138 protein-coding genes, 3 tRNA genes and 1 pseudogene are annotated in these 175325 nt (G+C 48.8%); 65 read left to right on the top strand and 77 right to left on the bottom strand.

Annotated elements, in window-relative coordinates; all coding sequences use genetic code 11:
* From PN498_RS03190 to PN498_RS03160, 7 genes are all read right to left on the bottom strand, one after another.
* Positions 1 to 140 (bottom strand): DUF2887 domain-containing protein (locus PN498_RS03190; RefSeq protein ID WP_272061233.1); only part of this gene is annotated, 140 nt, incomplete at its 3' end.
* An 80-nt stretch (positions 141 to 220) separates the two neighbouring features.
* Positions 221 to 766, bottom strand: a complete 546-nt coding sequence (locus tag PN498_RS03185; RefSeq protein ID WP_272061231.1) for a DUF456 domain-containing protein — start codon at positions 764 to 766, stop codon at positions 221 to 223.
* A 36-nt stretch (positions 767 to 802) separates the two neighbouring features.
* Positions 803 to 1651, bottom strand: coding sequence for a M48 family metallopeptidase (locus PN498_RS03180; protein ID WP_272061230.1), 849 nt, complete (start codon positions 1649 to 1651; stop codon positions 803 to 805).
* Between the two features lie 219 nt (positions 1652 to 1870).
* On the bottom strand, positions 1871 to 3130 hold the full coding sequence (locus tag PN498_RS03175) for a metallophosphoesterase family protein (RefSeq protein ID WP_272061229.1): 1260 nt from the start codon (positions 3128 to 3130) through the stop codon (positions 1871 to 1873).
* 357 nt (positions 3131 to 3487) lie between these two features.
* Positions 3488 to 4231, bottom strand: a complete 744-nt coding sequence (locus tag PN498_RS03170; protein WP_272061228.1) for an SDR family oxidoreductase — start codon at positions 4229 to 4231, stop codon at positions 3488 to 3490.
* 66 nt (positions 4232 to 4297) lie between these two features.
* On the bottom strand, positions 4298 to 4888 hold the full coding sequence (locus PN498_RS03165; RefSeq protein WP_272061227.1) for a TetR/AcrR family transcriptional regulator: 591 nt from the start codon (positions 4886 to 4888) through the stop codon (positions 4298 to 4300).
* Between the two features lie 344 nt (positions 4889 to 5232).
* On the bottom strand, positions 5233 to 5946 hold the full coding sequence (locus tag PN498_RS03160) for a sulfite exporter TauE/SafE family protein (RefSeq protein ID WP_272061226.1): 714 nt from the start codon (positions 5944 to 5946) through the stop codon (positions 5233 to 5235).
* Positions 5947 to 6016: 70 nt separating this feature from the next.
* On the opposite strand from PN498_RS03160, the gene PN498_RS03155 reads away from it, so the two are divergent.
* From PN498_RS03155 to PN498_RS03145, 3 genes are all read left to right on the top strand, one after another.
* The gene (locus PN498_RS03155) at positions 6017 to 6940 is read left to right on the top strand and encodes a LysR family transcriptional regulator (RefSeq protein WP_272061225.1); all 924 of its coding nucleotides are present in this window, start codon (positions 6017 to 6019) and stop codon (positions 6938 to 6940) included.
* A 317-nt stretch (positions 6941 to 7257) separates the two neighbouring features.
* Positions 7258 to 8565 (top strand): TldD/PmbA family protein, encoded by a 1308-nt coding sequence (locus PN498_RS03150; protein ID WP_272061224.1) that lies wholly within the window; start codon positions 7258 to 7260, stop codon positions 8563 to 8565.
* A gap of 178 nt (positions 8566 to 8743) precedes the next feature.
* Entirely contained in the window at positions 8744 to 11431 is a 2688-nt protein-coding gene (locus PN498_RS03145) for a chloride channel protein (RefSeq protein ID WP_272061223.1), read from the top strand.
* On the opposite strand, the gene PN498_RS03140 is transcribed toward PN498_RS03145, so the two are convergent.
* The 4 genes from PN498_RS03140 to psb30 all read right to left on the bottom strand — a co-directional run bounded on the left by PN498_RS03140 (position 11428) and on the right by psb30 (position 15547).
* Complete coding sequence (locus tag PN498_RS03140; protein WP_272061222.1) at positions 11428 to 11952, bottom strand: hypothetical protein; 525 nt, start codon at positions 11950 to 11952, stop codon at positions 11428 to 11430. The two genes, PN498_RS03145 and PN498_RS03140, sit on opposite strands and share 4 nt — an antisense overlap.
* Positions 11953 to 12044: 92 nt before the next feature.
* Positions 12045 to 14684 carry a DUF4912 domain-containing protein gene (locus PN498_RS03135; protein WP_272061221.1) on the bottom strand — a complete coding sequence of 880 codons (2640 nt, stop codon included), beginning with the start codon at positions 14682 to 14684 and terminating at the stop codon, positions 12045 to 12047.
* A gap of 95 nt (positions 14685 to 14779) precedes the next feature.
* Positions 14780 to 15166, bottom strand: a complete 387-nt coding sequence (locus PN498_RS03130; protein WP_272061220.1) for a hypothetical protein — start codon at positions 15164 to 15166, stop codon at positions 14780 to 14782.
* Between the two features lie 249 nt (positions 15167 to 15415).
* Positions 15416 to 15547 carry a photosystem II reaction center protein Ycf12/Psb30 gene (gene psb30, locus PN498_RS03125; RefSeq protein ID WP_204138032.1) on the bottom strand — a complete coding sequence of 44 codons (132 nt, stop codon included), beginning with the start codon at positions 15545 to 15547 and terminating at the stop codon, positions 15416 to 15418.
* A 122-nt stretch (positions 15548 to 15669) separates the two neighbouring features.
* On the opposite strand from psb30, the gene PN498_RS03120 reads away from it, so the two are divergent.
* The 7 genes from PN498_RS03120 (at position 15670) to PN498_RS03090 (ending at position 22931) form a co-directional block, all read left to right on the top strand.
* Positions 15670 to 16020: a YkgJ family cysteine cluster protein gene (locus PN498_RS03120; RefSeq protein ID WP_272061219.1), complete on the top strand. Its 351-nt coding sequence runs from the start codon at positions 15670 to 15672 to the stop codon at positions 16018 to 16020.
* A gap of 180 nt (positions 16021 to 16200) precedes the next feature.
* Positions 16201 to 16587 carry a TMEM165/GDT1 family protein gene (locus PN498_RS03115; RefSeq protein WP_272061218.1) on the top strand — a complete coding sequence of 129 codons (387 nt, stop codon included), beginning with the start codon at positions 16201 to 16203 and terminating at the stop codon, positions 16585 to 16587.
* Positions 16588 to 16597: 10 nt separating this feature from the next.
* On the top strand, positions 16598 to 16906 hold the full coding sequence (locus PN498_RS03110; RefSeq protein WP_272061217.1) for a TMEM165/GDT1 family protein: 309 nt from the start codon (positions 16598 to 16600) through the stop codon (positions 16904 to 16906).
* A gap of 96 nt (positions 16907 to 17002) precedes the next feature.
* Positions 17003 to 18385 carry a diguanylate cyclase domain-containing protein gene (locus PN498_RS03105; protein WP_272061216.1) on the top strand — a complete coding sequence of 461 codons (1383 nt, stop codon included), beginning with the start codon at positions 17003 to 17005 and terminating at the stop codon, positions 18383 to 18385.
* A gap of 43 nt (positions 18386 to 18428) precedes the next feature.
* Positions 18429 to 22046: a PAS domain-containing hybrid sensor histidine kinase/response regulator gene (locus PN498_RS03100; protein ID WP_272061215.1), complete on the top strand. Its 3618-nt coding sequence runs from the start codon at positions 18429 to 18431 to the stop codon at positions 22044 to 22046.
* Between the two features lie 66 nt (positions 22047 to 22112).
* Positions 22113 to 22196 (top strand) — tRNA-Ser (locus tag PN498_RS03095).
* 324 nt (positions 22197 to 22520) lie between these two features.
* Complete coding sequence (locus PN498_RS03090; protein WP_272061214.1) at positions 22521 to 22931, top strand: hypothetical protein; 411 nt, start codon at positions 22521 to 22523, stop codon at positions 22929 to 22931.
* A gap of 83 nt (positions 22932 to 23014) precedes the next feature.
* Here PN498_RS03090 and PN498_RS03085 read toward each other — a convergent pair whose 3' ends face one another.
* The 4 genes from PN498_RS03085 to PN498_RS03070 form a co-directional block, all read right to left on the bottom strand.
* Positions 23015 to 23686, bottom strand: coding sequence for a sugar transferase (locus PN498_RS03085; RefSeq protein WP_272061213.1), 672 nt, complete (start codon positions 23684 to 23686; stop codon positions 23015 to 23017).
* A gap of 196 nt (positions 23687 to 23882) precedes the next feature.
* Positions 23883 to 25868 carry a two-component system sensor histidine kinase NblS gene (gene nblS, locus PN498_RS03080; protein WP_442951395.1) on the bottom strand — a complete coding sequence of 662 codons (1986 nt, stop codon included), beginning with the start codon at positions 25866 to 25868 and terminating at the stop codon, positions 23883 to 23885.
* Positions 25869 to 26131: 263 nt separating this feature from the next.
* Positions 26132 to 27403: a phosphoribosylamine--glycine ligase gene (purD, locus tag PN498_RS03075; protein WP_272061211.1), complete on the bottom strand. Its 1272-nt coding sequence runs from the start codon at positions 27401 to 27403 to the stop codon at positions 26132 to 26134.
* 108 nt (positions 27404 to 27511) lie between these two features.
* Positions 27512 to 27637 (bottom strand): hypothetical protein, encoded by a 126-nt coding sequence (locus PN498_RS03070; RefSeq protein WP_272061210.1) that lies wholly within the window; start codon positions 27635 to 27637, stop codon positions 27512 to 27514.
* Positions 27638 to 27755: 118 nt separating this feature from the next.
* Between PN498_RS03070 and PN498_RS03065 the strand changes: the two genes are divergently transcribed.
* The 4 genes from PN498_RS03065 to PN498_RS03050 all read left to right on the top strand — a co-directional run bounded on the left by PN498_RS03065 (position 27756) and on the right by PN498_RS03050 (position 33908).
* Complete coding sequence (locus PN498_RS03065) at positions 27756 to 30731, top strand: PAS domain S-box protein (protein ID WP_272061209.1); 2976 nt, start codon at positions 27756 to 27758, stop codon at positions 30729 to 30731.
* 95 nt (positions 30732 to 30826) lie between these two features.
* A complete protein-coding gene (locus PN498_RS03060) occupies positions 30827 to 31216 on the top strand; it encodes a resolvase (RefSeq protein ID WP_272061208.1) in 390 nt (129 codons plus the stop codon).
* 809 nt (positions 31217 to 32025) lie between these two features.
* Complete coding sequence (locus tag PN498_RS03055; RefSeq protein ID WP_272061207.1) at positions 32026 to 32535, top strand: inorganic diphosphatase; 510 nt, start codon at positions 32026 to 32028, stop codon at positions 32533 to 32535.
* 506 nt (positions 32536 to 33041) lie between these two features.
* Positions 33042 to 33908: an MBL fold metallo-hydrolase gene (locus PN498_RS03050; RefSeq protein ID WP_272061206.1), complete on the top strand. Its 867-nt coding sequence runs from the start codon at positions 33042 to 33044 to the stop codon at positions 33906 to 33908.
* Positions 33909 to 33912: 4 nt separating this feature from the next.
* Here the strand turns inward: PN498_RS03050 and PN498_RS03045 are convergent, their stop codons facing one another.
* From PN498_RS03045 to PN498_RS03035, 3 genes are all read right to left on the bottom strand, one after another.
* Positions 33913 to 36240: a response regulator gene (locus PN498_RS03045; protein WP_272061205.1), complete on the bottom strand. Its 2328-nt coding sequence runs from the start codon at positions 36238 to 36240 to the stop codon at positions 33913 to 33915.
* 27 nt (positions 36241 to 36267) lie between these two features.
* Positions 36268 to 36888, bottom strand: coding sequence for a GNAT family N-acetyltransferase (locus tag PN498_RS03040; protein WP_272061204.1), 621 nt, complete (start codon positions 36886 to 36888; stop codon positions 36268 to 36270).
* Positions 36889 to 38048: 1160 nt separating this feature from the next.
* Complete coding sequence (locus PN498_RS03035) at positions 38049 to 39023, bottom strand: sucrase ferredoxin (protein ID WP_272061203.1); 975 nt, start codon at positions 39021 to 39023, stop codon at positions 38049 to 38051.
* Between the two features lie 443 nt (positions 39024 to 39466).
* On the opposite strand from PN498_RS03035, the gene PN498_RS03030 reads away from it, so the two are divergent.
* Complete coding sequence (locus tag PN498_RS03030; RefSeq protein ID WP_272061202.1) at positions 39467 to 40645, top strand: hypothetical protein; 1179 nt, start codon at positions 39467 to 39469, stop codon at positions 40643 to 40645.
* Positions 40646 to 40872: 227 nt separating this feature from the next.
* On the opposite strand, the gene fusA is transcribed toward PN498_RS03030, so the two are convergent.
* From fusA to PN498_RS03010, 4 genes are all read right to left on the bottom strand, one after another.
* Positions 40873 to 42960: an elongation factor G gene (gene fusA, locus PN498_RS03025; protein ID WP_272061201.1), complete on the bottom strand. Its 2088-nt coding sequence runs from the start codon at positions 42958 to 42960 to the stop codon at positions 40873 to 40875.
* Between the two features lie 308 nt (positions 42961 to 43268).
* Positions 43269 to 44165 (bottom strand): AEC family transporter, encoded by an 897-nt coding sequence (locus tag PN498_RS03020; protein ID WP_272061200.1) that lies wholly within the window; start codon positions 44163 to 44165, stop codon positions 43269 to 43271.
* Positions 44166 to 44258: 93 nt separating this feature from the next.
* A complete protein-coding gene (locus tag PN498_RS03015; protein WP_272061199.1) occupies positions 44259 to 45176 on the bottom strand; it encodes an FTR1 family iron permease in 918 nt (305 codons plus the stop codon).
* 253 nt (positions 45177 to 45429) lie between these two features.
* Entirely contained in the window at positions 45430 to 47475 is a 2046-nt protein-coding gene (locus tag PN498_RS03010) for a serine/threonine-protein kinase (protein WP_272061198.1), read from the bottom strand.
* A gap of 620 nt (positions 47476 to 48095) precedes the next feature.
* Between PN498_RS03010 and PN498_RS03005 the strand changes: the two genes are divergently transcribed.
* Complete coding sequence (locus PN498_RS03005) at positions 48096 to 49292, top strand: Coenzyme F420 hydrogenase/dehydrogenase, beta subunit C-terminal domain (RefSeq protein ID WP_272061197.1); 1197 nt, start codon at positions 48096 to 48098, stop codon at positions 49290 to 49292.
* 213 nt (positions 49293 to 49505) lie between these two features.
* Here the strand turns inward: PN498_RS03005 and PN498_RS03000 are convergent, their stop codons facing one another.
* Positions 49506 to 50756 carry an FAD-dependent hydroxylase gene (locus tag PN498_RS03000; RefSeq protein ID WP_272061196.1) on the bottom strand — a complete coding sequence of 417 codons (1251 nt, stop codon included), beginning with the start codon at positions 50754 to 50756 and terminating at the stop codon, positions 49506 to 49508.
* Between the two features lie 183 nt (positions 50757 to 50939).
* Positions 50940 to 51926, bottom strand: a complete 987-nt coding sequence (locus PN498_RS02995) for a methyltransferase domain-containing protein (RefSeq protein WP_272061195.1) — start codon at positions 51924 to 51926, stop codon at positions 50940 to 50942.
* A 139-nt stretch (positions 51927 to 52065) separates the two neighbouring features.
* On the opposite strand from PN498_RS02995, the gene PN498_RS02990 reads away from it, so the two are divergent.
* Positions 52066 to 52779: a Uma2 family endonuclease gene (locus PN498_RS02990; protein WP_272061194.1), complete on the top strand. Its 714-nt coding sequence runs from the start codon at positions 52066 to 52068 to the stop codon at positions 52777 to 52779.
* A 121-nt stretch (positions 52780 to 52900) separates the two neighbouring features.
* Here the strand turns inward: PN498_RS02990 and PN498_RS02985 are convergent, their stop codons facing one another.
* Complete coding sequence (locus PN498_RS02985; RefSeq protein WP_272061193.1) at positions 52901 to 53995, bottom strand: glycosyltransferase; 1095 nt, start codon at positions 53993 to 53995, stop codon at positions 52901 to 52903.
* Between the two features lie 326 nt (positions 53996 to 54321).
* Here PN498_RS02985 and PN498_RS02980 point away from each other — a divergent pair, with 326 nt between their 5' ends.
* The 4 genes from PN498_RS02980 to PN498_RS02965 all read left to right on the top strand — a co-directional run bounded on the left by PN498_RS02980 (position 54322) and on the right by PN498_RS02965 (position 57295).
* A complete protein-coding gene (locus tag PN498_RS02980; protein WP_272061192.1) occupies positions 54322 to 54861 on the top strand; it encodes a DoxX family protein in 540 nt (179 codons plus the stop codon).
* Between the two features lie 474 nt (positions 54862 to 55335).
* Positions 55336 to 55701: a LapA family protein gene (locus tag PN498_RS02975; RefSeq protein ID WP_272061191.1), complete on the top strand. Its 366-nt coding sequence runs from the start codon at positions 55336 to 55338 to the stop codon at positions 55699 to 55701.
* A gap of 8 nt (positions 55702 to 55709) precedes the next feature.
* On the top strand, positions 55710 to 56570 hold the full coding sequence (locus PN498_RS02970; RefSeq protein ID WP_272061190.1) for a segregation/condensation protein A: 861 nt from the start codon (positions 55710 to 55712) through the stop codon (positions 56568 to 56570).
* A gap of 533 nt (positions 56571 to 57103) precedes the next feature.
* On the top strand, positions 57104 to 57295 hold the full coding sequence (locus tag PN498_RS02965) for a DUF2949 domain-containing protein (RefSeq protein WP_272061189.1): 192 nt from the start codon (positions 57104 to 57106) through the stop codon (positions 57293 to 57295).
* Between the two features lie 218 nt (positions 57296 to 57513).
* Here the strand turns inward: PN498_RS02965 and PN498_RS02960 are convergent, their stop codons facing one another.
* From PN498_RS02960 to PN498_RS02920, 9 genes are all read right to left on the bottom strand, one after another.
* The gene (locus PN498_RS02960; protein WP_272061188.1) at positions 57514 to 60534 is read right to left on the bottom strand and encodes an nSTAND1 domain-containing NTPase; all 3021 of its coding nucleotides are present in this window, start codon (positions 60532 to 60534) and stop codon (positions 57514 to 57516) included.
* Positions 60507 to 61820 (bottom strand): P-loop NTPase fold protein, encoded by a 1314-nt coding sequence (locus PN498_RS02955; protein ID WP_272061187.1) that lies wholly within the window; start codon positions 61818 to 61820, stop codon positions 60507 to 60509. The genes PN498_RS02960 and PN498_RS02955 overlap by 28 nt, the downstream gene beginning before the upstream one ends.
* Positions 61821 to 61915: 95 nt before the next feature.
* Entirely contained in the window at positions 61916 to 63115 is a 1200-nt protein-coding gene (locus PN498_RS02950) for a hypothetical protein (RefSeq protein WP_272061186.1), read from the bottom strand.
* Positions 63116 to 63283: 168 nt separating this feature from the next.
* A complete protein-coding gene (locus PN498_RS02945) occupies positions 63284 to 63520 on the bottom strand; it encodes a hypothetical protein (protein ID WP_272061185.1) in 237 nt (78 codons plus the stop codon).
* Between the two features lie 1035 nt (positions 63521 to 64555).
* Entirely contained in the window at positions 64556 to 66187 is a 1632-nt protein-coding gene (locus PN498_RS02940; protein ID WP_272061184.1) for a 2-isopropylmalate synthase, read from the bottom strand.
* A gap of 394 nt (positions 66188 to 66581) precedes the next feature.
* Positions 66582 to 68234 carry an alpha-amylase family glycosyl hydrolase gene (locus tag PN498_RS02935; RefSeq protein WP_272061183.1) on the bottom strand — a complete coding sequence of 551 codons (1653 nt, stop codon included), beginning with the start codon at positions 68232 to 68234 and terminating at the stop codon, positions 66582 to 66584.
* A gap of 330 nt (positions 68235 to 68564) precedes the next feature.
* Complete coding sequence (gene crtO / locus PN498_RS02930) at positions 68565 to 70232, bottom strand: beta-carotene ketolase CrtO (RefSeq protein ID WP_272061182.1); 1668 nt, start codon at positions 70230 to 70232, stop codon at positions 68565 to 68567.
* Positions 70233 to 70855: 623 nt separating this feature from the next.
* Positions 70856 to 72382, bottom strand: coding sequence for a hypothetical protein (locus PN498_RS02925; protein ID WP_272061181.1), 1527 nt, complete (start codon positions 72380 to 72382; stop codon positions 70856 to 70858).
* A 154-nt stretch (positions 72383 to 72536) separates the two neighbouring features.
* Positions 72537 to 72875 carry a hypothetical protein gene (locus PN498_RS02920; RefSeq protein ID WP_272061180.1) on the bottom strand — a complete coding sequence of 113 codons (339 nt, stop codon included), beginning with the start codon at positions 72873 to 72875 and terminating at the stop codon, positions 72537 to 72539.
* A 381-nt stretch (positions 72876 to 73256) separates the two neighbouring features.
* Here PN498_RS02920 and PN498_RS02915 point away from each other — a divergent pair, with 381 nt between their 5' ends.
* Entirely contained in the window at positions 73257 to 74096 is an 840-nt protein-coding gene (locus PN498_RS02915; protein ID WP_272061179.1) for a photosystem II manganese-stabilizing polypeptide, read from the top strand.
* Positions 74097 to 74347: 251 nt separating this feature from the next.
* The gene (crcB, locus tag PN498_RS02910) at positions 74348 to 74749 is read left to right on the top strand and encodes a fluoride efflux transporter CrcB (protein ID WP_272061178.1); all 402 of its coding nucleotides are present in this window, start codon (positions 74348 to 74350) and stop codon (positions 74747 to 74749) included.
* Here crcB (PN498_RS02910) and crcB (PN498_RS02905) read toward each other — a convergent pair.
* Positions 74729 to 75142 carry a fluoride efflux transporter CrcB gene (gene crcB, locus PN498_RS02905; protein ID WP_272061177.1) on the bottom strand — a complete coding sequence of 138 codons (414 nt, stop codon included), beginning with the start codon at positions 75140 to 75142 and terminating at the stop codon, positions 74729 to 74731. The genes crcB (PN498_RS02910) and crcB (PN498_RS02905) overlap by 21 nt on opposite strands.
* Before the next feature lie 201 nt (positions 75143 to 75343).
* Here crcB (PN498_RS02905) and PN498_RS02900 point away from each other — a divergent pair, with 201 nt between their 5' ends.
* The 7 genes from PN498_RS02900 (at position 75344) to PN498_RS02870 (ending at position 85244) form a co-directional block, all read left to right on the top strand.
* A complete protein-coding gene (locus PN498_RS02900) occupies positions 75344 to 76765 on the top strand; it encodes a sensor histidine kinase (RefSeq protein WP_272061176.1) in 1422 nt (473 codons plus the stop codon).
* Between the two features lie 204 nt (positions 76766 to 76969).
* A complete protein-coding gene (locus PN498_RS02895) occupies positions 76970 to 81493 on the top strand; it encodes a chemotaxis protein CheB (RefSeq protein ID WP_272061175.1) in 4524 nt (1507 codons plus the stop codon).
* Positions 81494 to 82044: 551 nt separating this feature from the next.
* Positions 82045 to 82602 (top strand): protoglobin domain-containing protein, encoded by a 558-nt coding sequence (locus tag PN498_RS02890; RefSeq protein ID WP_272061174.1) that lies wholly within the window; start codon positions 82045 to 82047, stop codon positions 82600 to 82602.
* A gap of 76 nt (positions 82603 to 82678) precedes the next feature.
* Positions 82679 to 83050 carry a roadblock/LC7 domain-containing protein gene (locus PN498_RS02885; protein ID WP_272061173.1) on the top strand — a complete coding sequence of 124 codons (372 nt, stop codon included), beginning with the start codon at positions 82679 to 82681 and terminating at the stop codon, positions 83048 to 83050.
* An 80-nt stretch (positions 83051 to 83130) separates the two neighbouring features.
* Entirely contained in the window at positions 83131 to 83694 is a 564-nt protein-coding gene (locus tag PN498_RS02880) for a GTP-binding protein (protein WP_272061172.1), read from the top strand.
* Between the two features lie 367 nt (positions 83695 to 84061).
* Positions 84062 to 84913, top strand: coding sequence for a DUF4388 domain-containing protein (locus tag PN498_RS02875; RefSeq protein ID WP_272061171.1), 852 nt, complete (start codon positions 84062 to 84064; stop codon positions 84911 to 84913).
* Between the two features lie 64 nt (positions 84914 to 84977).
* A complete protein-coding gene (locus PN498_RS02870; protein WP_272061170.1) occupies positions 84978 to 85244 on the top strand; it encodes a nucleotidyltransferase family protein in 267 nt (88 codons plus the stop codon).
* On the opposite strand, the gene PN498_RS02865 is transcribed toward PN498_RS02870, so the two are convergent.
* On the bottom strand, positions 85234 to 86130 hold the full coding sequence (locus tag PN498_RS02865; protein WP_272061169.1) for a Mut7-C RNAse domain-containing protein: 897 nt from the start codon (positions 86128 to 86130) through the stop codon (positions 85234 to 85236). The genes PN498_RS02870 and PN498_RS02865 overlap by 11 nt on opposite strands.
* 284 nt (positions 86131 to 86414) lie before the next feature.
* Positions 86415 to 86804: a hypothetical protein gene (locus tag PN498_RS02860; protein WP_272061168.1), complete on the bottom strand. Its 390-nt coding sequence runs from the start codon at positions 86802 to 86804 to the stop codon at positions 86415 to 86417.
* A gap of 113 nt (positions 86805 to 86917) precedes the next feature.
* Between PN498_RS02860 and queA the strand changes: the two genes are divergently transcribed.
* Positions 86918 to 87994, top strand: coding sequence for a tRNA preQ1(34) S-adenosylmethionine ribosyltransferase-isomerase QueA (gene queA / locus PN498_RS02855; RefSeq protein WP_272061167.1), 1077 nt, complete (start codon positions 86918 to 86920; stop codon positions 87992 to 87994).
* A 158-nt stretch (positions 87995 to 88152) separates the two neighbouring features.
* Here the strand turns inward: queA and PN498_RS02850 are convergent, their stop codons facing one another.
* Together PN498_RS02850 and PN498_RS02845 are read right to left on the bottom strand one after the other, a co-directional pair.
* Positions 88153 to 88377: a hypothetical protein gene (locus tag PN498_RS02850; RefSeq protein WP_272061166.1), complete on the bottom strand. Its 225-nt coding sequence runs from the start codon at positions 88375 to 88377 to the stop codon at positions 88153 to 88155.
* Positions 88378 to 88385: 8 nt separating this feature from the next.
* Positions 88386 to 89411 (bottom strand): RuBisCO accumulation factor 1, encoded by a 1026-nt coding sequence (locus PN498_RS02845; RefSeq protein ID WP_272061165.1) that lies wholly within the window; start codon positions 89409 to 89411, stop codon positions 88386 to 88388.
* Positions 89412 to 89587: 176 nt separating this feature from the next.
* On the opposite strand from PN498_RS02845, the gene PN498_RS02840 reads away from it, so the two are divergent.
* The 6 genes from PN498_RS02840 to PN498_RS02815 all read left to right on the top strand — a co-directional run bounded on the left by PN498_RS02840 (position 89588) and on the right by PN498_RS02815 (position 96310).
* A tRNA-Ala gene (locus PN498_RS02840) sits at positions 89588 to 89660 on the top strand.
* Positions 89661 to 89902: 242 nt separating this feature from the next.
* The gene (gene gshA / locus PN498_RS02835; protein WP_272061164.1) at positions 89903 to 91054 is read left to right on the top strand and encodes a glutamate--cysteine ligase; all 1152 of its coding nucleotides are present in this window, start codon (positions 89903 to 89905) and stop codon (positions 91052 to 91054) included.
* A gap of 270 nt (positions 91055 to 91324) precedes the next feature.
* Positions 91325 to 91780, top strand: a complete 456-nt coding sequence (gene trmL / locus PN498_RS02830) for a tRNA (uridine(34)/cytosine(34)/5-carboxymethylaminomethyluridine(34)-2'-O)-methyltransferase TrmL (RefSeq protein WP_272061163.1) — start codon at positions 91325 to 91327, stop codon at positions 91778 to 91780.
* Between the two features lie 734 nt (positions 91781 to 92514).
* Positions 92515 to 94530, top strand: coding sequence for a peptidoglycan DD-metalloendopeptidase family protein (locus PN498_RS02825; RefSeq protein ID WP_272061162.1), 2016 nt, complete (start codon positions 92515 to 92517; stop codon positions 94528 to 94530).
* Positions 94531 to 94888: 358 nt separating this feature from the next.
* Positions 94889 to 94960, top strand: a tRNA-Met gene (locus PN498_RS02820).
* A gap of 225 nt (positions 94961 to 95185) precedes the next feature.
* Entirely contained in the window at positions 95186 to 96310 is a 1125-nt protein-coding gene (locus PN498_RS02815) for a glycosyltransferase family 4 protein (RefSeq protein WP_272061161.1), read from the top strand.
* A gap of 325 nt (positions 96311 to 96635) precedes the next feature.
* Here the strand turns inward: PN498_RS02815 and PN498_RS02810 are convergent, their stop codons facing one another.
* On the bottom strand, positions 96636 to 97277 hold the full coding sequence (locus tag PN498_RS02810; RefSeq protein ID WP_272061160.1) for a DUF3386 domain-containing protein: 642 nt from the start codon (positions 97275 to 97277) through the stop codon (positions 96636 to 96638).
* Between the two features lie 204 nt (positions 97278 to 97481).
* Here PN498_RS02810 and glgA point away from each other — a divergent pair, with 204 nt between their 5' ends.
* Positions 97482 to 98957: a glycogen synthase GlgA gene (gene glgA / locus PN498_RS02805; protein WP_272061159.1), complete on the top strand. Its 1476-nt coding sequence runs from the start codon at positions 97482 to 97484 to the stop codon at positions 98955 to 98957.
* 296 nt (positions 98958 to 99253) lie between these two features.
* Here the strand turns inward: glgA and PN498_RS02800 are convergent, their stop codons facing one another.
* Complete coding sequence (locus PN498_RS02800) at positions 99254 to 99913, bottom strand: Uma2 family endonuclease (RefSeq protein WP_272061158.1); 660 nt, start codon at positions 99911 to 99913, stop codon at positions 99254 to 99256.
* Here PN498_RS02800 and PN498_RS02795 point away from each other — a divergent pair.
* Positions 99913 to 100113: a hypothetical protein gene (locus tag PN498_RS02795; protein ID WP_272061157.1), complete on the top strand. Its 201-nt coding sequence runs from the start codon at positions 99913 to 99915 to the stop codon at positions 100111 to 100113. The two genes, PN498_RS02800 and PN498_RS02795, sit on opposite strands and share 1 nt — an antisense overlap.
* Here the strand turns inward: PN498_RS02795 and PN498_RS02790 are convergent.
* The 6 genes from PN498_RS02790 to PN498_RS02765 form a co-directional block, all read right to left on the bottom strand.
* Entirely contained in the window at positions 100103 to 100582 is a 480-nt protein-coding gene (locus tag PN498_RS02790) for a GNAT family N-acetyltransferase (RefSeq protein ID WP_272061156.1), read from the bottom strand. The genes PN498_RS02795 and PN498_RS02790 overlap by 11 nt on opposite strands.
* Before the next feature lie 331 nt (positions 100583 to 100913).
* On the bottom strand, positions 100914 to 101915 hold the full coding sequence (fmt, locus tag PN498_RS02785) for a methionyl-tRNA formyltransferase (protein WP_272061155.1): 1002 nt from the start codon (positions 101913 to 101915) through the stop codon (positions 100914 to 100916).
* 106 nt (positions 101916 to 102021) lie between these two features.
* A complete protein-coding gene (locus PN498_RS02780; protein WP_272061154.1) occupies positions 102022 to 103071 on the bottom strand; it encodes an OmpA family protein in 1050 nt (349 codons plus the stop codon).
* 105 nt (positions 103072 to 103176) lie between these two features.
* Positions 103177 to 104841, bottom strand: coding sequence for a SpoIID/LytB domain-containing protein (locus PN498_RS02775; protein ID WP_272061153.1), 1665 nt, complete (start codon positions 104839 to 104841; stop codon positions 103177 to 103179).
* 100 nt (positions 104842 to 104941) lie between these two features.
* A complete protein-coding gene (locus PN498_RS02770) occupies positions 104942 to 105367 on the bottom strand; it encodes an HNH endonuclease (protein WP_272061152.1) in 426 nt (141 codons plus the stop codon).
* Positions 105364 to 105771 (bottom strand): hypothetical protein, encoded by a 408-nt coding sequence (locus PN498_RS02765; RefSeq protein ID WP_272061151.1) that lies wholly within the window; start codon positions 105769 to 105771, stop codon positions 105364 to 105366. The genes PN498_RS02770 and PN498_RS02765 overlap by 4 nt, the downstream gene beginning before the upstream one ends.
* A gap of 190 nt (positions 105772 to 105961) precedes the next feature.
* On the opposite strand from PN498_RS02765, the gene PN498_RS02760 reads away from it, so the two are divergent.
* The 4 genes from PN498_RS02760 to PN498_RS02745 all read left to right on the top strand — a co-directional run bounded on the left by PN498_RS02760 (position 105962) and on the right by PN498_RS02745 (position 110230).
* Entirely contained in the window at positions 105962 to 106573 is a 612-nt protein-coding gene (locus PN498_RS02760; RefSeq protein WP_272061150.1) for a Uma2 family endonuclease, read from the top strand.
* 135 nt (positions 106574 to 106708) lie between these two features.
* Positions 106709 to 107266, top strand: a complete 558-nt coding sequence (locus PN498_RS02755) for a Uma2 family endonuclease (protein WP_272061149.1) — start codon at positions 106709 to 106711, stop codon at positions 107264 to 107266.
* A gap of 418 nt (positions 107267 to 107684) precedes the next feature.
* A complete protein-coding gene (locus PN498_RS02750; RefSeq protein ID WP_272061148.1) occupies positions 107685 to 109490 on the top strand; it encodes a hypothetical protein in 1806 nt (601 codons plus the stop codon).
* A gap of 56 nt (positions 109491 to 109546) precedes the next feature.
* A complete protein-coding gene (locus tag PN498_RS02745) occupies positions 109547 to 110230 on the top strand; it encodes a helix-turn-helix domain-containing protein (RefSeq protein ID WP_272061147.1) in 684 nt (227 codons plus the stop codon).
* On the opposite strand, the gene PN498_RS02740 is transcribed toward PN498_RS02745, so the two are convergent.
* Positions 110214 to 110357 (bottom strand): hypothetical protein, encoded by a 144-nt coding sequence (locus tag PN498_RS02740; protein ID WP_272061146.1) that lies wholly within the window; start codon positions 110355 to 110357, stop codon positions 110214 to 110216. The two genes, PN498_RS02745 and PN498_RS02740, sit on opposite strands and share 17 nt — an antisense overlap.
* A 308-nt stretch (positions 110358 to 110665) precedes the next feature.
* On the opposite strand from PN498_RS02740, the gene PN498_RS02735 reads away from it, so the two are divergent.
* Positions 110666 to 110950: a hypothetical protein gene (locus PN498_RS02735; protein WP_272061145.1), complete on the top strand. Its 285-nt coding sequence runs from the start codon at positions 110666 to 110668 to the stop codon at positions 110948 to 110950.
* 694 nt (positions 110951 to 111644) lie between these two features.
* Here the strand turns inward: PN498_RS02735 and PN498_RS02730 are convergent.
* Positions 111645 to 112517: a DMT family transporter gene (locus PN498_RS02730; RefSeq protein WP_334312216.1), complete on the bottom strand. Its 873-nt coding sequence runs from the start codon at positions 112515 to 112517 to the stop codon at positions 111645 to 111647.
* Between the two features lie 79 nt (positions 112518 to 112596).
* Positions 112597 to 113025: a DUF2267 domain-containing protein gene (locus PN498_RS02725; RefSeq protein WP_272061143.1), complete on the bottom strand. Its 429-nt coding sequence runs from the start codon at positions 113023 to 113025 to the stop codon at positions 112597 to 112599.
* Positions 113026 to 113368: 343 nt separating this feature from the next.
* Between PN498_RS02725 and PN498_RS02720 the strand changes: the two genes are divergently transcribed.
* Together PN498_RS02720 and PN498_RS02715 are read left to right on the top strand one after the other, a co-directional pair.
* A complete protein-coding gene (locus tag PN498_RS02720) occupies positions 113369 to 114229 on the top strand; it encodes an SDH family Clp fold serine proteinase (protein WP_272061142.1) in 861 nt (286 codons plus the stop codon).
* Between the two features lie 87 nt (positions 114230 to 114316).
* Positions 114317 to 116593, top strand: coding sequence for a Tex family protein (locus tag PN498_RS02715; RefSeq protein ID WP_272061141.1), 2277 nt, complete (start codon positions 114317 to 114319; stop codon positions 116591 to 116593).
* Positions 116594 to 116695: 102 nt separating this feature from the next.
* On the opposite strand, the gene PN498_RS02710 is transcribed toward PN498_RS02715, so the two are convergent.
* Positions 116696 to 117310: a GNAT family N-acetyltransferase gene (locus PN498_RS02710; protein ID WP_272061140.1), complete on the bottom strand. Its 615-nt coding sequence runs from the start codon at positions 117308 to 117310 to the stop codon at positions 116696 to 116698.
* Positions 117311 to 117557: 247 nt separating this feature from the next.
* On the opposite strand from PN498_RS02710, the gene PN498_RS02705 reads away from it, so the two are divergent.
* Positions 117558 to 117755 (top strand): hypothetical protein, encoded by a 198-nt coding sequence (locus tag PN498_RS02705; protein WP_272061139.1) that lies wholly within the window; start codon positions 117558 to 117560, stop codon positions 117753 to 117755.
* A 6-nt stretch (positions 117756 to 117761) separates the two neighbouring features.
* Here the strand turns inward: PN498_RS02705 and purB are convergent, their stop codons facing one another.
* Positions 117762 to 119057, bottom strand: a complete 1296-nt coding sequence (gene purB, locus PN498_RS02700; protein ID WP_272061138.1) for an adenylosuccinate lyase — start codon at positions 119055 to 119057, stop codon at positions 117762 to 117764.
* A 309-nt stretch (positions 119058 to 119366) separates the two neighbouring features.
* Here purB and PN498_RS02695 point away from each other — a divergent pair, with 309 nt between their 5' ends.
* Positions 119367 to 119894, top strand: coding sequence for a VUT family protein (locus tag PN498_RS02695; protein ID WP_272061137.1), 528 nt, complete (start codon positions 119367 to 119369; stop codon positions 119892 to 119894).
* Positions 119895 to 120533: 639 nt separating this feature from the next.
* The gene (locus PN498_RS02690) at positions 120534 to 121004 is read left to right on the top strand and encodes a hypothetical protein (protein WP_272061136.1); all 471 of its coding nucleotides are present in this window, start codon (positions 120534 to 120536) and stop codon (positions 121002 to 121004) included.
* A 40-nt stretch (positions 121005 to 121044) separates the two neighbouring features.
* On the opposite strand, the gene PN498_RS02685 is transcribed toward PN498_RS02690, so the two are convergent.
* Complete coding sequence (locus PN498_RS02685; protein WP_272061135.1) at positions 121045 to 122424, bottom strand: FAD-dependent oxidoreductase; 1380 nt, start codon at positions 122422 to 122424, stop codon at positions 121045 to 121047.
* Between the two features lie 236 nt (positions 122425 to 122660).
* Positions 122661 to 123548: a glycosyltransferase family 2 protein gene (locus PN498_RS02680; protein WP_272061134.1), complete on the bottom strand. Its 888-nt coding sequence runs from the start codon at positions 123546 to 123548 to the stop codon at positions 122661 to 122663.
* 501 nt (positions 123549 to 124049) lie between these two features.
* Between PN498_RS02680 and PN498_RS02675 the strand changes: the two genes are divergently transcribed.
* Together PN498_RS02675 and PN498_RS02670 are read left to right on the top strand one after the other, a co-directional pair.
* Positions 124050 to 124817, top strand: a complete 768-nt coding sequence (locus tag PN498_RS02675) for an alpha/beta fold hydrolase (protein WP_272061133.1) — start codon at positions 124050 to 124052, stop codon at positions 124815 to 124817.
* 81 nt (positions 124818 to 124898) lie between these two features.
* Positions 124899 to 128969, top strand: coding sequence for a PAS domain-containing protein (locus tag PN498_RS02670; RefSeq protein ID WP_272061132.1), 4071 nt, complete (start codon positions 124899 to 124901; stop codon positions 128967 to 128969).
* A gap of 14 nt (positions 128970 to 128983) precedes the next feature.
* Here the strand turns inward: PN498_RS02670 and PN498_RS02665 are convergent, their stop codons facing one another.
* The 3 genes from PN498_RS02665 to PN498_RS02655 form a co-directional block, all read right to left on the bottom strand.
* A complete protein-coding gene (locus tag PN498_RS02665; RefSeq protein ID WP_272061131.1) occupies positions 128984 to 130300 on the bottom strand; it encodes an ATP-binding response regulator in 1317 nt (438 codons plus the stop codon).
* Complete coding sequence (locus PN498_RS02660; protein ID WP_272061130.1) at positions 130297 to 130728, bottom strand: response regulator; 432 nt, start codon at positions 130726 to 130728, stop codon at positions 130297 to 130299. The genes PN498_RS02665 and PN498_RS02660 overlap by 4 nt, the downstream gene beginning before the upstream one ends.
* Before the next feature lie 498 nt (positions 130729 to 131226).
* On the bottom strand, positions 131227 to 133326 hold the full coding sequence (locus PN498_RS02655; RefSeq protein WP_272061129.1) for a PAS domain S-box protein: 2100 nt from the start codon (positions 133324 to 133326) through the stop codon (positions 131227 to 131229).
* Between the two features lie 442 nt (positions 133327 to 133768).
* Between PN498_RS02655 and PN498_RS02650 the strand changes: the two genes are divergently transcribed.
* Positions 133769 to 134485, top strand: coding sequence for a response regulator (locus PN498_RS02650; protein ID WP_272061128.1), 717 nt, complete (start codon positions 133769 to 133771; stop codon positions 134483 to 134485).
* A gap of 73 nt (positions 134486 to 134558) precedes the next feature.
* Here PN498_RS02650 and PN498_RS02645 read toward each other — a convergent pair whose 3' ends face one another.
* From PN498_RS02645 to PN498_RS02630, 4 genes are all read right to left on the bottom strand, one after another.
* Positions 134559 to 137084: a putative bifunctional diguanylate cyclase/phosphodiesterase gene (locus PN498_RS02645; RefSeq protein ID WP_272061127.1), complete on the bottom strand. Its 2526-nt coding sequence runs from the start codon at positions 137082 to 137084 to the stop codon at positions 134559 to 134561.
* Between the two features lie 451 nt (positions 137085 to 137535).
* Entirely contained in the window at positions 137536 to 137730 is a 195-nt protein-coding gene (locus tag PN498_RS02640; RefSeq protein ID WP_272061126.1) for a hypothetical protein, read from the bottom strand.
* A gap of 804 nt (positions 137731 to 138534) precedes the next feature.
* On the bottom strand, positions 138535 to 140841 hold the full coding sequence (gene glgB / locus PN498_RS02635; protein ID WP_272061125.1) for a 1,4-alpha-glucan branching enzyme: 2307 nt from the start codon (positions 140839 to 140841) through the stop codon (positions 138535 to 138537).
* Positions 140842 to 140999: 158 nt separating this feature from the next.
* Positions 141000 to 141296 carry a hypothetical protein gene (locus PN498_RS02630; RefSeq protein WP_272061124.1) on the bottom strand — a complete coding sequence of 99 codons (297 nt, stop codon included), beginning with the start codon at positions 141294 to 141296 and terminating at the stop codon, positions 141000 to 141002.
* Positions 141297 to 141869: 573 nt separating this feature from the next.
* On the opposite strand from PN498_RS02630, the gene PN498_RS02625 reads away from it, so the two are divergent.
* From PN498_RS02625 to PN498_RS02615, 3 genes are all read left to right on the top strand, one after another.
* A complete protein-coding gene (locus PN498_RS02625) occupies positions 141870 to 142610 on the top strand; it encodes a tetratricopeptide repeat protein (protein WP_272061123.1) in 741 nt (246 codons plus the stop codon).
* Between the two features lie 775 nt (positions 142611 to 143385).
* Positions 143386 to 144324, top strand: a complete 939-nt coding sequence (locus tag PN498_RS02620; protein ID WP_272061232.1) for an RluA family pseudouridine synthase — start codon at positions 143386 to 143388, stop codon at positions 144322 to 144324.
* A gap of 99 nt (positions 144325 to 144423) precedes the next feature.
* On the top strand, positions 144424 to 145215 hold the full coding sequence (locus tag PN498_RS02615) for a hypothetical protein (RefSeq protein ID WP_272061122.1): 792 nt from the start codon (positions 144424 to 144426) through the stop codon (positions 145213 to 145215).
* A gap of 322 nt (positions 145216 to 145537) precedes the next feature.
* Here the strand turns inward: PN498_RS02615 and PN498_RS02610 are convergent, their stop codons facing one another.
* The 3 genes from PN498_RS02610 to PN498_RS02600 form a co-directional block, all read right to left on the bottom strand.
* Entirely contained in the window at positions 145538 to 145732 is a 195-nt protein-coding gene (locus tag PN498_RS02610; protein ID WP_272061121.1) for a hypothetical protein, read from the bottom strand.
* A 319-nt stretch (positions 145733 to 146051) separates the two neighbouring features.
* Positions 146052 to 146474, bottom strand: a complete 423-nt coding sequence (locus tag PN498_RS02605) for a tetratricopeptide repeat protein (RefSeq protein WP_272061120.1) — start codon at positions 146472 to 146474, stop codon at positions 146052 to 146054.
* A gap of 114 nt (positions 146475 to 146588) precedes the next feature.
* The gene (locus PN498_RS02600) at positions 146589 to 146945 is read right to left on the bottom strand and encodes a HesB/IscA family protein (protein ID WP_272061119.1); all 357 of its coding nucleotides are present in this window, start codon (positions 146943 to 146945) and stop codon (positions 146589 to 146591) included.
* Between the two features lie 459 nt (positions 146946 to 147404).
* Between PN498_RS02600 and PN498_RS02595 the strand changes: the two genes are divergently transcribed.
* Complete coding sequence (locus tag PN498_RS02595; RefSeq protein ID WP_272061118.1) at positions 147405 to 147896, top strand: MerR family transcriptional regulator; 492 nt, start codon at positions 147405 to 147407, stop codon at positions 147894 to 147896.
* Between the two features lie 252 nt (positions 147897 to 148148).
* Positions 148149 to 148388 (top strand): hypothetical protein, encoded by a 240-nt coding sequence (locus PN498_RS02590; protein ID WP_272061117.1) that lies wholly within the window; start codon positions 148149 to 148151, stop codon positions 148386 to 148388.
* Positions 148389 to 148407: 19 nt separating this feature from the next.
* On the opposite strand, the gene PN498_RS02585 is transcribed toward PN498_RS02590, so the two are convergent.
* From PN498_RS02585 to PN498_RS02565, 5 genes are all read right to left on the bottom strand, one after another.
* On the bottom strand, positions 148408 to 148956 hold the full coding sequence (locus PN498_RS02585; RefSeq protein WP_272061116.1) for a pentapeptide repeat-containing protein: 549 nt from the start codon (positions 148954 to 148956) through the stop codon (positions 148408 to 148410).
* 197 nt (positions 148957 to 149153) lie between these two features.
* Positions 149154 to 150011, bottom strand: coding sequence for a class I SAM-dependent methyltransferase family protein (locus PN498_RS02580; protein ID WP_272061115.1), 858 nt, complete (start codon positions 150009 to 150011; stop codon positions 149154 to 149156).
* Between the two features lie 534 nt (positions 150012 to 150545).
* Positions 150546 to 151181, bottom strand: a complete 636-nt coding sequence (locus PN498_RS02575; RefSeq protein WP_272061114.1) for a lysophospholipid acyltransferase family protein — start codon at positions 151179 to 151181, stop codon at positions 150546 to 150548.
* On the bottom strand, positions 151178 to 152131 hold the full coding sequence (locus PN498_RS02570) for a phosphatidate cytidylyltransferase (protein ID WP_272061113.1): 954 nt from the start codon (positions 152129 to 152131) through the stop codon (positions 151178 to 151180). The genes PN498_RS02575 and PN498_RS02570 overlap by 4 nt, the downstream gene beginning before the upstream one ends.
* Positions 152128 to 152736, bottom strand: a complete 609-nt coding sequence (locus PN498_RS02565; protein WP_272061112.1) for a CDP-alcohol phosphatidyltransferase family protein — start codon at positions 152734 to 152736, stop codon at positions 152128 to 152130. Before PN498_RS02565 ends, PN498_RS02570 begins: the two co-directional genes overlap by 4 nt.
* 240 nt (positions 152737 to 152976) lie before the next feature.
* Here PN498_RS02565 and PN498_RS02560 point away from each other — a divergent pair, with 240 nt between their 5' ends.
* On the top strand, positions 152977 to 154014 hold the full coding sequence (locus PN498_RS02560; RefSeq protein ID WP_272061111.1) for a hypothetical protein: 1038 nt from the start codon (positions 152977 to 152979) through the stop codon (positions 154012 to 154014).
* Positions 154015 to 154152: 138 nt separating this feature from the next.
* Here PN498_RS02560 and PN498_RS02555 read toward each other — a convergent pair whose 3' ends face one another.
* Positions 154153 to 156252, bottom strand: a complete 2100-nt coding sequence (locus tag PN498_RS02555) for a DUF1565 domain-containing protein (protein ID WP_272061110.1) — start codon at positions 156250 to 156252, stop codon at positions 154153 to 154155.
* A gap of 8 nt (positions 156253 to 156260) precedes the next feature.
* A complete protein-coding gene (locus tag PN498_RS02550; protein WP_272061109.1) occupies positions 156261 to 156449 on the bottom strand; it encodes a hypothetical protein in 189 nt (62 codons plus the stop codon).
* A 63-nt stretch (positions 156450 to 156512) separates the two neighbouring features.
* Here PN498_RS02550 and PN498_RS02545 point away from each other — a divergent pair, with 63 nt between their 5' ends.
* The gene (locus PN498_RS02545; RefSeq protein ID WP_272061108.1) at positions 156513 to 158345 is read left to right on the top strand and encodes a peptide ABC transporter substrate-binding protein; all 1833 of its coding nucleotides are present in this window, start codon (positions 156513 to 156515) and stop codon (positions 158343 to 158345) included.
* A gap of 654 nt (positions 158346 to 158999) precedes the next feature.
* Here the strand turns inward: PN498_RS02545 and recG are convergent.
* Entirely contained in the window at positions 159000 to 161558 is a 2559-nt protein-coding gene (gene recG, locus PN498_RS02540) for an ATP-dependent DNA helicase RecG (RefSeq protein ID WP_272061107.1), read from the bottom strand.
* Positions 161559 to 161666: 108 nt separating this feature from the next.
* Positions 161667 to 162908 (bottom strand): bifunctional ornithine acetyltransferase/N-acetylglutamate synthase, encoded by a 1242-nt coding sequence (gene argJ, locus PN498_RS02535; RefSeq protein WP_272061106.1) that lies wholly within the window; start codon positions 162906 to 162908, stop codon positions 161667 to 161669.
* 268 nt (positions 162909 to 163176) lie between these two features.
* On the opposite strand from argJ, the gene PN498_RS02530 reads away from it, so the two are divergent.
* Positions 163177 to 163854 carry a M23 family metallopeptidase gene (locus PN498_RS02530; RefSeq protein WP_272061105.1) on the top strand — a complete coding sequence of 226 codons (678 nt, stop codon included), beginning with the start codon at positions 163177 to 163179 and terminating at the stop codon, positions 163852 to 163854.
* Between the two features lie 162 nt (positions 163855 to 164016).
* Here PN498_RS02530 and PN498_RS02525 read toward each other — a convergent pair whose 3' ends face one another.
* A complete protein-coding gene (locus PN498_RS02525; protein ID WP_272061104.1) occupies positions 164017 to 164679 on the bottom strand; it encodes a class I SAM-dependent methyltransferase in 663 nt (220 codons plus the stop codon).
* Positions 164680 to 164795: 116 nt separating this feature from the next.
* On the opposite strand from PN498_RS02525, the gene PN498_RS02520 reads away from it, so the two are divergent.
* From PN498_RS02520 to PN498_RS02510, 3 genes and pseudogenes are all read left to right on the top strand, one after another.
* On the top strand, positions 164796 to 164984 hold the full coding sequence (locus tag PN498_RS02520; protein WP_272061103.1) for a hypothetical protein: 189 nt from the start codon (positions 164796 to 164798) through the stop codon (positions 164982 to 164984).
* A 405-nt stretch (positions 164985 to 165389) separates the two neighbouring features.
* Positions 165390 to 167303 (top strand): annotated as a pseudogene (dnaK, locus tag PN498_RS02515) (molecular chaperone DnaK); the annotation flags it as partial.
* Between the two features lie 822 nt (positions 167304 to 168125).
* Entirely contained in the window at positions 168126 to 169100 is a 975-nt protein-coding gene (locus tag PN498_RS02510) for a J domain-containing protein (protein ID WP_272061102.1), read from the top strand.
* A gap of 41 nt (positions 169101 to 169141) precedes the next feature.
* Here PN498_RS02510 and PN498_RS02505 read toward each other — a convergent pair whose 3' ends face one another.
* The 3 genes from PN498_RS02505 to PN498_RS02495 all read right to left on the bottom strand — a co-directional run bounded on the left by PN498_RS02505 (position 169142) and on the right by PN498_RS02495 (position 172875).
* Complete coding sequence (locus tag PN498_RS02505) at positions 169142 to 170632, bottom strand: alpha-amylase (protein ID WP_272061101.1); 1491 nt, start codon at positions 170630 to 170632, stop codon at positions 169142 to 169144.
* Between the two features lie 362 nt (positions 170633 to 170994).
* Positions 170995 to 171894, bottom strand: coding sequence for an S-layer homology domain-containing protein (locus PN498_RS02500; RefSeq protein ID WP_272061100.1), 900 nt, complete (start codon positions 171892 to 171894; stop codon positions 170995 to 170997).
* A gap of 33 nt (positions 171895 to 171927) precedes the next feature.
* The gene (locus PN498_RS02495; protein WP_272061099.1) at positions 171928 to 172875 is read right to left on the bottom strand and encodes a DUF2382 domain-containing protein; all 948 of its coding nucleotides are present in this window, start codon (positions 172873 to 172875) and stop codon (positions 171928 to 171930) included.
* A 330-nt stretch (positions 172876 to 173205) separates the two neighbouring features.
* On the opposite strand from PN498_RS02495, the gene PN498_RS02490 reads away from it, so the two are divergent.
* A complete protein-coding gene (locus tag PN498_RS02490) occupies positions 173206 to 173838 on the top strand; it encodes a hypothetical protein (RefSeq protein ID WP_272061098.1) in 633 nt (210 codons plus the stop codon).
* A 488-nt stretch (positions 173839 to 174326) separates the two neighbouring features.
* Positions 174327 to 175277, top strand: coding sequence for a DUF2382 domain-containing protein (locus tag PN498_RS02485; RefSeq protein ID WP_272061097.1), 951 nt, complete (start codon positions 174327 to 174329; stop codon positions 175275 to 175277).
* The last annotated feature ends 48 nt before the right edge of the window (positions 175278 to 175325 follow it).

Genomic DNA, 175325 nt, shown 5'->3' with positions numbered 1-175325 from the left:
TCAAGGCGAAACGCCGTTTGCTTGACTTCTACTGAAGCAAAGCGATAGCCCGCAGCATTAGCAGCCGGCTGACCAATCAGTTCGAAGAAAACGGAAGGTGATGTTTGAAAGAGCGAGTAGAAGAGCGAGTCGGTTTTCACTATGTAGAACTAAGAGGATATGACGTGCTGACCCTGGGTCAGCGCAATATTTGCTTCTTTCATTCTTTCAAAGAGTTTCTCTACAGCAAAGAGACTAAAGGATAGGTGGTGACGATGAAGACGATGACTGCCAAGATTGCCAGCATCCCGTCAATTAGATTGCCCAGAAACGTGCCAACTACGGTGCCGATACTGGCTTTCAGAGCAGTTTCCACCCGGGAATCTTCGATCGCTTTGGACTGGCGACGAAATAGCAATTCCCCAACAAAAGCTCCAATGAATGGACCAAAAAGGACACCGACAACGGGGCCGCCAACGGGCAAAGCGGGCAGTAACCCCACAACTCCGAAAAACAAGCCGACAAAAGCCCCAATTTGTCCCCATTTGCTGGCTCCAAACCGTTTGGCACCCCAATAAACCGCCAGAAATTCGACGGCGGAACTGAGGACCAGCAAGGCAAACACGACAATAATGGCCCAATTGATGCCAGCGAATCCAGTTGCAATTGACCAGACAACAATACCAAGAAGGATTAAGCTAGCTCCTGGCATACCCGGAATGAGTTCACCAATGGCGCCGAGCAGCATCACCGCAACTAAACACCAGTAGAGAATTGTGAAGTCCATATGGTCGTCTCCATAATAATGGCGTTTCTGTTTGGGTTATCTTAAGTCGGTTCTTGGGTCGATCTCGCCTTCCCCTTCGGTTAATTCGGGAGGGATACCGTTAGGAAACCTTTCTGCAATCAGGGCTTCTAGCTTTTGCACCCGGTTCTCTGGATTAGGGTGAGTGCTAAGAAATTCTGGCGGACGACCGTTCTGCTCAATCGAGTTCAGAATTTCCATGAGTTCGACGATACCGCGAGGATCGTAGTCCGCATCGACCATGAACTCTAAGCCAAGGCGATCGCTCTCCAACTCATCTTCACGGCTATATCTCAAGTTCAGCAGCTGGTTGACAGACTGGGCAATAATGGCAGCTTGGCGACCACTATTATTTTCACCATCGCTGGCAGCAATGGCGATCGCTTGCACTAGTAAGGCTCCCAAATTTTGTCGAGCTAATCGCTCCGAGCCGTGTCGAGCAACAACATGAGCTGCCTCATGGCCTAGGATCCCAGCAAGCTGCGACTCATCTTCCAACTCTGCCAGCATTGCTGTGGTGATAAAGATTTGTCCTCCGGGTAAGGCAAATGCATTAACCGTCTCTGAATCACCCACCACGTGAAACTCAAAAGGATAGGGAGTCGTTCCGGCAATGGATTCTTCAACGACGCGCTGCCCAATTTGATCGATGTAGGCTTGCAGGGCTTCATCAGGATACAAGCCGCCATATTGCTGTATGACCTCTTGTTTGCCTTGTTGACCCAGCACAACCTCTTGCTGTGGCGTGAGCTGTACTCGCTGTGTTTCTCCCGTAATGGGATTCTCGGAGGTGCTATTGAAGTACGTAAACAGGCCAAAGATGGCAAATATTAGCGACAACCCGAGCCGAGTTATGAGACTGCCCATGCAAATTACCCTCAACCACACAGCGACCTTACGCCAGTGGAGGGTATTTGACATCAACCGTAAGCAATATCGTAACTTTAGCGATCTGGGTTAATACATCCAGTAGCATTCGGGCCTCAGCGCAGAGTCAAATGGCCCGTCGTCTTGTTCTGACGGAACTGAAGCATGATCGCACATGTTATCGTAACGGTCTTCCCTCCGATCTTGAATGGCCATCGTTTAGCTTGGGTCCAATATGTCGTCTACATACTGATACAGCACTTCGTCCTCTTGTCTGGCTAAACGACGCTCCTTGAGGTCAACAAGGGCTGTGGACAACTCGTTGGCGCGTTTTTTGTAATCACGATGCCCAGCCAGCAGATCCAAGAATGCGTTGCGTTCAATCTGATCTCGGCTGGCGTCATCTGCAACGGGCGAGGCAAATTCCCGTTCTTCGACGTCATACTTAACCAGAAAAACAAGCGCTTCGCTCATAGATTGCAGCGTTTTTTGCAGTTGACGGATGTCTAGATCAAGGCGTTCAAATCCAACGACACCTTCGATGCAGAGTTCCACGATGGGGTGCTCGTTGGGGACAAGATCTCTAGCCTGAATAGCCGCTTCAACTTTTGCCGTTGCCATTGCTAGCACGTCGTCTTCGCTCTCGTTTCCTGTCGTGGTTACTCGCAATCGGACGATAGATCGCTGTCGATAGTCCTGTTGTAGGGTAGCCTCAATGCCATCTGCTGTGATATCCACGAGATAGGCACCTCGTTTGAAGCCACTTTCCTCGACATTGTTTGCTTCCAAAGAGCCGGGATTAAAGATCCAGTCGCCTTCCGTGTAGTTCTTGTGAATATGACCCAGCGCCAAATAATCAACCCCTGCTTCCTTAAGAGGAAACAACTCGGTGTAGCGAATTGCTCCGCTATAACGAGCAATTTGTCCCTCCAAGCCATGGTGAAACATTAGAACAGTTGGTCCTGGGCTGGGGGGAAGGGTTGGGATGGCTTCGGCAATTTGAGCGATCGCCTGCACTGCCGTTGCTCCATACCAAGCTGAACCTATTACCCGTACCCCACAGGGTAAGTCGATATATCCGCCACGCTTGCTGGCGTCATCCCAGGGAGAATAGAGCGGTTCTCCAGCTGCCAGATTACCGGGTTCCAGCAGCTTCAAAATGCCCCACTGCGACAGATACTTGAGCCAACTGGTCGAGGTGCCGTAGGGTGTATTGTCGTGGTTCCCCTCAATGGCCAACACGGGAATTTCAGCCGCTTGCAGCATTTGCAAACAGAGTTGAGCTTGGTTCAACACAGAAGGCTGAATAACCCGGTGTTCGAATAAATCACCCGCAATCAGGACAAAGTCCACCTGCTCAGCGATCGCATACTTCTGGATCACATCTGACAAGGCAAAGAAAAAGTCTTTGGTGCGTTCAGGGCTGTTGTAGCGGTCAAATCCCAGATGGATGTCTGCTAGATGAAGAAATCGAGCCATGCTTTCTCACAGTTCTGATGAACTAGCTCTAACAGTCTAAGCGATGCTGTCGAAGGGAGTTAGAAGACGATAGCTAGAAACTAGAATTCAGGAATCTACTTTTCCCCATCCTCCGCGATTTTTGATGAATGGCCATCAATCGTGATACTCACAGTCCAAAGGGAACAGGGAGTACGTGACAGGAAACAGAGAGTACTGGTTTTACTGGCACACTGCTATACGCAGAATCTCTACAGGTAACTCGCCCTAGCAGCCGAATAGCCCATTTGTGTAAGACCTGTTTAAAGTCACAGGTAAAGTGGAGCATCTCTTAACCGATGCATCGGGATGATTTTGACGCATCGGTCGTAGCAAGGATTACCCCTCTGAAAGATTAGCTTCAACAATGTTTTCAGCAAAGCTCTGATAGGCAGCCCCAATTTGCCTTGCCATAGAGTCTGGAAAGACGTGGAAATCGCCATGGTCCAAAGCTTTAAAGATTGCATCAGCGACTAGTGTAGGAGGCTCGGCAATTTCAGTCAGTCCTGCGGCATCACCCATCTTGGTTGCGATTGGGCCGGGATGAACGCTGAGGACAAGGGTGCCCTGTTCTTGCAAGAGTTCCCTTAGTGCCTGAGTAATGGAATAGGCGGCTGCTTTAGATGCCGAATAGGTCGCAAAGTGAGAGAACGTTTTGATAGAAACCACTGAATTAAGCTGGGCAAAGACACCGCCTCCATTGGCCTTAAGCACAGGGGCGAACGCCTGAGCCATCTGAATCAAGCCATACACATTGACGTTCATTTGAAATTCGAGGGAGGCGATCGCATCCTCAGCTAAAGGCGTTTCACCCTGAAAAACACCTCCGTTATTGATGACAACCTGGACATCGTTAGCAGCCTGAGCAGCGGCATTAATTGACTGACGATCTGCAAGGTCGATATGGATCGGCACCACTTTGTCACCGTATTTTTCAACCAGTGGTGCAGCGGACTCCAATCGCCGGACTGCCGCATAGACTTTAGCTGCACCACGCTCGATAAAGGATTCCACAAGCACTCTACCAATGCCGCGATTAGCGCCCGTGACTAGAACAGTTTTGTGGGTAATGTCGTAGCTCATTTTGGTTTCTCCTTATTGTTAGTGATCAAAACCTTGAACGATTGGTCTAAGTTTTCGCAAAAAAATTTAGCTCTTGTCCAGCAACTCAATTGTTGCTGCGATCGCCTCCTCTAAAACCGTGTTGTCATCCATGATCCGACTCAGCAGGGCCAAGCCTTGAGTAGTGCACAGCAACATGCGAGCCAAAGCTCTGGGTTGAGCACTGGGAGTAATTTCTCCTTCTGCTTGAGCGCGAACGAGCGTTGCAGTGAAGGCATCCTCTATCTGCTTTGAGTAAGTTCTCATGACCGTCGCAATTTCCTCATCACTGGTATCGAAATCAGCAATGTTGGTGCCGAGCATACAGCCGCAACTGTCCGGTTGGCTGTGCATCTGCTGTAAGTCTTTCAACAAGAATGTCAAGTTCTCTAATGGAGAGCCATCAGCCGAAAGACGTTTGCGCACTGTGCGAACGGTTGTTTGAGCATAGTGGTCCAAAGCTTTGAGAAATAGCGACTGCTTGTTGCCAAAGGTGTCATACAAGCTCTTTTTCCCAATCCCCATGTGCTTCAGCAACTGAGAAAGACTGGCGGCCTCATAGCCATGCGCTGCAAACACTTCCATTGCTTTAGTTAAAGCGACTTCAGTATCAAACTGCTTGCTAGGACCACGTGTCATCTAAATCAAGACCTTTTTGCTTTCGACCATGGCCTAACAATAGCACAACCTAGACCAATCGGTCTAGGTTTTTCCCGAAAAAGGGCAAGGCAGAAATTTCTAGCATCCTCAAGACTTACGCCAATGAGCGATTCGGCTACTATGGCGATCTTGTTTGGATTTTGAATTAGGTTTCTTTAAACGCCTTCTTCAAAAAGCCTTTTCACCCCCAGAAGTCATCTGAGATGGCTATAGGGCTGTGTGAATTGGGTATTACCTGCGCTCTCCCTGTAGAGATTCTGCGTCAGGTCTAAGTCTGCCTCTGTCAAAGAATAGTTTTGTTGCGGGCTTAGAGAGTCCTGGGGTTAAATCCAAAGCAGGATTCCCAGTACCACCAAAAGTCCTGAGAGTAGCGATTGAAATCGTTCTATGGGGAGGCGCTGATTGATCCAGCCACCAATCGCGATCGCTGCCAAAATACCCGGCAGTGATAGACCGTAAAGCTGAAAGAGGTGGGGATTCCACAATCCAGCGGCGGCATGACTGATAAGGATGCCGATTCCGGTGGGTAAGAAATAGCTTTGTAGCGTAGCTCGAAACTCGGTTGGTGACCAGCGACGCATGTTTCCATAGATCACTACAGGGGGGCCATTGGTGTTGTATGCGCCGCCTAAAATACCTGCAATAAATCCAAAGGGAATTGCCCAATGCATTGATTTCAGCTGCACTAATTGCCAATTCATCAGACGATATAGGCCAAACCCAATCAGGAAAATACCCAGAAAGCGAGTCACCCAATCCCCAGGAACGTATTTCACTAGCCAAACACCAATAGGAATGCCCATTAAAGTGGTAATAATTAACCGCCAAGCCGATGCCAGTTCCACAAGCCGCCAATTTCGCACCAAAATAATGCCTGAAATGGTGGGTCCGACAAGACCGAAAAGCGGGGTCGCGGTTGAAATTCCCGATAGCAGCGTCAGCAGGGGCATGGCGAAAAGTGCGCTGCCGAATCCAAAGGTTGACGAAATGAGAGTGGCTCCAAACAGAATAAGTACAGTTAAGAATGACTCTGCCATACGTTTTCCGAGAAGCCCCGTCTATAATTACCCGTTTATTATTAGAGAATGAAATCAGGATTTTAGCAGTATGGGCGAAATCAATCCCTATCGGCTCAAAATTTCGCAGTTGCGGGCGCTAGTTACCATCGCCGATACGGGAACTTTCAGCGATGCTGCGCTTCAGCTTGACTTGTCTCAGTCTGCCGTCAGTCACGCGATCGCGACCCTAGAGGAAGAATTGGGCGTCGTTCTGCTCAGCCGTGGACGTCAGGGTGCTGTACTCACTCCTTTGGGAGAAGAAGTTACCGCTGAAGCTAGGAACGTTTTGCAAACCTTAGAGAAAATTGGGCAGCATGCCCAACGGGCTAGAGGAATGCAGCAAGGGTATGTGCGGGTTGCTGGCTTTCGCAGCGTAGCGACGCACATTTTGCCTGAGGTGATTCATCGATTCCAAAGCCACTATCCCGCTATTCAGGTCAGCATTGAGGAGCATAACCATTTTCGTATCGTAGAGGATGAGGTCCGTCAGGGTCGGGCAGACATTGGATTTACCTATTTGCCGACTAGTAGCGAGTTTGAAGCCTGGGAATTGCTGCGCGATCGCTACGTACTCTTACTGCCGCCAAATAAAGACGACTTTGCGCCTCCTGACGAAAAAAACGACATTTCTCAATATCCGCTCATCTTGCCGTACTCAGGAGACTGCTGTCGAGACTTGATTAGTCGATACCTAACGGGTGCCGGATACGATATCAAACCGGCTTATCAGGTTCGAGAAGATTCGACGATTCTCAGTATGGTTCAGCAGGGGTTAGGGGCCACGATTATGGCTAGGCTGGCCGCAGAACCCATTCCCTCGAATCTCACTGTGGCGGAACTGCCAATTCCGATGGAGCGGGTTATTGGCGTCATTTATTTGGCCGATGCACTACAGCCACCGCCCATTTACGCTTTCATCGATACGCTGAAGCAGGTTTGGCAGGCGGGCGATCGCGTCATGCAGCCCGTTTAGGAGAGGATGAAGGATCAAAGGTAGTGGGCCTTGATCACATCTTGAACCCTGAGTCACGATAAGGGCTGGTATTTGTCAACGTCTAAAGTAGAGGTATTCGTAGGCTGGCACAGAACGCAGTGAAACTCAGCATCAGCAAGAAATAAATTAGATTGTCCAACGGTGACCTAACTGACACATTCAGGATTGACAGATTACTGGCTTTTGTGGCCATCACCGCGTCTGTGAGAAATGCGTTACTCTTACTGGTCGAAATGTCCCCTTATCCAGGATGATAAGAAGACATCAAAACGCGGTTTGGGGTCGATACATACAGCATGGGGGCAGAGGCAAATTGGGACACCTTGCCAGAACAACTGCTGGACTTGGCAAAACAGGCAGGCGCGGAAGCGGCGGAGGTTTTTCAATCAAGCTCGTCAGCCCGGCCCGTTTTTTTTGAAGCTAATCGTCTTAAGCAGCTCGAAAGTAACCAATTGGAGGGAACAGCGCTACGCCTGTGGACCAATGGTTGTCCTGGGATTGCCGTTGCCCATGGACCCATCTCGCCTCAAGCACTGGTAGATAAAGCGATCGCTATCAGCCAACTCAATGATGCTGAAACGATTGAACTGAGTCGAGGCATGGCTCAGCGCTATCCTGATGTTGGGGTTGACGTTCCCGTATCGCAAATGATCGAGTGGGGAGAAACCGCGATCGCTGAGGTGCGCGATCGCTATCCTGAAGTCATCTGTGAGGCCGAACTAGAGTGCGACACCGAAGTCACTCGTTTTGTGAATTCTTTAGGATTGGACTACAGCTACAGCGACACTACCCTCAGTAGCTACTTGGCTGTGGAATGGGTCCGGGGAGATGACTTCCTCATCGTCGGTGATGGACAAGTGTGTCGTGATGCCCTATTCCCCAATGCTCTCGCCCATCATATTTTGGAACGTCTTATTTGGGCTGAACGCAATGTTCCACCTGTTGTTGGACGAGTTCCCGTGTTGTTTACGGCAAAAGCCGCAGATACCCTTTGGGGCACGGTGCAGTCGGCGCTGAGTGGCAAACGGGTATTGGAAGGGTCATCACCTTGGAGCGATCGTATCGGTGAAAAAGTTACCTCCGAAGCGTTAACGCTTTACCAAGATCCAGATGAAGGTCCCTATAGCTGTCCTTTTGATGACGAAGGGACTCCTACTCAAAAGCTGGTTTTGATTGATCAGGGAGAGCTACGGCTGTTTTACACCGATCGCACCATTGGCAAAGAACTAGGCGGCGGTTCAACAGGCAATGGTTTTAGACCTGGATTGGGCAGCGCTCCTACACCAGGGCTATTTAATACATTAATTCAGCCAGGACAGAGTACGTTTGCAGACCTAATCAAAAGCCTCAGTGATGCCATCATCGTGGATCAGATCTTGGGTGAAACTGCTGGCATCTCAGGAGATTTCTCGGTCAATGTTGACCTCGGCTATCGGGTTAAAAATGGCCAAATTCAAGGTCGCGTCAAGGACACGATGGTGTCCGGCAACGTCTATACTGCTCTGCTGCAGCTACAAGCACTCGGCCAAGATGCCGACTGGAATGGTCCCTGCTACACACCCTCTGTACTGCTGGAGGGGCTTTCTGTAACAGGACGACGATAGCCAAGCAGAATTTCGTAATAGCTTGATGTCGCCTATCAAGGGTAATGGAAAGCGATCAGTAGCCATACGATGGTCGCGTTAGTACAGAACGCATGATAGAAAGGGGATGGATGACTACAGATTTAGAGTACTTGTAGTCCTTGAAAATCCAGTTTCAAGTCTGGACGAGGTTTAAGTAATGCTGCGCTTTCGGCGCTTGCACAGGTTTTTTGGTTCGAAACGGGTTGCTTTTTTAGAAGCCTGTATTATTGGCGTAGTTTCTGGACTAGCAGCTGTTGCGCTGAAGCAAAGCGTTGAAATTCTCACGGATTGGCGGTTAGACAGTACGGCTCCTGCTTGGCTGCTTTTACCTTCGGTTGGGCTGATCGGAGGAATTGCTTCGGGTTGGTTGCTCCAGTGGGTTGCTCCAGAGGCTATTGGTAGCGGCATTCCTAAGGTCAAAGCAGCGCTTGCCTACGTCGATATTTCCCTGGATCTGCGGGTCGCACTTGCCAAGTTATCAAGCACGATTCTTGCCCTCGGTGCGGGACTTTCCCTAGGACGTCAGGGACCTACGGTGCAAATTGGAGCGGCTTTGGCGGCCCAGCTCAGTCAGTGGGTGCCCACATCGCCTGAGTATCGTCGTCAATTAATTGCGGCAGGAGCGGCAGCGGGGTTAGCAGCAGGGTTCAATGCTCCGATCGCAGGCGTTTTATTTGTCGTTGAAGAACTGCTGCAAGACTTTTCCGGTTTGACATTAGGAACGGCCATTTTGGCTTCCTTTGTTGGAGCAGTCGTATCGCGATTATTGGGCGGACAAGGGCTAAACCTCAACAACTTTGGCATGTTGCAGACAGGGCTATCAGTGCAAGATCTCCCGTTTTTAGCACTGTTGGGAGTCATGGCAGGGATTTTTGGGGGCTTATTCAGCAAAGGCATTTTCTCTAGCCTCAATCTCTTTCGCCAGATGACCAATTTGAGTTTGCCACTCCGGATTGGACTCGCTGGATTTTGCACTGGACTGGTTGGGGCTGCACTGCCGATCGCAGCTCAAGACAACACCGGACTGCGAGAATTTTTAGTCACAGGCGGAGCAGCTTGGCAAACTATCGCCATTGTCTTCATTGCCAAATTTGGTCTAACCCTTCTTGCCTACGGGTCGGGAGCCTCAGGGGGACTATTTGCACCTGCTCTTGTTTTGGGCTCAGCTTTGGGCTGCTTGGTCAGTTTTGTCGCTCAAGCTAGTCATGCCTGGATGGGGCTGCCAGCGGGAACATTGGAAAGCAGCAATACAACAACCTATGCCCTGACGGGGATGGGAGCCTTTTTTAGTGCGGTTACACGAGGGCCCATCACCGCGATCGTCATTGTCTTTGAGATGACCGCAAATTTCAACTTGGTCCTACCGTTGATGATTGGGTCTGGACTAGCGTATTTATTAAGCGACAAAATCTCATCTGGATCTATCTATGATCGCCTGCTAGCTTCCCACGGTGTCGAACTCAATCCCATTCCTTCCAATGCCAACCCCTGGGCTAACCTCACGGCTGAAGACTTGATGCAGCGACGAGTCGAAACCCTGTCCGCCAGTATGACCGTATATGAAGCACTGGAAGCCTTCTCAAGATCCCACCATCGAGGCTTTCCTGTTCTCGCTCAGGGAAAGCTGGTTGGCATTGTGACTCAAAGCGATCTAGGTGATAAGACCCAAACTTCGGGTTTGCTGATTAAAGACATCATGACGACTCATCCGGTCACGGTGACCCCCGAATCGTCTCTGCCACAAGTTCTAGATTTACTCAATCGCCTCAAAATTAGCCGCCTGCCCGTTACCGAGGGTAAGAAGTTGGTTGGCATTATTACACGGGGCGACATTATTCGAGCCGAGTCTGAGCGATTGAGCGGTAAGGGAGCGGAATTAGGACCGGCGGCAACACCGTCCTGTGGCGTTTATCGGACGCGATCGCCCGCAACGGGTCGCGGGCGGTTGTTGTTGCCCCTAAGTGACTCCGATACGGCCCCTTTACTGCTGAATATGGCGATCGCGATCGCTCAACAGGAGCAATATGAGCTGGAGTGTTTACATGTTGTTCTAGTGCCCCGCTTTTTGTCTCCAGAAGAAGCTCCAGCCGATATGACTCAAGGACAGCAGTTGCTCAGCTATGCTCAACAAGTCGTTCAGAATACCAATGTGCCTCTGCATACTCAAATTCGTGTCGCCCATGAAGTTGCTCCAACGCTGCTAGAGGTCATCAAAAAGCGCCACATTGATATGGTGATATTGGGATGGAAACGCCCGTCGATTACGCCGGGACGGGTTTTGGGCAATGTCGTCGATACGCTTTTACGGCAATCTCCTTGTCCCGTCATTGTGGTCAAACCAGGGCAGATTACTGCCTTCAACCGCTGGTTACTGCCTTCTGCTGGTGGCCCTAATTCCAAATTGGCTTGGCGGCTATTACCCGCACTCATGACTTTAGGCAGCGAGCCACAAGTCTGTCTCTGCGCGATCGCCCCTAATGGCGAGACTAAAGCGACGCTGCATCGGCAATTGATTCGTCGAGCTAAATTTTTGGAGCGGCACTTACACGCGCCTATTAAGACACGAATGCTAGTAGACGATAACGTTTCGGACGCGATCGTGAAGCTTAGTTATATCCACCAAAGCGATGTCGTTATTTTGGGAGCTAGTCGAGAAAGCCTGTTCAGCCACGTCATCAAAGGCAACATCCCTGTAGAAGTGGCTTATCATAGCAAAGCTACGATGCTCCTCGTTCAATACAACTCTATTAGCTCTCAATCAGGAACTCAATTAGCTGGAACGCACCGTATGATTTCCTCACCCGAAGGGGCGTCTGATGGTCTGTTATCAGAGCCTGACGATTAACCAGGGGCATTCAAAAAGCGACTTGCGAACTTCAGAGCATCCCGCATATCCGTACTGCCATCGCGGTTACTGTCCAGAAAGGCATTGAGTAAGGGATTGCCGTTAGGGATACCAACACCTGGTTTACTAGCCCCCATCTTAAACATTCCCATGGCTGCATTCAGGAGCTGAGGCATCATTGCCTGAACCATGGCCGAATTCATCCCCGTCTTTTGAGCAACCACCTGAGCGAGCTGCTGCTGTATCTGTAGGGGAATCATGGACTGAAGACCACTCGTATTGTTGCCGCCTGTGAACTGATTCAGCAAGGTGCTCAGCTGACCATTGCCCAATTGACTTGACTGTTGTTTGAGAGCGGGCTGGAGTGCCCCTCCCAAAGCAGACATCATGGTGGACATTTGATCATTGCTCAAACCTTGGCTTTTGGCGAGCTGCTGCATTGAGCTAGTGATCTGATTAAGCTGATCAACGCTACCCTGCTTAGCCGGGTCATTAATCGCACTCAGCAGTTCAAAAAACATGATCGGAGTCTCCAGATAGGACAAGGATGAAGGCGGTAGCTTGCTCTGTGGCGCAGTGAGTAGAACAGGAACTCGCCACAGTCTAAACTGTGCTAGAGCCGAATAACAGACAAGGTGATTTCGCCGACATTGTCGTCAGGAAACGTATCTACGAAGAAAGCGCAAACTTGAGCTGGTTCAAGGACATCTAAAGTCAAGGTATCGGCATAGCCGTTTAAGGTTGACCAAGTGGCGCTAACAGGCACTCCAGTCTTTTTGTTAATCACCCGACCGCCATAAATCCACAGCAGGACAAACGGTTCTCCGGGATGGCTCAGGTTACCATCGTATCTAAAGGAGCCTTCCCGTATACGCAAGATATGCAGCCCGTTCTCCAAGGAGTGTTTCGCTGAGACAGCAGCTTGGAGAGACTGCATATGTCCCTCATCTAGCTGTACTGCGTGGCGACGATTATGAACCTGAACGGTCTGAATAGAACATGTCGATCCTGAAACAGTGGGTGGAGCTGTAATGTCCTCTACGGACCCTGCCGGAGTAGCTTCTTCACCATCGAGTTTCTGTATGACAGCATCAACCGTTCCCTCGACGCCTTCGGCAGCACCCCGAGCGACGCCTTCAGGAAATCCTTGAGCGGTACCCAAACCAGTGAGAGCAGCCCTGGCATCTTCAGGTGAAGACTGTTCCAAAATCGGGCGGGGCCTCATGTGTAGAGAGCGAGCCAATTCTCTCCAGCCCCCCTCTTCCGTGCGATAACCAATCTCAGCTATGAAGTCGCGATCAATGGACGGTAGCGGAATGAAGCGATCGCAATCCGTCTCCGCTACCTCGTAGGTCAACACGCTGTGGGGTGGCTGTTTGGTGAAATCAATATCCGTCACGTCATAGATCCGAAGTTGAGGATCTTGACCGCCTGCCGCTTTCAAGGTTGCCTTCGATTCATCAGAGACTTCCCAATAGACGTAAGCCTTTTTGTCATTGCGTGGCGTTAGGATGATGCGATCGCCTTGTGCAGCCTCAACGCTGCCGGTTGATTCAGGGGTAATAGGCTCAGCGTCTTGCGAGTCTTCGCTTAGGCGTTGCCCAACACCGACAGCAGCAGCACTAACAACAGTAGCGCCAGCAGCCCCAAGGCCTTTACTGGGAGTCGATTGAGCCGGAACCCTGACGGCATCAGAAATAGCAAGCGGTAACCAGCGATTGTCTGCGGTGACATGGCCTATCTCTGCGCGATAGTCGCGGTTATTAACTGCAATAGGCAGGTGCCGATCGGGTTCGGTGCCTACACAATCAAACTCGGCGGTATGCGGCGGCAGCGCTGCGTCGGGTGCCTGATCGGTCACATCGTAAAGACGAACCTTCAAGCGATCGCCGCCCTCCTGTTGGGCTGCGTCTAGGCGATCGCTCGGAATTTCCCAGTAGACATAGACATCCTGATGGTCGCGAGGCGTGAGGACAATGCGCGGTTCAGGGCTGGAAGCGGCTGCCGTCGTAGCCGCTACAGGAACTGCCTCTGGCGTCACTGCGGGCGGCGTTTCAGGCACTGCCGCAGGCGGCGGTGCAGGAGGGGCATCTGCCCCAAAATTTTTGAGTAGCCACCACAGCAGTCCTCCCAGCACAGGAATCCCGAGTAGCCATAACCACCCCGGAACTCCTCCTTCTATATCGCCGCCAGCGGTCCCATCAGGCACAAGAGCAGCTTCTTCTTCAATGTCTTCAACGTCTTCTTCAGGGGTTTCAGCGATCGCTGCTTCAGGGGCCTCAGCGGTTTCAGTGTCGTCTGCTTCGGGAACTGCATCCGTTTCAGGCGCGGTTTCTACATCAGTCTCTGCTCCGTCTGCGTCAGTTTCTGCTTCAGCGACCGGAACATCTGTGATTGCCTCTTGACCGGGTTCAGAGGTTGCAAATCCTAGAAAAGCTAAGGTTGCAGGAGCAGCCTCTTCTTGATAGATAAAAGCACGATATTGAGAATAGGGATAGCGAGGATCATCGGGCAAAGTACCGTGCATCGGTAGGATTTGTACGTTCTCAGCGTCCTCTACCTGGGAAAAGACAGCATAGCCAATACCGTCATTTTCCAGTGCTGCAATGACGGTTTCTGTTTCATCCTCGGTCACTGGATCAGCGGTTTCTCCGGTCTCGAAAGGCTGCCCTTGAAAGACAGCGTAGGTACTGAGGGCACGTCGGGTATCACTATAATCAGGGCGATCGATTAAGCGGATGGCCAGATCGGGACCTCCAACTTCAGACCAGTTTGTGATCTCGCCTCGAAAAATCTGTGCAAACTGTTCAAAGGTTAGGTTGCCGTCGAAGGGGTTATCGGCACCTAATAAAATGGCTAATTTTTCCCGTTCAAGGGGGACAGCAACAAGTCCCTGACCAGCTTCCTCATTAGTTAAGGGACGCCCCGAAGCAACCAAATCAATATCGCCGTTGAGCAACGCCGCGATCGCGGCATCGGTGCGGCTGGCATCATGTTCGACATCAACATTGGGATACTGAGCTTCAAAGCGAGATTCCAGGACTTCGTTGGTTACGCGCATGCTGCTAGAGCCATCGACTCTCAGCAATGACCCCTCAGGCAGCGAACTGGGAATCGGAAAACTATCTAGGTTGTCCCCAAACGATTGGGCTAATACAGGGCCACGGGCTAAAAATTCAGCGGCGGGAGTGACTGCGGTGGCAGTTAACAGCAGTGCTGCAAACTTAACTAAAGATGCTTCGTCATACACCATTGCTAAGCCAGGGCTATAGAACGTTTAAAAATGTCAGCGAATCCAGAATGCAGATTACGTATGGGAAGGTGGCTCAAACGCACTTGTTATAGAAACTAAATGCGGACTACCGAAAGGGTCAACTCTCCTTCATTGTCACCAACGTGGGTATCAAAGAAAAAGGCGCAGAGAGTAGCTGGATCAATAACCTCAACGACTAAAGCGTCGTCAAAGCCATTCAGAGAGGTCCACGTGGCATTAACTTCAACGTTCGTCTTTTTGTTGACGAACTTGCCGCCATAAATCCAAAGCAACACGGCGGGTTCGGCATTGTCGTTGGCGGTGTAGCCAAAGCCACCTTCTCGAAGTTTTACAATGTTAGTCCCAGGCTCTAGCCTGACTAAAACGCCCTGATCTTGAATGGCCTGCATTTGCTCCGGACTCAGTCGATAGCAGTTGTGCTGGCTGTGAACTTTAAGATCAGTCACCACGCATCCTTCCATAACGTCCTCCTTTGATTGGCCACTGTTGAATCTACGGTTGCAGGATTAAGAATAGATAAAAGTCGATGCTAAGACTATTCTTGAGTCAAAGCAAACCGATATTGATAAAGCTAAAGATGATCCGGCATTACTAGGACTTAGATACTGAAAGGCGCAAATAGGGAGAACCCCATTCGCGCCTGGGTTGCTTATGATGTAAGTGGAACATCGAAGCGGCAGAAGTTCCACCATGATTACTAGACTTAAATATTAGAGATCGCCACCCCGAGCAGCCAGCAAAAAGACAATAACGGGTCCGGCAATCACAATCATGGCGAGCATCGTAAGCTGAGCAATTAGCTCGAAGTTGATGCCACCGAACAAATTTGAAATAAACTCCATGAATCCTCCCAGACAACAAAACTTGCCTTCTTCCAAGGCTATCTGCGCTATTTTATCCGCTATTGGGAACCCCGGTTTAACTAACGTTACAAAATTCTAAGGGAAATAAATCTGCGAACACTATGGCAAATTGGACCTGTATTCAGGGGTGTGGTGCGTGCTGTCAACTCGATCCTCGCGATCGCCCAGATTTGGACCAGTATCTAACCGCTACCGAACTCGAACAGTATCTCAGTCTGGTTGGGGAGGACGGCTGGTGTATCCACTACGATGCCAACACTCGCCGCTGTACCATCTACGAAACGCGACCTGCGTTCTGTCGAGTTCAAGCGGATACCTTTGGCAGAATGTTTGACATTACCCCTGACGAACTGGATGAATTTGAGATCGACTGTTGTGAGCAGCAAATTGAAGGCGTTTACGGCAATCAAAGTGACGAACTCAAGCGATTTATTGCAACCATAGGGGATTGAAATGGGGCCGTTTCACAAGGTGGCCTAGATGTCCGCAGGATGCCTGATATCGGGCAATAGGGCTATAGAAGAAATCCCTAACTGAGGCGTGCAGTCTATTGATGTCCATTGCAACCTGACCCCCGATTGAACATAATGAAAGGAATGTGAAAATAACTCCAAATCCATTTCAGTCGAACTGTGACTTCAATTCATGAATCTGTGTCCGCCTCTGATTCTCAGGAGATTCCTCAATCGTCTCTCGCTTCATCAAGCACACCGTCTCCATCGACACAGACTAATCAGACAGGATTCTGGCGGGTTTTTGCGTCCACATTTGGCACGATTTTTTTGGCTGAGATCGGCGATAAGACTCAGCTTGCCACCCTGTTGATGAGTGCTGAATCAGGCAAGCCGTGGATTGTCTTTTTCGGAGCAGGTACGGCCCTAATCACGACTAGCTTGATTGGCGTCGCTTTGGGTCAGTGGGTAGCGCGTAAGGTTTCTCCTCACACTTTGGATACCGCCGCAGGAACGCTTCTGCTGGCGATAACGATTTGGTTGCTATGGGACGTGGCGAACGTTTAGGACGCAAGGTATGGATTGGCAGCTTTTAGGATTAAGTTTTGTTGCAGTTTTTTTGTCTGAATTGGGTGATAAAAGCCAGTTAGCCGCGATCGCTCTAGGTGGGTCCTCAAAGCATCCTCGTGCAGTTTTCCTAGGTACGGCAGGAGCGCTTTTACTAGCCAGCCTAATAGGAGCCTTGTTGGGCGAAGGAACGTCTCAGCTCTTACCGACACGTTTAGTCAGATCTATTGCCGCGATTGGGTTTGCCGTCCTTGCCGTACGACTGCTGTGGCCTGAAAAAGAGGTCTCTTTCAGTCAGGAAGATTCGAATGATTCTTAAATAAACGGCAAAAAAATTCAACGCTGTGCTTGGACACTGTGCGGGAACGCAGTAGATAATTGAGAGGTCTCTTTTTGTACGACGGACGGATTGATAATGCTGTCTTTTCAAGTGTCCTCTCAGAAAAAAGACATTTTGATTGTGGACGATGCACCGGGAAATTTGAAGGTTTTGCTGGGTGCGTTGACCGAGCAAGGATACTCCGTTCGATGTGCTAAGAGCGGTAAATTGGCGATCGCAGGATCACAGATTGCCCCCCCGGACTTAATCCTGCTGGATATTCTAATGCCCAAGATGGATGGGTATGAAGTCTGTCAACAGCTCAGACAGGACAGCCGAACCTGCCACATTCCCATCATTTTCCTGAGTGCGCTAGACGATGGTAGCGATAAGGCCAAAGCATTTGAATCGGGAGGGAATGACTATGTAGCTAAGCCCTTCAGCATCGAAGAGGTCTTGGCTCGCGTGAAGCACCATCTTGATATTGGTCGTAGACATTATCAGTTACGACAACAAGCCGATCAATATCGGCACACGAGTCATGAATTGAAATCGGCCCACAACTTTTTGAAAGATGTGTTCAACAGCCTCACCTCTGGCATTGGAGTTTTCCATACAGTCAGTGATGACGACGGCGACATCGTTGATTTTCAACCGAGACTCATCAATGATGCTTTTTTGAGTTTGCTAGACAAACAATCTGATCGATTTATGCGATACAGAAGCACTCTCAGAGAGATGACTGCCCCTATCTTGGATCGCAAACTGTTTGATATCTGTGTTCAAGTTCTTGAAAGTGGCGAAAGTTTTCAAGATGAGCTTTCTTGGACCTACAAAAATGCTCAAAAATGGGTTGAGATTTTTGTGACTAAACTCCAAGATTGCGTAGCAATTTCTTTGCAGGACATCAGCGAATCTAAGGAGCAAATTGCTTCGTTGGAATCTATCAAAAGTGAGCTATATACATTAGCAACTACTGATAGTTTGACCCAATTAGGAAATCGATATCAGTTCGATTCCTATTTAGAGACTGAGTGGCAGCGCTCCATGCGAGAGCAGCAGCCTTTGTCCCTATTAATGGGAGACATCGATCAATTCAAGAACTTCAATGATACTTGTGGTCATGTAACCGGCGATCGCTGCTTAGCAATAGTCGCTCAAACCCTTCTGGAAGTAGTCAAACGGCCCGCTGATCTAGTTGCTCGCTATGGTGGTGAAGAATTCGCGATCGTATTACCCAATACGCCTTTACGGGGAGCTATTCAAATTGCTAATCGTATTCAAACTGCAATTCGTGAATTACAGTTGGTCGAGGCTCCCTTTCCCGAGTGTGAAAAAATCTGTTTAAGCATTGGAATTGCGTACACAACGCCGCAAAAAGGTCAAACTGCTCGCGATTTGATAAAGGCTTCAGATAAAGCTCTTTACAATGCTAAAACGCTCGGTGGTGATACCAATTGTGTAGAACCTTTGAGTTGATTATGCACTTGTAGTTGACCCTAATTCGAGGAAGTTCCTGGCAATGACAAAAGCAGATCCAACTGTGCTGCTATGGCTAGAGTCCTCGGCTGAACGAACGCATTGTCAACGGTTGTTGATGGCCAATGAGGGTTGGACAGGCACAATTCTTCAGCTGCCGTTGCCGGGTTCATCGTTTTCGGTGGGCGATCGCGACACCTACTGCTCAACTGATGTTATTGTGCTGGACCAAAGCACCTATTCGACTCACTGGTCTCGTCTTCAGCCCTTGCGGTCTGAACTTCCCATCTTGTTCTTAGTGCTTTTAGACGCTCAAGATGAAACGCTAGCAACGGCCATCTTAGAGGCTGGAGTCCACGATTATCTACTGAGGCCAGAGCTGACAACCACACGGTTTCGGCATACTCTTCGCAGGCTGGGACAACAGCGCCAGCTTGAACAGGATTTAAAGGTATGTCAGTTGAGAGACATTTTCGATCAAGCTGCAGTCGGTATCAATCAGGCTGATCCGGTAGGCCGCTATATTCGGGTCAACCAGCGGTTTTGCGATTTAGTAGGTTACAGCGAAGCCGAACTCCTACGGCTGCGTTATCAAGACATCACTCATCCTGATGACTTAGCGAAGCAGATTGCTCAAGAGCAGTGCATGTTTGCCGGAAATCTAGGAGAGATCGCTTTTGAGAAGCGATTTATTGCCAAAGACGGAAGAGCTGTCTGGGCGCGGGTAACACTCTCGCTCATTAGAGATGATAAGGGTATTCCTCTTAGTGACTTAGCGATTGTAGAAGATATCAGCGATCGCAAGCAGGCTGAAATGGCCTTACAGGAGAGCGAAGCTCGTTTTCGCCAACTTGCGAATACCGTTCATGAGGGATTCTTTGTTGTTGAAAGTAATCCGGCCTTCTATTCCTATGTCAATCCGGCCTACCGATCAATTACTGGATTTTCTCAAGCCAGAATCGATGCGGATAGTCGCCACTGGATGGACAGTATTCACCCGGATGATCGTGCTCGCATGGAAAACGCGCTGCAGCGGGAACGGGAGGGTGAAAGCATCGATGAGGAATATCGGTATGTACGACCCGATGGCAAGGTGAGATGGCTGCGATCAAAGGCTTTTCCTGTTGTGGATGCAGATGGCTCAGTGGTCCGCATTGTTGGGACGGTTGAAGATGTGAGCGATCGCAAAAACAACGAGAGAATCTTACAGCGCTTAGTCGAAGGAACCGCTTCAGTGACGGGTAAAGACTTTTTTCCAGTCTTTGTCCAAAAAATTGGCGAATCCCTCAATGTCTCCCATGTCCTGGTAGCAAAGCAGGTTGGAGATAAGCTACATCCCCTAGCTTTTTTTGTTGACGGTCACCTGCAGAATGCACCAGCCTATTCCCTTGCAGAAGCTCCCTGTCAGCTGACCATTCAGCAAGGTCGCTATTACTGCTCCAGCAATGTGCAAGCAAAGTTCCCACTGGATCAGGATTTAGTGACGCTAGGCGTTAACAGCTATCTTGGTGTAGCACTGCATAACTCCCACGGAGATGTCCTTGGTGTGTTGGGCCTGCTTGACCGGGCAACCATTAGTCCCCTTGATCGAGCAGAAGCTGTGTTGAGAGTTTTCGGAGCCAGAGCTGCAGCTGAACTTGAGCGGTTAGAGGCGCTGGAGGCATTAGAGACCCTAAATCGTACTCTGGAACTGCAAGTCAATCAGCGAACGTTGGTCCTCAGAAATCGTGAACAAGAATTAGAAACGATTTTTAATTCAGCAGCAGTTGGCATTGCCCAAACGGAACCTCAAACGTATCAGTTCCTCAAAGTGAATGAACGTCTTTGCCAACTGCTCGGCTATAGTCGCAGTGAGCTGTTTCAGTTGAGCTTCATCGATCTAATTGCGCCCCAAGATGTTGACCTGAGCCTTGATCAGCTACAGCGACTCCAGCGACGAGAGATTGAAGCTTTCTCCTTGGAAAAACGCTATATCACGCAAGCGGGCATAACCATTTGGACCAAAACAACAGTCTCAGGAGTGTTTCAAGGGGACGACGCTCTGCTATATCAAATCATTGTTATAGAAGATATTACAGACCGCAAGCGAGCCGAGCAGGCGCTGAGGCAAGCCAATGCTGAACTGGAAAGTCGGGTAGCTGAGCGGACAGCCGAACTGGTTGAAGCGAAAGAGGCAGCAGAAGCTGCAAGTCAGGCTAAAAGCACATTCTTAGCAAATATAAGCCATGAGTTGCGGACACCCTTAAATGCCATTTTAGGCTTCAGTCAACTCTTGAAAAGAGATCACACGCTATCAGCCAAGCAACTAGAGGGAGTAGAAATCATAGGTCTCAGCGGCGAACATTTGCTGATGCTCATTAATGACATCTTGGAGATGTCGAAGATTGAGGCGGGACAAATCAGGTTGTCTCTATCAAGCTTTGACCTTAGCCAACTTTTGCATGACCTTGTGGATATGCTGCGGTTGAAAGCAGAATCCAAAGGTCTGACATTTGCGATCACCTGTCACTCGGATTTGCCCACCCACATACGTACCGATGGACACAAGCTACGTCAAGTGCTGCTCAACCTTTTGAGTAATGCAATTAAGTTTACGCAGGTTGGTCATGTCATGTTGCGAGTAGAGCACGGGCAATCCTATCTTGCCAATCCCGAAGAAATCGAAAAATTAGAGGAAGACGTTCAAGGGCTTGCCACAACATCCCTACGGTTCGAAGTGCAGGACAGCGGTTGTGGAATTGCGGCTGAAGAAATCGATCTTCTGTTTGAGCCTTTTGTGCAAACGGCAAGTGGTCGGAATTCCCAAGAAGGCACGGGGCTGGGGCTACCCATCAGTCGTCAGTTTGTTGAGCTCTTGGGAGGCAAGTTAGACGTTGTTAGCCAACCCCAACAGGGCAGTACTTTCACTTTTGAAATTCCAGTGCAGGTTATTGAGACTGCCTCAGTGAGGCAACTTGAGCCACAGCGGCGGGCGATCGCCCTCTCCCCCCACCAGCCTAGCTATCGCATTTTAGTGGCAGAAGATAACTGGGCTAACTATGTTTTGCTACAGAGCCTACTCACCAACTTGGGGTTTGCAGTCGAGGTCGCGCTGAATGGTCAAGAAGCCATCATGGCCTGGCAAACATGGCAACCTCATCTGATTTTGATGGATATTCGTATGCCCGTCATGAATGGCTACGATGCGACGCAGGAAATTCGACGCCAAGAGCGCCATCATCTAGAAACACCAGCCGCTCCATCCGTTAAAATCATTGGCCTGACGGCAGGCGCTTTTGATGAGAACAATCGCGATTTCACATTGGTTGGTTTTGATGGTTTTATCAGGAAACCCATTTGGGAAAACACCATTACCCAAACCATCGCTCAACATTTGGGTGTGCGCTATCAGTACGAAATCAAAGAGGTTGTGTCCCACACTCGGTTGGCGTCCTCAGTTCGACTGACGGTTGAAACTTTGACGTCCCTCTCAATAGATTGGCTGCATCACTTTCAAGGCGCCGTTATGCAGTTGAGTCAAGAGCAGATGCTAGCGCTGATTGCTGAAATTCCTTCAGAGCATACCCATCTGGCACAAGGCTTAACGGATAAGGTTCACAATTTCGACTATGAAACTCTGCTGGACCTAACGCAGAAGGCGATCGCAACGCAGTCACCCTAGCATCAGCTTAAATTTGGCAACCGTAGTCGCCGATTGCTGAAAGGATGTTTTACAATAGCATGGCTTGGAGAGGTGGCAGAGTGGTCGAATGCGTCCGACTTGAAATCGGATGTCCCAAAAGGACCGTGGGTTCGAATCCCACCCTCTCCGTTGACAGGGTCTGCTGCAAAGATGATGGATCTGACGACAACCCAACCGACACATTCAAGCTTGACAGACACCAGATGGATAAAGCCGTAACCTGCGCAGATAGACTATTCCTATCGATTCCTTGAATTTGGCCTTTGTAGATCATCGACGAAACTTCGTGGTCTTTGAAGGTTCACTGAGTGATATGGGAAAAAGTCGAAGTCAACAAGCCGACATAAAATCAGAAATTTAATTGTTTTCCAGGGCTTTGTGTCCTATGTGACCGACAAAACACATATTTTCTTGCAATTGTAAACAACTGTGTTGTAATTCCACAGGTGTTTTGTGAAAGGACTGGTTGGGTTGGTAGGAGCCTTGGGATGGCTGCTGATGACGCCACTGGTTGCAGAAGCCGCGAAGCTGTCTTTGACGGGTCGCGTTGAGCTAGCAACAGTTGAATCTCCAGTTGAAGATGCCCAAATAACCGTGACGTTTCACGGCCACGAAATGGGCATCCATGAGTATACAATCGAGCGGCGGGTTAGAGTTCAAACCGATGATCTAGGCTATTTCACCGCTGAAGTGAAAGTTCCGAGCGATCGCTACTTCTGGACTCATACCACTGTCGAAATTGCTGAGACCGAGATGAGCAAGGCCGCGATCTCCCGTTCAACCTGTCATATTGATGACATTGGTGGTGGTCGCTGCGACAAAAATTTTCAAGTGAGTCCCCTTACGACCCAACCAGTCGAATAGTCACGCGAAAAGCAAAATGGCGGAGGGATGAAGCGAGCGATATTTTCAGCCAAGGCTGGAAAATTTTATCGATGGCAGCTTGCTTAAAAGGCGTTCAAACGAAATAGGACATAAAAAATAGTTTTAAGAATTAACTTAAGGTCGTAGAGTGGGTTCCAGATTTCCTGGTAGAGAAGGTCGAGCTTGACAACTTCCTCAAAATCTTTGATCGAGGAACGTCCATTCACCTGCCATTGCCCTGTAATCCCTGGTTTGACGTTGAGCCTTTCCCAGTGATGGGCCTCATATTTCGCTACCTCATCATGGGTGGGTGGGCGGGTACCTACTAGGCTCATGTCACCTTTGAACACATTCCAAAACTGTGGGAATTCATCTAGGCTGGTTCGTCTTAGGAAGCGGCCTACTCGTGTAATTCTGGGATCGTCCTCATTTTTGAAAAGCTGTCCTTGAACTTGATTTTCGATCAGGGTCTTGAGGTCATCTGCATTGGCAATCATGGACCGAAATTTCCAAATGTGGAAAGTCTTGCCATGGAGACCATAGCGCTCCTGGGAATAAAACACTGGACCTGGACTGTCAATTTTGATAGCGATCGCAATTGGAACAACAATACCAGTTAACAACAGAAGCCCTATGAAACTCCCTAAGATATCCATACTACGTTTAATGATGCAGGAGACTGAAGGATGAACCACTTCAGGTATCTGCTCATAAATAGAAGACGAAACTGCTTTGGTAGATGCTGTCGATTCCATAGAAGTCGCAAAAATGAATCTTATTAATTTCTAATCTAATGCGTGTTTATACTTATGCACCCAATGTTAGAAATCTAAGGCATTTCTGCAATTACACCTGTGTCGAGGAACGCAATTTGCATGAATTTGTAAAAGCTTCGCTCTTCTATGAAATTTTTGTAAAGTTTCCCTCTTAAAAAATAGAGATTGATAAAACTCAATTGTCAGTATTGCCGCTAGCCGATAGCAGTTTGTCAGAATTAGGCTTGTTTGTTTCGTCAGCCGCTGACAGCATGATGATTTTAGGTTTCTCTGGTTGAAACACAGCTAAGTCAAACCAGAAGGTTGTCCCAATCCCCACTTCGCTGACAAGGTGAACCCGGCTACTATGCTTCTCGACAATATTCTTGACAATGGAGAGTCCTAGTCCTGTTCCTTCTAAGGTGTGGACACGGTTTTCAACTCGGAAGAAGCGATCAAATATGGCTTCTTGATCTTCTGAAGCAATGCCAATTCCCGTATCCGAAATTTCGACCCGAATAAACTCATCCAGGCTGTCTGGATGGTTTTGGTGGGGTAAGCGGTAAGCCCGAACCATAACTTTGCCGCTGGCCTCGGTGAATTTGAGAGAATTGCCTACCAAGTTGCCGAAGACCTGTAATAGCAGATCGTAATTGCCCTGTACGGGCGGTAAGTCAGGTTCGATGTTGTGATGTAGGGTGATTTGCTTGTCTTTTGCGTTGAGTTGATAAGCTCGCAATGTTTGCTCAATGGGTTGAGCAATGTCAATCTCGCCAAACTGATAGCGACGATTGGACTCCAGCCGTGATAGATCCAGAACATCGTTGACTAGGCGAGTCAGTCGATCCGTCTCATGGTTCGTTGTTTCCAGAAACTCTGTTCGTTCCTCTTGGCTCAATTCGTCACCGTACTCATGCAGCGTCTCAATAAACGATTTGATATTAAACAGGGGGGTCCGCAACTCGTGGGAGACGTTGCTGATGAATTGGCTTTTCGCTTCGTTTAGAGCTACCTCACGAGTGACATCCTGAACGGTAAGTGCGATGCCTTTAACGTTTTCACGCGACTGATCGAGGACAGTGTTGAGTAGTACTCGGATAGTGCGGCTAGTTGGCTCTGTCAATACAATCCGCAGTTCGATGCCTTCGGATTCGCCAGCTGTAGCTAAAAACAGTGGACGTGTGAGCTGTACTCTGACCGCATTAGGAAAGTGTTGCAGGACAGTAGTGTCAGAAAGATCTCGACCTTCCCAGCCAAAAATGCGGCGAGCTGCCGGATTGACCAGCACGACGTGCATATTGGTATCCAGTAAAATAGCGCCATCTGCAATGGTGGAAACAAGAGTCTCTAGCTTGGCTTTCTCAGCGGTTAATTCTTCAATATTCTGCTCTTCATATCGTTCGAGGCGCTCAGCCATGTCGTTGAAGCTATAGATAAGCTCCCCGAGTTCTCCACCAAAAGGAAGGTTGATGCGCTGTTTGAAGTTACCTGCGGCAATGTTTTTGACCCCTGTCAGAAGTTCTTTGATGGGCTGAGTAATAGTGAGCGCGTTGAAAACAGCCCCCAAAATTACCATTGCCCAGATGGATACAAAGACAGCAACGGTCACATCGCGCGTTAGATTCGACGAGGCCACAACAGTCGGGTTGGGATTAATGCCAAGGGCCAAGGCACCGAGATACTGACCGTCATATTTAATAGGCACAAAAACATCAGTCACCTGTCCGGCAGGGCTTAGATGCTGACGCACAAAAGGCAAATTTGCGTTCTTGGCATAGTCCTCTGGTAGCTGCATACGGCGGCGAATGGTCAGCGAATTTTGCACTGAGTCATCGGAGTATGGGATACCAAAGTAAATAGAACCTTCCTCGTCGGCGTACAGCATGTATCGAACGCTAGAGGTGCTTTGATAAAAACTGTAGGAAAACCGCGCTAGCTCCTCGCGATCGCCCTCATAAACCAGCGGAGCGACATTCGCTGAAAGCAGTAATCCTAGATCTCGACCAAAGCGAGTATCGTTCAATCGGGCATCCTGCTGAATCGAATTCACGGCCCAAAAGGTCAACCCACTCATTAAAAGTGAGACCACTAGAGTTGCTCCCGCAAGCAGGCGGGTCTGGAGGGTAAAGTCTCTCCACCAACGGACTAAAATATCGCGGGTTCTTGTGAGCAGATTGATCAACGCCATCTCCAGCCAACTGCTTTCTCTACGCAAGTCCTAAAGCGTTAGCCTTCTTTGCCAGAGGGCCTGTAGAAGCTTGATACGCAGCTTGCAAGGTCAAGTGTTTTCTATTGTGGCACGTTGGTTAAAATTGGCGAAATTTTAGCTGGATATAACTTGTTGGGTCCGCTAAGGCAAGATAGCGGGCCGTTAGGGGCTGAGCATCCAGATGCTATTGCCTGTATAAGCCCATAAGGTAAAAGCTATAGCACTGGAGCGCCCGATCATCGAACTCGGAAACCAATATCTCGGCGATAATACAGTGTCTCAAATTTGATTTCAGCGATCGCCTCGTAGGCGGTTTCTAGAGCGCTGTCGAAGGTTTCTCCCAAGGCCGTAACGCCTAGAACACGTCCGCCACTAGCTTGAAGTTGAGACCCTTTTAGGCGGGTACCGGCATGAAAAACAATGGCTCCTTTCGCCGCCGCCGCATCAAGACCTGTCACGGGCATCCCTTTTGTATACTCGTCTGGATAGCCGCCTGCCGCCGCTACGACACACACTGAGGAAGCTGCTTTCCAGCGAATAGGTAGCAGATTAGCCAGTCGTCTTTCAATGCAGGCTGTCAGAATGTCTTCCAAAGGAGTGTCTAATAACGGCAGCACGACTTGCGTTTCGGGATCGCCAAACCGACAGTTAAACTCAATCACATAGGGATCGCCTGCGGGAGAAATCATGAGGCCGGCGTAAAGTACGCCGCAATAGTCAATGTTTTGCTGATTGAGATAGGCGATCGCCGGTTGTAATATTCGTTCCTGGACTTTGTCTAAAATTTCTGGAGAAACGATAGGGGTAGGGGCATAGGCTCCCATGCCACCCGTATTAGGCCCTGTGTCGCCTTCTCCGATTTGTTTATGGTCCTGAGCGGGCATGAGGGGCAAAATGGTGTCGCCATCAGTGACCGCCAAAACCGAAGCTTCTTGCCCAGTGAGATAGGCCTCAATAACGATACGGCTACCCGCTGTGCCAAACTTCCCCTCAAAGGCAGCTCGAATAGCCCCAACTGCGTCATCAAAACTGTGAGCAACTGTAACGCCTTTTCCAGCTGCTAGGCCATCTGCTTTGACCACGATGGGAATATTTTGAGTCTCTAGATAAGCGATCGCCGATTCGGCATCCGTAAAAACAGCAGACTCTGCTGTAGGAATGCCAGCCTCCTTCATAAGGGCTTTGGCCCAGGCCTTACTAGCCTCAATTTGGGCGCCTGCTTGAGAAGGCCCAAACACCTTTATGCCCTGTGCTCTCAGATAATCAGCGATGCCTTCAGCCAGAGGTTGTTCAGGACCAACAATCACCAAACTCAGGTTGTTAACTAGGGCAACTCGGGCAATTCCTTCAAAATCATCAAGTGCCAAACCTAGATTGCGACAACCTGGCAGGGTGGCAGTCCCCCCATTTCCTGGAACACACATGACCTCTTGGATGCGAGGTGACTCCAATAACTTCCATGCAAGGGCGTGTTCTCGTCCACCACCCCCAATGACTAACGCTTTCACAGACTCGCGTACCTTATCTAAGATTCACTTTCTCAGGATGACATCATTCCATACTGTTGTCCTATCAATCACTGAAATTGCAAGATGTTTCTAGTAAATTGAAAGGACCTAAGTCACAATAGTGGAAAAGCTGACCAGGGCCATTGCATCTTCACCCGTCTGCACACTTTCAGAGTAGCTGCGCTTTCTCTTCCACTGTAGAGTCTTGTCTTCCATATCAGTGTCCTTAGCCATGAAGGGAGACTTTCGTCAATAGACGAAGCTTCAGACTGATGGGATTTTACTCCCTTGCGCTATGGAACTTACCTTCGGAGACTTGAATTTGGCTGTTTGATAGAATTTTCACCTCACTATGACTGAGCGATCGCCTCTATCGCAACCCAACTCCGACGCACCGCTTCGGCCAGAACCTTCCATTCTGGGAGATGAGCGTATGCGCCAAGAGATTATCGCCCTGAGGCGAGAGGTCACGGATTTAAAGCTTGAGCTGAACAAGCGTACCCAAGCCCTCCGAGATGCGAAAGAGGAAGCGGGTATCTTCAAACAGAAATTTGCTGAGCAAACTGCTGCCCTTCGAGAGTCCAACGACACGCTAGTGGCTGAGGTGGTTGAGCGCAGCCAAGCCGAAACGAAACTTAGAACGGCTAGAGATCAGCTCCAGGCAATCTTGGATGCGGTGCCGGGAATCGTTTCTTGGATCAGCGATGATTTGAGATATTTGGGGGTCAACAACCATCTAGCAAAAACATTCAACATGCCTGTTGAGGCCTTTGTGGGACAGGATATTGGGTTCTTACACACCAGTAATCAGTTCAACAAATTTGTGCAGGAATTTTTCCAGAGCAGCCAGATAGATGCTTACCGAGAGATCTCTGCTCAAGTTGCGGGAGATCAACGTCGTTTTTTGATCGTGGCGCAGAAATATAACCAAGGCAAAGCTGCGTTTACGGTCGGTATTGACATTACTGAGCGCGATCGAGCTGAAACAGCTCTCCGGGAAGCAGAGGCCAAATATCGCAATATTTTTGAAAATGCAGTTGAAGGTATCTTTCAAACCACCACAGACGGTCACTACATCAGCGCTAACCCGTCATTAGCTCGCATCTATGGCTATAAGTCTACAGGGGCCATGATGCTGGAATTGACGAACGTTCAGCAACAGCTTTATGTGGCTCCCGAGCGCCGCCGAGAGTTTGTGCAAGCTTTGAATCAAAACGGTTCAGTTACAGATTTTGAGTCTCAAGTTTACAAAAGAGACGGCACGGTTATCTGGATTTCTGAGAACGCCCGCTCTGTCTTTGATCGTCAAGGAGACTTCCTTTACTACGAGGGCACCGTTGAAGATATCACCAAACGGAAAGAAGCTGAGGCCGCCTTACAACAAGCTAACGAAGAGTTAGAACAGCGGGTTGCTCGCCGTACTGCGGCACTCACTGAGTCAAACCAGCGTCTGCTATCCGAGATTCGAGAGCGACATCGTATTGAAGATGCATTACGTGCATCAGAAGCAGAACTGCGTGCTCTGTTCGCAGCGATGACGGACGTTATCACAGTCTTTGATGGCGATGGTCGCTACCTCAATATGGTGGCGACAAATTCACAGCTACTTTATAGTCCCAGCAAGGAACGGGTCGGGCAAACCGTATATGATGTTTTGCCTCCCTACCAAGCAAGCCTGTTTATGCGGCACATTCAGCAGGCACTCAATACGCGCAAGCCTGTTCGCCTAGAATACAGCCTACCTATTGGAGACTGGCAGCAAGCCGGGGAAGCGAACGGACAGACAGCACCTGACGACTTTAAAAACTCTGCCTGGTACCTGGCCATTATTTCTCCGATGCATGACAATCGAGTGATTTGGGTGGCTCGTGACATTACTGAAAAGCGACGAGCCGACATCGCTCTACAAAAAGCAGAAGAGAAATATCGTAGTATTTTCGAAAATAGCGTTGAAGGCATTTTTCAGGCCAGTCCTGATGCCCGTTACCTCAGTGTGAATCCTGCCTTGGCTCGCATGTATGGCTATCTCAATCCCGCAGAGATGATGCAGCGCGTGCTCAATATTGATTATCTCTATGTGCATGAAGATATTCGACAGCTCATGCTGCATCGACTTCACCATCAAGGTGCTGTATTTGAATTTGAATCCCAGGTTTATCGAGCGGATGGGCACATCATTTGGGTATCGGAAAGTGTGCGCGTCGTAAAAGACGATCGCGGCAGAATTCAATATTACGAAGGTACCGTTGCTGACATCACCCAACGGCGTCAGGCGCAAGAGGCGCTGCGAGAGAGTCAACGTACCTTAGAAACCCTGCTAGGAAACTTGGTCGGCATGGCCTATCGCCGTCATTGCGATCACAGCTGGACGTTGGAATTTGTCAGCGAGGGCTGCTACGAACTGACCGGATATACCCCTTCTGATCTGCTGGGGGAAAACGCATTTCCTTTTGAGCAACTCATTCATCCAGACGATCGCGCTTATGTGAGGGGTGAACTGGAGCAAGTGTTACCAGATGGCAACCCTTTTAGAATGACGTATCGCATCTTGACTGCGGACGGCCAGGAAAAATGGGTATTGGAGAAGGGAATTCCGGTCTCAGACTCTGTAACGCAGCCCACCATCGTAGAAGGCTTTTTGACTGACATCACTGATCGCAAAGAGATTGAAGAAGCGCTGATGCTAGAGCAAGAGCGCTCAGAGCGTTTGCTGCTCAATATTCTTCCTGCCTCGATCGCCGATCAGCTAAAACGCAACACTCGCTCAATCGCTTATCGCTTTGAGGAGGTGACGATTCTTTTTGCAGATATTGTCAACTTTACTGAGCTCGCAGCCGATATGATGCCGACCGAGCTGGTCGATCTGCTTAACGAGATCTTTTCAGCTTTTGACCACCTGGCTGAACGGCACCAACTCGAAAAGATTAAGACCATCGGTGATGCTTACATGGTGGTTGGGGGAGTTCCCAGTCAACTGCCCAATCACACCAAAGCGATCGCGGAGATGGCGCTGGATATGCAGACCGCGATCGCCCAGTTCAAGCGTCAAGATCGGTCTCCGTTCAGACTTCGCATTGGGATTGATACGGGACCTGTCGTTGCCGGCGTGATCGGCCTGAAAAAGTTCTCTTACGATCTGTGGGGTGATGCCGTGAACGTCGCTAGTCGCATGGAAACTCAGGGATTAGCTGACTGTATCCAAGTCACGGCATCTGTGTATGACAGTCTCAGAGACGAATACGTTTTCGAGGAGCGAGGCGTCATTGATGTCAAAGGTAAAGGAGAGATGCTGACTTATTGGCTGAAGGAGCGCAAGGATCAACGCTGATGCCAAGATGCCAAATTTTGCTATTGGGCCAGTCAATGGCTTGAGATTCTGTCTTCTCCTTTGTAGACTCGACATGCACTGCAATGATGAGGGCCATGGAAGACACGACTGTGTTGCCTGAAACAGCTGGTGGAATGGCTAATCCAAGAGCGGATGAGTTACCGCCAGATGCCTATCTGACTGTTGATGATGTCCAAAGACAAATCAAACGGTCTCGGGCTTCTGTTTACCGCTATGCCAACACCGATCCTGACCTGTTGAATCCTCCTTTCGATGCCGGCAGGCTGAATCCAGAAATGCGACGCGATCGCGATGATCCCCTCCTGTTCCATCCCAGGGAGGTGCGTCGTTTTGCTCAAGATATTTTGGGGTTAAACCCGACTATTCGAGTTCAGCCCTCAGAAGAGACGACGACTCAAGAAATTCTCAAGGCCATACTTGTGGAACTGAAAGCCATCCGGAGTCATTTGGAGTCCAAGGGATAGGGGCTGGGAGATTTAAGGAGCGAACGCAAGATGTTGCGCTCAGCGCAGTCGTCAGTCCTACAAATTGTGGAGAGGTTGAACCCTAATCTCTAATTGTCCTAGGAAAGAAAATTTCGTAAGCTCTGTCCGTAATCCCACTGCTGCTGTTTGAAGAGAAAAGAGCGATGATGGAATGCTAACATTTTACTATGCGACCACCTGAAGTATGTCACTCAGCTCACACTATAGTCGCTGAAAGTTCTTTACTCTGTTGCTTAATAGGGTAGGGCTTTGGGATTTTAAAGATTCCATGAGCATTTACAGGAATTTATTTTCCCGATGCAGTAGTCTATGCCCATCTGATTGGATCGATCACGCGAGTCTGCCGCTTACATTTTCAGTTTAGATACTGTTTCCCCGTCTTTATGGAATCCATTAGTTCATCTGAGCCTCCTCCGGAACCTCCAAGTAGTCGCTTTTCTAACGTCGTTGGAACGATTGTTGCAGTCTTGACGTTGATACTGCCGCTTCTAGCGATTGCCCATTATTCTTCTACTGAGCAGCCCCCGGCTACTTTACCGGGCTATCCTCTTTCGCAAACCCGTAAATGATTGATGAGGATACCTACGGACTTTAAGGGGAACGGGACGTCTTCGCCTAAAATGCTAGGCGGGGAGTGTTTCTTAATGTGAAACGGTGATGGTCACGCTCTTGAAAGCTATTGCTGGCCCTATTGAGATAGCAGTTCTTGATAGGGAAGATGTGTGGCAGCATCAAAATAATGAGGAACGACTCTCCAGGATCTTGTAGCAAATATCTGGAGACGCATTGTGGATTTATCTCGTATTCCTGCCCAACCTGAATCTGGGTTAATCAACGTTTTGATTGAAATTCCTGCTGGCAGCAAGAATAAATACGAGTTTGATAAGGATATGGGTGCCTTGATTCTAGACCGGGTACTGTTTTCCTCGGTGCAATATCCTTACGATTACGGTTTTGTCCCAAACACCCTTGCCGATGATGGAGACCCGCTCGACGGCATGGTCATGATGGATCAGCCAACTTTTCCGGGCTGTGTCATTGCTTCTCGGCCTATCGGCATGTTGGAAATGATTGATGGGGGCGATCGCGACGAGAAAATTCTCTGTGTTCCTGCTGAGGATCCACGCTATGCTCAGGTTAAGTCCCTCGATGACATTGCAGCTCATCGTCTAGATGAAATTGCAGAGTTTTTCCGCAGCTACAAGAACTTGGAGAAAAAAGTTACTGAAATTCTAGGGTGGCAAAACGTTGACAAAGTTACTCCTCTTGTCGAGAAGTGTATCAGCGCAGCTAAATAACTGTCCTACTGCAACTTTATCGCAACGGTTGGAATGGGTATTCTAGTGTGGGGCTGTGAGTTAGGTCTATGAATATCGTGTTGCAGTCCTAGCACGCGTTGGATTACCTAGACCAACCGTTTTTTATATAGAGCAGGTTAAGTAATGGTCTATTCAGCAAATTTAACTGATAGAAACCCGAGAAAAGAAACCATTCGTTCCCTATCGGATTAATTGTTCTTTTTCTCAAGCCTTGATGAAGCCTATTTGTCTGTTGTCTAGACTCGCTTCCTATACTTATCTGCCGTTAAGTAATAAAATTTCAGCAAAACCTCCTGAGCCTATTTGAGATTATCAGAATATACAAAAATATGTGTTTTGTATTGATGTCTTCTGAAACTGTTGGTTGTCATCTTACCTATCGCTGTTAGCTCCTTCTTCCTGTTGTTCATACAATGTCAGACTCCGAGGCTTCAATGCTGACTGTTCAATCATTAAATTCCTCGACAACGGGGAGAAATTCAACAGTGGCAAATGTTTTCATGTCGCAAGAATTTATTGTTCAGTTTTGGGGAGTCCGAGGGAATGTGCCAACACCTGGCTCGGATACTATGCGGTATGGAGGAAACACTGCCTGTGTAGAAGTTTTAGTTGCGGGTCAACGGATTATCTTCGATGGCGGAACAGGGCTACGTGCATTGGGAAAGTCTCTTCTGGATGCGGATAAACCGATTCAGGCATCCATTTTCTTCACGCATACCCATTGGGATCGGATTCAAGGCTTCCCGTTTTTCAGGCCAGCCTTCACCGCCAACAATTGTTTTGATATCTATGGATCTGCTGCCGCAAATGGTGCTTCTATTAAGCAGTGTTTAATGAGCCAAATGCTGCGGCCTCATTTCTTTACGCCCCTGCAAAAAATGTCCTCGACTTTGACATTTCACAACATCCTGGCAGGCGATGTTGTTTCATTGGACGAGGGGGTTACCGTTGAAACGATTACCCTCAACCCTCAAACGAGCGCTTTGGGTTTTCGCATCACTTATTCTGGAAAATCCTTAGTTTATGCAACTGATACCAGCAATATTGATTCAGAGCATAATCCCAACCTGCTTTACTTGGCTAAAAATGCCGACCTTTTAATTTATGGCGGCACCTACTCTGAGGTGGCTTTTCAAGATTCGACTGAAAGAGGGCGCTTCTTCTGGGAAAAGAGTATTGATCTGGCAGAAAAATCTCAGGCTAAAGAGATGATTCTGTTTCATCATGATCCAGAGCACGATGATGACTATCTTGATCAGGTTGGCACAGAGATTCACAATCGCTGTTCGCGAATTCACCTTGCCCATGAGGGGATGATTTTGCAGCTAGCATCTGTAGATCGAGATGCCTGAGGATCTAGAGTGCTGCGATCGCCGATTGATACAGCGCTTGCAGAGTCTGTCCATGGTTGGGATACGTAACTATCGCTAGTTCAAATAACGGTTGAATGCGATCCCCCGTTGGCAGTGTGATGATTTCTCGTCTCAAAGCCTGGAGCAAAGGTTGCAGCGCTTCTTGGGCATCTGCAGCCGTCGCGTTTGATAGCGCAATAAAAAATTCACCATCACCCCAATACCCCATAGCTTCTGTGCGTTGACGAAAGGTTTGAAAGCACTGACCCCAGGCGTGAAGAACAGCCTGTTTGCCATCTTGACCTTGCTGGTGAGCGATTGTAAGTAAGTCCGAAACCTGGATGACTGCGAAAGAAACCAGATTGTTTTTCTCACTTGCAGTTTTCAAGAGACGAGTGAACAGCTGTTTCGAGTAAGCATAGTTGAACAATCCAGTGTTCGGGTCTTGATGGGACAGCGTGCGTAACAAACGACTCCGCTCTAAGCGATTAAGAAGGCGAATCAATAGCTCTGGGCCAACGATAGGTTTCGAGATATAGTCGTCTGCGCCTGCTCTGAAAATGGCCTGAACTGTCTCGGCATCTCGATGAGATGTCAGAAATAGAATGGGTAGATCTTCCCAGTCGGGGGAGGTGCGAACCGCTTGACATAGCTCTATGCCACTAAACGCCGGCATTTCGACATCCAGAACGAGCAGATCAGGGTGGGTTGCGTGCAACAGTTCCCAAAACTGGGCTGGACTTGCCAAACCAGTAACGCCCAAACCCCAGGGTTCAAGGAGCGATCGCAGTGTCTTGAGAACCAGTGGATCATCATCTACGACCATGATTTGTGCTGTGAGTTGGCGGATGCTCCGATTGAACTGGTTAGCCAGCGTCCAGACTTGGGCGGCAGTGACGGGCTTCATCAGCAATCGTTGGAGACCTGCTTGGGCGATCGCAACCCGATCAATTAGGCTATCTGTGCTGGTTAAACCGATGGTTGGAATCGCCGGTGTGTAGCCAGCTAACCGCTGCACAAACGCTACGCTCGCAGACCATAAAGACAACGCGGCAATATCAAGAATAACCACGTCTGGAGGTGATTGTTGAACTATAACCTCAGCTTCGGCGATGGACGACACTGATTGCCAAGCCATGTCCGTAGCCTGTCCAAAAGCCATCAAAGCTTCTGCCAATGCATCATCTGAGGACACCAGCAACGAGTAGCCTGTATGCATTGGGCTGGAAGTTGGTGTCTCAGCTGGTGCTATTTGAACCCGATTAACTAGCTGCTGAATCAGGTCAGGTGCCTGATCAAGCTTTTCTTCCGAATCTGATAGCAACATCGTTTCGATTTCACGGGCAAGATCGGACCCTTCGTCCAGTTCAAACATGCCCAGAATTCCTGCCAGCTTGTGAGCCGCTGTGGTAGCTGTATCCAGGATTTCAGTTGTAAGCGTATGATCTTGGATGGCGATCGCGGCCTGAATCAAAGCATCAAGCCGTTGGGATATTAGTCCCTGATATTTGCTCCAAAGACCTGCCATGGATTCTTTGAAGGAATCCTCCAGGCTAGCTTCAGTAGAACTTGGGAGTTGAGCAGCGGATGTCGCCCTGCTCGGATGAGGTACTTGAGGCTCACCAGAGGTCGCAACCTCAACCGGGATGGAATTTGACTCTATCTGGGGAACAAACCGATATCCAATCCCATAAACGTTGTCAATCCAATCTTTGACCCCAACGTTCTTAAGCTTGCGCCGGAGTCCCTTAATGTGAGCCTTGACACTGTCTTCTAATGGCGGATCATCAAAACTCCATAAATGTTCCACGATGTAGGAACGGCTGAACACACGGTTGGGACTCCGCATGAAAAGCTCTAGCAGACTGTACTCCTTAGGGGTTAGCTTGAGCAGGCGATCGCCATAGGTTACCTGACAACTCACCGGATCAAGTTGCAAAGCGCCTGCTCGAAGCACCGTTTCAGGAGCCACCTCACCTCGCCGCAAGAGTGCCCGAACCCGAGCATGCATCTCTTGAAGATTGAGCGGTTTGGTCAGATGGTCGTCGGCTCCAGCATCAAGGCCGCGAATGCGCTCATCAGGAATGTCCTTAGCGGTCATCAACAGAATGGGAGTCGATAAACCTTCTTGACGAAGCCGGCTACATAAAGTGATGCCGTCAAGACTCGGTAGTCCTACATCTGAAATAATCAGGTCGTAATCAGTACTTTGTGCATATTCCAGACCTTCCTGACCATCGGCGATCGCGTCTACGACATATTGATGCTGTGTGAGTGACTGCAAGAGCCGATCAGCTAAGATTTCGTCGTCTTCAATGAGTAGAATTTTCACAATGGACAGGAAAAAGAGAGGATTGGCTTAAACAGACTTTGTCATCAGCAGAATATCACCCGTGTGATGGATGAGCGGATGGGGGACCACCTTAGCGTGGTCAATGATTTCAAAACCGTAGCGTTGATACAGCCTGAGTGCTCCCGTGTTCTGTTCAAAACACAGCAGACTGAGGGTGGGTAACCTCCGCTCTTTGGCCTGCTTAATAGCTAGATCTAACAATTGTGTCCCAATACCTTGTCCACGGTATTGAGGGAACACGGCCAACGCGCAAATGTACCACGAGTTAGGGTGTTCCATCATGTAGGGAGCGAGTATCTCCAGGCCAATCTCTTCTGGCAGATCTTGAGGTGATTCCACAGCCGTTTCAGGCGGCACTGCGAAAGCCATCACCATGCCCTGAATGGGGAGATTTTCAGAGCGATCGCTAGAGAGGGCTATTGTGCAGTTGCGATAGCTAAAATTACCCTCATCTTCAGCGTAGCGTTTAGCTCCAATTTCAATTGGCGTGAGACTCGGAAACTCCTTCTGCTGAAGACTCCAGATGTAGTCACAGACACCGTCAGAAGCAATCCGCATGAGTTGAGCAACCGTGGGGCAATCTTCAATGGCGGCGTCACGAAAGATGGTTTGCGTGTGAGTATTCATTGGATTAATGCATCTGCAACAGAAGCAGGTATAGGGATAAATGCAGGGGGCGGAAGCAATCTTTTGCGGAGTTGGGAGTCTGTTCTCGACTTTCTTGAGCGAGGTGGCTAGTACCGCTACGCGGAATGCAACATTCAAAATGCAAAACTGCCTCATCGTGGGTTTCTTAAGCACTTGGAAGGATGCACATACTTCCACCGTCGAGTATTAGGGCCATGGGAAAAACCATATCCGCTGTGCCCGATAGACTTCAAAGTCTAGGTTTCTTCTCTAGCCATCTCCTAATAGGTTTTCGAGAAAGCTTGGTTCAAACGACTCATTGGCAAAGCCAAAAATTGGACAAGTGTATAAATCGGTGGAGTAATTAAAACAATGGGTTTGATTTGAAGTGCTAGAAAACGATGAGACGACGGCAAGTCTAGGGTTGATGATTTGGCAACATCGTTGATGTTTGAAGTCAGGATGATGAAAATACATGAGTTGAATTCCTTAGCCTTACTATTCTTGTTTTTCCTTGCCAACGCTAAGTTTTTGTCAAAGTGCCCAATTGTTCAGGGCTATGTTGGCAAATCTGCTATGCCTCTAGTGCTTCAATCCTAAAAGAGGTCAGATTGGACATTCATCAGAATTGAGGAACTTAACATGGCAAGTGTCCAAGTGGGCTTGTTAGAACTGACGCAAATACTCACAGGTTGGGTTGGGCGATGCTCGCTTTACGCCAGTCATAGCAGTCCGAATAGTATGTCAAAACGGCAGGGGAAGTTCGACAGAAGCAGTAATCATCTCGATTAGCATCCCTTCGAACGATGACATACACGCTAAACATCAATCGGGAAGAATTCGAGAACCGGGGTTGCTCAGCTCAGGAAGAAACCAGCCCAATAGCTAGTACACTGCGGCAGAAATAGACTCACCATTCAAAACACTGAGAAAGCTTATCTGCCTTAGCTTTGAATTTTGAATTTTGAATCCGCGTAGCGGTACTAGTGGGTTATTTGCCGTGCCTATATCTGTTACTGAGCTCATCGTCATCTAAGCAAGCGGTCGTTTTACGGATGGCAACGGTATGCCAAACAAACCCCTAAATGGTCAAAGCGATACAACCATCGCATCATCAAGCAACGTCCAAGACCTCAGCGCATTTCAGCTGAGACAAAGGATTAGCCTGTTTTACGAGTCAGCAGTTGACTAGCATTCAATTCGGAAATTGTGGCAATTCTGCACGCTAGAATCGTTTTGTTTTGAATATCGGCTATGTAATGGAGCCGTTTCTGATCGGCAGATTCCGTCCAAAGTTCTACTCGACAATGCTGTGTCGTATCAGCTTTTTCGATAACCCGTCCCATCACCTTGTTGGTTAGCCACCGCCATCCGTGCTGATTAAATAGTTCGGCTTCCAAAAGTTGCAGAGGCTTGGGCAGCAAACTCCATCCCCGATAGGTTGATAGCACCGGGGCAATGGGTCCCTGCTGTTTCAGCAAATCAGGAAGGACTGCTTCGTTGAGATTGCCGTAGTACCGACCCTGAGGGAAGTCGATCAGAGTGGGCGCGAATCGATGGCCACCAATATGACTGACCTGCCAAGGGACAATATTTTGGGTAAGGCCGAGCTGTTCAATATGGGCGATCGCTGACTGGTAAAAGGGATAGCCATGAATGCCACAGCACTCATTGTGGCTAGCGTGAGTGCAAATCATCAAATGACGCTGCTTAGAGCGACTCCATCGGTAATTGGCCGATGCCGATGGAGATTCCTCGAAAAATGCTTCTAGAGCAGGAGCCATGTCTGCCAATGTTTTGACCTGAATTTCCCAAGCATCATAAGCCCGAGTTGGAGTGTGCTTCAAAGTTAGATGGGCTTTAGCGACTCGCGATGAAGGAGTCCGTTGGAAGATGAGAATGCGCCGGCAAAGCTGTGTTGATGTTTGCTCATTAGCGATGAGGTGCACCCTCAAACCGGTCCGAGATTGGAGGAGCGATCGAATAACTCGTCGGAGAGATTCTGGAATCCCTTCCGACAGTAGGGCGGGCTTAATCCAAGGTTGGGGTGTCTCAAGCAGAATAAAAGTATCCGCTGGAACTGCCGTGCCAATAAGTGATTGATTTTGAGTGTCAGGAAATATTGGCAAATCCATACCTCTGATGCCCTCTTTTCGAAAGTCGCCTTGGGTGATCAAGTAAAAATGAGATTCTTCGGGCTGAAGAAATTTTTGCCGTAGTCCATTGGACTGATGGCATGCATACAGATGAAACTTCTTGTCAATGAAGCCCTGCTAGCGAGATGCAAAACTTTTCTGCTAGAACTTTTCAGGCTTTGTAAGCCTCCATTGCACCGATAGGTTAATGATATGCTTTCTCATTAAAGTACCACGTTACCAGTCAAGGCCTTAAGGTAAATTTCACTGAAATATGAGGAGTCGAAGTATTTTTTGATGCCTGTAAGAAGTTGGAAAGACCAATTTTTTTTAATGGAAAATCTCGCCAAGCTGTTGATAATAAGCTGCAAAGTATTACAATCATCGTCACTGCTTGTTGATACTGGTTATGAATAGTTTTCAAGCTTATAGGGTGCATTGAAATGACTAATACGTCTGTTAATGATCGTGAAAGCCTTTGCCAGTTTGGGATTGAGCATGAAGTCGCTTTCTGGGACTGCCAAGCTAATCAGTTCGCCGATTTTTCTAACACTTCATTCCAGCGGTTCGACCGTTTGATTGACCAACTGCCTGAATATGCTTCTGACTATCCTCAGCTCAGAATTGGAGATATGAACATTAAGCGAAAACGCTGGTACATCGAAGGGTATGAGCGCTTTTCGGAAACTGGTGCACTGACTGATTGTGTGCCCAAAGGCATTGAGATTCGCACGACACTACAGCCCACGATCGCGGGAGCAGTGGCAGAACTTCGAGAGAGTTTCAGGCTTCTGTCGGCTGTCGCTGAACCTGATGGGCTACAACCTGTTCTAGTCAGTTTTAATCCAGTTCAGTCAGATTTTGTCCCTCAACCGCCTTTGAATCGGTATGAACAGGATCGTCGTCAGACTTCTCCAGAAAAGCGCACGGCTCATATTCCTCTACTGACCTATGGACCTGATTTGAATTTTTCTGTTCGTGGTTTGTCTCCTGAAGCCCTGATTCGAGTGGGCAAAAAACTAACGTATTACAGTCCTGCCATCGTTCCGTTCAGCTTTAGCTCGCCGTTTTATGAGCACAAGTTGTGGTCAGGGTTATCCGTACGAACTCATCTTCGTACGGGAAAGAGACCTGCGGTGATGGTCTTTCTCAAGCAGTCAGAAGACTTGGTTGCTAGTTCTCCTTCTCTGACGAAAATAGCCCGATTACCGGCTGAAGTAGGCCGGATCGAGTTCAAAGCTTGTGATAGCTGTGGTGATTTTTCGCTCTATGGCAGTCTTTTAGCCCTAATAAAAGGCTTGGTGTTGGATCAAACTTTGCCGGGGCTAGCCCTGGTTCCAGATGCAGAGGCGCATCAGCAATCAGCCCGCTACGGCTTTCAAGACACCCAATTGCGGAACCAAGCAACACTGCTTTTGACTGCTGCCGAACAGGCGTTAACCGATGAACAGGAGAAAACCTTGTTGCGGCCATTATGGCGATTGTTATATCAAGAAACAACACCCGCACAAGAGATGCGCGATCGCTGGCAGGCGGGTGAATCGCTGGTCAATATTTTGAGTGCAGGCTACCGTTCGGAAACGGCCGTTGAAGAGTCCCAGCTTGTCGCAGGACATTCATAGCAGGTATAGCTAGCGGTAGGAAGGGTATCAAAGGCGTAGAAACGTATAGCTGTCGCCAGTTCCGTTAGAGCAAAATGGCGATCGCACTAAATTTGGATACTATCGAATGCTTGTTAGGTGCACTCGCTTAAATGACTGAGGCTATCAATGCTAAGAGCGCAACCCATACAGGTCGCGCTCTCAAACTAAGCCTTATTGTGAGTCTATTGCCCTAATGACTAGGAAGCTTACGAAGCTTCAGCGCGCTCTTTGGCTTCCTTGATGACGACCTCAGCAACATTGCTGGGACAAGGAGAATAGTGAGAGAAGGTCATCGAGAACTGACCACGGCCAGAGGTCATTGTCCGCAAGTCACCGATATAGCCAAACATCTCACTAAGAGGGGCTTCCGCTTTAATGCGAACGCCAGTGGGACCGGTATCTTGACCTAGGATCATGCCGCGACGACGGTTGAGGTCACCGATAACATCACCCATATAGTCATCGGGTGTGAAAACATCCACCTTCATGATAGGTTCTAGCAGCTGCAGACCTGCTTTGGGTAAAGACTGACGGTAAGCTGCTTTTGCCGCAATCTCGAAGGCGATCGCAGAAGAGTCAACGGGGTGAAAGCCACCATCCTTTAAAGTGACCTGAAGATCAACAACTGGGAATCCGGCCAGAGGCCCTTTCTCAATGCTCGTCTCAAAGCCCTTTTGAACAGCAGGCCAGAATTCACGAGGTACGTTACCACCAGTAACCTTCGATGTGAACTGGAAGCCCGTACCCACTTCTGCTGGTTCGATGGTGTAGTCAATTTTGGCATACTGACCAGAACCACCGGACTGTTTCTTGTGAGTGTAGCTATCGTCGAACACCTTGGTAATAGCTTCACGATAAGCCACCTGAGGCTTACCCACTTCAACCTCAACACCGTAGGTTCGCTTCAGAATGTCTACCTTAATGTCTAGGTGAAGTTCACCCATCCCCTTCATGATGGTCTCACCACTTTCCTGGTCAGTTTCCACATAGAAAGAGGGGTCTTCCTGAACCATTTTGCTAAGCGCAACGCCCATTTTCTCGTTATCGCCTTTCTTCTTCGGCTCAACAGCAACTGAGATAACGGGTTCTGGGAATACCATCGGTTCCAGCGTGGCTGGATCCTTGGGATCACAAAGCGTATGGCCTGTTTGGACGTTCTTCAGACCCACCAGAGCAACGATGTCGCCGGCTTGAGCTGAATTAACCTCCTGGCGGTCGTTCGCGTGCATCTCGACAATACGTCCGATCCGCTCACTTTTACCCGTTGCTGTATCCAAAACATTGTCGCCCTTGCTGATAACACCGGAATAGATTCGGGTGAACGTTAGAGCACCGAAGCGATCGTCCATAATCTTGAACGCCAGTGCCCGTAAGGGTTTTTCTGGATCAACGTAAGCTAGCTTGCCGGTTTCATTACCCTCCAGATCCACTTCGGGCTGAGGGGGAACTTCGTTAGGTGCAGGCAGATAGTCAACCACCGCATCGAGAACGAGCTGTACGCCTTTGTTTTTGAAGGATGAGCCACAGTAGGTGGGGAAGAAAGCTAATTCACGAGTTCCCTTGCGAATGCAATGCTTGATCTCGTCAATGGAGATATCTTCACCTTCCAAGTACTTCATCAGTGCCTCTTCATCCTGCTCAACCGCAGCCTCAATCAGGGCTTCGCGGTATTCAGCGACCTGCTCCTTCATGTCCTCAGGCACGTCCTTGATCTCATAGTTCATAGGATCGCCAGAGTCATCCCAGATCCAAGCTTTCTCCGTGAGCAAGTCAACGACGCCAACAAAATCACTCTCAGTCCCAATAGGAAGCACCATGACCAGAGGTTTGGCGGCCAAAACTTCATCGACCTGTTTGACGACGCGGAAGAAGTCTGCACCAATCCGGTCCAACTTATTTACATAAATGATGCGAGCTACTTTGGAGTCGTTGGCGTAGCGCCAGTTCGTTTCAGACTGTGGTTCCACACCGCCGGAACCACAGAAAACACCAATGCCGCCGTCTAGAACTTTCAGAGAACGATAGACCTCAATTGTGAAGTCAACGTGTCCTGGAGTGTCAATGATATTGAGCTGGTGATCGTTCCAGAAGCAAGAGGTTGCCGCAGACTGAATCGTGATACCCCGCTCCTGCTCCTGTTCCATGAAGTCAGTAGTTGCCGCACCTTCATGAACCTCACCAATTTTGTGGATTTTACCCGTGAGCTTCAAAATACGCTCTGTTGTAGTGGTCTTGCCGGCATCTACGTGGGCAAAGATACCAATGTTGCGATAGCGTGTAAGGTCCTTTTTCATAACTGCTCTCTAGTTTCTGTGCGACAAACCGATGGATGACCACCTTCAAAAATGATCAAAGGAAATCGTTGCTACCTCTTAAAGGGGCGGCTGCATTCTGTATAGTCAGAACGTGCCCACGCTAACTTTCTAATTTGGCAGCATTACCGATTGTAAAGCGTTCTGTCCGAAAGGTGGAAGGATACAACCGAAGTTACTGAGTCGGGACTGCCGAACTAAGCAACAAAACAGACGTGCTCTCCTGAGCTGAACCGCTACATCGACTCAGCTGAACTTGGGAAAAATTTGTGTCACTTGAATATTTTAGCCTAGTTGAACAGAAGTAATAGCCACAGCAGAGTTGGTAATGTCAGCGCACTTAATATTGTTGATAGCACGATCGCTCTAGCGGCCAGGTCTGCGTCCCCACCAAATTCTGTCACCCAGATAAATGTGTTGACCGCTGTTGGCATCGCTCCTTGTAGGACTAGGACCTGAAGATTTTGCCCTTGTAAACCGATCGCGATGCCAATGATGAGGGCGATCGCAGGTGCTAGCAATAACCGTAATCCCGCTGACAGTATCACTATTCGGTCCAAATAGAAGTGGGTTTTGGCGAGCTGCATGCCTAATGTGACCAGAGCAACTGGAATTGCAGCACTTCCCAACAAGTCCAAACCGTCCCCCAATCGCAGCGGTAAGGTAATGGCCAAAATTTGCAGAATCAACCCGGCTAGCATGGCCCAGAAGACGGGTAATCGTAAGGTTGTTTGCAAACCGCTCTGGATGCCTTCTGCTTTCAGTAACGTTGGACCAACTGCGGTGAGAAAAATGCTGCTGCTGACGAGATATACGATCGCTCGTTCTAGGCCCGATTCTCCTAAGGCAAAGGTGATGAAGGGTAATCCCATGTTGCCCGTATTGGCAAAGATTGCCGTTGCGATCAGGGTTTTTTGCAGTAGGGGATCCGTTTTGAAAAGACGACACAGGCTGTAGACCACACCATACAGCACTGCTGAACTGAGAAAAAACCCCACCACAATCTTGGCGGCATTACTGGCTGACAGCGTGATGCCATAGAGACTGCTGGCAATCAGAGCGGGCATCAGCACGTAAAGACTGAGCCGCGATAGCGTCAGCCTATCGAGTGAGAGAGTCCGTCCTGTGATGAATCCGATGAAGACAATGAAAGCAACTGGGACGATTGCAGGCAGTAAGACAGCCATTTATCCAAAGAATTCCATTGTGAGGATAGGGCAAACCATTTCCCTGTCTTTACCGTTACTGTTTATGTCTATGTACTAAGTACTGACCTGGTTTTACAAAGATGATTTTTGGGGTTGTTGGGTTGGGGGTGTCAAGCTACGGAAATAAGTGCCCCCGATCGCAATCATGAATGCTAAATACGCCAAAGCTTGACCGGCAAAGAGGCGATCGCGGTAGCCCAGTAGCGTTTTCAGCAAAATGCCAGGAAACTGCCTATCAGGCAGAACATTATGGGCGTCCCACAGCAGGGGTCCCAAAATGCAGGATTCTTTCGAAATACATAGATCAGCGTTGACGGGATCAAAACTACTAATAGCTAGGAATGCTGCGTCCAGGTTGCGGAAGAAAGAAACGACGAGACCGCCAATGATGAGCAGCAGCAAAACGCCCATGACCTGAAAGAAAACGCGGAGATTGATCCGAATCCCCCATCGAAAGAGCGCTAAACCAATGAGCGTGGCTCCAAACAGCCCCCCGACTGCGCCCAAAGCCGCTGTCCCACTCTGCTGAACGCTTGTGAAGATAAAGAGGACGGTTTCAATGCCTTCTCGTAAGACGGCAATGCAAACCAGGCTGAAAATAGTGAGTCCTGCTGCCTCATCTTCGACTAGGGCTGCTGATATTGAACCCTCGATGTCAGACTTGAGCGATCGCGCTTGGCGAGTCATCCATAGCAGCATCCAACTCAGCATAATGATGGCGATCGCGCAAAACAAGCTATCGAAAAATGGCTCGATAATGGGTTCTAAGGTTGGTAGTGACTGCTCTACTTGGGCAACACTGTTGAAGATAATGACTCCCGTAAATACGCTTCCTAGAAGACCTGCCAAGACTCCTAGATAGACCCATCGGTTCAGCTGAGTTTGTTGAGCTTTGCCCAGACAGGCGAGCACAATGCCGACAACAAGAGCTGCTTCAACCCCCTCTCGAAGGGTGACGAAAAAAGTGGGTAAGGCGGGCGCAAAATCCATTGAGTTCAAAAGAGACAACGTTAGGATGAATGAGTCTAGGGTTCAAAGCTGAAAGTGCAGAACCTTCATTCGCCCTCTACATACACCTTGTACCTTAAACTGTTTCGCTTTTCGGTCGCTACCCGTATCAAGCCCGATAGCACGGTAATGCCGATGTTGGCCAAGCCAATATCGGTCATCTCAAAATTGCCAATCAGTAGTCAACCCTGTCCTTGCCCTGGGCAAACGGTAATGCCTTTTGAAGGAGTAGGACCTACCCGTATCGCCAAACTCGAATGGTTTTGTCGGCGCTGCAACTGGCAATGAGACGGCCCGTGCGATGAACGGCGATCGCCGAAACGCCATTGCTGTGCCCGGTGAGCGTGTGGAGCAGTTGACCTGTCCGGGCATCCCAAATTCTCACCGTGCGATCGCTGCTGCCACTAATGACGGTGCGGTTATCAGGGGCGATCGCCACGGATTTGACTTCCTGAGTATGCCCTCTCAGGGTATGGATGATAGACCCCGTAGCCACACTCCAGAGAATGATGGTTTTGTCTTTGCTCGCACTGACAACAAACAATCCATCTCGACTGACTGCTACGTCGTTGATGGGATTGAAATGCCCAGAAAAGACTCGAATCATATCCCCTGTTTTCAAATCCCATAACCGGACTTTGTTATCCAGTCCGCCACTGAAAAGAGAGGTTTCATTTGACGTCATCGCGACCGCTCGAACTGCCGCCGGAGACCCTAGTAGAGTTCGGATGGGAGTTCCCTTGTCCAGTTTCCACAGTTTGATCGTTTTATCCTTGCTGCCGCTTGCCAATGTCCATCCTTTGTGGCCGATGGCTACGCTGGTGACGTCTCGAACGTGGCCTTTCAAGGTATGGATAAGGCGGCCTGCGGTTAAGTTCCACACCTTAACGCTGCCGTCGTCTCCGCAGCTAACTAGAACTTGTCCCTTGGCGCTAATTTTGACGTCGTTAACGCCTCGGGGATGACCCTGCAAAGTTACCTGCTCATTTCCGGTCTGTAAATTCCAAATGCGGATGCTGTCATCTAGGCTGCCGCTAACAAGCGTTGCGGTGCGAGGATTAAAGGCTACTGTCGTCACCCACGATTGATGACCTGTCAAAACTCGAACGCTCTGCCATTCTGCCGTGTCTGAAGCTGGGGGAGAGGATGGCGGGCCGGAAGGGGCCGGCGCGATCGAGGACGAGGCTGGCGATTGAGGGGGTGAGGCGGTTGGTGACGAAGACGAGGCGGTTGGTGACGGTGACGGGGCGGATGTTGGTGGGGTCGTTGGTGGAACGTGAGCCTCCGTTGCAGATACAGCGACTGGTTTCTTCAAAGACGTAGAGGTTGATAGCAGGGTGCTGCTGGCATGACGGCGCACCCATCCAGGGACACTACCCTGCAATAGTGGCAGGTCCTCAAGAGCTGCCATCACAGCTTCAGCCGTTTGGAAGCGATCGCCAATCGTATCCATCACTAGGCGATCAATTACTTGCCCCAGTTCTGTACTGACAAAACGCTCCTGCTTAGCCAGTACATCCCGCCAGATCCAGCGCCCCTGCAGCGGATCATACAAATGCTCGGGTCTTTGTCCGGTGAGCAAATGCATACAGGTGGCACCCAGACTATACAAATCACTGCAGGGATAAGCCTGTCCCCCTCGCAGCTGTTCAATGGGAGCATAGCCCTCAGTACCAATGCGAGTGCCTGGTCCAGGGGCTAGCGCCTCACCAAACTGCTTAGCAATGCCAAAGTCGATCAGGAATAGGCGACGGTCTGTATTGCGGCGAATAAGGTTGGTCGGTGTAATATCCCGATGAATAACGTTGTGGCGATGGATAAAACCGAGAACCGGCAGAATATCGTGGAGCAAACTACGCACGTCGGCTTCATCCAAGGGGCCGTTCTCCAGCACCTCTTGAACCAACGTCTTGCCATCAATAAACTGTTGGACTAAGTAAAGGTATTGATCCTGCTCGAAATAGGCCAACAGCGCAGGAATCTGGGCATGCTCTCCTAAGTCATGGAGCCTGACGGCTTCTTGATTGAATAAATCAACCGCTTTAACAAAAGATTTGGTCCCCTGAGTCTGAGGCGCGAACTGCTTGATAACGCAAGGGGCATTGAGGCGATCGCTATCTTGGGCCAAGTAAGTGCGTCCAAAACCACCCCGGCCAATTAATTTCACGGGCCGATAACGCCCCCGCAGCAGATGAATCAGGAGCTTGCCGCAACCCCGGCAGGACGTTGCTGCGTCACGATTAATTGGATGAGGACAGTGGGGATTTAGACAACAAATCATTCAGCAGCCTAGCCTGTAAGACCTGGTAAAACCCTCAAGCACCTGTTGTGATGGGGAGAGTATTCGAAAGAACAAAAGCAGCCTTTGGGGTGAAGACCGGGTGACTATAGCAAATGAGTAAACTCAGCATTCAGCGCTATCGTCATAACCTGAACAGCAAAATCCAGAGAGCGCTCATCGTCCATGCAGATGGACTAGGATTTTACCGTTGCCAAAGAACTTTGTCTAAGAGCTCATTCATGAGGGCAACCCTATAAAACCCTAAAACAAGGACATATTGGGCATTAGAACAGTTGCACGTCAAAGTTTTCTGATTCTTAGAAACGTTTCCTGATTCTTAGGGACGTTTCTTTAGCAACCTTCGTAACCAACAACAAACGATCTCTACCTGAACCGACTCAGCATTAAGCATAGTCCAGATTGCTCAATGACTCGCGAATTCGATGATATTCTCAAGTAAATTCTTTCAAGATGGATCTCTCTATAAACCTAAAATAGAAACCCTCGTATCATCTCAATCCATGCAGCATTTCGTTACATTCAATGCTTGAAATGGGTTAGTTCAAACCCTTGCGGTATGGTGTTTGTAAAACACTTCGAAACACCTTTTAACAACAATCATGACGCTGGCTCGTTCTACCCACAAAAAAGCCAAGGCTCTTCGTCCCGGTGCTCGCCGGCCTGCTAAGGAACTCTGTAGTGAGTGTGGCCTCTGCGACACCTATTACATTCACTACGTTAAAGAAGCCTGTGCGTTTCTGAATCAGCAGTTTCCTGAGCTGGAGAATCAGACCCATGGGCGCGATCGCAACCTAGATGATGAAACTGAACAGTATTTCGGCGTTCATCAAGACATGATGGCGGCTCGGAAGCAGCAGCCCATTGACGGCGCTCAGTGGACGGGGATTGTTAGTACGATCGCGATCGCCATGCTGACCCAGGGCAAGGTTGAAGGCGTGGTCTGTGTTCAGAATACGGAGGAAGACCGCTTTCAGCCCAAGCCTGTCATTGCCACTACTCCCGACGAAATTCTCGCTGCTCGGGTCAACAAGCCAACGCTTTCTCCTAACCTGTCCGTATTGGAACAGGTGGAGCAGTCAGGCATGAAGCGCCTGTTGGTTATTGGTGTGGGTTGTCAAATTCAAGCTCTGCGAGCGGTGGAAAAGGAACTCGGTCTAGAAAAGCTCTACGTCTTGGGCACCCCCTGCGTCGATAATGTAAACCGCGCTGGTCTTCAGAAGTTTTTGGAAACAACCAGCAAGTCGCCAGATACCGTCGTGCATTACGAATTCATGCAGGACTTTCGGGTACATTTCAAACATGAAGATGGTTCTATCGAGAAGGTGCCATTCTTTGGCCTAAAGACCAATCAGCTCAAGGATGTTTTTGCGCCTTCCTGCATGAGCTGCTTTGATTACGTAAACGGCCTCGCAGACATCGTAGTGGGCTATATGGGGGCTCCGTTTGGCTGGCAGTGGATCACTGTGCGAAACGATCGCGGGCGGGAAATGCTTGAGCTGGTGATGGATCAGCTAGATACGCAGCCAGTCATGTCAGAAGGCGATCGCAAGGCCGCTGTTCAGCAGAGCATCCCTGCCTACGACAAAGGCGTGACTTTACCGATGTGGGCCGCTAAGCTCATGGGCGTTGTCATTGAGCGTATTGGCCCCAAAGGTCTGGAATATGCCCGTTTCTCCATCGACTCCCACTTCACCCGCAACTATCTGTATGTCAAGCGCAATCATCCCGAAAAGCTAGAAGCCCACGTTCCCGAGTTTGCCAAGCGCATCGTCGGCCAATACAAACTGCCAGAATGATATTGCAAGTTTCAACGAGGGATTTCTACAGTAAAGACCGTACAGACTGTTTGAGGTAAGACCATGCCTACCTACGAAGAGGTTCTATGAAGATCAGAAGAATCAGACTTGCGTTGTGACAACAATCGGCCCTCGTGGTGATGTTTACGAAAGTTGAGCATAAGCATTGGCTTTCGTACAGCATCATTTTTGTCAAAAAAAGTAGCTGCTGATCTAGAGTTTGCTGAGAGATGGGCGACGGCCCAGAAACCCCGTCATCAGCCTTAAGGCAAAAACCTTGAGAGGCGGTACCGTTCTCAGCAGCCACAGACCGAAGCGGCGAAGCTGGACAATCGGCCACCAGCTGTTAGAAAACATGCGATCTAGGAAATCGGTAAAACCCAAGATTGCGAGATTTTCCTTCTTGCGCCAGCGCTCATACCGCTTCAGGACGCGAATATCGCCAATGTCCTCCCCTCGCAAGTACGCTTCAGACAAAACCTGAGCCAAAGCAGCGGCATCCCGAATACCCAAATTCAATCCCTGTCCGGCAACGGGATGACAGCGGTGAGCGGCATCTCCAATTAAAGCCAGTCGTGGCTGCACATATTGCTCACTTTGAAAAAGCTGAACAGGGAAGAGGAGGCGATCGCTGGTCAAGCTTAGTTTCCCCAGCAGCCCTCCTGTGTAGTATTCCAGTTCTTTGAGAAATGTCTCTTCATCGAGATTCAACAGGGCTTTTGCCTCGTCGTGAGGAGCTGTCCAGACGATGTGGCAACGATTTTCGGTGAGAGGAAGCACGCCCATCGGACCATCAGGCCAGAAGCGTTCAAAAGCAATGTCGTTGCGGGCGGCTTCGTGAGTGATCATGAATGTCACGCAGGACTGCCAATACTTCCATCCATTGGTTTTAATGCCTGCCCATTCTCGAATGCGTGATCGCGCTCCATCGGCCCCCACAACCAACCGCGTTTTGAGTTGACGACACTGACCATCGTCTGTTTCTAACTCTATAACGGCTCCCTCTACCGAATAGGTGATTTGGGAGGGCCGAGCCGGACACAGCCAGCGAGCATTATCGCAGTCCTGATTGATAAAGCTCTGAAGCGCCTTGAGCATGACTGTATGCTCGCCGACATAACCTAAAAACTCTGTGCCTAGATCTGCCGTCTTGAACTTTACGATACGAGGATTATCGGCGTCTGAAAGGTAGATGTGACGATACTTGCCGATGTGGGGGAAAATCTTATCCCAAACGCCAATCCCCTCAAAAATCTGCCCTGACAAAGGCGAAAGGGCATAACCTCGTTCGCGGGCAGCAGCTCCTTCCAGCGTATTGGCTTCAATAAGTACCACGTCTAAGCCCGAATCTTTGAGGGCAGCTGCTAACGTTGCACCGACAACGCCGCCCCCAACGATCGCAACATCACAGTCGTAGGTTCGTTCTGTTTCTGAATAATTTGGGGCACTCTGCAAACTTTGCATCTCAGCACTTTTCAGATGATTCAAGTGAATACTTTTACTCGACTGTAGCGCCAGCTTCAAAATTTTGCTGCGACAAAAAAATGAGAATCTAAAACCGATGCTGTCTTGTTAAACCTGGGAAAAGACTAAAGGGTACAGGATGACAAAACTTCAGCACTGTACCCTCATGACTCTCTCAACTGCTTAAGCTTGAACGACTTCGTTTTGATAAACCTCGCGAGACTGAGGCACAGTGCTAACCTTGCGGGCACGGAACATCCCAAAGCGGCAGAGACCAGCGCCAAATGCAATACGCATCAGCACTAGTGTCGGCACTTCTCGCAGGGATTTGATAAAGCCAGAAAAACCGAAAATGATCAGACCCTTAGGACGAATAATGCCCTGCCAAATGGACGCCATCCAGGACGGCAGCGTTTCCTGTGTCCAGTCTGCAGTGACCACTTCGCCGTCGACTAACCCAGTGGCTTCAAGCTGCTCCGAAAAACCTTCAATGCTGGAAAAAGAGGGATGAGACCACTGATCTAGCAGCTGCCGCATCACAGGCTTCTCCCAGAAATTCAAAGGCTTGCGGCGATCATCCCTTTGGTTCCAGTCAGCCACTACTAAAATGCCGCCAGGTTTGAGCACCCGCAGCATTTCCTCTCCGTATTTGACCTTGTCAGGCATATGAGGACCCGCTTCAATGGACCAAACCACATCGAAGCTATTGTCTGGAAAAGACAGCGCTAATGCATCATCCACCTGGAACTTAGCATCTAGACCTTCAGGTGTGAGCTGCTGAGCACGGCGTACCTGCTGGGGGCTAATGGTGATGCCAGTCGTTGAGAAACCGTAGTCACGAGCCAAAATCCGAGTGCTGCCACCAATACCGCACCCGACATCCAGTACGGTCGTGCCGCGCGGCAGGGTATCCAGACCACCCCAGCGCACCATCTCGTGTACAAAATCTGACTTGGCTTTCAGAAAGTCCTTTGAGCGAGGTGGAGAACCGTAGTGACCTAAATGAATGTGTTCGCCCCAGTAGAACTCCAAAATTCCGTCCTGGGTCCATTGGTCATACGAGTTAGCTACTGTTTTTGAGGACTCATAGCTGCGTGGTGTTGCCAAATAAACGACAGTTCCTACGATCAGCAGCACAGCTACTAGCCCGAGGGCGTAATACACAAGCATTGAGAGAAACCCTTAACATTAATTAATCTGTACTCTAATGATTGTAGATCGTTCTCGCATTTCAAAACTAGTCTCTGTCAGTGCGATCGCGATAAACCCGATAGGATAGATGGCATGATGCCGTGGAGATGCCCCACCCATGTCCCCCGCTTTGTCAAAGGAGAACGAAACGCTGTCCGAGGCCGCGACATCCGCTACAAGGGAGCCTGTCCAGTCGCCCTCAGAGACACGAATTCTTCTGTCTGGAGTTAGTTGGGAAACTTACGAGCGGTTGCTAGCGGAGACCGGAGAAGGGCGGAATCAACAATTTGCCTACCGAGATGGACTGCTGGAAATTGTGGTTCCGTTGGAAGACCACGAAGAACCCACGCGCCTGTTTGAGCATTTTTTAGCTGCTTTTGTGGATGAACTCGCCTTGGAAGTTCGTAGTTTGGGTTCATTGACGATGAAGAATCCTCAACAGCGGATGGGTCTGGAACCTGATTGCTGCTTTTATATTCAAAACGAGGCGGCAGTCAGAGGCTTAGACAAATTGGACTTCGAAATCCATCCTCCACCGGACTTAGTGGTTGAGGTCGATAATAGCAGTTCTTCGTTAAACAAATTTCCAATTTACAGTGCACTCAAGGTGCCAGAAATTTGGCGTTTGAAGCGCGACGTCTTGACGATCTATCAGTTAAATCAGTCGCAGTCAGACTATGAGGAAGTAGAGCAAAGTTTAGCGTTTCCTCAGTTGCCTGTGCCGGAGTTGCCGCAGTTCATAGCACGAGCCAAAGTCATTGGGCAAAGAGCCTCCGTGCGAGAGTTAGCAAAGCGTGTGCGGCAGGTTTTAGCCAAGCAAAAGAGTCCATGAAGTAGCCCTTGGGCAAGATACATTGCTGTGTTTAGGTAGAGCCGTTCGGCATTGTGACTGTTGAGTTATGGTTCTTCACGATTGACAGAGGAATGGGTAGCGGGTGATCTGGGTAATCTGTCTAGACTTGTAAGCCTGACTTCCATCGCCGCAGCAAAGTCGGTAACTGCTGCAGGAACAGTCCTAGCCAAAGGTGTGCATGTTGAGGACTGGGGTACTTCTTTAAGTAGTGAGCTAGAGCAGCTGGGGTGAGCCAAATTCCTTTTTTACCTAAAAATTTTGCCAGCTCAGCACTGCCAATCTCCTGATTGAGGCGATCGCACAGCCCTAGCTCTACTGGAATCGTTTCTGGGACAAAGCCAGGATCATAGGCTTTGTTGACCCAACTCCCCTCTTCGCCACGATAGGTTTCTGACTGCTCGTGGCCAAAGCCAATATTTTTGACGATGGAGTGCTTCGGAACGAGGTGGACTCTACCCTGATGCAGGGCACATAGCGTCATTGTAATGACCCAGTCAGTTTTTTGATTCTTCTCTAACCAAAACTGATTAGCTAGGGTTAGCTTCGACTCCACTGTGGTCGGAATGCTGTAAACGTGGCCAAAAGGATTATGCTGCCCGGACTGGTGGACGAGGTCCATAGACTGCCAGCGATCGCGCCAAATCCCAAATCCCCACGAAAAGACGCGGCGCGATGGGAAAAAATCGGTGGCGATTTCTTCGGCTGGTAGGGCACGACTGACATAGCCTGATACAGAGAAGATGTCCTGACGATCTTTGTAGGCTGTCAAGAGGCGGCAGATGCGATCATAAAAGCAGGGATTAGGTAAATCGTCATCTTCGAGATAGACCAAGGTGTCATGGGACTCGAAGACTTCTGTGAACGCCGCAATAACGTTGCGATCGCAGCCTAAATTATGCTCTCGCTGAATCACACGGACAGACCAGGTTGAACGCTCGAAGTTCTTGAGCAGATCAACGCACTGCTGTATTAAAGCTCTATCTTTATCATTTCTAGCCCCGTCTACAAAGGCAATGATTTCTTGAGGCGATAGGGATTGGAGGGCGATCGCCTCCAACACTGGTGCGAGTAGATCAGGACGAGTGAATGCCGTGATTACGATAGGCGGTAAGCGATCAGGCAACTTCACTTCACTTAGACAGGTTGGAAATACTTTTGCCTCGCCCTCCATTCGCACATACCTCTGTGTAAACACGCTCAGTGTTCCCTTAGAGACCAGGAACACTCTATTGTCCTCAGTGTTCTCTTAGAGACCAGGAGCACTCCATTGTCCTTTGTCAGATGGCGCTCAATATTTCAGCTCTAAGGATTAGCCGCTTGAGAACTTTGGATGAGTTCTCTTTGAAGAATGGAATCCTAAGAGGACTGTATATTTTAAAAATTCTCTGCCGGAATGTATATCTTTACGAATAACCGACCCTGAAAAGGCCGATCTCAATCATTTTTATTTACAGGACTTAAAAAAAATTGTTAACTTAAATAACAGACAGGCCGTTTTTCTAATCTTTACCTAATTTAATCATGCAACTTACTTCCACCGCCGCTAAACTGTTTAAGCCCAACGTGTCGGCTAACCTGTGGTCTCAGACAACGCTCACCATCTTGCGAGTCACTTTGGGAATCATGATGATTCACAATGGTCTTGACAAGCTCGCTGACATTGAAAGCTTTGCTCGGGCCTATGTCGAGTATTTGGGATTACCTTTCCCTATCTTCTTAAGCTACGTTGCGGCATACACTGAGCTGATTGGCGCGCCCCTAGTTGCGATCGGCTTGCTCACTCGATTTGCTTCCCTCGGACTCTTCAGCACGATGTGCGTCGCGATGTATCACCACATCTCTGTTGCTGGCCTGAGCCTTCCCTACCTAGAGTTGTCTGCCATTTACGCAGCTTCTTTCCTCTACTTCCTAGTTAATGGAGGCGGGCTCTACTCCTTCGACGCATTGATTGCTAACGCTCTTGACAGTGCTTCTCTATCTCTCAAGGAAAAGCAGATCATGCGCCTAGAGAATTCCTATCAGGCAGTCGAAGCTACTAAAGACGAGAGTGCAGTAGCATAATAGCCTTTGGGCTTAAACTGCTTTAGCTTTTGAAAGTTTGAAAGCGTCACAATCGCCAATTTTGTTAGGACGGCGGCGAACTCCTTCGCTGTCTGCTAACTATCTGGGCGGTACTTAGTGGATTTAACTGAATAGCTAAGGCTAAAAAAGGGATGGGCCTCACTTTGGTCCACTCCTTTTTTGTTGTCTAGATTCGCTCAGTACTCTCCTTACAGGCTCATGGCAAACAGTGGTTTATCCCTGTTGGTTATATCCCGTTGGAGAAGCGCGGAGAAACTGCAAGCCTCTGTTGTTAATGTTCATTGCTTCTAAAGTTGAGAACTGTCTCTACCTGCTTTTGCCGCTCCTCCATAAATAAATCTATGGCTTATAGTGGTGTGGAACTGCTGCGGTAAACCGGTTGAGTGCCCTTCAACCACGTTGTGGTTCGGTATTGTAGACAAGTTCTTCGGCAACGTGTAGGAGTTAGCAGCTATGCGACAGATCAACTTTGTCGTTATCTTCGTTATTTCTCTGGCACTGGTCCTGTTTGGTATTGAAAACACGGACCCCACAATTATCCATATTGTTCAAGGCGTTGATGTAGAAGCTCCTCTCTGCATAGAACTCATTGTTGCAATGGGGATTGGTGCTGTCTTGGCCTGGGTTTTCAGCGTGTGGGTACAAGTGCAAGGTTATTTGGGTATGGGTAAGCAAATTGAACAGCGCGAAGTTCGCATAGAGGAGTTAGAGCGCGATGTAGAACGCTATCGTGTTGAATTAGAAGAGCAGCAGCCGATGTTGCCCGCCTCTAAAAACGCAGGCAATGACTCGGAGTCTAGTGAAGCGTTTGCGAATTAAAGGATTGAATGACGGTATCTCTCGCGCAGAGTGCGATCGCGTTCCTGATTGATTTAGCTGAGCAGGGTGAGATTGACCCCTGGGATGTCAAAGTCATTGACGTGATTGATCGATTTCTGAAAACTCTGAAAACTGAACCCGATGCTTTGCCCAGTTCAGGACGCTCACCCTATGAGGCTAGTTTGTCCGAGTCAGGCAAGGCTTTTTTGTATGCTTCGATGCTGGTGTTGCTCAAGGCTGACACGCTGGTACGGGCAGAAATGGATGAGGAGCAAGCTGCGCTCGAAGCTGAGGCTCTATTCGAGGATGCCGATGAGTTGGCAGAAATGCCGCTGCCCCGCAATCTGGAACAGCACTTACATCGACGGGCGATCGCCCCGCCACCTGAACGCCGTCAAGTGACCCTGAACGAGCTGATTGAGCAGTTGGAAACCATCGCGGCAGTGATTTCGGATCAGCCACCGCGATCGCGGGTCCGTCGTGCTCGTCCCATTCCCAAACGCAATGCAGTCCGCGCCATCACCCAGCTAGCGCACCAGGAAAACCTGTCTGAGATTGCCGATGCGCTTGAAAGTTTTTTAGACCAGTATTGGGACACCCTGCAAGAGAAGCTGAGCTGGCTCAATTTCGAGGAGCTTTTAAGCGAGTGGCCGAAGTATCGGCCAGAGCAGGACAATCACATTGCAGATTCACCGGAAGCGGCTGAAAAACATGAGCGAGTCGGTGTCTTCTGGGGTTTGTTGTATCTCTCAGCTCAATCGAAGGTTGAGTTGTCTCAGCAGGAGTTGTATAGCGAGCTTTGGGTTCGTAACCTGAAGCAGATTGCCGATGAGGATCTCGATATTCCTCCTCACGTTTTGCCCGACTGATGGGTTTAAGCGATGGGCGCGCTATCGGTGGAAGTCAACCGTCATTCGCTAAAGAAAAATAGAGCCTTTCCTGGCAAGTTTAGGCTTCTCTAATGAGTTTAAGATTTCCTTCAGGAAATGTACTAGTCTCTTCATTGACCGAGTTTAGAAGTTGAGCATTTCTGCCGAGAAAGTTGCTGATGAGGGCGGGCACTCTCATGGTCACCCTCTTCTAAAGAAAGCTTTTAGGTGACCGTCCTAAAACGGTAGGTTGAGTTGGTGTCAAGTGAACCCCAAAGGTCTTTCGCAAATGTTGAACCTATTAGCCAAAAGCGAAGACTATTCTTTGTTTGGCGCCAACCTGTTAACCCCTATTTTAATTGGGCTAATCTAATGCGAATTTGTAAATGCGCTGTGCGTCATGGCCCACAATCCCCACTCCATAACGCTTCTGAGATTCTGTTTCATCTCACTAAGTACACAGCTCATCTTTAGAATTCGCCGCTAAGCTATGGCAAATAGTTACGATGACGTTCGACGGTGAAACCCAACGAATGAGTCAACAAACTCAACTAATCGAATTTCTGAAGCAGGAATTCTCCCTCTCCACAGAGGCGATCGCGCTGGGGTTGCGTCGTTCAGCATCGACTCCTAACCTGCTTCCCATTGTGCTCTGGCAGTACGGGCTAGTCACCACTCACCAGCTAGAGCAAATTTTTGAGTGGCTAGAAGCCAGCGTTGTTTAATACCCAAATCACCCTACTGCGCCCACGATCACCACGATCGCCTCTAAGGACCGGGAACTTATTTAAGTATCAACTTTGAGCTTTGGATTCGCTGATGACTCAATCATTCAAAACTCAAAAGTGAGAACTTAAAATTCATTCATTCCTAACTGATTACCTAACAAAAAGCGCTTGCAACGCAGGGCTGAGCGCTTAAACGTCACTTATTTTGGCTGTAGTCATTGGAATTCTCTGGCGCGAGCGATGGAATAGGTAAAGAGTCCCAGGAGGGTGACGATGCCTAGGCCAATGCCTGTGATAGCAGTGGCCCGTTTCTGTGAGGTCAACCGCTGTTCTAGAGCACGACTCTTCTCTGCCAGGGCCTCATTCCGATCTGCTAGGGCCTCATTCTTTTCTGAGAAAAACAGAGCGGCTTTCTCATCGGCCTTCTGCTTGGCGACCAGCGCCTCTCGCTCTCGCTCCTTCGCGGCACTCAGCTCTGCCATCAGTCCCGGTGTTTGCACGTCCCGCACGTAGCGCACAAGATAGTCATGCACGAGTTGATAGCGGTCTTCCGGCTCTTGGGGAATCTGGAACAGCAGGCCCGACCCCACCAGAATTGACAGCACCATACTGAGCTGCTCGTACGCAAAAGGCATTTCCAGTAGAGTTAGCTCGTACTCGATCGCCTCTCGCGTCTTCAAAGGTCGAAACAGTCGCTGTTCTCGATCCTCATCGGTGAGCAAATAGAGGACGACCCAGGCCAGTTTTTCATTGGAGGGACCGCAGTCGCGGACGACGTAGGTTAGGTAATCCTGAACCAGTTTTTCCTTGGGAAAGTCTCCGAGATTCTCGTATTGGGCCAGAGTGTTGATTTCTGCTCGCTGGAGCTGAGCACCGACAACCTGAAGTTCAATGGGGCGCACGTCGCCTGTTTCGGCAGAGAGATCACTGACGAGGCGCTGGATCAGGTCATTGGGCAAAGGATATTGAGCGGCGGTGGTGAGTTGGCGGATAACGTCTTTTGCAGCGGCAGGTTTGAAGTTCGCAAGGGCATAGCGGACGTCGCGGCTGAGAAGATCCCAATCGGGGCTGGTGAGATTGATGATCCTTTCGACTTCAACCAGGTGATGCAGGTAGTCTTCCCGCAGGGCTAGCACCACTTTGATGAACGGCTGGTCGAGGCATTGTTGAAGAAAGTCATAGAAAACTCGGCGTTCTGCTAGGTCGTCTTTGTCGAAAAAAAACTCTTCAAACTGATCGAAGATGAGGATGAAGAATTGATTTTGGTCAATACCGTGGCGGATCTGGTCGAGGAGGGTGGATGGGTGGATGGGTGGATGCGTAGGGAGGGAGAGGACTTCGGTGAGGGAGGTCGGAGGGTTGGAGGAGTGGGGAAGTGGAGGAGTGAGAGAGTGGGGGAGTGAGGTCAGGGCTTCGGCGATGATCTGCTGCCAGTTGCCGTAGGTTTGGATGAGGATGGGGTGGGTGGTGCGCCCTTTGGGATAGAGGGTGCGGGTACGGGGCAGGAGTCCGGCACTGAGGATGGAGCTTTTGCCAACCCCGGAGGGACCGTGAATAACAATAATGGAGTGCTGGTTCCCTTCCAGTCGTTTGGCGAGTTCTTCGACGTCTTGAAGGCGTCCGGAGGCTCGAATTTCGGCGGCAACGGCGGCTTGGGTGGCCTCGTCGAACTGCTTGGTGCTTGTACGCTGATGAGGCTGAACAGCTCCAGCTCCAACGAAGGCTCGCAGGTTGTAGCGGTACTCGACCTGTCGGCGTTCTTGTTTAACGTCGAAGGCTTCCCAATAGCGACCCATATCAAAGTAGTGGTCAATGAGTCGGTTCAGGACCCGCAGGTGCAGGGTCAGGTCAACTTCGGGGTCGGTTTCCCAGCGGGCGGCTTCTAAGTATTGGACAGCGTCTTCTAGTTTACCCAAGTGTATCTGAGCTTCCCCTAGCAGGAAACGATACCAGCCCCGTTGAAAACTTTTAGCAATTTCGAGGGCATTGGCTAACTCGACGCCCTCTGACGTGTCTGCTGAGGTGTCTTCTGCTGAGACGAGAATATCGAGGGCCTGTTGAGCTTCGCTGCGAGCCGTGAGCCAGTCTTCTCGAATTAGGGCAGCTTCGGCGAGAAAGCCCCGATCGCGAGCCAGCCGTATTGGATCATGGGTTTCCTGATGGAGGCTGATCCCCTTATTGGCCACTTTCTCTAGCTCGGACCAGTCGCGCTGCTTTTGTAAAACCTCCGCTAGGGCATGGATGAACCGCGCTAGGTGAACTGTTTGGTCGCGATCGCGAAAGTACTTAATCAATTTCTCGAAATAGCGACGGGCCTGCCGTAGAGATGACGGATAGGTCGCTCGCTGCACCACTGCGTAACTGCGCCACCAAAGACCCAAATGGAGCCAGAGCACCGCCTGCTTGTCTGCCACTGTTAGCCTGTCGGGATCCACCGTGACCGTTTCTATGGGTTCAATTTGTGACCGCCAAAAGTTTAGGCTGTCCTCATAATGAGTTCTTGCAGTGTCCATTTCCAAACGGCTATGGGCTTCGCGTCCCCGCAGAAAATCCAGGCTTGCCTGCAAGCTAGGGTCGGGGACGATGTCGTTGGCCCGCAGATCTTCAACGGCAAATTCCAGTTCGCTACGGACTGCGTCACTGGCATAGAGGCGAATAGACGTGGAGGTGAGTTCGCGATCACCCCCCCGTTCCAATACGTTGGAAAATATCTGATCAGTACCTGCATGCAGCGCATAGAGCAGTTCTTCTGGTGGCAGAGTGAAGGCGATCGCAGCGGGAGAGAAGCTTCGAAAGTCAGGGGCATACCGGGCAAATTTTTGCTGTACCCGGCGATTCATCCACAGCACAATGGGAAACGAAAAGTGCTTGCGAAACCCATCCCGTGACAAATTAGCGCCTTGCAGCACTGACCGCAGCTCTGATTCTTTAAGGTAGTCCAGCCCCACGATTAGCAGGGTGGATGGCGTGCGGCCATCCAGCTGTTGATGAATGGTCTCCCGCAAGCTGATGATTTGGCGTGGCAGGTGCATCACTTCAGCTGAGTATTCCTGCTCCAGCGCCTGATTCACTAGCGTCCGTAAGTGATGGTAATTACAGGAGGCTAGTGTTAGCGAAAACTCCCCTTCGGACAATAGCAGCACGTTCTTCAGCTCGGTCAAACTGTCCTGGTTGAAGTGGAGCAGTTCCTCTGCCGAATGCGATCGCCCTACAATTGGTCCTGTTTCGCCCGCCATTGTCGATAGACCTCAGTTTCGGCGAGTACGGGATTCACATCGACCCAGCGTCCCTGGTCGTCCCGGTACTCATAGAGAAAAAGATTGCGTAACAAACTATTGTAGTCATTGTCTCCCTGAAACGTGCGGTCTTTGGCCGCCCGCGTCAGCAACTGCCACTCTTTTTCGTCAATTAGCGCCAGCATATCGTTGCGTTCGTCTCGGATTACCTGTTCCAGCACTCGACCGGAGATGGGAGGGCGTTGTTTTCGCAAGCAGCCGTAGACATAGCGCAGGACACTCCGCATGTGTCCACCGCTAATCATGCACAGACGACTGAGAGTGCTGGGATCGTCGAAGACACTGGTGATGCGGTCTAAGCGATCGCTCTCTGGCAGGTCCGGGTACGCCCGCGCCATCACCATCTGCCGTAGCTTGTCCATGCTGGACTCATTCAGCAGTCCGTTAATGGTGCGAATGGGCACCATCGTTAATACTGATGGCGAAAATCCAAAACGTTCTTTCAAGATTTGGAAGTCGTCGGAAAAGGCCAGTGATATCGGAATGGTGTAGATCACATGACAGTCCAGTCGCTTCAACTGATCGGCGCGATCAATGAATAGATACTGAGGCTGAGGCCGGTTTCCAGGTTTGAGATTAGGAAAGACTCGATCTAGATTGTCTACGATAGCGACAAGACCGGCTTTGCCTTGAGACTGGAGCTGGGCGATCGCTGGATTCAGCAGTTCTTGATTGATGGCGTCCAGCAGATTTTTAGTTCGTGGCTCCAGGTATTGATGCAGCTGACTCCGCAGATCGGTACTTTCCTTCGACTGAGCCGTAATGTTGGCAATGCCCACCGACAAGCTCACGTCTGTTACCTCCATCGGCATCCGCAGCGTATTGGAGATGCTTTGAAAAAGCTGCTGAAAATAGCTGGGACGTAAACTGATGCCGATGTTCTCCAGGCTGGCACTGATCTGGCGAGCCATCACCAGCAGAATGTCAGTCACTTCTACATCTGCCAACTCTAAATCCACGTCTGATTCAAAGTAGACAACATGGTAGCCTGCCGCTTCTAACTGATCCCGCAGCCGAAACAGCTCTGTTGATTTTCCAGAGCCAACGTGCCCCGTCAGAAGCTGGGTGGTCGGTTCGTCTGGCGACAACTCAGCGATCGTCCGCGCCAGTTCTTCAACGATGTCGCCTCCCCGCACTTCTGAAAAATTGATGTAGTAGCGCGAATCCTGAATTGGTCGGCTGGGATTCGAGGCTTTATAGAACTGGCTAAAGTTGAGATCTGTCACGGCTTAAACTTCCTGACGACGCGCTTTCATAATATCCAGGTTGTTTTGACGAGGACTGAAACAAGGTCCTCATAGCTAAATACCAACCCTGTATGTCATTCGCCTACGATCTGCCGGGCGGCGTTTAACGCTTCTTGGTGACGAGGGCACAAGATAAAGATGTCTGGAGCGAAGTCGTTGTGGCCCGATCCAGCAATATAGTCTGCAACCGATTTTCCATCATTACTGATGACATCTAATTTTTGACAGTGAGACAAGGCTTCAAATGCGTCCTCTTCCTCCTCATCTTGACCTGTCAAATTTGCCCAAAGATCACTGAAGACAGTCTTGTTACAGCGCTTTGAACAATCGAAGTCCTCATTTTCTCTGTCCAATTCAGGTTCTTCACCACCCGCCCTAAAGTCACCAGACGCCCTGCCTGGTGACGCAGGTGGGTTGACAATTACTGGTGGCCCTGATGGCCCTGAGTCTCCGGAAGGTCCAGGCGGTCCGGAAGGTCCAGGCGGTCCGGGTGGTCCGGGTGGACCAGGTGGACCAGGTGGTCCGGGTACCCTAGCCAGTTCTGACAGTCCAGCTAATCCTTGTTCACCGGGTTGTCCTTGAGGACCTCTCTCCCCTGGAATTCCTGGGGGACCGGATGGCCCTGGGGGGCCTGCATTGCCTCGCAGACCTGTCTCTCCGGGTGGACCGGGTGGACCGGGTGGACCAGGCGAACCAGATGGCCCTTGGGGACCAGGCTTACCGGGAGTTCCTGCAATTGAATAGATGCCTCCGCCAACCCCCGTCAGAAGCAGCATGATAAAGAGCGTATTCAGAAACGCATTGAGCAGATTGCCAGAGTCAACCTGAAGTCGAATATATCTGACATAGTCCCTACCGACTTGAACTAAATCGCGATTAGCTACAGCGACCTGAGTGTAGACAACTTGCCCATTGATAGATTGTGCAATCAGCAAATTAGTCTGTTCCACTGACTGCTGTCTGCTTGAGTGGCGACGAGATCGTTTTCTACCAGCGGTTCTATTCTTAGTTGAATTGGGACCTAAAGTTGTTGTCGATGCCTGTTTTGGATCGCTCAGTAAACCTTTTTCGCTATGTCCAGAACTGATTGCTGTTGGAGATTCTGCCAAAATTTGCGCTATCAATCGATCAGTCTCAGCAGCGCTCTCCGATAAATCTGATGCTTGCCAGTAAATACGTCCGTTGGGATAAAACACGGTTACTTCAGGCACTGCATGATCGGGTATTCCTGTAGGAGGTTGGTGCGATCGCAGGGGGTTGCTCGCTGCACACATAGGTGAAATGGGTGAGGGTTAGATAGTGAGTGGGTAGGCACGGGAGTCAGCAGGGATGTAATTTATGACACCAGAGTAAGCGAAACGAACAGGAGGCTTTGTGGTTTAGCTCACTACTACTGGCTCTTTTTATCGCCATCTTCATCCCTGCCTTCCCAACACATCTAGTTATTGAGAAAACGAATCAACTCCTTCGATAAAGCCAGAACTTTGAGCAGGAGAAAGTTTCTTTGTCCAGTCTGTTCCAATGGCAACGTATGAGCCAAGTGCAACGACGACCAGAATAGAAACCCAGACGCTGAGGTTCAGCGTGGTAGAGCGTGTATAGTCTCTACCAACTTGAATATTGTTGCGACCAGCTTTTGCTTTTTGAGTGAGTTTGAAAGGCTGTTTAGGGTATTCCATGATGTATTTTGGGAAAGAACTTTACGCGATTGTGATAATTTTCAGGTTGGATTGTGATAATTTTCAGGATGATTGAAGAGACAGATTAACCGTATTAGCTTGTCTGTCTCTCATTGATTGTTTATCAGCTTTTTGCTGAGGGTTATCTTTTGCCGATTCTGCTGGGAACAAAATGTTCTGAAAATGCTTCAGATATTTTGAAGTGGAAACCAGAGAACTTGATTGACCTGTTGGGAGATAGGCTTGGGCTCAAAGAATTGCGATCGCAAATACGATGAACAAAAATGCTCGCCATTGGGTCTTGAAAACCTTTCTAATCTTTGCTGGGACAGAAAAGATTAGAATGCAAACCGTACTACCCAACGTAAATGTTGAGTAGCTCCCAATCCGATCAAGGCACTCGCAATAGTGCCTACTCAGCCCTTCTATTTCAGGAGATATTGGAAATCTTCTTTAGAATGGCTACGAGAAAAGCCCTGTAGATAACTCGATTTTTAGAATGCCTGATTTCTTCTGATGAGTCGATGGGGAAAAGTTCAGGAAGACTTCATTGCTTCAGAGTAATACTCATTTTTCTTCAGTCTTAGACTTCAGTTTTTGGATGTGACAAGCCTGTATATCTTTTTCAATAAATACAGCTTTAGCCTTCTAGACTTGTGTCCCAATAGCATCTGGGTGCTTAGCCCATAGCTAGATGACTAGCTGCATCGTCCTACCGAAACTGGCAACGGCTATACTTTTAAGAACTGCCTACAGCATCAGTGAGATGGGATTTGGGCGTTTTGGATTGGCGAGATTATTGCGGTCCTGAGTCGAGACTAATAACAATCCAATTCGCTCTGTGATTTACACATGCCTTCAACGAGTACTGCTGTTTTGCAGAGTGATTGCTGTTTTTTAATCAATATCTGTTCTTAAAAAATCAAAGAACTATAGCCGCCTTGTCCTGACAGAACTGGCGACGGCTATAGCCATAGCTCACATGAAGGCAGACGAGTTATTCGAATTAATCTTTCTGCCTTCATCATTCATCATCTATACTCTGGCAGCGGCGGCTGACTCCATCTCATCTCTTTGGGGATGAATGGTTTTGCCTGACTGCATGGAAGCATAGAGGCGATTCAGCGCGTTGAGATATGCCTGAGTGGAGGCGACAACGATGTCTGTATTGGCAGCGTGGCCCGCGAAGACGTTGTTTTCGTGGCGAATCCGAATGGTGACTTCCCCGATCGCATCAATGCCGGCAGTGACGGACTGAACTGAGAATTCAATTAGCTCATTAGGAATATTCACCACTCGGTTGACGGCCCGATAGACCGCGTCGACTGGACCAGTACCGATGGCCGCATCCGTGAGTTCCTGCCCGTCAGGCGTTCTCAGAGTGACGGTTGCCGTAGGCCGGGCGTTGTCGCCGCAGGAAACTTGCACTAGTTCGAGATGGAAATGTTCGGGGGTTTGCTGACTCTCGTCGTTCACCAAGGCGACAATATCCCAATCGGTTACAACCTTTTTCTTGTCTGCCAAATCTTTAAACCGGAGGAAAGCACGATTGAGTTCTTGATCGCCCAACTCGTGCCCTAGTTCCTTCAACCGAGTACGAAAGGCATTACGACCTGAGTGCTTACCGAGAACAATCTGGTTCTTGTTGAGACCAATGGATTCAGCATCCATAATCTCGTACGTGAGTTTGTTCTTCAACACGCCGTCCTGGTGAATCCCAGACTCGTGGGAAAAGGCATTCGCGCCAACGATCGCCTTATTGGGCTGCACAAACATTCCAGTCAAGTTCGAAACTAGGCGAGACGTTTGGTAAATCTCAGTAGTGTCGATGTTTGTCAATGGGGCTTCAGATTCCGCCGGACGACCAAAGAACGGATTGTAAAAGCTGCGACGCACATGCAGCGCCATGACCAACTCTTCCAATGCAGCATTGCCAGCCCGCTCCCCAATACCATTAATGGTGCATTCCAGCTGACGAGCGCCGTTCTTTACAGCCTCTAGGAAATTGGCAACTGCTAAGCCCAAGTCATTGTGACCATGGACTGAAATCACCGCCTGATCCACGTTGGACACATTCTCGGTGATCCCGCGAATCAAGCTGCCAAACTCGGTGGGCGTCAAATAGCCTACGGTGTCGGGAATATTGATTGTCGTGGCACCGGCGGCGATCGCCGCTTCCAAAACCCGATACATAAACTCAGGATCCGAACGTCCGGCATCTTCCGGCGAAAACTCTACATCGTCAGTGAAGGTTTTCGCATAGGTCACCATCTCTTGGGTAATGGCAAGTACCTCTTCTCGACTCTTGCGCAGCTTGTACTGCATGTGGATGTCAGACGTGGCGATGAAGGTGTGAATGCGTCCCTTGGCAGCAGGCGCGATCGCCCTAGCCGCCGTTTCAATATCTTGCTGCGTGGCTCTAGCAAGACCACAAATGGTCGGACCATTTTCAGTGCCCACGTGCTCCGCGATTTTATTAACCGCCTCAAAGTCGCCCGGACTTGCAAATGGAAATCCAGCTTCGATGATGTCCACACCCAGTCGTGCCAGTTGCCGCGCGATCGTCAGCTTTTCATCCACGTTCAGCGTTGCACCAGGAGATTGCTCTCCATCACGCAAGGTCGTGTCGAAAATCAAGATGCGGTCTGGATTGGGGTGATTAATCATCGTGCTTCACAATCAATAAACAACAAATTTGTAGCAACACGCACTATTTTAATCCCCTATTTTGGCCCCTGGTGCAGCGTATTGCGGAAATATTTGTTGGTTTGCTGACTTAGGGTGTAGAGAGTTATTGGTTCCTAAGCAGAGTTGAAAGAGACAAGGGCGGGCAACACTAGTTTAAGGCGTTTTCAGGCAATGAATATCCCCACGTCGGTGGTGTCGAGGAACAAGACCCAACAAGTTCAAAGCCTCTATTTCGTTGGGTTTCCTGACATTAGCCGCAACCTACCGCCTTAGTTTTCTCAGATCATTTCTTGTTAGAACTCTCCTAACCTTGCAGATTACTCGCCCCAATCATCTGCAGTGCTTGATCAAGCACTGCTCAAACTGTCTGTTGCTAGGACTGTAGAACCAACACTTTGGCTTCATACTCCGATAAGTCAATCATCAGAGACCCTCCCTCAGCAGGGATGTCATAGTCGTATCCCCACTCATGCCAAACACCATCGGCAGGGAAATGAGACAGAGTATATCCCGCACGGTATTGATCGGAGACGTTAGCAACGACGACGATCCGCGAACCTTCGTCATTCCAGCGACCATAGGCAAATACTTGGTCCTCTGGGTTTTCGTGAAAGAAGTCGATATTAGCTGTTTGCAGGGCTAAATTTTGCTTGCGTAGGGTAATCAACCCCTTGACATACTCAAACAAATTACGGTTGGAGTCATTCTTGAGCAGACTCCAATCTATCTTGGCTGATTCGATTGTTTTTGGTTTGTATTCGCCGAATTCTTCTCCCATCCATATCAGCGGCACACCAACCGCCGTCATCAGCAATGCCATTCCTAGCCTTACCCGTTTGAAAGCGGCCTCATCAAAAATCTCGTGATTTCCAAGCTCGACCATCAATCGCTGCTGATCGTGATTACCAATGTAATTAACGACGTTGGTCATTCCCAGATAACCTCGACGGCTGGGATCAAGAATCTCCTTCAAAGCGGCGAGATCAAAATGTTCTCCGCAGAGTTGAGGCACTAATGTGTGATAGAAGCTGTCATGCCAGCAGCCGTCCATTGGACCGTCTTGATTGGTGATGCTGGGCGTATCAGGGATGTGTTCAGCCACGTTATAAAACGGTTTTTCCCCAGCAGCCTGCTTGGTTTCATTGACAATCCAGTGCATAAAGTCATAGTTGCCAATTTGCTTGGCGGCATCGTAGCGGATGCCGTCGATATGGTATTCCTCAATCCAAAAACGTACAGCGTCGCCAACAAAGCGACGGGCAGGATAGGTTTCTAAGTTGTCGTCATAGTGTTCGTAATTAAACTCGGGTCCCCAATTCTGATCGGGATCCTTAGGTTCGTGATAATACCAGTAGTCATGATCAATTTGAGTTAGGGGGCATTCTGCTTCGGAGTGGTTGTAGACACCATCCATCAATACCCGAATGCCACGACTATGACACTCATCAATCAGCGCCTTCAACTCCGCAGTACTGCCGTAGCTCGATTCGCTAGCGAAGAAATAGCGAGGGTTGTAGCCCCAGCTATGGTCACCCGGATACTCTTTCACGGGCATCATTTCAATCGCGTTGATGCCTAATTCACACAGGTAATCGAGCTTTTCGAGCACATGCTGATACTGTCCGCGAGGATATTGGTCTGCCTCACCTCCAGAAAAATCACCAACATGCATCTCATAAATAATGAGCTCATGATCAGCGGGTAATGGATGGCTATCGTGGTTCCACACGTAGGTGTCAACAATACGCTCTCCATCCTTGATGTGAACAATGCCATTCTGTGAGGCATCATCAATATTAGTGGCATAGGGATCGGTAACTTCTACCCACGTATCAGGTTCGAGAAACCAACTTTTAGACTGCACCTTGTATTTATATTGGTAAGTGCCGTCCGCTAAATCTAATTGCACTCGGAAGAAGCCATCTTCCCCCTTTTCCATTGGCACATCTTCCCAGTCAGAAAAACAGCCTTTGAGAATGGCTTGATTGTTGTAAGGAGCAAACAAAGCAAATTCTATTTGACTCATCGAAAAAAGCTCCAGAACGAAGATGACTAAGATGAATTCCCATTCGCCCAATATCAGCAAGCGTTAATGCTGTTGGGCTATCCCTTTAGTAGACTGACTCCGTGTGATGTAAGTCATAAAATAGAGCTAGGCGATCGCCTTTGCTAAACCCCCTAAGATAGAAATCTGTTGATGAATAGAGAGATAAAAAACAGAGGGGGTTAGGCAATGGTGACAAATGAGATAGCTGTTGCCGACTTTGCCGGACAAAACGGCACGCCATCTGGCTATGGCACGTCAGTGGGTCGCCTGTAGATTCGATAGTCAGCGTTGCTGCTATGGGTTGCTGCCCTAGCGAGGTAACAAGGTCTTACCAAGCTCTTCTAAACGATGCAGGAAGGGTCGCTGAGCATTGAGGAAAGTTCGAGCACAATTACGCCCTGGCATACCTGAAATAGCACCACCGGGATGAGTTCCTGCCCCGGTTAAATAGAGACCATTGATAGGTGTCGTGTAATTAGCAATTTCTGGCAGAGGCCGGAAGAAAACCATCTGATCTAGGGTCATATCTAGATGATAGTAATTCCCTTTGTAGGCTCCTAAACGCTGTCCTAACTCAGCCGGACTCTCAACGTTGCGGGCGATGATAGCTGACTTAAGGTTAGGGGCATAGTCAGCCAGTTTGTCGATGACGCGATCGGCGACAGCATTTTTCCGTTCATCAGTCCAACCTGTTCCTGCCAGCCCATCATTTTCACCCGCAATCTGATAGGGAGCAAAGAACTCGATCCATAAAGTGTGCTGACCGTCGGGTGCCATGCTGGAGTCACGGACGGTGGGAACTACTGCATAGAGTGACGGATCAGCATCAGGGATTTTGCCAACCTCAGGTTCCTGGTGAGCGATTTCAACATGCCGTACTGAATCGGCGATGAGCACAGACCCAGTAAGGTACTCATCGCGATGTTGGTATGCTTCGAATCGAGGTACTTCGGCAAGGGCACAGTCAATTCTCAGAATGGTCTCATTATTGTTAACTGTGCGGCGTTCTAACCGAGTTTGTAATTCATGAACATCGCTGCCGACCTCTCTGGCATCAACAAGCTGTAGGAAAACGCGCTTGGCGTCAATGTTGGAGATAACGCCAAGGCCAGCGCGATACTCTTGTCCGCCGTTGACGCGCACACCAACAGCCTTGCCGTCGTCAATCAGGATGCGTTCAACAGATTGATCTGTGAACAAGCTACCTCCCTTGTCCTTAACCAAGCGGACCAGGGCTTCAGTAAGGGCCCCTGTTCCACCACGCGGTCGAGCCATCCCAGGGTTGTGGCGCATAGACATCATCATGCCGCCAACAGAGATGGTCTTTTGTGACGGAGGGGCTCCAAACTCAGACGCTAAACGGGCTAAGGGAGCTTTAATGAACTCGGAATCAAAATACTCATCAAGAATATTCTGGGGACTCGATAGCATCGTACGGATTAGGTCCAGCGTTTCATGGGGACCCCCTAAAATGCTCAACAGGTTTTTGAGACTGGTGAGGTCGTAATTGCCCAAAATATCGATAATGGCTTGAGGAGGTGCGTTAAAGATAGGCACGATCGCTTTAGTGAGCCGCTGCCAAAAGTCAATAAACTCTCGATATTTCTCAGCATCGCGGCGATTGAAGCGAGCGATTTCGGCACAAGTTTTATCAAGCGATCCATAGGAAAGAAAGTACTTACCGTCGGGGTGAGGACAAAATACAGTGGGATCACAATACAAATATTCCAGCCCGTATTTCTTCAGCTCTAACTCTTCTACGACTGGACCAAGATGGATAAACTCGTGATCAATCGCGCACCGATTGAACCGAAATCCAGGGGCTTCCTGAGGCATTAATTCTTCCGTTGTCGCGGCCCCTCCTGGAATGGAGCGTTTTTCTAGTAAAGCTACGCTGTAACCTGCCTTGAGTAAGTAGGCAGCGCACACAAGTCCGTTGTGACCCGCACCAATAATGATGACGTCGTAGTTATTCATAAGAGATGAGCCGTTAGAGATTAGTTGAAGCGACCCTTACAAGCACGCCGCAATCACCTCTCTTGGTTTAACTTAATCAGTGAGCGCAGATACTCTACCAAAAGGATTAATCGATGAAATAAGCTCAGGAATTAGAAGGTAGGAGCTGGAAATTCATCACAATCTGCATACTCGACGTTTTAGCGATCGCCTAATTGGAAAACACTCATAAAACTGCCAATTAAAAAGGGCTTGGCCAAATTCGCCAAACCCTTTTTAGTCTTTCAGAACTGTAGAACTTTCAAACGATAAATAAACTGCACTTAACTAGCTGAACAGTAGAGAACTTACTAGATGTACACAACCTCACAACCATCTTTTAAGTATGTAATCGCTTAGCAAAATGCTTTAAGCGCAATATTGATGTTGTTGAAGTCAATTGTTAACCGTTTTGAACTTTCACCAGCTTTCCAAAAAGCTACTTTTGAAATGCTTGTATCGGTATTCAGTTGTTGCTTTGTTATTACTAAATTATCACACCCGCTCTGAAAAAACAGAGGGTTAACGCAAGTTAATACCCGTTTAACTAAGTTAGGGAATAAGCGTTAGAGATGTTTAAAGAGAGCGGGAATGGCGCGACTGTGCTATTGGAGTTGGCAGAATTTACGGGCGCGATCAAATTCGATGTCTTGCCATGAATAGGCAAAGTGACTGATGGAGTTGATTTCGGGAGCACCCTGCTGGATTGCCTGCATCTGAATTTCGAGAGAGGGGCGATCGCGAGTCGATTGTCCCCAAGTTCCTGCGATCGCGGGCTTCACAAACTGACTGCCCTGGGGACCGGCTACGGCCATGACCTGTCGAATTTCGTCGAGGATGCAGCCCGTGTGTCCGCAGACGCCGTAAGCCATTGGATGCCAAGTCATCCATGTCGGAAAGCGATCCCAATACTGAAGGCGAGAATCAAATCCCTGTCCTATGACCCGATTCCCCCCCGGAAAGAACACAGCTCCTGAACGCAACCCTTGCTGCTGGGCAAATTGACCTGATTGCGTCAGAAAGTCTGTGACGCCCTGGACCGCATGGGCAACGGATAAACGCCACAGTTCGTCTTGCAAAACCGACAACGGTGTATGAGTCTCGGTATCTCCCTTGCTTTCTGAGGGAATGCGGCTTTGCCAAAGCGGTTCAATTTCGTTGGGATATAGCTGACCAATATCGTCTAAGTCAGTGTTGACAAGATATCCCCGGCTGATATAGCGACGAATCAGCTCCAATCCCTGATAGTTCATAGCCCGCTGAAAGAGAGCATTGCGAGATGCCTCGCCGTAAATCCACAGGTCATCCACTTGGCTGGCGACTGAGTGGGTGCCAATGCCGCGAGGATATCGGATGTAATCAAACAGAATGCCTTTGGGGCGACGCTCTGAAATCTCTGCCAACATGATTTGAAAATCCTGCTGGGCTTGCAGACTGTAGGGATCTACAAACACTTCTTGTGCGTTACTCGTTGATCCCGCATTAGCAAACGCTTGAGAGTCTTGTCCTCGTCCATTGATGGCCAATGATTGGAGCCGACCTGTCTGCTGAGTATAGGAATAGCCAAAATTGAGAGTGAAGACCCAAGCATAGGTATCCATCCCGCGTTGCTTGCCGCTCTCTATTGTTTCAGCGAGTAGATCTCGTCGCTCATAACCTGCCGTGTTGACGACGGAGGGCCATACCGTAGGGTTGTCTGCCTGAGGCAGTAGGACTAAGCCGCTATAAAATGCTTCGAGGTAAATTTGGTTGTATCCCAAATTGGCAATCCGATCTAGAACAGCGTCTAAAATGCCGGGCTGTAGATCGCAGGAATAAAGTCTGAGCCAAACCGCTTGCTCATTAGGCCAAGTTGATTGGCGACATTGTTCTAATGCCCGAGCGTGCTGCTCAACGAAAGCGCGATATTGATTACGAGCTTGTTCGTTATTACCCTCAAAAGCGGCTTGTCTTAAGGTCTCTTTACGAACCGCGTCTGCTTGAGAGATATGGCAATAGCTGTTGAGTTGGATTGATTGAGCTGCAGCAGGCCATAGTGAACTTAGAGTAAGCGTGGTCCCTATTGTCAAAACAACTCGGAAACTTTCCGCCGACGAAACCCACTGCAACAGGCGTGTTCGTACCCTTTTCATCTGAATACTGTTGTCCCTAAACCTTATTGAGAGGAAATGATGCAGCGATGTTACTTGATGTTGCGAAAAAAAGCTCTTTTTATGATCTAACTTTGTGTCTGCAACAGTTCAGTTCTGCGATTCCCTGATTCTGCGATCGCTATCTTCAACCCTCTCATCGGTTGGAATCTCGCTGGTCGCCGTCCTCCATTCCCGGTTCTGCTAGTTCAAAACCATCTAATAGGTTTTTCAAGCGCAGACGCTGAATATACGGCCAACCTCCGTTCACTTCAATATCACGAAGCAGGGCGTAAAGTCGCTGGCGATTAGTCGGCAGGGCGTCCTGGAAAAGTTCATCGCGAATATGAGCATGGAGAGATTCTAGGAGACGCAAAAGCTCAAGTAGGGCAATTTCATCTCCCCGGCGAACCAATGCAGTCCGTTCAATGGACTGAGCTAAGGTTTGTAAATCAGCTGGAAGATTGTTTAACTCCAACCTAATGCGATCGCCCATCCCTACCTATGCTCCCATTAGACTCTTCAAAGAAGTCCCCACTACTCTAGCCGTTTCTTTGATGAGTGCAGAGATTAATTCGCTTTACAGTTCTTCATGTTATCCGCTGAATCCGGTTCGACTGCGGTGTTGAGGAGCTAAGCCATGTAGAATGCTAACTTGAGGCTTTACGTGGCTCTCGTCAGCAAGCAATCCTCGTCAATAGAATCAAAATTTTTTTGGCAGATTTATGAGGATGATTTTAGTGGAGACTTTTCAAGCCTCATTCTTTTGGGGATGAGGGTAACAGTTAACGCTGAGATGCTGAGCCACTCAAGTCTGCATTAATATTCTGTGCTGACAGAACTCCATTATAGAGACTCTATGCTTTTGAGGTTGACCATGAGGTATCGTGCGCTCATTGTTGCTTTCCTGGCGGTGTGCCTGGGATTTCTAACTGCTTGTAGTAATGCTCCTGTTGCTACTGCGGATAAACCCCTAACCTACGATGAACTCCGCAATACTGGATTAGCAAATAAATGTCCTCAGCTTTCTGAAACTGCTCGGGGCACCATTCCAATTGACGGAGACACACAATATCAAATTGCTGGGCTGTGTTTGGAGCCGACCAATTTCTTTGTGAAAGAAGAGCCGACCAATAGTCGTCGGGAACCCGAATTTATTTCAGGGAAGAGCTTAACTCGCTACACATCCTCGTTGGATCAAGTCCGAGGTGACTTGGTGCTTGAGAATGATGGCAGTTTGACTTTCTTGGAGAGGGACGGTATGGATTTCCAAGCCGTCACGGTTCAGCTGCCTGGCGGAGAACAAGAACCCTTCTTGTTTACCGTCAAAGGTCTGACGGCTCGTTCTCAAAGTGGGCTAAACGCCATCACGACTTATACCGATTTGGAGGGCAGCTATAAAGTTCCTTCTTATCGAACGTCTAACTTCCTAGATCCAAAAGGTCGTGGTTTGGCAACCGGTTACGACTATGCAGTAGCGTTGCCTGCTAGCGGTGATAGTGAGGAGCTTCGTCGAGAGAATACAAAAGCTTTCGATATTGGCGAGGGTCACATTTCTCTCATGATTTCCAAAGTAGACAGTAAAACAGGCGAAATCGCAGGGACTTTCGAGGCCCTTCAGCCTTCTGACACTGATATGGGAACAGCTGAGCCAGTAGATATTAAGATTCAGGGAATCTTCTACGGCTACATTGAGGAAGCCTACGAAGCTGCCTAGTCATGGTTACGGCGCGATCGCTCTAAGCCATTCGTGAATATCGACAGAACGGGGAGGTTTTTACCTCCCCATTTTTATGGGTTGAGCTATGGCCGGTCTGGGTTGTGTACTCGACGCCAGCCGGATGGGTCAGCCGTTTTGTGCTAACGGAACTGGTGCGTGACAGGTCTATGGTGACCTATCAAGTAGCAAGGGCACCTTACACAATAAGGTTTCTGAAAGTTGGATTGTGGGGTGTAACGAAAGGCAGAATGAACTGGATTCCTCTCTCAATCAGCCTTGGTGCGGTGGCAGGTGCTCTGAGTCGCTACTACATCACGCTTTTTTGGATTCGACACAAAGGCGATCGCTTCCCCCACGGAACCCTGTTTGTTAATCTTCCAGGTGCATTCATGATGGGCCTGATCGCTTCTCTGACAACTGCTTTCACGATGTCAGCCGGTCTTCAAACATTTCTGATAGTTGGATTTCTGGGTTCCTACACGACCTTTTCGTCATACATTTTGGACGTAGCCAAATTGTGGCGATCGCGACACCAAGGCATCGCTATTGTTTACTGGATGGGAAGTGCAGTGCTCGGACTGCTATGTGTTGAACTCGGAATTTTTCTGGGCCAAATAATTATCTCATATTCAAATATCTTTGTGATGTGAAGTGATCAATGTTGCCGCTAAAACACCCAGTTGCAAACAAATTAAGCCTAGAATCGGACTTCCAACCCAGTAAAACAGAGCTTTTTGAAGGTTTGACGTTTCTATTAGCTGAAAAACGTCTAAACCGTAGGTCGAAAATGTCGTATATGAACCTAAAAATCCTGCTGTTATCAAAAGAATAAGTTCTGGTTTAGCTGCCAAACGATTGACGGAAACCGTAGCCACAAAGCCCATCAAGAAGCAACCGCTCAGGTTTATCCAAAACGTATCAACAGGAAACTCGGTCGTTATGGAGAAGGCAAGCCATTGGCCAAGATAATATCGACTCAGTGCTCCCGCGATCGCACCTGTTCCAACTGCAATTGGTGCTCTAAGTAGAGGTTCTTCTGACATTGACAGGTATTTCTGACATTGATAGACACTGACGATTGAATTTGGAAAAGTACTTTCAATGCTTTCCGTGAATGTGCTTATTGTTGGTGAGGTTTAGCTAAGTTAGGGATTTCAATATATTGAACAGCGGCTAGTATAGAGCAATATGCATCTACGGATTTAGCTCTTCGACGGTCAAGTTTTTTAAAACCCTCAAAAATCATGCCTGAAAGAGCAAAACCTGTATCAATCAAGGGCAAAAATTTGTCTCAGCGGTGTGCTTGCCCTTGTCCTGATAATGAAATTGAACGTCTGGCTGCTCTCAATGAATACGACATTCTAGATTCATTGCCTGAGCAATATTATGACGACTTGACACAGCTTGCAGCTTACATCTGTGAAACGCCGATCGCGCTCATTAGTTTTCTGGATCGCGATCGGCAGTGGTTCAAATCGCGTTATGGCCTCACGAAAACTGAAACACCTCGTGAATATGCGTTTTGCGCTCACTCGATTTTGAAGCCAAATGCCCTGTTCATTGTGTCTGATGCGACTCAGGATGAACGGTTTTACCAAAATCCACTGGTGACAGGTGCGCCCAACATTCGTTTTTATGCCGGTGCTTCCCTGATGTCTCCCAAAGGGCTTCCCTTGGGGACTATTTGTGTCATCGATCGTGTTCCCCGCCAATTAACTCCTCAGCAGGAAGAATCCCTCTGGGCCTTGGGGCGTCAAGTAATGGCACAGCTTGAGTTGCGTGTTCAATCGGCCCAACTCCAAAACGAAAAAGCAACTCTTCAGCGTACGCTCGAACGATTGACAACCACTCAACACAGCCTGTTGCAGGCTGAGAAGATGTCAGTGATTGGAGAGTTGATTGTTGATGTGGCTCAAAGAATTAGCGACCCGCTCAACTTCATCCATGGCAATCTCCAATTTTGTCAGGATTACACTGATCGACTTTTAAAGTTGGTTTCGCAATACCGAGATGACTACATATCCTCAGAGAATACTGCCAATCCAGACGTTATAGAAGAACTGGACTATCTCGTTGCTGACTTCCCTAAACTCGTCCTGTCCATGCGGAATGGATCAGAACGGGCCAGAGCAATTCTTCGCTCTTTGCAGACACTGTCGTATCACACGCGATCACCCGGTGCGTTTACGAATGTCAACGAAAGCTTGAATACTGTTTGTGAGCTGTTGCAGGGGCAGTTTCAAGAGAATCTAGCTGCAAAGGTTGTAAAAATCAAAAAGCGGTATAGCGATCTTCCTGCCATTTATTGTGTACCCGGTCAATTGAATCAGGCCCTTATCCATCTGCTTGACTATGCTCTGATGGCCGTGGCAGAGGAGGATGAGTCACATCATTCTGCTGAAAAATTGCCTGAAATCGTCATCTCTACTCATTGTGTTGATGCTACACACGTCCAGATTGCGATCGCAAACAATAGAGTAGGACTTTCTGAAGAGGAGCAAACTCACCTCACTGGACCGATGACCTATGGACACAAAGTCAGTATGGGAACAGCAATTAGCTATCGCATTATTCAAGAAATGTTGGGGACTATAGACTGCCAATGTGTACCCGGACAAGGAACTCGAATAACGGTAACACTGCCGATTTGCGCCCCAACTTCGTAAAGTAAGCTTTCACCTTTCGAGGCTCTTACAGTCTGCTTCCGAGCATCTAGGCTCAGAATCCTTTTTGTAAATAAGAATGCAAATTTATTGAGGTTGTTGTCGTTAATTTTTCGGTAGGTAAATTGTTAACGACCTGCCTACCTCTATATCTTTACAACCGTCATCATAGAAACACCTGTTTCAGCAATCAAAGATCTCTGGATAATGAGCAATTCTAATTCCTCCGATAACTTTTTCGTGGTCGGCATCGGGGCCTCTGCTGGCGGAGTCCAGGTATTAGAAACTTTCTTCAAGCACATACCTAACCGACCAGATGCTTCATTTGTGGTTGTGCAGCACCTTTCTCCCGACTTCAAGAGCATGATGTCAGAGATCTTGCAGCGGCACACCTCGATGACCGTACATCAAATCGATGATGGCACGCCAATTACGCCGGGGACCGTTTATGTCCTTCCTCCACGGAAAAATGCAGTTATCTCAAATCGCAAACTGCACCTGCTGGATCGCCCCGGCAATCTCAACTATCCGATTGATCTATTTTTTGAGTCGTTAGCTAGAGAGTTTGCCGAACATGCCATTGGCATTGTCCTTACAGGTGGGGGAAGTGATGGCACAGAGGGTTTGCAGAGTATTAGTCGAGCTGGTGGAGTTGCCCTAGTTCAGTCCCCTGAAACCGCTCAGTTTGGGAGTATGCCAGTCAACGCAATCTCCTCCGGCTTTGTTGACAAAATTCTGTCGCCAAAAGAATTAGCTGAAGCGGTCTGTGACATTGTGCAGTTTGTGAGCGATCAGAAGGCAGAGCAGGGCGAAGATGAAGCGTTTGTCACCCAGTCTCAACTCCGACAAATTATCGAGGTCCTGTCTGAGCATGAGGACGTTGATTTCTCCGACTACAAGGCTAATACCCTTAGGCGGCGAATTCGGCATCGCTGTGCGCTGAGCCGTTCCAGCAGCGTGGATGATTATTTGCGGCTGCTGCAAGGCTATTCTGAGGAACGAAAACTACTGCGGCAAAGTTTGCTCATTGGTGCTACATCATTCTTTCGAGACGATCATCCCTGGCAGATTTTATCGACAGAAGTGTTGCCCCAGCTGTTGACAGACATGGTGGATGGTCAGCAATTGCGGATTTGGGTTTCGGCTTGTGCCACTGGGGAAGAAGCGTACTCACTGGCGATGATTGTTGATGAAGCTATCGTCAGAACGAATAAGAACATTCAGGTCAAACTGTTTGCTACGGATATTGATAATCAGGCTCTGGCGATCGCGGCTAAAGGTCGCTATTCAGAGACAATCACAAATAATATTTCACCGGAGCGGTTAGAACACTACTTCGTTTACCAAGACGGCTATTTTCAGGTCAAACAGTTTCTTCGAGAGATGCTAATCATTTCTCCCCATGACCTGACTAAAAATCCAGGCTTCTCCAAGATGCATCTTGTGACTTGCCGCAATGTCTTGATCTACATGCAGCCCCAGCTTCAGGAACAGGTTCTGCGGCTGCTCCATTTCACCCTGAGACCCAAGGGCTTTCTGCTACTGGGCAGCTCTGAGAATTTGGGACGCTTTAGCGATGAGTTTGATTCCATCAACGCCAAGTGGAAGCTGTTTCAGAAAAGAGAAACGGGGAATCGCTTTTTGCCCTCAGCCACACCCCGCTCAACACTTTCAATCGTGCAGCCTAGTCGTCAACTTCAAGGGAAACGGCTGCAGAACGAACGGATTGAGAAGCAATTTACGGCTCTGTTAGCTCACTGCTTTGAGGATGAATTAGCAACTTGTCTTTTGGTCAACGCCGAAAATGAGATTGAACGGGTTTTCTATGACTCAGCAAAGCTGCTCACATTTGCTCCGGGCGAGGTCCGCCTGCAAGTGACAAAGTTTGTTCCTGCCGTTCTTAAGCTTCCGCTAGAAACCTCGATGAATCGTGCTCGTCGGGAGAACAAAACCGTTCTATACAAAGACATTTATCTCCGTAAGAACGAGCAAGACTACAGTATCAACTTGAAAGTCGGTCATTACCCGGATGGTCCAGACGGACAGCTCATCATCATCGTGAGTATGGCAGTGTCAACTGTTCGTTCTCATGATGAACAGACCTACCAAATTGACGCTGAAGTCACCAATCAACTATTGGAATTGCAGAGCGAGCTGCAGCAAACCCGTGAGAATTTGCAGGTGACGATCGAAGAGCTAGAAACAACCAACGAAGAGCAGCAGGCGACTAACGAAGAGTTGTTAGCCTCCAATGAAGAACTTCAGAGCACCAACGAAGAACTCCAATCGGTCAACGAAGAACTCTATACTGTCAATGTCGAACATCAGAACAAGATCAGAGAGCTAACTCAGCTCAATGAAGATATCGATAATCTACTGCGTAGCACCGATATCGGTGTCGTCTTTATTGACCGCAACCTTAATATTCGCAAATTCACGCCGAACGTGTCAGAAATTATCAATGTCTTTCCAGCTGACATTGACCGTCCCCTGTCGCATTTCACGCACTCTCTTGCCGACGTTGATTTGAGGGAATTTACCCAACAGATTTTAATCTCTGAAGAAGCTGCGGAACAGGAAGTCTATAACTACCGCAATAGCGACACGCTGCTTATGCGGGGCAACCCCTATTTACGAGGTGATGGAGCACGTGACGGGGTAGTCCTTTCTTTTGTGAAGATCAACGACATAACAGCTATTCGAGCAAAACTAGAAGAGACAAACTCCCTTCTAGAGAATATCTACACGACCAGTCCAATTGGCTTTGCTTTGCTCGATGAAAATCTACACTATCTGCGCGTGAACCGTACTTTAGCTGAGATTAATAAATATCCCGTTGATGAAACTATTGGGAAACACATTACAGACGTTCTAGACGGTGAAGTTGGCAGGCTAGCTCAACAACTTCACGAGCAGGTCCTGGAAACGGGCGCACCTATTCGCAATCGTCTAATTGAAGGTGTTCTTCACGAAGGTGAACAACTCCGTTACTGGACCGCGAGTTATTTTCCGGTGCCGTTACACAATGGCCAGCGGGGTGTTGCAGCAGCCGTTACTGAAATCACAGACCTTAGGAAAGCTGAACAAGCTGTAGAAGAGAGTCAGCGGTTTATCAGTCGCATCTCAGAATCAACGCCTGGTATCGTTTACATTTACGATGTCACAACCCATCGGATTATCTATCTCAACAACACGGTAACCGCTCTATTAGGCTACACCGTGGATGAAGTGTTGCAGATGGACAACCTCCTGGACCAGCTTGTTCATCCTGATGATGTATCAACGCTGCAGAGCTATTACATCCGGCTGATAGCCGTTGATGAGATGACCGAAACGCTTGAGTTGCGTATTCGCAAGAAAGACGGTAAGTGGCGCTGGTTAGAAATGCGGAATGTCGTCTTCAGCCATACCGAAACTGGGGAGATTGAACAATTCTTAGGCATTAGTACGGACATTACTCAGCGTAAACGAGCCGAACGGGAGTTGCGGAAACAAAAGAAAGCTTTAGAGGACGCTATTTCGATGGCTCAAGCAGCAGACTCTGCCAATCAGGCGAAGTCTGAATTTCTAGCTAATATGAGTCATGAGATTCGCACCCCAATGAATCTTATTTTGGGAACAAGTCAACTGCTGTCTCGTACCGATCTCAACCCACAGCAACAGGATCTACTGCGGGTACTTCGCAACAACGGCAAAGTCTTACTAACGCTCATCGATGATATTCTTGATCTCTCCAAGCTAGAAGCTCATGAGCTGAGAATCGAGAGCCATGCTTTCAACCTTAAGCACTCTCTCCATAGCCTGGCAGAGCCATTCGTACATCAGGCTGAACAGAAGGGCGTTCAATTTACCACCGAGATTGATGACGCCGTACCGCAAACTGTCTTAGGTGACGAATTCCGCATCCAGCAGGTCCTGCGAAATTTATTGAGCAACGCCTTTAAATTCACAGAGACAGGGGAAATTCGAATTGCCGTTGTAATAGAGCAGGCTTCAGAGAAGGCTACCGCGAGTGAAGCCAATCCAACAAAAAATGCTTTAATATTTCGAGTCATCGATACGGGTATTGGCATTGAACCCGAGGTTCAAAGCAAGTTATTTGAACCTTTTATCCAGGCCGATACCTCAACAACGCGACAATATGGAGGCACAGGTCTAGGGCTGACGATTTCTAGACGCATTGTCGAATTAATGGAGGGGCAGATCGGTGTCGAGAGTGTTCCTGGAGAGGGTTCGACATTTTGGTTCAAGATTCCCTATGCCATACCAGAGAGTGAAACGACTCCGCAGCCGTTAGAGACTTCTGAAAACACCTCCCAACCAGTTTCTGTACAACCTAACTTTCTAGTGGTGGAAGACAATCAGGATAACCAGCACTTATTGACGCTGATGCTGGAGGAACTCGGTTATTTGAATGTAGAGGTGGTTGATGATGGTCAGGCCTTTTTAGACAAATTGAGTGCAGACCAAGCTGACGGCAAGCACTACGACATCGTTCTCATGGATTGTCAGATGCCTCGCCTGGATGGCTACGAAGCGACAAGGCAGTTTCGTCAAAATGAACCCGAAGAGCAAAACTTATACATTATTGGTCTCACCGCCAATGCCATGCAGGGCGATCGCGAGAAATGCTTATCTGCTGGGATGAACGATTATCTGAGCAAACCTATTGAATTAGAAAAGTTAGCGAGCATATTAGAAAAGTCACTTGAAGAACAAAAGAAAATATAAAAATGCTGATAACCTTACCGAAGTTCAGTATTTTTAACTAGTTCAAATCAAGTGAGAAAATGATCTCTGAAAGCTTTTCAACTGTATTGCTCTTTGAATAGTGACGAACTGTTTGACTTTGTGTGAGTTTATTACTTCACCGTTAGTCCTCAACTGGAAAGTTGGCAAAGCAAATTGAACCTTCGATGAGCTGAGAAGCCGTTTCTTGTTATTTCTTGATAAGCAATCATGGTGTTGTTCAACTACCGTTTTTCTACTAATACTGCTTGCTTTGGGCTTTCATTGCCGTCATAGGCCGTACCTACGAAGGCATCAAAAGTTATTAAAAGAATGATATTTTCGCTTCAAAAAATACCCTTGCTCTGGATTTACAGTGTCAAAGCCTATTTTTCTTGACCTGTAAGAAAGGTTTCTTGTACTCCTGAACAAGAAATGTAAAGGAGTTCTTGCTCATCTTGATAGAAAAAATATTTAAGTGATCGTTCGGTATTGATTCAAAAATTGGCTTGATATCACATAAGAGTGCAACCAAGCATCAAGAGGACTACAAAATGGCGCTCGATTCTTACGAGTTCATGCTCCGCATGACTCAGCGTATCAATTTTACGGATGAAGATAAAACGGCTCTAAAGACAAATGCAGAATGGGGTTTAGCCATTGCTCCAGCCATGGCTGATGCCTTTTATGCCTACCTAGGTAATGACGAAGAAATGAGCGCGATTCTTAATGAATCAGAGGGCCGCATTCATCGATTAAGAGAAACCTTTGTTGCGTGGTTTCACGAGATGTTCACCGGTATGGATGATTGGGGCAAAGATTATGCTGAACGACGCTGGCGGATCGGTCTTATTCACGTCAGGATTGGCATTGGTCCGCAGCATGTTGTCCCTGCCATGGCCACAGTCGTGAATGAAGTGGGCGATCGCCTACGGGCTGAAGGCAAATCTGATGAGCTACGGGCTGCATTATCTCGTATCTGCATGGTTGATTTGGCCTTTATCGAACAGGCCTATTTAGAAGTTTCAACTGCAGCCGTTTTGAAAGAAACGGGATGGACCGAGAAACTTTTCAGACGCATGGTTGTGACGGGTGCAGCAGCAGTCGTGTAGGCCACATGGCTTTGAGTTTGCAACACTCTTCCAACTTGAAACACTCTTCCAAATCGAATTCTGAGAGGCTTTAACAATGGCTATCAATCTGGAAAAAGTATCTAATATCTTGCAGAACTTTGTTTCTGGAACTAACGATGTGCAGGGAGCTGCGCTCGTGACCCCAGACGGTCTCCCTTTGTCCTCGACGCTACCCGGCGGCATGGACGAGGAAAGGGTTTCTGCAATGTCTGCGGCAATGTTGTCTTTGGGTGAAAGAATTGGCACTGAACTAACCCGTGGCGAAATTGATCGCATTTATGTAGAAGGCGATACCGGGTATGGCATTTTAACCAACTGCGGCGATGATGCTGTGTTCTTGGTATTGGCTAATCAAGCTGCGAAGCAAGGGCTGTTGATGCTTGAGATCAAGCATGCAGTTTCTGATTTGAAAGCTCTCTTGCTTTGAGCCAAGTTGGCTGGGGAAAGTTGGTGAATACTTTCCCCAAAACTAGCCATATCTACGCAAACCTTACTCCTTAGAGCCTTATGGAAATCATGCGCCTGGTTGTTACTGGACCAGTGGGAGCAGGAAAATCTACCTTCATCCGCACTATCAGTGAGATTGAAGTTGTTGATACAGATCGACGCGCTACTGATGAAACGGCTGACCTTAAACAACAGACTACGGTTGCTTTCGATTTTGGCCGCCTACAGTTTGGTCCTAACGCTGCGCTACATTTGTATGGCACACCCGGTCAATCTCGCTTCGATTTTATGTGGGACATCTTAATTCGCAAGGCGCATGCTTACATCGTTTTGGTTGCGGCTCATCGTCCTCACGAGTTCCGATATGCGCGTCGGATTCTCAATTTCATGCGACAACGCTCTAACGCTCCAGTCGTCCTGGGATTCACCCACATGGATATGGAAAACGCCTGGTCGGCCAAAAATATCACTCTTGCTTTGGGATATGTCAAAGGGGTCCAAGCTCCACCCACCGTCATTGTCAATCCCACGGAAAGTCAGTCCACAGCCCAAGCGGTTTTGACTTTGGCTCAGTGCTATTTAGCTCAAAACTCCGCCAATCAAACTGCCGAAATTTGTGGCTAACGCCTGCCTATTACACTGCGGCAGAAATAGGCTCACCCTTCAAAACACTGGGAAAGCTTATCTGCCTTAGTTTTGAATTTTGAATTCCGCAGGCGGTACTAGTGATGACTTCCTTTTACTTTTAGGGCTTACGCAAAATGAGTACCTTTGGCATAGCGTAGGGCAGTCCATGCCTAATTTACTGTGAACACTCGATGCGAATCAGTAAATTTCAGATCTTGCACTAAAGCATGATTCCTTGCATTCGCCCCCTAAATCCCCAAATTTGGGGGGCAGGGGGGCCAAAGCAGTTAGCGTAAATTCAGCTGCAAGATCTAAGTAAGTCCTATTTTTCCTAACGGCTACCCTCTCTCAAACAGAAAGACAAATGGCTATCACAGGACACCTAGCAGAATTTTCACTGGCTGAAATTTTTCAGTTTTTAGAGCAGGGCCATAAAACTGGTTTACTGTCAATCACTCCTCTGCCGGAACCGTCAGATCAACAGTCAGCCAGATCTCACTATGTCTGGTTTCAGCAGGGGCGGGTCATTGCTGCTGCTAATCGATCCGACGGTCGTGGGTTGCTCTCCCTAATTAGTCAACGAGGATGGCTAGGCGATCGCGCTGCAAGTCGTCTGGTCAAAAACTGCGATGTTTCAACCGCAGCTGGACTATATTTCAAATCTCAGGGACTGCTTCAAGCAGATCAGCTGAAAATGCTGTTTTATGTGCAGGTAATGCAGCAGGTTTGTGCCCTGTTTACTTTGGAAGATGGCTGGTTTCATTTTGATACTTCTCGAAAAGCGCCTTTTTCAGAACTGACGGGCTTAAGCGCACCTGCTGTAGATGTAACGCTATCAGGGCTACGAGCATTGAAAAATTGGTCTGCCCTAGAAGATAAGCTACCTGATCCAGATTCTGGCTTGACCAGCATGATTGAGGGTAAACCCATGGTGAAGCTGAAGCAGATGGAGTGGCAGGTTTGGGAATTTGCCGACGGACAGACGACGTTGGCTAAGATTGCTCAGCATTTGCAGTGTCCTGTCAAGAAGGTTCAGCAAGTGGCTTTTCGACTGATCGTTGTCAGCTTAGTTGAAGAGATGCCGCTATTAGGCAGTATGCCGGAACCAGAACTCTCCTATTCCATCTCTCCTCAAGACGTTGGCGGTCAGGGTGCAGAACCTATCAATCATTCTTTCCTAGATAACCTAGTCGGCTTCTTAAAAAGACAGGTTTAATTTCGCCAATGTATGTGGAGCCTCGCCAGTTCTCCGTTAGGACAAGACGGCGAGCCATTTGGCTATGCCTTTACATCACAGAGTAGAGCGGGTTTTCCTATTTAGTTCTGTGACTCGAACAGGCCAGTTTCGCCGTCGATCTGATATCGATGTGGCTATTGAAGGCACAGACGCCGAAACCTATTTTGCTTTTTGGCGCGATTTGGAAAATGCCTGCCAAGATTGGATGATTGATCTGAGGGAAATCAATACTCCTTCTCATTTCGCAGAAACGGTTAGGCCGTACGGAGAACTGGTTTATGAACGCTCAAATCGCGTTACTAAGCGCTAGTATCGATGTCTTGAATCCGGTCAATTAGTGCTTGAATGCGGCTGTAGTGGGCACCTTTCCAATACACCTGCTGACATTGTTGGCACTGGGCAAATTCATCGTAGGTCAAGCGAGTGTAATAGGGAATCCGATCAAGCACTTGTTCTTTGTTGACCTGTTTGAGTGTGCCGTTGCAGCGAGGACACCGTTGAAGTGGTGCGATCGCATTGCCTAGCTCAAACCGTTCCAAGATTTCGACAATTTGCTCCTCAGGATAGGGCGATCGCACGGCATATCCGTAGGTCACTTTTCCCCGCTTGAGGAGACCCCGATCCTGAGTGAGCAAAATCCGGTTTTCCTGGCTGGAGATTTCCGCTAATTCATCATCGTCATAATCATTGCGATAGAGGGTATCAAAGCCTAAGATTCGCAGGTAGGCTGCCAGCTTACCCAAGTGGACATCTAAGACAAAACGAGATTCTGGCAAGGGCGGTGGCTGCACTTGGGAGACGTGAGTAATGTCGAGAGCTGTGAACTGCGGATAGACGCTAATGCGATCGCCCGCCTGCACTAAATAGTCAAAACTGACTGATTTACCATTGACTAAAATTAAGCTGACCTCTGGGTGTGGTACTCCAACGCCCTCAATGGTGTCTTTGATAGAACCCCGATCTTTTAATCGGCGCGGGAATTCGATCTGTTGTCGCTCCGGAGGCAAGAAATCGTTTAAGTTGCCATAAAAGCGAAAATACGCGGCGGGCATAGAGTCAGAACCGTCAACTAACGTTTTTGATAATAATGACAGAGTTGCAATGTGTTGGGTGGGACTCAGATAGCGAACCACGTCAATGAGGGTTGAGCTGATAGTAATTTTGTTGGGTTTCCCCAACATCAATCCGACTCGCATATCCTCCAAGTCTTAGCTTTGACAAAGCACACGCAGAATTCAAAATGCAAAATCTCTACTCTTCAAGAACGCCAAAGGCGAATGAGAAGAGCAAAGCTCTACAGAATTCAAAACCTAGGCAAATAAGCTTTCCCAGTATTTGAATAGCGGGCCTATTTCTGCCGTAGTGCATTAGATGGCTAAAGCGATATTAATAAAGCCCCCTAGCCCTCGCGAGCGATACTCAAGACTGCTTGAGCGCTGACAAGAACTAGAAGGCTAAGTTGAAAACACGTCCCGTGATTCTAAGCAAGGGTTTCTGGACAATAGCCTAGACCCATGACGAACTGGTGTCTAAATGCTTCAATCTCTTTGCGATCGGGTTTGCCATGGGAAACCACTGCAACCTGATAACGGCGCATCACATCGACAGGAGATTGTCCGGTTTCTAAGGCCCAAAGTGCCATGCGTAACCGGATATTGGGCTCATAAGGAATTCCTAGCTCATCCAAATAAGCTCGAAAATCGCCAGCTACTTGCTCCTCAATGGAATCGTGCATTCTTACTTTGATCACCCAGCCGTCAATTTGGTGAATAACGGTCAGCCAAGATAGAGGTAGTTTGGGTGTTCCCAGTAGATGCTCAACAATTCGAAGACTCAGACTGGCATTGGCAAGGTGATAGATATAATCCATCTCGGAACCCTCTGGTGGGTGCTACAGTTCTATTGTCTGTAGTGGCACCTTTTCCAGCTACTGAGAATCTCCCCGGTTTGCCTAAGGGGTTCTACCCAATTAAATTCTCTCATATGGGCGATTACGAGCATTTAGACCTACAACTGTCGGCTTATCACTATGAGTTGCCGTCGGAGTGCATTGCTCAAAATCCGGTTGAGCCGCGCGATCATGCACGTCTTCTGACCATAACATCCGCGACTCACCATAACCACAATCATGTCTACGATTTGCCGGAGTTGTTACAACCTGGAGATTTGCTAGTCCTCAATGACACCAAAGTGCTGCCTGCTCGTCTGTTTGGGCGCAAACCTGAAGGCGCTGCGGTGGAGATTTTGTTATTAGAAGAGCGATCGCATTTGGAATGGTTAGCTCTTGTTAAACCAGGACGTCGTTTGAAACCTGGGACTAGGATTCACTTTGGTGACCCAAGTGCACCGCCCGAGCTAATGGCTGATGTTGTGGCGTCTGATCCGGAGACGAACGGTCGTATTCTGCACTTCACAATTCCTGGAGCAGCGTCGTTTTATGAGGTGTGCGATCGCTTAGGCAAGATGCCTTTACCGCCCTACATCACCAATTCGACCGCACCTGCTGATCGCTACCAAACGATCTATGCTGAAAAAGTAGGAGCCGTTGCAGCGCCTACCGCAGGTTTGCATTTCACTCCAGAATTATTTGAACGATTACAGTCAAAAGGCATCGATCATACTTTCATTACCCTTCATGTGGGCGTAGGGACGTTTCGTCCTGTTGAATCAGAGACCATTACTGAGCATAAAATGCATGCCGAATGGCTGGATGTCTCTACAACAACTGTTGAAACAATTCGCCAAACCAAAGCAAAAGGTGGACGGGTTATTGCAGTAGGCACGACTGTTACTCGGGCATTGGAAGGCGCCGCCCAATCAGGTGAATTGCAGCCTTTCCAGGGCAAGACAAACCTGTTTATCTATCCTGGCTATCAGTGGCAGGTGCTAGACGGGTTGATGACGAACTTTCACTTGCCAGAATCAAGTCTGATGATGCTAGTCAGCGCCATGATTGGACGCAAACGACTATTACAGCTTTATGGAGAAGCCGTACGTAGCAGCTATCGATTTTATTCGTTTGGTGACGCGATGTTGGTTTTGCCAGAAGGATGGCAGTGACGTGGCGCACTTGAATAGCAAAGGCTCTAGCATTTTGGGCTGCCCTAGCTAGAGGTGACGGTTTGTGTTGATGGGTATAGCCATCAACAATTCCATTAGGACAAGACGGCAAGCCATCTAGGCTTATCTGGGTTGTATACACCTGATGTCTTCTCGTTTTATTCGTTCAAATTGTGCTCTGGTGGATCGCCAATTTCCTCGCTTTGCCCCCTAACCGGAGGCAGCTTATCCACTAGACCCATCTCAAAAGCAATGTCAGGGAGTTCGCCTGCAAGATATTTGCCGGGCTCAAACATCCGTCCTGGAGTCAAGCACATCTGCCGGAGTTCTACGACTTCGGTTTCCAAAAACATGGCGCGAGAGAGGCGACGTTCTAATGGCATGAGACATCTTACTCCTCAAATTGAAACAGTTCACGAGTGTAGCTTTCGTCCAAGATTTTCTTCGGTCGCATGACAATGAGCAGCTTACCCAGAAGTTTGGTTTCGGGAGTCTCTGCAAACCACTCAATGGCAACCATGCCGTCTTGGTTCGTCAAGAAATAATTGTCAGCGTTCCAGTTACGCTGAGCGCGATCAACAATCAGCATCACAATTTCGGGATTATCAGGATTTTGCACGTTAGGCAGCTGATGGGGCTTCGCTAAAATGCCAATTGGGTCTTCCGCCTGGAGAACCACTTGCCAGCCTGGAATGGGTGCCCATGCTCCAGGTCCGTTGTGCCGGACGATGCCAAAGGTCTCTTCGGGCACTATGACAGGAACTTGCTGAAAGTCTTCAATGCTCAGCGGTAGTTCACCGGCCAGAGGAATCACGACTGGAAGCTCAGAATCCGTTTCTAATCGGTAAGTCGGCAGGGTTGGCGCAGGACGAGATTTAACAACGCTGAAATCCGTCAGGAGTTTCTCGATCTGCTCACGGGCACTGTCACTTGTCGCAAACCGTAGAGCCTGGGCAATCAGCCGCGATCGCGACTGTAGATCCGATTGCTGTCGAGCTAACTTCCAGTAATTGTGAGCTACAGCATCGCCAGCCGTATCTTCAAAACCAGACGGCGGTTCCTTGAAGTAGGAAAATTCCTTGAGTGCTTTTGCCACATCTTTAATAGAGTCAGCATCCAATCCTTGATTAAAAGCAAGTTCCGCAGCACGGGCGCGATCGCGCTGAGCCAAAATCCGCAGCTCATACAAAATATCGCTTCCTCGCTGCTGAAAATGGGACTGTACGGCTTCCATTGCACCAGCCGCAACCAAAGAACCATAAACCTGAGAGCCAACAATGACTTGGTTTTGATGCGTTGGCTCAAAACCCGTCTCTTCAAAAATCTTTTGAGGGTTCATACCGCTCTTTTGCAACAGCTGGCAAGCTTTACCCCATTCAACCCAATTTCCTTGTTTGCGGCGCAGCTGAGTAGTCAAGACGTCTATGTCGACAGATTGATTTTCAGAAGATCCAGGAGATGCCATACTTAAGCGCAGTGCAAATGAGTTCACTGCCCTGACTCTAACCTGTTTCACAGAAATAGCGTCGTTAACTTATCTGTAGAGCTTGACGGCGACAACTTCAGCAAGGCAAGATAATGAACGCATTGCTTGGGGCTATAGCTCAGTTGGTAGAGCACTTGAATGGCATTCAAGGGGTCAGCGGTTCGAATCCGCTTAGCTCCATTCCCTAATTCGAGATTGGCAAGGTCAACTTGTTGACTTGCTGAGTGCTTGATCCACTGTTCCATGCAAGGTGCCAGCGCGTCCTTATAGTGGGTTGCCTATCTGATAAGGCTGTTGCGATTTTGCGCAGATGGACATTTCGATGGCATGAATGCCGACGTTAGTAAAGATGTCTCCTCAGGCAGAACTCAGGCTCTCTCAATACTATTAAATAGATATAGGTCTTCTAGAGAGAGAACTCAGTGACGCTATCGAAAGGGTTTGAAGTCGAAATCTATACCGGAACGCCGACGGGTGAAATCGTAGGGTTTTCTGATCGCATCGTCGCTAATTTAGACGGTTTTGTTCGAGAACCCGATGCTCGTAATGTGGAATATACGACGGCTCCGCTTAAGCGATATGAGCAGCTTCTGTGTGAATTGGTTCGACCTCGACAAACACTGCGTAGCTACTTAAAGACACTGGGCAACTACACACTGATTCCCGGCAGCACCTTGTCTTTAGGCGATACTCAAACGTTTTATCGCTCAGACCCACAGAATCCCTACCATACGTTTATTGAACAGACGTATCATACGGATGTGGTTACTGCCAGCATTCACATCAATATTGGTATTTCTGATCCAGAAACGCTGATGCGGGCTTGTCGCCTGATTCACATGGAGGCTTCGCTGTACTTGGCCCTAACAGCCTCATCTCCGTTTCTTGCCGGAGCTGTAACCGGACAACACTCTACTCGTTGGAGTCTGTTTCCGAAAACGCCTAAAGTGGTCCCACTCTTTACCAGTCATCAGCATCATATCGACTGGATGGAGGCCCAATTGGCAGCGGGTGCGATGCGAAACGTGCGACATTTGTGGAGTTCTGTGCGTCCTAATGGCGATCGCCGCCCTTATTGCCTCAACCGTTTGGAGTTGCGTATTTGTGATTTAGTTATTAACCCGCTTCATTTGCTTGCCATCACAGCGCTGTTGGAAGCTCGTCTTCTACAGATGATGGCGGATCCGCTTTTAGATCCATTGACTGCCAGTCAGCTCAACAAAACTAGTCGAGCAGATGACCTCATCAAAATAGCTGATGCCAATGAAAAGGCTGTCGCCAAGAGCAGCCTCGATGCCCAAGTTCATCATTGGTATGACGGTCGCCCCTTAACAGCTAGACACTGGATTCAAGACTTGTACGAAACGCTGTGGCCCATTGCTCACCAAAATGGCTTCGGCTGCTTCCTAACGCCTATCAGCAAGATTCTAGAAAACGGTAACGAAGCTCAGCGCTGGTTGGCCCTCCATGAGCAAGGTTTCAGCGTTCCAACTATTATCTCTAGGGCAGTTGATGAAGCGGAACAGCAAGACCAAATGTTGGCGGAGGAACTCTGTTTGCCTTGTCTCGCCTAAAGCATATTGTCCGCTCTTGATAGATGAAGATACGGTGAAGCAAACCGGCAAAATCAGGAGTTATTAACAATTTCTATAGATAGGTCCTTGGAACCCATTGTTCAATCAACGGTAGAAAGCTTGGGCCATCAACTCTACTGTGTCCCTATCAACAACATAGGTTAATGGTTTGCAGCCCTTAGTCCATCAAAGCTTCGAGATGAATGGCTTGACTCTAGTAGGGTTATCTTGCCATCACTCTACACTGTGAGAAATGCCACTAACTTCACAATGCCTAAAGTTGTTCTAGTTCATCCGGAGATCCCACCCAATACAGGCAATATTGCTCGAACCTGCGCAGCGACTAAAACTGAACTGCACCTTGTGCAGCCTCTGGGGTTTGAGTTGAGCGATCGCTACCTCAAGCGGGCTGGACTCGACTATTGGCCCTATGTCGATTTACATTTGCATGATTCGTGGCAGCTGTTCCTGAAAACCGCGCGTCAGACAGGTACCGCTTTGATTGGGTTCAGCACTTCAGGAACAAAGAGTTATGTAGACATTGTTTACCATCATGACGACTGGTTAATTTTTGGGAAGGAGACAGCTGGATTGACGCAAGAAATGCTTGCAGCCTGTGATGTCACTGTTCGTATTCCCATGGCTCAGCCCAGTGTTCGTAGTCTGAACCTGTCATCGAGCGTAGCCATTGGACTTTTTGAAAGTCTACGACAGACTTATCTATAGATATAGTCTGTCAGTGCTTCTTTGATATAAGAGTCACTTAACCAGTGAGTTGTGCAGTAGTGCATCACTCGAAAGCTATCGAAATTACATTCTTAATTCAAGTGATTTTACGGAGATTGGTCGATTCCTTTCTCGTGAAGGCTGGAACGACAAACGGAGTCAGAGCTTAGTACGCTGGGATACAAATCCGTAGGTCGAGAAATAAGAATTTTCTATCATCTATTGCTCAAATATATTTGCGAAATGGGTTGGTCCTATATGGGTTGCTTTACTAACTGTCCCAACATCAATAGGGGCTTTAGGTATCACTTCGGCTCAAGTATGCATTTCATGAAAGTCCCTTTGGGAAAGGCTTTCGACTACATGCTTTGCAATGCCTGCAAACATTATCAGGTCTTTTAGGCAAATTTTCCTGATAAAGGTTCTCAGTCTTTGACAATCAGAGTAAGGGGGCAGACAAAATCGCTCCTATGAAGACATTTCAGGGTTTTTACGCATCAAAAGGAGCAAGATTTAAGTATGAGTGATCTAGGTTTTCTTGCTGATTTGTTCGGCAAATGTAAACTTGCTTAAATCTGACAGGCGGTGTATCTTTAGCTCTCGAAGCTAATTTGCTCCCACGAGGATTGTGGACATGGCCTTAGCTTCTGGAGCAAACTCAGTTCAGCTGAGTTTTCCCAACGGTGGGATGCCCCAAGAAGCTGTCGAGCTCTGGTTATGAGGAGGATTATCCTTTGAGCCCTGTTTTTACTCAGGAGTTTATCCCGGACACGCAGAGTCAGTTGAGTCCTTTGGTTCCTTTTCAAAGCACTCAAGGAAGTATCGAAACGGGTCGAAAGGTTCGTACCTCGTTTACGGTACTCAGCCTTGCACTCTCTATCGGTGCTGCTGGTTCTTTTATATCAAGTGCTGAGGCTGTTGACTCAACGCACTTAGCCGCTTTGCCATCTGTCACTAATGCCCCCAGCCCATTACCCTCTTTTGGGTCAGCTAGGCCTGAAGGCGCATCAGCGACTTACCATACTGTTTCTGTCGGTGAAACAATTTGGGACATTGCAAAGCATCATGGCGTAACCGTTAGCGACATCAAGTCGGCTAATGGTATCGGCGAGGACCAAGTTATTCAAGCCGGACAGGTGTTGAAGGTTCCTGCGATCGCACGGTCTACGCCGGCCACGACGCAGCTATCTCCTGTAGCTGATTCTTCTCCAACGGTGGAGGTTGAAGAAGATGTGGCTCAGTCTGAAGAGACGATTGTTGCCCTTGCTAACCCTCAGGAAAGCGTTGTTGATGTCCCGCAGTTGAGTGAGTCTGTTGAAGAAGCTAAAGCTTCTCCTTCTACTTTGTCAGAATTTTTGGAAGCTCAACAGCCTGAACTTGAAGCTAATCGGTCTGTTGAGACTGCTGCTTCCAGTGCTGAGGGGATCCAGTTATCTGAAGTCAGCGTACCTGTGCCAGACTCACCAACCACTGACTTTGAGCCAGAGGCGAAAGCGGAAGCTGTTCCATCGCTAGAGATGCCAACTGCATCGACCTCTACTGAATCCACGTTTTCACTTGAGGCGCGGCTTTCAAACGAGTCAGATGGCAAAGCTGCGGAGGTTCCGTCCCTCGCGATCGTTCCTGCGGCTACTGAGGAGCGTGAGCTAGTTCACCACGTAAGCTCGGGTGAAACCCTCTGGTCTATCGCTCGCAGCTATGGTGTGGAGCCTGATAATCTACAGCAGGTCAACCAGCTATCCAATCCGAACTTTATTGTCTCGGGCGATGAACTTGTTATCCCAGCGGATGTTGCGTTCGAAGCAATTCGTGAAAGTGAGCAAGAATCTGCTACTACTGCGATCGTCCCGACCACTGAGAGCGAGACCGTTGACGATTTCCCAGTGGATGAATTGGTCGCCTTTGAGAAGTCTACGGGTTTAAATGAGGCGTCTTTTTCAGAACCTGCGGAGACGACCGAGGCTGTGGTGACCGATCCGTTTGTAGAAGGTCTCTTATCCGATGTTGCGGAAGCTACTCGTTCTCAGTTGGACGTAACGTCTGACACGGCTGAGCGATATTCGAGTCAACTAGTTGAGGTTTTTGAGCCAGAAGAGTTGGCTGCGGTAGAGAACGCTCAATTAGAGGCTGATGGTTCGGCTTTTCCTGAGGAAGATATTATCAATCCTCAGTTCTCCGATGCAGCAGATTTAGATTCCAGTGTTGAACTGGATGTAGATCCGCTTCTCGCTGAGGAGCTACTGGCAGCAGCACCTTTGGGTTCAGAGGTGTATGCCCCCATCATCGAGACTCCTGAAGGTCGGGTGGTTTCTCCTGATATGCCTGTGCTCCCCCCCCAGGATGAGTACCTGCCTGAAGCTCCAGATCGTTTTGACGGGTATATTTGGCCTGCTCACGGCGTTTTAACTTCTGGTTACGGCTACCGCTGGGGACGGATGCACCGTGGTGTTGATATTGCTGGTCCAGTGGGTACACCCATTTACGCCGCTGGTCCAGGTGTTGTAGAGCGCTCAGGATGGAACTCTGGTGGCTACGGCAAGCTGATTGATGTGCGCCACCCAGATGGCAGCATGACTCGCTACGCTCACAACAGTCAGTTGTTAGTCAGTGCAGGGCAACAGGTCCGTCAAGGTCAGCAAATTGCTGAGATGGGGAGTACTGGATACAGCACAGGTCCTCACCTCCACTTTGAGATTCACCTTCCTGACCAGGGAACGGTTAATCCAATGGCTTATTTGCCGAACCGTTAACGCAATTTTGACCAGTGATAGGTTTTCGAAGGGAAGGCGCGATCGCGTCTTCCCTTTTGTTTATCTATAGCCCTGTGCCGCTTGGTGAAGTATCGCTTTAGCCATCTAGGCTTGTGCATCTATTAGCATCCGGGTGCTTAGCGCGTCGCTAGATGGCTCGCCGTCTTGTCCTAACGGAACTGGCGACGGCTATACATCTCAGTGTCTTAGAGATTGAGAAACAGGGAATAGGAAATGGAGTGTGCTGACTCCAATGTATGTTCCTCTACACGTCAGGGTTTTGTTCAATCGGTCAGTGCAAGATGTTCAGTAATGAACCCTTCTGTGCTAGATTAATGAAGTTGCGTTAAGCACGCCTGGCTCAGTAGCTCAGTGGTAGAGCAGGGGACTCATAAGCCCTTGGTCGCGTGTTCAAATCACGCCTGAGCCATTTCAAGCAATTCATTTAAAGCTTACGTAAGGGTCTCTGACGGAGTTGATTTACCCCAGACGGTGAAATCACCCATTTGATGGGGAACTCTGTAACTGTAGAGAACCGATTGGGTTTGGTAAATAATTAACAATGCTGGAGTCCGCATGTGTCGGGGATTGGCTCTGACTTTAGACTTCATTATCTTTTGCCAGACTAGATCGCAAACGTTTAACTAAATTTGCCGTGTTGAATACGGGTACACAATTAGGGTTTGTTTTTCTGCAAGTTTTCTCCCACGAGGGGGGAATTCAGTCTTATATCAAAGACGTATTGGCTGCTTATCTCAAAGAGCCAACATCTCCCCCAGCAGACGTGTTTTTGCTTAGAGATGGCCCGGATTGTTACAACCCTTTTGAAGGCGACAAGATCACATTCCATTACTTGAAGAGCTTTCATCCGCTGGTTGAACGAGGTCGGTTAGCGGTAGAGATTACAAAATGTCTGCTAAGCAACTCATATCAACACATCATCTGTGGTCATGTGCTGCTGACACCTCTGTTAAGTCCTCTCTGTCAGCTGTTCGACACCCCTTACACAACAATGATCTACGGCAAAGAGGTGTGGAATCCTGTTCCCCTGAGGCAGCGTAAGGCTTTACAAGGTGCTAAATACATTTGGGCCAATAGCCGCTACAGTCGTGATCTGGCTTGTGTGGCAAATTCTTTGAATCCTGCTCAATTTCATATGTTGCCGTGCATCGTGGATGGCGATATTTTCAGTTCTGGTGCGAAGAACGAAAATCTGCTGAGGCGGTATGACCTACAGAACAGGCGCGTGTTAATGACCGTTGCACGACTGTGGTCTGGCGATATTTACAAAGGGGTAGACGTTACGATTCGAGCGTTGCCGACGATCCTACGAAATTTTCCAGACGTGAAGTATCTGGTTGTAGGACGGGGTGACGATCAGCCTCGTCTCGCTGAATTAGCTAAAGATCTAGGCGTTGAGGATCAGGTGGTATTCGCCGGTTTTGTCCCTAATGAAGACTTGGTCGAGCATTATCGATTGGCCGACGCTTACATCATGCCCTCCAAGGAAGGATTCGGCATTGTTTACCTAGAAGCAATGGCTTGCGGCGTGCCGACGTTATCTGGCGATGACGATGGTTCAGCAGATCCGCTACAGGATGGACGCTTAGGGTGGCGCGTTCCCTATCGTGATCCAAAGGCTGTCGCAGAGGGCTGTATTGAAATTTTAAAGGGAGATGACATTCGCTGCGATGCTGCATGGTTGAGAGAACAGACATTAGCGCATTTTGGGCGTGCCAGCTTGCAGAAAAGAATAGGACACCTGCTGTCTCATTTCTGACGCATCAGGAGAACGCAATATAGGCCGTCATGGCGCAGTTACAGTTTTTAGGTACTGGAGATGAGGCGACTCTATATGAAGCTTGCTCCGACAGTTCGCAGGTTTCTTGAGGGAATCTACGAACTGTCGACTAGATGGCTGATGCTGTAAATAAACAGTGCTATGGCAAAACGCGATCGCCCCAAAACATTCAGAGCGATCGCGCCGTTACACTTAGCATAGGCAGCAATTTTTCCGCACCAGGTACAGCCTCAACCCTCCAGCTTCAAACTGTTAAGCGTGTCACAGGCCCCAAAGTAGAAGTGCTGTCTCAGCCTGCTTTTCCTTACAGTAAGCTGATGTTTGAAAATCGGAAAATCTGCTCGACTGGACCCTTTTCGGTCTCAGTCTGAATTTTCCGCTCGGTGAGAATAACATAATCCCCAACTTTCTCGTAGTTGTCTTCGAAAACGCTGCGCCCCCCCTTTTGATCGCCCGTTGCCGGATCGTGATAGACGGAGTCATAACGATGGGAAAGATACCCCTCACCTGTGTCATGGCTGCTGAAAGTGTGAATGGTGACGACCGTGCCGTGAATGTGACGGTGTACCATGCTCACTTCATTATCGCGGACATGGTAGCGATCGCCCTCAGCCTTACCGCCCATAAAAATTTCGACGCTGCCATCGTCCAAGGTCTTGCCATAGGTGAAGGTATTGTCGCCGTGAGTATCTTCGAAAGCGCGACGGATGCGGTGAATTGCGACTTCCCAAAGCTGATATTGAATTGCTTTCTGAGCTGCTTCGTCCTCGATGTCAGTGACTTCGGCTTTAAGGTCGGCGCTCACGTGAGCCTTCGCAGTAACAGTTGTGTCACCCGAGATAAAAGTGACGTCTGCTGTGTAGCCAGGAAAATTGTGGTCCCAGGTGTAGCGATTCTCATAAGCTGAGCGGAAAAATTCGCGAGCTGAGACTTGAGTGCCTACCATACCCTACTCCTTCAGAAGAGTGAAAATACCTTTTAGCATGTTAGCGCTCTACTTCTATGAAAGACAGTCAGGAGAAGCGAAAGCAATCATCTTCGAGTTCAAAGTTTATTTTTTCCAATCTACCTGAGTCCCCTTGCCTCTCGGAGACGTTCCTGTTTGAATAGGGTCAATACAAAATGAACTTTTATTAAATTAGGGATACCTATGTACATCGTGCAGATTGCCTCAGAATGTGCACCCGTCATCAAAGCAGGAGGATTAGGTGATGTCGTCTACGGCCTCAGTCGTGAGGTGGAAGAACGCGGGCACTGTGTAGAAATCATTCTGCCGAAGTACAACAACATGCGCTATGACCACATTTGGGGGCTCCATGATGCCTATCGGGATCTGTGGGTGCCTTGGTATGGTGGCAGCGTTCATTGCTCAGTTTTCTGCGGATGGGTACACGGGCGGCTGTGCTTCTTCATCGAGCCGCACTCAGAGGATTTCTTCTTTGATCGCGGCGTTTACTACGGCTGTGACGACGATGTTATGCGCTTTGCCTTTTTTAGCAAAGCCGCATTGGAATTTTTGCTAAAGAGCAATAAACGGCCTAATGTTATCCACTGCCATGATTGGCAAACAGGCTTAATTCCTGTAATGCTCTACGAGATGTATCAGTATCACGGAATGGACAATCAGCGGGTACTGTACACCATTCATAACTTCAAGCATCAAGGTTTTGCTGGTTCTGAGGTTCTCTGGGCAACGGGCCTTAATCGCGAGTCCTATTACTTCCAATATGATCAACTGCGTGACAACTTCAATCCCTTCTCACTCAACTTTATGAAAGGTGGGATTGTCTATGCCAATCACATCAACACCGTTTCACCGCATCATGCTTGGGAAGCTATGCACGGTGACGCTGGATTTGGGCTAGGACACACCCTACACCTCAAAAGCTTCAAATTCTCCGGTATTCTCAACGGCATCGACTATGCAACGTGGAATCCAGAAGAAGACCCGCACATTCCCTACGATTACGGTATCAGCACTTTTGAGGATAAAGCACTCAACAAAAAGGCACTTCAGGAGAAACTGCTTCTGAGAGCCTGCGATAAACCTATCCTGGCTTTCATTGGTCGCTTAGACGATCAGAAGGGGGTTCAATTGGTACATCACGCAATGTACTTTGCGCTCAGTCGAGGCGCTCAGTTTGTGCTGCTAGGATCTGCGACCGACAGCGTGATCAACGATTGGTTCTGGCACGAGAAGCGTTACCTAAACGAGAATCCTGACATTCATTTAGAACTTAGCTTCAATGAAGAACTTGCTCACCTGATTTATGCAGGGGCAGACATGATGGTGGTGCCCAGCAAGTTTGAACCCTGTGGTCTGACCCAACTCATCTCCCTGCGCTACGGTACGGTGCCTATTGTCCGGGGGGTAGGGGGTCTTTACAGCACCGTGTTCGATTGGGACTACGACAATGAGCATTCTCGTGAAGAGCGCACTGGATTTGTCTTCTATGACAGTGATAACTATGCGGTTGAATCGGCAATGAATCGGGCGATCGATCTCTACTACAACGAGCCAAAGCTTTTCCAGCAGCTAGCGATGCAGGGAATGCAGTATGACTACTCTTGGAAGCAGTCCGGCGAGGAGTACATTAAGATGTATAGCCAAATTCGCCATCAATAAACCAGACCCTCGTTTTGAAGGCATAGGCTTTCCTGAAACGGTTTCTGGGATTAGTGCTCTTGAATCAAACTCGCTAGAGAATAAAAAGCCTTTCCTATCTCGTGCATTTCAGTATTTTCATTCAGACAAAAGATTTTCTGTCGCTACGAGGAATGGGGTTTTAGAGATTCTTCGGCGGGAGTGACATGTGAGCGTTAGGAGAGTTCTGAGAATGAAAGTACCCGGCTGTGGTGCATTATGCTGCGCTAATGACACCCTACCAGTGGTAAATGCTTTTCTAGTCACAGGTGTTACCCCTACTCTGCAAGTTCTAACTGCTGGTTTTCCCTTACCCACTGTCGAAACGATTTCATTGTCTTATTTCGTCCCTCAACCCGACTTTGCTCAACGTACTTTGGAATTACTGATGGTAATGACCATCCTGGAAATGTGGGACTATCTTGAACTTCCACATAGCTCCCATCTTGAAGCTGATAAATGCGAATAGATTGTCCCACTCGTCGCCACAGCTCGGGAACACCTAGCGCAGCATAGGTTTCAGGATGGGTGCGGGAGGTAATATCCACCTCCAAGGCTAGATCTGGAGGTGGATCTACGGTTAGGTCCAATCGCTTCTTGCCGCGAACAGCTGTTTCGTACTGAATGTAAAAACATTGGTCCGGTTCAATGCCTTTCAACATTTCTGAGTGCTTAAAGGTGGTTGAACCCAGCGTCAGAAATTCAATGTCGAGTTCCTCTAGGAAAGCTTTCAGTAAATCACTGATGATTTCTTTATCAGATTCGTGTTCGGGTAAAGGGGCCATGATTTCCAGGATGCCGTTATCGTAGGCGATGCGAGAGGCGCGATGTTCTCCCAGTTCTTCTAAAATCGCCTCAAATTCAGCCCAGTCCACATTGTGTAGCAGTAATCGTTGTCCTGGTGGCACGTCGAGTTTTCTGAGCGGAATCATTACCATTGCATTCCTCCCAAACAATACGCGGCAATGCGCTAATCATAAGTCACGTCACGGCTGGCTGGGCAATTAATCGACGTATGAGCTGTCGATCGCAGCGCTATGTCACTCCCATCTACTGGGTTGCCTACAAGCGTCACCGATTACTGTCAGGACGCACATGGCGATCGCGAATGCCGTTGTACTGCCATCCTATTCTTTGAGGGCCAGTTCAAGGCAGGTGCAGGAATAACCGGCGTTCATGCTCTCGAAGGCATCGACCACCTGAAATCCTTCACTTTCATATAGGCATCGTGCCGGTGTGTTACCGGATAGAACGATCGTCCAAGCTTGGGCACCAATCCGATGAATGGCCGATCTCAAGAGCCGTCGCCCAATGCCCCGTCTGGCATACTTTGGATCGACATAGAGCCAGGAAATACAGTGCTGGTCGATGCCAACAAAGCCGATAACGGTATCTTCAAAGCAGGCAACAAACTTTTGGGAGCGATGAAAATCATCCGCTTCCTCGTGGTCATTTGCCAAGGGTACAAAGGCTTTTGGGTCACAGGAATTTCTGAGTTCGAGCGGGCGAGCACGATCATGAACCGCACAAACGGCTCTCCAATCTTCTGGGCGATAGGCTCGAATAGTGACTTGTGAAGCACTTGGCAGAGTTGTGTTGGCAAGCATAATTCTCTCCAAAGTAGATGCGTGGTGGTATGCCTCATGGGTGCATTGGCTGTGCAGCCTGACTCATGTTGCTTAAGTACCGTCCAAAGGGCATAGGAAGCCAGTGACAGGAAACAGGGTGGACTTGTTTCACTGCATACCGCTGCAAACCATTTTGGGATCTACAGTGCGATCGCGGGATTCTTCGGATGACGCGAGAAAATTTTGGTTGCTATAGCCGTCGTCAGTTCCGTTAGGACAAGACGGCGAGCCATCTGGCTATCGGCTAGTAACTGGATGCTATTAGGTGCACAAGCCTAGAGGGCTAAAGCTATAGATGCCATGATTGAGCCTACACAGGGGACGAGAGATATTCTCCTATATCAATACGATTGCCGTTAGCAAAATCCCATCCAGTCTGAGCCTTTTTACCGCTAGGCTTCACGGTGTGCAGCAGCAATAATCCATCGCCCGTTTGAATAATGGGGCCAGTTCCCTTAGCGATCGCCACAACTGTACCGGGTTCTCCGTTTATCTGGGCCGTTTCACAGACGGATTGCAAGTCCTGAAAAGTTGCGGGTAGCAGGCTCCAATAGTCTTCCCCAAGGGGAACGGTCACCTCAATCTTGAGATCCTTGCTGCGAAATTTCGTCAAGCAGTTGGGGTAGAAACCACGGATTTGGTTGTGCAGTTGAATCGCCGGTTTATTCCAATCCAGCCAGTAGTCGTCCTTTTGAATCAAAGAGGCATACGTCGCCTCATCGTCATTCTGCGGTACTGGTGTCAGCGTTCCTGCATTGAGTTGGTCGAGTGTTTTGGGCAACAGGTCAGCACTCATGGCAGCTAGATCCTGAGCTAAATCCCAAGCATTGTCTAGCAGACCAATGGTTCGCTTACGGTCTAACAGCGCAGGGCCTGTATCCATGCCGACGTCCATTTGCATTGTCGTAATGCCGGTTTCCGATTCCCCGTGATACAGGCACCACTGAATCGGGGCGGCGCCTCGGTATTTGGGCAACAGTGATCCGTGGGCATTGATGCAGCCTAAACGAGGCATCTCCAAGATGTCAGCTGATAAGATTTGTCCGTAAGCAACAACCACAAAGGCATCGGCCTGCACAGACGCCAGCTTTTCCAACGTTTCGGTATCTTTCTTGATGCGCTGTGGTTGCCAGACAGGGATGTTAGCAGCGGTTGCGATCGCTTTCACTGGTGAGGGCGACACTTGCTTGCCCCGTCCGCGTCGCTTGTCCGGCTGCGTCACCACCGCCATAACTTCAAAGTCAGGGTGGGCAATGAAGGTTTCTAAGCTAGGGACGGCGAATTGGGGAGTGCCAAGATAGACGATACGCATAGATGGGTAGATGAGTGAGGACGTGGAGAAGGAGAGGATGATTTTTGAATTCCGCGTAGCGATACTAGCTTCTGACTCCCTTCAACTTAAACTTCCTTTCCATAACTCACGGCACGATCGCAATTGTAATGCGGCGGGTCAACTGAATCCCCCCTGTGCTACCCAGGGTGCTGTCACCGTAGCCCACGGCAACCCAGTGAACTGAGTCGTCGCCGAGTCTTTGAGACAGGTAGCGCTGAACAGCGATCGCCTGTTGGTAGGAAAGCTCGGTTGCCGTATTGCTGTCTGTTTCAATGTCTGTATAGCTACCAACGACGATAGTCGCGTCACGATAGCGTCCAATATCTTGCAAGATATTGTCCAGCAATGGCTGAGCGTTGGATTGCAAAATGGCTTCTCCAGTGGTGAAGAGCACATCGCTGGGTAGAGTAACTCGATAGGCGTCTAACTGGAATAGTGGGTCGGGTGCTGCTTGCAAAGCAGGTTGAAGCGTGGGCGTTGGAGGTGCCTCTTCGGCAGGTGCTTCTGTTGAAGGCGAAAGCCGATTGGTTGCGTTGTCCAGTCGTTCTTCTAGAGAGAGCGCAACATCGGGAAGTCCTAGCTGCTGCTCCACAGCAGCCGTACGATCGCGCAATCGCTGAACGTCCGCTGCGATCGCGTCCAACTCCACAGAGACTTGTTCTCGTTGGTCATCAGATAGTGCAATGGGTCGGGACGGTTGAGTTGGGTTAGCGGGAGCGGTCTCAAGACGCGATGAGACGGATGATGTACCGAGATCAACAGAGTCACCCGCCCACCACTCTGGCAGGCGACCTAGTTTCTGGAAAAATCGACTGGTCCTCCTTGTGACAATCTCTTGAGCGGGTGGCTTTGGCTCAGATGCAGGAAGAAACTGAGCCACCAAAATGCCCAACAGCCAGGCCCCACCAACGCCCACCCCCAGCAGCGACCATCGCACAATCCACGCTAGCAGTGACCGAATGCCCTGCCATCGGTTCGGCGACTGGATTGCCGGTTCGATTTGGGTTGGGACACCTTCCGGCAGACCTTCCCCAACAGGACCAATTTCTGTCTGCGGTGGTGGATTGTTGAATGGTGGCAGTTCAGGCATAATCGCTACTGATGTTAAGCGTTCAACGTTGGAAGATGAGGGCATTCAACCTTAGCTTGAAAATGCTTGGATAGGGTTTGAAGTTCAAAATCCAAAGAGGTCAAAACATCACCCATCCCTGACCCTGTTTACCTTCGACGGTTCATCCTGTTAACTCTCTGGTTCCTCAGCGGGTTGTAACGGCACGTCAATTTCGTAAGGATCTTTCCAAAGAATCAGCTCATCGCTAATGGGCTGTAATTCGGTGCCGGGATAATAAAATTTGACGATACGTTCGCTGCTCCAGCCTAGATCACCCAAATTATAGGCTCCGGTCTGGCTCATGCCGACGCCATGCCCAAATCCACCGCCAATGAAGCGGTAGCCTGTGAGTTCAGGTTCTGTTGCGCCCGGAGGTTGCTCGTACAGCCCAGCAGTGTAGAACAGAAGGCTAAGAGGGGCAGCGATCGCCCGAATCACTTCATCTTTCTCCAAGGTGACGACACCAGCATCCGTAGCAATTTGCAGTATTTGAACTCGCCCAGACTCCGCCCGTTCAGTAACCACCAAGCGCTGCACTTCAGTAAAGTTTGCCAAAGGATGACTACGGGCCTGTAAGTACTCTTTTAGGTCCTGCCCAATGTCTTCTAAGCTAGCGTCTTCCTGCCAGCGAAAGGTGTCCCAGGTCTCTTCGTTGAAGCCTGTCTCTAAGGCCAAAAACGCTTTGAGGTTGGCTTCATCATTGAGAGGACGCTGGGCAATGTTCCAACTCCCGGCCACAGAATCAACAACCGGACGTAGGTAGGGACGATCCGGACCATTCCACACGTGGCTAAAGGCTGCTGTAACCCCCCCAGCGTTGGAAGAATAAAGGGCATCAACTAGTTCGTTCTCGTAAGTTAGGACTTGTCCTTGGGTGGCGGCGATCGCCCGATCCGTCACGTCGGCTGCCCCGGTAATGCCGCGATAGACCTGACATTGGGTATCGGCACAGAGTTCGTAATCATCAATCTCGAAGCGGCGTAGATTCCTTAACACATAGGTGCGAGCGAGAATAGCCTGAGCCTCAATGGTTGTCGGCGGCGCACCTAGTCCAATCTCGTAAGGTACTACACCACGTAGATAGGTTTCAATCGGGACCTTGTTAACCAGGGTGTAGCTACCGTAAGCGTTGGGCTGTAAGCGCAAATTACCGCCGTAAACCCGCACGGTCTCTTCGACATTACCGACTTTTTCAATGACTCGAACCCGCTGACTAGCAGTTGTGATGCTGAAGATATCGCGGTTGTAGCGGAATCCGTTGAAAATTGCGGCTGATTTCGGCAAATCTTGCAACACTCGGCTGTCGATATAAACTTCGTCATAGCCCGCTGCTTGTAGATCCTTGTGCAACATACGTCGCAGCAGCGGCGTGCTGTAAACGTCTCGTTTGGCCCACACCTGCCAGTCGTCAGGTTGAGCAATCTCGGTCTCAATTCCCTGCTGTCGCCACTGATTAGCACTATCTTCAGCACTCTCAAAGCTGCGATGGGTACTCAGCACAACCCGTTCTTGTAACGCAGCCCCCTCTAATGGAGTGGGTGTTGTATCGAGAACAATTTGGTTGGTGGTGACTGTTTCGAGTTCATCGCCTGTCTTGAACTGTACAGTCAGCTGATCACCCCCTAGCGGCTCTATCACCAGCGTTTTGGTATCGTCTCGACCAAAGCGCTGCACAATGCCAATCTGAAGAATGGGGTTTTGAGGTGCTTGGGCCTGCGATCCTGCTGGCCATAAAAAACTGGCCGAAATTGCGACACTAGCAGCAGTGACAACATGCTTCAGAACAAGGGGCATAGGGAAATGCGATCGCGCCATATCCAACTCAATTCATTCTCTGCAAACGCTCTTCGCATTGTAGCCGAGCGATCGCGGATGTTTTGCGTATGCATCAACTTCAAGCAGGCGGATGCCACCCCACCTTGACCCAGAGCTTACGAGAGAGGACTAATTCCACTCTATTCATCCGTAGAGTATCTATTGAAATCCGCCCTACTATCGTTTTCCCAAACATCAATGTACTGTCAGAGTTCCACTCAAAGTGATCAGACCATAACTGCTTTTGAGGGTGAAACAGACGTGTCTCCTGCTGGGAAGCAGCATCGAATACGGCTACCCTAGACGCTTTATAAAGATTACAATCCCAACATGCCAAACAGAGGTTGTCCTTCTCTGTCGCTCCTCCAAGGGACTCCGGGATAATGTGATCAACCGTCAGGCGAACTCCAGAAATCTGCTGCTGAGTTTGGCAATAAGCACAACGAGATTGAAACTGCTCCACAATTGCTAATCGAAGGCTTTCTGAGATTCTGCTTTTGCTCATGGAGATGGAGCAAGTTTTGCAATATCGTGGCCTCGTTCCGCCAGTATGACCGCAGCTTGGGCTCGAACCATCATAATTTGATTGAAGTGATCAGATAGAACCTGAACCTGTTCTGCTTCAACCGATGTGAGTCCTTCGCGCTGTCTTTTCTCCAGCAGAACTTGCATTAGATCATTATCTTCATCAGAAACTGCAAAGGTTGCTGCGTCCCACAATTCCTTGTCAGTTAGCAGAGAGAGTTGATTCAGCTGTGCTTCGATGTCAGCAGCGTATTTTGAGTTAGTGGATAGGGCTGAATTCAAAAGATGCAGCGTTTCTTCTTCTAGAGGACGCTCCGAGTCATGGGCCAGCTCAACAAGCTTCTGATAGATTGAGTCTGGTAAGCGTATAGTAAGGGTTTGCATCGTCCCAGTAATCCCTCATTAAGACAATAGCTTTGCTAATGCAGACTTGCTTGTATCTAAACTCAATTCATTCGCTGCAAACGTTTCTTGCATTGTAGCCGAGCGATCGCGAAACACCTGAAGATCGCTCGCAGTAGCTCTCAGAAACTCGCTAGAATATTGAGCACACTCTCGGCAAAGCCAGCTATTGATGACTAATCTACTGGTTAAATCCGTAAAGACGCTGCTACCCATCAATCTTTCCTCATTTTTTGAACTGTCAGAGATGAGTGAGGAGCAGTTCTATGATTTTTGCAAAACCAATCCTGATTTAAGGATTGAGCGGAATGCCGGTGGAGAAATCATCGTTATGCCTCCAGCCTTTTCAGATGCTGGAAACCGTAACGGTCGAGTTTTTGGACAGCTTTATATTTGGTCTGAAGCCGATGGGACAGGAGAAGCTTTTGACTCTAGCTCAGGCTTTACTTTATCCAATAGTGCAACCCGATCTCCGGATGCTGCCTGGATTTCATCTAACCGTTGGAACAGGCTAAAACCAGAAGAACAAGCCTCTTTTGCACCGATCGCTCCTGACTTCATTGTAGAACTACGATCAAGTAGTGACACGCTAACGAATCTGCAAGAAAAAATGGCAGAGTATGCCGCCAATGATGTTCGATTAGGATTATTAATTGATCGAAAAAATCGCCAGGTCCATATTTATCGTCCTGAGCAAAGACCCAAAATTTTAGACAATCCTGAATTGGTCAATTGCGAACCTGAAATGCCCTTATTTGAATTAAAAATGGCAAAAATTTGGTGAAGTTGATTGCCTAATTTTTATGCATTCACTTATTCAGAAGTGTCAGCACAATGGTGCAATGATGACGCCCAAGACACAGTAACTCCGTAAAGTAGGATCTGAACAGAGAGTCACAAGCAGCAGAGGGATTAAGTCATGCGAACGCTAACCAAATGGTCAGTTGCAGACTATCAGCACATGCGAGAGCTAGGCATCCTAGATCGCCGTCGCTGCGAACTCATCAACGGAGAAATTTGGGACATGGCTCCAGAGGGGGAATTTCATCGCTTTGTCAACCATAGAGGAGTTAAGTATTTACGCAAAGTGATGAAAGGGATGGCAGAAATTTTCGAAGCTCATCCGATCACGCTTCCTGAATCTGAGCCACAGCCGGATATTGCCGTCGTTCGTTCCCCTGATACCCGTTATCTGAAACATCATCCGTATCCTGAAGATATCTACTGGCTAGTTGAAGTGGCCGACACGACTCTGACTTACGACTTGAACACCAAGCGAGAGCTTTACGCCAAAGCTGGAATTGAGGAGTATTGGGTGATCCATGTCGCTAGCAAACAGTTGACCGTGTTCAGAGATTTATACAACGGTGACTTTTCAACTCAAACCACGGCTGATAGCGGCATCCTTTACCCTGTCGCTTTTCCTAATGTAGCAATTGATATTCGCAGCCTAGTCAGCGTTCCAGAGGAGTATTAAGGCGATCGCCCACCCGATCAATGGCAATATGTTCTAAACAAACCTACCGCCCTAAGCTTAGCGATCTTCAATTCTTATCTAATGAATTTGCAAAATAGTCTTACTTGTAAAGAAATCCAGATATTTCCGTACAGTTACGGAATCGCCAGTGTAGTCTATGCACGTTGATAGGCTGTAATTTTTTCACCCCCTTCGCGTAAGCAACCTCTTTTGCCTAATGAATTAGTAGGTGAGAGCTGTGTTCGTTTGGGCTGTAATCAATTACCCTCTACGGCATCTTTCAAGTTCCCCTTAAATAGAAAACTCTCATACATCTCGTACCAATTGTGGAGAGTAATCACAATCACGACCCAATGAGTTATCCGTGTGCTTGTTGTGATTGCGATATTTGGTGCATTAACCCCAATTTCTCAGGACTATGCCAAACAATAATTCTCTAAGTACTGCTCAAAATCTAGGAGTTTTGAGTGGAGCAATCACGCCAATCTCAGAATTAGTCGGTTCAACTGATCGCAATGATTATTACAGGTTTACGTTAAACCAAAATAGTGACGTGAATTTTGGTCTGATAGGTTTGGATCCTGATCCTGCACAACTGCAAATTATTGCAGATTTTAATAACGACGGAATTGTAGATAACAGCGAAATTATTGAAGAGGATGGTATCAATGATTTCTCTTCAGTAACTCAAGATCGCTTCATCATCACACCATTACCTTCAGGAACCTACTGGGCAAGAGTAAATACGACAAGGGAGAATCAGAACACCTCTTATACCCTGACTGCTCAAGCCTCAATTAGAGATGGAGATTTACAGTTTGACCCAGGCAATACTCTTAGTACAGCCTTTGGCCTAAGCAGTCTGGGTGTAGGGCAAATCTTGAACGATACGGTTGGTTCACTGGATCGTGATGACTACTATGCATTTACTCTGACTCAAAATAGCGACGTTCGGTTAAGCCTGACGGGTTTGGGTCCAGATCCTGCACAGCTACAAATCATCACAGATTTAAACAATGATGGATTGGTTGATAACGACGACATCATTGCAGAAGACGGCGTTAACGATTTTTCTTCTACAACACAAGATCGCTCTATCGTTACGTCACTGACTCCAGGAAGTTACTGGGCACGAGTAGTCACAACTAGAGAAAACCAGAATACAGGCTACACCCTAAGTGCACAAGCTATAGGTAGAAATAGCGACTATCCTATCGATCCAGGCAATAGCCTGGAAACAGCTGTAGACTTAGGTAATTTAGGTCCAGAGCGAACTTTTGAGAATGTCGTTGGCTCAAATGATCGCGACGATTACTACAAATTCACCATTACTCAAAATACTGAAGTTCGCTTAGTCCTAACAGAATTAGGAAATGATCCAGCACAGTTGCAGATTATTACCGATTTCAACAATGACGGATTGGTTGATAGCAACGACATCATTGAAGACGATGGTGTTAATGATTTTTCTTCTACGACACAAGATCGTTCCATTGTCGCGCCATTATCTGCAGGTACCTATTGGGCTAGAGTATTTACGACTAGAGAAAACCAAAATACGGGATATACCCTAACTGCACAAGCCATTGGTTTACCGGGTATTGATAACAGTTTCGAACCCGATGATTATCTAGCATCAAACCCTGACTTGCTCTTAGCGTTCGGCTATGACTTAAATGCCGCAACACTTCATTACCAAAACTTCGGGCAGGCAGAGGGGCGACCACTAGATACGTTTCCAGAAGAGCAGTATCTAGCTTCTTATCCCGATTTACAAGCTATCTTTGGCAACAATACGAGCGCTGCCACTCAGCATTATATTCAATTTGGTTTCAGCGAAGGGCGCGATCCATTAGCTGGCTTTGATGGTGCTGCTTACATTGCATCCTATGACGATTTAATTAACGCCTTTGGCTTTAATCCTGCTGCAGGTGTAGCGCATTTCCGAACTTCAGGGATTCAAGAAGGCCGCACAATCACGTTTGATCCGCAAGAGTATTTGGCTTCCTATGGGGACTTGATTCAAGCATTCGGTTATAACCTTGCAGCAGCGACTCAACACTTCATCACGCTTGGACAGTCAGAGGGGCGTAGTCGTGATTTGTTTGACGCTGCGGAGTACGTCGCTCAATATCCAGATTTGGCTGGTTTCGGTAATGATTTGGCGGCTGCGACTCGGCACTACATTCAATCTGGTTTTGGTGAAGGTAGAACAGTGGCTTAGTCGGACAGGTCTTATGAGAGGCTAGAGAACAGAAGTCTATCAATAACTTCGACTCTATGCTGGATAAAACTGGAAGCTCTGAATCATCTACCGATCGCCTTAAAACGTTGATGGCGGCGGTGGGGGTTCAGAGCTTTCGGGCGTTGGCTCAGAAGGCGGAGGTTTCTGAGTGGGCGGTGCGGCAGTTGAGGCACGATCGCATCACTCAGATGCGTATCGAAACCCTACACAAGCTAGCCGCCGCGCTTGACCTGTCGCTACCCGAATTGCTGCAAGTGTTTGGGGTTGTCGATGACAGTTTGGACGGCTCTGAAGTTGCTGCGATTGGACAGGCAGAGGATCAGCGCGATCGCATCTCTACCCTAGAAGCTGAATATCAGCGGCTACAAACTCAGCATGAACAGCAGGAGAGCTTGCTGCAAGAGCGGTTTCAAAAGGAAGTCCTTGCTGCGATTGAAACGTGGCTGCTACAGTGGCCGACGATTGCTCACGCCGTTGAGAAAAATCCAGATTTGCCCGCGAGTCGTCTGGTGCCGATCGTTCAACCTGTGCAGGATCTGTTAGCGCACTGGGGAATAGAGATGATCGCGTCCGTCGGTGCTGAAATTCCTTATGATCCTCAACAGCATCAACTGATGGACGGTGCTGCTGAACCGGGTGATCTGGTCAGAGTGCGATACACCGGCTTTAGGCAGGGGACACACCTACTCTATCGGGCAAAAGTCAGCCCAGTAGGATAAGCCGGGAGCGTCCTGAGTTGAGGCTCTGAATAGGTAGGACACGACGCAACCTCAGGACAGTCGCGATCGCGGTAGCGACGAAAGGTTTTTCGGCGTTCGGACTAATGCCGTGCAGGAGGAGCAGCACAATTGCGGCCCATCCTGGGAGATCGCGAGGTTAAGGAGATGTCATGCTTTAACCCATTCGGCTTGCTCTTAGGGATCAAATGACTTATCATCAGCAACCATAGCTGCCTCCGTGCAGCTTGCTGTCCCCGAAAGTTTGGTCGGCGGCACTGGTAAGTGAGGCAACACAAACCAGCGCCTAACCCATAGACAGATCCAGGCTGTCGTACGGGCTGTGCCTATTTTAGGTCGCCCCACCGAAGCGCTTCGTCTAAGGGCGACTGAATCTTCGGGGATTCCAACCCAAACCGATTCTTGGAGGAATCCCCAGTGATTACTATTCAATATTTCTTGCCGTCTCACCACGCTGAGGCGGCACCGCCGTCGCTGCCGAGCTATCCTGCTCATCCTCAGCGACGACACAAGCGGCTACGCCTTTACTTGGTGGGCACTGAAGCGGACACCCAAAGCGCCATTGATTTGTTTCATCTACGGAACTGCATCGAGCGCATCGAGTGGAGTCCGAAGATCGACGTGCCGGAGAACGGTGTATTGATAAGGCAAGATCCTGGTGACGTTTTGCGATACTTGCAGCGCGACAGGCTATTCGAATAGCAAGCTCCCCGGTTTCTTGGCAAAGTTCGAATGATGTCGGGCTTCCTAATGGAAACCGGGAGTTCGAGGGATGAGGTGCGGCATCCAGTTTGAAGCAGTCTCGTCCCTCACCCCTCACCTAATGAGCTGCAACGCGGACGTGCTAACCACGCCTCTTTTTTCAAGATTGCCAGCACAATCGTTTCCCCTTGCGGTCACAAAAAAAGCGATCGTCCCCAAATGGGCGATCGCTCAAAAAACACTTTCATCACTCGCTACAGGAAACTTCTCGGCACAATAACCGGGTTAAACAGGTCATTGTGTCTAAAGTTCTTGCAGAAGCTCTATATCAGTATAATTTGATGTTTCGATTTTTTCTATAGGTGATATTGAGCATATAGCGGCATGTACTTGCGTCAAGCACCCCTTGCATTCCCTATTCCTCAGATCTTGCAGTTGTCCCGACATTGCCTGGTCTGGCCCCCCTGCCCCCAAATTTGGAGGGGTTCTGAGATCGAAGTCCCCCAAATTTAGGGGATTTAAGGGGGCAAATGCAGGATGCTGATGTACTAGGGCAAGATCTCAGTATTCCCTATTCCTTACTCTCCTAAAACACTGAGATGGATTTAACCAAGCTGCACAGGGCTATAGAAAATCCAAAGGGGCGTGCCAAGTTCACAATTGGCACTACCGTCAAAGAACAGCGTGAGTAGCCCTATCGAGAGCGACTGAGAGAAGCGACGCTGGCAGTGACAATACTGACCCCCAGCAATTGCAAACTTCCTAAAGCCTCTTGAATGGCAACCCAAGCCAGCACCACGGTCAGAGCTGGATTGGTGGACCCAATCATAGCCGCAGCGGTGGCGCCGATAGATCGAATCCCCAGGTTGTAGAGAATGTGACCGATGAAGGTGACAATGCCTGAGATGATGCTGCCAATCCAAAGGGGCGTCCACCTCAGCTCTGAAAGATTATCGATCGGCCAGATGATGAGACAGAGTGCCGCAAACCATAGCGTGAGCGCAAAGCTGGCCCACGTATACGTCAACGGATGCATGTAGTTGAAGCTTTTTTGAGCGTTGATGGTGTAGGTGGCATAAGCCATACCGCTAGCGATGCCTAATACGGCTCCCCAATAGCCACCGTCACCCGTCCACTGCTGCGGGGGAATGGTCAATATGCTGCCCAGCAAAATGCACGTCATGATGCCCCATTGCAGAGCCGTTGGTTTTTGCTTGAGAAATCGCCATGACAGCAAAGCCGTGAAGATGGGAAAGGTGAAAAAGAGGGTGAGGGCGATCGCGGTCGCAATCAAGCCAATCGACACATAGAGCAAGCCCAAATAGGCAAACATCAATCCACCCCCGGCTAAAGCATGGCCAAGGGCTTGGCGCTGGGACCGTTTCGAGAGCTTGCGAATTTCATGCCAAATGGGAGGATAGAGCCAAGTTGCCAGCAGCGCCATCAAAGGCACAGCTGGCAGCATCCTCAGCAGCAGTAGCAAGAACGAATTGTGTAAGGTCGGGGCTACAAATCCGCCAGTTGTGCCTAACCCCAACACAGTCTGCTCAGCAAACAGAATCCGCACGACAACGTTCTGGATACAGAAAAAAATTGAAGAGAGTAAAACTAAACCGAATCCCAGCAAATGATTCTCCGCGTTTACTCTAGACCTGTTCCCAAAGAACGCGCAAACCATCCGGCAATACTTTCGAAATTTCCTTCGCTTGCTCAGGAGGAATAGACTCTCTAGCAGCAGAGAAGACCGCAACGACAACCGCTTCAGCAGAAACGTTTTTAGGAACTCCCCCCTCTTGCTTAACTCGCCTCAGGAAAAGCTCTTCGTCAATGTCTAGGGGAGGGCGAAAGCGGCTCAAGAAGGACACAAAGGGATTGTCGTCTCGCCAAATTTCAGCAATATCCGCATTTTTGAAGGCAGCCTCAGTTTGCTGATCAGTCTCAGTCGTCATCAAGTCTCGTAGAGTACGGAAGACGACCGTTGTCAGGTCCCGTGCATCATAAATATCGGGGAGACTAGCCCGCTGCATTACTTTCTCCAAAAAGGCTCTTTCAGTAGCGCTAAAGTTTTCGGCCATAACCTTACTTCCACCCCCTTCCGCACAACATTTATTTAAAATCAACAGGATTTGTTTCCCGCCGATGCTATCACGCAGCATGAGACAACTGTCTAAATTTTGTTGCAGGCCATACAGACAGTTTCGCTTGCCACGTTCGGATATTAATCCCAACTAACAATACCCATAGGCGATGCACCCATGCAATGCCCCCAGGGCGCACTCAAACCAATGGTAAGGCCGTGTATCAGCAAGGGAGGCAAAGTTCCCATCCATCAATATTGATAATGGTCATGTATCGAAAGACAGTGTCCAAGAACAAAGCAATCTGCAACGCTAAAATCTAAATGCGTTTGATGGGTCCATGTCTTTTTTTAATCTATTTCTCGTTTTCCTGGTCATCTCTTCAATTCAGCCAGTCATTCAACGACGCAGGGTCGAAATGAAGCGGCTAAATTCAATCCGAGCCTTCGAGCAAAAGCGCGGAAGTCGGGTCATTTTGATGATTCACAGACAGGAGTCGATCAGCTTGCTTGGGATTCCACTCTCCAAGTTCATTAATATTGAAGACTCCGAACAAATTCTACGGGCCATTCGACTGACGCCCCCAGAAATACCTATTGACCTAATCCTGCATACGCCCGGAGGACTGGTTTTAGCGACTGAGCAGATTGCACGAGCTTTGATCCGACATCCTTCCAAGGTGACGGTGTTTGTGCCTCACTATGCGATGAGTGGTGGCACTATGTTGGCAATGGCAGCGGACGAAATTGTCATGGATGAAAACGCTGTTTTGGGGCCTGTCGATCCGCAGCTGGGCAATATCGCTGCGGCCAGCATCTTGAAAGTCTTAGAAGAAAAGCCGATAGAAAAAATTGATGACCAAACGCTAGTTACAGCAGACGTGGCGCGTAAAGCGATCGCCCAAGTTAAATCTTTTGTGCGTACGCTTCTAGAAGACAGCATTCCTGATCAGAAAGTTGCTCCCGAAAATATTGACGCCATTATCAATCGCTTGACGACAGGGCAGGTCACACACGACTATCCCATTACGGTGGAAGAGGCCGCCAGCTTGGGTTTGCCTGTCACTGGAGGTCTGCCAATAGAGATCTACAACCTGATGGAGATGTACCCTCAGCCCATGGCAGGACGGCCTTCTGTGCAATACATCCCTCTGCCCTATCAAGATCGTCCAGTATTGCCCGGCAAAGCAACGAGAGAATGAGCATGGGGAATGAAAGGCTGAAACAGAGCGAGCAAAGGAGAGTGTTAGACTGCAACCTGAGCGACGTATTTTGTTTTTGCCTCATCAATGACCGATCTAATTCCTATTCTGAGTCGTGAGTTTGACTTACCGTCTCGCTACGTTGAGAATGCCCTAGCACTATTTCAAGAAGGAGCGACGGTTCCCTTTGTTGCTCGATATCGTAAGGAACGCACAGGGGGAATGGATGAGGTGCAGCTGCGATCGCTCCAAGAGCGGCACCAATATCTAACTGAACTCTTGGAGCGCCGAGAAACTATTCTCAAATCCATTGCTGAGCAGGGGAAACTGACCGATGCCCTACGCCAAAAAATTGAAGCCTGCTGGCAAAAGACCGATTTAGAAGACCTATACCTGCCCTATCGACCCAAGCGTCGTACCCGAGCAACGATCGCGCGAGAGAAGGGACTACAGCCCCTAGCGGATTGGATTGCGGAGCACAATCAGACGGGTTCTCGCAACGTCAACTTGGTCCAGGCAGCCACGCCATACATCAATACCGAGTCTGGAGTCACAACCGTTGATGAAGCGCTAAAAGGGGCTGCGGATATTTTGGCAGAAAATATTGCCGAGCAGGCTGATCTACGAGCTTGGGTGCGTCAATACCTCATGCGCTCTGGCACATTTCGCTCTCGTATCGCGAGTGACATTCCCGAAGGCAGCACCAAGTTTGAGCTGTATCGTAACTATGAAATTTCAGTTCGACAGATTGCTCCTCACAACTTTTTAGCGCTACAGCGGGGACAACGAGAGGATGTTTTGTCCTTTGAGTTAGCTTTCGATACGGATGAGGTGCTTCAGTACTTAGAGTCTCAGGCTATCTTCACCCGAGATGCCGAGTTACGGGCATTCTATCAGTCGTTAATTCAAGACGCTTTTGCTCGTCTGATGAAAAACTCCCTGACAAATGCGGTCATCGCTGAGAAGAAAGCCTGGGCAGATGAAGAATCTATTCAAACTTTCGAGGCCAATCTACGGGATTTGCTGCTGGCTCCTCCGGCAGGCATGAAACCGACCCTGGCAATTGACCCCGGCTTTCGGACTGGATGCAAGGTAGCAGTGGTTGACCAAACAGGAAAATTCTTGCACTATCAGGCCATTTTTCCGCATCAAAGTCAGGGGCAGCGAGAGGCAGCAGCTCAAACGCTACGGCAGCTGATTCAGAAACACGACATTGCGCTTATTGCGATCGGTAATGGCACCGCCGGCAGAGAAACAGATGCCTTTGTCGGGGAAGTGCTCAGTTCACTGTCCCAGAAACCGACGAAGGTGATGGTCAATGAGGCGGGGGCTTCCGTGTATTCTGCTAGTCCTCTGGCGATCGCTGAGTTCCCCGACCTAGACGTTACTGTGCGAGGTGCCATCAGTATTGGTCGTCGCCTGCAGGATCCTCTAGCCGAGCTGGTGAAAATTGACCCTAAATCTATCGGCGTCGGGCAGTATCAGCATGATGTTGACCAAAAGCGCCTGAAGCAAAAGCTAGAGGAAACTGTTGAAAGCTGTGTGAATTATGTTGGGGTTGATTTGAACACGGCTTCTCAAGCGTTGCTGACCTACGTTTCAGGCATTACACCTGCGATCGCTAACAATATCGTTGCCTATCGCGATCAAAATGGCGCTTTTCACAGTCGCAAAACGTTGTTGAAGGTTGCGAAGTTAGGACCAAAAGCATTTGAGCAGGCGGCTGGTTTCTTGCGCATTCGCAATGGTAAAAATCCTTTGGATAATACAGCAGTCCATCCAGAAAGCTATGGCATCGTTGAAACCATTCTACAAGATGTGAACATCAGCCCTGCATCACTCGCCGCTGATGCTGAACAGCTTTCTGGACTGGCAAAAAATACCATCGACTTAAAACGCTATGTGACTGAGTCTGTGGGTGAGCCGACCCTCCGTGACATTCTGCATGAACTGGAGAAACCAGGCCGTGACCCGCGATCTCAGTTCGTGACGGCTCAATTTCGAGATGATGTCCAAACGCTGGCCGATCTGCAACCTGGCATGACCTTGGAGGGCACGGTGACCAACGTGGCGAATTTTGGCGCTTTTGTCGATATCGGTGTGCATCAAGACGGTTTAGTGCACGTTTCCCAGTTAGCCGATCGCTTTGTGCGCAACCCGAAAGAGATCGTCAAAGTGGGACAGGTTGTCAAAGTTAGGGTGCTGGAGGTAGATGAGAAATTGAAGCGGATTAGTCTATCGATGCGATCTCCGGATAGTGCCCCTCCTTCCCGCAAATCCAAACCCGCTAAGCAAAAGTCAAAAGGCCATTCCTCAAACTCGACGCTGCAAGATTTACAGGCCAAGTTCAACCGTAAGCGCTGATGAAGGTCATGGTGGGCGCGTAGCCGTCTTGTCCTAACGGACCTGACGACGGCCATAGTTTGAAAGAAGAAGCACTGGATGGCTAAAGCGAAATCTTGCCGGCTATTTCCCGTTAGGGGCCAGGTGTCGCACAAGAACGTGGTCCGTCTGAGCCTCATCCCCCAGCACGAATATGTGGGTTCCTACGGGCTGAAATTTCCACCGCTGATAGAACGCCTGTGCTCGCTCATTGTGCTCCCAGACGCCGAGCCAAATCGTTTCACAACCGTTGCTGACGGCGTAATCGAGGCAAGCCTGCATCAGTTTTGAACCGTAGCCTTGGCCAATATGACTTTGCTCAACATAGAGTCTCGATAGTTCTATTGGCGTCTGGGCTGCTTCATGACAGGGAACTGGAGAGCCTGCAATCAGCTGAGCATAGCCGATAGGTGTTGTGTCAGGGGAAGAACCTTCATGAGCGATGAGAAATGTAGATTCTGGAGCCGATAGCTTGTCCGCGATCGCCTCCCTAGAAAAAGCGCTTTTGATATAGCGGGCTAAATTTATGGGGTCGTTATCGTCTGCATATGCCCCCATGAACGTGCCCTTACTCAGTGCCACAAGCAAGTCAATATCCCTGTCTGTTGGCGTGGCCTTGCGGATGTAGCTGTGGCCGTAGAGTTGAGCATCGTCAGAGATGTCAAACTCACCGGGAGTTATTTTGTCTTCTGCCTGCATTCTTTGACCTTTTGCTAGGGGTATCACAGTCTTGAACGTTGTGAGCAGCCATGAAAGCAGTGCTTCAAAGCCGCCCCGCAAAAATAATCAAAACATGAAGTTGAGAAGATGGAGGACTGCGGAATCAAGCGATTTCCACACCGAACATTTAGCCTCTCATGAAATGCGTGTAAACCCGTAGAATATCCTGGAAATTCCTGAGTGATAAAGCCAGAATACAAGAGTCGCTAGAGAATTCTGTTGGGTCATGACTGCGCCAAACCTCTCCCTTGCTATTGATGATTTGTACGCTCGCACAATTGCAACGGGCAAAATCACCTACAGTCATCGACGAGTTCTGATGAATGCTATGGGTTCGCCTACCTTAAAGGCAAAAGAACGATCCATTATTGATCGTTTGCTTCAAGACTCAGTCAATGGATGTTTGACGGTCATTGATGAGTAGCGTCAATTAGATCCCAAGTCGCTGATAGACCTCATCTAGATTTCTCAGGTGATGGTTGGGGTCAAAGCAAGCGTCAATCTCCTCAGTCGAAAGTTTTGCCTGCACGCGATCGTCCGCTGACACCAATGCCCTGAAATCACCCCCTTCAGTATTCCAAGCAGTATGGGCAAGGGATTGCACCACTTCATAAGCCTCTTCCCGCGACACCCCTTTCTCAACCAGAGATAGCAAAACCCGCTGACTGAAAACGACTCCACCGTAGATGTTCATGTTTCGGGTCATGTTTTCGGGATAAACCAGAAGCTTCTTGATGAGATAGGTTGCCTCGACCAACATGAAGTGAATCAAAATACAAGAGTCTGGCAAGATAACCCGCTCGACAGAGCTGTGGGAGATATCTCGCTCGTGCCATAGCGCTACGTTTTCAAGCGCTGCCATGGCGTTACCCCGGATGATGCGGGCACAGCCAGTTAGCCGTTCAGAGCGAATCGGGTTGCGCTTGTGGGGCATAGCAGAAGAGCCTTTCTGCTTCTTCGAGAAAAACTCCTCAACTTCTAAAACATCGGTGCGCTGTAAATTTCGAATTTCGACAGCAAACCGCTCAATCGAGGCTGCTAGCAAAGCTAGCGCATTCATGAATTCTCCATGAATGTCACGAGAGATCACCTGAGTCGAAGCAGTATCAGGTCGCAGGCCCAGCTTCTGACAGGTTAACGATTCGATCCTCGGATCGATATTAGCGTAGGTACCAACCGCGCCTGAAATTTTACCGACCGCAATTTTTTCTTCCAAATGGGTGAAGCGATCGCGATGACGCATCATTTCAGCTAGCCAGCCAGCCAGCTTAAACCCAAAGGTAATGGGTTCAGCATGAATACCGTGCGATCGGCCAATCATGACCGTATCACGGTGCTCCTGCGCCTTGTAGCGAATCGCCTGAATCAGGTTTTCAACATGGGTTTTAATGACATTTAAGCTCTCGACCAGTTGCACAGATAGGGCGGTATCAAGCATGTCAGAACTGGTCATGCCCAGGTGAATATAGCGACCCGCTTCACCCACATGCTCATTGACGTTCGTCAAAAAAGCAATGACGTCGTGACGCACTTCTGCCTCAATCTCTAAAATCCGCTCAGGATCAAAATCTGCCTTTGCCTTGATGTCTTCTACAGCCTCTTTGGGAATATAGCCCAGCTCTGCTTGAGCTTCGCAGACGGCAATCTCAACTCGCAACCAAGTCTTGTACTTGAAGAAGTCGCTCCAAAGTTCGCCCATCTCGGGCAGCGTATAACGTTCAATCAAGGCAAATAGTCACAAACAACCGATCTATTTTACATAACGCTTGAACATCTGCTGGGCAGAATTTCATCTTTGGCAAAGAACTCAAAAGTCAGGGAATGGTGATTTAGGTGGTTCGAGAAATAAGGAGGAAACAAAACGATATCAAGACTAGAACATTCGAAAACCCCTATATTTTTCCATCTGTCCAAAAAATTGGCTGAGAGTTACGCTGATTTTCTTGGCCTAGGAGTGCAAGTAGCTATAGCTGCATGAGAAGCGCTGAGGTTTAGAATGGCAAAGTTGCAAAAAGTCCCAATTTCATTTTTGTCGATGTCTAGAACGCACATCATAAATGCCTGCATCTATATTCTGGCAACCTTGGGCGCAAACTATACGGCGGACTGGTTCATTCCTCTGCCTGTTTTTGGTCAGGTGGCCGTTGGAACCTTTGTTTTTGGCATCACTTTCACGCAAAGAGACAGACTACATAGCGCTGGGCGTAAATGGATTTATCTGACTATTGCAGCGGCAGCGACCGCCAATATTTGCATGAGTGTGCTGCTGGCAGTTCCGATACGGATTATTCTGGCAAGTTTCTTTGCCATTGTCTTAGCCGAAACAGCTGACACCGAGATTTATCAACAATTGCTGCCGCATCCTTGGCTAGTTCGCGTAGCGGGTAGCAATGCCGTCTCGATTGTGCTGGACACGCTGCTGTTTACACTGATTGCTTTTGCTGGAGTTCTGCCAACAGCAGAGATTGTTTCCCTCTTGTTTGGAGAAACCATAACAAAATATGCGATCGGAATTCTTTTTGCGCTTTGGCGACAGGGTAAATTTATCTGGCAAGAGAACTAACTTCGGGCTTTAACCTACGAGTTAGTCAAGGCTTTAGGATGCCTTGAAAAGTGAGGAATCCAAGTTCTATCCGTATGCTGGAAGTAAAGATTGACTCTAAATTGATGATTGAAGGATGTGTCCATATAAAGCTGCCGTATGGACTGCTACCTTGAAATTTTGATTATTAAATAGAATTTCATGATGCGATACTGGGCGCTCTCTTTTGGGAAAAATTTCCATGACAACCAGCATCTGAAAACTGAATGGTAAAACTTTTGTCTCGATCTCTACGCACATCTCCAGCGTCCCATTTTCTTGAAATCAATCTGGCAACCTACTGTCACTCTTCAATTCAATGACTCCCCTCTAATAAGTTTTCTTATTTTGCTGAGTAAACTCCTCAATCTGCACAGCTATGAGGCAACCACGCGAATTTACGGAGACATCATAGGGATTTGACAAGATCTTTACGACAGCTTTAGAGACTAACGACAAGTCAAAGATGTTTTACAAAATCATTCCCCTAAAATGAAATTGGAATTAGAGTGTTCAGGTCTATCGGTCAACTCAATACCCACCTAGCACCGTCGTGGGAATGATGTGATTTATGTATGAACTAAACAATACTGAAAGGCTCCCGGTTTATCATTTACTGCTATGCCTCAGACCTATCGAGACGATATAGTCCAATCTTCCGTGAAGCAGCCCCCCGACTCTGACTCGGTTTTGGATCGAATCAATAGTCATAAATTATGGATCGTCAATAGCCGTCGTCGGAATGGCATTGTCGTTTACAAAAAATTCCACGCCGAATTTGCTGGTCCTGGTGCGGCAGTTGGGGGGGCACTGGATGCTGATTGCGATCGCGTCACAGCTCTGGGAAACCTTTCATTAGTCGAACCTAAATCCTACGAAGAGCAGCAGAAAGCTATCCGGATTCGGCTTCAGTGGGTGAGACTAACTCAGAATTTTACGGATAAGCCTGTTCCCCTAGAACGTGCTCAGATGATTTTAGAGCAGTTCAAAACCTATTTTGACCAAGGCATTGTGGATAGCGTGCCAGACGAAGCTTTTTCGATGCTTGTGGGCGTGTTTCCTCGGACTGTACAAAGGGCCAGACGTCGATAGGCATAGCGTGTTGATAGATGCAGCGTGGCGCGACAATTCTTTAGCGCTGGCGCCGCCAGTTGAACCAGTTCTCTGACCAATCACGCCGCCAACGCCCCGGATGCCAGCGATCGCGCTCCCACTGGCTCACAGTCTGTCGCAGAATGTCTGTCAGGCTATTCGGCAAGGTGGGATAGTGAGCTACCGCCCACCAAGGTGCTTGGCGAACCATCAATACCGCCATCGTTTGGACCCATTCTCTTGCTTCTGGGCCAACGCCATGAACGCCCAAAATTTCGCCGCTGCGGTGAGCAATCACTTTGCAGAAACCGAGCGTTGCTCTCCGCCATTGCGCCTTAGGTAAGTCGTAAAGTGTTTGTCGAGCAATTAAGAGGTCGTCTTCACTGTAGCGCCGCTTGGCTTGCGCCTCTGTAAGACCCACTCGTGCCATTTCAGGACGAGTCAAAAGAGTGTAGGGAATTGTGCAGTAGTCGATGCGATAACGATTCCAAAAAAGCGCATTGCTGACAGCAAGACGAGCTTCTTGACGGGCGATCGCAGCTAGTTCGTGACCACCTATCGCCGCACCGCAGGCATAGATACGAGGGTGGCTTGTCTGCAAATAAGCATTGACCGATAGGCAACCCTCTACTGTCCATTTTTCGATGCCAACATCCATAAGGTTAGGCAAGGGTGGAGCGGCCACGACTAAACAGGCCACACTTATTGTTTCATGAGGAAGTCGAAGACAAATACTGCCGTCTCTGTAGGTAACCGTTTCGATGATTGTTCCCAGCTTTAAGCGAACACCTTCTGCCCGCAGTTGAGCCTGAATCCATCGAGAAGTATCAGGGTCTTCACGGGGTAAAAGAGTGTCCTGTGGCGCAACCAGGGTCACAGCACTGTTCCAGCGGCGGAGAAACTGACATAGGGCAAGTCCTGCAGGAGAGCGACCCAGCACTATCACGGAGCCTGGCAGCTTTTCTTGGTGCAGGAAAGTGCTAGGCGTCTCATAGGGGACAGAGGCTAAACCTGGAATTTTGAACAGTTGAGGCACGTTACCCGTAGCCAACAGAACGGACCGAGCTGTGAGCTGACGGCTAACGGTTTTGACTTGAAGGGGGCGATCGCGAACCAATCGACCCGTTTCAGCAATAACGTCAACACCCTGTACCATTAACCGCTGCAAGTCCTCCTGGGTCAGGACATCAGCGGTCAACTTGGCTCGTTCTACAGCCCGCTGCCACTGAGAAGATTGCGATGCAGACGGCTCGGATTGTGGATTTGACAATAGCAGAGTTTCCAGAAAGAGGGGCGATCGTCGTCCCTCTTGCCCATTGAGTATCCAAGCTACCCGTGCTCCCAATTGAGCAGCTTGTTCAGCAGCTTCATAGCCCTCCGGAGTCCCTCCCAAAATGATGAGATCGTAGTCAACCGCCATGAATGCCCCAATGCTCTCAATGCAAGCCGCAATCGAGTGTAACGCCTATGGCGGGTAGGCGACAGTGAGCATCGTTGGATAAGTAGGGATTGCATCTGTTGAGTTGATTGATAGCTTTAGCCATCTAGGCTTGTGCATTCAATAACATTCAGGCCCTTAGTCCATAGCCAGATGGCTTGCCGCCTTGTCCTAACGGAACTTGCGACGGCTATACAAAGCGTGTGATGGGCGATCGCTCAGTGTTCAGGAAGGGTATTTGAAATTGGGGTCAGGTTGAGCGGTACTGATGGGTTTTCAGAAGCTGCGTTGATTTGTGCCCGCTTCAGTTCCTTTACCTTTAAAACAATCAGATATTCATAAAACCCTTGTAGAGTACACCAGGCTAATCCCGCCTCACCATCGCGCCAGCCACCCAAAAAGAAATACATGTAAACCCACCGTATCAGCGGTCGTAGCGGTAATCTCAGCGAAAGATCTTTAAGCGCGTGACGACGCTCTACTTCTGTTTTGCCAAAGAAAAGCTGCTTCCAGTTCACTCGCCCCGTCTCCAGCTGACGTAAGGTCTCTCTGGCTTCATCGGTTGAATATCGGTTGTGTTTTTCAATCCAACGATTCATCCCTTTGCCACAGGTGTAATGAGGATAGGTTTCTTGCAAAAAACCAGTAGCGCCTTCGCACACTTCTCGTTCAGTGTGACCATAATCAGTGAACCAGACTTTCCCCAGCTGGAGCAGACGTAGCTGGTAACGCGGAAACTGAGTACTGTGTTTGATCCACCGATCCATGAACATGACACGCTCAGCAACGTAGTAGCCTACATGCTCGGCTGCTCGAATCTTGTCGCAACACTCCTGAAAGAGTTGCCGAGTCATGCGCTCATCAGCTTCCAAAATATAGGCCCACTCATACTTTGCAGGAATATTGTTAAGCATCCAAGTACGCTGCTTGCCGTGGCTTTCAAAAGCATGCTTGACGACTCGAACCGGATACTGTGAAGCAATTTCGACAGTGCGATCGCCGCTGAAAGAATCCACCACAATGATGTCGTCAGAGAGTTGAGCGGACTCAATACACGCCGCAATATCTAATTCTTCGTTATGGGTCAAGATGTAGATCGAAAACATAGGCGCTCTGGATGAATAGTGAGAGATGCCAGCGATTTGCAGTTCTCGGCATGCAACCGCAGCGAGGAATTCAGCAATCTTGAGAAGCTTGAATGGAGGGCCATACCCCTCAATGCCCTCCTTTAATGTTTCCCCGACAACATAGATATTCAGAACGAGGCCTCAGGTTCCGCTAAAAATTCACAGAATCGTTTTATCTCGCCAAGCATCAGTTTGTCTCTTTTGAGATGAGTTCAAGACTGAATCGACATCCAAAAAATGCCGAGATTGAGCACCAGAAGATCGAACAAATGCTTGCCATTGTTCGTTTTGCCTCATTCAGCTTGGGCTAAAAATTACTATCTCCCCTCGACCCGGTTCATCCTCACTTCTGTCGATTTTCTAGGGAAAGGTACTTATTCACTAAAAAGATAGAGGTTGTCTACATTGAATTTTGCTTAAAGTACAAACCTGAATGCCTATTAATCAGACACGAGTATTCAGGTTATGCTAAGTCGCAGAATGGATAATTCTTCACTAATCAGCCAAGGAACAGGAGACCCCACGCTTGTTTTTTTGCACTACTTTAGCGGTGCTGCGGCGAGCTGGCAGTGGGTCACCCAGGAGCTGAAGGAAGATTTTCGCTGCATTTCCTTAGATCTACCTGGTTTTGGCGATACCCCTCCGCTAGCGGAACCAACTTTGGCGGAATATAGCAACTATATCTGGGAGTTGTTGTCTCGCTTGGGCATTGATCGATTTGTTTTGGTGGGACATTCCATGGGGGGAAAGATTGCCTTGAAGGTTGCTGCCGATGCGCTCTTTGCAGGACTCGAACACATCATTTTGGTGGCCCCCTCTCCGGCGACTCGGGAACCCATGCCAGAGGAAGAGCGCGATCGCATGTTGGCGGATCACCACAGTCGCCAGGCTGCTGAAACTACTGTAGAAGGCGCTGCTCAAGCCACACTGCCTCAAATTCGCCATTCTGTAGCAGTGCAAACGCACACCAAAGCTGAGGACAAAACTTGGCAGTGGTGGCTGTTGGAAGGCATGAAAAACTCCATTGCCGATCAAGTGAAAAAAATCCAGGTTCCTGTAACCGTATTGGCTTCTCCAGACGATCCGGTAATTCCTTTTAACGTTATCCAGCGAGATGTGATCGATCTTCTACCGAATAGTAAATTGGTTACAATTCCTAATGTGGGACATCTGATGCCTTTAGAAGCTCCTGACCTCGTTGCTCAGGCTATTCGTCAGGCGATCGCCCGTCAGGGACAGGGCGTGTGAACTGCTCCAGCCTATTCATCTTTTGAAAGATACGAATTAGGATGGCCTAGATAAGGTTGGTGCGATGGAGATGCTTTCCGTATGCCCAAATCTTCAATTCATGTTTTTGCTGTTGTGGAGGAGCTGGACAAGGAATACCCTGTGTATCCTCTCCAGTCCACAGCAATGTTCGATGTTTTTCACCATCAGCTAGCTGCTGCTGATGTGCTGCCGGTGCTGTCGCAGCAGTTTTTGAGTCCACTGGCTGCACTTGTCTTGGATTTTCATACGCCGCTTCAAACAAGTATTGGAATCCTTGAGCAGCTCAGAATGATAATACCCCAAGCATCTCCTATTATCTTCGTTGTTGGTGACAACGATGCAGAAGTTGCTGTCGCAGCGATGAGAGCTGGCGCCATTGATTATGGCGTCCGAAAGCGAACATCGCCCCAGAAACTGCTCGACATTCTACACTCTGGAATTGATGCGACGAAGGATGCGACGAATCTAAACCACCGCAATTTGACTGATGGCAAAGATGCTCGATTGGACAAGGCCGATGAGCTTGCGCCGATGGAACAGATGTCGTCTGAACCGATAGGTGAAGAAAGTCATGATTCCACAATTAGCACTGCCTTACAAACCATCTCGCAACTTCAGCAGTCCAAAAAACAGCTGCAGCGGAGTCAAAAATTTATTGCTGAGATTGCCGAAGCGGTTCCTGGAATGCTCTATGTGTTTGATTTGGTGGAGCAGTGCAACACCTATATCAACAAACAGATGGGGAGTTGGTTAGGCTACACCAATGAGCAGGTGCAAGCGATGGGGGGGAAGGTTCTGCCCTTACTAATGCATCCTGAAGATTTTGCACGGGTTCCGGCTCATCTTGCTCAGTTTCAATCTGCCCCGGATGGCGAAATTCTAGAATTTGAATATCGGATGCGCCATGCCGACAACACATGGCGATGGTTGCACACCTGCGAGGTCGTTTTTCAGCGGGACGAAAACCAAACACCTCAGCAAATTTTGGGCATCACACAGGATGTGACTGCGCGCAAAAACACTGAAGCATTAGCCCATGAAAGTGATGCTCGCTTTCGGCTGCTGGCAGAAACGATTCAAGATGTCTTTTGGATTATGGATCTGCCTGACCCAAAGATTGTATATGTCAGTCCAGCCTACGAGGAGGTTTGGGGGCGATCGCCTGAGTTCATTTACCAAAACCATACAGCTTGGTTAGACACGGTCCACCCCGATGATCGTGATAATGTCCTAGCCGGACTGTCGAATACTCCCCAAAAGGACGTCGCGATTGAGAAGGAATATCGAATTGTACGACCGGATGGAGAAGTGCGCTGGATTCGCGATCGCGGATTTGCGGTCACAGATGAACAGGGACACGTGTTCCGTATGCTTGGCGTTGCCCAAGACGTGACAAAGCGTAAGCAAGCAGAAGCTGCGCTCGCTGAGAACGAAGCCCGTCTGAGAGGATTTGTTGAATCCAACGTCATTGGCATTCTTTACGGAGATATATATGGCAACATCTTTCACGCGAACGACGAACTGCTGCGAATCGTCGGCTATTCCCGGCAGGAGCTAAAAGCGGGTCAGCTCCACTGGATTGAAATGACACCGCCGGAGTACTTGCCTTTAGACGAACAGAAAATTTCAGAAGCTCAGGCTGAGGGGGCCTGCATCCCTTATGAAAAGGAATATATTCGCAAAGACGGTAGGCGAGTCCCGGTTTTGATTGGATATAGCTTGCTGGGAGAGCATCGCGAAGAATCGGTGGTGTTTATTCTTGATTTGAGCACCCGCAAACGGGCCGAAAGAGCGCTTCGCCGCAGCGAAGACCGGCTGAAGATGGCAACAGAGTCAGCCCAAATAGGAACTTGGGATTGGAATTTGGAGAAAAACGTTCTGTCATGGAATGGTCGGTGTAAGGAGATGTTTGGATTATCACCTGATGCCAAAATTACCATCGAAACGTTTTTTGAGGCTTTGCACCCCGACGAGCAAGATCGCGTCAGGCACATCGTCGGGGAAAGTTTGATCGCAGCGAGTGGTGGTCAATACGATATTGAATATCGTGTGATTGGGATTGAAGATGGTGTCGAACGGTGGATTTTAGCGAAAGGACAAGCCTATTTTGCTCAAAATGGTGTCCCTCGGCGCTTTGTTGGCACCGTCATGGACGTGACTGACCGCAAGCGAGCTGAAGCAACTCTAAGGGAAAACCAAGAGCGTCTGCAAATGGCCATTGAGGGAGCTGAGGCCGGTCTATGGGATTGGCATATTGACACTCACGAACACTATTCCAGCTCAGAGTGGCTACGGATGCTGGAATATGGGCCCAACGAGTTGCCGGCCAAATACAGTTCTTGGGAAAACCTGATTCATCCCGACGATAAGCCAATGGTGATGGAGAAACTCTATTCTCATCTTCAGGACTCCTCTATTCCCTATCGGTTTGATTATCGACTGCTAACGAAATCTGGTAAGTGGAAATGGATTGCCAATTTTGGCAAGGTTGTGGTGCGGGATGATGAAGGCAAACCAGTCAGGATGTCCGGCATTCATCAGGATATTAGCGATCGCAAACGCGCAGAGCAACAGCTGCGCCTGAGCGAAGACCGCTATCGGACACTGGCTAATGCAGTTTCTCAACTGATGTGGGTCAACGCTGCCGATGGCAAAGTTGAATTTTTTAATCAACAGTGGAAAAACTATACAGGCGTTAAAAATTTAGAATTGGATATTCGTTTGTGGACTGATATTGTTCATCCAGACGATTTTGAAAAGGTTCAGGCAATCCGTATAGAAGCCATGCGGAACAAATCACCTTACGAAGTTGAAGTCAGGTTTAAGCGGCACGATCAAGTCTACCGCTGGCATCTATCCCGTACAGTTCCTCTGATAAATGAGGCAGGGGAACTGGTGAACTGGTTTGGCACTGCTACCGATATCGACGATCGCAAAGCTGCTGAGGCAGAACGAGAACAGCTTTTGAAGCAAGAGCAAGCCGCCCGAGCCGCTGCAGAACGAGCCAATCGTATTAAGGATGAATTTTTGGCGATCCTGTCCCATGAGCTGCGATCACCACTGAATCCAATTTTGGGCTGGACCCAACTTCTCAAAATAGGCGGTCTCAATGCTGAGAAGACAGCTACGGCATTGGAAACGATTGAGCGCAACGTCAAGTTACAGACTCAATTGGTCGATGATCTTTTGGATGTTGCCAGAATTCTACGCGGCAAGCTCAAGCTGCACAATGCTCCTGTTGATCTAGCCAAAACCGTTGCGGCGGCCATTGAAACGGTGAATACTGCCGCAACGGCTAAGACAATTACGTTAAATACTGACCTCGAAATGTCTGCTCAGGCTTGGGGAGATGCTGCTCGCATTCAGCAGATTGTTTGGAACTTACTGTCTAACGCCATTAAATTTACGCCGATTGGGGGAGAGGTTACTGTACGACTTCAGCAAACTCCAGGCAATGAGGGGCGAATCATCGTAGCAGACACCGGAAAAGGAATTCATCCTAATTTCTTACCCCATATCTTTGAGTCTTTTCGACAAGAAGACGTGTCTATCACTCGCCAGCATGGCGGCCTTGGGCTAGGTCTGGCGATCGTTCGACACTTGGTCGAAGCTCATGGCGGTGAGATCGCGGCTGATAGTGCTGGAGAAGGACAGGGAGCGACTTTTACCGTAACGCTACCGCTGATGTCACGTCGAAGCAATATGGTAGATGACTCGACGTCAGCATTGGAAAATCTGGAACTCAACGAGGTTCGGGTGCTTACCGTAGACGATAATGCTGATAGTCGAGAGGTTCTATCGACTTTATTAGAGCAGTATGGTGCCCAGGTGGTCGCCGTCAAGTCTGGACGTGAAGCACTGGCCTGCCTTGCAAGCTTCAAGCCGGATGTATTAATCAGTGACTTGAGCATGCCGGATATGGATGGGTATGTCTTGCTGCGGCAGATCCGGGCATTATCTTCTCAGCAGAATAAACCAGTTCCTGCGATCGCCCTCACGGCTTGCGCTCGTCAAGAAGACGAAAATAGCGCACGAGCGAACGGCTTTCAGAAGCACATTGCTAAACCAGTCAATGTTGATACCCTGATTCAAGCAGTTTCCGAAATTGTTAAAAGCAATCGCCAACAGTGATGATATGGAGCGATCTACTGCGATCGCTCCATATCAGATGTGGCTGAAGAGTATGAATAATCGAGACGACTGTCCGGTTGATCGGCTATCCGTCGAGGAATTTGAACCTGGAAACAGGTGCCGTGTCCCAGTTCACTGGACACGGAGATTAAGCCTTCCATCATGCCAACTAAAGAATGAGTAATTGCTAGACCCAAACCCGTTCCTGGATACCTGCGTTGAGTGGTTTGATCCCCTTGCCGAAAAGGATGGAAGATAAAATCTAGTTTTTCCTCAGTGATCCCAATTCCAGTATCTTCAACAAGAATTTCGATGCTATTTAGCCCTGCCATCTTCACTTTGATTTGGACATAACCATCGTCTGTAAACTTGATGGCGTTGGATAGCAAATTGACCAAAATTTGTTTAAGTCGTTGTCTATCGTTATAAACAACTCTGTTATTCAAATTGATAATCAATCGAGTTTCCAAGCTTTTTTCTTGAGCCAGAGGCTGCATTTCCGAGAACGTTTCGCGGACCAGCGCTTCTAGATCAAAAAAATCAGGCATTAACTTCAGACGATTGGCCTCAATGGTTGACATATCTAGGATGTCGTTGACCAAGTTCAACAAACTTTGACCATTCGAGAAGATCCGATTGACCATTTCTAGCTGATAGCTATTGAGAGGCCCCTTTGTCCGTCCTCTGAGGATTTGAGAGAACCCCATAATGGAATTCAAAGGTGTCCTCAGCTCATGAGTGACGGTTGCCAAAAACTCGGATTTGTGGCGATCTGCTTCAAGGAGGCGAAGGTTTTGCTGTTCAATTTGATGGCGTTGGTCCTCAAGCTCTTTATTCTGCTGCCTTAACAGCAAATTAGTTTGCCGAAGTTGCTCTTGAGCCACTCGCGTCTTTTGTTCGGCTCGATAGACTCGCAGTGCTTGACGAAGAACCTTAGCTAATCCATCGGAAGAAAGCCGCGATTTAGATAAATAATCGGAGGCTCCAGCTTTCATCAACTCAACGGCGGTCTGTTCATCTCCCTGGCCTGTCAGAACAATGATGGGTAGATTAAAGCCGTCTTTTCTCAAACGTTTTACGAGAGAGAGGCCATCATCATCAGGCAACCGATAATCCAGACAAATGCAATCGAATGTCTCGTTCAGGAGATAGTCTTTAGCGATCGCAGCATTTGCTGCTTCAACGACTTCTAAATGGAACTGCGTCTTAGACAAACATCGACGTACCGCCATACGGTCTACATCATCGTCGTCTATCAGCAAGACACGCAGGATTTCATTCATTGATGAAGAGGGTGGCAATCCTTGAGCCTGAACAACAGAGGGCTTCATGGCATCTCGCACAATGTCCAGTATTTATTCAATGCAGCCATGACTTCTGCAAAGCTGGAGAACGTAACAGGTTTCAAAATATAGCCAGCAACGTTCAATTTGTAAGCCTCAACTCGGTCTTGATCCTCATCTGAGGTTGTAAGAACGACAACCGGAGTGAGTGCTAGCCCAGGATCTTGGCGTAACTCTTGAAGAAATTCAATACCGTTCATCTTAGGCATATTGATATCCAGGAGAACAATCCGGCGGCTATTCGGAATAACCGGACTAGACCCGGCGTGACCTCTCAGCATTGCAAGTGCCTCAAGGCCATTACCAGCCGTGAAGAGAGGGTTGGCAATCTTGCTTTTTTTGAAAGCACGCTTGACATTCATAACATCAACCTCATCGTCTTCGACAAGTAAGATGTTGATTGCTCGTTCTTTCACGTGCTTTCCTCTAGTAAAAGTAGTTCTTCACACGTATAGCCTGATAGAAGAATTAAGGCGAGTGCCCAATATGTTACCTATACTACCTACCCTTGTGTCAGGTAGCCGTCTTTCCCAAGATGGAGTTTCCGCTGCTACGACAATCTTAGTGACCTTATAGATAACAGAGAGAGCTATCAGACTCCAAACTGTAAGGCTCAAAATTGAGTACCTATTAAGTATGGGAAAAATACGAGCAACAATCTCAATCTTAAAACAAGCTTAAATTAAATATTCAGAAGTTAAGCAGTATGGTTAAGAACCATAAACGATTTAAGCAGGTCAATGAACTCATCGCTGAGAGCATTCAGATTAACTAAGGAGCTGTTATCATTTAGCGCTCAATACCTTGTTCGAACAGGTTTCAACCCTAGTTGATAAATTGAGAATGGGCGCAGCAATGATTGTGCCACAAGGCTTTCAGAATTAATTGATGACGCGCCCTAGGTCGTTTTGGATCTAAGGTTCTGATGGTTCATTGAGAGGCCAACTGAAACGAAATGTGCTGCCCTGACCAACATCTGATACTAGGTCAATGCTGCCTCCTTCAGTGTCAATGATTTTCCTGACAATAGCTAGGCCAACTCCCGTGCTTTCAAACGTATCTCTGGCTTTCAGCGTTTGAAAAATAGTGAAGATTTTCTCGTGATATTGCGGCTCAATGCCAGGACCATCATCCCTAACTACAAATTCAACGAATTCACCTTGTCGTTCAGCCGTAATTTGAATATGGCCATCCTCGCGGTTATGGTGCTTAACGGCATTACTGATTAGGTTGGAAAACACCTGATTTAAGGCGATGCTATTAGTGACTAACGTTGGCATTTCATCGGGTATTGAAATAGTGAATGATGTGGGAGGATCTATGAGATCAATGACCTCAAGCAATAGCTGTCTCACATCCACACTGTCGATCTGCCGTTCTCGTCGGTTGACTCGCGAATACTCCAGCAATCCATTAATCAGTGCATCCATACGATGTACCCGATTTCTTAGCAAAGCAAGCTGACGTTTGTTTTCATCAGGAATTTGATGACCTAAATCCTCTTCAATCCATTCGGATAAATTTGAAATTGCGCGTAAAGGTGCCTTCAAATCATGAGAGGCAACGTAAGCAAATTGATCTAACTCCGAATTGCGCTTCTCCAGCACTGCATTCGTTATGGCTAGCAGCCCATTCACCTGCTCCAACTCCATGGCCCGCTGCTGTAGATCTATTTGGATTTGTTTAAGTTGGCGAATATCTTCAATCACTGCAATAAACACTGCAACACTGCCATCACTGCTACGTTCCACAGAGACCGTAACGCCAGACCAAACGGGTTGACCATTTTTGTGTAAGTAGCGTTTCTCAAAACGACAAGAGTCGATTTCACCCCTTAGAAGTTGGTGATAGTAGTGATCATCAGCTTCTAAGTCGGCGGGATCTGTAATGGCCTGAAAAGATTGACCTATGAGTTCTTCTGCGGTGTATCCCAATAGATCGCAAAGTAATTGATTGACCTGAAGCCAGTGACCCGATGCAGAAAGGCGGGCCATACCGACCGCAGCCTGTTCAAAAACCGCGCGGAAACGAGCTTCACTTTCTTCAATCGCCAAAATAGATTGCTTGGCTGCCGTAATTTCTTGAATGACTCCGATCATCCGCTGGGGCTGTCCGTCAGCGTTGTAAATAAAACGCCCCCGGGCTAACACCCAATGCACGCTGTCATCGGGGAGGCAAATGCGATATTCCTGTGAGTAAATGGTGCGACTTTTCTCAGCTTCGGCTATTGCCGCCTTGACACGTGATAAATCTTCAGGATGAACTCGTTCTGCCCACGCAGCATAATTCGTGTCGATAGAATCCGACTTTACACCTAAGATGGCTTTTGTCTTGGGCGACCAATATTGCTGTTCATGTTTGATGTCCCAGTCCCAAGACCCCATATCGGCAGCACTAAGAGCAATGTTTAATCGTTCAGCGGTGTCTTGCAAACTATCCAGCGCGTTTTCCAGATTAGCCCGGGCAGCTTGTTCCTGCTGCAGCAGTTTCTCGTTGGCATCTTTAGCCTGTGCCAGTTCAGAGGTCCGTCGGGCAACTCGTTCTTCAAGTTCGGTATTGAGCTTGTTTACCGTTTCTTCGGCTGCTTTGCGTTCGGCAATTTCTTGAGACAGTGACTGATTGAGCGCTTCTAGCTGTAGCGGACTGGGCAGGGTTAATGCCTTAGGAATATGGGGCACTAATGCAACTGCTGTGTAAAACGAAATGAAGGCTGTAATAGCTTTAATTCCACCTGAAAACCAATACTGGGGAAACCACAATGTCCATATTGCTAGCGTGTGCGTGGCTCCACAGGCAGCAATAAAAGCTGCAAATAACCAAAATAATTTTCTGAAAGGAACATCTTGGCGTTGCTGAACAAAATAAAGGAGGGTAAATGCGATGACAAAGTATGCGATCGCAATAATCCCGTCTGAAACCGCATGGAGCGAGACTAAACTCGGTTTCCAAAGATAACAGTGACCATGAGGAACGAATAGATTGCCTATCGAAGGGAAGTTGATGAGATTCAGCATAGAACTAGAGACGTGCTGTTGTTTTTGGCTTGTAACCTAAAGCAACCTGTAGGGAACAGACCAAACCGTGCGGTGTTTGCTTACTTTGCCTTGTTATTTAATATTCCGGTGTATCGAATCCGATTTACTTAAATTTTCTTGAGATTTTTGACCAAGACAGAACTAAAGACAGAGCTATGTTTGCATCAGCTTCCATCTATAGGTATATGCATATTGGAAACATCTTTTAGATATTAATGATGTTCCTATAAGTGTTTATGTCGTTGTTGGTACGCTCGTAGGCTTCTTGCTGGTATTTATGGCTTTAGCTGCCTAAGCTGGTGCATCCAGTAGCATCTGGGTTTTGCGAATAGCTAAGTGGCTTACCGTCTTTTCCCAACGGAACTGGCAAAGGCTGTATTTGCCCTGAGACTCCAATGACGCCTGTTAGAAGAGATTGTCGATGTCTAATATTCGGATTGTACTGATCGAAGATCACAACTTGACCCGCATGGGAATCAAGGTAGCCTTCAAGGAGCAACCCGGCATGGAACTTGTCGGTGAAGCTGCAAATGGGATGAGTGGCGTGAGTTTGTTGGAGACCCATCTTCCTGATGTTGCCGTAGTGGACATTGGTCTTCCAGACATTGACGGCATTGAAGTTGTCAAGCGTTTCCGAGCTAGTCAGGCAAACAACGATGCGACGTCTAAGACAAAAATTCTCATGCTAACAATGCATGACAGCGAAGAGGCTGTTATGGCGGCTTTTGCAGCCGGTGCCGATTCATACTGCATGAAGCAGACTGAGTTGGACGACCTGATGACAGCTATTCGTGAAACTGAAACTGGGAACTCATGGATTGATCCAGCGATCGCCAGTGTTGTGTTGCGGCAAATGCGACAGTCTCCAGTTGCGGCCAATACTGTTGATGCCACTGTATCTATCAGTGCTCTCGAACCAGAATATACCCAAGTCATTGAAACGTATCCGCTAACAGAGCGAGAGCTAGAAATTCTGGAACTTATTGTAGAAGGCTGTAGCAATGCCGAAATTGCTGATCGCTCCTACATCACAGTGGGCACGGTAAAGACCCATGTCCGCAACATTCTGAATAAGCTCGGGGTTGATGATCGAACTAAGGCTGCTGTGCGCGCTTTACGAGCAGGGTTAGTCAGCTAACCCATTCAGTTGCCCTGCCACGGGCCGAGAAACTCACAACGGAATCTTGTTGGACGTGTTGCTCTTGACTGGCTTAGTCGTTGAGGATAGCAGCCCTGACATTTTTGAGATAGGCAGTTGCCTGATCAACGGGCATGGGTTTGGAGAAGTAATACCCTTGTCCATAATGACAGTTGGCCTCTTTTAACAGAGCTAACTGCTCAGGACTAGAAATTCCTTCAGCAACGAGATGCATATTGAGCTTCTGACCCAAGCTGATGATAATTTGAACAATCTCGCGGTCCTCAGCACTGTTTTCCATACTGCTAACGAAGGACCGATCAATTTTCAGCGTATCTGTGGGAAACCGATGCAGGTAGCTGAGGGAGGAATAGCCTGTGCCAAAGTCATCGATCGCAAGCTCAATTCCTAGCGCCTTCAATTTGAGCATCAAATCATGGGCAGCCTGGAAGTCTCGCATAATCATACTTTCGGTAATTTCAAGCTGAAGCATGCGGCCTGAAATTCCTAACTGTGACAAAACAGCTTCTATTTGTGGCACTAGATCAGGCTGGTCAAATTGTCGCCGTGAAAGATTAATGCTCATCTTGAGCGACAGGTCTGGAAATTGTTCATTCCACGCTTTGATTTGATGACAGGCCGTCTTCAGAATCCATTCCCCCAAGGGGATAATCATGCCAGTTTCCTCAACCACCGGAATGAAATCGCTTGGGGAGATTAAGCCTCGTTTTTCTTGTTTCCAACGGATGAGGGCTTCAAATCCAGACACTCTTCCGGTCTCAAGATGAATAATCGGCTGATAGAAGAGAGAAAATTCCTTATCCTCCAGCGCTTTGATTAAATCACTCTCCAGGTCTAAGCGAGCAACGGCCTCTTCTCTCATGTCATTGGAAAAGACTTGATACTGAGCCTCCTTCAGCGCTTTGGCGCGATACATAGCAGTATGGGCATCCCGAAGCAATTCATCTGGAGTTTGACCATAGTTGGCTTTGGTAATCGCGAGGCCAACACTGGCTGTGATAGAAAACCGATGACGTCCCAGCATCAAAGGACTTGACAGCACTGAACGCATTTCATTCAGAAAGGCTTTGACATCCTGCTGACTACTCTTATGGAACAGAATCGCAAATTCATCGCCTCCGATGCGAGCAATCTGAGCATGCTCACTCAGAATTTTGCGGAGGCGTTTAGTGATCGCAATTAAAACGCGATCGCCTGCAAAGTGCCCCAAACTTTTGTTGATGATCTGAAAACGATCAATATCTAAAAAAGCAACAATGACTGGATTGGCTTTTTGAGTATTGAGTGCCCGTTTGATGTGAAGCAGAAAGACTTCCCTACCGGGCAAATCTGTCAAGCTGTCATAAGTGGAGCGATAAATAGACTTCTGGGCGATGACCAATGCGCCTGCAACCAAGATACCTAGCAGAGGTTCGAAAATAGGTAACCAGACGAGTTCGGCCAAGAAAATCCAGCCTATTACAAATAGTGAGAGAACAAAGGCAAAGCTCGCTATCAGGAGCACTTCAGGACTCCGGATTCGCCAAGTTAAGACACTCGTCAGCACGGCCCAAGCTATTAGCCACAGGAGTTCTCCACCAACAGGAAGAAAGTGATATTGAGCTGACCGTCCCTCAGCAATGTCTAAAAGTTGACTGATAATTTGGGCGTGAACAACCACGCCTGACATGGTGAAGCGATAGTCTCGATTAGCACTATAAGGAGTGTAGAATTCGTCCTTTAGACTAGGTGCGACAGACCCAATTAGCACAATCCTGCCATTCAGCTGAGCCGGATCAAAATTGCCCTTCAAAACATCATCGACTGAGATTTGATCTGCCGGTGCTATGCGAGAACGAAATCTCAGTAAAGTTTGAAAGCCTCGGCTATCCAGTTTTTCATAGCCGCCTGAACGGGTTTCTAACCGTCGAATGACCTGACTGCTGATATAAAGAGCTTCGTCATCATAGTTGAAATTGGCTTGCTGGCCTGCTAGATAAGCCAGTGTCGCTCTCAGCGCAAAGGAGTAGTAGCGTTTGTCAGAAGCATTGACAAAAAGTAACCCGCGACGAAGCACCCCATCCGGATCAATGCTGAGATCGTTGAAGCCAATTCTTTCCCACGGGATACCTGACGGTGGTGGAACGGCGTCAATTGTTGGATCCGTACCAACGTTCGTAATAACGATCAGATTATTGGCGGCTAACTGTTGCTCTAAAGCCTGCCGTCCCGGCGGGTGAAATGTTTTCCGATAGATATCTAAGCCAACAACTTTGGGATTATGGCGCTGGATGCCAGCTAGGATATCTGCGACACTCTGATCAGAGAGGGGATGACCGTATTTCTGGATATCGGCTTCTGTGATGCCGATGATAACCAAGCGAGAATCTGTGCCCTCATCCGCCTTCAATCTGACTAGCGAATCGAAAATAAATAGTTCAAAGCGTTGTAATCCACCAAGCTTTTTGATACCTGTTACAAATGTTGCGGCGACCAACGTGGCAATCAAAATTGAGCGTCCGCTAAAGGGAAGGGACTGGGACAATCGACTGATGTAAGGTTTAGTCCACCTATAGAGGTCGGCAGGCGATCGCGCCATCTTGAGTCACTTTGCTACACAGCTGGTTTGTAATAACGGTAGTAAAAAGGTTTTTAACAATTACTAAAGGAAATCACGTTTGCATAGAGCAGGCTGCATTAAGTGACTCGATTTGTTTAAGCAAATATGAATCCAATTAGACACCGTAGGCTTAGTTGCTTTAAAGAATAAAGCAACCCCAACATCAATAGAAAGTTGGGGTGCTCCCTGTTTTAAGGACTTTCACCGACCTGTTTTCGTTTGAAACAATTGATCACTTTCAACGTATTTCTGAATATCAAGGAGGCAAACAAGATAACCTATCTTTTTCAGAACTTTCAATCCCTGAAAATACTGAAATATATTTCATCTCAGACCATCAGTTTTTCAGGCCCAAAAGTCTTAAGAATCAAAAATGTTGAACACAACGAAATACGAGATAGGTCACTCGTAGAAAGCCTTTATAGACGATCTATCGTAAAATCGCAGTTAAAAAAGTGACATGGGTGCCTCCTCCTTGTCGCTGTCCTGGAAACTGATCGCCTCCCGAACCTTCTGCCAGACTCTTGGCAGGAAGGCTTAGAAACATCAAGCCAACGGTACAGAAAATGCTTAAAAAGACCAATCCACGGGGTAATACCAGTAGTTGAATCAGTAATGGTTTCATGGTTTGTGCACCTGAGACTCGCTTTCATGGAACATAAGTGATGGCCCAAAGGATTCTAAAACCTATTGAAAAGTACAGAATTTGTGAATTCTTTTGTACAATTCAAACTTTTTTGAAACGGGCTTCAACCTCTGTTCACATAACATTAAAGCTATTGTTTACTGCTACTGAACATGGGGAAGTCACGGGTTGAAAACAACTTTTCTGAAGGTGTATCGACGAGTGCTTAAGAAAGTTTCATGAAATAAGGTTAAGCTATTCAAGTATTTTCTGTGGAAAACATTAAAAAACAAACTCATTCATCTTTCTTGCTGTACTGACAGAGGAAATATATTCCGGTATTGCTAGGGAAATCAGGTTCAATTCAGAAGAAATAATGAATTCCTTTCTCAGTAGGAATTCTGATAGGTCAGTAAATAAAGTAGTGGGGGTTATATGTAAGGTGTGGTGAAGAATGTTGATATCGACAGCTATAGCCCCACGCAGCTTAGTCAAGTACATCTCAATGTCTTCAGGGAGCAGAGAATAGGGAACAGGGAATGGGATGTGCTTGATGCAAGTGCATGCCGCTATATATTCCTAATCTCCTTAAGTTTTAAGAGGCCAAATGCCCTGAGCCTGAATCAGGGGGTTAGGACGTAAAAAGGGGACTGCATCCGCAGTCCCCAAGGGGCAAATATAGCTTTAGCTACCTAGGCTTATGCCTAAAGCATCTAGGTGCTTGGTCCATAGCCCGATGGCTCACCGTCTTGTTCTACCGGAACTGGAGACGGTTATACCAATGCCAGGACGTTGTTAGCAGGATTACTGTGGCATTTGTTCGCCAGACCGAATGGCTTGTGTGTATCCTCTGTCCAATTTGAAAGCAATCACCGCAAGAGGAGGAAGCGTTACATCTATGGAGTATGGCTGTCCGTGGTAAGACCAGTCATCCGTCCATTTTCCGCCCAAGTTGCCCATATTGCTGCCGCCAAAGTCACGCGAATCACTATTGAACAATTCGCGATAGTAGCCGCTTTCTGGCACACCCACACGATAATGACTGTGAGGTTGGGGTGTGAAGTTGCACACCGCCACTATGAAGTCATCACTGTCCTTATCCCGCCGGATAAAAGAAACAACGCTGTGACGGTTGTCATTACAGTCGATCCATTCAAAACCCTCTTGCAAAAAGTCTTGAGTGTAGAGAGATGGTTCATTCTGATAAAGCGCATTCAATCTGGACATGAACTTGTGATGCTTCTGGTGCGCTTCATAAGGCAGGAGATGCCATTCTAGATCTCCCCAAACATTCCATTCACTCCACTGCCCAAATTCCATGCTCATGAACAGTGTCTTTTTACCAGGATGCAAGAACATATAGGTCAGCAAGCACCGTAAGTTAGCAAACTTCTGCCATTCATCTCCGGGCATTTTGCCCAACATGTTGCTTTTGCCGTGAACGACTTCATCGTGAGACAAGGCCAGCATGAAATTTTCACTGAAGGCATACCAGATGCTGAAGGTGACGTTGTTCTGATGAAATTGGCGGAACCAAGGATCCATGTGGAAGTAGTCCAGCATGTCGTGCATCCAGCCCATATTCCACTTCAAATTGAAGCCTAATCCCCCGACGTAGGTCGGCCAAGAGACCATTGGCCAAGACGTTGATTCTTCCGCAATTGATAGAACACCGGGATAATAGCTGAACAAGACATGGTTGACCTGACGCAGGAAGTCAGCGGCTTCAATATTTTCTCGACCGCCATAGTCGTTAGTAACCCATTCTCCTGGTTCGCGACAATAGTCGAGATAAAGCATAGAGGCGACAGCATCTACTCGAATCCCATCGATGTGGTATTTGTCAAACCAGAAAAGGGCATTAGCGACGAGGAAGTTACGAACTTCATTACGGCCATAGTTGAAGACTAAAGTTCCCCATTCTTTGTGTTCGCCCTTGCGCGGATCAGCGTGTTCGTAAAGGTGTGTCCCATCGAAAAAGGCAAGACCATGTCCATCTTTGGGAAAGTGACCTGGAACCCAATCCACAAGGACACCAATTCCGTTCTGATGACATTGATCGATGAAATACATCAGATCTTCGGGTGCCCCATAACGGGAGGTTGCAGCATAGTAGCCTGTAACCTGATAGCCCCAGGATCCGTCAAAAGGATGTTCGGCGATCGGGAGTAATTCAATATGAGTAAAGCCCAACTCCTTGACGTAAGGAATGAGTTTATCTGCTAATTCCCGGTAGGTCAGAAATCTCGCACCTGGTTTGAGTTCCGCGACCTGTACGGGAGGCTCTACCGTACCATCAGGTCGTATGGCTGGGTCAGCCGAAGAACCATGCAACCAAGAACCCAAATGAACCTCGTATACCGAAACAGGAGTTGACAATGGCTCGGTATGACGGCGTTTCTCCATCCAATCTGCGTCTTGCCAAGTATAGGTGTCTAAGTTCGTAACGATGGAGGCTGTTTTAGGCCGAACTTCCTGTTGAAAACCATAGGGATCGGATTTTTCGTAGATGTGACCGTGATGGTTTTTGATTTCAAACTTGTAATGCTCACCAATACCAATTTCAGGAATGAACAGTTCCCAGACGCCATTTCCAATGACGCGCATCTGGTGTTTGCGCCCATCCCAGTAATTGAAATCGCCTAGAACGGAGACATTACGGGCACCTGGTGCCCAAACTGCGAAATAAACACCCAATACACCATCAAGTTCAGTGACGTGGGCACCCAGTTTTTCGTAAATGCGGTGATGGTTGCCCTCGGCAAATAAATGAATATCGAAGTCAGTTATATGACGGGTTTTGAAAGCGTAGGGATCATAAATGAATCGCTCGTGCTCCCCTTCCTTATATCTGAGTTGATAGTTAGCAAGGTCTTTGACTTCAAGTACACATTCGAAAAAATGTGGGTCATGGCTGCTCTCCATCGCATGTTCGGTACGGGCCTCAGGTAAAACGACCCAAGCTTGTTGAGCGTTGGGCAAGTAGGCTCTTACGGCCCATACCGTTTTCCCATCTTGTTGAATCATATGTGGGCCAAGCACTTCAAAGGGGTCGTGGTGCTGGTTCCAAGCAATGCGGTCAATCTGTTCAGGGGCAACCGTAACAGCCATAAATATCCTTGCTATTGAGAACGCTTCAAACGGGTTTTAAGGAGTCAGCGCATCCGCTTTAGGACGTCTGACGTCATTAATATCTGCGACTTACATTAACAAAACTTTGCGATCAACATGGATGACGAAAGGAAGAACATGACAACTTAATTTGCATTCTACGGAAGAATTGGAACCACAGGCTTCAAAACTCGCCTAATTTGAAGCAAGAAGATTGCTTCTCTAACCTGAGAGGACAACAGCGGATCGGTATTTTCCCTCAGGGCTTCTTGCAGTTGAGCATATTCTGTGGCGGTCAAGGGTTCACCTGTTAAGGGCGATCGCGCTTCCAGAATAATTTCGGTGCGCAGCACTTCTTCTGGCACTTCTTCTGGAGGAGGCAAAGCGTCGACAGTTTGCGGCCAGCAGATGCCTAAGCCGACGAGCACAGCCAAGAGAGGTTTAGCAGGTGTCATGAGAATGTTGCTGTGGTCTGCATCCGATGGTTTTACATTAGCGGAGAATGCTCTGACAAGCCTCTATTGCGCGGCTTATAACTAGGGCTGTCGTCATTTAGCACTCAAATGCTTTATTAAAACAGGTTTCAGTCCCCAGCTGATAGATTGAGAATGGGCGCAGCAATGCTTGTGCCAAAAGGCTTCCGGAATTAGATGATGCGCCTTAGTTGAAAGATAATTCTTCAGTCTTTCGCAAGCGCTTCCAACCCTGATACCCCAACCCTTCCATTTTGCAAGAACCGCAGCTTAATGCAAACAACCTACAGATAATCTGTTTTGTTGACCAGCAGACTCAGACCAAAGTAGTCATTGAGAGATCGCTGCATATCCAACGGGTCTATGACTTTAGTAAAGGTGCTGATAAGGGAACCGTCCTAACGGTGATTACATCTAGGTCTTTAAAGAACAGCACTGCTGGAAGCCCAACGCCTATCTGAATATGGTTTGAGCCGGATGAACAAGGTGCATAATGAGTGGGGCTAACTGCCAAATACTCGATACCCTGATTGTGATTAGACAAGGACGTTCAAGATGAAGCATATTTTTTCGAGAACTGCGGCTTTTTTGACTGCGGCGATCACGATTTCGGGGGGCTACTTGATTGGTACGATGGGTGAGTCTATGGCCCAAACGCTCTTGGAAGAAACAGGGACTATAGAGCCTGCGATGCAGGAATATCCTCTGGAAATGGAAGCTGGCGATGCAGTGACCATTACGATGACGAGCGAAGACTTCGATACAGTGCTTACCCTCGTTGGGCCTACTGGTGAAGAGGTGGCTTTTAACGACGATTTTGCGGGTACTTTGAATTCTCAGATCGTCTACAACGCTGATGCCTCAGGAAGTTACGTTGTCGTAGCTGAATCCTTTGACGGCGAAGGTGGCGATTTCGATATTTCTGTACGCCCGGCGACTGCCTACGAGATTGCCTACAGTGAAGCGCAAACCAGTATCCAAGCAGGGGACTTTGCCGGTGCGATCGCACTCTATTCTGAAGCTATTGAGCTAGAGCCTGATAATCCTGAGCCCTATCTTGGTCGAGCAGACGCCTATTTTGGTCAAGCGCAAGCAGACTTAGAAGCACAAGGTAATTTTTTAGAAGAGCCCAGTGATTTGCCTGAGGATACCCGTGAGGCGATCGTGGACGATTTTCAGAGAGCTGCGGATATCTACGAAGCAGAGGGAGATCCTTTCGCAGCTGAGTCGCTGAGAGAGCAAATTCAGTACATCGAGACAGGAGAATTCCCAGGTCCTGATAGTGGTACTCGGTAGATACGACTTTTATGGGTTGCCGCATCTTATCTCAAATTACGGTCTATTTTTTCCGGACAGGATTGTAGACGTGAGAAAAGTGGAATGGTAGATGCACCCTGATTTATAGCCTTCGGTCTTTGGCCGGAGGCTTTTTTGTTGCTGACGAGGAAGACTTCGCCCAACAGAATCTCTCAAAATTCGTATACTGAGATCTTGTACTAGTACATCGGTATCCTGTATTTACCCCCTCAATCCCCCAATTCTGGGGGACTTCGATCTCAGAACTCCCGAAATTTGGGGGGCAGGGGGGGCAGGCCAGGCAATGTCGGGACAACTGCAAGTTCTGAGGTATAGCCGTGAGCCGGGTGACGTTGCTTCTAACTTCAAGACGCCGTTTCTAGTGTTGGATTTTGCTGGTTCCACTCAAGCTTCAATTGAGCGACTATGACTGTTCCTGTCGTGCCATGCGGCATAGATTTTGTTGAGATATGGGCTATCGCGACTTAGGATTGTGATAAGCGGTCTAACCGAGTCGGGATTGACCAGCGGAGTATGAGCTTAGCCTCCTTAACCCTGACGTGTGGAACTGAACTTTAATGATTCATAAGCATTGGGTTGTAAGACTTAGATCGGTTCATCCCGGTGACCCTGACAAATGACCTAAGATCTTTACTGTGACCGCCGCTAGTGCCGTTAGGACAAGACGATAATCTTCTGGCAGTGCCTCTAAGCACCCAGATTGTGCACTAGCCTAGACAACTAAAGCTCTCTTTATCGAGTTCAAGACAGTCCCATCTCTGACGAAACGATTTATTTAAAGGTCGAAACAGCTGAGCCACCGAGATTAGACCGATGGCTCACAGCCCATGTCAAGAATCTCTCGCGCAATCGGATTCAGAAGCTTATCGATTGGGAATACGTCCATTTAAATGGCACAGTTTGTACTCACAAAAAAGCGGGTGTGCAGGTCGGCGACACAATTGCGGTGACCATTCCTGCTAACAAACCGCTAGAAATTACTGCCGAGGATATTCCACTAGACATCCTCTATGAAGACAAACATATGGTGATTGTCAATAAACCTGCTGGATTGGTGGTCCACCCCGCCCCGGGGAATATGAATGGAACGTTGGTCAATGCGTTGCTAGCACATTGTGGAGATCAACTTACAGGCATCGGTGGTGTAGAGCGCCCTGGCATTGTGCATCGGTTGGACAAAGACACAACTGGAGCGATTGTTGTTGCTAAAACAGATCTGGCCCATCAAGATTTACAGGCTCAGATGAAGGCTAAGACAGCCCGGCGAGAGTATCTGGGGGTTGTTTATGGTGCGCCTAGTGTGGAAGCAGGGACAATTGATGCTCCTACGGGGAGACATCCGAACGATCGCAAACGACAAGCCATTATTCCCCCTCTCAAAGGGGGGCGCTATGCTGTGACCCATTGGCAGGTTGAAGAACGACTCGGCAATTTTACGCTGATGCGATTTCGACTAGAAACGGGACGAACTCATCAGATTCGAGTTCACTGTGCTCATATTGGGCATCCGATTGTCAGCGATCCTACGTATGGAACAGGACGGTCAGTTGGTGTCAACTTGCCTGGACAAGCATTGCACGCTGAACGACTCACTTTGAGACATCCTGCAACGGGGAAGACTGTCACTGCGATCGCTCCACTTCCAGAGCACTTCGTTAAACTCCTCAGGGTTTTGAGAAACCGCACTAGCTGAATTTCTCGAAATTTTTAGCTGAAACCGTTAGCAAGCTGAAGTAATCAGACTATCCTAAAGGCCTGAACTTCATGGCTGCCAACACGCACCTCTAATGCTATGGGCATAGAATTCTTGATTGTGACCATCTACCTCATCTGTGTGGTCTATGTGCTCTACCAGATGGCGCTGTCAGTCGAGGACAAGCTAGAGGATCAGGTGAAGATTGTGCTAGATGGCGACATTCTGGAATCCGAGATAGCAACTCAGTTACAGCAGCAAAAGCTTTATCAGGCTGAAACTGAGATTCAGACAGACAAAACAGCACGCTTAAAAATGACGTTCTTCAACCAACAAGAAGAAGCTATTGGTAACGTCACGCTGCAAGTTACCCCTTTTGGAAAGCAAACGCTAGAGCCTCCTATTCGGAATTTAGATGTCAGTATCGTAAACACGCTACCGAACCAACAGGTCTTCATCAATTGGGACTATAGCTCTATCTCGGTATACGGTAACTCTGCTCAGCGAGTAATTCGCGGGGTGCCAGGTAATCCTATTGATCTTCATACGCCTCAAGTTGTCACGGTGGTTAATCCAGGATTACAAACGACTGTTCCCGTGACTAATGAAGGCTTACTCAGCCGATCTGAGAATCAAATAGCGTTGGGAAGCGGAGCGGCACTGGTTGACTTAAAGAAGATTCCAAACATGAAGGAATCGCTTCGTCACTATTCACTTCAAATCTTGATGTGGGTACGTTCAATGAGCGACCCGGATAGTCCGGCGCTACAGCTGTTGATTCCTTTCGTGTTCAAAATCGAGGTGCTACCCGATCATGTAGCACTGCCCGTGCTGAGTTGGCTACTGAAGTTCAATCCGTTTTCCCCAAAGCCTTCACAAAAGACTCGCTAATTCGAGCAAATTCCTACTCAGATTATCTGTGAAGTAGCTAGCTGTGACACGACTGAATGAAGCGTAATCTGCTCACAGCAAAATCAAAAACTTTTAAGAACTCAAAAACCAAATTGAACAAACGATGACTATAGCTGAGTTTATTAGAAAGCGATTTGTTGTTGCTCTTCAGCTATTGATAAAGCGGCCACTTCAAAGTTGAGAACAGGTCATCTACTCTTGCTCTACATATGCGTTTTAGATGACCTAATCGGAACTAATTCATACCCTTTTCAGAGTGACCGCGATCGCAACAATTGTCTAGAACACTCGCTCAGCTGCTTTAGTCAACAGCGGTTTGATCGATATCATTACCCTTCAAGTTGTCAGGATCAACGTAATGGCAACTTGCTTCATCAATGCAAATCAACGCCCAACCAGACTGCTCAATACCCACTAGTTCGTAAGCGGCATCTTGAACAAAAAAGCCTTTGTGATTACGAGTCTCTGGCTTTACTTTCACAGTACGTGCAACCATTGCTCCTACTCCGTTTTTTAATTTGACTGAATAAAACTCAAGTAAACCTTATCGGTTCATTGAGTAAACCTTATCACTGGATTTATGGGAGTGCCGTTAAGTTATTTATCCAGACTTTATGATCCTCAGCCCTTTCTTAAACGGTTTCACACAATTCCCGAAAATATGGGAGGTGATTGCGTAGTGTGCATTTCAAGGCACGTTAACTTCTATGAAAAGCCAAAAAGTTTGTAATAGACTTCATGAAGCTTAATTTACATGCATCGTCGTCCAGAGCATACAGAAGACTCTGCTTGAAAGCTTGAAACCCTTGATGTGATTAGCTTTCAAATAGCCATTTTTGAACCCTTTGCAAACTCTTCCAATCAGGCTTTCTGCTTAATCCTTCTTCAAGATTCTGTTTGACTTCTTCCTTCAGTTCTGACGAGAGCATCATCACGTGCAGGGCTTCGTCGATGTGATCTCGCACGCCTTTTTTACCCGAATCGAGCATGGCAAGAGCAAGATTGATCCGGCCTTGAGGATCTTGAGGGGTTATTTTGACTGCTTTCTGAGCTGCCTTTAAAGCCGAGTTGGGTTTTTCTTCCAATAAATAAAGCCAGGCCAAACAGGTTAAAGCAGCGCTACTTTTAGGGGCGCGATCGCAAACTTCTTTGAAGACTGGAATCAGGTCGCTAGCGGGTGCACCCGCCTTGTATTGCTCTATTCCTTGTTCAAAAAGTGATTCGGCACTTTGAGTCATCAACATAACTCCAATATCGTCGTCATAAAGCGTACAGCAGGTTTAGGCCCTTGCGAACCCAAACCTGCTGCCCACTAAGGTATTAAGTTGTTTGCCATGCCAATTGCCGGTCTATCAAGTCCCAAACGACTTGCCGCAACCGCAGGTCTGAGAAGCGTTGGGATTAGTGAACTGGAACCCCCCTCCAATCAGAGCATTGCTGTAATCCAGCATGAGGCCATAGAGGTAAAGCAGACTTTTGCGATCGCAGACAACCTTGAAACCGTCGTAGTCATAGACTTCATCGTTTTCAGCAATGTTACTAGGGTCTTCAAAGTCCATCATGTAAGACATGCCAGAGCAACCACCCTGACGCACCCCTACTCGTAGACAGAGATCTCTACCGCCTTGTTGTTCCTTCAGCAACCGAACATGCTGAAGGGCGGTATCGGACATTAAAATACCTTTCTCTTGTTGTGCCGTCTGTGTCATTGTTTTTTCGATGGCTGTATTGCCGACCGTAGTAACGTTTCTAAAAAGATAGTGGAATGATTTTTGGAGAGTGTCCTCTACTCGTCATCAGTTTAACGTAGGTCATCCAAGCATTGAGCATAAAGTAATGCTCAGTAAAAGAGTGATGACAACTGTGAAAGCCTTTGTTTATCAGGTTTTGGAAACGCTTCGACAAATGATGGCTATGAAAGCCATAAATTTTTGATGGGCTATTGAATTCTTGTTAAATCACGTCTCAAGAAAATTCCATATTTCTTATCAACAATGGTAAACCTTGCAAGATGTAGCGTTGCCATGCCTCAGCTTAACTACATCTAGAGTGTGTAGAGCATTTGTATCTATGAGAAAGGCACTGTGCTGGCCTAAATTGGGGTCATCAAGATTCTGATTTTTTGTGTGCTTTATCGGCAGGCTAATCCGCCAAACTGAGGTTTATCGATGCAGTACTTTACGCGCCGCGAAACGGTCATTTTGACCCGCACCGATTGTAAGCGTTTGACCTATCTTGCACGAACAGGAGTGGTTGTGCCTGCTCGCAATCAAGATGCTGCTGGTGACGTGTATTACTCGTGGAATCAAATCTTAGAATTACGGACAATTTATCGTCTGCGACGGCAAGTTTCGCTGCAAACCATTCGAAAGATATTGGCCTTTTTGGAAGGGATTGGCAGCGATCGCGCTCTTTACAACAAGCACCTCATCATTGCAGATGGAGAAGTCACTTGGTTAAAGGCGGGGGAGGATGCTATCCCTCAAGCAGTGCAGATTGCTACGAAAGCCAATCGGCATGTTGGACAAATTAGATTGATGTCGCCTTTCTCCTTGCAGGACAAAGAGTTCAAAAGCGACCTTTGGAGAACATCCCCCCAGTCTAAGGTCGTTGATTTTGAAAACTTTCGACAGCGGATACTGCCCCTACAGCCAGATTGATGATTTCTGTGAAAGTTTTGACCGAAAACTTCAAACCATAGTCTTTCTGGCGTGATACTCGTCACATCGATCTGTATCATTCATCACCGTTTTGAGATTGATCGAGTCACGACAATGGTTTCAATAGATCACCAGGTTAGATAGAGGACATCACAGGATGTCTCCAGTGTAATCACGGAAAATAACTGAGCCTTCGGAAATAATTAGGAGTATGAAGTCCACGTTAGTTCCCGGTAAAAGATTATGACCACTATGACTGCTGTTGCCTTTCGCATGAACATTGCCAATGACTTTAAAGAGCTTGGCACCACGTATTGGCAAAAACTTGTCAGGGAAGGTGTTCCCAAAAATGAGGCAAGGACAATTGCAACTGCGATCGCCAAGTTGGAGCTGTTCGCAAAGCAGCCTTCTTCAGAACAGAAACAGCTCATCTCAGAGTTCAGCCGTTTCATCTGTCGTGCCCAACTTTGGCGCAGTGACTTGTTGATTTGACAGAAGTTGGTTTGTGTTGCTAGATGGCTATTTTCGCTTCTGGCTCCATCAGTGGTGTTGTTTCTACAACGTTTAGTTCCTTAGCCTGAGTTTTTGTAAACCTACATCCCTTCAGATTTGCCTTTGACAGATTCACGCCCGTTAAATCAGCCGCTCTAAAGTCGATATCTTCTAAATTTGCACCAGATAGATCTGCGTAGCAAAGCTGTGCTCCCGAAAACGTTGCCCCCACAAAATCAACGTCTCGTAAATTGGCAAGCCTCAGATCAGCCTCATCAAAGTTACCTCGACGAGCATCACTGCCTTGAAGCTGACAACGAATCAGGATTGAACGGATAAATGAAGCGTCTTTGAGCTGCGCATAAGAGAGATTGATCCGCCACATCATTGCTTTAGAAAAATCGGCTCCGTGCAGTACGCCGTGACTCAAGTTACTTCCTGTTAGGTCAGCACTCCGAAGAACAGCGAGATCTAGCTTCAGACCGGGCATCCATGCTTCTCGGAAGTCTACACCGCTGAAATCTCGCCTTCCGGCTGAGTAACTTTTTAGAAGCTGAACAATTTGCATGAATTTTGCTTGTTAAATAAGGCTATCAACCAGCGAACCTATGCCAAGAAGTAGGTTTGATCCGTAAACTTTTCCTGTATATCGCTTGTGTTAAATAATGTAACAACTATCGGGCGTGATTGCAGTGGGAATTAAGAATGCGGCCATTAAGTGATCCTTATTGTGGGTATCACCATAATGGCCGTTGGGGTTCTGTCTTACCGTTTCTCTGCGGTGACAACTCCAAAAATACCGTTTGGTTCCATCTGTACCCGTATGTTTTGAAAGCCTGCGGCGATCGCCCACTGTTGGGTCAATTGCCACGGACGCAAACGCATTACCCAAGGACGACCCGTATGGGACGGCAGAGTTCGGGCAATGAGTTCTAGTTGAGGGTGATGGGGCTGGATTGTGAAGATCAAGGTTCCAGGGGTATCCATTATTTGGTAAAGCTGCCGAAAGTGATTCTCTATCAAGGCATCATTTGGCAAGATTTCATGCAGACCCGATACGACAATGACGGATGGATCTGGTTGTACTAAGGCTAAGTCACTGTCGTTGAAGGCGTCTGCTTGTTCAATACAGGCATCGATATCGAGTTGGGTAGCTAACTGCCGCGCTTTGATGACGTTTTCTGCTTTGTAGTCGCGTAGCGTCGCCTCAACGGTTCCGGGGGGTAAATCTTGCAACACCTCTAGGTCGTAGCGTCCACCACCACAGGCGACGTCCAGCAAATGACAAGATAGTCCTTTATGACGGCGAGTTTGTAGAACGTGCCGTAGGGTGGTTTTCAGAAGTTCAGATCGGGCGCGAATGCCACGCCACCCCTGGGAATTTAAATATATCCAGTCCATTAGGGTTCCTAATGGTGTCAGGCCATTGGGCTGGTTGCGGTATACGTATTCCAACATGACTCCGGAGTCAAAACCGTAGCGGTAGCCAATGCGAATTCCTGTGGAAAGTTTGCCTATGGTTTTGAGGGACAGGCTGAGCAAGCCGTAATACCAGGACTTGGGTTGCCAAATGGGAAGTGGACGGCAAAGCTGTTCGTAGGAGGGTAAGGAGTGGTATGTCATGGTGATTGGTCCAAAGACGTGTTCAAGCATTTCAAGTCAGGACTTACGCAGTTGCATCCGGCTTTGGCCCCTGAATCCCCAAATATGGGGAAGCCGGATGCAACGTCCCCCAAAATTGGGGGATGCAAGGGGGCCGCGCGTAAGTCCTACAAGTTTTGGGAGGCAACCCTGATTGCAAAGGGAAAGACGCAAAAGCAAGGGAATAGAGCTATGGGGTTGGGGTTGGCTGAATGGGGTGAAGGCTAATCTTCAGGAAGAGAAATTTGTGATGGTTTGTGCAGATGGTTACTGTCTTTGCGCGGGAATGGGGGAGTAAGGCGAAACAGTTGGTGATGAGTTTTGAAGGCTGCTTGGGGGCATTTCGATTGCCCCCAAACCCCCTCGACCAGGACGAACCGCCGTCCTGGACCTCGCGGAAGGGATTTCTAGTGGGAAAATTCAGGAGATTGTTGCTGTCAAATGGCTTTCTAACCTAGACATAACCGCCCTTTCACGGAGGATGCATTCACGCAGTAATGCACCACAGCCTGGGTATTACAGATCGTGGATTTGAGTGACGAGTGTGTCTAAGAAGCTTTGTTTACAGCCGTTCCAAAACAGAGCGGAACCGATCGCGACTTGGCAGACAAAGGGGACTAACAATAGATCGCCTTTGGGCATTGCTTTTCCTAGTCCCCGCATAAAAATAGGCACAACGGGCACGTTGGTATGGCGTTTGGCAATGTGGGCAATACCGCTGTGAAACTGCCTTAGGTGTTCTGGCTCTCCTCGGGATCCTTCGGGAAATAGAATCAGGATTTGATGTTGAGTGAGTGCTTCGTCGCAGTGCTGCAGAAAGGCACGGTGATTATGGCGTTTGCTAGAGGCACTCTTGATAGAAAACTCACAGGTAACTGGAATAATGTCTAAGACCTGACGGGCAAACCACGCTAGATAGCGATTTTGCTTGAGAAAGTAGTGTTCGTTGGCGACCGGACGCAGCTGAGTTGCCATTGACAATGGGTATAAAGCCATGAGCACTAGGGCATCTAGATGACTGTTGTGGTTGGCAACTAGGATGGCAGGTCCTCTTGCAGGTAGTCGTTCTTGATGGCTAACTTGCAGTCCTAACAGCAGCCACGCGATCGCTTTTGCCATTAGCACTAAGCCGATTTTTAAGGCTACTTTCATAACCACTGTCCCCCCACGTAGAAGTAAACGGTGAAATGAAAAAAGAGGGGTGCTGTGTAGGTCAGACTGTCGATGCGATCTAAGATGCCACCATGTCCTGGCAGGAGTGTGCCGCTGTCTTTGAGTTTGAGGTCTCGTTTTAGAGCTGACACTGTAACGTCGCCAATGAATCCCATCAGGCTTAGCAGTAGCCCTAAGCAGAGGGCATGCAAAGGGCTGAAGGGGGTCAGCCAAGGAGCCAGCACGACTGCGATGCCTGTCGTTACGGTCATGCCCCCTAGCAATCCTTCGACGGTTTTACCAGGACTCACTTTTGGCACAACTTTGTGTCGTCCGAGCAGCTTGCCCCAGCAGTACTGCGCAATATCATTGATTTCCGTCAGCAAGACTAAATAGACTAGCAGTCCAGTTCCACCTGCACTGGGATTGGTAGCGGTTGGCACCATCAACAAATAGGAGAGATGACTCAGGGCATACACTGTCAGCATCAAGCCCCAGTTGATTGTTCCGATCGCGTTCAAAAATCCCGTGGTCTCTCCAATCAGCACCATTCGCATGGGCAGGAAGAGAAACATATAGACGGGGATGAAAATGAGGAACATGCCATACCAGCCGATGTGAACCCAGAAGTATTGCAACCCAATGGCTAAATAGGCCCAAAGAATGACTCGGCGATCGCTTAAACGAGTTGGGATAAGGGATAGATACTCTCTCAGTGCCAGAAAACTGAGAATGGCGAAGAAAAGGATGGAGATGGTGCGGTTGAGAAGCAGCGCTCCGCTAAAGACCGTCACAATAATCCACCAGGACTGTATGCGGGCTTTGAGTTCTCTATGGTCTTGATCCTGATGGATGTTAGCGAGGCTAAGGGCGATCGCAGTTGCGATACCCAGCAAGGCATACACGCCAGCCAGTGTCCATAAAACGGGAGTGGGTAATGCTAACGTCATTGGGGCACCTCTTTTAAAGCGGCCCGACAGCGATTGACTATTGTGCAGACTTCTAGAAGGCAAACCACCCCCCAAATGCCGGTCAGCCAAGCACCAGGGGAAATGCCTAATCCCAGCAGTAAGCCTAATGCAGCGAATACAAAGGCGCGATCGCTTTTTCCCATCGGTCCGCTATAGGAACGTTTTGCCAGAACGGTCGGCCCTAGAATGCCAGCAAACTCGGTTAAAACCGCCAGAATAACGACGCTGATAACCCCGAAGCCGGACACCCCCGGAATCAAACAGAATGGTAGATAGAGCACTACGTCAGAGAGGACATCGCCCAGTTCGTTCAGGAGGCGTCCTAGAGATGTCATCAAGTTGTGCTCACGGGCGAGCATACCGTCAATAGCATTGAGGGCCATTCGACCCAGGAGGATAAGCGGCACACACAATAGCGGTCCTGAAGCAGTCGGCAAGAGGGCGATCGCGAGACCGTTGAAGGCAGACAATACGATCGCGGATACGGTTATCTGATTAGGTGTGATGTGCCAACGGGCTAACTGATTCACTAAGGGACGCACGCATTTTTGAAAGGCAGGTTTGGCGTGATAGAGGGTAAGCATCGGGGTGTGTCATAACTCATGGCCCTATCATGAGCGGATTGCCCCTGCACTGAAAATGAGCGAGACGAGTCAGCTGACAGTATGGTGTACAGTGCCGAAACCAATAGAAGCATATCGAAGTGGTGCGAAGTTTTTGAGAAGGATTATGATAACGGCATCGCAGCCAGTACCACCTAGCTGACGAAGTTACAGCAATGCATTGCCCTGACGCTTTGCTCAACATCACATCTGACGCCGCTGATGTCTCCCTTTCCTATTCTTGATCTTGAAACGCTGCAACAGTGGCTTCCCCAAGCCCTACACCAACGATATCTTGATTTGGTGATGGCTCGGTTTGGTATGACGCGGCGACGGGCGGAATGTTTCTTGCGGCTTTGGGTATACCTCTTGTTGAAGGATCAATATTTGCGGCACTCGCTACCCCAAGCTCCACTTAAAACCTTGGTGTTTCCGGCAGGATGGGTGGAATGTAGCTGTCGGGAAGCGGCTGATGTGTTTTATGGCGATCAGGATCGGGGTAGCGATCGCTCGGCAGGCATGATGCTTGACAAGTTAGTGGCTTTGGGCCTAATCCAGAAGCAGTTTGACGGAAACTGCACACAAATTAAAATCTTGGCGCTGCCAGACTTGTTGACTCAGACTCCAGTGGATCATGAAACGGTGGAATTGATACCTGATGCGTTCGATCCGCGCTGTGATGCCATCCCTGTTGCCAACCTGCTGTCTATCAACTACAACCTTCTCAATAACAACACGAACGCGATTCCCTATCGCATTGCCAATATTCTGCGAGACTGGGCCGAACAATACGACACCGGAATGCGAGTCTTGCGCCGTCGTGACAATCAAGATCCTGTCGGCTTCTACATTCTTTTCCCAGTCGTGAGAACCTCGGAGGTCAAGTTTTTTGCCCCTCCCAGTCAGGGGCTACATCTGAGTCAAGCCACTGATATCGATCCGTTTGAGATGGCTGCTCCAGGTGATCAAGACTGCCGGGCTGTTTTTGTCCGCAGCTTTGTCGTGGACACTCAGTACCCCAAAGAAGCGCAAGTTGTTTTTATCCAAGACGCTCAGCAGACTCTTATGAGCATGCGGCAAGACTTTCCTAACCTGATGGACATGCATACTCTGATTATTCATCCTAGCTATGCAGAGTTGGCACAGGCTCTCGGATTTCAAAAAACCAGCACCGACCCCAAGCTGCCTTTGCAATGGATGTATAAAGCGGTTGATCGCTTCCTAACGCTTGATATTGAACAGGCGATCGCGCAACTCTAATCTTTAAGGCTATCGCTAGTACACTACAGCAGAAGTAGGCTCGCTATTCAGACCCCTGAGAAAGCTTATCCGCCTTAGTTTTGTAGAGCTTTGCTCTTCTCGCAGAGTATTTTGAATTTTGAATTCCGCGTAGCGGTACTAGGGAATCATCTTCACTTGAGCAGGCAAGCCCGCCTGATTCAGCCGACGTGCATTCGATTCTGCTTCTGCTAGGGTCGGGTAAGCCCCTGCTTGGATATACGTTTGACCATCAACTTGGACTGAAAACGCATCCGGTACGATTGCTTGGACTTGATCTTCGGTAACTTGCTCTGTAGAGGCGATCAAAACTCGATAATTCAACCCCAGTGACGAAGCTAGTGATGGTGGCGGTGGTGGGCTTTCAACGGGAATAGTGGCTCCTGCACCAACCGTAAACAGTTCTGGCACATTGCCGCCTGACCCCATAGGAATTTCGGAATTCGGCACGGTCAGTCGCGTACTGTCACCTGAAGCCGCATTGGATGGAGAGGCAGGCAACTCTGGTAAATCACTTGTCGCTGGAACAGTATCTTCAGGGATGCTGCCAGTAGCAACGGTGGGCGGCACAGCGTCAGGCGTGGCAATGGTTTCTATGGGAGGTGGAATAATGGGAATGTCGATCGGTGCCAGGTTTGATGACAGTTCTGAAGAAGCAAGATTAGGCGTTTGTTCTACCGAAGGTAGGGGGGCAACTAAATCAGTTTCAGGTGTGGCAGCTTCAGCCGTTTCATCGTGATCACGACGCGGCTCATTCTCGGCAATGGGTTCCTTGTCCGTAAAGCGAGCTGCCATCTCTTCAGATGCCGTTGCTATTGGGGATAGATCTAGCCCGGCAAAACTGGCGGTAGCCACCGTCGCAGGAACCCACGCCACATCTATCGACGTCAGAGCCTCATTGGTCTGAGCCATTTCGTTGGACAGGTTATCGCTTAAAAAGGTTTGCACGGCTACTGGCGGATTTTCTGCCACCACCGGCGAATTCTCTGCTGCGGCTAGCGCTGGAAGAGTCATCGCATCATTGTTCTCCACCTCTTCCTGAGTACTCGGTTCCTGCGCAATCAAGGTTTCTTGATCGGATGGATCGGTCTCGCTTAGCTCTGGCATAGCTGCGATGTCCACTGAAGCGAGGTCTGCGGCGGGTTCGCGGGCGGGCGGTTCAGAAATGACTTCAGGGGGGGGATTTGTAGCGATCGCAATCCCAGTTTCCGCATTATCTGTCTGAACGGCTTCCGGTACTTCAGCGACTGCGGCAGAGTTGTCCGAGGATGGAGACGTTGCGGCAGCTGTCCGGCTAGGTGGTGGCGGTTGAGCCGCCCCAACTACCGATGCAGTTGGGGTATCAGTCCAGGTGGAATAGTCCAAAATACTGTTCCGGCGATTGCGGGATATCTGATTGTCCTGCAGGGTTGGTCGCGCTTCGGCATGAACGACTAAACCATCCAAATTGCTGGAAATTTGGTTGTTAGAAATGGTAGGTGTAGCGCCAGGGGCAACAGTAATTCCAGTTCCCGTGTTTTCAAATATGTTCGATTCCACAGCGGCAGACGATGGTCCTGCGATGACTAAACCTGCGCTGCCATTCTCAGAAAAATAATTGCCGCGAATGACGGGAGCACCGCTACCAGCAATGTAGACACCATTCGCCCCGTTTTGGAGAAAAGCGTTGTTCAGAATGACGGGGTCGCCTGATTCAATCCACAGACCTGTCCCCTCGGGGGCGGCATTCGATACTGTCACATTCGCCAGTCCTGCATTGTCTGCACCCAAAATAGCAACGTTGCGGAGGCCTCCGACTGAACTGTAATAGCTTCCCCCTCCCTGAATAATGACGTCTCCAATATCGAAGCCGATCATGCCTTGCACAGTTACGCCAGACTTTAAAGTAATAGGAAAAACCTCTCCACTTCCTGCACTGTAAACGCCTCCGGCTAGCAAAATCAGCGTACTACCCTCTGCTTGGGCAAGCGCATAGGTAATCGTTTGAAGAGGCCGTAGCTGAGTACCATCGCCTTGAACATCACTGCCTGATGTAGCGCTAACGTGGATGATGTCATAGCCTCTGGAATTATCGGGGCGCTGTTCCTCGGTTTCGGCTGACTCGATCGCACCCTCTTCAGCTGTTTCTCCCAAGACGCTAGGGGCAGAGACAACCAAACTAAGACACGCTAGCAGTCCACCCATTAGGAAAATTTTCGAACGTCGCAGGCAACTGTCCATAGCACGGCCTAAATCTTTTGGGGAATTTGCCCAATTTGATAACGTATCTCCCGAAGTTCAGAACGATAAACTTTATTAAACTTAACCCGTATGTAGCGTCTTGATTGTGGATCAACCTGATCGCGATCGCGCACTGATGATTCCTTCGCTTGAACAGCATTGAGCAGTTCGGTGAGATCAATTAGCCCTAACCTCACGTCCTATCCGGTAGAGCAGTGGCAACACTAGAAAGAGATGAAAAGCCAGTACACTTTCTGGTTTTGACACTTCCCTCAATCAACCCGGCGATCGCTAGGATAGGATGGCAATTCGTAGTGATGGATACGCAAATGGTCGGTCAGCGTCGATATCTACCGTGGTTAGTGAATACTGTTTTGGGAATAGGAGTCGCGATCGCCAGTGGCTGTAGTCAAACGCCTCCTAATGTCGCCACAACTCCTACGGCTGAACCCACTGCAACAACGGCGCAGCGTTCTCCCACCACCTTACGTCTTCTCTACAGCCGTCTACCGACGACCCTAAACCCTCATTTGGCGGCGGGTGTCCAAGACTTTGAAGCAGGACGAATTGTTTTAGAGCCGCTGGCGACCGCAAATGAGCGAGGAGAACTGGTGCCTATTCTGGCGGCAGAAATCCCGACTGTGGATAACGAGGGTCTAGCGGCAGACGGCAAATCTGTGACTTGGACGCTGAAATCTGATGTGAAATGGTCAGATGGTGAAGCGCTGACCGCCGAGGATGTTGTTTTTACATTCGATTTCGTCAGTAACTCTGAAGTTGGCGCGGCTACTGCTCAATACTACGAAGCGGTCGAATCGGTGGAGGCCATTGACGACCAAACTGTCAAAATCAACTTTAAAGAAGTTACAGCCGCATGGCAAATTCCCTTCACGGGACAAACTGGGGTAGTCTTGCCCAAACATATCTTTGAACCTGTCAATGGCCCCGAGGCGCGACTGGCGGAAGTCAACCTACAGCCTATTGGGACAGGAGCTTATCAGGTTGCCAGCTTTCAGCCCGGCGGCATCCTATTCGAACCTAATCCTAACTATCGCGGTAATCAACCTGCGTTTGAAGCTGTGGAATTTGTCGGGGGGTTGGCTCCCTATGCAGCGGCCCGCGAGGTACTGAGTACAGGCGAAGCTGATTTCGCCCATAATCTCCAGGTCGAAATTGATTTGCTAGAAGATTTGCAGCAGGACGGGGAAGGGGTTGTCGTGCCGGTATTTGGGGGACTGGTTGAGCGAGTCATGCTCAATCCCACTGATCCTTTTCGAGAAACTGAATCAGGGGAACGGTCTAGCTTGACAACGACCCATCCTTTCTTCGACGACAAGCGAGTTCGTCAGGCGATCGCCTATGCCATTGATCGCGACACCATTGCAGAAGAACTTTACGGTTTCACCGGACAACCTACGGCTCAGATTCTGGTCGCTCCTCTCCCCTATGCCAATCCCGGCACAATCCCCTATGAATTCGACCTGGATAAAGCGAAGGCGCTTTTAGACGAGGCTGGCTGGGTCGATACGGACGAGGATGGCATTCGCGATCGCGACGGCGTTCCCATGGAGATCGTTTTTCAAACCTCGGTCAATCCTGTACGACAGAAAACTCAAACGCTGGTAGAACAAAATCTACAAGAGCTTGGCATTGACGTTGATATCAAACGAGTGCGGGTCGATGATTTCTTCTCAGGAGATCCCCAACAGACCAACAGCATCAACCACTTTTATGCCGATATGCAGGCATATACGACAGGCAACGATCATCCCGATCCCACTATTTATCTCGGCTGGTGGACCTGCGAACAGATCGCAACTCAGGCAAACCAATGGCAAAAACCCAACAACGCCCGCTATTGCAGCGCGGAATATGATGAACTTTGGGAAGCGGCCAGCCAAGAACTGAATTCAGAGAAACGGGCAGCTTTGTTCCAGGAGATGGATGCACTACTGGCTGAAGATGTAGCGGCTATTCCTATCGTGCATCGGGCGATCGCAAACGGTGTGAGCCAGGATCTGGTGGGCCTAGAACCAACGCCTTGGGACACCAGCACCTGGGATATTGCTCGGTGGCAGCGCCAAAAGGATTAGCATAGGATTTGCGCCAATATCTGAGTAACTCAAACGGGATGAGAGCGCCCACATTACGCTAGCTCTAAGAGTTGATTAAGGGGCTGTCGAGTTTGAATTTGACAAATCACTTTTTTATTTGCGCAAGTCCTCGAAAACGGACCGCTTCATCCTTTTACAGAGTCATACTGTTCCTACCGTAGCCGCCGTGGCTAGGACGATTGAAAGGTCAAATCAATCAGGGGCAAGGGATTAATGCCTCCCGCCTTTCGTCTTCTGACCGCAGTTCTAATAAATAACCCCCAGCACACAAGGTGCTGGGGGTGCTTTAGATATAAAGGGTTCCGTATAAAGTTGAATCTTGTTCGGGTGTCTTTCGACATCTTTATATTGCCTCACTTGGACAACGTTGTAAGGTTTTCTCCAACAGGTTCATCAAAACTGTGTAGAACCGTAGACTCTGCAAACTTTATGCCAAGTGTGTCATCAGTCACAGGGTCTATTTCATGAAACTGTTATGGTCGGATATCTACTAAGATTCATATTTCAGAAATCTTCAGGACTTACGCAGTTGCATCCGGCTTTGGCCCATTAATCCCCAAATATGGGGAAGCCGGATGCAACGTCCCCCAAGATTGGGGGATGCAAGGGGGCCGTGCGTAAGTCCTAATCTCCTTACGTCAGAATGGCCCCGCCCATGAGTTTTTCGTAGCGACGCTTGAGTTCTTTGCGAAGAATGGGACAGTCTGCGAGTTCAGGGTCGTTATTGACCAGAGTCTCAGCGGCTTGACGAGCTAAGGACAATGCATCCTGATCGGCGACGAGGCTAGCGAGGGCAAAGTCGGGAAGTCCTGATTGGCGGGTGCCTAACACCTCACCAGGACCGCGAAAGCGCATGTCCATTTCGGAAATGAAGAAGCCATCCTGCGACTCTTCTAAAACTTTGAGGCGCTGCAAGGCGACATCGTTGCGGGTGCTGCTCATCAACAAACAGAAAGACTGGGCGGCACCACGACCCACTCGGCCTCGGAGTTGATGGAGCTGCGACAGGCCAAACCGTTCAGCATGTTCGATCAGCATGACGGTGGCATTGGGAACATCGACTCCCACTTCGACAACCGTTGTGGACACCAGGATATGGGTTTGACCGTCGCGGAACTGACTAATCGCCTCATCCTTCTCCGCTGAGGTCATGCGTCCGTGGAGCAGTCCTACGCGAAACTCAGGAAACACGACCTCTTGCAGCCGCTGATGTTCATCGATCGCCGATCGCAAATCCAGCTTCTCAGACTCTTCCACCAATGGCAGCACAATATAGACCTGTCGCCCTTGAGCAATCTCGCGACGGATTAGGTCGTAGGCGTGGGTGCGATCACGTCCCTTCAGTAATGTCGTCTGAATGGCTTTTCGTCCTGGCGGCAGTTCATCAATCTGGCTGACGTCCAAATCGCCGTGTAAAGTCAGCGCTAGTGTTCGAGGAATGGGGGTTGCTGTGAGGGTCAACACGTGAGGATTATCGCCCTTGCGCTGTAGTCGCGCCCGCTGCTGCACCCCAAACCGATGCTGCTCATCGATGGCGACGAGTCCTAATCGCTGAAACTGCACTGGGTCTTCAATCAGCGCATGCGTTCCCACCAGTAGCGGCAACTGGCCTGTTTCTAAGTCTGAAAAGATTTGACGGCGCTTGGCGGTACGGGTTGATCCGGTCAATAGTTCCACAGGCAAGTTCAGAGCGTTGAACCAGCTGACCAGCTTGCGATAGTGCTGTTCTGCGAGTACCTCAGTTGGTGCCATCAATGCTCCCTGATAGCCGGCCTGAATGGCGGACAGGATTGCGATGACGGCAACCACCGTTTTACCCGACCCCACGTCTCCCTGCACCAAACGGTTCATTGGCGTCGGTTCTTGCAGGTCGGTGAGAATCTCGTTGACGACTCTCTGCTGTGCCCCAGTCAAAGCAAAGGGCAGATTGCTGTAGAACTGATCGATCAGCGTTCCAGTGGGTGGCAAAACAACAGAAGTGGCCTGTTGTCGTCGCTCTTGCCGTCGCCGCAAAAGTCCGACCTGAAGATAGAAGAACTCGTCAAAAACGAGCCGTTTGCGCGCCTGCTGTAGGGTATCGTCGTCGGCAGGGAAGTGAATGTGAGCGATCGCCACTGCCAAATCCACTAAACCATACTCTGCCCGAACGGCTGCGGGTAGGGGATCCTCCAGGTTCACCGCTAGCGGCAATGCAGAAACTACGGCACGCCGAACCAGTGCTGCCCCAACCCCTTCTGTTAACGGATACACAGGTACAATGCGTCCCACAGTTAGCGATTCCGGGTCACCTTCTGGCCCATCCAGGACCTCCAAATCAGGACTATCAAGTGTGATGCCATACTTGTTTTGCTTGACCAAACCTGACGCCGCAACAACGGAGCCGACTGGATATTTACGTTTCTGCCCCTGCTGCCAACCGGGATTACGAAATCGCTTGCCAGGCCAAAATTTGCTGATTCGAATTTGTCCAGTATGATCCGTCAGCACCAATTCCTGAATCGTCAAATTGGGATTTCTGGGACTACTGAAACAGCCAGAGCGCTTTACCGTGCCGACTAATGTAACCGTCTCTCCCGGCTTGAGTTCTCGAATCGCGACCTGCTGGGCATAGTTGATGTGATCGCGAGGGTAATAGTGCAGCAAATCCAGAGCTGTGAAGATGCCCAGCTTGGCCAACCGTTCGGCATTCTTGGGACCTACCCCTTTGAGATAGGTGACGGGCTGTTCCAAAGGGGACTTGCTACGGGTCGCGATCGCCGATTGCAGCTCGGTACTGTTGGTCTGTGTAGCCTTTCGAGTTGTCCGACTACTGACTGCTTTACCTGCCGACTTTGGCTTTGCGTCTGCCTTCTGTGGAGTGCCTGAAGCTTGACGAGGTGAGACTTGCTCCAGCGACTTGCGCGTTTCATAAAGGGTTTGACGGGTCTCGGCAACCAGATGCTGTCGGGCCGCAAAACTCATATCGCTGTAGCGACTGTAGTCAGCAGCGAGCGATCGCCATTGGCCCTGTCTGTCCTGAGGCAAGGGATCAGGGGGCGCAGACAATTCGTGTTGCAAGAACTCGCTGAACCGCTGCTGATGGCCTTCTAGGTCATTAAAACCCCGATCAGCTTCGACCATCAAAGCTCTCTGTAATCGAGACCAATCAGGTGCTTCGTCATTATTTCTCTGATTAGCAGGAACTTCGCTCATGGACTGGTTCGGCAAGCTACAGAAACCGTTGAAGCAGTGAGTATGAAAACGTTTTAGGATTCTAGCTTAATGCAGGTGAGGACGAGCGAGGGGGAAAAGCGACGGGAGTTAGGTGGTGTATTCGGCGTTGATGCGGACATAGTCGTAGCTAAAGTCGCAGCCCCAAGCAATACCTGACCCACTGCCATGACCGACACAGACTTGAATATTAACCGTATCTGTTTTCAAATAGTCCCCTTGGGTGGCCTGCTTAAGGTAGTCACTGGCAGCGGGGCGATCAAACGCCAAGGGCTGACCGTGCTCCATCAGTAGAAAGGGGCCTAGCTCAATTCGCAAATCACCTTGATCAAAAGGAATGCCTGCTTTGCCTGCGGCCATGGCAATGCGTCCCCAATTGGGATCATGACCGTAAATGGCGCATTTGAGGAGAGACGAACCGGCAATTTCTTTAGCAATCTGACGCGCTGCTTCGTCATCAACGGCCCCTGCTACCGTAACTTCGAGCAGACAGGTTGCCCCTTCACCATCACGGGCGATCGCCTTTGCCAAATGATCGCAGACTGCCGTCAGCATGGCCTCCAACCGATCTGCCTCTGGTCCTGCATCCGTGATTGCAGGAGTCCGAGATTCGCCATTGGCGAGGGCGAGCACGCAGTCATTGGTGCTAGTATCGCCGTCTACTGTGATTTGGTTGAAACTGTGGGCGATCGCTCGACTCAACATCGATTGCCAGAGTGACGGGGAAACGGTTGCATCACAGGTGACAAATGCCAACATGGTCGCCATGTTGGGATGAATCATGCCTGATCCTTTAGCAATACCGCCGATGCGGATAGGTCGGCCTTGCCAGTCCATTTCCAGCGCAATGGATTTTGTGACCAAGTCAGTAGTGATGATGGCTTTAGCAGCATCGTCAGATCCGGTGGTGGATAATGCTGCAACCGCTTTGGGAATACCTGTGGCTAGAGCCTCCATAGGGATGCGCTGACCAATGACGCCCGTTGACGCGACTAGCACTGACTCTGTTGGAATATTAAGAGTTGTCGCCACTGCTTCGCAGGTTGAAACTGCATCCTGCCAGCCTTGGGGACCTGTGCAGGCATTGGCCTGTCCTGCGTTGATAACGATTGCTTGAGCATAGGGCTTGGATTCTAGTCGCTGTTGGCAATAATCCACACAGGCCGCGCGGACATGACTGAGCGTGTAGACCCCCGCTGCGATCGCTTCAGTATCCGACACAATCAACGCCAAATCAGGAGCACCAGATGGCTTCAGGCCCGCCGCAATACCCGATGCTCGAAATCCCTTCGGCGCAGTGACGCCCCCTTCTACCCCTTGCCAATTTGCCATTGCTCCAATGACCCGCTACGCATTTGAAACCTGATTATACGTTGTGGGAAGTGGGGAAAAGGCGTAATCAAAGGGGGAGATGAGGTGAGAGTTTTATCTAGATTTACCGGAAGCAAAAAACAGTTGTGCGAAGACAGATAAAGTCATTTCAAAAGACTGCGGTTGGGTGAATAGATTTTCCAAAACTGCGGTATTCTTAGGCGGCAGATTCCATACTGGGATCTTTTCTATGATCTGCCTGTTGATTCCCTTCGCAAAGGTCTTAACTATGAAGCGTCTATCTTTCCTTCGGCGTTTTGCCTCTGATTACGCCATCTCCATCGATCAGAGACGGCGTCAGTGGATAAAGAGACTTTTCATGGTGTTGCTATTGGTATCTACGGCACTAACGGCACTGGCAACTAATCTAGAATTCAATCCGTCACGCCAGGCGGCCAATGCATCGGACATGTCCATGGCGGCACTGTGGCAGCAAGCCTCGTTTCCGGTAGAAAATTTCCAGGCGTATACGTCTCCTTTTGGCTATCGCGAAGATCCCTACAGCGGCAACCAACGGTTTCACTATGGGCTAGACCTGGCGGCTCCAATGGGCAGCTACATTCGCAGCTGGTGGAACGGCCAGGTTATTGAAGTCTCCGACGACAGTTCTTGCGGCACGTCCGCTGTCGTGCAATCCGGTAGCTGGATGCATATCTACTGCCATATGCAGGGCCACGTGGTTGTTGAAAACGGCGGTAAATATCTGGTTGACAGCGGTGGCGGTCTGCGAATCCGCGAAGGGCAGGCCGTGGACACCGGCACCCGCATTGGTCGCATTGGCATGACAGGCCGAACAACAGGTCCTCATCTACACTGGGGGCTAAAGTATGACGGCGACTGGGTAGATCCTGCGTTAGTCTTACGCGCCATGTATAGCAGTCAGCAAGCATCTGCCCAGACTAACTAATGTGATCTTGGCAAGCCGTATCAATCCTACTTGCGGATACAGCGGCATGCATTTGAAACAAGCACACCCCACTCCCTGCTCCTATTCTCTGCTCCCCTAAGCCGGATTTAACCAAGCTGTACAAGGCTTATTTTTATCCTTCTGCCTTCGTCCTTAAACCTCCTAGCGTTTCAAAGCCAGCGCTAATCCATCACCAACGGGAAGGATACTTAGGTCGATGCGATCGTCGGCCTGAAGTTTCTTATTGAGCGATCGAATGCGTTCCGTGCGGTTATCGGTCACGGTTGGATCGGCGACGCGCCCATACCAAAGCACATTGTCGATCGCAATCAGTCCCCCTGCTCTAACTAACCTCAAAGCCTGCTCGTAATAGGTGTCGTAGTTGCTTTTATCGGCATCAATAAAAGCGAAATCGAAAGTGTTCACTTCGCCTGCTTCAATCAGATGATTCAAGGTGTCTTGGGCCGGTGCGATGTGAAGGTCGATTTTTTGGGCAATGCCTGCTCGCTCCCAGAACTGACGAGCGATCGCAGTGTATTCATCGCTCACGTCACAGGCAACGAGTCGTCCTTCTGAGGGGAGAGCAAGGGCCACCGACAGTGCACTATAGCCAGTGAACACCCCAACTTCGAGAGCCTTAGTCACCTGCGCCATTTTCACCAGAAGCGCCATGAATTGCCCCTGTTCTGGTGAAATCTGCATCCGAGCCTGACTATGGTTTGCCGTATAGTTGCGCAGGTCTTGCAGCACTGGATGCTCTCGCAACGAAACTGACAGCAAATAGCTGTGGAGATTAGCGTCTAGCCCGATGGATTGATTAGACATGACGACACAATGACTTCTTCAATTAACTATCCTCTAACATCCATCGATCTTATGCCTAATGCACATATCCTCTGTGCACCCCCATAGTTTAAGATTAATTTAATGAGGATATTTCTATGGAAAGCATAAAGTTTGTTCTACTCTCGGCAATGCCCAATTGGATCATTGGGGTTAGCCACACGCGGGAGCAGGGGTATCAGTGCTGGATTATCAACGGCGACTTAGCTGTCCTGAATGACGGTAACCGATACACTACTAGCCATGCGGCATTGGCAGCAGGACGGTCTTTTATTGAAAGTCATTAGAGGCGATCATCGCTCTCATTAAAAGCGACGCGGTGCAATGGCTTTGCCGAACACCCCATGCGTTTTGCATTTTGTTGATAGCGGACCGCTTACCTACTGTGAGTCTCTTCGTGAGTTTGACTAGGGATTGTCCTCAAGAGATGAGAGTGAGGGACTACACTATATAGTGACGTGGTGACTTATTAAATGTAATGGCCTGTTGTGGCTGCACGTTAAGTCAATTAGGTGTCATGTAGGCGATCGCTGCGATCGTGTCCCTCTGGCTATCTATTCTTAAGGGAAGTTCAGTGGCAATTTACATTGATATCTGTTGTACTTCATACAGAACAGTCTGAGCGAACATCGCAGGCTGAGGATAAGTCATGGTAAGTATGGACGCGGGAAGAGCGGGGAGACACGATTCGAATGGGAAAAGTTGTTGGTATTGACCTTGGGACAACCAACTCAGTGGTCTCTGTGATGGAGGGCGGTCAACCTGTTGTCATTGCCAATGCAGAAGCAACGCGGACTACACCGTCAGTGGTGGCCTTTAGCAAAGATGGTGAACGACTGGTCGGACAGATGGCCCGGCGTCAGGCGGTCTTGAATCCCCAAAATACGTTCTATGGCGTCAAGCGATACATGGGGCGCAAGTACAGCGAGCTGAATGATGATTCGAAGCGTGTACCCTATACCATTCGCAAAGGTGACAATGGTGATGTTCGTATTCGATGTCCTCGTTTAGAAAAGGAATTCGCGCCGGAAGAAGTGTCTGCGATGATCCTTCGCAAGCTGGTCGAAGAGGCGAGTCGTTATCTTGGTCAGCCCGTGACCGGAGCGGTGATTACAGTTCCCGCTTATTTCAATGATGCTCAGCGACAGGCCACTCGCAATGCGGGACGGATTGCCGGCTTAGAGGTCAAACGCATCCTCAATGAACCCACGGCAGCGGCGTTGGCCTATGGCCTTGACCAGCAATATAGTCAAACCGTCCTTGTCTTTGATTTGGGGGGCGGCACTTTCGACGTTTCTATCTTGGACGTAGGGGATGGTGTTTTCGAAGTGAGAGCCACCGCTGGAGATACGCAGTTGGGCGGCACTAACTTTGACAAAAAGATTGTGGACTGGCTGGCGGATGAATTTTTGGAAGCTGAGGGCGTCGACCTGAGACGCGATCGCCAGTCCTTGCAGCGTTTAACCGAAGCGGCTGAAAAAGCCAAGATTGAGCTTTCTGGGGTCAACATCACTGAAATCAATCTACCCTTCATCACGGCTACTGCTGATGGCCCAAAACATCTAGAAACAAAGCTTTCTCGCTCTCAATTTGAGGGTCTTTGCGGTGATCTTCTGAGTCGCCTGCGGGGTCCCCTCAAGCGGGCCTTGAACGATGCTGGACTCACGCCGGACCAGATCGACGAGGTGGTGCTGGTGGGTGGTGGCAGTCGGATGCCAATGGTACATGACTTGGTGCGATCGCTGATTCGCCGTGCGCCCAATGAAAATGTGAATCCGGACGAGGTAGTTGCCATTGGGGCCGCCATTCAGGCAGGCATTTTGACTCAGGAAGTGCAGGATATTCTGCTGTTGGATGTCACTCCCCTTTCGCTGGGGCTAGAGACCATCGGCGGCGTCATGAAGAAGGTCATTCCACGCAACACAACCATTCCAGTGCGGCGATCAGACATCTTTTCAACCTCTGAAAACAATCAGACGATGGTTGAAGTTCATGTCCTTCAAGGCGAGCGAGAAATGGCGGCAGATAATAAGCCCCTAGGCCGCTTTAAGCTGATGGGTATTCCTCCCGCACCGCGCGGGGTCCCCCAAGTTCAGGTCGCCTTCGATATTGATGCCAACGGCATTTTGCAAGTATCGGCAATGGATCGCACGACTGGCCGCGAGCAAAGCCTGACCATTCAGGGATCGGCTTCGCTGAGCGAGGCTGAAGTGCAACAAATGATTCGCGATGCCGAAGAGTATTCAGAAACGGATCGACTGAAGCGAGAGCAGGTGGAAAAGCGTAACCGCGCTGAAGCTCTTACTTACCAAGCAGAGCGCGTGCTGCGAGAAGTCGTGCTGGACTTTGGTATGCAGTTTGCCCGCGATCGCCGCCGTCGAGTCGAGCGATTGATTCAAGAGCTGCGGGAATGCCTGCTCAACGATGATGAGCGGGGCATCGATATTACTCAGGCAGAGCTGCAGGACGAGGTCTACGAACTCAACCGTGAAGCTTATCTCTATGAAGATGACACCGAAGAGACCGACCTGTTGGGTCAGATCGGGGGCACCCTGAAGCGCACCTTTATGGGTGACGAGGACGAATTTAACCGCTATGAAGATAGCTGGTCTCGTCGGCCTGCTTGGGAAGATGATGCTTGGAATTATGATCGCCCTCGTCTCACGGGTGCTCCTCCAGCCAACGACTACTACAATTCGCCGCCCCGCTATCAGCCCCCAAATCCCTACGGCTCTGATCCCTATCGTGCGCCTGGGAATGCTGCTCCTTACCGGGATGATCGCCGCGACGCAGGCTATGGACAGCCCCCCGCGCCTCGCGGTTATTCTGACGATCGCTATGCTCAAGAGGCCAATCGCAATCCCAATTATGGCGGCGATCGTGCCTACGATGATGCCCCCTATCGTTCTCCAGAACCGGATCGCAACGCTGGCTATGGTAGCGACCGTAGCTATGGCAACGATTCCTACCGTACGCCCCCTGACCCTTGGCGAGAGGCGGATCGTTCCGCTCCCCAGCGTCCCCCAGTCGATTTTCGGGATGGTCGTGATTGGAATCGTTCTCCAGACGTAAGACAGGAATCAGGACCCTCGCGATCACCCCGAGATGCCCGCCCAGATCGAGGCCGCGATCGCAACGTGCCCAATCGTGGGTACGGGAACAGCTATGATGACGATTGGGGCGACGAAGACGAGTGGCTGTAGCCGCGTTTTGGCTTCGTTGAGGCGATTGATCCACAAGGTTCAATCGAGTGCTAGACCTATTGGGCCTGTGCTGAGTCTCTCGCCTATCAAATCTGGCTGCTGCCAACACCCTGCTGTAAATTGCGGTCATGACTGGATGACGAATGAACAGCTTGTTCCATAAACCTCTGTCTTAAACTCAACCCCAAACCCTGAACCTTCCTGATCCCAAACGCACAGGGCTACATGCAAAACTTTCGTAACTATTTTGAAATCTTGGGAGTTTCACAAGGCGCTTCGGCAGCGGAGATCAAACAGGCGTATCGACAGCTAGCTCGCAAGTATCATCCTGATTTGAATCCAGGCGATAAAGCTGCGGAGGAACAGTTCAAGCTGTTGGGGGAAGCCTATGAGATTCTTTCGGATCCCGAGAAGCGATCGCAATACGAACAATACAGTAGCTTTTGGAACCAAAAAGGATTTCGTCAGCAGGTCAGCAAGTTCTCCTTCAACAACTTGGACTTTGGCGACCTGGGCGACTTCAACTCATTTGTGGATCAGCTCCTCAACCGTCGCGGCGATGTAGCTGCCAATCGCAATGGCCGTTCTGTAGATCCACCCCCCTATGCTTCCGAAACAGCGCCGCCTCGCCCCCCCCAATCTCGACAGTCGTCTGCCCGTCCTAGCAACCGTCGAGATGCCGAAGCTAGTCTGATTGTCCCTTTAGAACGAGCCTATGCGGGTGGACAAGAGCGCATTCGTTTAGAAGACGGGCGTGCTATTGAGGTTGATATGCCGCCTGGAATGGTGACAGGCCAGCGCATTCGCCTCAAGGGACAGGGGATCGGCGGCGGCAATCTTTACCTCCGCATTGAAGTCGAACCCCATGAGTTTTTTAAGCTGGTGGATAACGATATTTTCTGCCGCGTTCCTGTCACTCCCAGCGAAGCTGCCCTCGGCAGCACCATCACCGTCCCCACACTGGATGGTCCTGTCCAGCTTACTGTTCCTGCTGGCGTCCAACCGGGTAAGCGCTTGCGTCTAGCGGACCGGGGCTATCCTATTGGACGCGATCGCCGGGGTGACCAAATCGTCGAAATTGATATTGCCGTTCCTCCTCAAATCAGCGATCGCGAGCGGACTCTGTATCAAGACCTGAGAGCGATCGAATCCTTCGATCCTCGTGCGGATATCCTGCGATCGTGGCAGCCTGTTTCTTAATAGCCTCACTTGTAAGCAAAATGGGGCAAGGCTGTACGTTTTCAATCGGCTTGGCTATGTTCAGGAACCCAAACTGAGACCGATCCGGGTGGACAGGAAAACTTGGCCCACCCTTCCTCGTTAGTTGTGACAGACTCGCTAACGTGTTCCGTAATGTCCACGTATGTCGTATTGGGCTGACCTACTTCCATCCACTTGTATCCAGCATCGCTGTTACTCAGCACAACTGCCATTCCCTCGGGATGGTTTTCATTGCCTAATCGTGTCCACCCAATGGTTTGGGGGTGATCAAAATAGTCATACTGTTCCCCAAAGGCATAAGTGTGTCTGACGTAGAGGAACTTATCAATCAGCCATTGATGGCTATCCAGCCAGATTTCATGCTCATTACCGTCTTTCCCGAAGTCCTTGTAATGTGCGCCGTAGTAGTCAGCGTAGAAGATGCAAGGATATCCATCTTGACGTAATAGAATCAGCGCATAGGCTAGCGGTTTGAACCACGGTTCAACAATAGATTCCAAAGACTGCAAGGGCTGTGAATCATGATTATCCACAAGCGTGACTGCTAAGGACGGTTGCTGAGCAACAAGCGTGTTGTCAAAGATCTGTCTAAGATCATAGTCTTCACCCGCTTTGCTAGCTTCACTGAAGTTGTAATGCAAAGGCGCATCAAATAAATGAACGTCACCTCCTGTCACTTCGATGAAGTGATGCAAGGCTTCAATTTCATAGGACCAGTATTCACCAACGGCAAACAACCTGCGACCCGCTTCACGGCGACAGTGATTTAGCCACTGTGGAAAGAAACCAGCCTCGACATGCTTAACAGCGTCAAAACGAAATCCATCGACCTGGGTTAGATCGGTGTACCAAGCTCCCCAGTCTCTCAGGGCCGTGCGGACTTCCTCTGATTCCATATCCAAGTCGCAACCCATGAGGTAATCAAAGGCCCCTTTTTCTAAGTCAACATTGTTATCAAAGGATTTACCTTCGAAAAGATAGATGGCTTTAAAGTCTTCGTTATTAGCATCAAAATCAACCGCGTCGAAGTGCCACCAGTGCCATTCCATATCGGAATACTTGCCATCACGCCCTGGGAACTTAAAGTGGGTCCAGACTTTGACTGTGCGGCTTTCGCCGATGACCTCGTTGCGATTATCGAAATTGTAGGGTGTGGCAACAGTTTCTTCAGTCGCATCAGCTCCCGTCATGTGGTTGAACACAACATCGGCATACACGCGGATTCCTGCCGTTTTTGCAGTTTGAATGGCGTTGAGGTACTCGTCTTTGGTCCCATAGCGGGTTCGGACACTTCCCTTCTGATCAAACTCACCTAGGTCATACAAGTCATAAACGCTATAGCCAACATCATATCCACCCGTGTCTCCCTTATACGCAGGTGGTAACCAGACAGCGGTAATACCAATTTCAGCTAAATCTTTTACGTTCTCAGCAAACTCATTCCACAGTTTTCCATCAGACGATGCGTACCAATGAAAATACTGCATCATCACGCCGTTAGGTTCAGACATGACTTAAGTTCTCCATGCGCCAGATGTGGCGTTAGCCTTACAACTATGGCAAAGGACGAATGAAGACCAATCCGCCTATGGAAATATATTGATACGTTCCAAAAAATAACCCGTGCAATGGCTCCAAGAAAGAAGGACCATTACACGGGTAAAAAGCCTGTTTATAGCTTTAGTCATCTAGATTTGTACAACCGAATAGTGTTCGGGTGCTGAAGGCTAGCTAGAGGGCTTGTGCTTTGTCCTAACAAAACGATCAACGGCCATAAACTCCAGATTAAGCAGTTGAGCTGATAGTGAAGATTTGCCTCTTGTTCCCCCCAATTTGAATGATTCTGAGGTCGAAGTAGGCCCTATCTGCTCTTCTACTCACTGACTGTAGCAGTATCTGTGAGAGGTTCCATTTTACCTTGGTGTACCAGGGCTTGATGGACCATTGCAGCTGCAGCGCCCCGAGTAATCGCCTCATTGGGCTGTAGTTGATTAGGTTGAGGATGGTTCACAATGATGCCTGATTCAGTGGCGATCGCCACCTCATCCCGTGCGTAATCAGGAATCTGATCAGCATCGATGTAATACTCGCTCAAATCAATTTCAGCAGTGTTGTCCTCATCAACTTGAGGATTATCGGCTTGGGCTGCTGGTGGAGCTGGTGTGGCCTGAGCGGGCGGTGCAAACAGCTGCATGATGGACGTTGAAGCCAATGGAAAAGCTAAAAAACTAGGAGCTGCGGACCTTGCTTGACCAGATTGAACGGGTTGGACAGATTCAGCCGCTGCTGGAACAGCCACCGTTTCAGGCTCGGTCATTCCAAGCCCTTCCACTAGGGCTACGATCGCATCCGCACGGCTAATTTCATCCGTTGGCTCGAACTCGTTAGGCTGAGGTGTGCCCATAAAACCGGTTTCGTAGGCTTCCTCAATAGCGTCGTTGGCCCAATAATTTTCAGGCACATCTTCAAACGTACTCGCTTCAGGAATAGACCGCACTGGCTCAGCTTCAAAAGCCTGACGAATCACAGCTGCATATTCGTCCCGATCCATTGCCTGCTCTGGTCTAAAGGTCCCATCTAGGTAACCCGCCAAAATATCTGCGTCACTCAGCTGCTGAATAAACGGTTGTGCCCAGTAGTCAGCGGGTACATCAGGATAGGTAGTCTGGGCGTCAGCCACAAGCCAGCCTGCTCCAGGAATGACAGAAAGAGCACCGACGCTGCCAATTAAGGCGATCGTTCTTTTGACCGACCAATCTTGTTCAAAATTCAAAACGTTTCCCTCCAATACAGTGTGCTTCAGCTTTTAACGAGTGCGGTTGTCTACGTCTGGGTGACCTTCTTGGTGCACATCGAGCTCTTCACGACGTAGGGTTTCACGGACCTTCACAACGTCTTGCTCCGTTTCTTTGCGGATGGTGACTTCTTGGCGAACAACAGGCTCTTTCCGGATATCAGCTTGTTCCTCGTACACATCCATTTCCGCCACCTTGCCCGCCTGAAAGCTTCCCGCCGGAGTGTTGACCTGAGTCGCGCCCGCAACCGATTCAATCTCAATGACAACTTTCTCTTTTTGCACGGGTACAGAAGCTTCTGCCTGTTCAGTTTCAATGTGCTTTGAAACCTTAATTTCGCCTGTCTTTTCGCGATGCTTATCAGCGACTAAGCGCTCTTCATATAGACGAATGCGACGGTGGTTGTCATCATTTGTCGCATAAAGTTCAGGTTCACGGTCATATACGTTGACCTCAGGTTCACGTTCAATCGCAGCAGGCTGATTAATTTCAGGAGGTATGGGTGACTTTGCAACGGTTTGTGCTGCATAACCTTTGATGCCAGCCTGCTCAACGGGTACAGACATTTCAACCGGAGCCGTTCTTTCAGCACTTGCCATGCGATAAACAGAACGAACTCGCTCCTCATAGTCGTAATCCAGCACCATTTCATCGCTGTATTCGGGCAGATTCTGCACTTGATCCTTCGTCAAATCAGCGACATAGATGCGATCGCTCTCAGGATCGTCAATACATCGACCAATTGGCAAAAGAACCCTCTTCCCAAACACCCAAAACCCAGTATCGACGACGAGATATCGAATGCGTCCTGCTTCGTCAACTAGAACCGTATCAACATTACCAACTTTGTCGTCTCCGCTTCGGGTACGAGCGTATACATTGACGCCCATGATATTGTCTCCGTCAGCGAAACGCTCCTTATAGTCAGGATATCGGTCGTCGATTTTGAAGAGTGCCATGGTGGTGATAAAGCTTGCTTAAGAGATGTTTACTACCCCTAATATTCAGGAGTGTTGTTCAAATTTCCTCCTTCAACAGAAGGAAACTTGCTCCTTTGTTGGTTATATTTTGATGATTCCTAATGGGTTTTTGCCTTTGCGATCTTTTTTTAGAGGGAATGAATAATGCGGAATTCAAAACTCTTTCGAGAGAAAAGATTAGCTCTCTCGGAAGGTAGAGGCTAGTTAAAAATAGAACCTATAGAGTTATTCGATAAGTGACCTAATGGCGATCGCTGAAGTATTCGAAGCGCGATCTTTTGGGCCAAGATATTTAGGAGACATTTGAAAATGGCATATGCAGAAAGGCCAGAAGCGCCTTACCGACAAGTAGCTCAGCAACCCGTGGTTAATCCCGTTGTGGAATATCATGATCGCGTTCGCTGGGGTCCGATTTTCGCAGGGATTGTGGTTTCTATTGCCGCCCAGCTGGTTCTAAGTGCTCTGGGTGCGTCCATTGGTCTGAGCGCAAGCGCAGGTGGAGCGTCTGCTAGAGCGGCAGGGATTGGCATTGGTATCTGGTCAATCATCAGTCTTTTGATTTCTTTGTTCTTAGGAAGTTGGGTAATGGCAAGTACCTGCGGGCCTATGAACAAGAAGACAGCTATGCTCAACGGCACAATTTTATGGGCAACAACTTTAGCGATCAGCGCATGGCTGCTGGCTAGTGGTGTCTCTGGCACATTTGGTATTGTTGCTTCCAATGCTGGATCGGTTGTTGATCAAATTCAGGAACCTGGTGGTGTTTCTCTTCCTGATCCCGCAGCAGTTACTCCTAACGTCACTCCTGCTGAGGCTGAGCAATATGCGGCTAATGCAGCGAAGGCTGGCTGGTCTTTCTTATTTGGTTCACTGCTTGGTCTAGTTGCTTCGTTGATTGGGGCTACTGTCGGTGCACGTAAGCCTAGAGCTGAGGTTCGCTAGGGATAAGCAGTTTGAAAAGCGTAAAATTTGCGTAGGCTAAAAGCGTAACGGTGATGCTTCACCGTTACGCTTTTTCTCTTATAAGACTTAAGAATAGTCCTCTTTATTACTCGATTTCGGACGACATTGATCTGACTGCTCCATATTGGCTAATCAAGAAGTCAAAGCTGACTGGGCTCTGTAAGTCTTGTCTTGATAGATGCGTCATTGCGAATTTCCTATGGAGAAAAACCGCAAATAAATATCTGAAAGCAAACCATAAACTGCTATTAATCTGTTCGACATGTAGTGCAGTCCTGTCAATTCTTGACTAATTGATTTCGGACAGATGAGTTTGCTTCTGTGAGTAAAAACGGCTTTAAAAAGTCCAGCTCCTATCGATAGAGAGAAATGTATAGAGAGCCATCTCTCTCTATTGGAACATGAATTCAATGACTTATTTTTTTATTATTAAATTGCTTAGTGATAACTAGGAGAAGCAAGAAAATATGGCTCTTACAAGATTTAAAGATGCATACCCCAATCACCGTGCAACCTTTGGTGATGGCAACGATTCCGCTGATTTCAGCGATTACAGCGTCTATGCCCAAGGTGATGATAAAGTCGGTACTATTCAGGACGCTTTGTTTGAAAATGAAACGGGCAACATTCGGTATTTAATTGTTGACACGGGTTTTTGGATCTTTGGTAAGCAGATTCTTCTACCGATCGGTTTGGCCAGTTTTGATTACTCTCAAAAGCGCGTCTACGTTAACGGTTTGACGAAAGAGCAGGTTGAGAATATGCCTGCATACGACGATAACACTGTTATCGATCGCAATTACGAAGACCGTGTTCGCGCAGGTTATCGCACAATGGGTGAGAACCGTAAGCGTCAGTTCATGGGTAAAGAGTACAACGTAGACAAGTATCGTGCTTACCCAGGAAGCGCATCTTTGTATGGTGTCACCGAGCAACCCGCAGGTACTTCTACCGCTGTTACAGGTTCGGCGGCAGCTGATGTCGATCTATATGACTACGACAACGAGCCTGGCCTGTTTGGTATGGATGAAGGTGCCCACCAGCCCATTCGTCTCTATCAAGAGCGTTTGATTGCTGACAAAGATCGGTTTAAGGCGGGTACCGTTTCGGTTGGTAAGCGTGTTGAAACTACGACTCAAGAGGCTTCTGTTCCTGTTGAGAACGAGCGCGTTGTCATCGAACGGACCACTCCTACAGGAACTACGCCTGTAGCAGGTACTCCTGACTTCCGCGAAGGAGAAGTTGCGCGCGTAGAAACCTACGGCGAGAAAGCTGATATTCGCAAAGAAGCGTTTGTTCGCGAAGAAGTCAACGTCCGCAAAGAAGTTGATCGTGACGTTGTTACCGGCGAAGAAACCATCCGCCGTGAAGAACTTGATGTTGACACCACAGGCAATCCTGACGTCATCAAGAAATAGGGTCAAACCAATCGGTAATGCTCTTTTGAGCTAACTCCAGTGGGGGGG

The organism is Oscillatoria sp. CS-180 (genome assembly GCF_028330965.1).
Lineage (GTDB): Bacteria > Cyanobacteriota > Cyanobacteriia > Phormidesmidales > Phormidesmidaceae > Halomicronema.
Note: the sequence above shows the minus strand (reverse complement) of the source record. Positions and strands in the feature narration are given on the sequence as shown.

What these genes read in the sequence shown, in the direction of transcription:
- PN498_RS03185 (WP_272061231.1), bottom strand. Translation starts at nt 766, where the DNA reads ATGGACTTCACAATTCTCTACTGGTGTTTAGTTGCGGTGATGCTGCTC.
- PN498_RS03180 (WP_272061230.1), bottom strand. Translation starts at nt 1,651, where the DNA reads ATGGGCAGTCTCATAACTCGGCTCGGGTTGTCGCTAATATTTGCCATC.
- PN498_RS03175 (WP_272061229.1), bottom strand. Translation starts at nt 3,130, where the DNA reads ATGGCTCGATTTCTTCATCTAGCAGACATCCATCTGGGATTTGACCGC.
- PN498_RS03170 (WP_272061228.1), bottom strand. Translation starts at nt 4,231, where the DNA reads ATGAGCTACGACATTACCCACAAAACTGTTCTAGTCACGGGCGCTAAT.
- PN498_RS03165 (WP_272061227.1), bottom strand. Translation starts at nt 4,888, where the DNA reads ATGACACGTGGTCCTAGCAAGCAGTTTGATACTGAAGTCGCTTTAACT.
- PN498_RS03160 (WP_272061226.1), bottom strand. Translation starts at nt 5,946, where the DNA reads ATGGCAGAGTCATTCTTAACTGTACTTATTCTGTTTGGAGCCACTCTC.
- PN498_RS03155 (WP_272061225.1), top strand. Translation starts at nt 6,017, where the DNA reads ATGGGCGAAATCAATCCCTATCGGCTCAAAATTTCGCAGTTGCGGGCG.
- PN498_RS03150 (WP_272061224.1), top strand. Translation starts at nt 7,258, where the DNA reads ATGGGGGCAGAGGCAAATTGGGACACCTTGCCAGAACAACTGCTGGAC.
- PN498_RS03145 (WP_272061223.1), top strand. Translation starts at nt 8,744, where the DNA reads ATGCTGCGCTTTCGGCGCTTGCACAGGTTTTTTGGTTCGAAACGGGTT.
- PN498_RS03140 (WP_272061222.1), bottom strand. Translation starts at nt 11,952, where the DNA reads ATGTTTTTTGAACTGCTGAGTGCGATTAATGACCCGGCTAAGCAGGGT.
- PN498_RS03135 (WP_272061221.1), bottom strand. Translation starts at nt 14,684, where the DNA reads ATGGTGTATGACGAAGCATCTTTAGTTAAGTTTGCAGCACTGCTGTTA.
- PN498_RS03130 (WP_272061220.1), bottom strand. Translation starts at nt 15,166, where the DNA reads ATGGAAGGATGCGTGGTGACTGATCTTAAAGTTCACAGCCAGCACAAC.
- psb30 (WP_204138032.1), bottom strand. Translation starts at nt 15,547, where the DNA reads ATGGAGTTTATTTCAAATTTGTTCGGTGGCATCAACTTCGAGCTAATT.
- PN498_RS03120 (WP_272061219.1), top strand. Translation starts at nt 15,670, where the DNA reads ATGGCAAATTGGACCTGTATTCAGGGGTGTGGTGCGTGCTGTCAACTC.
- PN498_RS03110 (WP_272061217.1), top strand. Translation starts at nt 16,598, where the DNA reads ATGGATTGGCAGCTTTTAGGATTAAGTTTTGTTGCAGTTTTTTTGTCT.
- PN498_RS03105 (WP_272061216.1), top strand. Translation starts at nt 17,003, where the DNA reads ATGCTGTCTTTTCAAGTGTCCTCTCAGAAAAAAGACATTTTGATTGTG.
- PN498_RS03100 (WP_272061215.1), top strand. Translation starts at nt 18,429, where the DNA reads ATGACAAAAGCAGATCCAACTGTGCTGCTATGGCTAGAGTCCTCGGCT.
- PN498_RS03085 (WP_272061213.1), bottom strand. Translation starts at nt 23,686, where the DNA reads ATGGAATCGACAGCATCTACCAAAGCAGTTTCGTCTTCTATTTATGAG.
- PN498_RS03070 (WP_272061210.1), bottom strand. Translation starts at nt 27,637, where the DNA reads ATGGCTAAGGACACTGATATGGAAGACAAGACTCTACAGTGGAAGAGA.
- PN498_RS03065 (WP_272061209.1), top strand. Translation starts at nt 27,756, where the DNA reads ATGACTGAGCGATCGCCTCTATCGCAACCCAACTCCGACGCACCGCTT.
- PN498_RS03060 (WP_272061208.1), top strand. Translation starts at nt 30,827, where the DNA reads ATGGAAGACACGACTGTGTTGCCTGAAACAGCTGGTGGAATGGCTAAT.
- PN498_RS03040 (WP_272061204.1), bottom strand. Translation starts at nt 36,888, where the DNA reads ATGAATACTCACACGCAAACCATCTTTCGTGACGCCGCCATTGAAGAT.
- PN498_RS03035 (WP_272061203.1), bottom strand. Translation starts at nt 39,023, where the DNA reads ATGGATTTGCCAATATTTCCTGACACTCAAAATCAATCACTTATTGGC.
- PN498_RS03030 (WP_272061202.1), top strand. Translation starts at nt 39,467, where the DNA reads ATGACTAATACGTCTGTTAATGATCGTGAAAGCCTTTGCCAGTTTGGG.
- fusA (WP_272061201.1), bottom strand. Translation starts at nt 42,960, where the DNA reads ATGAAAAAGGACCTTACACGCTATCGCAACATTGGTATCTTTGCCCAC.
- PN498_RS03020 (WP_272061200.1), bottom strand. Translation starts at nt 44,165, where the DNA reads ATGGCTGTCTTACTGCCTGCAATCGTCCCAGTTGCTTTCATTGTCTTC.
- PN498_RS03015 (WP_272061199.1), bottom strand. Translation starts at nt 45,176, where the DNA reads ATGGATTTTGCGCCCGCCTTACCCACTTTTTTCGTCACCCTTCGAGAG.
- PN498_RS03010 (WP_272061198.1), bottom strand. Translation starts at nt 47,475, where the DNA reads ATGATTTGTTGTCTAAATCCCCACTGTCCTCATCCAATTAATCGTGAC.
- PN498_RS03005 (WP_272061197.1), top strand. Translation starts at nt 48,096, where the DNA reads ATGACGCTGGCTCGTTCTACCCACAAAAAAGCCAAGGCTCTTCGTCCC.
- PN498_RS03000 (WP_272061196.1), bottom strand. Translation starts at nt 50,756, where the DNA reads ATGCAAAGTTTGCAGAGTGCCCCAAATTATTCAGAAACAGAACGAACC.
- PN498_RS02995 (WP_272061195.1), bottom strand. Translation starts at nt 51,926, where the DNA reads ATGCTTGTGTATTACGCCCTCGGGCTAGTAGCTGTGCTGCTGATCGTA.
- PN498_RS02990 (WP_272061194.1), top strand. Translation starts at nt 52,066, where the DNA reads ATGTCCCCCGCTTTGTCAAAGGAGAACGAAACGCTGTCCGAGGCCGCG.
- PN498_RS02980 (WP_272061192.1), top strand. Translation starts at nt 54,322, where the DNA reads ATGCAACTTACTTCCACCGCCGCTAAACTGTTTAAGCCCAACGTGTCG.
- PN498_RS02975 (WP_272061191.1), top strand. Translation starts at nt 55,336, where the DNA reads ATGCGACAGATCAACTTTGTCGTTATCTTCGTTATTTCTCTGGCACTG.
- PN498_RS02970 (WP_272061190.1), top strand. Translation starts at nt 55,710, where the DNA reads ATGACGGTATCTCTCGCGCAGAGTGCGATCGCGTTCCTGATTGATTTA.
- PN498_RS02965 (WP_272061189.1), top strand. Translation starts at nt 57,104, where the DNA reads ATGAGTCAACAAACTCAACTAATCGAATTTCTGAAGCAGGAATTCTCC.
- PN498_RS02960 (WP_272061188.1), bottom strand. Translation starts at nt 60,534, where the DNA reads ATGGCGGGCGAAACAGGACCAATTGTAGGGCGATCGCATTCGGCAGAG.
- PN498_RS02950 (WP_272061186.1), bottom strand. Translation starts at nt 63,115, where the DNA reads ATGTGTGCAGCGAGCAACCCCCTGCGATCGCACCAACCTCCTACAGGA.
- PN498_RS02945 (WP_272061185.1), bottom strand. Translation starts at nt 63,520, where the DNA reads ATGGAATACCCTAAACAGCCTTTCAAACTCACTCAAAAAGCAAAAGCT.
- PN498_RS02940 (WP_272061184.1), bottom strand. Translation starts at nt 66,187, where the DNA reads ATGATTAATCACCCCAATCCAGACCGCATCTTGATTTTCGACACGACC.
- PN498_RS02935 (WP_272061183.1), bottom strand. Translation starts at nt 68,234, where the DNA reads ATGAGTCAAATAGAATTTGCTTTGTTTGCTCCTTACAACAATCAAGCC.
- crtO (WP_272061182.1), bottom strand. Translation starts at nt 70,232, where the DNA reads ATGAATAACTACGACGTCATCATTATTGGTGCGGGTCACAACGGACTT.
- PN498_RS02925 (WP_272061181.1), bottom strand. Translation starts at nt 72,382, where the DNA reads ATGAAAAGGGTACGAACACGCCTGTTGCAGTGGGTTTCGTCGGCGGAA.
- PN498_RS02920 (WP_272061180.1), bottom strand. Translation starts at nt 72,875, where the DNA reads ATGGGCGATCGCATTAGGTTGGAGTTAAACAATCTTCCAGCTGATTTA.
- PN498_RS02915 (WP_272061179.1), top strand. Translation starts at nt 73,257, where the DNA reads ATGAGGTATCGTGCGCTCATTGTTGCTTTCCTGGCGGTGTGCCTGGGA.
- crcB (WP_272061178.1), top strand. Translation starts at nt 74,348, where the DNA reads ATGAACTGGATTCCTCTCTCAATCAGCCTTGGTGCGGTGGCAGGTGCT.
- crcB (WP_272061177.1), bottom strand. Translation starts at nt 75,142, where the DNA reads ATGTCAGAAGAACCTCTACTTAGAGCACCAATTGCAGTTGGAACAGGT.
- PN498_RS02900 (WP_272061176.1), top strand. Translation starts at nt 75,344, where the DNA reads ATGCCTGAAAGAGCAAAACCTGTATCAATCAAGGGCAAAAATTTGTCT.
- PN498_RS02895 (WP_272061175.1), top strand. Translation starts at nt 76,970, where the DNA reads ATGAGCAATTCTAATTCCTCCGATAACTTTTTCGTGGTCGGCATCGGG.
- PN498_RS02890 (WP_272061174.1), top strand. Translation starts at nt 82,045, where the DNA reads ATGGCGCTCGATTCTTACGAGTTCATGCTCCGCATGACTCAGCGTATC.
- PN498_RS02885 (WP_272061173.1), top strand. Translation starts at nt 82,679, where the DNA reads ATGGCTATCAATCTGGAAAAAGTATCTAATATCTTGCAGAACTTTGTT.
- PN498_RS02880 (WP_272061172.1), top strand. Translation starts at nt 83,131, where the DNA reads ATGGAAATCATGCGCCTGGTTGTTACTGGACCAGTGGGAGCAGGAAAA.
- PN498_RS02875 (WP_272061171.1), top strand. Translation starts at nt 84,062, where the DNA reads ATGGCTATCACAGGACACCTAGCAGAATTTTCACTGGCTGAAATTTTT.
- PN498_RS02870 (WP_272061170.1), top strand. Translation starts at nt 84,978, where the DNA reads ATGCCTTTACATCACAGAGTAGAGCGGGTTTTCCTATTTAGTTCTGTG.
- PN498_RS02865 (WP_272061169.1), bottom strand. Translation starts at nt 86,130, where the DNA reads ATGCGAGTCGGATTGATGTTGGGGAAACCCAACAAAATTACTATCAGC.
- PN498_RS02860 (WP_272061168.1), bottom strand. Translation starts at nt 86,804, where the DNA reads ATGGATTATATCTATCACCTTGCCAATGCCAGTCTGAGTCTTCGAATT.
- queA (WP_272061167.1), top strand. Translation starts at nt 86,918, where the DNA reads ATGGGCGATTACGAGCATTTAGACCTACAACTGTCGGCTTATCACTAT.
- PN498_RS02850 (WP_272061166.1), bottom strand. Translation starts at nt 88,377, where the DNA reads ATGCCATTAGAACGTCGCCTCTCTCGCGCCATGTTTTTGGAAACCGAA.
- trmL (WP_272061163.1), top strand. Translation starts at nt 91,325, where the DNA reads ATGCCTAAAGTTGTTCTAGTTCATCCGGAGATCCCACCCAATACAGGC.
- PN498_RS02810 (WP_272061160.1), bottom strand. Translation starts at nt 97,277, where the DNA reads ATGGTAGGCACTCAAGTCTCAGCTCGCGAATTTTTCCGCTCAGCTTAT.
- glgA (WP_272061159.1), top strand. Translation starts at nt 97,482, where the DNA reads ATGTACATCGTGCAGATTGCCTCAGAATGTGCACCCGTCATCAAAGCA.
- PN498_RS02800 (WP_272061158.1), bottom strand. Translation starts at nt 99,913, where the DNA reads ATGGTAATGATTCCGCTCAGAAAACTCGACGTGCCACCAGGACAACGA.
- PN498_RS02790 (WP_272061156.1), bottom strand. Translation starts at nt 100,582, where the DNA reads ATGCTTGCCAACACAACTCTGCCAAGTGCTTCACAAGTCACTATTCGA.
- fmt (WP_272061155.1), bottom strand. Translation starts at nt 101,915, where the DNA reads ATGCGTATCGTCTATCTTGGCACTCCCCAATTCGCCGTCCCTAGCTTA.
- PN498_RS02780 (WP_272061154.1), bottom strand. Translation starts at nt 103,071, where the DNA reads ATGCCCTCATCTTCCAACGTTGAACGCTTAACATCAGTAGCGATTATG.
- PN498_RS02775 (WP_272061153.1), bottom strand. Translation starts at nt 104,841, where the DNA reads ATGCCCCTTGTTCTGAAGCATGTTGTCACTGCTGCTAGTGTCGCAATT.
- PN498_RS02770 (WP_272061152.1), bottom strand. Translation starts at nt 105,367, where the DNA reads ATGAGCAAAAGCAGAATCTCAGAAAGCCTTCGATTAGCAATTGTGGAG.
- PN498_RS02765 (WP_272061151.1), bottom strand. Translation starts at nt 105,771, where the DNA reads ATGCAAACCCTTACTATACGCTTACCAGACTCAATCTATCAGAAGCTT.
- PN498_RS02760 (WP_272061150.1), top strand. Translation starts at nt 105,962, where the DNA reads ATGACTAATCTACTGGTTAAATCCGTAAAGACGCTGCTACCCATCAAT.
- PN498_RS02755 (WP_272061149.1), top strand. Translation starts at nt 106,709, where the DNA reads ATGCGAACGCTAACCAAATGGTCAGTTGCAGACTATCAGCACATGCGA.
- PN498_RS02750 (WP_272061148.1), top strand. Translation starts at nt 107,685, where the DNA reads ATGCCAAACAATAATTCTCTAAGTACTGCTCAAAATCTAGGAGTTTTG.
- PN498_RS02745 (WP_272061147.1), top strand. Translation starts at nt 109,547, where the DNA reads ATGCTGGATAAAACTGGAAGCTCTGAATCATCTACCGATCGCCTTAAA.
- PN498_RS02725 (WP_272061143.1), bottom strand. Translation starts at nt 113,025, where the DNA reads ATGGCCGAAAACTTTAGCGCTACTGAAAGAGCCTTTTTGGAGAAAGTA.
- PN498_RS02720 (WP_272061142.1), top strand. Translation starts at nt 113,369, where the DNA reads ATGTCTTTTTTTAATCTATTTCTCGTTTTCCTGGTCATCTCTTCAATT.
- PN498_RS02715 (WP_272061141.1), top strand. Translation starts at nt 114,317, where the DNA reads ATGACCGATCTAATTCCTATTCTGAGTCGTGAGTTTGACTTACCGTCT.
- PN498_RS02710 (WP_272061140.1), bottom strand. Translation starts at nt 117,310, where the DNA reads ATGCAGGCAGAAGACAAAATAACTCCCGGTGAGTTTGACATCTCTGAC.
- PN498_RS02705 (WP_272061139.1), top strand. Translation starts at nt 117,558, where the DNA reads ATGACTGCGCCAAACCTCTCCCTTGCTATTGATGATTTGTACGCTCGC.
- PN498_RS02695 (WP_272061137.1), top strand. Translation starts at nt 119,367, where the DNA reads ATGTCTAGAACGCACATCATAAATGCCTGCATCTATATTCTGGCAACC.
- PN498_RS02690 (WP_272061136.1), top strand. Translation starts at nt 120,534, where the DNA reads ATGCCTCAGACCTATCGAGACGATATAGTCCAATCTTCCGTGAAGCAG.
- PN498_RS02685 (WP_272061135.1), bottom strand. Translation starts at nt 122,424, where the DNA reads ATGGCGGTTGACTACGATCTCATCATTTTGGGAGGGACTCCGGAGGGC.
- PN498_RS02680 (WP_272061134.1), bottom strand. Translation starts at nt 123,548, where the DNA reads ATGTTTTCGATCTACATCTTGACCCATAACGAAGAATTAGATATTGCG.
- PN498_RS02675 (WP_272061133.1), top strand. Translation starts at nt 124,050, where the DNA reads ATGGATAATTCTTCACTAATCAGCCAAGGAACAGGAGACCCCACGCTT.
- PN498_RS02670 (WP_272061132.1), top strand. Translation starts at nt 124,899, where the DNA reads ATGCCCAAATCTTCAATTCATGTTTTTGCTGTTGTGGAGGAGCTGGAC.
- PN498_RS02665 (WP_272061131.1), bottom strand. Translation starts at nt 130,300, where the DNA reads ATGAAGCCCTCTGTTGTTCAGGCTCAAGGATTGCCACCCTCTTCATCA.
- PN498_RS02655 (WP_272061129.1), bottom strand. Translation starts at nt 133,326, where the DNA reads ATGCTGAATCTCATCAACTTCCCTTCGATAGGCAATCTATTCGTTCCT.
- PN498_RS02650 (WP_272061128.1), top strand. Translation starts at nt 133,769, where the DNA reads ATGTCTAATATTCGGATTGTACTGATCGAAGATCACAACTTGACCCGC.
- PN498_RS02645 (WP_272061127.1), bottom strand. Translation starts at nt 137,084, where the DNA reads ATGGCGCGATCGCCTGCCGACCTCTATAGGTGGACTAAACCTTACATC.
- PN498_RS02640 (WP_272061126.1), bottom strand. Translation starts at nt 137,730, where the DNA reads ATGAAACCATTACTGATTCAACTACTGGTATTACCCCGTGGATTGGTC.
- glgB (WP_272061125.1), bottom strand. Translation starts at nt 140,841, where the DNA reads ATGGCTGTTACGGTTGCCCCTGAACAGATTGACCGCATTGCTTGGAAC.
- PN498_RS02630 (WP_272061124.1), bottom strand. Translation starts at nt 141,296, where the DNA reads ATGACACCTGCTAAACCTCTCTTGGCTGTGCTCGTCGGCTTAGGCATC.
- PN498_RS02625 (WP_272061123.1), top strand. Translation starts at nt 141,870, where the DNA reads ATGAAGCATATTTTTTCGAGAACTGCGGCTTTTTTGACTGCGGCGATC.
- PN498_RS02615 (WP_272061122.1), top strand. Translation starts at nt 144,424, where the DNA reads ATGGGCATAGAATTCTTGATTGTGACCATCTACCTCATCTGTGTGGTC.
- PN498_RS02610 (WP_272061121.1), bottom strand. Translation starts at nt 145,732, where the DNA reads ATGGTTGCACGTACTGTGAAAGTAAAGCCAGAGACTCGTAATCACAAA.
- PN498_RS02605 (WP_272061120.1), bottom strand. Translation starts at nt 146,474, where the DNA reads ATGACTCAAAGTGCCGAATCACTTTTTGAACAAGGAATAGAGCAATAC.
- PN498_RS02600 (WP_272061119.1), bottom strand. Translation starts at nt 146,945, where the DNA reads ATGACACAGACGGCACAACAAGAGAAAGGTATTTTAATGTCCGATACC.
- PN498_RS02595 (WP_272061118.1), top strand. Translation starts at nt 147,405, where the DNA reads ATGCAGTACTTTACGCGCCGCGAAACGGTCATTTTGACCCGCACCGAT.
- PN498_RS02590 (WP_272061117.1), top strand. Translation starts at nt 148,149, where the DNA reads ATGACTGCTGTTGCCTTTCGCATGAACATTGCCAATGACTTTAAAGAG.
- PN498_RS02585 (WP_272061116.1), bottom strand. Translation starts at nt 148,956, where the DNA reads ATGCAAATTGTTCAGCTTCTAAAAAGTTACTCAGCCGGAAGGCGAGAT.
- PN498_RS02580 (WP_272061115.1), bottom strand. Translation starts at nt 150,011, where the DNA reads ATGACATACCACTCCTTACCCTCCTACGAACAGCTTTGCCGTCCACTT.
- PN498_RS02575 (WP_272061114.1), bottom strand. Translation starts at nt 151,181, where the DNA reads ATGAAAGTAGCCTTAAAAATCGGCTTAGTGCTAATGGCAAAAGCGATC.
- PN498_RS02570 (WP_272061113.1), bottom strand. Translation starts at nt 152,131, where the DNA reads ATGACGTTAGCATTACCCACTCCCGTTTTATGGACACTGGCTGGCGTG.
- PN498_RS02565 (WP_272061112.1), bottom strand. Translation starts at nt 152,736, where the DNA reads ATGCTTACCCTCTATCACGCCAAACCTGCCTTTCAAAAATGCGTGCGT.
- PN498_RS02560 (WP_272061111.1), top strand. Translation starts at nt 152,977, where the DNA reads ATGTCTCCCTTTCCTATTCTTGATCTTGAAACGCTGCAACAGTGGCTT.
- PN498_RS02555 (WP_272061110.1), bottom strand. Translation starts at nt 156,252, where the DNA reads ATGGACAGTTGCCTGCGACGTTCGAAAATTTTCCTAATGGGTGGACTG.
- recG (WP_272061107.1), bottom strand. Translation starts at nt 161,558, where the DNA reads ATGAGCGAAGTTCCTGCTAATCAGAGAAATAATGACGAAGCACCTGAT.
- argJ (WP_272061106.1), bottom strand. Translation starts at nt 162,908, where the DNA reads ATGGCAAATTGGCAAGGGGTAGAAGGGGGCGTCACTGCGCCGAAGGGA.
- PN498_RS02530 (WP_272061105.1), top strand. Translation starts at nt 163,177, where the DNA reads ATGAAGCGTCTATCTTTCCTTCGGCGTTTTGCCTCTGATTACGCCATC.
- PN498_RS02525 (WP_272061104.1), bottom strand. Translation starts at nt 164,679, where the DNA reads ATGTCTAATCAATCCATCGGGCTAGACGCTAATCTCCACAGCTATTTG.
- PN498_RS02520 (WP_272061103.1), top strand. Translation starts at nt 164,796, where the DNA reads ATGGAAAGCATAAAGTTTGTTCTACTCTCGGCAATGCCCAATTGGATC.
- PN498_RS02510 (WP_272061102.1), top strand. Translation starts at nt 168,126, where the DNA reads ATGCAAAACTTTCGTAACTATTTTGAAATCTTGGGAGTTTCACAAGGC.
- PN498_RS02505 (WP_272061101.1), bottom strand. Translation starts at nt 170,632, where the DNA reads ATGTCTGAACCTAACGGCGTGATGATGCAGTATTTTCATTGGTACGCA.
- PN498_RS02495 (WP_272061099.1), bottom strand. Translation starts at nt 172,875, where the DNA reads ATGGCACTCTTCAAAATCGACGACCGATATCCTGACTATAAGGAGCGT.
- PN498_RS02490 (WP_272061098.1), top strand. Translation starts at nt 173,206, where the DNA reads ATGGCATATGCAGAAAGGCCAGAAGCGCCTTACCGACAAGTAGCTCAG.
- PN498_RS02485 (WP_272061097.1), top strand. Translation starts at nt 174,327, where the DNA reads ATGGCTCTTACAAGATTTAAAGATGCATACCCCAATCACCGTGCAACC.